The organism is Streptomyces sp. NPDC104761 (genome assembly GCF_055583445.1).
Window position 1 is genome coordinate 318576 of record NZ_JBVJNZ010000005.1, and the last position, 168271, is coordinate 486846.

Below are 168271 nucleotides of genomic sequence, written 5' to 3' on the forward strand. Positions count from 1 at the left end.
GGACGTCGTCGACAGGATCGTGCCGATCCAGTGGCCCACGGCGTCCAGGCGCCGGCCGCCGACCAGGAGGACGGCCGCTCCGAGCAGGGGCGCCGCGATCAGCAGCGCAATCAGGTTCTCCACGATTCAGCGACCCCTTACAGCTTCATCAGGCTGGCGTCGTCGACCGAGGCCGAGTGGCGGGTACGGAACAGCGACACGATGATCGCGAGCCCGACCACGACCTCCGCGGCGGCGACGACCATCGTGAAGAAGGCGATGATCTGGCCGTCGAGATTGCCGTGCATCCGGGAGAAGACGACGAACGCGAGGTTGCAGGCGTTCAGCATGAGCTCGATGCACATGAAGACGACGATCGCGTTCCGTCTGATCAGCACACCGGTGGCGCCGATCGTGAACAACAGGGCGGCGAGGTAGAGGTAGTAGACGGGGTTCACTTCGACGCCTCCTCGCTGCGCTTGAAGTGCGCGGGCTCGACCGGGGTCCGCTCCAGCCGTTCCTCGGATCGCTGTTCCAGGGCGCGCAGGTCACCGAGCGCCTCGGCCGAGACGTCACGGATCTGACCGCGGTCGCGGAGCGTCTTGCTGACGGTGAGATCGGACGGGGTGCCGTCCGGGAGCAGGCCGGCGATGTCCACGGCGTTGTGCCGGGCGTAGACGCCGGGAGCGGGCAGCGGCGGCAGGTGCTTGCCCTCGCGGACGCGCTGCTCGGACTGCTCGCGCTGGGTCTTGGCGCGTTCGGTGCGCTCCCGGTGGGTGAGCACCATGGCGCCGATCGCGGCGGTGATGAGCAGGGCGCCGGTGATTTCGAAGGCGAAGACGTACTTGGTGAAGATGAGGGCGGCGAGGCCCTCCACGTTTCCGTTGGCGTTGGCCTGGCCGGTGCCCGCGAAGTCCTTCAGGGAGGCGTTGGCGATGCCCGCGAGGAGCAGGACGCCGAAGCCGACCCCGCAGAGCAGGGCCAGCCAGCGCTGTCCCCTGATGGTCTCCTTCAGGGAGTCGGCGGCGGTCACGCCGACCAGCATCACCACGAAGAGGAACAGCATCATGATCGCGCCGGTGTAGACGACGATCTGGACGATGCCGAGGAAGTAGGCGCCGTTGGCGAGGTAGAACACCGCCAGGACGATCATGGTTCCGGCGAGCGACAGTGCGCTGTGCACGGCCCGCTTCATGAAGACGGTGGACAGCGCACCGATCACGGCGACGGTGCCGAGGACCCAGAACTGGAAGGCCTCGCCGGTGGAGGTGGCGTAGGCGGCGAGCTGCGGGCTCATGCGTCCACCTCCCGGTCCTGCTCCTCGGGCTTCTCGCCCTTGGAGACGGCCACCTGGCGTACGGTCCCGGGGGCGGCCTCGGTGACCAGGCCCCGGTAGTAGTCCTGTTCGTCGGTCCCCGGGAAGATCGCGTGCGGGGTGTCGACCATGCCCTCTTCGAGGCCGGCGAGGAGCTGTTCCTTGGTGTAGATGAGGTTGGCGCGGCTGCTGTCGGCCAGTTCGAACTCGTTGGTCATCGTGAGCGCGCGCGTGGGGCACGCCTCGATGCACAGGCCGCACAGAATGCAGCGCGCGTAGTTGATCTGGTAGACGCGGCCGTAGCGTTCACCCGGCGAGTAGCGCTCCTCGTCGGTGTTGTCGGCGCCTTCCACGTAGATGGCGTCGGCGGGGCAGGCCCAGGCGCACAGCTCGCAGCCGACGCACTTCTCCAGGCCGTCCGGATGGCGGTTGAGCTGGTGCCGTCCGTGGAACCGCGGGGCCGTGGTCTTCGCCTGCTCCGGGTACTGCTCGGTCAGCCGCTTCTTGAACATGGCCTTGAAGGTCACGCCGAAGCCGGCGACGGGGTTCTGGAAACCGGGCTTGGTCTCCTTGGGCTCCTCAGCCATCGGACGCCTCCTTTCCATCCGTAGATCCGTCACTGACAGTGTCCGGCCCGCCACTGACAATCAGCTCCCGCTCCCGGCGGGGGGTGCGCCGGGGCACCGGCGGCAGCTCCTGTCCGGGCAGCGGCGGTACGGGGAAGCCGCCCGCCATCGGGTCGAACGCGGCCGGTTCGGCAGCGGGCTGCGCGGCCTCCTTGCCCTTGTCGCGGAACATGTCGACGACGAAGGACAGGACCAGCAGGGCGAGGACTCCGCCGCCGACGTACAGGGCGATGTCGGCGAAGCCGTAGTTCTGGTTGCGCAGGGTCCGGACGGTCGCGACGAGCATCAGCCAGACGACGGAGACCGGGATGAGGACCTTCCAGCCGAGCTTCATCAGCTGGTCGTAGCGCACGCGCGGGAGCGTGCCGCGGACCCAGACGAAGCCGAACAGCAGGAGGACGACCTTGGCGACGAACCAGAGCATCGGCCACCAGCCGTGGTTGGCGCCCGCCCAGACGGTGCTGATCGGCCAGGGGGCCCGCCAGCCGCCGAGGAACAGGGTGGTCGACACGGCGGAGACGGTCACCATGTTGACGTACTCGGCGAGCATGAACATCGCGAACTTGATCGACGAGTACTCGGTGTTGAAGCCGCCGACCAGGTCGCCCTCGGACTCGGGCATGTCGAAGGGTGCGCGGTTGGTCTCGCCGATCATGGTGACGATGTAGAGGACGAAGGAGACCGGCAGCAGCAGGATGTACCAGCGGCCCTGCTGCTGGTCGACGATCGTGGACGTCGACATCGACCCGGAGTACAGGAACACGGAGGCGAACGCGGCGCCCATGGCGATCTCGTAGGAGATCATCTGGGCGCAGGAGCGCAGGCCGCCGAGGAGCGGGTAGGTGGAGCCGGAGCTCCAGCCGGCGAGGACGATGCCGTAGATGCCGACGGAGGCGACCGCGAGGATGTAGAGCATCGCGATCGGCAGGTCGGTGAGCTGCATCGTGGTGCGGTGGCCGAAGATGGAGATCTCGTTGTCGGCCGGGCCGAACGGGATCACCGCGATGGCCATGAACGCCGGGATCGCCGCGACGATCGGCGCGAGGACGTAGACGGCCTTGTCGGCGCGTTTGACGACGACGTCTTCCTTGAGCATCAGTTTGATGCCGTCGGCGAGCGACTGGAGCATGCCCCAGGGGCCGTGCCGGTTGGGGCCGATGCGCAGCTGCATCCAGGCGACGACCTTGCGCTCCATGACGATGGAGATCAGCACGGTCACCATCAGGAAGGCGAAGCAGAAGACCGCCTTGAGGACGACCAGCCACCAGGGGTCACGGCCGAACATGGAGAGGTCTTCAGCGGCGAGGTACGAGTTCATGCCTCCACCTCCTTGGGTGCCTCACCGGCGGTGGCCGCCGGGCCGATGCGGACGAGGGAGCCGGGCAGCGCCCCGGTGTCGGACGCGACGCCGCCGCCGGCCGAGTTCAGCGGGAGCCAGACCACGCGGTCGGGCATCTCGGTGATCCTGAGCGGGAGTTCGACGGTGCCGGCGCCCGCGGTGACGGCGATGAGGCCGCCGTCCTCGACGCCCGCCTCGGCGGCTGTCGCCGCGGACACGCGCGCGTGGGCGGCGTGCCGGGTGCCTGCCAGTGCGTCGTCACCGTCCTGGAGGACGCCCTGGTCGAGGAGGAGCCGGTGCCCGGCGAGCACAGCCTCCCCGGCGGCGGGCCTGGGCAGCGAGGCGGCCGTCTCCAGCGGTTCGGAGGCCTTGGGTCCGTCCCAGGCGCCGAGCCGGTCCAGTTCCGCCCGCGCGGTGCGCAGGTCGGGCAGGCCGAGGTGGACGTCCATGGCGTCGGCGAGCATCTGCAGCACGCGCGCGTCGGTGGGCGGCAGCCGCCGGGTCATCTGCTCGGGCTTGAGGGCGGCCTCGAAGAGACGCGCCCGGCCTTCCCAGTTGAGGAAGGTGCCGGCCTTCTCGGCGACCGCGGCGACCGGCAGGACGACGTCGGCGTGTGCGGTGACCTCGCTGGGCCGCAGCTCCAGGGAGACCAGGAAGCCGACGGCTTCGAGTGCGGCACGCGCGCGTGCCGGGTCGGGCAGGTCGGCGACCTCGACACCGGCGACCAGCAGGGCGGAGAGTTCGCCGCGGGCGGCGGCCTCGACGATCTGGCCGGTGTCGCGGCCGTAGCGGAGCGGGAGTTCGGCGACGCCCCAGGCGGCGGCGACCTCCTCACGCGCGCGTGGGTCGGTGGCCGGGCGGCCGCCCGGCAGCAGCGACGGCAGCGCGCCTGCCTCGATCGCGCCGCGCTCACCGGCCCGGCGCGGGATCCAGACCAGCCGGGCGCCGGTGGCGGTGGCGGCCCGTACGGCGGCGGTGAGGCCGCCGGCGACCGATGCCAGCCGCTCCCCTACGACGATCACGGCACCGTCGGAGCGCAGCGCATCGGCGGCCCGGGTGCCGGACTCCTCCAGGCCGACTCCGCTCGCGAGGGCGTCCAGCCACTCGGTCTCGGTGCCGGGTGCGGCCGGAAGCAGCGTGCCGCCGGCCTTCTCCAGCCCGCGTGTGGCGTACGTGGCGAGGGAGAACACCTGCTGCTTGTGCTTGCGCCATGCCTTGCGCAGCCTCAGGAAGACGCCGGGCGCCTCCTCCTCCGACTCGAACCCGACCAGGAGGACGGCGGGCGCCTTCTCCAGGGAGGTGTAGGTGACGCCCGTACCGTCGAGGTCGCGGCCGCGGCCTGCCACCCGTGCGGCCAGGAAGTCGGCCTCCTCGCTGGTGTGCACGCGCGCGCGGAAGTCGATGTCGTTGGTGTCGAGGGCCACGCGCGCGAACTTGCTGTACGCGTAGGCGTCCTCGACGGTGAGCCGGCCGCCGGTGAGGACGCCGGCCCGGGAGCGGGCGGCGGCCAGGCCCCGGGCGGCGGCTTCGAGGGCCTCCGGCCAGGAGGCGGGTTCGAGGACGCCCTGGGCGTTGCGGACCAGCGGGGTCTCCAGGCGGTCCTTCTGCTGTGTGTAGCGGAACGCGAAGCGTCCCTTGTCGCAGATCCACTCCTCGTTGACCTCGGGGTCGTCGGCGGCGAGCCGCCGCATGACCTTGCCGCGCCGGTGGTCGGTGCGGGTGGCGCAGCCACCCGAGCAGTGCTCGCACACGGACGGCGAGGAGATCAGGTCGAAGGGCCGGGAGCGGAAGCGGTACGCCGCCGAGGTGAGGGCGCCGACCGGGCAGATCTGGATGGTGTTCCCGGAGAAGTACGACTCGAACGGGTCGCCCTCGCCGGTGCCGACCTGCTGCAGCGCGCCGCGCTCCAGGAGTTCGATCATCGGGTCGCCGGCGATCTGGTTGGAGAACCGGGTGCAGCGGGCGCACAGCACGCACCGTTCGCGGTCCAGGAGCACCTGGGTGGAGATCGGGACGGGCTTCTCGTAGGTGCGCTTGCGGCCGTCGAAGCGGGACTCGGCGTTGCCGTGCGACATGGCCTGGTTCTGCAGCGGGCACTCGCCGCCCTTGTCGCAGACCGGGCAGTCCAGCGGGTGGTTGATGAGCAGCAGCTCCATCACGCCGTGCTGCGCCTTCTCGGCGACGGGCGAGGTGAGGTGAGTCTTCACCACCATCCCGTCCGTACAGGTGATCGTGCAGGAGGCCATCGGCTTGCGCTGCCCCTCGACCTCGACGATGCACTGGCGGCAGGCGCCGGCCGGGTCGAGCAGGGGGTGGTCGCAGAAGCGCGGGATCTCGATGCCGAGCTGTTCGGCGGCGCGGATGACCAGGGTGCCCTTGGGCACGCTGATCTCGATGCCGTCGATCGTCAGCGTGACGAGGTCCTGCGGCGGGACCGCCGCCGTTCCCCCCGAGGAGGGGGAACTCGTGGTCACGGTCATGCGTTCACCTCCGGGCGGTCCGCCCAGGCCGTCGACTTGGCCGGGTCGAAGGGGCAGCCCCGGCCCGTGATGTGCTGTTCGTACTCCTCGCGGAAGTACTTGAGCGAGGAGAAGATCGGGGACGCCGCGCCGTCGCCGAGGGCGCAGAAGGACTTGCCGTTGATGTTGTCGGCGATGTCGTTCAGCTTGTCGAGGTCGGACATCACGCCCTTGCCGGCCTCGATGTCGCGGAGCAACTGCACGAGCCAGTAGGTGCCTTCGCGGCAGGGGGTGCACTTGCCGCAGGACTCGTGGGCGTAGAACTCGGTCCAGCGGGTGACGGCGCGCACCACGCAGGTGGTCTCGTCGAAGCACTGGAGTGCTTTGGTGCCGAGCATGGAGCCCGCGGCGCCCACTCCTTCGTAGTCGAGGGGGACGTCGAGATGCTCGTCGGTGAACATGGGTGTCGAGGAGCCGCCCGGGGTCCAGAACTTCAGGCGGTGGCCCTGGCGCATCCCGCCGCTCATGTCGAGGAGCTGGCGCAGGGTGATGCCGAGCGGTGCCTCGTACTGGCCGGGGCTCGCGACGTGGCCGCTGAGGGAGTAGAGCGTGAAGCCGGGCGACTTCTCGCTCCCCATCGACCTGAACCATTCCTTGCCCTTGTGGAGGATGGCGGGAACCGAGGCGATGGACTCGACGTTGTTCACAACAGTCGGGCAGGCGTAGAGCCCTTCGACGGCAGGGAAGGGGGGACGCAGTCGCGGTTGACCGCGGCGGCCTTCGAGCGAGTCGAGCAGTGCGGTCTCCTCACCGCAGATGTACGCGCCGGCGCCGGCGTGCACGGTGAGGGTCAGGTCGAGTCCGCTGCCGAGGATGTTCTCGCCGAGGTAGCCGGCCGCGTAGGCCTCGCGCACGGCCTCGTGCAACCGCCGCAGGACGGGGACGACTTCCCCACGCAGGTAGATGAAGGCATGCGACGACCGGATGGCGTAGCACGCGATCACGATGCCCTCGATGAGGCTGTGCGGGTTGGCGAACAGGAGCGGGATGTCCTTGCAGGTCCCGGGCTCCGATTCGTCGGCGTTGACAACTAGATAGTGCGGTTTGCCGTCTCCCTGCGGAATGAACTGCCACTTCATCCCGGTGGGGAATCCCGCGCCGCCGCGGCCGCGCAGTCCGGACTCCTTGACATAGGCGATCAGGTCGTCCGGTGACATGGCGAGCGCCTTGCGGAGCCCCTCGTATCCCTCGTGCCTCCGGTAGACGTCGAGCGTCCAGGAGCGGTCCTCGTCCCAGAAGGCCGACAGCACGGGTGCGAGCAGCTTCTCGGGGCTGGTGTCCTTGAGGTCGGGTACCACCGTCATCACTCCCCCTCCTCGGCGGCAGGCCCTGCCGGGTGCGACGGGTCGGAGGCCGAGGTCTCCTGCGGTGCGTCATGGGAACTGAGGTGCTCGGCCGGCGACGGCTCGTGCACCGGCCGGTCCTGCCGGTCCGCTGCTTCCTCCTGCGGACCTCCGCGCGGATGGACCACGCGCGCGGGTGCGGCCTCACCCCTTGCCAGGCGGAGGCCCACCAGCGACGCGGGTCCCGCACTCCCGCTCTCCTCGACGGCTCCGGGCCGCTCGTCGGGGAAGCCGGCCAGGATCCGCGCGGTCTCCTTGAAGGTGCACAGCCGGGCGCCGCGCGTGGGCTCGACGTCCCGGCCCGCGCGCAGGTCGTCGACGAGGCGCTTGGCGCTGGCCGGGGTCTGGTTGTCGAAGAACTCCCAGTTGACCATCACGACGGGCGCGAAGTCGCAGGCCGCGTTGCACTCGATGTGCTCCAGGGTGACCTTGCCGTCGCCGGTGGTCTCGCCGTTGCCGACGCCGAGGTGCTCCTGGAGGGTCTCGAAGATCGCGTCGCCGCCCATGACCGCGCACAGCGTGTTGGTGCAGACGCCCACCTGGTAGTCGCCGGAGGGCTTGCGCCGGTACATGGTGTAGAAGGTGGCGACGGCGGTGACCTCGGCCGTGGTCAGCTCCAGGACGTCCGCGCAGAACTGCATCCCGGTGCGCGTGACGTGCCCTTCCTCCGCCTGCACGAGGTGCAGCAGCGGCAGCAGGGCGGACCGGGAGTCGGGGTAGCGGGCGATGATGTCGCGCGCGTCCGTCTCCAGGCGGGCCCGGACGTCGTCCGGGTAGGCGGGCGCGGGCAGCTCGGGCATGCCCAGGCTGATACCGCGCTCCGAGGAAGAGGTGGTCACCGGTCGACGCCTCCCATCACGGGGTCGATGGACGCGACGGCGACGATGACGTCGGCGACCTGGCCGCCCTCGCACATCGCCGCCATGGCCTGCAGGTTGGTGAAGGACGGGTCGCGGAAGTGGACCCGGTAGGGGCGGGTGCCGCCGTCGGACACGGCGTGCACGCCGAGTTCGCCCTTGGGGGACTCGACGGCCGCGTAGGCCTGGCCGGGCGGGACCCGGAAGCCCTCGGTGACCAGCTTGAAGTGGTGGATCAGGGCCTCCATGGAGGTGCCCATGATCTTCTTGATGTGGTCGAGGGAGTTGCCGAGTCCGTCCGGCCCGAGGGCGAGCTGGGCGGGCCAGGCGATCTTCTTGTCGGCGACCATGACCGGTCCGGGCTGGAGCCGGTCCAGGCACTGCTCGACGATGCCGAGCGACTGGCGCATCTCCTCCAGGCGGACCAGGAAGCGGCCGTAGGCGTCGCAGGTGTCGGCGGTCGGGATCTCGAAGTCGTACGTCTCGTAGCCGCAGTACGGCTGTGCCTTGCGCAGGTCGTGCGGCAGGCCGGCGGCGCGCAGGATCGGGCCGGTGGCGCCGAGGGCCATGCAGCCGGCCAGGTCGAGGTAGCCGATGTCCTGCATGCGGGCCTTGAAGATGGGGTTCCCGGTGGCGAGCTTGTCGTACTCCGGGAGGTTCTTGCGCATCTTCTTCACGAACTCGCGGATCTGGTCGACCGCACCGGGCGGCAGGTCCTGGGCGAGGCCGCCGGGGCGGATGTAGGCGTGGTTCATCCGCAGGCCGGTGATGAGTTCGTAGAGATCGAGAATCATTTCACGATCACGGAAGCCGTAGATCATGATCGTGGTGGCGCCGAGTTCCATGCCGCCGGTGGCGATGCACACCAGGTGGGAGGAGAGCCGGTTCAGCTCCATCAGGAGCACCCTGATGATGCTGGCGCGCTCGCTGATCTGGTCCTCGATGCCGAGGAGCTTCTCGACGGCGAGACAGTAGGCGGTCTCGTTGAAGAAGGACGTCAGGTAGTCCATGCGGGTCACGAACGTGGTGCCCTGCGTCCACGTGCGGAACTCGAGGTTCTTCTCGATGCCGGTGTGCAGGTAGCCGATGCCGCAGCGGGCCTCGGTGACCGTCTCGCCGTCGATCTCCAGGATGAGGCGGAGCACTCCATGGGTGGACGGGTGCTGGGGACCCATGTTGACGACGATGCGTTCGTCGTCGGCTCGGGCCGCGGACTGGACGATCTCGTCCCAGTCGCCGCCGGTGACCGTGTATACGGTGCCCTCGGTGGTTTCGCGGGCGGCTGCTGACTGTGTGCTCACGAGTACGACCTCCGCTGGTCCGGAGCCGGGATCTGGGCGCCCTTGTACTCGACGGGGATGCCGCCGAGGGGGTAGTCCTTGCGCTGCGGATGGCCCTGCCAGTCGTCCGGCATCATGATCCGCGTCAGGGCCGGGTGACCGTCGAAGACGATCCCGAAGAAGTCGTAGGTCTCGCGCTCGTGCCAGTCGTTGGTCGGGTAGACGGAGACCAGGGACGGGATGTGCGGGTCGGCGTCCGGGGCGCTGACCTCCAGGCGGATCAGCCGGTTGTGGGTGATCGAGCGCAGGTGGTAGACGGCGTGCAGCTCGCGGCCCTTGTCGTGCAGGTAGTGGACGCCGCTGACGCCGGTGCACAGTTCGAAGCGCAGGGCGGGGTCGTCGCGCAGGGTGCGGGCGACGCGCGGCAGGTGCTCTCGCTCGATGTGGAAGGTGAGCTCGCCGCGGTCGACGACCGTCTTCTCGATGGCGTTGTCCGGGAGCAGTCCCTGCTCCTCCAGGGCGCCTTCCAGCTCGTCGGCGACCTCGTCGAACCAGCCGCCGTAGGGGCGGGCGGCCGGTCCCGGGAGGCGGACCGAGCGGACCAGGCCGCCGTAGCCGGAGGTGTCGCCGCCGTTGTTGGCGCCGAACATGCCGCGCTGGACGCGGATCTCCTCTCCGCCCTGGCCGCGCTGGCCGGGGAGGTTGTCGGCGGCCAGGTCCTTCTCGGGGTTGACCCCGTTGTGGCCGTTCACGTCGCTCACCGCAGCAGCCCCTTCATCTCGATCGTGGGCAGGGCCTTGAGCGCCGCCTCCTCCGCCTCCCGGGCCGCTTCCCTCGCGTTGACGCCGAGCTTGGAGGTCTGGATCTTCTGGTGGAGCTTGAGGATCGCGTCCATCAGCATCTCGGGGCGGGGCGGGCAGCCCGGCAGGTAGATGTCGACGGGGACGATGTGGTCGACGCCCTGGACGATCGCGTAGTTGTTGAACATGCCGCCCGAGGAGGCGCAGACGCCCATGGAGATCACCCACTTGGGGTTGGGCATCTGGTCGTAGACCTGCCTGAGCACCGGCGCCATCTTCTGGCTGACCCGGCCGGCGACGATCATGAGGTCGGCCTGGCGGGGTGAGCCGCGGAAGACCTCCATGCCGAAGCGGGCCAGGTCGTAGCGGCCGGCGCCGGTGGTCATCATCTCGATGGCGCAGCAGGCGAGGCCGAAGGTGGCGGGGAAGACGGACGCCTTGCGCACCCAGCCCGCGGCCTGCTCGACGGTGGTCAGCAGGAAGCCGCTCGGCAGCTTTTCTTCGAGTCCCATGTCCAAAGACCCCTCAGTCCCATTCCAGGCCGCCGCGCCGCCAGACGTATGCGTAGGCGACGAAGACGGTGAGCACGAAGAGCAGCATCTCCACGAGCCCGAAAACACCCAGGGCGTCGAAGGTGACGGCCCACGGGTAGAGGAAGACGATCTCGATGTCGAAGACGATGAAGAGCATCGCCGTCAGGTAGTACTTGATCGGGAAACGCCCGCCGCCGGCCGGCGTGGGGGTCGGCTCGATACCGCACTCGTAGGCTTCGAGCTTGGCGCGGTTGTACCGCTTCGGACCGATCAGCGTGGCCATGACCACGGAGAAGATCGCAAAGCCTGCCCCGAGGGCTCCCAGTACGAGGATGGGCGCATAGGCGTTCACCGCTCCTCGCTCCTCTCAGTCGGCACTGACTGGTGGCGGTTCGGATCGGGCTCCCCACCTGCCTCGTCCGTCCCGCGAACCCCGCGCGTCCCGGGCGAAGATCGCGAACATGTGAAGCAGGTCACAAGCCCAACTGCCTCGCATCTTATGCCCGCCGCTCTGTGATCTGCGACACGGGGTATTGCACAAGCTTTGTGATCTCCACCACCTGACGATCGATCATGAAGTCGGATGAGTAGTGATCTTCGCACGCGAAGCGTTCAGCTGATCACCAGAAGTGACAATTTCGACCATTGATGCAGACCAGAGGGCGTCGCGAGCGGGCGTCTCTATATCAAGAGGGTTCCTCTGCATGCAAATTCGCCGTGGACGAGACCGCTTGATAGTGAGCCGCATTCACACATCAGAGGGAGGTTCGGCGACCGATGTGGACGCGTGCACGCGTTCACGAACCCGGGACGCGCGAGACGCACCTCCACCGGTAACCGTTCCGTGACCTCCACCACATTGATGAGAGGCGCCTGAGAACGGGGCTTGGCCAACCATCCCGACCGATGGTAGGCGGGGGGCAATCCGGACGTAACAGCGAAAGAACGTGATCACGGGCTTGATCACAGGAGTCCGCAATGTCCGTTACGGCGTCAATAAAGAAAGACGCGCGGGGGATTCGCCGTCTCGATTGAGCAACTGTGGCGCAGCACACGTTTCTTGTAGATATGAAGGAGCCCCTGATACCGGTTGTTCCCATGTCCCACACCGCTCACATACGCAGCCACCGGAAACCCCGCCGCAGCGCGACGACAAGCATCGCCGTGCGCGCCGGAGTTGCCAGTGGCGTCCTCGGCATGGCAGCGGCGGGCGCGGCCTCGGCGAGTGCCGCCGAACCCGTGACGCAGACGCTCGAACTGCCCACCCTGACGGCCGATCTGGCCACCCAGGTGGCCCAGTCCGCCGACGCCACGCAGCAGGCTGCGGCGAACTACACCCTCCAGGCCGAGCGCGACGCGGCCGCCGCAAATGCCGCGAAGCAGGCCAAGGCGGACCTCGCCGAGGCCAAGCAGAAGGCCGAGGCCAAGAAGAAGAAGGCCGAGGAGGCCCGCAAGGCCGCCGCTGAGCGCGCCGCCTCGCGCAGCGCCGAGCGGACCACCCTCAGCGCCTCCACGAGCTCCAGCGCCTCCACGAGCACGTCCACGGCGACCGGTTCGGCGGCCGCGGTGGTCGCCTTCGTGAAGGCACAGATCGGTGACGCCTACGTCTCCGGCGGCACGGGCCCGAACTCGTGGGACTGCTCGGGCCTCGTCCAGGCCGCCTTCAAGTCGGTCGGTGTCAGCCTGCCGCGCGTCTCCCAGGACCAGTCGACGCAGGGCACCCAGGTCTCGCTGAGCAACCTCCAGCCCGGCGACATCCTCTACTGGGGCAGCGCCGGCAGCGCGTACCACGTGGCGGTGTACGTGGGCGACGGCATGTTCGTGGGCGCGCAGAACCCCTCCAGCGGCGTCGGTGAGCACCCGCTGTCGTACGACCCGCCGACCGGCGCGGTGCGGGTGCTCTGACAACCCGGGCAACCAAGACAACTCAGGCATCGCACAAGCACGGTAGGGCCGCAGCCGCTCGGGGGCAGCGGCCCTTCCGGCGTGCCCGCCCGGCCACGGACCGCCCCCTCCGTGCGGGCCGCCCCTCTCCCGGGTTCTCCACAGGCCGCAGCCCCTCGCGAGGGTTTTCCACAGCCCCGCCCGTGATCCGGTGACTCCTGGGATGCTCGGTGCAGGCCGCTCGCACACGGCGCGGCGGCCCCGAGATCCGAGAAGGAGACATCGCGATGCCACGCGTCTTCGTCCAGGGCGACCCCATGGACTACTACCCCCGGCACGCCCCCGAAGCCCGGCGCGGTTCGGTGCGCCGGATCACCGAGACCGGTGAGGACGTCCTGCACAAGCCGTGCCGGGACGTCACCGAGTTCGGTCCCGACCTCGCCGCGCTCATCGACGACATGTTCCGCACCATGTACATCGCCGAGGGAGCCGGCCTCGCCGCGAACCAAGTCGGGATCGACCTGCGGCTGTTCGTGTACGACTGCTCCGACGACGACGGTGTCCGACATGTCGGGCACATCGTCAACCCCGTCCTGGAGGCACCGGACCCGGCCGGGCGGCGGCTGCTCGACGAGGGCGAGGGCTGTCTGTCGGTGCCGGGGGCGGTGATGGACGTGCCGCGGCCGGACCGCGCGGTCGTGCACGGCCAGGACAAGGAAGGCAATCCGCTCACCATCGAGGGAACCGGGTATTTCGCCCGCTGCCTGGCGCACGAGACCGACCATGTGAACGGGCGCGTGTATCTCGACCGGCTGTCCCGGCGGGAGCGGAAGGAAGCGCTGCGGCAGATGGCGGACCGGCGGGAGGACGTCTACGCCCGCCGGGCCGCCAACATCGAGGCGACCGGCTCCTAGGAGCGGTCAGGCCTTCGGGGCCACCTTGCTCAGGCCGTTGATGATGCGGTCCATCGCGTCGCCGCCGGTCGGGTCGGTGAGGTTCGCCAGGAGCTTCAGGGTGAACTTCATCAGCAGCGGGTGGGTCAGGCCGCGCTGGGCGGCGATCTGCATGACCTTCGGGTTGCCGATGAGCTTCACGAAGGCGCGGCCCAGGGTGTAGTAGCCGCCGTAGGTGTCCTTGAGGACGCGCGGGTAGCGCTGCAGGGCCAGTTCGCGGCCGCTGGGCGTGGCCCGCGCGTGGGCCTGGACGATGACGTCGGCGGCGATCTGGCCGGATTCCATGGCGTAGGCGATGCCCTCGCCGTTGAAGGGGTTCACCAGGCCGCCGGCGTCGCCGACGAGGAGGAGGCCGCGGGTGTAGTGGGGCTGGCGGTTGAAGGCCATGGGGAGGGCGGCGCCGCGGATCGGGCCGGTCATGTTCTCGGGGGTGTAGCCCCAGTCCTCGGGCATGGAGGCGCACCAGGCCTTGAGGACCTCGCGCCAGTCCAGTTCCTTGAAGGAGTCGGAGGTGTTCAGGACGCCGAGACCCACGTTGGAGGTGCCGTCGCCCATGCCGAAGATCCAGCCGTAGCCGGGAAGGAGGCGGTCCTGGGGGCCGCGGCGGTCCCAGAGTTCCAGCCAGGACTCCAGGTAGTCGTCGTCGTGACGGGGGGAGGTGAAATAGGTCCGGACGGCCACGCCCATGGGGCGGTCCTCGCGGCGGTGCAGGCCCATCGCGAGGGAGAGCCGGGTGGAGTTGCCGTCGGCGGCCACGACGAGCGGGGCGTGGAAGGTGACTTCGCGCTTCTCCTCGCCGAGCTTGGCGTGCACGCCGGTGATCCGGCCGGTGCGGTCGTCGACGATCGGGGCGCCGACGTTGCAGCGCTCGTAGAGGCGGGCGCCCGCCTTCTGCGCCTGGCGGGCGAGCTGTTCGTCGAAGTCGTCGCGCTTGCGGACCAGGCCGTAGTCGGGGAAGGAGGCGAGATCCGGCCAGTCGAGCTGGAGGCGGGTGCCGCCGCCGATGATGCGCAGGCCCTTGTTGCGCAGCCAGCCGGCCTCCTCGGAGATGTCGATGCCCATGGCGACCAGCTGCTTCACCGCGCGCGGGGTGAGTCCGTCGCCGCACACCTTCTCGCGCGGGAACTCGGTCTTCTCCAGCAGGAGGACGTCGAGGCCGGACTTGGCGAGGTGGTAGGCCGTCGTGGAGCCGGCTGGCCCCGCGCCGACGACGATGACATCGGCGGTGTTTTCGGAGAGGGGCTCGGTCACGGCGGGGGCTCCCCAAGGCTCGAAATCTGCGTGCCGACCGGCACTGGACATGGGCAGTCTATTCAGCGGTACTGATCACCCTGCTGAAGGGCTGTCCCTGTGAACCGAGCTCTCCCCGCGGTACGGCTGCGTGTACCCACGCACGAGGACGCGTTCGCCTGGCACCGGGTCTTCGACGACCCCGAGGTCATGGAGTTCTACGGCGGCCGGGCCGCCGAGCTGTCCGTCTACGAGGAGCTCACCGCACGCCAGCGCCGGCACGACGCGGAGCTCGGGTTCTGCCTGTGGACGATGACCGACGAGGCCGGGCAGGTCATCGGGTTCACCGGCGCCCAGCCATGGGCGCCGGACTGGGGGCCCAGGGGCGAGATCGAGATCGGCTGGCGGCTCGGCCGGGCCCACTGGGGCAAGGGGTACGTGACGGCGGCGGCACACATGACGCTGGGGCGGCTGCGGGCGGCGGGCGTGCCGACGGTGGTGGCGATGGTGCGGCCGGGCAACGAGCGGTCCGTCGCGGTGACCCGGCGCCTCGGGATGGAACTGCGGGAGACGTTCCCGCACCCGCGCCTGCCGGAGGAGGCGCTCTGCTTCCGGCTCGACCTGCGGGGTGGCAGCATGTCCGACTACACAGAGTGACGATCTGTTACAGAAAGACACTTGGCGCTTCCGGCCGCCACGTGCCGCGGGTTACCCTTCCAGTACCGCTGGGGGTGACATCTGTGCATATAACACCCAAAACACCCGAAGTGCGCGTGCCACGGCTGGTCGGACTGATGGCCGTGGACGCGCGCGAGACCGCCCGGTCGCGAGGTCTGTTCCTCAACGCGCCGGACCGGCCCGACTTCCATCTCACGGTCGTCGACTATGTCGTGCGCCAGTTCCCGCAGCCCGGTGCCGAGGTGCCGCGGGACTCGATGGTGTACGTGTGGTTCGACTTCGGTGAGGGCGAGGGCGGCGGAGGCGTGCGCGAGCCACGCATCCCACGGCCGCCCAGTGGCGGGCTGCAGCGGGAGCTGGACCAGCCCGGGGACCACACCTTCGAGGTGAGCAGCCTGTGAGTCACCGGCCGGTAAGTCCCAGGCCGGTAAGTCCCAGGCCGGTGAGTCCCACGCTGGTGAGTCCCAGGCCGGCGAGCCCCACGCTGGTGAGTCAAGGCTGGTGAGTCCCAGGCCGGGGCTCAGGACTCAGGCCTCCTTGAAGCCCCGGTGCAGGGCGACGATCCCGCCGGTGAGGTTGCGCCAGGCCACCTTCGACCAGCCCGCCTCGCGCAGCCGGCCGGCCAGCGCGGGCTGGTCGGGCCAGGCGCGGATGGACTCGGCGAGGTAGACGTAGGCGTCCGGGTTGGAGGAGACCGCGCGGGCGACCGGCGGCAGGGCACGCATCAGGTACTCGGTGTAGACGGTCCGGAAGGGCGCCCAGGTCGGGTGCGAGAACTCGCAGATCACGACCCTTCCGCCGGGCCGCGTCACCCGGTACATCTCGCGCAGGGCCGCGTCGGTGTCCTGGACGTTGCGCAGCCCGAAGGAGATCGTCACGGCGTCGAAGGTGTCGTCCCCGAACGGCAGCCGGGTGGCGTCCCCGGCGGTGAAGGGCATCCAGGCGTTGCGGCGCTTGCCGACCTGGAGCATGCCCAGGGAGAAGTCACAGGGCACGACGTAGGCGCCGGCCCTGACGAACGGCTGGGAGGAGGTGCCCGTGCCGGCCGCCAGGTCCAGGATCTTCTGCGCGGGGCGCGCGTCGACCGCCTTGGCGACCTCCTTCCGCCACTGCCGGTCCTGGCCGAGCGACAGGACGTCGTTGGTCAGGTCGTACCGTTCCGCCACGTCGTCGAACATCGAGGCGACTTCGTGCGGCTGCTTGTTCAGGGAAGCGCGGGTCACGCCCGCCATTCTTGCAGCACGCCCTCAGGGCAGAAGCTTCGGCTTCTTCTTCGCGGCCACGTCCTCCACCCAGCCGCACGCCACGACGAACACCGCGATCAGGATCCAGCCGACGCCGAACATGAACCACTGGCTGTCCAGCGGGAGCCATTTCTCGAACGCGGGCACGTTCCACATCTGGTCGATCAGCGGGACCGCGAGGACCAGGGCGATCTCGTGCCAGAGGTAGATCGTCACCGCGCGGGCGTTGAAGATCGTGACCGTCCGGTCGAGCTTCCGGTGGCGGGTCAGCCAGGCGAAGTCGATCTTGAAGTAGGCCTTCGCCCACATCAGCAGCATCACGAACCCGGCCGACCAGAACGCCTGCGCGAGGGGGTTCTCGTCCAGGTCGTAGGTGCCGAAGTCGGCCTGGTGCGAGAAGGCGTACCAGCCGCCGTAGCCGACGGCGGCGAACGAGCCCACGATCACCAGGCCCGGCTTCATCCGCCGGAGCACGCCGTCGCGGTGCGCGAAGCCGAGGATCCAGCAGAAGAGGTACGTCGACAGGTCCCACAGGGCACTGCCGAAGCGGTTGTCCGGGCCGGACCAGACGAAGTTCAGCACCAGGATCGGGGCGAGGGACAGCAGGAGCACCGGGATCGGGGCCTTGCGGAAGATCCACAGCAGCGCCGGCGAGAGGAGGACGAACCAGAGGTAGGTGCGCAGGTACCAGAGGATCTCCCAGGCCTGCTCGCCCCACGCGTTGCCCGGCGGGTCGCCGAGCGGCACGATCCAGTAGACGATCTGCCAGCCCGGCATCCAGCCGTGGATCAGCATCGCCAGGACGACGAAGAAGCCCCAGAACCAGAAGGGCGGGAGGAGACGGCGGAGGCGGCTCATGACGACCTTCGGAGCGGGGCGCTCCAGGGACTTCGCCATGAGGGTGCCGGCGAGGCCGAACATGATGCCCATGGAGGGGAACACCATGCCGCACCAGGCCCAGCCGAAGGTGTGGTAGGTGACGACGCGGATGAGGGCGACGGCGCGGAGGGTGTCGAAGTAACGGTCCCTCGCAGGGAGCTTGGGCCGAGGGTCGGTGTCCTTGGCGTCTGTTGAAACGATGCCCGGCGCTGTCGGCTGCGGATCCGGTTCGAGTACCGGCTCCGGCTCCACCAGGGGCAGTGGGGCCGTCTGGTCAGGTGCCGGAGCGTGGATGTGGTCGGGGTACGGCTGTTGCGCGCACTGCTGCTGGCCGCCGTACGGGGTGTAGTCGTAGCCGTTGTAGCCCTGCTGGTACGGGTTCTGCTGGTACGGGTTCTGCTGGTACGGGCCCTGCTGGTACGGGTTCTGCTGGTCCCAGGTCATCAGCCGCTCACTCCTGCCGGGGTGCCGACCTCGCCGGTGCGCTTGAGTTTCTGCCAGCGCAGGCGGCCGCCGGTGAGGGCGGTGATGCAGGAGTGGATGAGGACGAGGTACATCATCTGGCGGTAGGCCAACTGCTGCAGCGGCATCATCGCGAGGTACCGGTACTTCTCCTTGTCCAGGCGGAACGCGTAGGCGGCGCAGGCCAGTTGGATGCCGAGGACGGCGAGCCAGGCCAGCAGGGCGGCCTCGAAGTCGACGAAGATCATGGAGTAGACCGTGAACACGTCGATGAGCGGGGCGAAGACCGGGGTGACGATCTGGAAGAGGACGACCAGGGGCATGCCGACGCGTCCGAAGCGGCCCGACGGGCCCCTGTCCGTCAGGGACTTGCGGTGCTTCCACAGGGCCTGCATGGTGCCGTAGGACCAGCGGTAGCGCTGGGACCACAGCTGCTTCAGCGAACCGGGCGCCTCCGTCCAGGCCTTGGCGTGCTCCTGGTAGACGACCCGCCAGCCCGCACGGTGCATGGCGATGGTGATGTCCGTGTCCTCGGCGAGGGTGTCCTCGCTCATCCCGCCGACCCCCAGGACCGCCTCGCGGCGGAACGCGCCGATGGCACCGGGGATGGTGGGCATGCAGCGCAGCAGGTCGTACATGCGGCGGTCGAGGTTGAAGCCCATCACGTACTCGATGTGCTGCCAGGCGCCGATGACCGTGTTGCGGTTGCCGACCTTGGCGTTGCCGGCGACCGCGCCGACCTCGGGGTCGGCGAACGGCTGCACGAGGTGCCGTACCGTGTCCGGCTCGAAGACCGTGTCGCCGTCCATCATCACGACGATGTCGTAACTGGCGTTGCGCACACCGTTGTTGAGGGCGGCGGGCTTGCCCGCGTTCTCCTGGCGGATGACCCGGACGTTGGGCATGCCGAGCTTGTCGGCGGCGGCGCGGGCGATCTCCGAGGTGCCGTCCGTGGAGCCGTCGTCGACGACGATGACCTCGATCGGGTGGGTGCTCTGCGCCAGCGACTCCAGGGTGTTGGCGATGCACTCCTTCTCGTTGTACGCCGGGACGATCACGCTCACCGGCCGGGTGACGGTCGGCCCCCAGCTGAACCGGCGTTTGTTGCGCTGTCTGTAGTGGCGGCGGGCAATGAGCAGCATCATCCCGAAGCGGCCCATCACCGCGACGCCGACGACGAACAGCAGGCCGGAGAGGACGGGCAGGGCCCACTCGGCTATCGCGACCGCCACGATGAGGGCCTTGCCCTCGTAGAGGGTCATGCCGGTGGCGGTGCGGTGGGCCGCCTGGAGGCGGGGGACGGTGGTGGCGGGGGTGCCTGTTCCGGTCACGCCTGCCTCGGTGAGGCCGGTGGTGGCCGGGCCGTTCGTGGCGGTGCTCGCGGCGGCGGTCTGCCGGCTCGCGGCGTTCCGCTTCTCGATGACACCGCTGACGGTGGTGAAGGTGTAGCCCTTCGCCTTCATCTTCTCGATGTACTGCGGCAGCGCCTTGATGGTCTGCGAGCGCTCACCGCCGGCATCGTGGAACAGGACGGCGGCCCCCTTGGTGCCGCTCGGGGTGGCCCACTTGACGATCTTCGAGACGCCCGGCTTCTTCCAGTCGTCGCTGTCGGTGTCGACGAAGACGCTGGTGTAGCCCTCGTCGCCGAGCTTTTTGTAGACCGGCCAGCTGTAGTTGTCGATGGCGTCCGTCTCCGAGGAGTACGGCGCGCGGAAGAGGGTCGTGGTGATGCCGGCCGCGCCCGCCAGCGCGAGCTGCGTCTGCTGCATCTCGCGGTTGACCCGGGCGTCGCTCTGGTACGAGAGGTCGACGTGCGTGAACGTGTGGATGCCGACCTCGTTGCCCTGCTGGACCATCGTCTTCACGATGCCCGGGTAGCGCGACACCATCGAGCCGACCAGGAAGAACGTGGCGGGCACGTCGTACTGCTTCAGGATCTTGAGGACCTGGGGGGTGTAGGTCGGGTTCGGACCGTCGTCGAAGGTGAGGGCGATGGTCTTGGAGGGGACCGAGACGGTGGTCGCCCGGCCGCCCCGGAAGGTGAGGATCGGGCCGCCGTCGAGGACCTTGTCCGGGACCTTGCTCGAACTGGCTCCGGTGCGCACCCGCTGGTCGCCGCCGACCTCTGCGCGCAGATAGCCGTCGAGCAGCATCACGCAGGTCAGCGCCAGCAGGAGCAGCAGGGCGAGGATGACACGCGGTTTCTGCAGCGCCGCGGCCCGGCCCGCCGCCCGCTCGATGCGGGTGGGGGCGCGCCTGCGGCCGCGTGCGGACGTCGGAGTAGTCATGGGGAGAGGCCTGCGTTCCCGGTCAGTCCGCGGTGGCGGATGCGGAGGAGGACGGGGTGACGGACGGGGTGGCGGCGGACGGGGTGACGGCGGTCGAAGGCGACGCCGAGGGGCGGCCGCTGGGAAGGCCGGCCTGCCGGCCGATGCCGCCCTGCGGGCGTTCGACGCCGGGGGCGTTGCCGGCGCGCGCGAAGTCGGGGATCAGCGAGTCCGGGGTGAGCGAGGTTCCCCAGCCCATGAAGGCGGCGCCGAGCACTCCGGTGTAGGCGAGGCAGACGACGCCGAGGAGGAGGCCGACGCGCCGCAGCACCTTGGAGCGGCGCCCGGAGGAGTCGACGAAGACGGGCCCCTCGGCAGCCCGGTTGCCTTGTTTGCGGCGGCGACCGCGCCCCGCGGCGCGGCTTTCGATGGCAGGCTCGGATTGCATTCCACGGATATTAGGGAGCCTTTATGTGATCGTCTTCGGAGTTCTTGTGAGGCGCCCATGAAAAACCCCTTGACCTGTCTTTTCGCTGAGAGATTCTGTGAACACCTGCGGGGGCGAGCAGGGGCGGGAAACTGCCCGAACGCCCCTTTCGCGCCGCACCTTTCGCCCTCTTCGCCCCCTTCATTCCATGAGGTTTCCATGTATTGATCGAAGCGTTGAACACCATGACCGTGTGAGACGTTTTCCTTTGGAATCAGGCTTTGTTTCGAGCCTGAGACACACATCACGAGAGCGGGTGCATGTAAATGCGGAGTTTCCTCAGGCCGGCTGCCGGGCTTACCTGCCTGTTTGCCATGGCAGTCACGGGGTGCTCCTCGGGGTCCGGCGCCACGTCGGACGCGGCGCCCGCACCGTCCCAGAAGGCGTCGGCGTCCGCGTCGGCCTCCGCGAGCGAGGCCGACGGGTCGGGCGGTTCTGGTGGTTCGGGTGGTTCGGGCGGCTCCGGCACGTCCTACGCGCCCTACGTCAGCGCGACGGAGGCCGCCGGCACGGACGACGCGGGGTCGCCCTCGACGTACAACCTGGCCTTCGTGATCGCCGACGGCAGCAGCTGCACGCCCGCGTGGAACGGGACGGACGCCATCGGCAATTCGGCCGTGAAGGCGCGGATCTCCAAGCTCAAGGAGGACGGCGCGTCGGTCCGGGTGTCCTTCGGCGGGGCCTCCGGCAAGGAACTGGCGACGACCTGCTCCAGCGCGTCGCAACTCGCCGCCGCGTACGGCGCCGCGCTGGACGCCGCGGGCTCCACGCAGGCCGACTTCGACATCGAGGGCGACACGCTGACCGACTCCGGCTCGGTCGCCCTGCGGTCGCAGGCGATCGCGCTGCTCCAGAAGGAACGGCCGGACCTGGAGGTCTCCTTCACGCTCCCCGTGATGCCGTCCGGACTGGACTCCGACAGCCTCGCGCTGCTGGCGTCCGCGAACAAGTACGACGTGCAGGTCTCGACGGTCAACATCATGACCATGAACTACGGCGAGTCGTACGACGGGGACATGGGCGACTACGCGCTCACCTCGGCGAAGGCCGCGCACACGCAGCTGAAGAAGGTGTTCGGGCTGTCGGACGCGGCAGCGTGGGGCGGGATGGCGCTGACGTCGATGATCGGGGTCAACGACGTCGACGGGGAGACGTTCTCGTTGTCCGACGCGAAGGACGTACGGGCGTTCGCGGAGGAGGAGGGGGTCGCGTGGGTGTCGATGTGGTCGACGTTCCGGGATCAGCAGTGCGCGAGTGGGAGTTCGGGGGATGACGACGCGGCTACGAACTGCAGCGGGGTGACTCAGAGTTCGGGGGCGTTTGGGGAGGCGTTCGCCGGTTGAGTGTCGTCTACGGGATGAGTGTCGTGTGCGGGATGAGTGTCGTGTGCGGGTGAGTGGGGGGGCTGGTCGCGCAGTTCCCCGCGCCCCCAAAAGCAGGTCGGACTAGCGCCGCCTGTGCACCAGGCGGCCCGCGCACACCGTGGCGAGGCACTCCCCCGCCTCGTCGAACACCGCCAGGTCAGCCCTGGCGTTCTCGTTGAGGCGGGTCCGAGGGGCGCGGGTCAGCACCAGGACGTCGTTCCGGGCCGCCGCGGCTCGGAGTTCCGGGGAGTCGGCGTGCCGTTCGAGGACAGCCGTCGCACCCGACTTCAGCACCGCGTGCACGCGTTCCCGCGGCGTCGGGGCGTCCGGGAGCGCGTGTTCGTGGACGCGCGCCGGGCCGAGTACTCCGGGCCAGTTCCGCACCCGGGTGCCCGGGAAGCGCTCCAGCAGGTCCGCCAGGGTGCCCACCGCGGCGATCCGGCCGTCCTCGACGACGACGGCGCCGTCCCCGAGGGCGGCACCGCCCCAGTCGTGGCGAACCTCCGCCGCCGCGTGAATCGTCAGCACGGCGAGGTCAGTTGGAGGCGAGGAGCTTCAGCTCGGGGTGGGCGGTGCCGCCCTCGATCGCCGTCGAGGAGATGTGGGACATCACCCGCTCGTCGACCGGGTCGTTCGCCGGGTCGTCGTGGACCACGAGGTGCTCGTAGGTGGTGGCGCGCTGCGCCGGGACGCGGCCCGCCTTGCGGATCAGGTCGATGATCTCCAGGCGGTTGGAGCGGTGCTTGGCGCCGGCGGAGGAGACGACGTTCTCCTCCAGCATGATCGAGCCGAGGTCGTCCGCGCCGTAGTGGAGCGAGAGCTGGCCGACCTCCTTGCCGGTCGTCAGCCAGGAGCCCTGGATGTGGGCGACGTTGTCCATGAAGAGGCGGGCGATCGCGATCATCCGCAGGTACTCGAAGAGCGTGGCCTGCGTGCGGCCCTTCAGGTGGTTGTTCTCGGGCTGGTAGGTGTACGGGATGAAGGCACGGAAGCCGCCCGTGCGGTCCTGGACGTCCCGGATCATCCGCAGGTGCTCGATGCGCTCGGCGTTGGTCTCACCGGTGCCCATCAGCATGGTCGACGTGGACTCGACGCCCAGCCGGTGCGCCGTCTCCATGATCTCCAGCCAGCGCTCGCCGCTCTCCTTGAGGGGCGCGATCGCCTTGCGGGGGCGCTCGGGGAGGAGCTCCGCGCCGGCGCCCGCGAAGGAGTCCAGGCCGGCCTCGTGGATGCGGGTGATCGCCTCCTCGACGGAGACGCCGGAGATCCTGGCCATGTGCTCGACCTCGGAGGCGCCCAGGGAGTGGATCACCAGCTGCGGGAACGCGTCCTTGATCGCCTTGAAGTGCTTCTCGTAGTACTCGACGCCGTAGTCCGGGTGGTGGCCGCCCTGGAACATGATCTGGGTGCCGCCCAGTTCGACCGTCTCCGCGCAGCGGCGCAGGATGTCGTCGAGATCGCGGGTCCAGCCCTTGGCGGTGTCCTTGGGGGCCGCGTAGAAGGCGCAGAACTTGCACGCCGTGACGCACACGTTCGTGTAGTTGATGTTCCGCTCGATGATGTACGTCGCGATGTGCTCGGTGCCCGCGTACCGGCGGCGGCGTACCGCGTCGGCGGCGGCGCCCAGCGCGTGCAGCGGGGCGTCGCGGTAGAGGTCGAGCGCCTCTTCCGGGGTGATCCGCCCACCGGCAGCGGCACGGTCGAGGACGGACTGAAGGTCGGCCTTCTCGGTCACCGGGCGCGTCCCTTTCGTAATGGCTTGTGGACGGACCGAACCAGCCTACGCCAGCCCCGCGCCCGCCCCTCGAACGGCCCGGCCTCAGGCCGTGTACGCCCCCACCAGCAGCCCCGCGAACGCCCCCGCGATCAGGAACGGCCCGAACGCGATCGCCGTCTTGCGTCCCGCCCGCCGTAGGACGACGAGCGCACCGCCGTACAGCGCGCCCAGCAGGAACCCGGCGAAGGTGCCGAGCAGCACGGTGGGCCAGCCGTACCAGCCGAGGACGGCGCCCGTGCCGAGGGCCAGCTTGACGTCGCCGAAGCCCATGCCGCCCGGATTGACGAGGAAGAGGACGAAGTAGGCGCCGGCGAGGGCGAGGGCCGCGTAGAGGGAGGTGAGCCAGTCACCGGCGTGCTCGGGAAGCAGGGCGGCCACGCCGAGGAGGGCGGGGGCGGCGGCCGCGAGGGGGAGGGTGAGGGGGTCGGGGAGCCGCTGCACCCGGAAGTCCACCACCGCGAGCAGGACGCCGACGGGGGCCAGGAGCAGCCAGACGGCGAGTTCGGGGCGGGTGCCGGTGGCCAGCGCCAGGGCGGCGCAGACCGTTGCGGTGGCGAGAGCGAGGGCGAGGGGGGCGGGTGCGGGTGCGTGGGTGGTTGCGGTTTTGGGGTTCCCACCCGCACCACCCGTGACAGTTTCGTGGTCGGGTGCGGGTGGCCCCTGTGGGGCGTTCTCGCCGTCGGCGGCCGCGGGTCCGTGGCCAGTTGGTTCGGCGGCGGCGGTCGTCGCGCAGGCGTCGCAGGGCACGCGGCCCAGCCAGCCTTTGACGGGGTGGCCGGCGGGGCACTGGGCGCGCCACTCCTCCCCCGCCGGTACCGAGAAGCGGTACGCGGCGCGGGGCAGCAGGGACCCGGCCGTCGCGCCCCAGAGGGCGGCGGCGGCCGGGAGGGCGACGTCGAGGGCGGTGGTCATCCGGTGGCGGCGGCGCCGTCGCGCCAGGTGGGGAGGAGTTCGTCGAGGAGGGCCTCGGTGCGCGGGGGCAGGCCGCGCGCACCGCTGCGGGCGATCAGGTCGGCGGCGAGGGCGCGCAGCCGGTCCGGGTCGCCGGTGGCGTGCGTGGCGCGCAGCAGCTCGTTCCAGAGGCGCTCGTCCTCCGGCGCGGTCCGCAGGGCCGCGCCGAGTGCCTCGATCGCCTTCTCCGCGCGGTCCTTCTCCAGGTGGAACGCGGACAGCGCGAGGCCGATGTCGGCGACGAGCAGCGGCAGCTGGGCGTCGATGATCTCGTGGGTGAGCCAGCGGTAGCGGCCCTCCGCGCGGTCGGCGAGCAGCGGGCCGCGCACCAGGACGAGCGCGTCGGTGAGGAGGCGGCCGCGGACCGCGCGGCTCTCGACACCCTTGCCCTGGGTGGCCTCGTAGTAGAGGGAGCGCAGCACGTCGAGGTCGGAGACGACGGACTTGGCGAGCGTGAGGCGGCCTGCCGCGTCCGCGCGCAGCCGGGGGCTGCCGTCGGGGTCGGTGCCGAGCCAGCCCCGCAGCCGCTCCAGGAGGGCGTCGCGGACGTCCTCCGTGACGCCCCGCGGCCACAGCGCGGACGACAGCACCCGCGGGTGCACGCCCTCGCGGTGCAGGAGAAGGAGGGCGAGGGCCTCGTGGAGGAGGGGGCTGCGGTCCCCGTCGGGGGTGTCCAGGCCGATGATCTCGTACGGGCCGACGAGCCGCGCGTACACCGCGGGGCGGCCCTGCTCGCTGATGTCGACGAGGAACGGCGGGGTGGTGGTGGGTCCGTCGGGGTCGCGCTCGGGGTCGGACTCCACGAAGAGTTCGACGACCGCGCGCTGCTGGACCGCGGGCAGCAGCTGGGCCTGGAGTTCGAGGCCGAGGAGCGGGGCGAGGAGCCTGCCGTCCGGGGTGATCTCCATCGCCCAGGCGGCGCCGGGGAGGTCGTCGCGCTCGCTGCCGACCAGGTAGCCGATGCCGAGCCGGGCGGCGTCGGCGGCGAGTTCGGCGAGGCGCACGGCGTCCTCGGCGGACGGCTGGGTGGCGAGCAGGACGAGGTTCGGCGCCCAGCGGGTGTGCTGGGCGGGCCCGGTGCGGCCGGTGAGGACGGAGTGGTGGTCGGCGGCGCCGAGCGCGCCCCGCCGCTGCCGGGTCTCCGCCTCCATCGTCTCGAACAGCGCCTCCACGTCGTCGAGATGGCGCAGCCGGTTGGGGGCGAGCGGGGTGAGGTCCGCGCCGAAGCCGACGAGGGTGATGGTCATCCGGTCCGACCAGCCGTTGGTGGCGAGTTCGGCGGCGACGGAGGCGAACACGGCGGCCCGGTCGGCCTCGCGGCCGCTCAGCGAGACGATCCCGGGCACGGCCTCCAGGTTGAGCAGCAGCCGCGAGTCGTCCATGGTGCCGAGGCTGACCAGACCGGGGTAGGGGGCGGCCGCGTCGGTGTCCTCGTAGCGCTCGGCGTCCGCGCGCGACAGCGTCCAGAACGTCTGGTCCTGGCCGAGCTGCCAGGGCGCCGGCGGCTTGCCGGCCGGCTGGGCGAGCTGCAGGTGCAGGTCGCCGTGGCTGAGCCAGGCCGCGTAGACGACGGGCAGCGAACGGGACTCGGCGGTGAGGGCGGCGGCGAGTCCGCGCAGCGACCGGTCGAGCTGTCGTACGCCCTCCGGGTCGGCGCCGACCAGCAGCGCGTCCTGCACGTCCTGGGCGTCGCCGGCCGGGATCGGCGGTTCCATGCCGCGGCGGCCGCCGACGGCACCGAGCGCCGACTGCCACAGGGCCTGCCGGCGCCGGCGGCCGAGGGCGGCGAGCAGCCCGGCGGCGAGGAGAGGGGCGCCGAGCAGTGCCTCGGACAGGCCGAAGGACGAGGAGGACGAGGAGGACGAGGAGGAGGAGGAGTGCGCGGAGGTCTCGTGGGCGGCGGGGGCGCCGGTGTCGGCGCTCTGGCGCTGGCTCGGCACTGTGATCTGGGCGGTGGCCCCGTCGCCGCCCGCGTGCTGCCCGCCGCCCTGCTCCTGGTGCTGATGCTGCTGCTGGTGCTGGGCGTGGTCGCCGGTCTGCGCGTAGTCGCCGATCTGCTGCCGGACCTCCGGCGAGACGTGCGCGTCGGGGTTCTCGACGAGTTCGCCGCCGTGCGCGTCGCCGGGCATCTCCATGATCCAGCCGGGGCGGATGAGGCTGGCCTCGGAGAGCCGGGAGCCGTCGGGCTGGATGCGGTCCTTGTTGAGTTCGTAGATCTCCTTGTACCGGCGGCCGTCGCCGAGGTGGCGTTGCGCGATCTCCCACAGGGAGTCGTGGTGGCGGCCCTCGGGGGGCTGGATCCGGTAGTACTTCGTCGCCCCGTGCGCGGCGGTGGAGCCGCCCTGTTCGGCCTGGGCCGCGGCGTGGCCGGCCTGCTCGGCGAGGGCGGCGGCGGTGCTCTTCGCCTGCTCCTGCTGCTGGGCGAGGATGCCGGGGGTCGCCTGGGCGGTGGCCACCGTGCCCTTCTGGTTGCCCTCCAGACTGTGGCCGAGCTGGGAGAGGCCCGGGGTGAAGCTGGCGGCGGTGGCGCCGACCAGCAGCAGCGCGGCGACGAGCTGACGGGCGAGCAGCTGGCTGGGACCGGCGCCGGGAACCCGGCCGGGCAGGCCGACACCGGAGACGGCGGCCTTGACCTCCACCAGCACGCAGGCCGTGAACTGGGCCCAGGCCAGCCAGACGACGACCGTCAGCGCGTTCAGGAACGTCTGCACGTCGATCGGCTGCGACAGCCAGTCCATGCTGGGCGCGCTGCGCGGCAGGGGCCAGCCGACGGTCACGGCGAGGGCGCCGGGGACGCCGACGACGAGGACCAGCAGCACCACGAAGGCGAGGAACGCCTTGACGACGTCCCCGAACGTACGCCGGCGCAGCCGCACCGGCTGCGGGGTCCGGTTCCGCGGACCCGACGGGGCGGTGCCCGTCGGCCTTCCCGTCGAGCTTGATGTGCTGCGTCGCGCCATGGCGGGTGTCCCGGGGTCGTGTGTGGAAGGAGTGGGCCGGGGGCGCATCGAGCCAGCCGAGGTCCCCTTGACGATCCTATTGACTGGCACCGACAGCGTCGAAGGGGTAGAACGCGGCGCCGCGGGAGCAGAACGGCCAACCGTCGCCCGAATTCTCCGCTTTCGCCAACCCGCGCCACATTGGCCGGAGTTACCGCCACCCGACCTGCGCACACCCTCTCCACATGCCCCACACGGTCCGTCAGCCGCCGACGCGCAGCGAGGACAGCAGGAAGCGGGTGAGGGCGGAGGTCGGGAAGCTGACCGCCGCCACGCCCTCGTCCGCGCGGAGTTCGACGACCGTGCGGGAGTCGCCGTACGGGCGCACGTGCACGTTGCCGAGCGCGGCCGGACCCGCCAGGCCCTCCTCCAGCAGGGCCCGCGCGAAGGTCCAGGTGACCTCCTCGCCGTCCAGGGAGATCCACGGCGGGAAGACGAAGTGCACGGCCTGCGGGTCGGCCGAGGTGTAGCGGAGCGTCGCGGGGACCGCCACCTCCTGCTCGTCGGCGGTGAGCAGGCGGGCGCCGGTGGGCTGCTCGAGCGTGATGGGCACGGATCGTCTCCGGGGTGCGTGATGGGCCGTCGTACAAGTGAGAGACCCCGGACCCGGATTGATTACGCCGGAACCGCAAGGAACTTGAGTGACATGCGTCACTTCGTGATGCGCTGGAAACTTTGCTTGAAAGTTTCGTCATCTACGCTGACAAACCTTCTCCCGCCCCTGAGCCGGCAACTGGAGCGTTCCGCCATGCCCGACGGTTCCTCTGCAGTGATCAGCGCCACCGCCTACGCCCGGATCTACGAGGAACAGCAGCCGCGGCTCGTCGCGTACGCCCGCTCCCTCACCCGCAACGCCTGGGTCGCCGAAGACCTGGTCGCCGAGGCGCACTTCCGGGTCTGGCGGCGGCTGACCGAAGGGCACGAGATCGACAACGTGGCGGCGTACCTGACGACGACCGTCCGGCATCTCGCCTACGCCGCGAGCGGTGCCGCGCGCGAGACCCCCCGAGACCCGCACGACGACGAGCAGGCCGAGTCCGGCCGGCTCGGCGAGGACCCCGCCGAGCACGTCTCCTCCGTCGATCTGCTGGTGCGCGTCCTCGGCCAGTTGCCCGAACGCTGGGTCAAGGCCCTCTGGCTGGCCGAGGCGGAGGGCCGGCCGCTGGCGCAGATCGGGCCGCAGCTGGGCACCAAGGAGGGCGCCACCGCCGTTCTGCTGCACCGCGCCCGGGAGGGGATGCGGCAGGCCTTCCTGCGCACCCAGACCGGGGTCCCGGACGACCCCGCCTGCCAGGTCCACTGGAGCCGGATGCCCGCGTACGTGCGCGGCGCGGCGACGCAGCGCCAGTCCGACCGGCTGCTCGGCCACGTGGACGCCTGCGCGGACTGCCGGATGCGGCTCGCCGCGCTGATGAGCGCCAACGACCGGCTTCCCGCCCTGGTCGGCCCGGCCCTGCTGGTGTTCGCGGTGGGCGGCACGGCCGGCAGGTTCCTGCTGACCCTGACCGCGGCCGGGGCCTCGGCGGCCGGCCACGCGGGCGGCGGGGCGGGCAGCGGGCTGCTGCACGGCGTACGGCAGGCCACCGGTGTCGCCGGTGCGAAGGCGCCGGTGGTGGTCGCGGCGGCGGGCGCGCTGGCGTCCGGTGCGGCGGCGCTGGTGCTGATACTCGGCCCCGGCCAGTCCGCCTCCGTGCCCGCCCGGCGGACACCCGTCGCCGACGCCCCGGTGGCACGGGTACCGGTGACCGGACGGCCGACGGTCCCGGAGGCCACGACTGCCCCGACGGCCCCGACGGCCCCGACGGGCACGCCCACCACGCGGCCGACGGTGACACCGGGTCAGGGCGACGGGAAGACGGTACGGCCGCGAAGCGCGGAGGACGGCGGTACGGACAGCGGGGTCGCGTCCGAGCCCAAGCCCGAGCCCACGACGCAACCGCCGTCGGGCGGTGACGACGGCAACGGCGACGGCAGCACTCCGCCCGCACCGACGGAGCCCGCACCGACGAAGCCCACGCCGCCCCCCGCGCCCACGGCTCCCCCTCCCCCGGCACCGCCGACCACACCGCCGCCCGCGCCGACGCCGCCCGCCGATCCCACTCCCCCGGCGGATCCTTCGCCCCCGGCGGACCCGCCGCCCGCCACGGACCCCGCCCCGACCCCGGTCACCCCACCCGTCGACGACTGCCCACCCCGGCACGAGCACCGCAGAGGGGGGCGGGGAACTGCGCGGCCAACCACGACGCCGCCGCAGCGGAACGACGGCGCACAGCGGCCCTCCCCCGGCGGAGCGTCCGGCGGCTAACCGACCTCGTTCTCGGCCGTCGCCTCCCCGTGCACCACGATCGCGCCGCCGTAGAACATGCCCGTGAAGACCGGCTCGTAGGTCAACTGGACCTCGACCTGGACCTGTTGGGCGTCGGCGGCGACGCAGTGGGTGCCCGCGACGTCGGCGGCGGACATGTCCATCTCGCGGGCGAAGGTCTTCACCCGGGCGTCGCAGTCCTGGAAGTTGATCGGCGCCTCGCCCTGGTTCTCGTACAGCTTCTCCAGGTCGATGTCCTGGGCCGCGTAACGGGCCGCCTGTTCCGCGATGTCGGCGGCACGTTCGCGCTTGGAGATGGACAGGCCGCCGTCGATGACGAACGCGGACAGGGAGAGGAAGACCAGGGCGAAGATGATGACCGCGCCCGCCCCCGAGCCCCGGTCGTCGAGGCGGAGCCGGCGTGCGGCCCACCAACTGCGCAGCACCGCAAGGCTCATGCCGCCCTCCGGAACGGGTCGAGGGGCGAGGAGAACGTCGAGGACAGGGTCGTGGGGATGTCCAGGCCCAGCATGGCCAGGCCGCGCACCCGGCAGCTCACCTGGACCGTGAAGATGCCGCCGGACTCGAAGCCCGCGCTGGTCTGGACGACCGAGACCGGCCCCGAGCAGACGTCGGACAGGTCCGCGTCGGCGGCCTTCCGGGCCTCCGACATGGCGGTGGCGTGGTCCTTCTGGATGGACCCGGCGCGGGCCGCGTCCCGTGCGGCGCCGTCGATGGCCCCGCGCCCGTCGACGAGCTGGCCGAAGGCGACCAGGACCAGGATGAACAGGATCATGACGGGGGCGAGGATGACGACCTCGACGGTCGACAGCCCCCGGTCGTCGGCCAGAGCTCTCTTCTCCACGGCGGGCCTCTAGTTCCTGTCCTTGACGAACCGCTCCACCGGCCCCGCGGACCGTGCGTGCACCGTCAGGTCCAGGCCCGGGAACACCGTCGGGATGCGGGCCGTGATCTCGACGCCGACCGTGGTCTGCTCCGGCTGGAGCATCTTCACGTCGGGCGACAGGACCAGCTGGGGGCCGAGTTGCCTGATGTAGGAGTCGACCACGTCCTGGGCCTCGCCGCGCCAGGCGCCGGGCTCCGCGTCGGCGGTGGCGCGGGCCTTGCGGGCGCCGGCCTGGGCCGCCGCCTGGGCCACGTGGTCCGCGAAGAAGTACAGGGCGAACTGCACCGTCGCGAAGATCATGAAGAACAGGACAGGGGTGAGGAACACGAACTCGATCGCGGTCATGCCCGAGTCGCCGCGCGCGGCCGCCGCCCGGCGGCGTACCCAGCCGCGCAGGCCTCCGCGCACGCCCGCGGGCATCCCCGTCACCCCCGTCACCCCGTCACCCCCGTCGTGGTCGCGCTCGTCTGCTCGTCGGCTCGTCCGCTCGTCCGCTCAGCAGGTTCCGCTGGCGTTGGCGCCCTTGATGCAGTTGCCGACCTTGTTGGCGCCGTCGCTCAGCGCGGCGTTGATGATGGCCGCCACCACGCCGACGATCGCCACGACGACCGCCGAGATGATGACCCACTCGACGGCGGAGGCACCGCGGTCGAGTTCGCCGGAGCGGGCGCGCTGCACCCGGCCCTGGAGGAAGGTGACCAGGAAGTCCACCGCCGGGATCCCGGTGCTGAGGTTCCGTGTGTTCATGATGTCTTGTCCTCTCGAAACAGCAGTTGGCGAAGGTTCTCTACGAAGCTCGGGTCAGCTCGGGTCGGCTCACACCTGGAACACCCGCATCGCCGCCGGGAAGATCAGGAAAACCAGGAAGCCGGCGCACAGCAGCAGCTGGGCGACGAGCATCGACTGGGACTTCTCGCCCGCGCTGCCCTCGATCTCGGCGAGTTCGCGGTGGCGCATGGTCTCGGCGCGGGAGGCGAGGGACTCACGGACCTTGGCGCCGTCGTCCGCGACCAGGGCGAGGGAGGCGGAGAGGTCCTTGAGCTCCTCCACACCGAGCTCCTCACCGAGCGCGCCGAGGGCCTGCCACTGGCTGACGCCGGTGATGCGGGCGTCGGCGAGGGCGTTGCGGATGCGCTGGTTGGCCCAGCCGTCGGAGACCTCGGCGGCCGCCATCAGGGCCTCGGGCAGGCCGCGGCCGCCGGCGAGGCTCATCGACACCAGGTCGAGGTACGCGCCGATCACGCGCCTCAGATCCCGGCGCTTCTCGGCCGCGTCCCGTCGCACCTCCAGGTCGGGCAGGAAGAAGAACAGGGCCGCGCAGGCGAGGGCCAGCCAGACCGGGATGACCGGGTTGTGGCCGAAGCCCATCGTGTAGACGACGGCGAACAGGAACGGCCCGAAGATCAGGCCGGCCGCCGCGAGCAGCACCTTGGTCGCGAGGAACTTCTCCCAGCTGCGGTCCAGGACGGCGAGGTCGGCGCGGAGCGAGCGCTGTTCCCAGCCCTGCTGCCGGTAGAACTCGGCGACCCGCTCGCCGACCTCGGCGCGCAGCGTGCCGAGCCGGCCGGTGTCCTGCGTCTGCCGCGCCGACTCGTAGGCCGCGCCGCGGGCCCGCATCGCGTCGATCCGGGCGACCTGGGCGACCGCGCTGCGCCGGGACGGCATCAGGGCGCGGATCAGCACGTAGACGCCGAGCCCCAGGGTCACGCCGACGAGAATCGGCATCGTGAGGTTCACCGGCGGGCTCCTTCCTCGCTGGGGAGGGTCTGCTGACCGGGGTGGCCGGGCGCACCGGGCTGACCCGGGTGGCCCGGCTGGCCGGGAGCGGTGCGGGGCGGCCGTACGAACTGCACGGACGACTGGTCGCGGACCAGGAACCGTTCCGGGGTCTCGATGGTGGACAGCTTGCGCAGCCACCAGAAGCCGAGCGCGAACAGCGCGCAGACCAGGGCGAGGACCAGCTGTCCGACGGCGGTGCCGTACGGGGAGACGAAGTCCCGGTTGAAGACGGCGAGGCCGAGGACGAAGGCGACCGACACGGCGACGACGATCTGCACCGAGCGCCGGGTGGAGGCCCGCTGGGCCATCACGCGCTGGCGCATGTCGACCTCCTCGCGTGCCGACTTGGCGAGCGCGCCGAGGACCTGGCGCAGACCGGGGCCGCGCAGGCGGGCGTTGAGGATGAGCGCCGCCACGATGATGTCGGCGGAGGCGTCGTCGATCTCGTCGGCGAGGTGCTGGAGTGCGTCGGGCAGCGGGGTGCGGGCGCGCAGCCGGTCGACGAGGGCGTCGAGGTGCGGCCGCAGGATCGGTGCGGCGGCGCGGCCGGAGGCCGGGATGGCCTGCTCCAGGCCGACCGCGCCGGCGATCGTGTCACGCAGCGACTCGGTCCAGGAGGCGAGGGCCTCCACGCGCTTCATCGCGGCCCGCTCCTCGGCGGCGCCGCCGAACAGCTTGTCCCAGAAGAAGACGAGGACGCCGGCCGCGATGCCGGCCACCGCCCAGCGGGTCAGCAGCAGGACGACGAGGCCGATGATGGCGGCGAGGGAGCCGCGCTGGCCGGCGAACCGGATGAGTTCGGCGGCCCGTTCGTTCGCCTTCTGCTTCTCGTGGTCGGGCTTGGCGGGCAGGCCGCGGACCGCGAGGATCAGCAGCGCCAGTCCGCCGCCGACGGCGACACCGCAGCCGAGGCCGTAGAGGACCGTGGTGGAGAAGAGCCCGCCCATGGAGCCCAGGGAGGCGAAGGGGTTGAGGTTCATGTCACGTCACCCCCACGCCCCGTGCGGCTGGTAGCCGTGGGCCATCAGGTCCTCCAGACAGGCTATGGGCGCGTGCGGGACGATCCGGCCGTCCGGGGCCTCCGCGAACACCTCGCTGGACAGCACCCTGCCGTCCACGCCGTTGACCTCGCGGACGGAGGTGACCATGCGCTGGAGGCGGCCGCCGGTCTGATAGTTGTTGCGCCGCTGGATGAAGACGACGAAGTTCACCGCGCCCGCGATCAGCATCTGGCTGGCCTCGATGGGCAGCCGCTCGGAGGCCTGGAGCGCGTAGGTCGAGATGCGGTTGAAGACCTCGCTCGAGCTGTTGGCGTGGATCGTGGACAGCGAACCGTCGTTGCCCTGCGACATCGCGTTGAGCATGGTGACGATCTCGTCGCCGAGGACCTCGCCGACGATGACCCGGGACGGGTTCATACGCAGCGACCTGCGGACGAGTTCGGCCATGGAAATGGCGCCCTGCCCTTCGGAGTTGGGCAGCCGCTCCTCGAACGCCACCACGTTGGGGTGCAGGTCGTGGAAGGTGTCGAGCCCGAGCTCCAGCGCGCGCTCGACGGTGATGAGCCGTTCGTGCGGCGGGATCTCGTTGGCGAGGGCGCGCAGCAGCGTCGTCTTGCCGGCGTTGGTCGCCCCCGCGATCATGATGTTCTTGCGGGCGCGGACCGCGCAGGCCATGAAGTGCGCGACCTCGGGCGTGAGCGTCCCGTTCCCCACCAGGTCGGAGATGAAGACCTTGCCCATCCGGGCGCGGCGGATGGAGAGCGCGGGCCGCCGGGTGACGTCCATGACGGCGGAGAGCCGGGACCCGTCGGGAAGCCGCAGGTCGAGCTGCGGGTTGGCGGAGTCGAAGGGCCGCGACGACAGACCGGAGTAGGCGCCGAGCACCTGGATCAGCTCGATGAGCTCCTCGTCGGTCTCCGCGACGGGATCCCCGATGACCTCCCGCCCGTCGCTGAACCCGACGAAGACCTGGTCGCACCCGTTGATGTCGATGTTCTCGACGTCCGGGTCGTCGAGCAGCGGCTGCAGCCGTCCCACGCCGAACAGGGCCGCGTGCACGGCGGCCGCGTACTGCTCCTCGGTCTCCGCGTCCAGCGGGGTGCGCCCGGCGTTGATCTCCGCGCGGGCGTACTCCTCCAGGATCTGGGCTATGACCGCGCGGGCGTACTGCCGTTCGTCCTCGGTGGACATCGGCGTGACGCCGGACGCCTGGTCCTGGCGGCGCTGCTCGGCGATCCGGTCACCGGCGTCCTGCCGGAACCGCTTGACCAGCTGGTGGTCGACAGCGGTCATCGGCCGGCCCCCGCGTGGGGTGCCTGGGTCGGTACGGCCCAGGCGGCGCCGTACTGCTGGTGGAGGTCGGCGGTGACCTTGCGGGCCGAGCGGATGAGCAGGGACTTGTCGAGGCGCCCGCGCTTGCGCCCGGCCAGCTGGTCGGCGCCGGCCGGGTCGTCGGCGATGGTGCCGACCACGCGGGCGCCGGTCTGGGCGTGCACGAGCATGTCGTTGACCTGGTTGACCAGCTTGCCCGAGCTGGACGGGTCGGCGACCAGGACCACCCCGATCAGCGGGGTGGCGAGGGCGGCGGCGCCGCGCGGTCCGCCGTGCAGCTTCTGCGCGAGGGCGGCGGCCCGGTCCCGGACCCGGGCGAGCGCCTCGGGCTCGGTCCGCGAGACGAGGAGCACGAGCGCGGCGTGCGGGAACATCTCCACGGCCGGGGTGTCGCCGCTGATCCGCCCGCAGTCGGCGATGACGTCGGCCGGGGCGTTCGGGGAGTCGGCGAGGGCGGCGAAGGCGTGCCCGAGGGTGGGCCACAGCCCGGCGAGCCCGGCGGCGTGCTCGGCTATGCCGAGCCCGACCAGCACTTCAAGCCCGCCGCTCAACGGCTGCACGTGGTCCCAGAGTTGATCCGGCACGAGTCCTCTGCGCGCCGTGGCGGCGATGGACAGCATGCCGGTGTTCGGATTGAGTGGTCCGCCGTGCGCGGCGGCACTGCGGTAGACCAGGTCGCCGCCGGCCGGGTCGGCCTCGGCGAGCAGGACCCGGCGCGGCCAGACCGCGGCCAGCGCGACGGCCGCGGTGGTGACGCCGGGGGAGCCCTTGTCGGCGGCGATTGCGATGAGCGCCATGGGGTGGGGGCCGCCTTCTAGTTGCCGTTGCCGGATACGCCGGGAACAAGGACGAGGGCGACCTCTCCGTTGGACGCCGCGTCGGCAAGCTCCGCCGCCTTGTCGCTGTCCACGGTGAGCGTGATGGCGTAGTTGGTGCTGCTGACGAGGGAGCTGTCGCTCTTGGCGTCCGGTACGGCACTGACCCTGGCGTTGCCCGTGATCAGCGAGTCGCTGCCGGAGGAGGACGAGCCGCCGGAGGACGAACCACCCGAGGACGAGGAACCGGTGACACGGTAGGCCGCGACGGTGTCGCCGATCTCGATGCCGGACGGGTACTGCCCCTCCTTGAGGGCCAGGCCGACGGTGGACTTTCCGGCGGGGAGCTTGCTGCCGCTGCCGAACATCTCACCGACGGCGACGACCCCGGCCGGGATGGTGCTGACGGCCTTCAGCTTCTTCAGGCTCTCCAGCTGGGACCACCGGACGTAGTGGATGCTGGAGTCGTCGGCGACCATCACGGAGGTCACGTTGCTCCCGGTCACGGACGAGCCGGCCGGAATCTCCTGCGTGATCTTGATGACCTCGATCCGCTTGCCCGCCTGCAGCACGAGCGTGGTCGCCCCCAGCGCGCCGAGCAGGATCAGCAGTACGGCGAGCGCGGCCAGGGCGGGCTTGCGCTCGCGCGGCGCGGTGGGAAGACGGTCACCGACCGAAGGCTGAGCCGGACCGGCGGAACGACCGGCGCCCGCCCCCGTACGCTCTTGGATCTTCACGCAACCGCTCCCCGTTACAGCCAAGACAGTGTCTGTCAAGAACTCTGAAAACCTGTCAACGCTCGTCGCCCTGCCCACCGGCACAGCGAAAGCGGACACTTCACACCAATCACCCCGAACCGGCCAAATACTCGGCCGCGGGGTGGGTGTCAAGCGATCGCACCGTATCAGCCGCACATAAGCCCCTCAAGGCGCGGCCGGACTCCTTGACCTCACTGAAATCGTCGTTGCGATCTGCAACGGCGTTGACCTGTGCGGCGGTTGGGACTCAGGGCACATCAAGGGACGCCGGAGTGTGCGCCGGTGAATCCACCGCCTCCCGCCCGCGGCCGGTCCGGGCCCGGCGCCATCACCGTGCACCCATGAGGCCTGCACGAAGTGCTCACGGTGACAGCCGGGTTGGGACGGCGGCCTGAGTAGGATCGCGGGATCACGGTCACCCGGCCGGACGACGGGTTTCACGCCGTGAACGACCGTGACGACGACCCCGACGACCGCGAGGATGGCAGACCGTGACCGTGCCGCAGCGCCACTCCTGGCAACCCCCGGTCGGCGAGAAGCTCGTGGCGCGCGCCCCGGTGTCCTTCGCGACCGGAGCGGCGGACCGGGTCAAGGGCAGGCGCTGGTTCCGCGACCCGGAACGGCGCGACATTCAGGCCGAGTTGGCGGACTGGCCGAAGGGCCCCGTGTACCGGCTCAGGTCGAGGACCGGCCTCGTGGTGAAGACCGTCCTGGGCGTCACGTTTCTCCTGGGTGTGCTCGCCCTGGCCGTGGTCGCCGACGGCAACGTGCCGTCCGGCAGCGGTCCCGGCGGTTCCGGCTCGCTGGGCAGGAGCGAGGACCCGGAGAACGAGGAGAGGGACTTCCCGGTGCTGTGGGCCGCCCCCGGCACCATCGCCCGTACCCTCCCCTGGGAACTCGACCCGGCCCGCCGCCCCGACACGGACATCACGCACCTGGTCCTGACCGACCGCCGCCTGCTGGTCCTCGGCGGACTCCAGGACCCCAGGGACCCCTGGGAGGAGATCCTCTGGGAGACGGACCTGAGCACGGTCGCCACGGTCGAACGACGGCCGTTCAGCATCGGCGGACGGGACTTCCGGATCACCTTCACGGACGGCTCCTGGTGCCGCCTGACGTCCCTGGAGGGCGAGCCCCTGATCAGTCACCTGACGGCGGCCTGACCGCTCCGGCTAGGCCGTGACCCGTACGGTCCGCGCCAGTTCGTCGGTCAGCTCGCACAGGGCGTCCGTGTGGACCTGCGCCTGCCAGGACGTCAGCAGTACCAGTCCCCACCTCTCGTCGGCCCGGATGCCGTACGCGCACGTCTCCATCACCGTCCCCAGCCCGTCCCGGCCGACGTCCCGGACATACGCGTGCCGGACACGCACCGCGGGCCCGGCCGGCAGGGTACGCAGCTCGGCCTCGGGCGGCCGGTAGGACTCGGCGGTGGGGGCGGCGAGGTAGCGCTGCAGGAGCTCGACGCTCAGTACCGGGTACGTCTCGTCGGCGACCAGCGCCGACAACTCGATCCGCGCAAGCTCCCCGAGCCGCGGCTCCGGCACGTACGACAGCGCGGTGACGGGCCCGCGCTCCCGCGAGTCGGCGGCGGCCTCGCGAAGCTCGGCGGCGAGGGCGGTGCGGAGCTTCGGGTCGGGGGTGTCGGCGCGGACGAGCCGCCGGGCGGCCTCTTCCGCCCAGGGGCCCAGCTCGACGGGCGTGCGCACGGGCAGCGCGACGGCGTCCTCGGGCACCTTCATACGCACCGTGGACGCGGCGAACTCGGGCATCAGGCCATCCATTGCAGGGTGCGGGCGACGGAGTCGAACAGCGTGATCAGGGCCTCCACCAACGGCTCCAGCGGCGGTGCCGTCGGCGTGGAGAAGGAGAGCAGCAGCCGCTGGCCGCTGTGCGGGACGGCGAGGTAGACGTCCAGGTGCGTGACAGCGAGCTTGTTGCCGTCGGGGTCGTCGGCGGCGGGCCGGCGGAGGTAGCGGTGGCGTACGGCGGGACCGGCGGGGAGGTCGACGAGGGTGACGTCGCCGACGCCGGCGCGACCGTCCTCACCCCCGTCGGTGCGGAGGGCGAGGGAGCGGGCGATGTCGCCGAGGTCGCCCGGTTCGGTGCCGGGTGGCGGCCGCAGCACCGTCACGACCAGACCGGCGGAGACGGGGACCTGGCCCAGGACCTGGTCGACGACGTACATCTCCACGCCGCCGTTGGCCTGCGCGGCCTCGGCCTGCTCCCGCATCCGCTCCGCCAGCGCGGCCTCCAGCTGCGGGGTGGCCTGTGTCCGCCGCAGCCGCCGCTTGACCAGCTTGTCGATGCGGTGGGTCCAGCGCTCCGGACTGTCCAGCACGATCCGCTCCCAGCCGTCGGGGACGGCCAGGCGATAGTCGGAGGGCGGTGGGGCGGGGGCGCTGGTGACGGCGCGGGTTTCGGTGCCGTCGGTCATACGCCGGCCCCGCTCGGACGGCCGCTCCGGTTACGGGACCTCGTGCTCGCCGGGCTCAGGGCGGCGGCAGCCAACGGTGTGAGGAGGAGAACGACGGCGGCGCCCAGGCAGAGGTAGTCGATGACGCCGTCATCGAGGTCCGCCTTACGTCCCAGGAAAGGCCGGTAGTGTCCTGCCGGATCGATCACCGCCTGTGTTCTCGTCCCGACCATGGTCTCGTCCGTGCACCACTTGTCGTTCCTGAACACCTGGCGGATCGATCCGTCCGGGAGCTTGACGCGGCAGTACAGGGTGGCCACACCGTGCGAACCGCGGTCCACGGCCTTGGCGTACGTGACCGTGGTCTCCTGCCCGCGCACCTGGAGGTACCACTTGTCGGCCTGCTGGGACCCCAGCCAGACCAGCACCACGTAGGCGGCCACGGCCAACACCCGTACGACGGGGCCACCGCGCCAGAGCGGGGCTTTGACCGCCACCCAGATCACGGCCATGCCCCAGGCCAGGCCGACCAACAACGCGTACCTGTCGATCAGATACGTGGACGCCAGACAGCCGACGACACCCACGAGGGCGATCAGCGGCAGTCGGACCCAGGCCCATACGCTGGTGGTGTCCTCCGGCTTTCCTCCGTCGATGTCGAGGATGCGCCGCACACGCCGCGTATGACCGTCCTCTTCGGCGATCCGCCGCAACTCCGGCAGGCCAAGCCCGACTTCCTCGAACGTGCGCTGCTTGGCCGGCGAGAGTCCGGCGAACAATTCGTCGACGGTCCGACCGTCTTCCCGTGCCACTTCTTCTCTGCTCCCCTTGCCCTCATGGGCCTCGCGATGGTCGGGTCTCGTCGGGTGTCTCAGCCTCCGGCGACCTTCAGGTGCCCGTTGTAGAAGGGGATTCCGTTCGCGCCCCAGCCGTTGGTGTGCTTCAGACCGTCGAAGACGTTGGGTTCCAGCGAGCTCGGTTCCCAGGAGTGCATGGGGGCCACGTTCATGACGCCCGCGGCCGTCGGCAGGATCTGGCTCGCCTGGTAGAGAGCAGCCCGCGAATAGGCCACGGTCCTGAACCCGGCGTCCGAAAGACCGATCAGCCTGGGCAGTTTGCCCTTGACGAGGATTCCGTCGTCCTGGGCCGTCTTCGTGATGGCCTCACGTATGTCGTTGTAGTACGACTTGAAGTCGAGGGAATCCTTGACGATCGACCGCATCGTCGGCAGAACGCCGTTCGGCCCTTTCGCCAGGGCCTCACTGATCTTGCCCGCCTTGACTCCCGTGAGCGCCTCCGCACTCTCGCCGGCCACCTTCGCGTCCACGCCCAGCTCCCGCAGGGCGAGGAACTGTTTCAGAGCGGCCGACCCGCGCGCGGCGGTGGCCGCCTCCTTCGCGGCCGTGCCCAGGATCCGCCCGGCGCCGAACGACAGCACACCGACCACGTCGATGGCGACGTCCAGCCAGGTGCCCTTGCCGTCCAAGGCGGAGACCGTGTCACAGACGAGGGCGACCACCGACGCCACCAGGGCCAGCGCCACGATGATCTCGCCGAACACCGGGATCGCTCCGAACACGAGCGCCAGGACGCAGAGCACGCCGGCGATCGCCCCCGCCCAGTGCCCCACCTCGGCGACCCAGTCCTTCCAGTTGTCCCACCAGTGATGCTTGGGATCCTTCAGCCCGTCGTGGTCGATGGCGTCCCGGATCGCCTTGGCGGCGTACCCGGCCTGCGTGTCCCGGTAGTCGAGCGCGGCCCGGAGTTCCCGCTTGGCGGCGTCGAGTTCCCCGTCCGAGGCCTCCTTCTGGCGCTTCAGCTTCTGCTTGTCCGGGTGGTTGTCGTCAGCAGAGGGATGCTGATCGATCTGCTTCTGGTAGTTGCTGCTGTCGGCGTCGGCAGCCGCGGCCTTCTTCAGCGCGGCCCGCACCCGGTTCTGCGCGTGGTTGAGAGCGGTGGCCCAGTTCTCCCGCACGGTGTCGGCGATGGGCTCGTACGGCACGGAGGAACCGAGCGCCGCCCCCGCCGCCGCATACCGCTGATGAGACTGCCTCAGCAGTTTGACGGTGTCGCCGGTCTTCGCGCTGAACGCCTTCCCGGCGTCCGAGTCCCACCCGTTCCCGTCGACGAGGTTGTTCAGCTTGGCGGCCTGCTCCTCGATCAGGCGCGCGGTGTCGGAGATCCGCTTCCCGAGCCGGGCTACCTCGTACGGATCCCCGGGCGTGAACTCCTTGTCGTCGTACCGGGCCGTCTGCCAGTCGACGCCGGAGAAGTCGTGATCGCTCACTTGTCCCCCGGCTGAGCCTTGACCAGCGCGTCGGCGAGATGCTGATCGACCCCGTCGTAGGCCTTCGCCGCCTCCCCCGCGGTCTTCCCGAGAAACTCCAGCCCGTCGCAGAGTTCTTTGCGCTTCTTCTTCCAGTCGTCCGCGAAGTCACCGAGCGCGTCGGCCACCTCTCCGGACCCGATCTCGGAGCCGTACGAGTCGACGAGATCCTTCGCATGTTCAAAGTTGGACTTCAACTTGGCGACAGACCTGCTGATCTCCCGCAGCTCTGTCGTGGACACCTTGACGTGGTCCGCCACTCCTACCCCCGTGAACACCTGCCTACCGACCACCCCGCGAGACACAGGGAGCCAGGGTCACTGTGTGTCGAGGGTTTTCGGGGCTACAACCAACGGACCGCAAAGGGAGCTCAAAGGAGGGGGCGGCGCCAGGTGGGTCACGCGGGCGTCCACGCCGTGCCCGCGCAATCTTCACGATGCCCTTGCGGTCGGCCCGGGATGAGGCCATCGCCACAGGACCCGCTCATCCCGCAGGACACCTCGAATGTCCTCAATCACCACATTTACAGTGAACTTCGCGGTGGCGAAACCCGGGATCCCGCAGATACCGTTTGCACTCTTGCCGAACTTCATTCTCACGGGGGAGTCCACAGTGAAGCGCCGCACCATGCCCGTTGCCGCCGCGCTCGCCGCGACCGCAGCTCTGCTGCTGACGGCGTGCGGAGGCGGGGACGACAGCTCCAAGGACAAGAACGACAAGATCGCGGGGGCCGGCACGGAAGCATCGGCTTCCCCTTCGCCGTCCGCGTCCGCCTCGGCGGACAAGAACGCGCCGACGTTCGCGTTTCCGTCGGACATCACCGTGACGGTGGACCGGCAGTCGACGGGAGACGCCACGAAAGACGCGATCCTGCGAGACGTGGCGTACTCGACTCAGGCCAATATCGAAGCTTTCGGCAAGGGTGATGGCAAGACCAGCAACATGAGCCGCTACTTCGGCGGGGCTGCCTTCACCTACTGGTCCCAGCGTGTTGCGACCCTCAAGAAGCAGGGCCTCACGCTCACGGGTCACTACCGGTACTACGACTTCGAGGTCACCGACGTCGCGAACGGCAAGACTGCGGCGGCTCGCTACTGCGAGGACCAGAGCAAGGCGTACGGCAAGGAAATCAAGACGAACAAGGTTCTGCGCACCAAGCCGAGCAACAAGGACTTCGTGCTGTACACGCTTCAAGCAGCCCTGGACTCGGCCGGCGACTGGCAGGTCACACAACAGAACTGGAAGAAGGGGGCCGCGGCGTGCGTCCAGGGCTGAGGTCCGGCGCGGTTCGGGCCGGCGTCCGGGCGGCCCTGGCCGCAGGCCTCCTCGTGGCGCTGGGAACTGGATTGCCGGCCTACGCGGGTGACCCCAAGACAGGTGATGACACGGGGACCGGCGGGCAACCGCCTGCCGACCCCAGCGGGAACTCGGGGGCCAACTCCGGCGACGATTCCGGTGGCAACTCCGGCAGCGGCACCATCGGCGCCCACATCCGCATCAACCAGAAGACCACCGGCTCGTCCACGTCCACGGCGACCGCAACTTCCTCGAACGCCAACTGGAAGCCCCCCGTCTGCTGGTACGAGCCCATGTACTCGCCGGACGAGTACGAGAACTTCGTCAAGTCCTCGTACAAGGGCGCCCAGGAACCGGCCGCGAGCTACGCGAAGAAGCGTGCCGACGAGGATTACCACAAGGGCGACAAGGGCCTTTGGTGGCAGGTGCAGTTCCGCAACGACAACTACACCGACGCCTGTCCCGTGACCCCTGACAACTGGGAGATCTGGGTCCCGCCCGCGCAGCCGAAGGCGGACCCCAACCAGCTGACTCCCGAGATCCTCTCCGAACTCGCCTACAACTCGACCAAGCTGCCGAAACCGCCCGTGGTGCTGAACCCGAGCGCGGACCACCTCAAGGTGAACCTCGGTACGCGGGTGAAGTTCGAGGGGAACTTCGACCGGGTCTGGACGACTGCCAGCATCAACTACAAGGGCGTCGAGATGGCCGCGACGACCGTCGCGACCCCCGTGGCCCTCAGGGTCGACGCGGGCACGTCGGACGCCGATCCGCAGAGCTGCACGTACGACCTGGTGAAGGGCGACGACGGCTACACGGTCGACAGCAAGGACGCGGCCTGCAACATCACCTACCTCCGCTCGTCAGGTACCGGCACCTACCCCTTCAAGGCGTCGATCACCTGGAAGGTGACCTGGACGGACTCGGCCGACCCCGACGGACCCGCACGGCAGCCGGGCCTGCCCGACGGCCTGTCCACGTACGAGCAGAACGTGACCGTGAAGGAAATCCAGGCGGTCAACCGCTGACGAGACGCGAGCGGCCCGCCGGACTTCGGCTCCGGGCCGCTCCAGGAGACCGGAATCCGACATGAGTGACCTGCGCCTCGAAGACACGATCTTCCAGGACCTGAAGAAGACCTTCTCGTCCATCAGCGACCGCATGGAGACCACCCGCCGCACTCTCCGCAGCGCGGACGCCTCGGCAGTCGGTGAGAAGCAACTCATCGAAGACGTCCAGGACTTCGCCGACGACTGGGGCTACGGCATCAAGCAGCTCGGCAAGCACACCCAGGGCGCGGTGAAGATGATCAACAAGATCGGCGAGAGCTTCGGCAAGCTCGACCTGGATCTGGCCGAGTCCCTCAAGGCTCCGAAGCAGAAGGGCAAGTGACGTGGCTGGGCAACGGCCTGCCTTCCCCCACATAGGCTGGGACCCCACGCCAGGGAGCGTGGAGGACACCCGGGACCTCGCCAAGCAGCTGGGCAAGCTGGCCGGCGAGCTGGGAACGGCGCTGAGCGAGCTGGAACGCATCGAGACCGGCGCCTGGAAGGGCAAGACCGCGATCGCGTTCAGCGAGTACGTCGGCCAGGACGTCACCCCGCTCATCCGCAAGAGCCACGAGTCCTTCGACAAGGCCTCGCGTGCCCTGCACCGCTGGGCAGGCGACCTCCAGGACTTCCAGGACCGCGCGGACCGGCTGGAGAAGAGCGCCGGGGAAAAACTCGACGCCAAGGCGACGGCACAGGCCAAGGCCGGCAGCGACGGCAGCACGGATCTTGCGAAGGCCTCCAGCGCGGTGGATGGAGTCATCCAGAAGGTCCACGAACTGGAGGCGGACTACCGAGCGGCCGCCCGTCAGGTCAGCAAGGAACTCGACAAGGCCGGCGACATCGCCCCCGACGAGCCCGGCTTCTGGGACAAGCTGGGGCACGGGATCGCGAACGCCTGGGATGCCACAGGTGACTGGCTCAAGGAACATGCCGACCTGATCAAGGAGATCGGCGATGTCCTCAGCGACGTCACTGCGATCCTCGGCGTGCTGGCGATCATCACTCTGCCTTTCGAGCCTCTCGGCGCGATCTTCGGTGCTGCAGCGGTTCTCACCAGTGGAATGGCGCTGCTGGCACACTCGGTCGCCAAGGCAAGTGGCGCTGACGTCAGTTGGCTCACCATGGGTACGGACGCGCTGGGGCTGCTGCCAGGTATCGGCCTCCTCGGGAAGGGCGCCAAGGTGGCCAGCAAGGCAGCCGCGGCCGAGCGGATCGCGGAATTCGGCAGTGGCTTCAAGGTGTCCGGCATCGAGCGCGCATTCAACGTGATCGCAACGGGCGATATGGCAAAATCCGTCGAAGGCGGTATCGGCCTGCTGGGCAGGCGGATAGTCCTGGGCGGTGCGGGAAAGGACCTCGGACTACTGTCCCATGAGAGCGGTGCGATGAACCGCCTGGCCGGGCTCGCCGAGGCGGGATATCACCAAGGCCAGTGGCTCGGCACCAAGGGTCTGGCGCTCGCGGGCGAGAAGTTCACGGTCGACCCCTTGAGCAAACTGGGCAGAGGGATCGATGTGGCAGGCAAGGTGCTTCCCAAGGGCATCAGTATCGGCCTGCACAGCGGTGACTCGGCCAACCCCGGCGACAGCCTCCAGCAGTCCGCCACAGCACATTGAGGCACGAGAACATGACGAGATGGCAACCTGAGGCCGACGAGACCCTGCTGGCGCGCTGTGGAGTGAGTTTCGCCACCGGCGTCGCCACACCCGTGGCCGGGATGCGCTGGTTCAGGGATACGACGCGACGGGACATCCAGGACGAGCTGCCGGGCTGGCCGACAGGTCCGGAATTCACCGCCCGCACCAAGAATGAGAGCCGCCTGCGTGAGGGAGGCAAGTTCGGCGCTCGCACTCTGCTCGTAGCGACCCTCGGCGTCCTCGAATCGCTGGCCGGGTCCGGCAGCACAGGAAACATCTCGCGGCTCGGAGAGCCCGAGGAGTCAGAGAACGAGGTCGAGGACTTCCCCGTCATGTGGGCGTCGCCTGGAACTCTCGCCCGTACCCTCCCGTGGCAGCTCGACCCCGGGCGCCGTCCCGACACGGATCGAACCCATCTGGTGGTGACGACCCGGCGAGTCCTTGTCCTGGGGCTGCAGGACGACAAGAACGCCACCCATGACGAGGTCCTGTGGGAGACCGAGCGGTCCAACATCAGCACCGCGAAGCGGATGAAGTTCAGCCGGTACAAGGTGGACTTCAAACTCGTGTTCGCCGACGGATCATGGAGTCGCCTCGCGGGTTGGAACACAAACTGTCGTGACGATGTCACCCGCCCCCTGGCCACCCGTCCTGAACTGTTGGCCGGCGATGCGCTCACGGAAGGACAACAGACGACCGTCGCGGAGTTGCTGAAGCGCCAGAAAGGACCTGGCGATCTCGTGATCAGTCGTCGGCCGAGTGGCCATTTCCTCGCCGAGTATCTGAGGACCAGCACGATCGATCCCGACTACGGAATCAGCAGCGATTTCTCCCTGATGGGCGTCGACGGCGAAGACGTTCCGTTCCAAGAGGGCGACCTCTAAACCGGATTGGAATCGGAAACCCAGTGACCACGCCTCTTATAACGGTCGAAGCGGATATCCCTCCCCTGACGTTCGAGGTTCCCGAGAGCTTCTTCACTCTTCCGCTGGCAGCCGAGCCCGAAGCGCGGACCGCACTGTCCGACACCTTCGTTCGGGATCTGTACTCCCAGGGCGACGAGGCGCTTTGGACGCCGGCCGCCCCGTACTACGCGGCCTTGGCTGAGCAACTTGCCCTCAGTGGTGTTTCGTATTCAGCCCTGGGCTTGTTCTCCACCGAAGACGGAGGCGTCGTCCAGTGCGCCTTCACCGTGGCAGCGGTCGAAACCGATCACGCAGACCCGGAAACTGCGGCACACGGGATCCTGGTCGCCCTGTCCCGTGATCCGCACCACGACGCACGTTGGTTGGATCTCCCCTGCGGCCCGGCGATCTCCTGCGTCACCATGCGAGAGGTGACACTCTCACCGGAACTCACTGCCGATCACACGGAGAAACAACTCCTGACGGGACAGATCCAGGTCCATGTCCCGTTTCCGACGGGACCCTATACCGCCGTGTTCACGCTCCACACGGCCTCCACCGAATACTGGAACGAGTTCTGCGACGGAACCGTGGCAATCCTCCAGACGGTGTCATTCCCAGCCCCTGAAAGCGACACGAGTTCAGGGGGACAAGGCAGCGGAGAAGCCGACCCGTCGGCCGCGGCGAACTGGGCTGCCTCGGACCGCGTTTGAGATCTGCAGCGAACCAGGTTGGACAAGCATCCGTCCTGTCGTGGCCGGCACGTAGGGTGCGGCCATGACTGTGCCTGACCTGGTGCCCATTCGGCATGAGCCGAACTACCGAACGTCCACGATCGGCCAGTGGGACGGAGGCCAGTTCTTTGCCCACGTCAGCGGTGTTTTCGCAGGCCGGGACGTCGATGGCCGGGTACTGCGGCGGTGGTACTCCGTGTTGCACGAGTTCGACGCCGCAGGTCGGCACCTGGACTCCCGGATCCGCGCAGCCGGAACGGTCGCCGACGGGCCGGCAAAGGCGCGGGTGGTGGAAGCCGCGCAGTGGCTCCTGCACGAGTGGCTGAACGCGCTGCCCGGGCGGCAGTTCACAGACATCGCGATCGCCCCGTTCACCGTGGAGGTCGACGGCGCACTTTTCGGCCTGGTCAGCGAGTGCCACGGGGAATATCCCGAGGGAGAGGAGCAGGACGACTGGGCCGAGTTCTACCCGAACCGGCTCGGGTTCAGCGCGCCGTGGGACGGCTTGTACGACACGTGAGGGGACATGCGCTGTGCCAGCCGGCGGCGCGTGAGAGCAGTCGAGGATTTGGTCGGGTTGCCGAGCGGCCTCGGGTGAGTCGGCGGACCACGATGCCGATCATTGCCCAGCGGATCATGGTTACGGAGTGGGCCGCGCTGGTCTCGTAGTCTCGGGCCAGGCGTCGGTGGGCGGTGATCCACGACAGCGAGCGCTCCACCGCCCACCGCTTGGGCTGAACCTGGAAGCCACGCTGACCGCGGTCTTGACGCACGATCTCTAGTTCGCGGCCGATGACCTGGGTGGTCCAGTCGACCAGGCGGTCGGCGAAGCCTTGGTCGGCCCAGATCCTCCGCACGTTGACTCGGCGCACAAGCGCGCACAAGGCCGTCACCCGTTCAGGCAAGTTCAGGACGTAGGTCACACCTCCGAACACCCCATGCGCCCAGGATTATCACCATTCACAGCGATGTTCGCGCTGGCGAAACCGAGAACCTCCCCGATAACGTCGGACCCGTTGAATGGACTTATGTCTCACGGGGAGTTCACTGTGAAGCGCCGTACTTTGCCCGTTGCTGCCGCGGTCGCCGCAAGCGCAGCCCTGCTGCTGACGGCTTGCGGAGGCGGGGACGACAACGCCAAGGGCAATGACAAGATCGCGGGTGCCGACACCAGCGACCCCAAGACGTCCGCGTCGCCCAGTGCATCCGATGCCGCTGTGGGCGTCAACCGTCCGACCATGACGTTTCCCTCGGACTTCGAGATGGCGTTCGACATCAGCAAGCCGTCCGACGCCAAGGAAGCTGCAGCTCTCGGTGATGCGGAGAACTTCGTCCGTGCCATCAACTACGGCATCATCCGGCAGGATGCCGAGGATGCAGCGTACAAGTTCTACTCCACCGTGGGTGGTACCGCGCAGGCATACGCGAAGAAGCAGATCAAGCAGTACATCGACGGTGGCTGGACCGTCACCGGGGTGCAGCGCTACTCGCAGGGCAAGGTGACCCTGGCTGCCGATGGCAAGCGCGCCTCCGTCGCCTTCTGTGACGACGACTCGAAGTTCTACGGCAAGGAAGTCAAGTCCAAGAAGGTCCTGAAGACCAGTCCCAGTGACAAGGACTACTACTACTTCGAGATCGTCATGACGGCGTCCCAGGAGGTCCGGGGACTGTGGAGCGCAGAGGACGTCGAGGTGCAGTCGGAGGCCACACAGTGCAAGGCCTGAAGCGTCCCACGATCGGCGTCGCCGGTCTGGTCACCGCCCTGCTGCTCGCCCCGGCGCACAGCGCCTTCGCCGGCGGCCCCATCGACAAGGGCACGACGACCACCGCCAGGGAAAACAGCCGCAAGGACGACACTCTTTACGCGGCGGTCTCCTATGACACCTCGAAGAACGGCTCCGGCCGGTCCGTGGGTCACGTCTCGGCCGCCGGAACCTCCTGGACGCCTCCGGCCTGTTGGCTCGCGCCCAAGTGGACGGCCAAGCAGTTCGCCAAGCAGATAGAGTCCGAGTACAAAAACGTCACGACCGACCCGGACCAGCCCAACTACGCCAAGAACGCCACGAGCCAGCTTCGGGACATGTACAAGAACGGCGAGTACAAGAACTACAACCTCGACAAGCAGGACGAGGGCATGTGGTGGGGCGCGGTCGAGAATCCGAACGCGCCCATCCTGGAGAGAACGGCTTGCAACTCGACACTGCCGTTCTGGGCCAAGAACGGCGAAACTCCGAAGGTCAAGAACGCCATCTCACCAGAGATCCTGGCAGGACTCGCCCGTGAACAGATCAAGGTTCCGGGCACCGAGGTGACACTGGCTCCGAGCGGCACCACCAAGGTCAACCTCGCCACGTGGGCATGGCTGGACCACGGGGACTTCAAGCCCGTCTCCGTCACCGCGTCGATCACCGCACCGGGCCTTGACATACGTGCCACCACGGTGGCCACGCCTGTCTCGCTGAAGCTCCAGCCGGGAACCGAGGACGCCGAGACCTATCCCCCTTCCGGTGAGTGCACGTTCAACTCCGACGGTTCGATCGGCGAGCCCTACGCGGCAGGGAGGGCCGGCCAGTCTCCGCCTTGCGGGATCAAGTACCTGCGGTCGTCAGCCGGCGGAGCGTACAAACTCCAGGCGACCGTCACCTGGGAGATCACCTGGACAGGCTCTGGAAACACAACCGGCCGTATGCCGAACGGCACCTTCGGCAACGACCAGGACGTCAGGGTCCAGGAAGCCCAGGCCGTGAACCACTGAGACGCGGGTGAAGCCGCCGACAGCGGTTTCGAGAGCAGTGTGCACGGCTTACGGCTTCCCCTGCGTGAATGACGACGGTCGAGGCCTTCGGCGAACACCATGGAAAGAGAGACGAGTTTGTCCGCGAGCGCCGACCGCACCATACGAATCCGGCTCGGCGTCACGCCCGACGCAGCGGCCTGGTGCACCATCGGCAAGATCCCGGAACCGCCGACCGAAGCGCACCGAGCAGCCGGATCGGGGCCGTTGCGCCCCGCAGTCATCAGGCCGCTCGGCATGCTCGGCGTCGCGCTGGGCATGCCCCTGCTGTACATCGGCAAAGTCCTCGGCCTCCTCGCCATGGGTGAGGAGGCCCTCGAGCGCATGCTGTCGACGGACGGGGCTCAAGAGCTGCACCGCGCCGCGAAGCTGGAGAAGAAGCAGCGGGACGAGGCCGTCGTCAAGTTCGGTCTCGACAAGACCTTCGACGGCGACTGGAGCGGAGCTGCCGGCCGCCTTCTCCTTCGGTGGTACAGCCATTCCTCCCACCACGAACGTCTGCTCGTACTCGCCGAGGGCCGCATTCTGCTGGCCGCTCCGCCCAAGCGTGTATCCATCCGCCGCGCCGCCCTCATGCGGGTCGTCGCCGAGATAGCGACCGAGGACGCCGTCCTTGCGGACCCGCTCTCCGCTTTCAAGGTCAGGAACGACAAGTTGCTCCTGCGCTTCAAAGACGGTTCGTGGCTAACGCTGACGACCGAGGAGTGGGACAGCGAACTTCACACGCACGTGAAGCGTCATCAGCCGCCGGGCGCGACACGGACCGCGGAAGCCTGACAGCCGTGTGCAACCGAGCATTTCACGTGCTCGCCCCCAACGCTGCTTCCAGAAGCTCAGAAACCCACCGTCAGCGTCAACGCGATGCTGTCCGCGGCCTCCTCCATCTCCTCGTCGATTCCCGGCACGGTCCAGGACACCTGGAGCACGACGGCGTTGTCGGTGCCTTCCGGGAGGACTCCGTACGTGACTGTCTGCAGCAGCACCCCGGGACCGCCGCGTGGCATGCCGTCCGCGGCGAAGTTCTGGCGGAGGCGCACGGCGGGGCCGATCGGCAGTTCGGGCTGTGAGATCTGCGGGGTACCGAATTCGTGCGTGCTGAAGGTGTCCGCCAGCCAGTCGAGGGAGAACCGGGGGACGGTCTCGTCGGGCCGGACGACCTCGACTTCCAGGAGGGCCAGAGCAGTGTCGAAGCCGTCGGGGTAAAAGGCGAAACCGTACAGCGGGCCACGGCTGCGGCTGTCCTCGGCCCAGCCCCGCAGGTCCTTCCGCAGGGCTCCCCTGTCCAGCTCGTACCCCGCCGCGCGACTCCGATCGAAGAGTTCCGTCGCGGTGGTCTTCGCCCACTTCTTCACGTCGTCCGACGGATCGAGCGGGAGCGGCACCCAGTCCGTCGGGCAGACGATGCCGCATGTCTCGATGTCACTCATGGGTGCCGTCACCGTCCAGCCAGGTAAGCGAGCCGGCCACCGCGTCGAAGAGCTCGACCATGGCGTCGGCGATCTGCAGTAGTGGGGTGGAGAAGGTCAGCAGGAGGTGCGCCGCGCTTCCGGGCACCGGCAGCTCGTAGTCCACCGTGACCGAGGGCAGCACCTCGTCGGCGCTTCCGGGTGCCCCGGCCGGAGCAGAGGTGTCCGGTTGCCCTGTCTCCCGGCGCACGCGGACCGCCGTGCCCGCCGCCAGTTCCACGACCGTGGCCTCGGCGTCCATGTCGGCCGAGAGACGCGTGGCCAGTTCGATCGGGTCGGGCTGGGCTGTGCCGGGTGCCGGGTGCAGCAGCATGACCAGCAGGGATGCGGGAATCGTGAGGGGACCCGCCTGCTGGAGGCTCAGGTACAGCTCGATTCCGCCGTCCCGGTAGGCCGCCGTGGCCTGCGCCAGGAGTTCGTCGCGCAGTTGCCGCTTGAGGTGGGGCGCGTTGTCGACTCCCTCGAACTTCCGGTCGACCAACGCATCGATCGAGCGTTCGCGCCCCTCCGGGTCGATCCTTACCCGGAACCAGCCGTCCGGCAGCAACAGCCGGTAATCGGCGGGCGATGCGGGAGTGCGGGGAATGCCCACGTTCGCGGTCACAGAGTCTCCGGGGGCGTCGGTCCGGCCGGTGTCGTCACGCATTCTCGTTCGGCTTGTCGTAGTAGAAGCGGCTGAACAGCGACCTCGTCGCAGCTGGGCCCCATTCGGCCACGATGGTCAGAGCCGAGAACAGACCGGCCAAGCGCGCTGTGACGGTGTCGCCGAAGAGTCCGGCGAGCAGCACAAGGCTGAAGAGAGGAACCAGCAGCAATTCGTTTCCACCGATCACCGAGCTGTGCCAACTCGTCTCGGTCCGGGCCTCTTTGGCCGGAAGCGGCGACATCGCCCGGGCATCCGCGGCGAGGGGATGACCGTTCCACCAGGGCTTGGTGGCCCCTGTGGGCTGCCTGCTGCTTCGCATCTCCTCGTCGGTCACGGAAACAGAGAGCGCCGAGACCGTTTCCTCCCAGCGCTTCAGGCCCTGCGGGCCGGCGAACCAGTGCCGCCACGGCAGCAGAGCCCGGACCTCGCCCCTGCGGTCCCGGAACTCGACACCCAGCGGCTGTCGGTCTCCGCGGGACACGATGCGTACGAGCCGTCCGACGCCGTTGGCGCCCGCGCGTCCGAGCCAGCGCTCCCGCCCTACGGTGTCGACGAGTACGACATCACCAGGCAGCACACGTACGGACGCCGTCTGCGTGAACCTCGGCGTCGCGCTCTCGCCTGGAGCCGGATCGGGCGTGATCACCACGGCCTCGGCGAAGCGTTCGCCGTCCCGTCGATTACGCGACCACGCACCGACGCGCACCGCGGAATCGGCTGCCGGCAGCGCGAACAGAGCGCCTGCGGCGATCGGCAGACACCAGTCGACGTCGGCCGCGAAGGCAACGACGAGGGCGATGAGCCAGCCGAAGGCGCCGACGCCTCGAACCCAGTTGTACCAACGGGGCAGTTCGGGGTGGACCGCGCGGTCCGCGGCGCGGCTCGAACCGGTTTCAGGCTGCTCGGGCGCACCACCCGTCAACCGCGGTTTCTCCTCCACCGGGATACCCAGTGCGTCAGCCAGCTCTCTCAGCCCGGTCCGGTCCAGGCACTTCGCCGGCTTCAGGTCCAGGATTCCCACTACGCCGGCTTCCGGCAGCCATTCGGCGAGCGGGACAGTCAGTACGGCGCGCTCGTCCGCGTTCTCGAAGACGAGCACGCCCCAGCGCTCCGCAGGCCGCCTGCTGACGGTCTCCCACGCGTCGGACGCTTCCGGCGAGACGAACACGGCCCGGCTGATGCCTCCGGCACCAACCGGATACCGGCGCTCACGCGATCGCCGGTCGCGTACGACGAGGGTCCTCCCGTCCGCGTAGAGACGAGCCCGGCGCACGACATCGGCATTGTGCGGGCGCATACGTCTGGGCCTCACCAGGGCACTCTGCTCGCCCGACGCCTCCTCCGTTGCCCGCTGCTCGGCCTTCACTGTCCGCTCACCCATCGCCCGTCGTCGTGGCGTCCTTGACCCCGGTCGCCGACCAGACCCCGTCGTGCAACCCACCGATCCCTACATGATCGCCGATCCAGCCGGTGATCTCGCCCTTGTCGAGAAGGTCGGTGGCCGAGGCGACGAAGGTCGAGCCCGCCCAGATCCGGGTCTGCGTCTTGAACACTCCGCCGGCCGCCTTCACAGCATCATCGGCTCGCAGGGACTCGGAGATCTGCCCCATGCTCTTCTCGAGTCCGGCGATGCCGCTGTCCCCGACCCGCGGCGATACTCCGGCCCAGCTGGACCTCTGGCCCAGCTGTCGCAGGTTGCTCCATGTGAGGTCCTGGACGCCTTTGAAACCTTCCAATGTCTCCTTGCCGATCGACTTCGGACTGAAGGCGTCCAGGAGCCGGGCGGTTCCGGGATTCCATCCCTTTGGTGCGCCGGCGATGGCCTCGACACCGGCCTTGCCGCGCAGAGCACCGCCGCTGAGTGCGTTGGCTTGCTTCCACGTCTGGTTCAGGGCCCGCTGGTAGGCAGCCGTACCGGGCTTTGCCCTGATACCGGCCCTGAGCGCCCGACCCGCCGCGGACCTTGCGGTGACCTTGGTGGCCAGTGACGCGCCCTTGGCCCCCGCAATGGCACCTCGACCGATGCCCAGCGTGACCAGGCCGACGACGTCGAGAGCGACGTCAAACCAGCTGCCGTCGCCGGACAGGGCCAGAAGGAGGTGGCCCACGAGCGAAACCAGGGTGGCCAGCAGCGCGATGCTGCCGAGTATTCCGGCGAGCGCCTGACCGATGATCGGGATCCATCCCACCAGCAGAGACAACGTCCCGCAGATGGTGGCGATCCAGCCGCTCCAGGTGAGGATCACCTGGATCACATCGGCGTGATCGTGCACCCACCCCTTGAACTTGTCCCAGCCACTGTCCTTGAGACCGTCGTGGTCAATGGCGTGCCGGATCGCGTCGCGGGCTCGCTTGGCCGCCGCGTCGCGGACCTCCTTCGCCCCCTCCAGGTCCCGCTTCGCCCGCTCCAGCGCCGAACTGGCCGCCTCCTGGCGCTGCTGCAGCTTCTTGCGGCTCGGATCGTCGTCCGGGGTGTCCTTCGGCAGCTTGTCGAGCGCGCCGCCGCTCGCCCGGTGCTCGTCGTCGGCGGTCCGCGCGTCGCGAAGTGCCTTGTCAGCCATCTGTTGCGCCCGGTGGAGCTCGGAGGCGTATTCGGTGGAGGACGAACCCTCCATGACCCGCTCGCCCAGTGCGTCGGCTGCCGCGTCGTAGCGCTGGAAAGCCTTGCGCAGTTTTCCGTCGGCCTCCTGCGCCTGCTGCCGGAATTCGTCCGCCGCCTTGCTCTTCCACGCCTCGACCGAAGAAAGGGCTTTGATCTCGGCAGCCTGCTTCTTGATGGACTCGGCGGTCTTCCGCAGTTCCCTGCCGAGCGCGGCGACCTCGTCCGGGTCGCCGGGTACCGGATCGGCGGATTCGCCGATCACCGCCCACTCGTCGGCCCGGGGCCGCGTCACTTCGCGCCTCCAGTGGGACCCAACGGCTTGGCATCCGTTCCGCGCAGGGCGTCAGCGAGTTGGTGGTCGATGTCCTCGTAGCCCTTCGCCGCGGCGGCGAGGATCTTCGAGAGTCTCTCCAGTTCGTCCAGCAGACGCCTGCGGTGGACCCGCCAATTGTCGCCGAAGTCGTCGAAGACGTCGACCAGACCCTGTTCGCCGAAGACGGGCACCCCGAGCCCCTTCGCCGGATTCGCGTTGTCGGCGAACTCCTTGTGGATCCTGGAAAGCGAGCGGGCGCTCTCCTTGATACGTGCGAGATCAGCGGTCTGATCCGACACAACTACCCCCTGTTCCCCCGTCGGGAAAGCTCAGGAAACGTCCACGCAGAGACCGTCGGTGCGATGGCCGACTGCTCCATCGCACCGACGTGACTCGTCACATGCCGAGGTGACTGGGTGACTAACCCTTGGCCTGCTTCGCCAGGGAGTCGTCCAGCTGCTCGTACGCTTCCTTGGCCTTCTTCAGGAAGTCGGACAGGCCGTGCAGGCCCTGGATCGTCTTCGTCGCGCCCTTGGTGAAGTCCTTCATGGAGTCGTCGTACGCTCCCGAGGCCTTCTGGGTGGTGAAGCCGTTCTCCACCAGGGCGGAGACGCGCTTCTCGACGTTCTTGATCTTGTCCTCAAGCTCGTGCATGTCCTTGATCAGGTCGCCAGCGACCTTCTCCATCTCGGCATATGTGAGATCCGTGTCCTTGCCGGCCATGACGGCTCCCTCCCGTTCGTGTGGCCTCAGGGCCTTCCCCCGTGGCACCGTTCGCGCGGATCCTTGGCCATGACATGGCCGTCCGCACGAGCAAAGATCCTACGGGGGTGACGCGTGCGACCGCACGGGCCTTGTGCGGCGGAATCGTGAAGCGCACACATCCCGTTGCACCCGGGAAAGAGCGGGCGGCTAAGGTCACTTCCAGTGTGTTGGGTGCTCTAGGTGTGTGGGGGGACGGAACGTGCGCCTGAGTCTGACCGTCGTCGACCCGGTCGGCGGTGCCAGCGCCGACGTGGTGCTCGACGCGGATCCCGAGTCCACCGTCGGAGACGTCGCGAGGGAGCTGGCCCGGCAGGTCGGTCTGGGATATCCGGACCCCGGCGAGGGCGGCGCCCAGGTCATCCCCATCGGCGCGCACCGCCAACAGGCCGCCGCAGTACAGGCGTCCGGGCCGCTCGCCTACGTCGACGGGTACGCCCTCGACCCCGCCGCCACCGTCGTCGGGTCGCCGCTGCGTGACGGAGTCGTCGTCAGTCTGCACGATCCCGCCGGGTGTCTGCTCGGTGAGCCCACCGGAATCGTCGAGTTCCGGGTCGCGGGCGGTCCGGCCGCCGGCGCCGTGCACCGGCTCGGCGTCGGGCGGTACGACATCGGCACCGGGCCCGCCTCCCACCTCCGCGTCGAGGACCCCGAGCTGCCCGCCCGCGCCGCCACCCTCACCATCGCCATCGACGGCACCTGCAAAGTCGCGATACACACCGAAGACGCCCGGCTGGACGGGGAAACGGTGCAGAGCGAGGGCGACTGGCCCCTCAACTCGCAGCTCGCCCTCGGCAACACCCTTCTGGAGATCACCGGGTACTCCCCGCCCAACGCCGCTCTCAAGTGGTCCGACGACGGTGCCGGGCTCGACTACAACCGGCCGCCGCGGCTGCGGCCCGCCGACCGGCAGACGCACTTCTCGCTGCCCAACCCGCTCGGTGACTACGAGGCCCGGCCGCTGCCCTGGCTGATGGCGCTGCTGCCGCTGGTGGGTGCCGTCGTCTCCGTGCTGATGTTCGGGCGCTGGTACTACCTGATCATGGCGCTGATGAGCCCCCTCATGCTCTTCGGCAACTACTTCATGGACAAGAAGCACGGCCGGAAGTCCCACGCCAAGCAGCTCAAGGAGTACAAGGAGCACAAGCAGCGGATCGAAGCGGAAGCCCAGGAGGCGCTGGTCGCGGAGCGGTCCGAGCGGCGGGCCGCGGTGCCCGATCCGGCCGCCGTGCTGACGTACGGCACCGGGCCGCGGACGCGGCTGTGGGAGCGCCGGCGTACCGACGCCGACCATCTGCTGATCCGGTTCGGCACCGGTCGCGTGCCCTCCGAGGTCGAGCTGGACGACCCCGAGCAGGACGAGCACAAGCGCAAGGTCCGCTGGTACATCGAGGACGCCCCGGTCGGTCTCTCGCTGCGCGACCTCGGGGTGATCGGGGTCGCCGGCCCCGGCGACTCGGCGCATGCGCTGGGGCGTTGGGCCGTCGCCCAGACCGCCGTCCTGCACAGCCCCATGGACGTGCAGTTCTACGTCCTCACCGACCACGACGCCGGTGACCGGTGGGACTGGGTGCGGTGGCTGCCGCACTCCCGGCCGGCCGGCGGCCAGGACGTGAACGTCCTCATCGGCACCGACTCCGAGACCGTCGGCGCCCGCGTCGGCGAGCTCACCCAGCTCCTCGACGGCCGGCAGAAGGCCCTGCAGAAGGGCGGGCGGGGCAAGACGGACGGCCCGGCGTTCTCCGACCCCGACATCGTCGTCGTGTGGGACGGGTCGCGGCGGCTGCGGTCCATGCCCGGTGTCGTACGGCTGCTGAAGGAGGGGCCGGGCGTCGCCATCCGGTCCATCTGCCTCGACGAGGAGGAGCGGTTCCTGCCCGGGGAGTGCCAGGGGGTCGTCGTCGCCGAGCCGCGGGCCGGCAGGGAGACCACTCAAGCGGCGCCCGTGGCGCAGCAGGCCGTCGGCGGGTTTCCGTCCTTCCAGGCCTGGCATCCGCAGAGCGGCGGTGGCGGTGAGGAACAGGCGCCGCAGGACCTTGAGTTGCGGCTGCGCGTCGAGCAGAGCGGGGCGCTGCGCAAGCTGAACGTGCGGCCCGACTTCGTCTCCGCCGCCTGGTGCGGCCGGCTCGCCCGCTCGCTCTCCCCGCTGCGCGACATCAGCGGCGAGAGCGAGGACTCCGCCCTGCCCGCCGCCAGCCGGCTGCTCGACGTGCTCCAGCTGGAGCCGCCCACGCGGGACGCGATCGCCGCGCGCTGGCGGATGGGCGGGCAGTCGACGATGGCGGTCATCGGGGAGTCGTACGACGGTCCCTTCGGCATCGACCTGCGGCGCGACGGGCCGCACGGCCTCATCGCCGGTACCACCGGTTCCGGCAAGTCCGAGCTGCTGCAGACCATCGTGGCCGCGCTGGCGGTCGCCAACACCCCCGAGAACATGACGTTCGTGCTCGTCGACTACAAGGGCGGCTCGGCGTTCAAGGACTGCGTGAAGCTGCCGCACACCGTGGGCATGGTCACCGACCTCGACGCCCACCTCGTGGAGCGGGCCCTGGAGTCGCTGGGGGCGGAGCTCAAGCGGCGCGAGCACATCCTCGCCGCCGCCGACGCCAAGGACATCGAGGACTACCAGGACCTGGTCAGAAGAGACCCGTCCCGCTCGCCGGTGCCCCGACTCCTCATCGTCATCGACGAGTTCGCGTCGATGGTGCGCGACCTGCCCGACTTCGTCACGGGACTTGTCAACATCGCCCAGCGAGGGCGGTCGCTCGGCATCCACCTGCTGCTCGCCACGCAGCGGCCCTCCGGTGTGGTGTCGCCCGAGATCCGCGCCAACACCAACCTCCGGATCGCGCTGCGCGTGACCGACGCCGGTGAGTCGACCGACGTCATCGACGCGCCCGACGCCGGGCACATCGCGAAGAGCACACCGGGACGGGCGTACGTCCGGCTCGGGCACGCGTCGCTGATCCCCTTCCAGTCGGGGCGGGTCGGGGGCCGGCGGCCGGGGGCGGCTGACCCGGCGACGCTCGCGCCCTGGGCCGGGGCGCTGTCCTGGCAGGACCTCGGGCGGGCCGCGCTGCGCAAGCCGAAGTCCGAGGCGAAGGAGGACGACGAGATCACCGACCTGAAGGTGCTCGTCGACGCCGTCCGCGAGGCCAACACCGCCCTGCGGATCCCCGCCCAGCACTCGCCGTGGCTGCCCGCCCTCGACGACATGCTGCTGCTCGACGACGTGCCGGCCGTGCAGGCGCAGGGCGCGCTGCCCGCCGCCCCGTACGGTGTCGAGGACCTGCCCGCCGACCAGGCCCGCCGTGCGGTCGCCGTCGACTTCGCGACCTTCGGGCACCTCATCATCGCGGGCGCCCCGCGCACCGGACGCTCCCAGGTGCTGCGCACCATCGCCGGTTCGCTGGCCCGCACCAACTCCTGTGCGGACGTGCACCTGTACGGCATCGACTGCGGCAACGGCGCGCTGAACGCGCTGACCCGGCTGCCGCATTGCGGTGCCGTCGTCGGCCGCAACCAGACCGAGCGGGTGGAGCGGCTCATGGCCCGTCTCTCGGGTGAGCTGAGCCGCCGACAGGAGCTGCTCGCGGACCGGGGGTTCGCGGACATCGGCGAGCAGCGGGCGGCCGTGCCGGAGGCGGAGCGGCTGCCGCACATCGTGCTGCTCCTGGACCGCTGGGAGGGCTGGCTGCCCACCCTCGGCGAGCTGAACCACGGCGATCTCACCGACCAGATCATGGTGATGATGCGGGAGGGCGCGAGCGTCGGCATCCATCTCGTCCTCACCGGTGACCGGCAGATCCTGGCCGGCCGGATCTCCTCCCTCACCGAGGACAAGTACGGTCTGCGGCTCGCCGACCGCGCCGACTTCTCGATGCTGGACATCAACTCCCGCAAGGTTCCCGAGGAGATCCCGCCCGGCCGCGCCTTCCGCAGCGAGACGGCCGCCGAGACGCAGTTCGCGCTGCTCTCCGCGGACACCACCGGCCAGGGGCAGAACGCGGCGATCGTCGCGATCGGCGAGGCGGCCGAGGCCCGCGACGCCCAGGTGGAGCGCTCCCGGCGCCCGTTCCGGGTGGACGTGCTGCCCAGCCGGATCTCCTTCGAGGACGCCTGGGCGATGCGCACCCCGGCCGCGGCGGCCGCCCCGCTGTGGGCCCTGGTGGGTGTCGGCGGCGACGAACTCACCGCCTTCGGACCAGACCTGGCTCAGGGCGTACCCGCTTTCGTGATCGGCGGGCCCGCCAAGTCCGGCCGTTCCACTGCCCTGTTGGGCTTCGCCCGCTCCTATCTCGCCAACGGTGTACGGATCGTCGTCGCCGCGCCCCGGCAGTCGCCGCTGCGTGAACTCGACGGGCGGGAAGGCGTGCTGAAGGTCTTCACCGGGCGGGACGTGGACGAGGACGAGCTGACGGAGGTGCTGTCGTCGGCGTCCCCGGCCGAGCCCATCGTCGTGCTGGTCGACGACGCCGAGGTGCTGGACGACTGCGACGCCGAGGACGTCTTCAAGCGGATCGTGGAGCGCGGCACCGAGGAGGGCCTCGCCGTCGTCATCGCCGGTGACGAGGACGAGATCTGCGACGGCTTCTCGGGCTGGCAGGTCGACGCCAAGAAGGCCCGCCGGGGCGTCCTGCTCTCCCCGCAGGAGTCCGGCTCCGGCGAGCTGATCGGCATCCGGACCACCAGGGCCATGGTGGGCGGCCCGATCCAGCCCGGCAAGGGCATGCTGCACCTGGGCAGCGGGGAGCACGTCACGGTGACGACCCCGCAGTAGCCGTACGACGGGGGCCGACGGGCCGAGGAGGGGCTCAGCCCCCCGTCTTCGACATCACCGCCACCGGGTTCCCCTCCGCCGAGCTGTCCGACGTGTAGATCAGGTCGCCGTCGCTCGGGGTCAGGTAGACGGTGTTCGTGCCGGGGTCGCAGCCGTCGTGGTTGCCCTCGACGCCGGTGGAGGAGGCGACGAGCCGGGCCGCCGTCACCGACCTCAGGGTGAGGACGTCCGTGCAGACCCCGCCCAGCTGGTCGGTCTGCCGCAGGCGCCCCAGCTCGTGGCCGACCGCCGCCTGTTCGACGGTGACCCGGAAGGTGCCGATGGGCAGGTTGCCGGACAGGGCGGTGGCCGAGCCCTGCCAGGTGCCGAGATAGGCGGCCGGGATCTGCCCGCCACCGGAGGCGGACGACGAGGGCGACTTGGCGGCGGCACCCGAGTCACTGCCCCCCTCGCCGCCGTCGGCCCCGGAGAACGGCTTCACCAGGAACCCCACCCCGACGGTGACCACCGCCAGCGCGGCGGCCACGGCGAGGGCGACCGTGCAGCTGACCCGGCGGCCACGCCCGCCCTCCCCCGGTACGGCGGTCGCCGCGACGCTCACGGACACCTTGCCGGGCTTACCGGGCGCCCCCTCCGGCGTCGCCGCGTCCCGCGGCTCCGGTACGACGGCGGGTACGGTCTCGGGCGGCACCGCCGGCTTCGGTACGACCGCGGGCGGCACCGTCGGCGGCGGTCCGAACTCCCCCGCCACCGAAGGGGTGCTGAGCGGCACCGGCCCGGACGCCGGTACCGCGGCCTGCCCGACCCCCGCGGCCTCCGTGACCTCCAGGTTGAGCACCTCCACCGCGCTCCGGCTCACCCGCTCCACCAGCGCGCCCGGCAGCCACCCGCCGGCCACCAGCCGTGCGGCGCCCTCGGGAGCCAGCCGCCGGGCCACCTCCGCCGGGGCCGGCCGGCGCCCCGGCTCCTTCGCGAGGCAGGCCTCGGCCACCTCCCGCAGCTCACCGCCGAGCGAGCCGAGTTCGGGCTCCTCGTGGACGACCTTGTAGAGGAGGGCGGCCGAGGAGTCCCCGGGGAACGGCGGCGCCCCGTTGGCCGCGTACGCCAGCACCGCGCCGAGGGAGAAGACGTCCGCGGCGCCCGTGGCACCCTTGCCGAGGATCTGCTCCGGGGACATGTATCCGGGCGAGCCGATCGACACCCCCGACGACGTCAGGGACGCCGTGCCGTCCGTGGCGCGGGCGATGCCGAAGTCGATGAGGAGCGGCCCGTCGAGGGTCAGGAGCACGTTCGACGGCTTCACGTCCCGGTGCACGAGACCCAGTTCGTGCACCGCCGCCAGCGCCTCGGCGAGCCCGGCGCCGAGCGCCCGTACCGTGTGCGCGGGCAGCGGGCCGCCGTCGTTCACGGCCGCCGTCAGGGAGGGACCGGCCGCGTAGGCGGTGGCGACCCAGGGCACGGGGGCGTCCGGGTCGGCGTCCAGGACGGAGGCCGTCCAGGCGCCGCCGACCCGCCGCGCGGCCTGCACCTCGCGGCGGAAGCGGGCGCGGAACTCCTCGTCCAGCGCGAAGTGCGGGTGCACGATCTTGACGGCGACGGAGCGGCCGCCGGCCGAACGGCCCAGATAGACGCGGCCCATGCCGCCGGAGCCGAGCCGGCCGAGCAGCCGGTACGGCCCGACGGCCGTGGGTTCGTCGCCCGCGAGCGGCAGCATGTGCCCTCACCCCCCAGAGAGTTCGGCAGCAGCCTATTCGCTCCGCGGGTGGTGCGGTTCTTTTGGTGCGGGCCGGTGGGGGCTGGTCGCGCAGTTCCCCGCGCCCCTTCGGGGCGCTCCTCTTACGGGGCGTTCCTCTTACGGGGCGCTGTCACGGCGTCAGCAGCTCGACCCTCACGTCCGCCGCGAACCCGGTCGTCGGGCCCACCCGGCGGGCGAACTCGGCCACCGCCGCCAGCTGGGGCGCGCCGAAGCTGAAGTCGAGGGTGGTGAAGTACTGGGCGAGGGTCGCCTCGTCGAAGGCCTCCCAGCGGGCGGCCTGTTCGGCGACCTTGGCGACCTCCTCCAGGGAGAGGTCGCGGGAGTCGAGGAAGGCACCGTGCACCTCGCGGGTGAGGTGTGGCTCGCGTTCCAGGTAGTCCCGGCGGGCCGCCCACACCGCGAAGACGAACGGCAGGCCCGTCCACTCCTTCCACAGCGCGCCGAGGTCGTGGACCTCGAGGCCGTAGCGCGGGCCGTCCAGCAGGTTGGCGCGCAGGGCCGCGTCGCCGATCAGCACCGCCGCGTCCGCCTCCTGCATCATCAGGCTGAGGTCGGGCGGGCAGGTGTAGTAGTCGGGCTGGACGCCGTAGCGGTCGGCGAGCAGCAGCTGGGCGAGGCGGACCGAGGTGCGCGAGGTGGAGCCGAGGGCGACCCGGCGGCCGTCCAGCTGGTCCAGCGGCACCTGCGAGACGATCACGCAGGACATCACCGGGCCGTCGCAGCCGACGGCGATGTCCGGGAAGGCGACCAGGTCGTCGGCGTTGCGCAGGAATTCGACGAGAGTGATGGGCCCGATGTCGAGGTCGCCGCGCACCAGCTGCTCGCTGAGCTTCTCAGGGGTGTCCTTGGTCAGCTCGAAGTCGAGGAGGGTGCCGGTTCTCGCGAGCCCCCAGTACAGGGGCAGGCAGTTCAGGAACTGGATGTGGCCGACGCGCGGCCGGGTGCGAGAATTGTCCACATCGCGAGACTAGACCCCATGGGGTACGGTGCTGGGACCGCCCCCACCCCTGGAGCTCCCACCGTCCCCCCGGTCAACCCGCCCTCGGGGGCATTCAAACGTCCGGGTGACGTGATCTTGGCCTCTGTTGCATTCGGCTGCCCACATGCTAGGCTCGCCGCAAGTTGCAGTTTGGTTTCCCTTGCAGTACAGAGCCTGCGGAGCATGTAACCGCGGGCTCTCGTAGTTTTCAGACATATGCAGTTGTGCGGCACTTAGTTTGTTTTCACACTTGCAGGTTCTGGAGCAGGGCGACCCTTTGGGCCCAAGGAGGGCTTATGGCTACCGGAACCGTGAAGTGGTTCAACGCCGAAAAGGGCTTTGGTTTCATCGCCCAGGAAGGCGGCGGCCCCGACGTCTTCGTCCACTACTCCGCGATCAACGCCAGCGGGTTCCGCTCCCTGGAGGAGAACCAGCAGGTGAGTTTCGACGTCACGCAGGGCCCGAAGGGTCCGCAGGCGGAGAACGTCACCCCCGTCTGATCCCAGACAAACCAAGTCTGATCGCAGACTGAGTGCAGTACCCAAGGAGCCCCGCGCCGTCAGGCGACGGGGCTCCTGCCTTTTCACCGCCTCCTACACGTGCTGCATGACCAGCACGAACGTGGTGCCGGGCGCCAGCGCCTCGTACATATGCGGAACATCGCCGCGATATGTCAGGTAATCACCGGGGTTCAATTCGACGGTTTCTCCGCGCGGCCCGGCCTTCACCTGCCCGCTGCATACGACCAGGTGCTCGACCGTTCCGGGAATGTGCGGCTCGGACTCCCGCGCCACGCCCGGCTCCATCCGCAGGTGGTAGACGTCCCGGCGGACGCCGGGCGGACTGGACGACAGCAGGGTCGCGGCGAAGTCGGCGCGCTCCGACGCGACCGTTGGCGTCACCGGGCGGGACGTCGGCAAGACGGTGTGGGCCGAGCTCGCGCTCTAGGCCGGGAACCCACGGGGGCATCCGGTGACGCTGGGCTTCCTGCGGCGGCGTAGACCCGCGGCCACGCGATCAGCCCGTCCTCCCGGACGTGAGCAGTCCGCCGCGCGACCGGTGGCGTCCTAGGCGAGCCGCTCGCGCAGCAGCGTACGCACGGAGACGGGTTCACGGCCGAGCAGGTGGGCCAGCGCGGGGCCGGGGGTCGCGAACTCCCCCTCGCGGGCGGCGGTGAAGATGCCCAGGAGCTGGTCGGCCGTCTCGGCGGGTACGCCGCCGGCCACCAGGTGGGCGCGGAACGTCGTGTCCGGTGCGGTGGTCCGGGTGACGGTACGGCCGGTGAGCTCGCTCGCGAGGGCGGCGAGGTCGGCGAAGGTGAGCGCCTCGGTGCCCGTGAGCGGGGGCGTCGGTCCGTCGAACCGGTGTTCCTCGTCCGCCAGGATCACCGCCGCCGCCTCCGCCAGGTCGGCGTGCGCCGTCCAGCAGACCGGGCCGTCGGCGGGCAGGGCCACCTCCCCGGTGGCCAGGCCCGGGGCGAGGAAGTCGAGTCCGCTGGCCGCGTGGAAGCCGTTGCGCAGGGAGGTCCAGGGGACGCCGGAGGCGGCGAGGGCCTCCTCCGTGGCCGCGTGGTCGCGGCAGGCCTGGAAGCGGGAGGTGGGGCTCGCGCCCATCTGGGCGGTGTAGACGATCCGGCGGGCGCCGGCCTCGACGGCCGCGGCTATGGCGGTGCGGTGCTGCCGTACGGTCTCCTCGCCCATCCGGTCGACGGAGACGAGCAGTATCCGGGTGGCGCCCTCGAAGGCGTGCGCCAGGCCGTCGGGTTCGGTGAAGCTGCCCTGCCGTACCCGCACGCCCCGGTCCGCGAGGGCCTGCGCCTTCTTCGGGTCGCGGACGCTGACGCCGACCCGGTCCGCCGGTACGCGGGCCAGCAGCCCCTCCACGATCCGGCCGCCGAGCTGTCCGGTGGCTCCGGTCACGATGATCACGATGTCCTCCGACGATGGTAGTAACAGCGGAAACATCGCAACGATAACATCGATACTAACGATGGAAGCAAGCAGGCGATATCATTGATACATGCCTTCCGGATCACGTGACCCGAACACCGTCGGCGGCCCCGCGCCCGACACCCGCCAGCGCGTCGTCGACGCCGCCATCGGGCTGCTGGAGCGGGAGGGCCGGGACGCCGTGACCACCCGTGCGGTCGCCGTCGCGGCGGGGCTCCAGCCCCCGGCCATCTACCGGCTGTTCGGCGACAAGGAGGGGCTGCTGGAGGCGGTCGCCGAGCACGGCTTCGCCGCCTTTCTCGCGAGCAAGCGCATCGTCCCGGACCCCGAGGACCCGATCCAGGACCTGCGGGACGGCTGGGACCTGGCGGTCCGGTTCGGCCTGGAGAACCCGGCGCTGTACTCGCTGATGTACGGCGACGTCGCACGCAGCGACTCGCCGGCCTTCCGGACCGGGCTGGAGATCCTCCGGAACCGGGTCCGGCGGCTGGCCCTCGGCGGCCGGCTCCGGGTCGGCGAGGCCCTCGCGGCCAACGTCATCCACGCCACCGCCCGCGGCGCCGTCCTCACCTGGCTGTCCATGCCGGAGACCGACCGCGACCCGGCCCTGCTGACCACCCTCCGCGAGGCGATGGTCACGGCCATCACCACGGAGGAACCCGCCGTACGCACCGCCGGCCCGGCCGGGGCCGCCCGGGCCCTGCGCGCCGGCCTCCCCGACCAGACGGCCCTCAGCCCGGCCGAACAGCACCTTCTGGGCGAGTGGCTGGACCGCCTGGCCGCGGACGCCTGAGGCACCGCCGGACGACGGGCGCCCGGCGGTGTCCCGGCTACCAGGCCACCGGCAGCTCCAGCGGGAACCGGCGGATGGTCTCGGTGTCCCAGCGGACCTCTTCCGGGCGCACCGCCAGGCGGAGCGTGGGGAAGCGGTCCAGGAGGCGTTCCAGGGCGACCTCCAGTTCGGCCATCGCCAACGGCACCGCGATGCACCGGTGGCCGCCCCAGCCGAAGGTCATGTGGGGAGCGACGGGACGGTCGGGCACGATCTCGTGGGGGTCCGGATAGCGCTCCGGGTCGCGGTTGGCCGTCAGGTAGGAGACGTGGACGAAGTCGCCGCGCCGGATGACCACCCCGTCCATCTCGACGTCCTCCAGCGCCACCCGGGGAATGCCCACGCCCTTCCGGAAGGGGATGTACCGGAGCATTTCGTGGATGAAGTCCGTCAGGTCCTTCCGGTGCGCGCGGGCGTACTCCAGCAACTCCGGGCGGGTCAGCAGCAGATACACGATGTCGCTGATCTGGCAGGTCGCCGTGTCCTGGCCGCTCAGCGTGAACGTCAGTGCCAGGACGGCCAGTTCCCGGTCGTCGAGCTGGTCCGTGCCGTCCCGTGCCTCGGTGAGCACGCTGATGATGTCCGGACCGGGGTTCTTCCGGCGTTCGGCGACGAGCTCGGTGAAGTAACCGGTCAGGTCCTCCTTGGCCGCGCGTGCGACGTCCCGGTTGCCCGCGCCGACCACCAGCAGCCGCTGGACCTGCTCCTGCATCCGGGGCCACTCGGCGCGGTCGATGCCCAGCAGGTCCAGGATCGTGTGCTGGGGAAGGGGGTCGGACAGGTACCGGACCAGGTCGGCCGGCTGACCGGCGTCTTCCATCTCGTCCAGCAGCCGGTCCGTGAGGAGGCCGATCCGGCCCCGCATCCGGTCCACGTGGCGCGGGGTGAAGGCCTGGCTGGCCAGGTGCCTGATCCGCCCGCTGTGCGGCGGGTCCATCACGTTGATCGACTCCGGGGAGACGATCGGCTCGGCCGTCATGCGCGGATAGTCGTACTGGATGATCGCCGCCCGGCTGAACCGGGGGTCCGTGGTCACCTGCTTCACCGAGTCGAACCTGGTGACCAGCCAGGCGTCCGCGTCGCCGTACGGCAGCCGGATGGTGGCGAGGGACTCACGCTCCATGAAGCCGGCCAGGGCCGGATCGAAGTCGAGGGCCTCGCTGTAACCGAAGGGACAGTTGATCGCCTGCACGTTCTTCTCCTTCGTCGGTCGGCCGCTCAGTGGAACGGCACGACGTTGGTTGCGTGGACGGCGGCGCGCAGGTCCTTCGCGAGCCGCACGGCGTCGCCGATCGCCCAGTAGTGGAGGAAGAACAGGCGCGGCTCGTCCATCAGGTTGTGGTGGTGGAGCTCGACGATGCCGACCCCGCCCTTGCGCAGGAGCTTCAGGACCGGCTGGACCTCGTCCGCGGTCATCACGAAGTCACCGTTGACCGCGGCCCTTCCCCGGCCCAGCGGCTGGAAGTTGATGGTGGTCACCGAGCCGAGGCCGGCCGGCAGGATCATGTCGCCGTCCACGATCTGTTCGGCGCGCGCCCAGACGCTCTTGTAGACGCCCTCGTCCTGGGAGCCCTTGCTGCCGAAGGCGTCGTCGATGCCCTTGGTGTCCAGGTCGAGCGTCGGGGTGGTGGGCGACCGGTCGGGCGGGGTGCCCGTGCGGTCGAAGGCCTTGCGCAGCCCCTTGGCGATGGGTACCGGGTCGTGGCTGTGGGCGTGCAGGTGCAGCCACCACAGGGCCGGCTGATGGGAGAGCAGATGCTTGTGCACGGCGTTGATGGCGATGTCGTGCTCGAGGAGCGCGTCGGTGAAGCCGTCCAGTTCGTGCTCGGTGACCACGGCGTCGCCCATCAGCAGATGGCTGCCGTCCTTGTACCGGACGAAGGCGGTGTGGGTGCCGAGGGCCAGCGCGGTCTCGATCCGCACGCCCCGGGAGACCACCTTGAGGTCCCGGCGGGGCAGGCCGGTGTGGTACATGTACCGCTTCATGTCGCCTGGCCGCCCCAGGACCTTGGTCACGTCCGCCCAGTCGGCGAGCTGGGTCAACTCGGGTTCGACGAGGGTGCGCGGGTGCCCGTGGGAGAGGGCGCGCGCGGGCGGGATCCCCGCGCCCGCGAGGACGGGTGCCACGGCACCCGCGGCGAGGACGCGGCGACGGGTGGTGGCCGGTCTGGGGTGGGTTTCCTGCTGCCGGTCGTCAGCCATGGTGCACCTCCTGGCGCGATGGAATCACGGGTTCCGGGCGGGTCCCGTGATTTCATCGCACCAGTGGGGCCAGGTGGACCAACGCAAATCACCTGGCACGGAGCGGGAGCACTCTGCGTGGCCGCCGCGGAACACCGTCCGCGGCGACCGCGGAACACCTTCCGCGACGGCCGCGGATCACTTCGCGTACAGAGCCTCGATCTCCGTCGCGAAGTCCTTCATGACCGCCTCGCGGCGCAGCTTCATCGACGGGGTCAGATGCCCGGCCTCCTCGGTGAAGTCGACGGGGAGCATGGCGAAGCGCCGGATGGACTCGGGGCGGGAGACGAGCTTGTTGGCCTCGTCGACGGCGCGCTGCAGGACGGCCAGCAGATCGGCGTCGTCCATCAGGAGCTCGGGCGGCACCGGGTGCTTGCCGTTCATCTGGCGCCAGTGGGTGAGGCCGTCCCGGTCGAGGGTGATGAGGGCGCTGACGTACGGCAGCCCGTCGCCGACCAGCATCACCTGGGAGATGAGGGGGTGTGAGCGCAGCCAGTTCTCCAGCGGGGCAGGGGCGACGGACTTGCCGCCGGCCGTGATCAGCATCTCCTTCTTGCGGCCGGTGATGGTGAGGTAGCCCTCGTCGTCGAGTTCGCCGAGGTCGCCGGTGGCCAGCCAGCCGTCCCGGGTGGCGGGGACGACACCGCCGGCCGCCGGGTCCCAGTAGCCGCGCAGCACGTGCTCGCCGGCGACCAGGATCTCGCCGTCGGCGGCGATCCGGACCTTGGTGCCGGGCATCGGCCAGCCGACCGTGCCGAGGCGGGGCTTGAGGGGCGGGGTGCAGGTGGTGGCCGCCGTGGTCTCGGTCAGGCCGTAGCCCTCGTAGATCTCGATGCCGGCCCCGGCGTAGAACGCGGCGAGGCGGCGGCCCAGCGGGGAGCCGCCGCAGATGATGTGCCGGACGCGGCCGCCCATGGCGGTGCGGATACGGCGGTAGACGAGCGGGTCGTAGAAGGAGCGGGCGGTCTTCAGGGCGCGTCCGGGCCCGCTGCCGGTGCCGGTCTGCTTCGCCTCCAGCGCCTCGCCGTAGCGCTGCGCGACCCCGGTGGCCCGGTCGAAGACGGAGACCCGGCCGCCGGACTCCGCCTTCGCCCGCGCGGTGTTGAAGACCTTCTCCAGCATGTACGGGATGGTGAGCAGGCAGGTCGGTCTGAACCCGGCGAGGTCCGGGAGCAGGTCCTCGGCCTTGAGGCTGGGGGCGTGGCCGAGGCGGACCCCGGCGCGGACGCAGGCGATCGCCACCATGCGGCCGAAGACGTGGGACATGGGGAGGAAGAGGAGGATGGAGACCTCCTCGTCGTTGCGCGCCTTGAAGATCGGGTAGAGGAGTTCGATCGCGTTGTCGACCTCGGCGAAGAAGTTGCCGTGCGAGAGGGCGCAGCCCTTGGGGCGGCCGGTAGTGCCCGAGGTGTAGATCAGGGTGGCGAGGGTGTCGGGGCCCAGCATGCCCCGCCGGACGCCCACCTCGCCGTCCGGCACCGGGGCGCCGGCCTCCGCGAGCCGGTCCACGTGCCCCTTCTCCATCACCCACAGGTGCCTGAGGTCGGGCAGCCGGTCGAGTTCGGGGCCGAGGGCGGCGGCCTGCGCGCTGGTCTCGGTGACCAGGGCGACGGCGCCCGAGTCGTGCATGATCCAGCGGGTCTGGAAGACCGAGGAGGTCGGGTAGATCGGCACGGTCACCAGGCCGGCCGCCCAGGCGCCGAAGTCGAGGAGCGTCCACTCGTACGTCGTCCGGGACATGATCGCGATCCGGTCGCCCGGCATCAGCCCCTCCGCGATCAGCCCTTTGGCCACCGCCAGCACCTGCGCGGCGAACTGAGCGGCCGTCACGTGCTCCCAAGGGCCCTCGCCCCCGGCCGACTTGCGGCTGAGGACCACGGCACCCGGCTCCGCCTCCGCGTTCTCGAACGGCAGGTCGGCGAGCGAGCCGTGCCGCACCGGCGGCGCGAACGGCGGTACGTACGCCTCCCGGACCACCCCGTCCAGCCGCTGCACGAGGGGCTCGACCAGGATCGGGTTCCCGTCGTAGTCCGTGGCCTGGATCGCCGCGCCGGAGGAGACGGGCATGGCGTTCGGGTAAGAGGACGTGGACACGGGGCGGCTCCTCGGGCGTGCAGCGGTGAACTGCTTGCTGCATGACGTACGTGCCTCGCGCACCGAGGCGTTCACCGGCACCGCCCCTCGGAAAGGGGTTACCGGCGGTTCAGGCTGGAGATCGTACGGGGCCGCTGTGGCGGGCTTGTGGGTTTTCGGGGGTTGTCCGGGGACGGGCCTGTGCAATCCCGGAGGTTACGTGAGGGTCCTTCACGTTCGGCCCGTTTCCTCGTACTTGACAGCTGTGACATAGGCTTACCTACGGTAACCTTACTCTAGAGTCAGGAAATGGGCGAGATGGGGGGCGTCGGCAACGTTTCAAGCTGCGGGCGCGTCGTGGCTGGTCGCGCCCACGCGGCGGCAGCCGCATGTCAAACACAGCCCCGCGCCCCCAAAGGGGCGCGCCTTCGGCACCGGAACGTGAAAGGAAAGCCCTGTGATCACCCTCGGCAGCCCTCCTTCTCTCGGGCCTCTGCTCGTGGGCGGAGCGCTGCGGTCGCCCTTCAAGAAGCCGGGCGCCGATGCCTCCTTCCCCCGTACCCACCTCGTACTGCCGGGCGTCCGCCCCGACCTCGAAAAGCTCGCCGCCTACGAGCGCGTCTGCGGCTTCGCCACCGGGGAGGACGGGCTGCCGGTGACCTATCCGCACGTGCTCGGGTTTCCGCTCGCGATGCGGCTGATGAGCGCGCGGGAGTTCCCGTTGCCGTTGCTGGGGCTGGTGCACACCTCCATCGAGATCGAGCGGCATGCCGAGCTCCCGGGCGGCGGTACGTACGACATCGCGGTCCACGTCGAGGAGTTGAGGCCGCACCGGCGGGGCACCGAGGCCGTCGTCGTGACCGGGGTGCGGGTCGGCGAGGACGTCGTGTGGGAGTCGCGGAGTACCTATCTGGCACGGCACCGCACGCGGCACCCCGGGCAGCACCCCGGCGAGACGGACCGGGAGGAGCCCGGCCGGCCGCTGCCCGTCGTCGAGGAGTGGCGGATCGCCGGGGACGTCGGCCGTCGGTACGGGGCCGCCTCCGGGGACCGCAACCCCATTCACCTGTACCCGCTCACCGCCCGCCTCTTCGGCTTCCCCCGGGCCATCGCGCACGGCATGTGGACCGTGGCCCGGTGTCTGGCGGCGCACGGGGTGCCGACGGCGGCCGTCGTACGGGCGGAGTTCCGGGCGCCGGTGCTGCTGCCGGGCACGGTCGCATACGCCGCCGCGGACGGCCGTTTCCAGTTGCGGAGCGGCGACCGGGTGCACGTGGCGGGCAGCGTGCACCCGCGCGTTGCCCAGTGATCGGCCAACCGGCTGCCTCGCCTCCTGGGACGACATCGACGCGGGCACGCTCCCGCAGCCCGGCCCGGAGTGGGCGGCGGCCCACGGCATCGGCAGGAGCGACCCGTACGCCACGGCCCGGGCCCGTGTCACCGAACTGCGCGCCGCCGGCCCCCTGCGGTCGCTGCGCCCGTACTACACGCCGCAGACCGCCGGCATCTACCTCACCGGCATCCTCCGCAGCAACGGCTTCGACGAGCAGGGCCGCCCGCTGCCCGTGGCGCCGGGGGCCGGCGGCCGGGGCCGGGTGCGGCCGGCCGTACGGCGGGTCGCCGGGCGGGGCGCCAAGAAGCTGTACCACGTGGGCCACCGGCGACTGGCGCCCGCGCTGCGCCGCTGGGGCGCCGTGTGACGGACCGGGCCGGTCACGGCGGCGACCACGGCCGGCCCTCCATCAGGTCGCCCAGGCCGGCCCAGGCGAAGTTCATCAGGGTCGCGGCCGCCTGGCGTGCCGTCACTCCCGGGGTGGCGTTGGCCCAGGTCGCCAGGGACTCGGCCGCGCCCACCAGTGCCTCGGCGAGGCCCGCGACCTCGCCCTCCGCCAGGTCGGGATCACGGTGGGCGGCGCGGGCGGCGGCGACGATGAGCTGGGTCACGAACGCGACGATCTCCTCGCGCATCGCGGCGGCCTCGGAGGCGAACCGCTCGCCGTGCGTACGGGCCTGGAGGTGCAGCACCGACCAGCCGTCGGGGTGTTCGGCGGTGTGCGTGAAGAACGCCCGCAGTCCGTCCCAGAGCTGCCGGTCGGGGGGCAGAGCGCGGTCGACGCCGGCGCGGACCGCCTCGGTCAGGGCACCGGCCTCACGGCGGATGCAGGCCGTGAACAGGTCGTCCTTGGAGTTGAGGTACAGGTAGACCAACGGCTTGGAGACACCGGCGAGTTCGGCGATCTCGTCCATCGACGCGGCCATGTAGCCGTGCTGGCCGAAGGTCCGCACGGCGGCGTCCAGCATCTGCCGCTCACGTACCGCGCGCGGCATCCGCTTGGTCTTGACGGTCCCCATGGGACAAAGCCTAGTTGGCGCCGCGACCGCGGGAGTCGCTCAGGAGCTCACGAGGAGGTCTGGGCCTGGTCCGCCGCATCGACCGCCGCGTCCTCCTGGCTCCGGTTGGCCTCGATGTTGGCCTGCATCCGCTCGACCCGCTGCGCGACCTGCACCGAGGCGCGGTCCCGCTCCTTGCGCAGCACGACGAAGCTGATCGGCGCCGACAGGACGAGGGAGAGCAGCAGGACCCACAGGAAGTTGGAGTCGCCGAAGCCACGCGGGAACGCGCCGGCGTAGACGAGGCCCCAGACGACGAGGAGGCAGCCCGCGAAGATACCGAGGCGCATCAGCGTGTAGCGGAGCATCTCAATCCAGTCTTCCGATGACGAAAAGGGGCACCGTCCAGTGAAGCACGCCGCGGGGCGGATCTTTCACCGGGGTCGGGTGGGGCCGGGTCATGTCAGCGGGAGCAGCATGGTGATGTCGTCGCGGTCGTCGCCGGGGGCGACGCGGACGGCTGCGGGGACCCGGCCGACCTCCTTGTAGCCGCAGGAGCCGTAGAAGTTCTCCAGGCCGAGGCCGCCGCGGCAGCTGAGCCGTATCGCGTCGATGCCGTCGAAGCCGCGGGCGGCGTCGGCGGCGGCCGCGAGGAGGTCGCGGCCGTAGCCCCGGCCCTGGTGCCTCGGGTGCACCATCACCGTGTACAGCCACACCCAGTGCGTCATCAGCCGGTGCGTGTTGAAGGAGAAGAAGGCGGTGGCGGCGACCTCACCGGCCTCGTCGTGCCCGACGAGCAGGCGGTGGCGGCCCTCGGCCATCGCGACGAAGTGCCTGACCAGCTCCGGCCGGATCTCCTCGGGGGTCACGGGGGCGACGAAACCGACGGCTCCGCCGGCGTTGGTCACGTCCGTCCACAGGTCGAGGATGCCGTCGCGCAGGGCCGGGGTGATGGCGGGGTCGAGCGTGAAGGTAAGGGGCACGGCCGCATCATATCTATTACGCCGGCGGTCACGACAGTGCTCTGGCGGCCACTTCCAGGTCGGCGACGAGGCCCTGGTACGCCTGCTCCCGGTCGTCCGCGCGCAGGACGGAGGAGGGGTGGACGGTGGGCACGAGCCGCGCCGGCCGGTCGTGGATCTCCCGCTCCAGCACGGTCCCGCGTACCTCGCCGACCCGGAACGACGATCCGAGCAGCGCCTTTCCGGCGGTGGCGCCGAGGACGACGATCAGCTCCGGCGCCACGACGCTCAGCTCGGCTTCGAGCCAGGGGCCGCAGGCCGACATCTCGCGCAGGGTGGGGGCCTTGTGGATGCGGCGCTTGCGGGTTGCGGCCCAGGTGAACTTGAAGTGCTTGACCGCGTTGGTCACGTAGGCGTCGGCCGGGTCGAGGCCGGCCTCCTCCAGGGCCTTGCCGAGCAGGCGCCCGGCGGGCCCGACGAAGGGCTCGCCCTGCCGGTCCTCCTGGTCACCGGGCTGCTCCCCGACGAGCATCACCCGGGCGTGCGCCTTGCCCTTCCCGAAGACGGTCTGGGTGGCGTCGCGGTGCAGGGGGCAGCCACGGCAGTCGGCGGCGGCCCGCCGCAGCGCGGAGAGGTTGAGCCGCTCGGGGAGGAAGGGGGTGGCGGTGTACGCGTCCTCCGGAGCGCCGGTGGTGGACATGGGGGCCGGGTACCCGCCGTGACGGGTGCGGAGTCATGCCGGCTGCGGGTGCACGGGTGCGTCTCGCGCAGTTCCCCGCGCCCCTGGAAGAAGGGGCGCTGCAGTGCGCGCCCCTTCAGGGGCGCGGGGCACTGCGCGACGAGCCACGACGCACCCGCACCCGACATCGCACCGTCGGCCCGCCTCACACCCGCATCGGCTGCGGGGACTCCCGGCGGGCCGGGTCCGGGCCGTCGTACTCGCGGATGATCTCGTACCGCGTGTTCCGCTCCACCGGGCGGAAGCCCGCGTCGCGGATGAGGTCCAGCAGGTCCTCGCGGGTCAGCTTGTTCGGCGTGCCGTAGTTGTCCGCGTCGTGCGTGATCTTGTACTCGACGACCGACCCGTCCATGTCGTCGGCCCCGTGCTGCAGCGCCAGCTGCGCCGTCTGCACGCCGTGCATGACCCAGAAGACCTTCACGTGCGGAACGTTGTCGAACAGCAGCCGGGACACCGCGAAGGTCTTCAGGGCCTCCGCGCCGGTCGCCATCTGGGTCCGGGCCTGGAGCCTGTTCCTGACCTTGCCGTCCTTCATGTCCACGAAGTCGTGCTGGTAGCGCAGCGGGATGAAGACCTGGAAGCCGTTCGTCTCGTCCTGGAGCTCGCGCAGGCGCAGCACGTGGTCGACGCGGTGCCGGGGCTCCTCGATGTGGCCGTACAGCATGGTGCACGGGGTCTTGAGACCCTTCTCGTGCGCCAGGCGGTGGATCCGGGACCAGTCCTCCCAGTGGGTGCGGTGGTCCACGATGTGCTGGCGGACCTCCCAGTCGAAGATCTCCGCGCCGCCGCCGGTCAGCGACTCGAGACCCGCGTCGATCAGCTCGTCGAGGATCTCGGAGGCCGACAGCCCGGAGATCGTCTCGAAGTGGTGGATCTCCGTCGCCGTGAAGGCCTTCAGCGAGACGTTCGGGAGAGCCGCCTTCAGCTCGCGCAGCGACCGCGGGTAGTAGCGCCACGGCAGGTTCGGGTGCAGGCCGTTGACGATGTGCAGCTCGGTGAGGTTCTCGCCCTCCATCGCCTTGGCGAGCTTCACCGCCTCCTCGATGCGCATCGTGTACGCGTCCTTCTCGCCCGGCTTGCGCTGGAACGAGCAGTACGCGCAGGACGCGGTGCACACGTTCGTCATGTTGAGGTGGCGGTTGACGTTGAAGTGGACGACGTCGCCGTTCTTGCGGGTGCGCACCTCGTGGGCGAGGCCGCCCAGCCAGGCCAGGTCGTCCGACTCGTACAGCGCGATGCCGTCCTCGCGGGTCAGCCGCTCACCGGCCCTGACCTTCTCCTCCAGCTCACGCTTGAGCCCGACGTCCATGCCCACACCTCTCTACGACAACTCCGACCACCGTACTTCTACGCCTCTTCGGGAAGTTCCCCGACCCGGTTCTCCCACTTCGTGGACAGCACGATCGTGGTACGGGTCCGGGAGACGCCCTTCGTCCCGGACAGCCGCCGGATGGTCTTCTCCAGGCCGTCCACGTCCGACGAGCGCACCTTGAGCATGAAGGAGTCGTCGCCGGCGATGAACCAGCAGTCCTCGATCTCCGGCAGGTCCCGCAGCCGCTGCGCCACGTCCTCGTGGTCGGCCGCGTCGGAGAGGGAGATGCCGATGAGGGCGGTGACGCCGAGGCCGAGCGAGGCCGCGTTGACGGTGGCGCGGTAGCCGGTGATGACCCCGGCCGCCTCCAGCCGGTTGATGCGGTCGGTGACGCTGGGTCCCGACAGTCCGACGAGGCGGCCCAGCTCAGCGTACGAGGCCCGGCCGTTCTCCCTCAGGGCCTGGATGAGCTGCCTGTCCACGGCGTCCATGCGATCGAAGCCTTCCGCTGAAGATTTCCCGAAGTAGATGAGAGGTGGTGCAGAGGTGCTGCCGGGGTGGTGCCGGGGGATGGTGCTACTTGCTTCCGCCGCCGAGGTCCCCTTCCCAGCGGCGGTAGAGCCGGTGCCCGACACCTGCCGCGTCCAGCACCCGCCCGGCGACGAAGTCGACCAGGTCCTGGATGTGGGTCGCGCCCGCGTAGAAGGCGGGGGAGGTCGGGACGACGACCGCCCCGAGGTCGTCCAGGGTGACCAGGTGGCGCAGGGTCTGGCCGTTCAGCGGGGTCTCGCGGACGGCGACGACGAGAGGGCGGCGCTCCTTCAGGGTGACACTGGCCGCCCGCTGCAGCAGGTCCTTGGAGAGGCCGAGCGCGACCCCGGCGACGGCGGCGGTGGACGCCGGCACGATCACCATGCCCTTCACCGGGTACGACCCGGAGGACGGCCCCGCGGCCAGGTCCCCGGCGCTCCAGTACCGCACCCGCGCGAGGTCCACCCGGAAGGTCCCCGGCTTGCCGTCGGCCCCCCGCGCCAGCCATTCCCCCAGGTCGTCCCGCCAGTGCGCGTCCCGGAAGGAGATCCCGGTCTCGTCGAGCAGGGTGAGCCGCGAGGCCCGGCTGACCACCAGGTCGACGCTCTCCCCCGCGTCCAGCAGGGCACGCAGCACAGCAGCGGCATAGGGCGTTCCGGACGCCCCGGACACCCCCACGATCCAAGGCACGCGCTGCGTTTCTCCTGCGTTCACATCTTGAGCGTACCGGCGCGCCGGGCGAGGTTCAGGCCGGGTGGGGGGCCTCGGGGTCGACGCGGAGGCGGGACGTGTCCACCGTGAGGCTGCCGAGCTTCGTCTCCACGGTCAGCTTGCCCCCGTAGGAGAGCGTGTCCCGGCCCAGGTATCCGTCCGGGCCGGGGTTCCACAACGTGACAAGGTGTCCCGTGCGCGGATCGAAAATCAGGTAGTTGGGGATACCGCGAGCCGCGTACTGCTTGTTCTTCACCTCGTAGTCGTTGCGGACGCTGCTTGGTGAGACCACCTCGATCGCCAGCTCCACCAGGTCGGGTGGGTAGGAGGTGAGGTTGCGGTTCTTCTCGGCTTCGGGAATGACCGCGAGATCGGGGCAGAACTCGAAGTCGTCACTGAACGGGATCGCCACGTCGCTGATGAAGCCCCATTCCGGGCCCAACTGGGGTTCGAGCTGCGTCCACACCCTCACGATGGTCTCGTTGTGGAACGGCCGGAGCGGACTCATCACGATGTTGCCCTCGACAATCTCCATCCGGTACCCGCGGAACATGTCCTCGTACCGGGCGAGCTGCGAGTGCAGGCGGTCGCTGTCCGAGACGGTCACGTCGGCCTCCCTCTCTCTGCACTCGATGGTAGGCCGCACCGTATTCAGACGGTCAGACCCCGAACCAGGAGATCCAGCAAGGCGCACACGAACAGGGCAATCCCGATGAACCCGTTGACGCTGAAGAAGGCGCGGTTGAGGCGGGACAGGTCGTGCGGGCGGACGATGGAGTGCTCGTAGGCGAAGGCGCCGGCGACGATCACCAGGCCGAGCCAGAAGAACGCGCCCGCGTGGGTGACCACGGCGTACCAGACGAACAGGCCGGTCACCACCGCGTGGCAGACCCGCGCCCCCCAGATCGCCGCCGGGATGCCGAAGCGGGCCGGGACCGACATGACGCCGATCTCGCGGTCGGTCTCGACGTCCTGGCAGGCGTAGATCAGGTCGAAGCCGCCGATCCAGATGCCGACGGCCAGGCCCAGGATCACCGCGTCCCAGGACCACTCGCCGGTGACCGCGAGCCAGCCGCCGATCGGGCCCATGGCCTGGGCGAGACCGAGGATGGCCTGCGGGAAGTTCGTGAACCGCTTGCCGTAGGGGTACACCACCATCGGGATCACCGCGACGGGGGCCAGGGCCAGGCAGAGGGGGTTCAGGAGGGCCGCCGAGCCGAGGAAGACGGCGACCGCGATCAGCGCGCCGGTCCAGGCATGCCTGACGCTCATCGCGCCGGTGACCAGCTCGCGGTGGGCGGTGCGCGGGTTCCGGGCGTCGATCTCGCGGTCGATGATCCGGTTGACGGCCATCGCGAAGGTACGCAGGCCGACCATGCAGATCGTGACCAGGAGCAGCCTGCCCCAGTGGATGTTCCGGTCCAGCTCGAACATCGCGGTCAGCGCGGCGATGTACGCGAAGGGCAGGGCGAAGACCGAGTGCTCGATCATCACCAGCCGCAGGAAGGCTTTCGTGCGTCCCGGCTGCGGGAGTGCTGCGGAGGCGGAGCTCACAGGCCGTACTCCTTCCAGCGGCGGTCCACGAGAGCCGCCGTATCCGGGTCCGACAGGACCATGTCCGGCCAGCCCCCGTCCCGTGTGTAGCCCTCCTCGGGCCACTTCTTCGTCGCGTCGATGCCCGCCTTGCCGCCCCAGAACTGCTGGTAGGAGGCGTGGTCGAGGTGGTCGACGGGGCCTTCCACGACCGTGAGGTCACGGGCGTAGTCGGTGTTGCCGAGCGCCCGCCAGGCGACCTCGTGCAGGTCGTGGACGTCGCAGTCGGAGTCGACGACCACGATCAGCTTGGTGAGCGACATCATGTGCGCCCCCCAGACGGCGTGCATGACCTTCTGCGCGTGCTTCGGGTACTTCTTGTCGATCGAGACGATCGCACAGTTGTGGAAGCCGCCGGCCTCGGGGAGGTGGTAGTCCACGATGTCCGGGACGATGATCTTCAGGAGGGGCAGGAAGAAGCGCTCGGTGGCGCGGCCGAGGGGTCCGTCCTCCGTCGGGGGGCGGCCGACGACGATCGACTGGAGCAGCGGGCGCTTGCGCATCGTCACGCAGTCGATGGTCAGCGCCGGGAACGGCTCCTGCGGCGTGTAGAAGCCGGTGTGGTCGCCGAACGGGCCCTCGGGCAGCATCTCGCCCGGCTCCAGCCAGCCCTCCAGGACGACCTCGGCGTTGGCGGGGACCTGGAGCGGAACGGTCTTGCAGTCGACCATCTCGATCCGCCGGCCGGCGATGAACCCGGCGAACAGGTACTCGTCGATGTCCCCGGGGAGCGGGGCGGTGGAGGCGTAGGTGACGGCGGGCGGGCAGCCGAAGGCGATCGCGACCGGGAGCCGCTCGCCCCTGCGCGCCGCCACCTGGTAGTGGTTGCGGCTGTCCTTGTGGATCTGCCAGTGCATGCCGATGGTGCGCCGGTCGTGGCGCTGGAGGCGGTACAGACCCAGGTTGCGGATGCCGCTCTCCGGGTCCTTGGTGTGGGTCAGCCCCAGGTTGAAGAAGGAGCCGCCGTCCTGCGGCCACGTGAACAGCGCCGGCAGCTGGTCGAGGTCGACGTCGTCGCCGGTCAGGACCACCTCCTGGACCGGAGCGTCCCCGGACTTCACCTTCTTCGGCGGTACGTGCGTCATCGCGCCGAGCTTGCCGAACGCCTCGCGCACACCGACGAAGCCGTGCGGCAGTTCGGGGCGCAGCAGCCCGCCGATCTTCTCGGAGATCTCCCCGTACGACTTCAGGCCGAGGGCCTTGAGCAGCCGCCGGTCGGTGCCGAACACGTTCATCGCGAGGGGCATGCTCGACCCCTTCACGTTCTCGAAGAGCAGGGCCGGTCCGCCGGACTTCTGCACCCGGTCGACGATCTCCCCGACCTCCAGATACGGGTCGACCTCGGCCTTGACACGCTTGAGGTCTCCCTCGCGCTCCAGTGCCCGGAGCAGGGAGCGAAGATCGTCGTAAGCCATGTGTCCCAGTATCGGCCACCCGGGGTCCGGGCCCGGCCACCGCCCCCTGCATACTCGTCGGCCGTGAGACGTCATCCCCGGTTACCGCTGCTCGCCCTGCTCGTCGCCGTCGCGCTGTCCGGCTGCACGCCGGTACGGGAGTCGGCCGGCCCGCCGGTCTCCCCGCTGACCCGGATACCGGCCGCCGACCGCGAGCCGGCCCCGGACCTCACCGGCACCAGCCTCGACGGCAAGCCGGTCAGCCTCTCCCGCTACCGCGGCAAGGTCGTCGTCCTGAACGTCTGGGCGTCCTGGTGCGGGCCCTGCCGCGCCGAGGCTCCCGAACTGTCCAGGGCGCAGCAGGCGCTGGCGGCGAACGGCGTCCAGGTGCTGGGGGTGGACACGGACGCCCGGCGGGACAGGGGGCGGGCGTTCCAGGACGAGCACCACCTGGTGTACCCGAGCCTGCACGACCCCGGCAGCCGCAAGCTCGTCCGGCTGCCCAAGGGGTACCTGCCGCAGGCGTTGCCGTACACGCTCTTCGTCGACCGGCACGGGAAGATCGCCGCGAAGTACCTCAGCCCCCTCACGGCGGCCGACGTGCGCACCATCACCCGGCCGCTGCTTGCGGAGTAGCGCGCCCGGTCACCCGCCGCCGGAGGCAAGGCACTTGTCGCCGGACCGGATCGGCGCCACGAGGTGGCTCACGTCCACCAGCACCGCGTCGAGACCCGCCACGGAGCCGGCGACGGAGACCTCCACGGCGGGGCTGCGGCCGTAGGTGACCAGTTCCTTGCGGCCGGTCCCCGCCGCCTGCCGCCAGACCCAGTCGACACCGTCCACGCCGACGCACGCGTCGGTGGTGGGCCCCGGCGGGTTCACACCGCACCGCAGCTCCACGGTCCCGTGCCCCCACACGGCGAGTCCCTCGAAGGTCACCCGGTCCCGGGCGGCACCTCCGAGCCGGTCCGGGTACCGGTCGGCGAGGCGCGCACACGCCGGGTCCCGCGCGAACGGCCCCTGCGCCAGCCCGAACACCGGCGAGTCCAGCTCACCGGCGACCAGCCCACCGCCGGCCCCCAGCCCCACCACGACCACCCCGACCGCGACCCGCCCCCTGCGCACACCCACCGCTCCCCCTCCCGTCGAAGGAACCCCATGATGCCGGGACGCCGATCCGCCGACGCTGGAGGCGTCCGTCCATTGCCCGACCCGCTGCCCCCACCGACATCGAGCGGCCGACTTCAGTAGTCTGGCCGCCATGCTCAGGTACCTGCCCTACTTGCTGGTCCTCGCCCTGTGGATCTACGCCTTCGTGGACTGCCTGAACACCCCCGAGGACGAGGTCCGCGCCCTGCCGAAGCTGGCGTGGGTGTTCGTCATCCTGCTCTTCGGCGAGGTCCTGGTCGGCCCGGTGGCCTGGCTGGTGGCGGGCAGGACCCGGCAGCCGCGCGAGCGTTGGATCGCCCCGGACGACAACCCGGAGTTCCTGAAGTCCCTGAAACCGGACGATCCGCGCACCGACTGATTGTCACCCTGGCGGCCGGACCCAGGGTTCGGACATCCTCAGGAAGCGGCCTTCATCTGAGTACGCGTGCTCAGGTGGAGGGTGGGCGAGGCGAGGCAGAGTGCTCCCGTTGCGGAAGGCGATCACGGGGGTGCGCAGTGACGAGCTCGGGGGCAGCTGAACCGGTACCAGGCCTGCGGCGGCCGCGTGGGCGCACGCTGCGGGCGGCCGGCGTGGGGTTCGGCCTCACGGTGGCGCTGTTCCTCGCGGAGTGGCTGCTGGTCTCTTCCTCCGCCTGCCGGAACGCCCCCGACTGGGGCTGCGTCGGGGTGGTCGTGCTGTGGGGCGACGCCATCCCGTTCGTGCTGCTTGTCGTCGGGTGGCCGGTGTTGCGGATGCTCGGGGTGCGCCCGGCGTGGCTCACCGCGCTGCTCGGCGTCGGTCTGAGCTGGTACCTGCTGCGGTATCTGACGGCGCTGGACACACTCCCCGCGCTCCCGGGCGGCATCAGCTGGGTCCAGTTCGCGCTGCCGACCGCCGCCTTCGCCCTCGCTGCGTGGTTCACCGCGTCTCTGCGCCCGTGGCTGCCGCGCGTGGCGACGGTGGTGGCGCTTGCGCTGGTGGTGCCGGTGAACACGTTCGCCGTCTCGCAGGCCGACGACAGCCGGCAGGATGCGGCCTTGTCGGCGAGCCGGGTCCCGCTGCTCGGACCGCGGGTCCCCAGCGGCTACCACATCGAGGGTGTCGGGACCGAGACCCTCACCGCGCCCACCTTCTTCTACCGTCTCGCCCCCGACGGCCGAAAGGCGACCACCATGGCGGAGCTGCACCGGGAGGTCCAGGTCGTCGTCGCGCCGGTGCAGCCGCAGTTCACCCCACCGTCGCACTGCGCCGCGGTCAACTCCAGCTATCCCGTCCCGGCCCCCGCCTGTACCGCCGTCGCACCGGGGGTGTGGCGTTCGGGGAACTCGCAGTACGTCTCCTACTACATCCGGGTCGGCGACACGGTGGCGGACATCCAGGCAACATCGCCGCCGGTGAGCGCGGCCATGCTGACCTCGATCGCGCGGAGTATGAGCGTCCGTCAGCCGTCCTACTTCACCGGAGGATGAGGGGCAGTCCGGCAGTCTGTGCTGCGGCCCTGCCGACGAGCTGCCCACGGGCCGCGAAGTCGCCCGCGGGTACTCCGCTGACCTGCGACGGCCAACCTTGCTGTCCCAAGGAATTGTCCGCTTGCGGGAGACGCGCCGGAGCCCACCGGCCCGGATCTTCTTCCTTGCCGGGGCAGTGCCGGGGCAGTGTGACAGGCGCCCCGTAGCCGGCCGTCAGCAGGGCGAGTCCGGCAGGTGCTCCCGCGCCCACTCCCCGAGCGCCTTCAGCGACGGCTCCAGCGCGGCGCCCGCCGCGGTGAGCCGGTACGAGACCCGCAGGGGCGGGCCCTCGTCGACCTCGCGGACCACGAGTCCCGCCGCGCCCAGTTCGGCGAGCCGGTCGGAGAGCATGCGCTCGCTGATGCCGGGAACGGCACGGCGCAGGCTGGCGAAGTGGGTGGGCTGATCCAGCAGGACGGACAGGATCGGGCCGTTCCAGCGCTTGCCGAGCACCTGGAAGACACGCGTGATGCCGTCATCGACGCCCTTGCACGCTTCCGGGTCATGGACCTGCTCCACCGCCATGGCATCAGGGTACAGCCCCACCGGAAGGAAGGAGCTGCAAAAAAGTAAGCACCTGTGTTATCTATAGCTGAGTACGAATTCTCAGCCCTGCGGCTCTGTCCTGGGCCCGTGTATCCGGAGACCTCTCATGGCCACGCTTCTCCACATCGACTCGTCCCTCCTCCCGGGCGGCGCCTCCTCCTCCCGTGCCGTCACCGACGCCTTCCGCACGGCCTGGCTGGCGCAGCACCCCGACGGCAAGGTGATCTACCGCGACCTCGCGGCCGACCCCGTACCGCACCTGAACGCGGCCGCCCACACCGCCGGTTTCGCCGACCCCGCCACCCACAGCCCCGAGCAGGCGGACGCCTTCGCGGCCCGCGTGCGGCTGATCGAGGAGCTGGAGCAGGCGGACGCGGTGCTCATAGGCGCCCCGATGTACAACTTCACGATCCCCTCGACGCTCAAGGCGTGGCTGGACAACGTGGTGCTGTTCGGCCGCACGATGGGCGAGACGCCGTCCGCCAAGGGCACGCCGGTCACCGTCGTGGCCAGCCGCGGCGGCTCGTACGCGCCGGGCACCCCGCGGGAGCCGTACGAGTACGTCCAGAACTACCTGTCCGCGCTGCTCGGCGACGGCCTCGGCCTGGACGTCGACTTCATCGTGCCGGAGCTGACGATGGCCCCGCAGAACCCGGCGATGGCCGAGCTCGTGCCGCTCTACGAGGCCTCCCGCGACCGCGCCCTCCAGGACGCGGCCAGCAAGGCGAAGGAGCTGGCGGACCGCCTCGCCGCGTGACGTGAGCACCGGCCCCGGGGCCGGTTGCGCCGATCGGACCAGCACCGCGTGCGGGCCCGGTGACGGGCGGTTGTGATGGACGCGTTCGCACCCCCTACCAGGAGGCTTTCATGCGCATCCGAGCCCTCGCCGCCACCGGCGCCCTCGCCACGGCTCTCGTCCTCGGCGGCACCACCGCCGCGTTCGCCGACAACGGGGCCGACGCCACCGGTTCCGTGGCCAACAGCCCGGGCGTACTGTCGGGCAACCTCATCGAGGTGCCGATCAGCACTCCGATCAACCTGTGCGGCGACAGCGTCGACGTCATCGGCCTGCTCAACCCGGCGGCCGCCAACGCCTGCACCAACGGCTGACCCGGTCGAAGCGCTGCGCACCGAGCTTCCGGAGGACGCCAGACCTCCGGAAGCTCCCGCATGCGTGCAGGTTGTACGCCGGTGAGCCGCCCGAAGCGGACAGTGCGCCCCTGGGCCGCACCGGGAGCGATCCCGACACTTACCTCGTATGACGACTGCTCCCGCCGGTTCCACCACCAGCATCGCGCCCGAGTACGGCGACCGGGTCATCGCCGTGGAGGCGGCGGGCTCGGAACCGATCCCCGACGCCGAACGCCACGGCAGCCCGCTCCAGTTGCTGTGGACCTGGGCCTCTCCCAACATCGAGTTCGCGACCGTCTACATCGGCGTGATCGCGGTCCTCTTCTTCGGCCTGGACTTCTGGACGGCGACCGCCGCGATCCTGCTGGGCACCGCGATCGGCGCGGTCACCCAGGGCGTGCTGTCCCTCGACGGGCCACGGTTCGGCGTCCCGCAGATGGTGATCGGCCGCTTCTCCTTCGGCTTCCTCGGCAACATCCTGCCCTCCGCCGCCAACGGCCTGCTCGCGGGCGTCGGCTGGTTCGCGGTGAACAGCGTGAGCGCCGCCTTCGCCCTCAACACCCTGACCGGCCTGCGCCCGCTCCCCTCCCTCCTCCTCGTCGTGGTCGCCGAGATCCTGATCGGCTTCATCGGCCACAACTTCGTGCACACCTTCGAGAAGTACGCGTTCCCGGCGCTCGCGGTGATCTTCCTGCTGGCCGGCGTGTGGACCTTCAAGGACGCGGACCTCGGCGGGGGCGGCTCCGGAGGCGGCGTCGGCGGCTTCCTGCTCGCGTTCAGCGCGGCCTGGGGCTACGCGGCCGGCTGGAACCCGTACGCCACCGACTACTCCCGCTACCTGCCGCGCACCGCGAACAAGGTGAAGACGGTCCTGTGGCCGGCCGTCGGCCTGTTCGTGTCGGTGTCGATCGTCGCCGTCATCGGCGCGGCCTCGGCGACCATCATCGCCCCGAAGGACGCCACGCCGACGGCCGCCTTCACCGGCCACCTCCCCGGCTGGCTCGGCGACCTCGTCCTCCTCGCCATCATGCTCGGCGGCGTCTCGGCGAACGCCCTCAACGTGTACTCCGGCGCGATCTCCATCGCCTCCTTCGGCCTCAAGCTCCCCACCTGGCTGAGCCGCAGCGCCCTGGTCGTGGTCTCCGGCATCGCCGGTACGGCCGCCGCCTGGGCCTCGCTGGACGACGCGGGCGCGGCCTACGAGGCGTTCCTGCTCGTCATCGCCTACTGGGTGGCGCCCTGGCTGGGCGTCGTCCTGGTGGAGCGGTGGCTCCAGCGCCGTACCGCCACGGACGCGGAACTCTCCGCCCGCCTCACCGACCGCACCTTCACCAACTGGCCGGGGCTGGCCGCCCTGCTGATCGGCGTAGCGGTCTCCGTCCCCCTCTTCTCCAACCAGGAGGACTACGTCGGCTACGTCCCGAAGCACTGGCCGTCCTTCGGCGACATCACCCCGCTGGTCGGCTTCGCGCTGAGCGCCCTCCTCTACGCCGCGCTGCGAAAGCGCCCTCGCGTCTAGCGCCCCAAAGCGGCGCCGGGGGTACCCCCGGCGCCCTCAGTCGTCGTCCCGCAACCGCCGCCAGATCCGGCTCCGGTGCAGCAGGAACAGCGACCCGACCACAGCGATCAACTGGAGACCCACGGCGAGCAGCCAGAACTCGTCGCGGGTCTCCAGCCGGTTCGTCAGGAACTCGAAGTTCATGCCGAAGAACCCGGTCAGGAACGACAGCGGCAGGAAGATCACCGACACGATGGCCAACCGGTTGATCACGCCGTTCTGTTCGCCCGCGACCAGCGAGCCGTAGCTGGCGAAGGCCCGGCGGCTCGCGTCCTGGAGGGACTCGATGTCCGCGAGGACCAGGCGTGACGCCCGCTGGAACTCCTGGGCCAGCCGCTGCCGCTCCACCGGGAAGTCGGGGCTCAGCATCCTGCGGGTGATCACCTCGTCGACCCCCTGGAGGTAGGGCAGCAGGGCGTGGTGCAGGACGGCGGAGTGGCGGCGCAGCTGGGACAGCCGGTAGACCTGCTCGGGGCGCCGCGCCTCGAACATGTCGTCCTCCAGCTCCTCCACCTGGAGCAGCGCCTGCACCGCGGCCCGCCGGAACGTCGAGAGCGCTTCCTGGAGCAGCAGGAACAGCGCGGCCACCGCGTCGCGCGGCCGCTCCCGCCGCACCAGTGCCCTGATGTCCCCCGCCAGGCCGGCCCGGCGGCCCCAGTGGACGACCACCAGGAAGGTCTCGGAGGCCAGGGCGTGCACATGGTGGACCTGGCCGGCCCGGACCACCGGCACGACGAACCCGGCGGTGTCGCCCAGGAACTCGGCCCGCGGGGACCCGCCCGGCCGGCCGAACCACTCCAGGTCCTCGTCGTCGAGGCCGAGCTGCCGGACCACCGGCTCCTCGGCCGGGCCCTCCGCCGGTTCCTCCTCCTCGGGCAGTTCGACGCCGAGGAGGAGGAACCGGTCCGTGGCGAGCCGCCGGCGTGCCTCCGGCACGGGGACCGTCGTCGTACCCCCGTCCGGCACCGACACCACCGTCACGATCATCGATCGCCCTCACCGCTGATCCCGTCGCCCACGCTCCCAGCCTGCGTGCGGCCCGCGGTACGCGCACCCGCTGCCCCCCGACCAGGTGCGGGCCGTCCGGGCGAGGCGATGGCCCGGCCCGCAGCCGCGGCGCTCCGCGCCTAGGCGCTCCGCCAGAGGTGCCGCGCCATGTCGTCTGCCGACTGCCGCACCGTCGTGGCTGGTCGCGCAGTTCCCCGCGCCCCTTCAGGGCGCTGCCGCACCACCCGGTGCGCGCAGGCCGCCGTCAGGAGTTCGCCCAGCAGGTCCGGGTCGTCGATCTCCAGGCCGAGGAGGGACTCGATCCGCTCCAGGCGCTGGTAGAGGGACTGGCGGCCGATGTGCAGCAGGGCGGCCGTGCGGGTCGGGGAGCAGCCGTGCCGCAGGTGCACCTCCAGGGTGCGGACCAGGTCGCTGGGGTGGGCGGCCTCCCAGGCCAGCAGCGGGCCGAGGGTGTGCTGGACGAGCGCGGCGAGGCGGTCGCGGTTGGCGGCGACGCCGCCCCGGGTCAGCTCCCGCTCCAGGGCGAGGGCGCGGGCCGAGGTCACCGCCGGACCCTCGGGCACGGCCGGTTCGGCGGGCGGCACGGTCAGCGCGAGTTCGAGGGTGGTGCGGGCCGCGCGCAGCGTCTCGCTCCAGTGCAGCCAGCCGCCGGGTCCGACCCCGTGGCCGACGGCGACCGTCGCCCCCGCCTCGGCGGCGCCCCGGAACGCCTCCTGCACGGCCCGCACGGGATCGCCGGGGACGGCCGCCGGTACGGCGAGCAGCGCCAGGACGTCCCCCGGGAACACGGCCCGCAGCGCTCCGGCCCCGCCCAGCGCCCGCGCCGCCCGGTCCACCGCGCCCACGCCCCGGCTGCCGTGCAGCGAGACGCCGAGCAGCCGGGCGCCGGGGCCGGGGTGGAACCCGGCGAGGGCGGCCCGGGCCTCCACCTCGGGCTGGTTGAGGGCCTGCCCGTCGGCCAGGTCGGCGAGCAGCGCCGCCGCGTGGTCGTCGCCCCAGGGCCGGACGACCGTACGGCGGCCGGACAGTCCCCGGGCCACGATCGCCCGGTTCGCGGCCTCGGCGATCCGGACGAAGGGCACCACCCGGTGCAGGGCGAACAGCGGCAGGTCCAGGCGGCAGGCCTCGTCGGTCACCTCGGGCGGCATGCTGGGCAGGGCCCGCCCGACCTCCACCGCGAGACCGGCCGCACCGCGCGCCGCAAGCTCCCGCACGTACCGGCGGCGGACCTCGTCGCCGGCGTCGGTCAGCCCGAAGCCGTTGGTGAGGAGCAGTTCGCCGCCGTCGAGGAAGTTGGCGCCCTCGTAGACCTCGCTGGAGTGCACCCAGCGGACGGGGCGGTCGAGGGCGCCGTCGCCCGCGAGCAGTTCGGGGCGGGCCGCCCGCACGGGGTCGAGGGCGAGGACTTCGCGGAGGGTGAGTGCGGGCACGGCGGCCTCCAGGGGACGGGCACGGCCGCTGACATTTCGTCCGGCCGGGGGTTGCCCGGAGGCTACTTTCCGCACGTTGCCCACGTGTTTCGGCCACGGGAGAGTGTCGTCATGGACCCATTGCAAGCCCGTACCGCCCGTACCTGGCTCGCCACCGCCGTCGCCGAGGCCCGTGCGGGGCTCGCCGAGGGGGGCATCCCCATCGGTGCCGCGCTCTACGGCGCCGACGGCGCCCTGCTCGGCCGCGGGCACAACCGGCGGGTGCAGGACGACGACCCCTCGATGCACGCGGAGACGGCCGCCTTCCGTGCGGCGGGCCGGCAGCGGTCGTACCGGGGGACCACCATGGTGACGACCCTGTCGCCCTGCTGGTACTGCTCGGGTCTTGTCCGCCAGTTCGGCATCTCCCGGGTCGTGATCGGCGAGGCGGTCACCTTCCACGGCGGCCACGAGTGGCTGGCCGAACACGGCGTGGAGATCGTCCTGCTGGAGGACGCCGAGTGCGTCGCCCTGATGCACGACTTCATCGAGAACAACCCCGCTCTGTGGAATGAGGACATCGGTGAGTGAGCCCAGGCCCCGTATCCCCACCATCGATCTGCGTCCCTGGCTGGACGGTGACCCGGCGGCCCGGGAGGACCTCGCCCGGACCGTCGACTCCGCCCTGCGGACCGCCGGCTTCCTGCTCGTCACCGGGCACGGGGTCGACCCGGAGCTGCGCACCGCCGTCCGGGAGGCCGCGCGCCGGTTCTTCGCGCTTCCCGCCGAGGCCAAGCGGGTGTACGAGGCGAAGGTCGGCGGGCGCGGCTGGCTCGGGCCCGGCGCGGAGGCCAACGGCTACTCGGAGGGTACCGAGACCCCGCCCGACCTGAAGGAGTCGCTGACCTTCGCGACCCACGAGCCGTTCGAGGACCCGGTGGTCAACGCGGAGTGGTACGCGCCCAACGTGTGGCCGGCCGAGGTGCCGGAGCTGCGCACCCTGTGCGAGGAGTACCTGGACCGGATGGCCGACCTCGAGAAGGAGCTGCTGTCCCTGCTCGGGTACGCGCTCGGGCTCGAACGGGACTTCTTCTCAAGGCACATGGACCATCCGACGTACGGCTTCAACATCAACTGGTACCCGGGCACCGACGTGGTCGGCGAGCCCGAGCCCGGGCAGTTCCGGATCGGGCCGCACACCGACTTCGGGACGGTGACCATCCTGGACCGGCAGGCCGGCAAGGGCGGGCTGCAGGTGTACACCGACGAGGGCGGGTGGGAGGACGCGCCCTTCGACCCGGCCGCCTTCACCATCAACATCGGTGACCTGATGGCCCGTTGGACCGGCGACCGGTGGCGGTCGGGACGGCACCGGGTGCTGCCGCCGCCCACCGACGCGCCCGCCGAGGAGCTGATGTCCCTCGTCTACTTCGGCGAGTGCACCCCGGGCACCCTCGTCGAGTCCGTCCCGGCGCCGGTCGGCCGGGTCGCGTACCCGCCGGTCGACTCGCACGTCTACCTGCGGGAGAAGCTGGACTCCATCACCGTCGGCTGATCCCACAGCGTCAGGATTCGTGACCCAACAGTCATCATGCGATCTGGCCTGAAGCAACTCCCCCTTCCTACACTCGTGTTGAGGGGGGACTGCCTTGCACAGACGGCTGCACGGGCGCGGGGCGCTGTTCGACGTCGAGCCGGCCGGGCTCGTGCCGAGAATCGTCGGCTTACGGCCGTACCAGCATCGTGCCCTTCCCCTCGAACACCCCGGTGAGCTGCCGTTCGTCGTGCTGACCGGGGCGCGGGGGCTCGGCAAGAGCGCGGTGCTCGGCGAGCTGCGGGACGCGTACAAGGGGCACACCCCGGTCGCGTTCGCCGACTGCGCGGAGGCGCAGTTCGCGGGGCCGCCGCCGGAACGGCCCGCGGAGTCCTGGTCGCCGGTCGCACAGGCGCTCCTGGTCGTCGCCGAGCAGCTCGCCGAACCGGTCACCGGCGCCGGGCGCATCACCTTCCCGCGGCTGATGTCCGGTCTGGTCGCGGTGGCGGCCGGCGGCTGGGGCGACGCGGACTCGGAGCGGATCCGGCGCGAGGTGGAGCGGATCCTGCTGCTGAACGAGAGCGGCTCGTGGATCACCGGCTTCGCCGGGCGGTGGGCCGGGAAGGTCGCGGCGAAGGTGGTCGCCGCCGCGACCGGGACCGGGCCGCTGGTCTCCGGCGCCATCGAGGCCACCCTGGAGTCGGTCGCCGAGGGCTTCGCCAGCCGCCGCCACCAGAAGGCGTCGGTCTGGTACCGGACGTACCCGAACGCGGGCGGCCACGCCCAGCGCGGGCTGATCCTGCTCTCCGGGCACTTCCGCGCGGGCGGCACCTCCCGCGAGCACGCCGAGCGGTACCTCGTGCGGGCGCTGCTCGCCGACCTGACCGAGGCGTACGCGGGCGTGCTGCCGCGGATGCAACGGCTCGGCCGGCCGCTGGTGCTCGTCGACAACGTCCAGACCGGGCCGGGGCCCGGCCTGCTGGACGCGGTGCTCAGGGACCGCGCCGAGGGCGTCGCCGACCAGGTGGCCTTCGTCGCCGGACTGCGCGGCGACGGCCGGGAGCTGCTGCGCGGCGGCACCCGGCGGGAGCTGGCCGGGGTCGCCCGGCGCAGCGAGTGGACGCCGGACCCGGCCGTCCCCTCCTCGCGGGCGCTGCTGGTCGCGCTCCCGCCGCTGACCCCCGACGACACCCTGCACCTGGTCGGCGCCCCGGCCGCGCCGCAGCTCCCGCACGCCGTGCACCGGCTGACCCGCGGCAACCCGCTGGGCATCGCCCTGCTCGCCGAGGCCGCGGCGCAGCACCCGGAGCGGGCCGGATCGCTGGCCGACCTGCTGACCGCCGACGTACGGCCGGTCGAGGACGGCCCCGCCGCCCCCGCCTACCTCCGGCTCCTCGACCGGCTGGTCCCCGCCGACCGCCTCGACGAGCTGACCGTCCTCGCCGCCGCCCACGACCACGACTCGGCGTGCGCGCTGGCCGCCGCGCTGCTCCCGGACGACTTCGGCCCGGCCGACGTACGCGCCCTGCAGAACCGGCTGGCCGAGGAGGGACTGCCCACCGTGCCCGGCCAGTTCGTCGGGGACCCTTTCGTGCGGACCCTGCTGCTGCTCCGGCTGCACCTGCGGGACGCCGACCACAGTGGCTGGCGCACCGCCCACGAGACGCTGGTCGCGTACTACACCGAGGACCGGCCGGACGCGCACGCCCGCTTCCGGCTCCACCACCAACTGGCCCTGGGCCGGACCGGACCGGCCGTCGCCCACCTGCGCGACAGCTTCCCGGTCCTGGACACCCGCGGCTGGCTGCACACTCTGCGCTTCGTCGCCGCCGCGCCCTACTTCCACGCCCACGACGCCGAAGGCCGCGACTTCACCGGCCACGGTGACCGGCGGGCCGCGGTGGCGCTCGGCCGCACGGACGCCCAGCAGCGGGTGCCGGACGGCGTGGACGGCGTACTGCACCTGCGGATACGGCGGTTGCTGCACGCGGTGTGGCTGCTGACCGACCCGCTGGTGCTGCCCGACCCGAAGGTCGCCGACCGGCTGCGGTTCGAGCTGGAGCAGCTGTCCAACCTGCGGCCGGCCGGCAACGCGCTGCTGTGGCGGGCCTCCCGGGACTGGCCGGCGGCCGCGCTGGCGGGACGTCCGCCGGCGGAGGACGGGGACGACGAGGGTGACGCGGGCGACGACGAGCGGAGCGGGGTGGCGTGATGGCGGGGCGGGGCGTGGGCACGTGGTTGCGTGAGGGCGTCTGGGAGATTCCGCTCCGCCGCTATCTGGCCCTGCTGGTGACGGCCGCGGTGGTCGCCGGGCTGGTCGTCGGGGTGCGGGCGGCCGTCCACGACGAGCGGTCCTGCGCGCCGGGGGTGGCCCGCCCCGAGGGCAGCGACGAGTGCGTGGGCGTGGCGACGACCGCGTACGACTTCGGGCATCCGCAGCTGCGGAACACCGTGCAGGCGATCGCCCGCGAGAACGCCCGCCTGAGGCCCGGGAGTTACGTCACGGTCGCGGTGATGCTGCCCTACACCGCGACGGCCGCGGCCAGCCTCGCCGACATCCAGCACGAGCTGCAGGGCACCTACCTGGCCCAGTACCAGGCCAACCACGAGTCCAACGGCCAGTCCCCGGCGATCCGGCTGGTGCTGGCCAACCCCGGGGCGACCAGCCAGTACTGGCAACGGATGGTCACACAGCTGGCGGGCATGACCGGCGGCACGGACCGGCTGCGGGCGGTCGCCGGCGTCGGGCAGAGCACCGACGACAACAAGAAGGCCGTCAAGGAGCTGACCCGGCTGGGCATCCCGGTGGTCGGCTCGTCGATCACCGCGGACGACCTCGCCAACGGCCAGGACGGCAAGGACCCCTACCCCGGCCTCGCCCGGGTCTCTCCCACCAACACCGACGAGGCCCGCGCCCTAACCTCCTTCGCGAAGGTGAGCGCGGGCCGGGCGCTGCTCGTCTACGACAAGCCGGGCGACCCGTACACGCGCACGCTCCAGACGTCGTTCGCGGCGCTGATCAACGGCTCGCCGTACGAGCCGCAGCCGTTCACGCCGCCGGCCGACCGCAGCAAGGAGGGGACGACCGCGAACACCTTCCGGCAGATCACCAACCTGGTCTGCGACACCTCGCGGACGACGGACACGATCCTGTTCGCGGGGCGCCACACCCAGCTGCGGCAGTTCGTCAACGCGCTGGGCGGACGAGGCTGCCAGGACCGGAAGTTCACGGTGCTGACCGGGGACGAGGGGTCGTACCTGACCGGCGAGGCGAAACTGGACCGCAGCGCCCTGCGGCACAACCTCTCCGTCCGCTACACCGCCCTTGCCCATCCGGACGCGTGGGGCAGGGGCAGCCCGCGGACGGGCGGTTCGGCGGCGGACATGGCGACGCTGAGCGGGTTGCTGAAGAGCGCGGCGAAGGCACCGGTGGGGCCGGTCGGGCCGGTGGCCCTGGAGGACGGTCAGCTGATCATCGCCTACGACGCGATACGGCTCGCGGTGCACGGGATTCGCGAGGCGGTGCCGGAGGGGAGGTCCGTGCCGGTACTCGCCGACGTGGGGCTGCAGTGGCCGCAGGTGAAGGGGTCGCTGCGGGTGGACGGGGCGAGCGGGTGGATCTGCCTGGACGCGCACGGGAATCCGTACGACAAGGCGGTACCGATCGTCGAGCTGCGGCCGGAGGGCGGGTCCAGGTTCGTGACCATCGCGTGGCCGGAGGGGAAGCCGCCGAGTGCGGAGTGTCTGCCGCCGTCGTAGGCGGTGCGGGTGGGTGGGGGCTGGTCGCGCAGCTACCGCTCCTTCAAGGACCCAGGGTTTCAATCAAACGTTCGAAACGCGCTCGCCACGCCGGCTCCGTCTCCACCTCGCCCTTGAACTCGTGGGTGAAGCGCAGGGCGCTGCCGGTCTCCCCGTCGCGCTCCAGGTGGAAGCGGATTCTGCCGCCGCCCTCCACCGTGTACTCGGCGATGCGGTCGACGTCCCAGGCGGTCACCGTGCCCGTGCCCAGGTCACCGAGGGTGACCGTGCCGCCCAGGCGCGGTTGCAGGACGTCGGCCGTGGTGAACCAGGCGGCCAGGCCCGCCGGGGTGGACAGGCTCGGCCAGACCCGGTCCGCCGGTTTCGGGAGGCGCACCAGGAAGTGGAGGATGTGCGTTCTCCCGTGGGTCTGACTGGTGCCCTGTTCTATGGAACCGGTCATGACACCAGTGTCGCCCCTGGCGGGATCAGACGCCCGCGTAGGAGTGCTTGCCGGTGACGAAGATGTTGACGCCGTAGTAGTTGAAGAGCCAGCAGCCGAAGGCGATCATCGCCAGGTAGGCGGCCTTGCGGCCCTTCCAGCCGGCGGTGGCGCGGGCGTGCAGGTAGCAGGCGTAGGCGACCCAGGTGATGAAGGACCAGGTCTCCTTGGGGTCCCAGTTCCAGTAGCGGCCCCAGGCGCTGCCGGCCCAGATCGCGCCCGCGATGATCGTGAAGGTCCACAGGGGGAAGACGGCCGCGTTGACGCGGTACGCGAACTTGTCGAGGGACGCCGAGGCGGGCAGGCGCTCCAGCACCGAGGTGGCGAAGCTGCCGGGCTTGCCGCCGTTCTCCAGCTTGCTCTCGTAGGCGTCCTTGAAGAGGTAGAGGATCGTGGCCACCGCGCCGACGTAGAACACCGCGCCGCAGAAGATCGCCGTCGAGACGTGGATGTACAGCCAGTACGAGTGCAGGGCCGGGACCAGCGGCTCGCTCGCCGTGTAGAGGACGGTGACCGCGAGGCCGAGGTCGAGGAGGACCGTGGTGATCAGGAAGAGGCCGAGCCAGCGGACGTTCTTCTTCAGGGCGAGGAGCGTCAGGTAGACGGCGACCGCGACCGTGGAGAACGTGATGTTGAACTCGTACATGTTGCCCCACGGCGCCCGCTGCACGGAGGCCGCGCGGGTGACCACGCCCGCCAGCTCCACGAGGAAGGCGAGGACCGTGAGGGAGATCGCGATCCGGCCGTAGAGGTCGCCCTGCTCGTCGCCGCCGTGGGCGCCGGGCCCGTCCGGCACGTCCCGCGAGCCCGCCGAGGAGCGGACCACGACCTGGGGGCGCTCCAGCACGGCGGTGCCGCCGGCCTTCTTGACCGTCACGGCGGGCGCCTTCTTCGCCGCCGCGTCGGTGGTGAGCGCGTTGGCGGTGCGCGCGACCCGGCTGCGGCTGCCGAGCAGCCACTCGAAGATGTAGGCGAAGAAGGCCAGCGTGTAGACGGCCATCGAGGAGTAGATGAGCGTGTTGCTCATGCTCGCGAGATGCTCGTTGGTCGCGGCGAGCGTGGTCACGGCTGGGGAAGTCATCGCTTCTCAGGCCCTTCGGCAGGTACGACTTCGGGGTTGGGGGAGGTGACGGGTTCGTCGTCTTCTTCGGCGTCGGGGGCCCCTGGCGCCTGGTCGTAGAGGATTCCCGCGAGGTCGCCCAGTTCCTCCGGCACCTTCGCGGACTCGCTGCGGCCCAGCCCGGCCATCTCCACCACGGTGACGCCGTCGGGGCCCTGCACCGCGCGCACCCACACGCGGCGGCGCTGGATGAACAGCGAGGCGGCCAGGCCGAAGATCGCGGCGAGCGCGCCGCCCAGCGCCCAGCCGCTGCCGGGCTCCTGGACGATCTCGAAGCCGGCCCATTCCCTGACGTCCTTCCCGAACGTCACGGACCCGGCGCCGTTCGGCAACTGCATGGTCTGGCCCGGCTTGAGGTTGTCCCGGAACTGCGCGCCCTTGGAGTCCTTGAACTCCTTCATGTGGGTCTTGTCGAGCTGGTACACGCTCTGCGGGATGCCCGAGTTGACGCCCAGGTCACCGTGGTACGGCGTCAGGTTCAGCACCGGGTTGTCGAGCGCCGGGAAGCTGGAGAGCACCGAGGAACCGCCGCCGTAGGTCGGCAGGAAGAACAGCGAGATGCCGAGCTGCTCGCTGACGCCCTTGGCGTCCTGGTAGCCGTCCATCACCTTCACCACGCCCTGGGAGGTGACGTTGCTGTCGAGCGGGAGCAGCGGGACGGCGTCGTGGTAGACGACCTTGCCCTTGCTGTCGCGGACCGTGATGACGGGCGCGTAGCCGTGGCTGACGAGGTAGACCTTGGCGTCGTCGATGTGCAGCGGCTCGTTCACCTTGATGGTGGTCCGCTTCGACTTGCCGTAGGCGCCCACGCTGTAGTCGACGTCCGCGGCGAAGGAGACCGCTGTGCCCTTGCTGGGACCGCTGGTCTGGTAGGTGGCGTGGAAGTTCTTCAGGTCGAAGCTGAACGGCACCAGGTCGTCGGTGCTGAACATGGAGCCGGACTTGAAGTCGTCGTACTGCAGGATCGAGTTGGCGAACCCGTCGCCCTCGACGACCAGCTTGGTGCCGTCCGACTTGTACATCTGGCCGGAGGCGAAGGCGATCAGCAGCACGATCAGCGCGACGTGGAAGACCAGGTTGCCGAACTCGCGGACGTAGCCCTTCTCGGCGGCGACCGCGTCCCCGGCGAGGTGCGACCGGAAGCGCCGCTTCTTCAGCAGCTTCAGCGCCGCCTCGCGGACCTCCTCCGGCGCGGCCGTGGTCCGCCAGGTCGTGTACGCCGGGAGCCGGTCCAGCCGCTTGGGGGCGCCCGGCGGACGGCCGCGCAGCTGGCCCACGAACTGCCAGGCGCGCGGGATGATGCAGCCGACGAGCGAGACGAACAGCAGGATGTAGATCGCCGAGAACCACACCGAGCTGTAGACGTGGAAGAGGCCGAGCTTGTCGTAGACCGGTGCGAGCGTCTTGTGGGACTTCTGGAATTCGGCGACCTTGTTGATGTCGGCGCCGGACTGCGGGATCAGCGAGCCGGGGATCGCGCCCAGCGACAGCAGCAGGAGCAGCAGCAGTGCGACCCGCATCGAGGTGAGCTGCCGCCAGAACCAGCGGGCCCAGCCGATCACCCCGAGCCCGGGGGCGGCCGGCGGCTCGGCCGGGGCGGTGGACAGCTGCGAGCCCGCCGCGCCGAGGTCCGGCTCGCTGTTGTCGGTTTCGGTCTTGCTCATCGATCAGATCCCCACAGTGAAGCCGTCGGACCAGCCCTGCATCTCCTGCACGAGGCTGTCCCAGGCCCCGGTCAGCAACAGCACACCGGTCACGATCATCATCGTGCCGCCGATGCGCATCACCCAGACATAGTGGCGCTTGACCCAGCCGAAGGCGCCGAGCGCCTTGCGGAAGGCGACCGCGGTGAGCACGAAGGGGACACCGAGGCCGAGGCAGTAGGCGACGGTCAGTATGGCGCCGCGGCCGGCGCTCGCCTGGCTGAAGGACAGGCTCGTGACGGCCGACAGGGTCGGGCCGATGCACGGTGTCCAGCCGATGCCGAACAGCGCGCCCAGCAAGGGCGCCCCGGCCAGACCGGCCACCGGCCGCTTGTGGAAGCGGAACTCGCGCTGGGTGAACCAGGGCATCATGCCCATGAAGAACACGCCCATGGCGATCATCAGCACCCCGAGCACCCTGCTGAGGATGCCGGACTGCTCCTGGAGGGTCTGACCGAAGTAGCCGAACAGGGCCCCGCCGGACACGAACACGGCGGTGAAGCCGAGGACGAAGAGGGAGGCGCCGACCGCCATCCGCCCCCGCCGGGCCTCCGCCAGGTCGGTGCCGGCGACCCCCGTGACGTACGAGAGGTAACCGGGGACGAGGGGCAGCACGCAGGGCGAGAAGAAGGAGACGAGCCCGCCGAGCAGCGCGATCGGGAGGGCGACCAGCAGGGCGCCGTTCATGACGGTCGTGTTCGGTCCGTCTGTCGCGGCCGCGACCGTGAGGAGTGCGCTCACGTCACTTCTCCGCGACGACCGGCTTGACCATCTTCAGCAGGCTCTCCTCGCTGAGCGCCGCCAGCGAGCGCGCCGCGATCTTCCCCTGCCGGTCGAGTACCAGGGTGGAGGGGATGGCCTGCGGGTTGAGCGTGCCCTTCTTGAAGCGGAGCATCAGCTTGCCCGTCGGGTCGTACAGGCTCGGGTAGTCGATGCCGTTCTGCTTCTCGAAGGCGACCGCGGAACCGGTGCTGGTGTCGCGGGTGTTGATGCCGACGAACTGGACGCCCTTGCTCGCGTACTCCTTGGAGACGGCGGCGAAGTTGGGCGCCTCGGCCCGGCAGGGGCTGCACCAGGAGCCCCAGACGTTGATGACGACGACCTTGCCCTTGTAGTCGGCGACGTCGAGCGTGCCGCCGTCGATGGTCTTGCCGGACAGGTCGGGGGCCGCCGCGCGGTGGCCCTCCGCAACCGTGTCGATGCCGTCCTTGCCGGTGACGAAGTTGGTGTTGCCGCCTCCGCCGGACGTGCCGCCGTTGCCGCACGCGGACAGGGTCAGGGCTGCCGCGGCGGCCGTGGCGCCGAGCAGGAGGGCGCGGCTACGGGTACTCATGTGAAAAGTTTCGCATGCCCGTTCTGGGGATCTTGCGCACCCCCCTGGGTCCGGGATTCGCCCCTTTTCAGGCCGCCGCACCCCGCTTGTTTCAGGCCGCCGCACCCTGCTTCAGGAAGGCCTTCCACCCACCGGCCGGCCGCTGCCCCACGTCCAGGGTGCGCAGCTTCGTCAGGACCTCCGGCTTCTGTACGTCCATCCAGTCCACGAACTGGCGGAAGGAGACCAGGCGGACGTCGGCGCCCTTCTCCTTCTCGCGGGCGATGTGCTTGAAGGCCTGCTCGACGGCGTCCATGTAGATGCCGCCGTTCCATTGCTCGAAGTGGTTGCCTATGAAGAACGGCGCCCTGTTTGTCGTGTATGCCCGCTGGAATCCCGCTATGTACGCCTGGGCCGACTGGGTCCGCCAGTGCGGGTAGTTGTAGGCGGGGGCCTTGGTCGAGTTGACCGACTGGTTGGCGAGCATGTTGTAGTCCATGGAGAGGACCTCGAAGGAGCGGCCCGGGAACGGTATCTGCTGCAGGGGCAGGTCCCAGATGCCCAGCTTCTTCTCCGGCCAGACCTGGCGGCCGCCGGGCGAGGAGGCGTCGTAGCGCCAGCCGAGCTCGCGTGCGGTGGGCAGCAGGTTGTTCTGGCCGAGCAGGCAGGGGGTACGGCCGCCGACCAGCTCCTTGTCGTAGTCGAAGGGGAGCGGGGGCAGGTCGGTCCAGCCGGAGTTGGTCCGCCACTCCTTCACGAACGCCTTGGCCTGGTCTATCTCGCTGCGCCACTGCTTGGGCGTCCAGTTGCCGACGGTGCCGTAGCCGCCGCAGAAGTGGCCGTTGAAGTGGGTGCCCACCTCGTGCCCTTCGAGCCAGGCCCGGCGGACGTTGGCGAGCGTCGCCTTGATGTGCTCGTCGGTGAGGTAACCGATGTCGGAGGCGCCGCGGGGGTTGTTCGGGGGGTCGTAGAGCCGCTTCTTCGACTCAGGGAGCAGGTACAGCCCCGAGAGGAAGAAGGTCATCGACGCGCCGTGCTCCTTGGCCAGGTCCAGGAAGCGGGGGAAGAGGCCGGTGCCGACCTCGCCGGCGCCGTCCCAGGAGAAGATCACGAACTGCGGCGGGGTCTGGCCGGGCTCCAGCGGCTCGGGGGCGGCGGGCTGGTGGGGCTGCTTGCCGCTGTCGGCGGTGGAGCCGTCGCCGAGGGGGCGGGCGCTCGGCGTCTTCGACGGCTTCTTCGACGGCTCCTTGGTGGAACCGGCGGCATGGGTCGAGCCGTCCGAACCGGTGAGTGTGCCGCAGCCGGCGAGGCCGAGTGCGAGTCCGGCCGTGGCACCCGCGCCGGCGCCGAGCATTCCCCTTCGGGTGAAGGTCCGCATGGTTCCCCGATTCGTCACGTCCTCTGGTGGTCACCCACTCAGAGGGCGGGACGAACGGGGAGGTTCCCGAAGGAACCATATATTTTCAGACTATTCTCATGAAGCCAGGTGAAGCTGCCTGCAGCCGGTTGAAGCCGGCTTGAACGGCACCGAGTTCACGCCCCGAAGGCCTTCCCCTGCCCCTGCACCGGCTTGGCGCCGGCGCGGAGGTGGGCCGGGACGAGGTCGATGGCGGGCTCGGAGTAGCCGACGGAAACGATCCTGTCGCCCTCGTATGTGAAAGTCGTCAGGGAGGCGAGGGTGCACTGCCGCCTGCGCGGGTCGTGCCAGAGCCGGCGGTTCTCGACGTACGACCGCAGGATCCAGATCGGCAGCTGATGGCTGACCAGCACGGCCTCGTGCCCGCGGGCCCGGTCCCTCGCCGTGTCCAGAGCGCTCTTCATCCGCACGACCTGGTCGACGTACGGCTCGCCCCAGGACGGCCGGAACGGGTTGACGAGGTACTTCCAGTTGGCGGGCTTCTTCAGTGCTCCGTCGCCGACGCCGAAGGTCTTGCCCTGGAAGATGTTCTCGGCCTCGATGAGCCGCTCGTCGGTGGCGAGGTCGAGCCCGTGCGCCTTGGCGATCGGGGTCGCGGTCTCCTGCGCGCGCTCCAGCGGGGAGGCGACGACGTACGTCACGTCCCGCGACGCGAGGTGCTCGGCGACCCGGTCGGCCATCTGCCGCCCGAGCTCGGAGAGGTGGTAGCCGGGCAGTCTCCCGTACAGCACCCCGTCCGGGTTGGCCACCTCCCCGTGCCGCATCACATGCACGACGGTGATGTCCTGCTGCCCGCCCTGCCCGCTCTTCTCACTCTGCACGCTCATGCTGCCGTGGCCTCCGCGGCCGCTCGGGCCGCCGCCGGGAGGGCGTCGGCGATCTTCTGGATGGCCCGCTCGTCGTGGGCCGTGGAGACGAACCAGGACTCGAAGGACGACGGCGGCAGGTAGACGCCGTCGGAGAGGAGGGAGTGGAAGAAGGCGGTGAACCGGAAGGACTCCTGGCGCCGCGCGTCCTCGTAGGTGCGCACCGGACGGTTGGCGAAGAAGACGGAGAACATGTTGGAAGCGGTCTGCACCTGGTGCGCGACGCCCTCCTTGTTCAGCGCCTCGCGGACCAGCCCCTGGATCTGCTCCGACACGGCGTTGACCTTGTCGTACGCCGCGTCGTCGAGGAGCCGCAGCTGGGCGAGGCCCGCGGCGGTGGCGACCGGGTTCCCGGACAGGGTGCCGGCCTGGTACACGGGCCCGGCCGGGGCGAGGTGCGCCATGACGTCCGCCCGCCCGCCGAAGGCGGCGGCCGGGAAGCCGCCCCCCATGACCTTGCCGAAGGTCATCAGGTCGGGCACCACCCCGTCGATCCCGAACCACCCGGCCCGGCTGGTCCGGAACCCGGTCATGACCTCGTCGGAGATGTACAGGGCGCCGTTCCTGGCGCAGGTGTCCTTGAGCCCCTGGTTGAACCCGGGCAGCGGCGGCACGACCCCCATGTTGCCCGGCGAGGCCTCGGTGATCACGCACGCGATCTCCCCGGGGTGCCGGTGGAAGGCCTCCTGCACCGCCTCCAGGTCGTTGTACGGCAGCACGATCGTGTCGCCGGCCTGGGCACCGGTGACACCGGGCGTGTCGGGCAGCGCGAAGGTGGCGACGCCGGAACCGGCGGCGGCCAGCAGGCTGTCGACGTGACCGTGGTAACACCCGGCGAACTTGATCACCTTGGTGCGCCGGGTGAACCCGCGGGCGAGCCGGATGGCGGACATGGTCGCCTCGGTCCCGCTGCTGACCAGCCGGACCTGCTCCAGGGGCCCGATCCGCGCGACCATCTCCTCCGCGAGGGCGACCTCGCCCTCACCCGGGGTACCGAACGAGGTACCGCGGGAGACTGCTTCCTGGACGGCGGCGATGACCTCGGGGTGCGAGTGCCCGAGGATCATCGGCCCCCACGAGCACACGAGGTCGACGTACTCGCGCCCGTCGGCGTCCGTCAGGTAGGCCCCCTTGCCGGAGACCATGAACCGGGGGGTGCCGCCGACGGCGCGGAAGGCGCGCACCGGGGAGTTCACGCCGCCGGGCGTGACGGCGGAGGCGCGGTCGAAGAGCGCCTGTGAGACGGGCGCGTCGTAGGGATAGGGCGTTTCGCTCTGGGCACTCATGACGTGCGGCTTCTCCGACTTCTCGGACTCCGGATGCGTGGTGACCTCCTCAGGGTAGGCGGAAGGCGGCGGTCTCCTCGCAGCGGAGGACCGCGCTCCCCGCACAGCGCCCGGGGCATCTGCGAGACTGTGATCCGATACACCCAGCTCATCCGGTACGCAGGCGGCCGGAGGCTGTAAAGATCCTGCGGACTGATGTTTCGACGCACGTTTCGGCGGGCGGCCGTGGGGGAGGTCACTGACACGATGATCGGGTTGCGCGGCGGGGGCCACGCGTCCTAGAAAAGCAGTCGGGTGGAGATATGCATCGCGGTGGCGGACTGGGCGAGGGGACCGATGACCTGGGTCCTCGACGTGCCCAACGGGGAAGGCACCGGCGCGACGCGGAGGAATCGGCCGAAGCAGCACGTCAGGAACAGGGCGTACCGAGTGAGTCGGACCGGCGCGACCGACGTATCGATCAGCGGGACCGCGATCAGAGGGATCGCGGCCAGCGGAGCGAGCGGCGGATCGACCGTCTGCAGACCGGGAGCAGGAATGGTGGTCGGGTGGGGGTGACGTACAAATACTTCGGCGCACCGGACGGCGCGACCGCGGCCCGGGTCCCGATCTCGATGCGCCCCGAGGAACTCGGCGGCGACGAGCTCGGCATGAACGGCATGTTCACGAAGATCAAGCCGGAGACGATGGCCGCGATGGTGCTGACGGGCATCGAAGGCGTGCCTCTGCACAAGGTGCCGCCGCTGGAGCTGGTGGTGCTGCACCCCGACTACGCGGTCGTGAAGCTCCCCATGACGGTGGTCGACCCCCTGCGCGGCATAGGCGAGGAAGCGGTCGGCGCGGCGGCCTTCATCTGGTCGACGGTCCCGGACCGGGGCGGCCCGCGGGACGCGTTCAACGTGTACCAGCTGCTGCACGAGTGGCAGGACTTCAGCCATCGGCTGCATGAGGCGGGGCATCAGCCGTACTGCCTGGTGTGGCCCTGACCTGAGCTTACGGCGGTTTCGGGCGGGGTCTTCGGGCCTCGCCCTTTTTGGTGCCGGGGAGGGGCCGGCGGGCGGCCGTCGTCGATCGCCTTGCGTGTGCGGGTTTCGCTGGACGGCAGCAGGTGCGTGTACGTCTGCAGCGTGAAGCCCGGGTCCGAGTGCCCGAGGTACTCGGAGAGCGCCTTGATGCTCTCCCCCGCGTCCAGGAGCACAGAGGCGTAGGCGTGCCGGAGGGCGTGCATGCCGTCTACCGGGGCCGCCTGGAGGTAGCGCGTGCCGCGCTCGCGGGGAGGTATGACGCCGGCGGCGGCAAGGGCACGCTTCCAGGCGCCCATGTTGAACACGCTGCGGTTGTAGGCCCGCTTCTTCTCGTCGACGAAGAGAAGGCGGAAGGTCTTCGGCTCGCCATCCGGCTTGCCCCAGGGCAGGGTGACCTCGACCGGCGGGAACTCCTTCATGTGAGCCTTGAGGGCCGAGACCAGCTGAGCCGACAGGGGCACTGACCGGATCCTGTTGCCCTTGGGCAGCGCGAAGACAGGCTTCGGGCCGATGAGCCGTACCTGGCGGTTGACGGTCGAGTTGCTGTGCTGCACGTACGGCGCTCTGGGCAGCAGGTCAGGAGTCCTGTTGACCCGACATCCACGAAGCCTTCTGAAACGCGTCTGCTGCCTGAGCGCTCACCTTCGTTCGGGCTACTCGGCTCTTGGAAAGCGGGCCGGTTCGCGGGCTGTCCGAGCGGCACGGAACAGATGGGGCGCGGCAAGCGCCCACGCCGTGAGCAACAGAACGACAGCCGATTCGAGGAATGCGCTCGCGCGGTCGCCACTGTCGGCCAGTTCCAGGAAATAGATGACCGCTTGTATGGCTCCGAACAGGAAGAGCACGGTCGACGCAACGATGAGGGCGGGATATTTCTTCATGAATGACGCCTCCTGCGGGCATGGCCTTGCAATGCCCCGGTCGGCGACCTGGATGATCGCCGACCGGGCTTCTCGAATGTGCTGCTTCTACTGTTTCAGGTGCTCAGCAGCTGTAGTACGACGGATATGCGTACGATTCGTACCACGAGCCCACCCACTTGTAGGTAGCGAAGACTCGGAGGCACTTGCTCCGCTGCTTCGCCCGGTATGCCCACCAGACGATCCACGCGGCGTAGGCACCCACGACCGCCATGACGAGGCCGGCGTCGAGGCTGATGACCGAGACGATGGCCGCGATGAACGCGTACACGCCGAGTGCGTACGGGCCTTGGTCGGACAGCCATTTCGTGGCCCACCAGTTGAAGTAGACGCGGACGGAGGCTCCGATGTGCGGCCCGTAGTCCCATCCCCAGTAGTCCCAGTAGCGCCAGGTGTGGCCGACTACTTTCCCGAAGAAGAAGTACCTGGTGCGCCACCTCTCCCAATGTGCCCAACCAGAGGGAATCCTGGGTTCTTTGGCTGAATCTCACCGCTACGAGGAATCCGAAGAGGCTACGCCTGCGACCCACCGGACATGGCGCCGCCTGGCGAAAGGTCCCAGGGCACATCCAGGGCACATGAGCCCGGGAAACGGCGTTGACCCGTGAGAACTACGGAGACGAGTTTCCCCAGGTCAACGCACATTTTCTTACGAATCCCCAGGTCAGCGCCCTCCCGCCCCCAATCGCTGCACGAGTGGCAGGACTTATCGCACCGGCTGCGTGAGGCGGGGCACCAATCCTATTGCCTGGCGTGGCCGTGAGCTGAGGTCTCGCAGGTGGCGGGCGGGGTCTTCGGGCCTCGCCCCTTTGGGTGCCGGGGAGGGGCCGGCGGGCGGCCGGACGGGATTTCGTCGAGCTCGTGGACCGCCCCACTCGCACGCCCCGCCGGAACCGTCCGCCCCCTGTGGTCGTCTTGTGCGCTGACTGTGCACGAAGCGGGACTGTGGGGGACGTAGTGGCGCGAAACATGACGAAGACTCGTCTCTTGGTGGTGGCCATGGCTGCAGTGGTCGGGGTCTCGGCCTGCGGCGGGGAAGCCGGCGCGGCCGCCGGGAGCGGCGGCGGATCGCTCCCCGCGCGCGGGACGACGGAGTCCGTGGCGCCCTCCGGGGACCGGGCGCCGTCCAGCTCGGTGCCGACGTCTCCCGGCACGGTGGGGACGTTGTCCGGGGTCGCGCGGACCGCAGCGTCGCCCATCACCCGGCACGTGCCCTGGAACCTGGACATTCTCGACCAGCGGTCGCGTCCCCTGGACGGGAAGTTCACCACCACCGCCACGGGCAAGGGCGTTCACGTCTACGTGATCGACACCGGGATGGACATCGGCCACAAGGAGTTCGGCGGACGCGCCCACCTCGGCGCCGACTTCGTGGGCCCGAAGGACTCCGGTGACTGCTTCAGCGAGGCGGGCGTCGGCCACGGCACGTTCGTCGCGGGCATCATCGGCGGGGCGAAGTACGGGGTGGCACCCAAGGCGGAGCTCGTGCGGGTGCAGGGCATCCTGTGCGAGAGCGACGGCGGCGGCTCCCCGGCAGCGGCCGAGGCGGCCCTGGTGAAGTCGGTCAAGTGGGTCACCGCGCACGCGCAGAAGCCCGCGGTGGTGAACATGTCGCTCAACCTCGACCACCGGTCGGCGGCCCTGGAGACCGCCGTGAAGCAGATGGTCGACGCGGGGATCCCGACGGTGGTGTCGGCCGGCAACTTCCACGACGACGCCTGCAAGCACTCCCCGGCCGGTGTCCCCGGCACGATCGTCGTCGCGGCCTCCACCTCGAACGACCGCGCATGGAGCGACGGCGGCTCCTACGGATCGGGTTACGGGCGGTGCGTGGACCTGTACGCCCCCGGCCAGGAGGTGACCGCCGCCCTCGCCGGCGGCGGTACGACCACGGAGAACGACGGCGCCACGTCCTGGGCCGCGCCGCACGCGACCGGCGTGATCGCCCTGTACCTGTCGGCCCACCCCCACGCCACGGCCGACCAGGTCCACGTCTGGCTCGACCACACGGCCACCCGCGGTGCCCTGCACGGCATCCGATCCGACACCCCCAACCGGCTGCTCAACACCGGCGGCCTCTGAGAGGACGCCCAGCAGCACCAGCCGGCGGCCGAGCCACCCACTCGACCGGTTCGGGCGGCTCCGGCAGGAGTGCCGCGAGCTGCCTGACGGCTCAGCAGCCGGCGCGGCGCTGCCGCCGCCCCGGCCAGGTCAGTGCCCGCTGACGGCGAGTTCGTAGTCGCCGATCAGGTCGCCGAGGAGCGTGCCGGCCGTGAGGTCGCTGGTGACGTGGCCGGCCATGTAGAGGCGGGAGTAGAGGACTTCGTCCTGCATCCACCGGTAGTCCGCGGCACGGTGCGGGGAGAGGGCGCTGAGGAAGGTGACGGCCGCGGCGGAGCGGGTCGCGTGCCGGGAGGGGTAGGAGTACGGGCCCTTGGCGCCGGGCGTGATGTGCTTGTCGGGGCGGAGGGTCGGGTCGAGGACGAACGGGGCCGGCTGCTTGTCCTCGGCCGCCAGCTGGTCGCTGATCGTCTTGGCCAGTTTCAGGGCCGCCTTCAGCTCGGCCTTCTCGGTCTTGCCGCGCGCGGTGGGGATCAGTTCGCGCTGGTCGTGGAGGTAGAGCTGCCAGATGTCCTTCTTGCCGTGCAGCTCCAGCCAGGTCGCGGCCTTCTTCCCGGCCGCTGTGCGGGCCTTGGCGAGGGCCTGGTCCTGGTGGAGTTCGGCGGTGCGCTCCTTCGCCGACGGTGGGGCCGGGACCTGCTGCGCCGCCCAGGCGGTGAACGCCTTGTCGTCGCGGGTGGTGCCGTGGGCCTGCTGCCATTGGGCGAAGACGGTGTCGGCCTGGGTGCGCTGGGCGTCGGCCGCCTTGCCGATCGCCGCGATCTCGGCGTCGGTGAAGAGCGTGGGTGGCGGGTCCTGCTTGATCAGGTCCGTCGCGCTGGGGTTCTTCACCGCGGCGGTGACGGCCGTGACCAGCTGCGGTCGCAGGGTGCCGACGGCCACGGCCGCGACGGCGAGCAGGGCGATCAGGGGGTAGCGCCATGTGACGCCGCGCAGGACCTTCATGCGGTGGGGACCCTTTCAGGGAGCGGTGCCTGATGCTGTGCCGGGAGCGATGCCCGGTGCGTCTCGGTGGTGAAGTGGGCGCGGGCGAGCCGGCGTACGTCGTTGTCGGGCAGGCCCGGGGTGAGCAGGGACTGACCGATGACGTACTTGCTGAGCGAGACCGGCCGGACCCCCATCCCGAGCAGCAGGCGGTCGGCGGGGGCAGGGCGTGCCTCGCCCTTGGTCTCGATCAGGACGTGCCCGGGGTCGAGCGTGGCGGTCCGGCCGTCCCGACGGCAGCTGAGGGTGGAGTCGAGGGTGACGCGGCTGCCGTGGCGGAGGTCGGCGAGGGCCGCGCGGACGTAGCGGACCTCGACGGTGGCGGACAGGGCCCCGGCCGTGACGGGGACGCCGGCACGCTCCAGCAGTTCGTCGACGAACGCGGCCGCGGCGGCAGTCAGTTCGCCGTACTCGGCGGCCGGGACCCGCAGGGCGTGCTTGACCGTGGCGCCGCGGCCGTCCTTCGTCTTCACCTCCACCCGGCACAGACCGTCCTCGGCGTACAGGCGGGTGCGGACCTTCCAGCGCCGCCGCCGCTGCTGTACGTGGGCGCGCCAGGAACCCAGCTCCGGGGTGTCGAAGTACGTGCTGAGGTAGCTCGTCGTACGACGGCTTTCGCCCAGGTCCAGGACGTGGTGGCTGTCGGCGAGGCGGGTGACGAGGCGGCGCGCCCGGTCGAGCGGGACCAGGTACTTGCGGTCGACCCGGTGCTGCAGCGCCGCCGCCGCGTCCACCTCGGCGAGGGTCGCTCCGCGCAGTTCCGCCAGGCCCGGCAGGGCGGCAAGGGGCGGGGCCACGGTCATGGCGCCATCACCGGTTCCCGCGGTTCCGGGTCCGCGACCGCGGCGGGCTCCCGAGGCTCGGCCGGGTAGCGGGCGGAGACCCGGGTGGTCTCGCGGACGTAGTCGACCTCGTCCACGACCACCGACAGCGGCGTCTGACCGAAGCGGAAGGCGACGTCGGCGGCGATCAGGGCGGGGTCCTGGTAGATCCGGTCGAGGGTGAGCTTCACGGTCCGGGTCGGCGGCTCGTACGACGTGGGGTCGTCGACCACGAGTACGGCGACGAGCACCACCACGTCCAGCGCGACCACCAGCCAGGACTGCCGCTGCGGCAGACCCGTGCACAGGGCGATCACCAGGCTGACGAAGGTGTAGGCGACGTCCCGGAGGGTGAACGCGGCACTGCGCAGCCGGACCAGGGAGAGGATCCCGAACAGCCCGAACCCCACCCCGGCCGGGAACTTGCCGGCGCTGATCGTGCTCAGCGCGGCGAACAGCCCGATGTTCAGCGCGGCCAGCACCAGCGGCATCGCGGGCACACTGGGCCGGCGTCGGTAGAGCCAGCCGACCAGGAGCAGCAGGGCGATGACGTCGAGACCGCCGCGGGTCATCAGATCGGTGACCGAGAGGTGGTCCGTGATGCCCTTGGCGGCGAGCACCGAGGCGTGCATGGAAGGTCCCTTCCGTCACGGCACGTCGGACGGGGACCGGTCGCGGTCCGCGGAACACCGCGACCTGAAGGACGGTAGGGATGTCACATGAACACACCATGAAGCCTTCCTGGTGACTCTGCTGTGCCCGGCACATGGTTAGCCTGGCCGGCATGCACTGCCTGGTCGTCGACGACGAGACCCGCCTGACCGATCTGGTCGTCCGCTACCTGACCGAGTCCGGTCACACCGCCGAAGGCCGTCACGACGGGCCGTCCGGCCTCGCCGCCGCCCGCGATCCGCGGGTGGACGCCGTCCTGCTGGACGTGATGCTGCCGGGCATGGACGGCGTCGAGGTGTGCCGGACGCTGCGCGGTGAGGGCATCGACGTTCCCGTGATCCTGCTCACCGCGCGTGGCGCGATCAGCGAGCGGGTGGCCGGGCTGGACGCCGGTGCCGACGACTACGTGGTCAAGCCGTTCGCCATGGAGGAGCTGCTGGCCCGGCTGCGGGCGATATCCCGGCGGCGCCCCGAGCCCTCCGGGCGTCTGACGGTCGGTGACCTCGTCCTCGACCCCGAGCAGCAGCGGGCCTGGCGGGCGGACACCGAACTGGAGCTGTCCCGGCGGGAGTTCGACGTCCTGCGGGTGCTCATGGAGAACGCCGGGTGCGTGGTCACCCGCCTCCAGCTGCTCGACGAGGTCTGGGACGGCGAGACCGACCTGCGCAGCAACGCCATCGACGTGCACGTCTCCAAGGTGCGCGGCAAGGTCGACCGGGCCTTCGGCCGTACGACGATCACGACCCTGCGCGGGCGCGGCTACCGCCTGGAGACCGCGCCGTGAACCGTCTCACCGGGCGGTTGCGGCCATGGCCTTGGTTCCGGCGACTGCCCGTCGTCGTCCGCCTGGTGCTGGCCGTCGCCGTCACCATGTCCCTGGTGCTCGCGGGCGCGGCGGGCCTGGTCTACTGGCGGGTCCAGGCTGCCCTGGACCGGCAGCTGAACGACGACCTGAGCACGTACCAACGCAGCCTCGACCAGGCCGTACGGGCCGGAGGGCAGCTCCCGCCCGGCCCCAGCGGCAGCCTTCGACAGGTCCTCGACGCGCAGGGCCGGGTCCTCGTCTCCAGCGACGGTCTCCACGACCGGTCACTGCTGACCCCGGCCGAGCTGAGCGCCGCCGCCCACGGCGCCGCCGTACGACGTGACGTCGGCTCCCTCCTGCCGATCACCTCGAACACCCTGCGTCTCCAGGCCAGGCACGTCACGGCGGACGGGAGGACCCGGATCGTGATCGCCGCGGTCCGGCGCGGCCACCGCGACGAAGCGCTGCGCGAACTCCTCGCCCAGCTGGCCCTCGCCTCCGGCCTGACCCTGATCGCCGCCTCCTACGTCGGCTACCGCACCGCGCGCGCCGCCCTGCGTCCCGTCGAGCGCTACCGCGGCGGTGCCGCCGGTCTGGCGGACGGCGCCCAGAACCTGCGCCTGGACGTGCCCGCCGACCGCGACGACGAGATCACCCGGCTCGGCCACACCCTCAACCACATGCTCGACCGCCTGGCGGCGTCCGCCGAACGCGAGCGGCGGTTCGTCGCGGACGCCAGTCACGAACTGCGGACCCCGCTGACCCTGATCCGCGCCGAACTCGACGTCGCCCTGCACCGCCCCCGCTCCCCCGGCGAACTCACCGAGACCCTCCGCTCGGTGGACACCGAGGTCCAGCGCCTGATCGAGCTCTCCAACGCCCTGCTGGACCTGGAGGAACTCGGCACCGCCCAGCACGTCAGCCGGGCTCCCACCGACCTCGCCGACCTCGTCGGCGCTGCCGCCGCGCCTCATCTGCGCACCGCCGAGCGGGAGGGGCGTGCCCTGACCGTCGACGCCGTCCGCGCGATCGTCGACGTCGACGATCGCTGGCTGCGGCCCGCCATCGGCAACCTGCTCGACAACGCCCTTCGGCACGGCGCCGGGACCGTCCGCCTCACGGCCACCGTCGACGAGGGCGGGATGCAGCTGTGCGTCACGGACGAGGGGAGCGGCTTCCCGCCGGAGTTCCTGCCCCGGGCGTTCGACCGCTTCGCCCGCGCAGAGGCCAGCCGCACCGGCGAGGGATCCGGCCTGGGGCTCGCCTTCGTCCAGGCGGTGGCCGCCGCCCACGGCGGCACCGCACTCGCCGAGAACACCGAGCACGGGGTCCGCGTCGTCCTCGCCCTGCCCTGCTGACGGAACCCGGCCCCGGCGGCCCCGTAGGGTGGGCGCATGGCCGCCCCGCCGCTCCCGGGCCCTCTGGCCCACCTGGCTCCGTTGCTCACCCACTACGGCTACTGGGCCGTCGGGGGTTTCGTCCTGGTGGAGGATTTCGGGGTCCCCGCGCCGGGAGAGACCATCCTGATCGCCGCCGGGATCTACGCCGGGGCAGGGCAGCTGAACATCGTGGCCGTGGCGGTCATCGCGTTCACCGCCGCCGTCGTCGGGGACAACATCGGTTATCTGATCGGCCACACCGGCGGACGGGCCTTCGTCCACCGCTGGGGCCGGTACGTGTTCCTGACCCCGGAGCGCTTCCAGAAGGCCGAGGAGTTCTTCACCCGCCATGGCGGCAAGATCGTCGTCGTCGCCCGTTTCGTCGAGGGACTGCGCCAGGTCAACGGCATCATCGCGGGCACCAGCGGCATGGTCTGGCGCCGCTTCCTCGTCTTCAACGCCATCGGCGCCGCGCTGTGGGTCGGCCTGTGGGCGAGCCTCGCCTATGTGGCCGGCAGCCACATCACCGCCCTCTACGAAGAGATCAGCCGCTACCAGCTCTACGCGCTCGTCGCCCTGGTCGTCCTGGTCGCCGCACTCGTCCTCCGGCACGTTCTGCGCCGCCGGCACCAGGACTGACCACTGCTCATCCGTCCGGTCCGGGTGCGGCCGGCACCGGGCGACGGCGAGCGAGCGCGACCACCGCACCCAGCCCGGTCAGAGCCGCCAACGCCCCGTAGCCGTAGGTGAGCGTGGCGAGTGAGGCGACGACGGCGACGAGCAGCGGGCCGCCCGCGTCGCCGAGTTCGCGGCCGAGTTCGGCGGCACCCATGGTCTGACCCAGGCGTTCGGCGGGGGTCCCGGCAGCCAGCGCGGCGAAGCCCAGCGGAGTGATCAGCCCCGTACCGGCGCCGACCAGGGCGGCCCCGACGAGGATGCCGGTCAGCCCCGGCAGCATCGCGCAGGCCAGACCGACGGCGGTGGCCAGCAGCCCCGCGGCCAGGCCGGTCCGGGTGGTGAGGCGGCCGTCGTCCAGAGCCCGCCCGGCTCGCGGCTGGACGACGGCCGCGCAGCCGGCGAGCACCGACACCGCCGCCCCGGTCGCGACGGTGCCCAGCCCTGCCGCCCGGCCGGAGACCGGCAGGAAGCCCACGCCGACCGACAGCGCGGCGGTCGCTGCCGCCAGCGCGGCCGTCGGGGCGAGGAAGACCGGGTCGGCCAGCCGGCGGCCCAGGTCCAGGAGCGTCTGCCGGGCCTTGGGCAGCGGCGGTACGACGGGGACGGCGACCGCGGCCCAGACGGCGACCGTCACGCCGAGCACCGCCAGTACGGCGAAGAGCAGGCGCAACCCGCCGGCCCACACCAGGACCCCGCCGAGCAGCGGGCCCAGGGTGTATCCGACCGACTTGCAGAAGCCGTAACTGCCGAAGGCACGCCCGTGCTTGGCGGCCGGGTTGAGCCGGGCCACCAGGGCCGAGGCCGACGGGGAGAAGGCGGAGGCCGCGGCGCCCTGGCCGAGGCGGGCGGCCCACAGCCAGCCGGGGCTGTCGGCGAGGACGTACAGCGCGGAGGCGAGCGCGAAGGCGACGAGCCCGCCGAGCAGGACCGGGCGGGCGCCGACGCGGTCGGCGAGGGTGCCGAACACCGGCTTCAGCAGCACCTCGGCGCCGTCGTACAGCGCGAGCAGGCCGCCCAGCACCAGCAACGAGGTGACCGCGCCCGTGCCGTGGCCGCCGAGGTTGGCGGCGATGCCGTGCGCGCCGAAGGCGGTGGTGAACCCCGCCGCGTACAGCGGCCACATCTGCCGGGCCGGAGCGGGCGGCGCGGTCACCGGTGCCCCTCCGGGGTCTGGTGCAACGCGGCCAGGATCCGCTCGGCGCAGTCCTCGCAGGCCGCGGCGCACTCCCTGAGCCGTTCGCCGGCCTCGGCGGCCTCGTTCCGTCGCCGCCTGCTTCGGGGACTCGCCGGACCTGCTGGGCCTGCTGGACACACAGGGAAATGTAGCGCCTGTCACCTGTCGCCGGGTCGGCGCCGCGGTCGGCGCCTCTGCGGGGACCCTCACGCCGGTCCGGTCAGGCGCGGTGGCCAGGCGGCGCCTGCGCTCGCCCGGATACGGCCGACGAGGGCACCGGCCACGGTGACGGTGACGTGCTGTTCGACCGCGTGGAGTTCGTCGGCCGACAGGCTGCTTCGTCCGAGGTGCGGGTCAGCATGCCCTCCGACGGCCAGGGGCTGTCAGTGCCCGGAGTGCTCGTTGGTCTTCCGTCCTCACGAGGAGCGGTACGAGGCGCTGCCCGATGACCTCGGAGGTCGTCGGGCGTCCGGGGGCACACGGGGTACTCGCACCTTGACGGGCGCCGTCCCGGCGAGTGAAGCGGAGGAAACATGCCTGCCGACCAGCACCAGGTCATCGTCTTCGACGTCAACGAGACCCTCAGCGATCTCGACCCGCTACGCAGCCGCTTCGAGGACATCGGGGTTCCCGGGTACCTGATGCCGGGCTGGTTCGCCGCGGTGCTGCGCGACGGGTTCGCGCTGACGGCCGCCGGTGGGTACGCGGACTTCGCGGACATCGCCCTGGACGGTGTCCGGACGGTGCTGTCCGGGGTGGCGGGCTGGTCGGGAGACGAGGAGGGCGCGGTCCAGCATGTGCTCGACGGCTTCACCGAGCTGGACGTGCATCCCGATGTGCCGGACGGGGTGCGGAAGTTGAGCGACGCGGGTTACCGGCTCACGGCGCTGACCAACGGCAGCGCCGACCTGGCCGAGCGGCTGCTGGACAAGGCCGGACTGCTGGACCGCTTCGAGGCGCTGTGGGACGTACGAAGCCCTCGCTGCTGGAAACCGGGCCCGGCCGCCTACCACTACGCGGTCGACCGGGCCGGCGTACCGCCCGACCAGGCCGTGCTGGTGGCCGTGCACCCCTGGGACATCGACGGAGCCCGGCGCGCCGGGCTGGCCGGCGCCTGGCTGCGGCGCGGCGCCTGCGTGTACCCGCAGACGATGACGCGGCCCAGCTACAGCGCGCGAGACCTGCGGGAACTCGCCGACGTGCTGACCGCCTGCCGACCGTGACGGCGCCCGCACCAAGCCGCCCGCTCCTCGGTCGGCAGCGGCTCCGCCTGGGCCTGCCGGCAGCAGATCCACTACGGCTTTTCCGGCGGGCCACCGTCACCGCTTCTGTTCGAAGAGCCAGTCCCGGATTCCCTCGATGGTGTAAGCGGCCCGCCAGGTACAGACGTGGTTGTCCACGCTGCTCTCCTCCAGGCCGGGCCACACCACGGTGCCCTTCTCCAGGGCCACGAAGTTGACCGGGGTCTTCCTGGCCCGCATGGCGGCGGCGTACGGGGCGAAACCCTCGGGGGTCAGCCGGCCGTTCCAGACGGCACGGCTGATCGCCGGGAGCGCTCTGAGCCCGCTCTGAGCTCCCTCGGGCGGCCCCGGACGGCCGTGGGACCCCGCCCCGGCCCGTCACTCGTACCGGTACTTCAGCGATTCCGCCTCCGTCCGCTCGATGTCGGCGATCGTCAGCTCCGGTATCCGCAGCTGGGCCAGCGTCACCTCGGCCGAGGTCGGCTGGGCGTCCGCCGGGAGCCACTGCTCGGGCTTCCAGGCCCCGCTGCGCAGCAGCGACTTGGGGCAGTGCGGGTAGACCTCCTCGATCCCCACCACCAGCGCGCTGGCCGGCGGCTTGCCCACGGCGGTCAGCTGCGACAGCAGCTCCGGCCGCGTCGAGACGCAGGCCCGGCCGTTCACCCTGAGCGTCGTGGTGCGCCCGGGGATGACGAACAGCAGCCCGGCCCGTCCGGTGGCGACGACGTTCTGCAGGGTGTCCAGACGCTTGTTGCCGGTCGCGTCCGGTATCGCCACCGTCCGTGCGTCCAGGACGGCGACGAAGCCGGCGGGCCCGCCGCGCGGGGAGACGTCACAGTTGCCCTCGGCGTCCGCGCTCGCGACCAGCACCAGCGACGAGCATCCGATCAACCGCCGGGTCTGCTCGGTGAGTTCGGTCATCTGCTTGCGTACGGCCGCGGCGCCGGGGAGTGCGTAGACCCGGCGCAGCGCCTCCGGGTCGGACACGGCGTCGAGACGGAGCGAGTCAAAGGCACTGCCGGCAGGGGATGTCGTCATGCCGCCGACCCTAAGGGGCCCCGGAGCCGCCCCTGAAGGGCAGGCCCGTCCGCCTGCCCGCCGACGTCCTGCGGCGGATCATCCGGCGGCCCGCTTCCAGGCGGCCTCGCGCAGCAGGCGCAGTCCGTTGAGCCCGACGACGACGGTGGAGCCCTCGTGGCCCGCCACGCCGAGCGGCAGGGGGAGGGTCCCGGCCAGGTCCCAGGCGACCAGGGCGGCGATGAACGCTCCCGCGATCACCAGGTTCTGGACGACGAGCCCGCGCGCCCGCCGGGACAGCGAGAGCACGGCCGGGACGGTGGCGAGTTCGTCGCGGACGACGACCGCGTCGGCGGTCTCCAGCGCCAGGTCCGAGCCCGCCCGGCCCATCGCGACACCGGTGTGGGCGGCGGCCAGCGCGGGCGCGTCGTTGACGCCGTCGCCGACGACCATCACCCTGCGGCCGGATGCCTGCAGCTCCCGGACCGCCTGCACCTTGTCCTCGGGCAGCAGCCCGGCACGCACGTCCGCGATGCCGGCGTCGGCGGCGAGCAGGGCCGCCGCGCGCGGATTGTCGCCGGTCAACAGGAGGGGTGCCGTTCCGGTCAGTGCCGTGAGCGAGGCCACGGTGGGCGTGGCGTCCGGGCGGAGACGGTCGGCGATCCCGAGGAGCCCGACGGGCTTGCCGTCCGCCATGACCACCACGGCGCTCCGGCCGCCGTTCTCCAGCTCGGCGCCCAGGACCGACGCACGAACCGAGTCGGCGTCCTCGCCACCGGCGAGCAGCCGAGCGGGAGCCCCGATCACGACCGCGCGCCCGCCCACGGTGGCCCGGACACCCACCCCGGGCGTCGAGGCGAAGTCCCCGGCCGCCGGCAGGGCGAGGTTCCTGTCCCGTGCCGCCTGAACCACCGCGCGGGCCAGCGGGTGCTCGCTGGGGTGCTCGGCCGCGGCGGCCTGGGCGAGCAGCGCGGCCTCGTCCAGACCGGAGCCCGGCAGCGGCCGGACGTCGGTGACGCGCGGGGTGCCCTCGGTCAGCGTGCCGGTCTTGTCGAGGGCGACCGCGTCGACCTCTCCGAGCCGCTCCATGACCACCGCGGACTTGACCAGCACACCGTGCCGTCCCGCGTTGGCGATCGCCGACAGCAGCGGTGGCATGGTGGCGAGGACGACCGCGCACGGCGAGGCGACGATCATGAAGGTCATGGCCCGCAGCAGGGAGCCGGCCGGGTCGGCGCCGAAGGCGAGCGGCACCAGGAAGACGGCGAGCGTCGCGGCCACCATGCCGAGCGAGTAGCGCTGTTCGACCTTCTCGATGAACAACTGGGTGGGCGCCTTGGTCTGCGATGCCTCCTCGACCATCCGCACGATCCGCGCGATCACCGAGTCGGCGGCGACGCGTCCGACCCGGACCCGCAGCGCACCGGTGCCGTTGAGGGTCCCGGCGAAGACCTCGTCGCCCGGTTCCTTGGCCACCGGCAGGGGTTCGCCGGTGATGGTCGCCTGGTCGACGTCGCTCGCCCCGTCCACCACCCGGCCGTCGGCCGCGATCCGCTCACCGGGCCGTACCAGGACCGTGTCGCCGACCCGCAGCTCCGCAACGGCGACGGCGGTCTCGGTGCCGTCGCCCGCGATCCGGGTGGCGGTGGCCGGTGCCAGGTCCAGCAGGCCGCGCACCGAGTCGGCGGTGCGGGCGGTGGCCAGTGCCTCCAGGGCGCCGGACGTGGCGAAGATGACGATGAGCAGCGCGCCGTCCGTCACCTGCCCGATCGCCGCGGCACCGAGCGCCGCGACCACCATCAGCAGGTCGACGTCGAGGGTCTTCTCCTTCAGGGCCCGGAGCCCGGCCAGGCCCGGTTCCCAGCCGCCGGCCGCGTAGGTCAGCGCGTAGAGCGGGCCCCAGGTCCAGGCCGGGGCGCCGGTCAGCCGGAGGGGCAGCGCCACCAGGAACAGCACCAGGGCCACCGCGGCCCACCGCGCCTCGGGCAGTGCGAGGACCCGGGTACGGCGCCGGGGCACCGCGGCGCCGCGCGCATCGGCGGTCCGGCCGGCCGGGACCGGCGGGGTGACGAGGGTGGAGGTCATCGGGGTCCTTCACGACGGCATGGCGGATCGGACGGCATGGCGGATCGGGCCCGTCACGAGGGCACGACGGAGCTGCGGCAACCGGAACCCCGGTACCGCACTCTCCACCGTACAGGATCACATGAAGACCCATTCATGCGTTCATGAATGGTTCTCCGTAGGATGAGGCCCATGGGTCATGGAGCTGACGGACGGACCACCGCCACCGCACGCGAGCGCCTGGAAGCCGTCGGCGCCGCCGACGTGGCGGCCACGCTCCAGGCGCTGGCCACCCCGTCCCGCCTGCGCATCCTGACCCGCCTCCAGGAGGGCCCGTGCGCGGCCACCGAACTCGCCGACGCCGTCGGCATGGAGCAGTCCGCCTGCTCCCACCAGCTGCGCCTGCTGCGCAACCTCGGCCTGGTCACCACCGAGCGCCGGGGCCGCTCGGTCATCTACGCCCTCTACGACAACCACGTCGCCGAACTCCTGGAGCAGGCCCTCTACCACGTCGAGCACCTGCGCCTCGGCCTGCGCGACACCCCCGCGACGGCACACACCCCGGCCACGGCACCCACCGCGGCCGGGGTGAACTGAACAACCGTTCCCCGCAAGGAGGTTCAGCGGATGCGGGCCACTCCCGCGTAGATGCCGCTGCCCTCCGGTTCCGGGGCCGGGGTGCCGGCGAACCACTCCGTGGCGGTGACCAGGCCGGGGCGGACCAGGTCCAGGCCGTCGAAGAAACGCTCCACCTCGGGGCGGGTGCGGAAGGCGAGCCTGATGCCGCCCCTGGCGTACTCGGCGACGACCTGCTCGACGAGTTCCGGGTACAGGTCGGACGCGGCGTGCGAGAGGATCAGGTAGCTGCCCGACGGCAGGGTCTCGACCAGGGCACGGACGATCCCGTGGGCGTCGTGCTCGTCGCTGATGAAGTGCATCAGGGCGATGAGGGAGAGGGCGACCGGGCGGTCGAAGTCCAGGACGTGCCGGGCGTGCCGGACGATCGCCTGCGGGTCGCGCACGTCGGCCTGGATGTAGTCGGTCGCCCCCTCGGGGCGGCTGACCAGCAGCGCCTCGGCGTGCCGGAGCACGATCGGGTCGTTGTCGGTGTAGACGACCTTGGCCGACGGCACGACGTTCTGGACTATCTGGTGGAGGTTCGGCTCGGTGGGGATGCCGGTGCCGATGTCCAGGAACTGGTCGACGCCCTGCCGGGCGAGCCACGCGGCGGCCCGGTGCATGAACTGGCGGTTCTGCCGGGCGGCGTCCCGCGCCTCGGGCGGCAGCTTCTCACCGACCGCCTCGTCGACGGGGTAGTTGTCCTTGCCGCCGAGCAGCCAGTCGTAGACCCGCGCGGGGTGTGCCCTGCTGGTGTCTATCGGCAGGGGCGGCTGTGGGTTGGTCGTCATGGAAACTCCATCGCGCCGGGGGAGACGGTGAGGGTCCGAGGTCGTGGTGATCGTACTCGGGTGACTCATCTGCCCTGTGCACGGGGCGACTTGGCCGGGACCCGGCGGCTGGACCGGTCAGAGGTCGAGCAGTTCCTCGTAGAAGCCGCCGAACTGCCGCTTCGGGGCGAGGAGATGGATCTCCAGGATCCAGTGGCAGGTGCGGCCCGCCCTGTCGGTGCGGCGCAGCGGGGTGTCGTTGCCCGGCGCGATGTACGACTCGACGTCGGCGCCGTCGATCGTCTCGTGCGGGAACTCGCCGACGAGGTGCCCCGCGTGCCAGCCGCCCAGCTCCCAGCCGGCCTCCGCCGCGAGGCGGGCGACCTCGGCATGGAGCCGCGCGCCGGTGATCTCCGGGGCGGCCTCGAAGAACCGCCGTCCCGCCGCGAACACCCGGGGGAGGTCGGCGCGGAGCCGGTGCTTGGCCGGGTCGTGGCCGAGGACGAAGGTCCGGCCGAAGTCGGCCTCGTACTCCTCGAAGATCGGCCCGAAGTCGGCGAAGACGATGTCGTCCGCGGCGATCACCCGGTCCGGCGGGTTCTCCCGGTACGGCAGCACGGTGTTCGGGCCCGAGCGCACGATCCGCTTGTGCCAGTGCCGGGTCGTGCCGAACATCTCGTTCGCCAGGTTCCGGATCCGGTCGCTGACCGCCCGCTCGCCCTCGCCGGGCGCGACGAGCCCGCGCTCCTCGATCTCCGCGAACAGCCGGACGGCCTTGTCCTGGGCTTCGAGCAGGCGCGCCGCGCGCGTGGGTTCGTCGTCCGCCATGGGCCGCATCCCATCAGCTCCGGTCGTCCCGGGCAACGGGGTTCCGCAGGGCCGTGGCCAGCCGCAGGCTCTCCTCGACGGCGTGCGCAATGTCGGTGACCGGGAAGAGCGTGTGCCGTACGGTCCGTTCGGCGTCGACGACCAGGATCAGGCGCTTGTGCCGCAGCCGGCCGGCGCCACGGAAGACCGGCAGCCGCAGGGCCGCGGCCAGCTGGTGGGCGGCGTCCGACAGGAGCGGGTACGGGAGCTGCTCGGGGCGCGCGAACTCCTGCTGCTCGTGCGGCAGTTGGGTGCTCGTGCCGCGTACGGCCAGGCCCGCGCGGTGGAAGTCGGGCCAGGCGTCCCGGAAGAGCCGGTTCTCCAGTGTGCAGCCGGCGGCTCCGGGGATCGGGCCCCATTCGACGCCGGTGCCGGGGTAGGCGAACAGGACGGTGGCGGGCGCGTCCGGGGAGATCAGGGGAACGTCCGCCCCCTCGGTGCCGGGACCGGTCCCCACCGTTCCCGGCAGGTCGAGGCCCTCCGGCAGGCGGGTGCCCGGCAGGGCGTGGACGCGGGCGTGTTCGGCGCCGTCGGCCTCCGCCGTCGCGGTGAGCGTGCCGTCACCGAGGGCCCACCGGTCGCCCCAGTCCTGCATGGCGACGAGCACCGGGAGCAGGGCCGTACCGGCGTCGGTGAGCAGGTACTCGTAGCGCACCGGGCGCCGCTGGTACAGGGCGCGCCGCAGGACGCCCTGGGCGACCAGCCCGCCGAGCCGCTCGGTGAGCACCTTCCGGGACAGGCCGATCTCGGCGGCCAGGGCGTCGAACCTGACGTGCCCGCGGGCGACCTCGCGCAGCACCAGCACGTTCCACCAGTCGCCCAGGACCAGCGCGGCCTGGGCGACGCCACACGTCTCGTCGGCGTTGTGCATCCTCATGCGCCCATAGTAAGTTCCCTTTCGGGACTCACTTTGTTTCTGTACGGAACTTATCGCCCGCCGGTGCGAAGAACCGCGGGCCAGGCGTGAGGAGTTGCACCGTGACCGCCATCAGCCGCGTCGTCGCACGGGAGATCATCGACAGCCGGGGCAACCCCACCGTCGAGGTGGACGTGGAGCTCAGGGACGGCTCGCTGGGCCGCGCCGCCGTCCCGTCGGGGGCCTCCACCGGGGCCAGGGAGGCCGTCGAACTCCGCGACGGCGACCCGTCCCGCTTCCACGGCAAGGGGGTGCTGCGCGCGGTCGACGCCGTCAACGAGACCGTCGCGGACGCCGTCGTCGGACTCGACGCCGAGGACCAGGCGGCCGTCGACCGCACGATGACCGAGCTGGACGGCACCGACACCAAGTCCCGCCTGGGCGCCAACGCCCTGCTCGGCGTCTCCCTGGCCACCGCCAAGGCCGCGGCCGCCGCCCACCGGCTCCCGCTGTACCGCTACGTCGGCGGGGTCGACGCCCGGCTCCTGCCGGTCCCGATGATGAACATCGTCAACGGCGGCGCCCACGCCGACAACCCGCTCGACTTCCAGGAGTTCATGATCGCGCCGATCGGTGCGGCCACCTTCGCCGAGGCCGTCCGGATGGGCTCTGAGGTCTTCCACACCCTGCGCTCCCACCTGCTCGCCGCCGGTCACAGCGTCAACGTCGGCGACGAGGGCGGCTTCGCCCCCGACCTGCGCACCGCCGAGGAGGCCCTGGACTTCGTGGTCCGCGCCGTCGAGCAGACCGGCTACAAGCCTGGCACCGACATCACCCTCGTCATGGACCCGGCCAGCTCGGAGTTCTTCCGGGACGGGGTGTACGACTACACGGGCGAGGGCGTGCGCCGCTCCCCCGCCGAACACGCCGCGTACCTGGCCGCGCTGGTCGACCGCTACCCCGTCGCCTCGATCGAGGACCCGATGGCCGAGGACGACCACGAGGGCTGGCGCGACCTGACCGCCCGGCTCGGCGACCGCTGCCAGCTCACCGGCGACGACGTCTTCTGCACCAACGAGACCCTGCTGCGGGCCGGCATCCGCGACGGCATCGCCAACTCGGTCCTGGTGAAGGTCAACCAGATCGGCACCCTCACCGAAACCCTGGCCACCGTCGCGACCGCCCACCGCGCCGGCTACACGGTCGTGATGTCCCACCGCTCCGGCGAGACCGAGGACACCACCATCGCCGACCTCGCCGTCGCCACCGGCTGCGGCCAGATCAAGACCGGCTCCCTGTCCCGCGCCGACCGCACCGCCAAGTACAACCAACTCGTCCGCATCGAACAGGAACTGGGCCCCCAGGCCCGCTACGCAGGCACCGAGGCACTGGGGCTGCGCCGCTGAACCGGGGAACCGCAGGGCGGGGCAGCCGGGCGGGTCACGGGCAGGCCGCCAGAGTCGGTCAGGGCCAGGCGACCAAGAGTCGGCGCGCCGAAGGTGGGCCGTCGAGGCCAGGCGAGCGGACGCGGGCCGTCGGAGCCACGCGGCCAGAGTCGGACACCCGGGAGCGGACCGCCAGGGCTGGGCAGCCGGGGCCAGGCGACCAAGAGTCGGCGCGCCGAGGGTGGGCCGGCGAGGCCAGGCGGGCGGACGCGGGCCGTTGGAGCCGCGCGGCCAGAGTCGGGCATTCGGGAGCGGACCGCCAGGGCCGGGCAGCCGGGGCCAGGCGACCAAGGGTCGGCGCGCCGAGGGTGGGCCGTCGAGGCCAGGCGGGCGGACGCAGGCCGTCGGAACCGCGCGGCCAGAGTCGGGCACCCGGGAGCGGACCGCCAGGGCCGGGCGGGCGGTGTCAGGCCGTGGGCGTCGGCGGGGTGCTCCGGAGTGGCAGGAGGCTGACGGTCTGGGGGGCAGGACTGTCCCGGACTCCGTTCCCGTCCCCGTCGGTTTCCCCTCTGTCCAGGCACGCGCCGCCCCACCCCTCGTCCAGGCCCGCGCCGCCCCCGTTCGTGTCGTGTGTCGCCTCGATGTCGGCCCACCAGTCGGCGCCGTCCTCCAGGTAACGCAGGAGGATGCCCTCGCGCAGGGCCCAGGGGCAGATCGAGAGGGTCCGCACGCCGCTCAGTTTCATCGCGGTGTGGCCGACGACCGCTCCCGCGAGGCTCTGCCGGGCCCGGGGCGCGGAGATGCCGGGCAGGCCGGCGCGCTCGGTCGCCGGCAGGGCGGCCAGCCGGTCGATCGCGCGGCGCAGGTCGCCCCGGCGCAGGATCCGCTCGGCGAACGGGCCGTTGCGGCCCGGGGCCGCGCCGCACAGCCGGGCCAGCTGCTGGAAGGTGCGGGAGGTGGCGACGACGGTGTGCGGGTGCTCCCAGCGGATGCGGGCGGTGGCGTCGCGCAGCTGATGGCGGGCCCGGCGGCGCAGGGCGCGCAGTTCGTCCGCCGTCGGCGGCCCGTCGTGGCCGAGGAACTCGTCGGTGAGCCGGCCCGCCCCGAGCGGCAGGGCGACCGCGAACTCCGGCATCCGGCCCCGTCCGAAGGCCACCTCGAACGAGCCGCCCCCGATGTCGAAGACGGCCAGCGGCCCGGCCCGCCAGCCCATCCAGCGCCGGACACCGAGAAAGGTGAGCTCGGCCTCCACCTCGCCGGGCAGCACGCACAGCCGTACCCCGGTGCGCCGGGCCACGGCCCGCAGAACGGCCACGCGGTCGGGCGCGTTGCGTACGACGGCGGTGGCGAACGCCAGGGGTTCCGGCGCGCCCCACCCGCGGGCGACCTCGACGGCCTTGCGGAGCGCCTCGACCAGCTGCTCGGTGGCCTCCTCCCCGAAGCGGCCGTCGGCTCCGACCTGTTCGGACAGGCGGAGCTTCCACTTGGCGGTGTGCACCGGCAGCGGCACCCCGCCTGTCGCGTCGGTCACCACCAGTCGCACCGTGTTCGACCCCGCGTCCACCAGGCCAACTCTCATGAGCTGCACGTACCCAGCACGGCCGGGGTAATGCGGTGCGTACACGGACGTGTACGCAGGGGGTACGCCGGCGTGTGCGCAGCACGGCCACCCCCCGCGGTGCCTGACGGGCGCGCCGTGCCCGACCGGCTAACTTGTGGAACCGACGTCAGGACGAACCCTGGCAATCCATCCCCTTTCCCCCCGTTAGGCGGCCCGTCATGAGCCTGAGCATCCGCAACCAGATCCCCGGCACCGTCACCGCCGTCACCTCGGGCGAGGTGATGGCGACCGTGAAGGTCCGGCTCGACGGCGGCCAGGAACTGACCGCCGCGATCACCCTGGAGGCGGTCCGGGAGCTGGGGCTCGCCTCGGGTTCGGCCGTACGCGCGATGGTCAAGTCCACCGAGGTCGCGCTCGCCACCGGCCAGGTGCCGGGCGTGTCCATCCGCAACCAGCTGCCCGGCACCGTCAGCGACGTGGCCACCGGCGGGGCGATGGCCACGGTCAAGGTCACCGTGGACGGAGGCCAGGACCTCACCGCGGCGATCACCAGGGACGCGGTCGGCGATCTCGGCCTGACGGCCGGTGCCCCGGTCGTGGCGCTGATCAAGGCGACCGAGGTGTCCCTCGCGACCGCCTGACCGCGCGCGGTCGGTCAGAACAGCCCGTTGGAGTGCGGGAGTTCGGCGGGTCACCCTGGAGGCCAAGCGGCTGCCGGCCCACACCGACCTGCCCGTCGCCGCCGCCAGCCACCGGCTCGTCAGCCACCGGCTCGGCTTCACCGAACCCACCACCTTCGGCACGTTCTTCACCCGCGAGACCGGCCGCACGCCGGGCGCCTTCCGCACCGGCCGGCGCTGGTCACTTCTCGCCGTGCTGGCGGCGGAGCCTTGCGGCCACCTCGTTGTCCTCCGTCTCCCACCAGGGGCGGACCCGGTCGGCGGCGGGGCCGGGGGCGGAGGCGGGGGCAGGGCCGGCCGTCACCGGAACCACGGCGAGCTGCTCGTCCAGGTGGCGGTCGAGGGCCGCCGCCTGGACGCGTTCCGCGCGCGCCCACTGGTACAGGAGCGCCAGCAGGAACGGCAGGGCGACCAGCTCGGCGATGCTCAGCATCGCCCCGCCGCCGATCTGCTGGTCGTGCCGGACGTCGGGGGCCCAGGACGGGTGGTGGTGCAGGTACCACGCGCCGGCGATCAGCGTGCCGTGCGTCATCACGACGACCCCGGGGACCGCGTCGATCACGCCGTCCAGGAAGACGAGGGCCGCCCGCACCGGGTGGGTGCACCAGGCCGGCAGGGTCTCCTCGCGGGTCAGCACCGGTACGACGAAGAGGCAGCCCACGACCAGCAGGTGCAGGTACATCAGCTCGTGCAGCCAGCCCACCCGCAGCGCGGTGGCGAAGTACGGGGTGAAGTAGACCGTCAGCTCGGTGGCGAGGACGAGGGCCGTGCTGACCAGGGGGAAGGTCAGGAGGCGGACCACGCGCCCGGTCATCGCGCGGCGGACCCGCGCCGCCGCGCCCTCCGGCAGCGCCTCCGTCGCCAGCCGCAGGGGGTCGCCGAGGGCCAGGCCGAGCGGGGCCAGGAGGTCGAGCAGGATGTTCTGCACGGCCGCGGGCCAGAACAGCACGTGGTCGTAGACGGCCAGGCCCGACATCGTCGCGACGACCAGGACGCCCAGGCCCAGCACCGCGAAGGCGGCCGACCGGCCGGGCGACCAGGACCCGCCCCCGGCCCGCACGCGCCGCACGCCCCAGCCGTACAGCCCGCCCAGGGCCACGACCAGCAGCAGCGCCGGCACGTCCAGCTGCCACGACGTCAGCAGCCGGCCCACGGTCAGCTCGGCCATCCGGCTCACCCTCCTTCTTCGGTCGGGGACGAAACGGGTCAGGTCAGTCCACTGCGCGACGCTATACCCGTCCCGCCCCGCCGCCGCACCGGGGCTCGTGCAGAATCGGCGCGATCACCGCATGGTGATCGGCACGGTTCTCGGAGGCGGGGGATTCATGTTCGGAAAACGGCTCATAGTGGGCGGAGCCATCGCGATTCTGATCGGCACGCTCGGCGCATGCTCCGGGGGCGGGAGTGGGAACGGCGAGGGGAACGGGAACGCCACCGGGGCCGTTTCCGCCTCCGGCTCCGGCACTGCCGGAGCCGCGTCCGCCGAGGAGGACACGGTCCACGGGCTGAAGGACACCGTCCGGCACGTCACCGCGAAGACCACCCGGGCCACCCGCCCCCACCTGGTCAAGAAGTGCTCCACCGCCACGCGCAGGGAGCGGCACACCGCCAGCAGCGGCACCGGCAGCAGGCGGAGGACCCGGACCTGGTACACGACCGAGCGGTACCGGTCCTGCACCCGGGTCCGCAGCGGCACCGAGACCTACCGGAAGACCGTGCGCACCGAGAAGTGGTGCGTGGAACTCGACGACGTGAACGGCGACCGGCGCCGCGACGACGTCTGGTACCAGGTCAGCACTTCGGTCTACGGCGACGCCGTGGCCGCGGCCGACCACGCCCGGCTGGAGTTCACCGCGGCCCGCGAGGGCTGCTGAGCCGCCCGTCACCGGCGCCCCGCGGACCCGCGTCACAGTTCTGTGCCGGGTCACGGTGATCCTTGATCACCTGTGTTCGGCCGTGCCTAAGGTGATCAACACGGCCCGCGGAGCCCGACCACCTCCGCCGCCGCACAGGGGAGACGGAGACCACGGGGAGTTGCACCGACATGAGGGAACGATTCGCCATGCCTCGGCGCGGGTCGGCACGGCCGCTGGCCGCGCTGCTGGCCGCGCTGCTGGCCGCCGTCGGCGTCGTCGCCGGGGTGCTGGTCGGTCAACCGGGGCTGGAGACGGTGACGGGGTGCGGGGGCTCCGGCGACCTGTACCCGTCGCAGACCGCGAAGGACTGGGTGTCGTACGCCGACCACGTCGTGGTCGCCGACCCGACCGGGGAGCGGGAGACGAACCGGCGGACGTACCCGAAGGGGGCCGTGGCGTACGCGACGGACCGGCTGGTGACCTTCCGGACCGAGCGCACGCTGTGGTCGCGCCCCTCGCCCCGGCACGCCCTCGGCACCACCTTCGACCTGGTCGCCCCCGGCTGGGAGGTCTACCGGTCCTCCGGCACCCGCGTCGCCGAGATGGCCACCGACTCGCCCCGCTTCCAGACCGGCCACACGTACCTGCTCGCCCTGCGCCGGGACCAGGGCGGCTGGGTGGTCCTCGGCGAGGGCGCGGCCGTGCCCTTCGACGACCACACCGGCGACCAGGGCGAGTGGTGCGGACGCGTGCTGAGCAAGGAGGACGTCGCCGCGGGCGAGCGCTTCTCCCGGCACGACGACCACAGCCTGGAGAAGGCGCTGCTGGGACAGGACGAGCAGGCCGCCGAGCGGGCCCTGGACCGCGCGGCCCGCGGCTGACCCCCGCACTCCGGTTCCTCGCACGGCCACGTCCGGCCACATCCGGCCACGTCCCGCCACACCCCGGCCGCGCAGGTGGTACGACGTCCCCGAGCCCCGCCCCGCCGGACACGAGGCGACCGAACTCCCCCTGCCCGCCCACCCCCTGGGCGGAACGGGCATATCGCGGCACCCGTCCCGCCTGACCCTCCAGTACACAGGCACCCACATCTCCCCCACCGAAATGGCATGAACAGTTCACCTGTTCTCCACATTCGACGTGTTGGTGCGCAAGGAACCGGCCATTGACTCAACCCGCGCGGCAACCCATTGGAGTCGCGTAGGGGGCAATTCGTTTCCGTATAGGGGGGGCACAGTGGTGTCCGCGCTCAAGGGTTCCGCAGGGGCGGAATCCGAAAGACCCGTGCCCAGGCAGCTGTCGGCCGCCCGGGGGCTCGGGGACCGGATCTTCCGGGTCCAGTTGACGGCCTCCGGCGTCACCGTCCTCGCCATCATGGCTGCCGTAGGGCTGTTCCTGCTGCTCCGGGCCGGGCAGGCGTTGCGCACCAGAGGGGTGTGGGGCTTCCTCACCACCGCCGAATGGCAGCCGGACGTACACCGCTTCGGCATCGCGGCCGTGCTCACCGGCACCCTGCTCATCGCCGCCGTCGCCGTCACGATCAGCGTGCCGCTGGCCCTGGGGACCGCCCTGTTCATCTCCGACATCGCACCCCGCCCGCTGCGCCGCACGCTCGTCTCCATGGTCGACCTGATGGCCGCCGTGCCGTCCGTGGTCTACGGCCTGTGGGGCCTGTTCTTCCTCCAGCAGCACGTCATCGGCCTCTCCCGCTGGCTGTCGGACTGGTTCGGGTGGATCCCCTTCCTGCACGTCGACGGCACCCAGCCGGGCGAACCGCTGGCCTCCCAGAGCGTCTACACCGCCTCCACCTTCGTGGCCGGCATCGTGGTGGCCCTGATGGTCGCGCCGATCCAGTGCTCGGTGATGCGCGAGGTGTTCGCGCAGGCGCCGGCCGGTGAACGGGAGGGCGCCTACGCGCTCGGCGCCACCCGCTGGGGCATGATCCGCTCGGTCGTGCTGCCGTACGGCATGGGCGGGATCATCGGCGGCACCATGCTGGGCCTGGGCCGCGCCCTCGGCGAGACCATCGCGGTCTACCTGATCATCTCCCCGGTCTTCACCATCCAGCCGCACATCCTGCAGACCGGCTCGAACTCCGTCTCCTCCCTCATCGCCCTGCACTACGGCGATGCCTCGACCTTCGGCATGTCGGCGCTGATGGCGGCGGGCCTGGCCCTGTTCCTGCTCACCCTGGCGGTCAACTTCACCGCTTCCTCGATCGTGGCGCGGTCACGGTCCGGCGCACAGAGCGAGGCCTGACGATGACCGTCGTAGACCTTGAGAAGGACACTCCCCGGGACGCCCCGCAGGACGCCCCCGTGAGCCCTGCCGCGAGGACCTCCCTCGCCGCGGACCCCGTCACGGTCCCCGACGTGCCGCGCCGGATCGGCGGGGTCACCCGCTCCGGTGTGCTGTCGGTGTTCGGCGCCGCCGCCTCCGGGCTGTGCGTCGCCGTCCTGCTCTTCGGCGAACTCGCTCCGTTCTCCGGCGCCTTGGGGTTCTTCGTCACCGCCTACCTGTCATTCCTAGGTATCTACGCGGTGTTGACAGGCCTTGAGGAGGACGGGCAGGCCGTACGGGACCGGGTGATGACCGTCGTCCTGTGGTCGGCGGGCGGCCTGATGTTCGCCGCGCTCACCATGGTCGTGGGCTTCACCGCGTGGCGCGGCCGGGAGGCCCTGCCGCACGCCAACTTCTTCACCCAGGACATGCAGGCGGCGGGTCCGCTCGACCCGCTGACCGACGGCGGCATCGCGCACGCCATGCTCGGCACGCTCGAGATGATCACCATCGCACTGGCGATCACGGTGCCGCTGGGCCTGGCCTGCGCGGTGTACCTGAACCAGATACCCGGCCGCTTCTCCCGGTTCGTCCGCACGATCGTCGAGGCGATGACCGCGCTGCCGTCCATCGTGGCCGGCCTGATGGTCTACGCCGTCTGGATCCTCAACCTCGGCATGCAGAAGTCGGGTCTGGCGGCGGGCTTCGCGATCAGCGTGATGATGCTGCCGATCGTGATCCGTGCGGCGGACGTCGTGCTGCGCCTGGTCCCCGGCACCCTCACGGAGGCGTCCGAGGCACTCGGCGCCCCGCGCTGGCGGACGGTCTGGCACGTGGTCCTGCCGACGGCCCGCTCCGGCCTCGCCACCGCCGTCATCCTCGGCACCGCCCGCGGCATCGGCGAGACCTCCCCGGTCCTGCTCACGGCGGGCTTCACGGCGGCACTCAACACCGACCCGACGAACGGCCCGATGGTCTCCCTCCCGCTGGCCGTCTTCAACTTCGTCAAGTCCCCCGAGCCCACGATGATCGCGCGCGGCTTCGGCGCGGCGGCGGTCCTGATGGCCCTCGTCCTGATCCTCTTCGTCATCGCCCGCGTGATCGGCGGCCGCGGCCCCGGCCACCAGAACAAGCGCCAGGCGAGGCGGGCGGCCCGCGCCTCCCGCCGGGACGTGACGAGGTTCGCCGACCTCCACACACCGGGGCTGGAGCTGTTCGAGACCGGTGACCGTGACGACTCCGGCGAGAGCAACGAACCCGGGGGCGCGGGGAACGGCGCGACCGGCCACGACGCACCCGCAGCCGAAAACGGCGGACAGTCCCCCGAAGACAACGCACCCGCAGCCGCCGACGGCGAAGGCCCCCCGCAGGGGCCCGCACCTGACAACGAAACTCGCACGGGTGGTGCGGGTGGGAACACAGACCCCGCTACAGGAGACGCGCACTGATGTCCAGCCTTGTCATCAACGCCCTGAGACGGCTGGGCATCCTGGCCGCACTCGTAGGCATCCTCGGCACCCTCGCCGGCACCCCGGCCGTCGCCGACAGCTACACCCCCATCGCCGGCGCCGGCTCCACCTGGGCCGAGAACGCCATCGACCAGTGGCGGCGCGACGTCAACAAGAACGGCATGCGCATCAGCTACGCCGGTGGCGGTTCGTCGGACGGCCGTCGCCAGTTCCTCTCCGGCACCGTCGACTTCGCCGTCTCCGACATCCCGTTCCAGACGCACCCCACCGACGGCAGCGCGGCCGAACGCCCCGCGAAGGGTTCGTACGCCTACATGCCGATCGTGGCCGGCGGCACGGTGTTCATGTACCACCTCACGGTCAACGGCAAGAGGGTCACCAACCTCCGCCTCTCCGGCGACGTGGTCACCAAGATCTTCACCGGGGTCGTCAAGACCTGGGACGACCCGGTCATCAAGGCCGACAACCCGGGGTTGCAGCTCCCGCACCGCACCATCGTCCCCGTCGTCCGCTCCGACGGCTCCGGCTCCACCGCCCAGTTCACGATGTGGATGGTGAACCAGCACCGGGCCCTGTGGAACGCCTACTGCGCCAAGGTCGGCCGCGCGGGATCCTGCGGGCAGACGTCGTACTACCCCACCGTCTCCGGCATGATCGCCCAGTCCGGTGACCTCGGTGTCGCCGGCTACGTCGCCCAGAACTACGGCGAGGGCGCGATCGGGTACGTCAACTACTCGTACGCGCGCAACGCGCACTACCCGGTCGCCAAGGTCCTGAATCACGCGGGCTACTACACCGAGCCGACCCCGCAGAACGTGGCGGTCTCCCTCCTCAAGGCGAGGATCAACACCGACAAGAGCTCGGCGGACTACCTCACCCAGCAGCTCGACGGCGTCTACAACGACTCCGACAAGCGCAACTACCCGCTGTCCAGCTACTCGTACATGATCCTGCCGCTGAAGGTGCAGGGCACCTTCACCGAGGACAAGGGCAAGACGCTCGGCGCGTTCTCGTACTACTTCATGTGCCAGGGCCAGCAACAGGCGCCGGGCCTCGGCTACTCGCCGCTCCCGATCAACCTCGTCCAGGCCGGCTTCGACCAGATCCGCCGGATCCCGGGCGTGCACGCACAGAACATCAACATCAAGAACTGCAACAACCCGACCTTCACCACCACCGGACAGAACAGGCTCGCGCAGACCGCGCCCTACCCGGCCGCCTGTGACAAGAAGGGTGCGGCCCCCTGCACCACCGGCACCGGCGGCGCGACCACCGGCTCCGGCAGCGGCAGCGGCGGTTCCTCCGGCGGCTCGACCGGCGCCACCGGCACCGGCACCGCCGGCGGCTCCACCGGTGGCGGCTCCGGCTCGGCCGGCGGCAACAGCGGCCAGCCCTCCGTCGATCCCGACACCGGTCAGACCATCTCCCCCGGCGGCACCACCGGTTCGGCCTCCGGCGGCACCGGCGCGGGCGCCGACGGCACGGTGGCCCTGGCCCAGCCCGTAGCCGTGGCCACCGCACACGGCTGGACCGGCACCCAGACGCTGATGCTGCTGGCCGCGGTCCTGGTCTTCGGTCTGCTCCTACTGCCCTCGGTGATCTCCCGCCTGGTCGGCAGCAGGGCCGACGGCAACGGAAACAGCAACGGCCGCTCCGAGGACGGGAGTTCGCGATGAGACGCACCCGTGTACGCAACGCGCTGATACGCCTGCTCGCCGGCGCCACGGTCGGGGCCCTCGCCGGGCTCGCGGTCGCCCAGACCGCCCCCACGGCCGCCGCGGCCACCGACTCCGCCGTGACCGTCTCCGGACGCGGCGAGTTCAAGGACATGAAGTTCACGGTCTCCCAGACCAAGAACCTCACCAGCCAGGCCGTCACGGTCAGCTGGACCGGCGGTACCCCGACCACCTTCGCGGGCACGTCGTTCAACACCGACTTCGTGCAGATCATGCAGTGCTGGGGCGACGACGACGGCACGGTCCCGTCCAACCCCGGCCCGGCGCGCACCCAGTGCCAGTACGGTGCCTCCCCGACCACCGGCCGCTCCACCTGGCCGGGCAACGGCCAGGACGACACCCGGCAGGTCTTCTACAACGCCGACCCGACCAACTACGGTCAGGACAACCGGTACGGCGCCGCCAACCCGAACGCCGGCGGCGAGGTCCCCTTCAAGTCGGTCGATGGCACCACGATCACGACGAACACCCAGAACAACCAGTTCTACAGCTACAACACCACCAACGAGATCGACTTCGCCCGGACCGGCGCCGACGGCACCGGCAAGGAGTTCTTCGAGGTCCAGACCGCCAACGAGGCACCCCACCTGGGCTGTGGCATCCCCGTCACCACCGACGGTGTGACCAAGCCCCGGTCCTGCTGGCTGGTGATCGTCCCGCAGGGCCACCTGGACCTGGACGGCAAGCCGTACGCGGACAAGAGCCAGGTCAACGCGGGTTCCCCGGTCTCCTCCACCAACTGGCAGAACCGGATTGCGGTCAAGCTGGACTTCAACAGCGTCGGCGACAACTGCGCCCTCGGCGCCGACGAACGCCCCACCTACGGCAGCGAGCTGGCCGCCGACGCGATGACCAGCTGGCAGACCCGGCTCTGCTCGGTCGGCAAGGTGTTCAGCTACACCGAGTTCGGCGAGCCGGACAGCCGGTCCCGGTTGATCGCGGACGGTTCCTCCGGGCTCGCGTTCACCACCCGGAAACTGGGAGCAGATCCGGCCGCGCCGGCGCCCCCGGGTACGACGACGTACGCGCCGGTCGCACTCTCCGGAGCCGTCATCGGGTTCACCATCGAACGCAGAGCCTCGTCCGACGCGCCGGCGTCCGAGGCGAAACTCGACGGCACCAAGGTCGAGTCCATCAAGCTGAACCCCCGCCTGGTGGCCAAGCTGCTCACCGAGTCGTACCGCAGCTCCACCTGGGGTTCGGTCATCAGCGGCACGGCGGCGAAGGGATACGGCTGGGCCCGGAAGAACCCGTCCGGGCTCGCCACGGACCCGGAGTTCCTGGCGCTGAACCCGGAGTTCGCGTACCTGTCGGTCGCCGAGACCCCGGCCACCGACACCGACCTGCTGACCTCGCTCGGCCACTCCGACACCGCCCGCGCGATCTGGCAGTGGATCTACGCCGACAAGGACGCCCGGCAGTTCCTCGCCGGTGTCCCCGACGACGACGGCATGCGGGTCAACCCGTACTACAGCACCAACGCGGATCTGAACCCGCTGCACATCGCCTTCGACCCGTCCAACACCGACGACTACCCGAAGAGCGACCCGTGGTGCACGGTCCCGCCCGGCTCGGACGCACCGGACACCAACAAGCAGTGCATGATCGACTTCCACCCCTATGTGGAGGACATGCACGCCGGCGCCCTGCACGCCCGCCGTACCGACGTGCTGTGGAAGTCCACCTGGGACCCGCTGGCCACCCCTCCCACGTACAAGACCGCCGGCCCGCAGATCGTCGGTTCGCGCTTCGTCATCACCATCACGGACGCCGCCTCGGCCGCCCGCTACGGCCTCCAGACGGCCGAACTGAAGAACTCCGCGGGCACGTACGTGGCCCCGACCACGGCCGGCCTGACCGCGGCCGCCGCGGCCGCCACCGGCTCCGGCGTCGCCGAGATCACCCCGGCGAACGCCACGGCGAAGGGCGCCTACCCGCTGGCCGAGCTGGTCTACGCGGCGGTCCGGCCCGGCAAGGTGAGCAAGACGGCCCGCCAGGACTACGCGGCCCTGCTGCGGTATGCCGTCGCCACCGGCCAGACGCCGGGCGCCGATCCCGGCAAGCTGCCCGACGGGTACGCCCCGCTCTCCGAGAAGCTGCGTGCCCAGACCGTCAAGGCGGCCGACGCACTGCTCGCCTACACCGGCCCGAGCTCTGCGGGCGACGGCGGCTCGGCCGACGGCGGTGGCACCGACACGAGCGGGGGCGGCGCACCCGGCTCCGCCGGGGGCACCGGCACCGTCGGCGGCACGGACGCCTCCGGCGGCGCCGGTGGCAGCACGTCGCCGAGTGCGTCGGCGTCGTTCGACGGTGGCAAGTCACTGCAGACCACCGCGGCCGGCAACACACCCGCCGATCCGGCCAATCCTCTGCGTTATGCCGTTCCGGCGGGGGCCGTGCTCGGTGCGGTTGCCGGGGCCGGGGCGCCCTTCGCGGGGGGACGTCGGCTGTCGACAGCTTCCGTGACGGCGGCAGTACGCCGGCTGCGGGTGCGTCGTGGCTGGTCTCGCCCACGCGGCGGCAGCCGCACGTCAGATACAGCTCCGCGCCCCTGAAAGGGCGCCACATCCAGGGGCGTTCGAAAGCCCCCCGGAGCCCATGTGCTCCCCACAGACGGCCGCCCGCCCCGAAAGGCAGTCGGGGCGGACGGCCCGTACCACCCTGCCAGATCCCTCAGCAACACCCCAGCTCGCTCTTCTCAGGAGACTCACGATGCGCAATCTGCGCTCTTCGGCGGCGCTCGTCGCCGCTGCCGTGGTGGCCGGCGGCATCGCCCTCGCCAGCCCGGCGGTCGCCGACCCGGACTCCGGCACCTTCCGCCAGCTGGTCGGCGTGGGCTCGGACACCACCCAGGACGTGCTCAACGCCCTGGCCGGCGACACCGTCAACAACACCAGCTACTCCGCCACCGCCGTGAAGTCGACGAACGGCGCGGGCATCGCGTCGTACGACGCGATCCAGCCCGGCACCGGCGCCACCGGCACGAAGATCACCACCCGCACCGGCGGCACTACCTTCCTGCGCCCGAACGGGTCCGGCGCCGGCCGCACCGCCCTGAGCGAGTCGCTCACCGGTGACCTGGACGCCTCCGGCGCCTCGGTCAAGGGCCAGGTCGACTTCGCCCGCTCCTCCGGCGGTCCGTCCGCCTCCGGCTCCGCGCTCACCTACATCCCGATGGCGCGTGACGCGGTCGGCGTCGCGGTCAAGGGGTCGGGCCTGGACACCCTGACCGTGCAGCAGCTGCACGACATCTACATCGGCCACCTGACCGTGGTGAACGGGCAGACCGTGCACCCGAAGATCCCGCAGGGCGGCTCCGGCACCCGCAAGTTCTTCCTGAACGCGATCGGCGTGGCCGACAGCGACGTGCCCGCGAGCATCGGCGTCGTCCAGGAGAACCAGGCCAACGCGGCCCTCACCGAGGACGGCGCGCTCGTCCCGTTCTCGGTCGGTTCCTGGATCGCCCAGAACAACGGCGTCTCCCCCGACTACAGCAAGACGGCGGCCGCGGCCGGCGGCCACCTGGCCTCCGTGCAGCTGCCCGGCGACGACGGCGCCACCAGCCCGGTCACCACGGTGAACGGCAAGCTGGCCCCGGTCAACGCCTACTACGAGAACGCGACGTTCGGCCGTGACGTCTACAACGTCGTGCCGAGCCGGGCGATCGACCCGACCAGCATCTTCTACGACAAGGACCTGTACGACGTCTTCGTCACCAGCGGCAGCCACACGGCGCAGCTGGCGTCGGACGCCGCCGAGTCGGTCATCGCCAAGTTCGGCTTCGTCAACGAGTCCTACAACGGCTCCATCTCCGTCGCCAAGCACGCCAAGCTCGGCGGCCTGGAGGAGTCCAGCACCTTCGACCACTCGGTGCCGAACGCGCCCACCCTGAAGTCCACGGTCGGTGACGCGAGCCTCAAGCTCAGCTGGACCCCGAGCAGCACCGTCCCGGCCATGCCGGTGACCGACTACCGGATCACGCTGACCGACGCGGACGGCGGCGTCGTCGCCACGAAGGACGTCGCGACCACCACCACGTCGGCCTCCTTCGCCAGCCTGGCCACCGGCACCTACACCGCCACGGTCACCGCCAACAACGTGAACGGCACCGGTGCCGCGGCCACCTGGACCGGCGCGGTCAAGTACACCAGCAAGACGGCCGCCACCACCGCCACCACCCCCTACGGCAAGGTCCCCAAGGTCGCCGTCACCGTCACCGGCTCGCACGGCGTGAAGCCGACCGGCAAGGTCACCGTCAAGGACGGCACCACCGTCGTCGGCACCGGCACCCTCGACGCGTCCGGCAAGGTCACCATCGGTCTGTCGAACCACCTCAAGGTCGCCACGCACTCCCTGTCGGTCTCCTACGCGGGCAGCTCCAGCCTGAACGCGTCCTCGACGACCGTCTCCCTGAAGATCACCAAGGCCACGGCGTCGGTCTCCACCTCCGCCCCGACCTCGGTGAGCCACACCGCCAAGGCCAAGGTCGCCGTCAAGGTCACCGCGTCCGGCACCACCCCGACCGGCACCGTCCGCATCTACCAGGGCTCCAAGGTCATCGCGACCGGCACCCTGAGCGGCGGCAAGGTCACCGTCACCCTGCCGAAGCTGGCCAAGGGCAAGCACACCCTGCACGCCTTCTACGTCGGTTCCTCGACCGTGAACTCGAAGGCCGGCGCCAACTTCACCATCACCAGCAAGTGACCCTCTGACGGGCCCGCCGGGAGCCTCGACGGCTCCCGGCGGCCCCTCACCTATTCCCCCGAAGGAGGCGGGCCGCCATGACCGTCGCCGTACCGACACCGAAAACCCTGGCTCCGGCCGTGCCCCGCAGGCCCGTCCGCAGCCTCACCTTCGTCCGCCACCTCTCGCGGGGCGGACTGCTCAGCCTCGCCGCCCTGCTGCTCGGCATCACCGCCCAGCTGCTGGTGTTCAGCGGCGCCCAGGAACACTCCGCCCAGCACGCCGACTTCGACCAGCTGCGCGAGCAACTCGCCCTCGGCACCGCCCCGGTGGCGCAGACCGGGCAGGACGGCAAGCTGCTGGCACCCGGCACGCCGGTCGCGATCGTCGAGGTCCCCAAGCTGGGCCTGAGCCTGGTCGTCCTGGAGGGCACCGACTCCGCCGTCATGACCGACGGCCCCGGTCACCGCCGGGACACCCCGATGCCCGGCCAGGCCGGCACCAGCGTGCTGATGGGCCGGGCGGCGGCGTACGGCGGCCCGTTCGGCAGGCTCTCCCAGCTCGCCACGGGTGACACGTTCTCCGTCACCACCGGCCAGGGCAAGGCGAAGTTCCAGGTCATCGACGTACGGCGGGCCGGCGACCCGGCGCCGACGGCGCTGGCCCCGGGCAAGAGCCGGATCGTCCTCATCACCGCCACCGGCCCGAAGTACATGCCCTCCGGGATCCTGCGCGTCGACGCCGACATGGTCTCCACGCCGTTCCAGACCCCGTCGGCCGTGATCCGGGCCGGCACCCTGCCGAGCTCCGAGGAACCGCTGGCCCGCCCCTCCGGGGTGCCGTGGCCGCTGGTGATGTGGCTGCAGGCGCTGCTCCTCACCGCCGTGGCCGCCGTCTGGACCTGGCACCGCTGGGGCCGCCACCAGACGTGGATCGTCTTCGCCCCGGTCGTCGCGGTGCTCGGCCTCCAGGTCGCGACGCGGACCACCGAACTGCTGCCGAACCTGCTGTGACCGAGGTGAGTGAAGTGACTGAAGCAACCGAAGTGACCGAAGCAACTCAAGCGTTCGAGACGACCGAGACGACCGAGACAGCCGTGACTGCCGAGATGACCGACACCGCCGTACTCCCCACCGCCACCGCCACCGCCGTGGTGGAAGGACCCGCGCCCGCCACGCTCGAGGCCCGTGCGGTCTCCGCCTGGTTCGGCTCCCACCAGGTGCTCAGCCAGGTGTCGCTGACCATGCCCGCGGGCGAGGTGACCGCGCTGATCGGCCCGTCCGGCTGCGGCAAGTCGACGTTCCTGCGCACCCTCAACCGGATGCACGAGCTGATCCCGTCGGCGCAGTTCGGCGGCGAGGTGCTCTTCGAGGGCGAGGACATCTACGACCCGTCCTGGCGGCTGACCGACGCCCGCCGCAGGATCGGCATGGTCTTCCAGAAGCCGAACCCGTTCCCGGCGATGTCGATCTACGACAACGTGGTGGCGGGCCTGAAGCTGACCGGCACGAAGGTGACCCGCCGGGAGAAGGACGTCCTGGTCGAGGAGTCCCTGACCCGCGCCGGCCTGTGGAAGGAGGTCCGCGACCGGCTCCGCCAGCCCGGCGGCGCCCTCTCCGGCGGCCAGCAGCAGCGCCTGTGCATCGCGCGGGCCCTCGCGGTCCGGCCCAGGGTCCTCCTCATGGACGAGCCGTGCTCGGCCCTGGACCCCACCTCCACCCGCCGCGTCGAGGAGACCATCCAGGACCTGGCCGGCCAGGTGACGATCGTCATCGTCACCCACAACATGCAGCAGGCGGCGCGTGTCTCCCAGCAGTGCGCGTTCTTCCTGGCGGAGCAGGGCACGCCGGGCGGCATCGTCGAGCACGGCGACACCGAGGCCGTCTTCAACTCCCCGCAGGACCAGCGCACGGCCGACTACGTGGCCGGCCGGTTCGGCTGAGCCCGCCGTGGGAGGTCAGCAGTACGGCGGCTGGTTGGTGAGCGAGGAGGCGACCCGCATCCAGACGCCGAACTGGCGGTAGAGGGCGGGCAGCGGACCGCGGGCCTGCACGGTACGGCTGTCCAGGGCCGTCACCCCGGGGATGCCGAGGAGGACGGCGGGGACGGAGGCGGACTGCCAGCGCACGGCGAGGACCGACTCGCCCTCGGGGGCGGCGGGCCGCTTCGGCACGGGCGTCAGGGCCGCGAGCACCCCCTCCTCGATCGCCCGGCGGGCTTCCTCCGCCGGGCGCAGCTCCGCGGCGAACCGGTCCCGGGCGTACTTCACGGGCACGGCGACCACCGATTCCTCCCAGGCCGTCATCTCGGCGCACGCCGCGTCGTCACCCGTGAGGGCCACGACCGGAACGCCGAGAGCCGCGGCGGTGGCGTGCGCGAGCCCGATCTCGCCGGCGGGCCTCCCGTCCAGCCAGATGTCCTCGATCTCGTGGCCCATGAAGCTGTGACTCAGCACACCGAGGGCACCGGCCCGGGAGTGGTATCCGACACACACCGCCGCGTCGTGCTCCGCGGTGAGCCCCTCCAGCATCATCATCTTCTTCGGCTTGCCGCGGACCAGGCGGGCGGCGGGGTGCAGATGTTCGGGGAGCAGGTTCCGCATCGGCCCGTGGGCGTCGTTCACCAGCACCTCGGTCGCCCCGGCGGCCACCGCCCCGCGGATCGCCGCGTTCACGTCCTCGGCCATCATCGACCGGCCCCGCTCGTAGTCCCGCCCGCCCGGCTGCACATCGTCCCGGTCGACGAGCCCGGTGATGCCTTCCATGTCCACGCTGATGTAAATACGCACGTCCTGAGGCTATCCAGACCCTACGTATTGTAGGTTCCCCATCGGCCCCATCGGCCACGGCGGCTCGTCAGCTCACGGGGGTACTCATGCAGGGCACGGACACACAGGAGGCGCGGCGCAGCCTCGCCCCCACGGTGGCGGTGCTGGTGGCGAGCCTGCTGGTCGCGGCCGTGGGCGTCTACGAGCTCTCCGGCTTCGGCCTGCAGGCCCTCGACCGGCGCCCGCACCTGTTCAGCGACGGGCTGGCGACGGGCGGGGTGATCGTGGCGGCGGTGGCGGCCGGGGCGGCGATCGGCAACCTGGCGTGGATGCTGGCGGCCCGGCGGCGGGCGGAGCGGGAACGGGCGCAGGCTCCCGCACGTCCGTAAGAGCAGGACGCCCTTTCACACCGTATTCCGTACGACGGTGGACCGCTCCCGCGTCTCCCACCGTTACCCTACAGACTGTAGGGTCAACCCTCCGTCAACCCGCTCCCCGTCCCCAAGGTGACCGGTCCCCATGCCCGCACAGCTGTCGACCCTGATCCCGTCCGGCGTCTCCGCCGCCCTGCGCGCCCCCAGCGGCGCCCCGGGCGGCGCCCTGCGCAGACGGGCCGCCGACTTCACCGTCTGGTACCTGCGCGTGATCGCCGTGCTGAACATAGTGGCGGTGATGTCGCTCCCCTTCCGCCAGGAGGTCGACGAGCACAACAACGGCCGCATCACCCTGCACCTGCACCGGCAGCACGCGCACCACTCCGGCCAGTTCTTCACCCCGTACCTGGCCACGGCGGGCCTGGTCTCGGCCGCCCTCGCCATCTTCTTCGTGCTGGTGATGCGCCGCCGCAAGCGCGCGGCCTGGGTGGTCAATCTGCTGCTGTCCGCCCCGCTCTTCGCCCTCTACGTCCTCGCCCTCACCCAGCACGAGTACCGTGCCCACGCCTTCAACTGGGTCTCCGCCGCCGTCACCGGCCTCTTCGTGGCCGCGCTGCTGATCAGCCGCCGGGAGTTCATCGCCGTCGGCGACCCGTCGAACCCGAAGACGGCGCTGGCGGTGGGCGTGGGCGGCGTCCTGGTGACCGGCGGCCTGGGCACCCTCCTCGTCCACGCCACGAACAAGCTCCCCGGCGCCACCCTCCCCGACGAGATCGCCTACACCCTCCTGAGGGGTGTCAGCGTCGGCCCGCTCGCCGACCACGTCACCGCGGTCCACGCGCCCCGCTGGGCCGACATCATCATCAACCTCCTCCTCGCGGCAGCCTTCTGCCTGGTCCTCTACGCCGGCTTCCGCTCCCCGCGCGGCCGCCGCCTGCTCAGCCCCGAGGACGAGACGCGGCTGCGCTGCCTGCTGGACAAGCACGGCGCCCGCGACTCCCTCGGCTACTTCGCCCTGCGCCGCGACAAGATGGCGATCTTCTCCCCCACCGGCAAGTCGGCGGTCACCTACCGCGTCGTCGGCGGCGTCAGCCTCGCCTCCGGCGACCCGATCGGCGACCCGGAGGCCTGGCCGGGCGCGATCGACGCGTGGCTGACAGAGGCGCGGCAGCACGCCTGGACGCCGGCCGTCATGGGCGCCAGCGAGGAGGCGGGCACCGTCTACGCCCGGCACGGCCTGGACGCCCTGGAACTCGGCGACGAGGCCATCGTCGACATCGCCGACTTCTCCCTGGAGGGCCGTGCGATGCGCGTCGTCCGCCAGGCCCACAACCGGGTCCGCCGCGCCGGTTACACGGTCCGCATCCGCCGCCACGAGGACATCCCGGCCGACGAGATGGCGACCCTGATCGAACGGGCCGACAGCTGGCGCGACGGCGCCACCGAACGCGGCTTCTCCATGGCCCTGGGCCGCCTCGGCGACCCGGCGGACGGCCGCTGCGTGATGCTGGAGTGCCGGGACGCGGACGACACCCCCCGCGCCCTCCTCAGCTTCGTCCCCTGGGGCGAGCAGGGCCTCTCCCTGGACCTGATGCGCCGCGACCGCAACTCCGAGAACGGCCTGATGGAGTTCATGGTCGTCGAACTCCTCCTCCGCGCCGCCGAGCTGAAGGTCGAACGGGTCTCCCTCAACTTCGCGATGTTCCGCTCGGTCTTCGAACGCGGCTCCCGCCTCGGCGCGGGCCCGGTCCTGCGCCTGTGGCACGCGACCCTGACCTTCTTCTCCCGCTGGTGGCAGATCGAGTCCCTGTACCGCGCGAACGCGAAGTACCGCCCGGTGTGGGAGCCCCGCTACATCCTCTTCGCGAAGTCCAGCGACATCCCGAGGATCGGCCTGGCGAGCGCGCGGGCGGAGGGGTTCCTCACGGTGCCTTGGGGGTCGTGACGGGCACGGGAGACTCCAGCGTGTGCACTGGGTCCGCGAGCGGCCATGAGTGGGCTACGAGCTTCGCCGACGCATGAAGGAAACCGCCCTCGCCGCATTCCGGTCGATCGAGCGGGCGGGGAAGGCGTTCCCCTTGACCACCTCCAGCGCGCCGCGTACGGCCGTTGTCGCGCCCGCCGAAGACCGCTTCAGGCGGGTGGAAACGGCTCGTGACCGCTGATCGGCTGACGGACAGCGCGGAGGGCCGGGCGGCAGCTCACGGCATGTGGTTCACGTGCGCGGCAGCCCGCCGGCCACGATCCCTCCGCCCACCGTGAACCCGATCACCGCGCCGCCGCCCTCCCTGCGGAAGGCGAACGGGGCGCCGCCGTGGGCCATGGCGACCTCGCGGACGATGGAGAGGCCGAGGCCGGAGCCGGGCAGGGAGCGGGCGTCGGCGGCGCGGTAGAAGCGGTCGAAGATGCGGATCAGGTCGCCCTCGGCGATACCGGGGCCGCGGTCCAGGACCTCGACGCGGACCGTGCCCGGCCGGGCGGGGCCGGTCACGCTGATCTCGATGGGGGCCTTGCCGTCGCGGTCGAACTTGGCCGCGTTCTCGACGAGGTTGGAGACGGCCCGCTGGAGCATCCCCGGCCTGCCGTAGGTCGTGGTGTCGCCGGCCGCGCGCAGGACGACCTCGCGTCCGGTGCGGCGCCGGGCCAGCCCCGCCACGTCCTCCGCGATGTCGGCCAGGTCCACGTGCTGCGGGGGCTCGGTGTCGGACTGCCCGGCGGCGAGGTCGACCAGCTCGTTGACCAGGTCGGTCAGCTCGCGCGCCTCCTGGCCGAGGTCGGCGACGAGCTCGTCGCGGCTGGCGGGCGGCAGTTCGTCGATCCGGCGGAGCAGGGAGATGTTCGTACGGAGCGAGGTCAGGGGGGTGCGCAGTTCGTGGCCCGCGTCCTGGACCAGGCGCCGCTGGTCCTCCTCCGACTGGGCGAGGCGGCCGAGCATGCGGTCGAAGGCGCGGCCCAGCCGGCCCACCTCGTCCAGTCCGGTCACCGGGACCTGGATGCCGAGCTGCCGGGTCCGGGCCACGTCCTCCGCCGCCGACGTCAGGATCACCAGCCGGCGGGTGATCCGCCTCGCCAGCCACCAGCCGAACAGCCCGGCGGCCACCACCACGGCCGCCATCAGCAGCAGCGTCCGCTGCTGGAGCGCGTTGAGCAGGTCCTCGGTGTCGCTGAACTCCTGTGCCACCTGCACCGCGCCCCGCCCGCCGCCGAGCGCGACCGTGGCGATCCGGAACAGGTCCTCGCCGGCCTGGACGTCCTTGTGCTGGACCGTCTTCCCGGCCTCCGCGGCGGTGGCGGCCGCCCGGTCCGCGGCGGTGACGGGCAGCACCGGGCTGCCGCGGTCGACGATCTCGCCCCGCGCGCCGAGCACCTGGACGTCGGTGCGGGCGGGCCGGACCAGATCATGGCCGGGCTGGGAGGAGGAGAAGTCCTCCGGCACCATCCTGTGCTGCTTGACCTCGTCCTGGACGTCGGAGACGACCTGCGTGAACACCGACTGCTGGTCGACGCGGACCAGCCGGGCGGCGGCGTTGTACGACAGGATGCCGACGACGACCGTGACGACGGCCGTGACCGCCGCGAAGGAGACGACGAAGGTGGTCCGCAGGGAGACGAGGCCCGGTCGGCGCCGGGCCAGCACCCGCGTGAGCCGCTCCAGCCGCTGGAGAGGGCCCACTCAGTCCTCCCGCAGCACGTATCCCACGCCCCGGACCGTGTGGATCAGCTGCGGGGCGCCCGGCTCGTCGAGCTTGCGGCGCAGGTAGCCGACGTAGACGGCGAGGTTCTTGGAACCGGGGCCGAAGTCGTAGCCCCAGATGCGGTCGTAGATCGTGGAGTGGTCGAGGACGATGCCCGCGTTGCGCGCGAGCAGCTCGAGGAGTTCGAACTCGGTGCGGGTCAGCTCCAGCTCGCGCCTGCCGCGCCAGGCCCGGCGGGCCTGGAGGTCCATCCGCAGGCCGGCCGCCTCGATCTGCCGGTCGGAGATCTGGGGCTCCCGGCCGGGCTCGGCGGCGACACCGCCACCGCCACCGCCACCGCTGCTGCTGCCGCCGGTGGTCACGGGTGAGGTCCGGCGCAGCAGCGCCCGCAACCGGGCGAAGACCTCTTCGACGTCGAAGGGCTTGACGACGTAGTCGTCGGCGCCGGCGTCCAGTCCCGCGATCCGGTCGGCGGTCTCCACGAGCGCGGTCAGCATGAGGATCGGCGTACGGTCCCCCTCCGCCCGCAGCACGCGGCAGACCTGGAGGCCGTCGATGCCGGGCATCATCACGTCCAGGACGAGGACGTCGGGGTTGGTGCGGTGGGCGTGTGCCAGGGCCTCCACACCGTCCGCGACCGCCGTCACCTCATAACCCTCCAGGGTGAGGGCCCGCTCCAGGGCGTGGCGGATGGCGCGGTCGTCTTCGGCGAGCAGCACAGTCTGGGGCACCTCCCCAGTCTGCCAAGGCCTCCGGCGGTTCTGCCGTGGTGAGCGGGCCTACGATCACCCTTTTTACCTGCCTCTCACCGTCACAGACGCAACCGGGCGCTGGGCGGGGGCATGGGCGAGGGGCAGGAGGGCCGAGGGCGCCGAGGCGCCAGGGGCGGTTGCGGATGCACGCCGGGCTGCGGGCCAGTGGGGGCGGTCGCGCAGTTCCTCCCCCAGCCGTCGGCCGGGGTACCCCCAGCGCCCCTTACGGGGCGCTGCCCAGCCGTGTCTCTCACCTTGAGCGTCCCCACCGCCGGCCCGCCTCAGCTCGCGGTCAGCCTCGCCAGTTGCTCCGCGAACGGCACGACCGGCAGCTCCCCGGGCTGCTCGGGCACGCTCCGGCGCAGCCCCTGCATCAGCCCCGCCAGCTCCCCCGCCGCCCGCTCGACGCGGCTCTCCAGACCCTCCGCGCCCCAGTCCTCCGACGCCGCGTACACCGCCGTCGGCACGACCACCGCCCGCAGGTACGCGAACATCGGCCGCAGCGCGTGCTCCAGCACCAGCGAGTGCCGGGCCGTACCGCCGGTCGCCGCGATCAGCACCGGCTTTCCCGCCAGCGCGTCCTTGTCCAGCACGTCGAAGAACGACTTGAACAGCCCGCTGTACGACGCCGTGAACACCGGCGTCACGGCGATCACGCCGTCCGCCCCGGTCACCGCCTCCTGCGCGGCCGCCAGCTTCCGCCCCGGGAACCCGTTGGTGAAGTTGTGCGCGATCTCGACCGCGAGGTCGCGCAGCTCGACCACCTCGACCTCGACCGGGGCCTCGGCCTGCCGGCCCACGGCCGCGGCCAGCCGGTCCGCCAGCAGCCGCGTGGACGACGGCACGCTCAGCCCCGCCGACACGACGACGAGCTTCATACCCCGGCCTCCTTCTTGTCCGATGCCTTGGCGGCGGAACCGTCCGCAGCCTCGTCGGCCTTCTTCTCCGCCGCCGCGGCGGCCCGCAGCGACGCGTGCGTCGGCGCCTCCGGGACGTCCGCCGGACGGCCCTTCGCGAACTCCTTGCGCAGCACCGGCACGACCTCCTCGCCGAGCATGTCGAGCTGCTCCAGGACCGTCTTCAGCGGCAGCCCCGCGTGGTCCATCAGGAACAGCTGGCGCTGGTAGTCGCCCGCGTACTCGCGGAAGCCCAGCGTCCTCTCGATCACCTGCTGCGGCGAGCCGACCGTCAGCGGGGTCTGCTCGGTGAAGTCCTCCAGGGACGGCCCGTGCCCGTAGACCGGGGCGTTGTCGAAGTACGGCCGGAACTCGCGCACCGCGTCCTGCGAGTTCTTCCGCATGAACACCTGGCCGCCGAGCCCGACGATCGCCTGCTCGGGGGTGCCGTGCCCGTAGTGCGCGAACCGCTTCCGGTAGAACTCGACCATCCGCTTGGTGTGGTCGGCCGGCCAGAAGATGTTGTTGTGGAAGAAGCCGTCACCGTAGTAGGCGGCCTGCTCCGCTATCTCGGGCGAGCGGATCGAACCGTGCCAGACGAACGGCGGTACGCCGTCCATCGGCCGCGGGGTGGAGGTGAAGCCCTGCAGCGGGGTGCGGAACTTGCCCTCCCAGTCGACGACGTCCTCGCGCCACAGCCGGCGCAGCAGGGCGTAGTTCTCGATGGCGAGGTTGATGCCCTCGCGGATGTCCTGCCCGAACCAGGGGTAGACCGGCCCGGTGTTGCCGCGGCCCATCATCAGGTCCACCCGGCCGTCGGCCAGGTGCTGGAGCATCGCGAAGTCCTCGGCGATCTTCACCGGGTCGTTGGTGGTGATGAGGGTGGTGGAGGTGGAGAGGATCAGCTTCTCCGTCTGCGCGGCGACGTAACCGAGCATCGTGGTCGGCGACGACGGCACGAACGGCGGGTTGTGGTGCTCACCCGTCGCGAACACGTCCAGACCGACCTCCTCGGCCTTCAGCGCGATCGCGACCATCGCCTTGATGCGCTCCCGCTCGCTCGGCGTCCGCCCCGTGGTGGGGTCCGGCGTGACGTCGCCGACCGTGAAGATCCCGAACTGCATGCTCGCTCACCCTCCAGGTTGTTTACGATTCAACTATACCCGCAGAACGAGACCCCGCCGCCACCTATTCCCCACGCTCACTGCTCACGCCCTGTCAGGGGCGCTGGGGGTACCCCCGGCCGAAGGCTGGGGGAGGAACCGCGCGACCAGCCACGGCGAACCCGCAGCCACACCGCACCCACCAGCCACCCCTTGCATTTCCGTTGTCCCACCACCCCCGTCCAGGTCTCCCCTACGACAGCCCACACCCGTGGGAACGGACAGGAGCCCCGTGACATGCAGCACCACCGCCGCCGCAGACCCCGCCGGTACTCCGGCCCCGCCGCCACCGCCGCCGTCGTCCTCACCTGCCTCGCCCTGGTGACCGGCGTGGTGCTGGCCCGTATGCAGTCGGGCCCTGCCGCGGACCGGCGGACCACAGCCGCCGAACCTGCGGCCCCACCCCGTACGACGGCCGCCGCCACCCCCCTCGCCAGCCCTTCCGGGAAGCCGTCACCGTCCGGACCGGCCTCGACGACCCCGCACGTCGGCTCCTCCCTCACGACCATCGCCACCTCGCCCTCCCGTACCGCGAAGCGGCCGACAACCGCCGCCCCGGGCTCCGGCAAACGCACCGTCACCCTCGTCAACCGGCTCGACCAGACCATCTGGCCGGCCATCGCCGCCGACCCCAAGCACCCGGTCGAGGCCACCGGCTGGGTCCTGCGCCCCGGCGCCAGCCTCAGCTTCACCGTCCCCGACCACTGGGACGTCCGCCTCTGGGCCCGCACCGGCTGCTCCTTCGACGCGGCGGGCGACGGCGACTGCCTGACCGGCGGCTGCGGCCACTTCCAGTGCGGCGCCACCTGGGGCGAATTCCCCTCCACCCTCGCCGAGTTCAACCTGAACGCCTGGAACGGCATGGACTTCTACGACGTCAGCCTGGTCGAGGGCACCAACCTGCCGATGTGGATCAACAGTTACGGCGGCACGTCGAAGGACAGGATCGACGCCGACGGCTGCTCGGCCGCCGGCTGCACCCGGGACGCCAACGCCACCTGCCCCGCCGAGCTCCAGCGCGTCCGCGACGGCCACGTCGTCGCCTGCCTCAGCGCCTGCCTGGTCTTCCACACCGACCAGACCTGCTGCACCGGCGCCTACGCGGCCCGCCCCCAGTGCGTCCCGTCCTCCTGGCCGGTCGACTCGGCCAAGGTCTTCAAAGCGGCCGAGCCCTTCGCCTACTCCTACGTCAACGACGACGCCACCAGCGTGCTCACCTGCTCCGGAGAGTGCGGATACCGCATCACCTGGGGCGTCAGCCCATGACCCGGAGGGGGCCGGTACGGCCGTCGCCGGCACCGGCCCCCTCCGCTCAGCGCGCCGCCTGGAAGGCCCGGCCCGCCGCCGTGGCCGCCGTACCGCTCGTGAACAGCCCGCTGCTCGGCTTCGCCGGGTCCGCGCCGAGCCCGAACCACGCGTACCGCTGCACGTACGGCAGCGCGTCGAGCGCCTTCGTGGACGCCGTGACGAAGTCCGCCTGCTGCTGCGCGGACGGGAACCGGGTCCCCTGCGAGAAGTCGATCAGCGCGTACTCGGTGAGCCAGATCGGCTTGTGGTAGCGCGCGTACACCGCCGACAGGTACGAGGTCAGCTGCTGCACGGCCTGCGGGGTGCGGAAGTCGCCGCCGTACCAGTGCAGCGTGATGAAGTCGACCCGGTACCCCTTCGCCTTCGCCCCGGACATGAACCGGTCCAGCCAGCCGCCGGCCGTGTCCCCGCCGTACGCCACCGCCGGGCTGCCCAGCACCTTGCCGGCCGCCATCAGCTTCGGCCACAGCGCCAGCGCCTGATCGACCGTCATGTTCGACTGCTGCGCCATGTCCGGTTCGTTGAAGCCCAGGAGGTACGGCCCCGCCGCCCGCGCCTGCGCCAGTGCGGTGTCGGTGACGGACGCGGAGCCCCAGATCATCGGCACGAAGGAGGCCGAGGACGGGGTCGTCACGCCCTGGTGCTGGGTGTTCCAGGTGTAGTACCAGGTCGCCCCGCTCGCCGCGAGCGCCTGGCTCACGCCGTTGAACGTCCAGACCCCGACGCCCTTCTTCGCGCCGGAGGCCACCCGCACCTCAGCCGCGGTGTGCTTCGACGGGGCCGGCTCGGCCGGCGGTTTCGGGGACGCGCTGCGGCTGGGGGAGGGCGAAGGGGAGGCGGAGTGCGTCGGGCTCTGGCTCTGGCTCGGGGACGCGACGGCCACCGGCGTCGGCGGGGCCGTGTCCGCGGCCGGGGCGGACGGGCCCCCCGTCATCCGGGCCGCGACCAGTGCGACCGCCGCGACGACCGCGACCGCCGCCGAACCGCCCACCACCGCCTGCCTGCCCACGAGTCGGCGGCTGGCCCGCCTGCCCGTCCGACGGCCCGCACGCCCGTGCCGACCCCGCGGACGGCCCCCACCACCGGAATCGGCGGCACCGGTCGCATGGGGCGCGGTGACATGGGATGCGGTGACATGGGGTGCGGTGGCATGGGGCCCGGTGACGTGAGGCCCGGTGACGTGAGGCCCGGTGACGTGGGCCAGCACCCGGGCCGGGTCGAGGCCGGCCGGTACGGCCACCAGCGGCAGGCCGCTCAGCAGCCGGTCCATCGGCAGCAGCCCCCGCTCCAGGCCCGCGCACACCCCGCAGCCGCGTATGTGACGCCCGAACCGCTTGCGCCACAGCGGACTCGGCGTGCCGTCCCACGGCGCGGCGATCCCGTCCAGCTCGGCGCAGCGCGGGTCGGCCGCCAGCCCGCGCACGACCCCCCGCGAGACCTCCATCTGCTTCTTCATCCGCTGCACCCGCACCGCCGCATGCCGGTCGGACAGCCCCAGCGCACCGGCGAGTTCGGCACGCTCCAGGTCGCCGGTCTCCTCCAGCCACCACAGCGACAGCAGCTCCTGGTCGTCCGGGTCGAGCCAGCGCGTCGCCTCCGCGACCTCCCGGCGCTGCTCGGTCAGGCCCAGCCGCAGGATGGTCAGCCCGGCGAAGTCGAGCGCCGGGTCGGTGATCGTCTCCGCGTCGTCCAGGCGCGCCCGGCGGTCCCGGTCCGTGGCCCGCGACTGCTCCCGGTTGCGCACCTGCCGGATCGTGATGGCGACGAGCCACGACCGGAACGCGGACGGGTCCCGCAGCTTCTCCAGTCCCCGCACCATGCGCAACAGCGTCTCCTGTACGACGTCGTCGACATCGGCATGACCGTTCAGGGCCCGGCCGACGATGTTGTAGACCAGCGGCAGGCACGCGGTCACCAGGTACTCCAGAGCCGCTCTGTCCCCCGCGCGGGCGGCGGTCACCACCCCGGGGTCGGGTCCGCTCCGATGGTTCTCGGTCATGTGGGTCTGTTCCTCCGCGCAGAGTCCGGCTGTCGGAACGGAGACCCCGCGCAGGACGCGGGGACAACAGAAAACCGGCGAGTCGGCTTCGCGATTTGTGTTGTACGGCCCCCACCGAGGAGGTCACCGAGAGGCAGGCACACGTCAGGTACCGCCCGAGGAAGGCACCAGGATGGCACGAGGACGCAGGAGACACGGCGCGAGACCACCGCGACGCCGCTGGTGGTACGCCGGCGCGGCCGCCCTCGCGACGGCCGCCACCGTGATCGTCACCTACGGCATGGGGACACCCGCCGGCACCCCCACCGCGCACCCGGGCCGCCGGACGGCCGCCGCGGCCCTCCCCACCGGCCCCTCGGACACCGCGCCCGCCTTGTCGTCGTCACCGTCACCGTCGCCGAGCCGCAGCGCGTCCCCCTCCGCGTCGGCCCGCCCCAAGCCGTCGGCGCCGGCGAGGACCCCGGCCGCCCCCGCGGCCACCGTCCAGGCCGGCCGGCCCACCACCGCCGCCGCCGCCGGCAGACGCCTGATCACCGTCGTCAACAGGACCCCGCAGACGGTGTGGGCGGTCGTCACCCACACCTCCGTCTACCCGGCCGGCCGCAGGCTCGCCCCCGGCCAGAGCCTCTCGGTGACCGTGGCGAACACCTGGGGCGGCCGCATCTGGGGCCGCACCGGATGCACCGAGGGAACGGCCGCGGGCCCCTGCGCCTCCGGTGACTGCACCAGCGTCTGCAGCGGCGGCAACCCGCCCACCACCCTCGGCGAGTTCACCTTCGACGCCTACGCGGGCATGGACTTCTACGACGTGAGCATGGTCGACGGCGCCAACCTGCCCATGTACATCAACGTCTCCCACACCACGACCACCGACCCGGTCAGCGCCTCCGGCTGCTACCGGGGCACCTGCACCACGGACGTCGACTGCCCCAAGGCCATGCAGGCCCTCTCCGGCGGTGAGGAGATCGGCTGCAAGCCGCCCTGCGCGGCGTTCGGCGGCGACACCTACTGCTGCCGCGGCGCCTGGGCGGGCCGCGAGAACTGCGTCCCCGCCAAGTGGCCGGTCGACTACACGCAGGTCTTCAAGCGCGCCGAGCCCTACGCATACTCCTACGCCTTCGACGACGGGGCGACCATGCCCTGCAAGGGCGCCTGCTACTACCGGGTGACCTTCGGGACGACGGCCGGCTCCACCTGAGCACGGCGGGCGGCGCCGGACCGCGGGTCCCGGGGGCGCGGTCGGCCGTTCACCCGGACGGCCCGCGCACGGGGACACGCCGACGGGTCTCCTCGACGCTGGAATCCCGGGCGTCGCCCGACGCTCCCGCCCCGAAGGACCGGCATGCACATATCCCGCTCCCCCCACGTCTCCCGTGCCTCCCGCAAGTCCGGCAGGCCCCGCCGCACCGCGCAGGCCGCCCGCTGGGGCGCGGCACTGCTGGCACTGTCGGGGACCACCTCGGTCCTGGTCCCCATGACGGCACAGGCCGGCGGTCCGGCCGGCGACCCCGGCCGGGAGAAGCCCACCATCGTGCTCCTCCACGGCGCCTTCGCCGACGCGTCGAGCTGGAACGGTGTCGTGCAGAAGCTCCAGCAGAACGGCTACACGGTGGCCGCACCGGCCAACCCGCTGCGCGGCGTCGCCCAGGACTCGGCCTACCTCGCGAGCTTCCTGAAATCCATCACGGGACCGGTCATCCTGGTCGGCCACTCCTATGCGGGAGAGGTGATCTCGCAGGCGGCCGTCGGAAACGACAACGTCAAGGCCCTCGTCTACATCGACGCGGTCATGCCCGACAAGGGAGAGTCGCAGGCCACCCTCGCCGCGAAGTTCGCCCCCGCGCCCCTCAGCAAGGCCCTGAAGCAGGTGCCCTTCCAGGCCGGCGCCGGCAGCACCGGCACGGACCTGTACATCCAGCCGGCCAAACTGCACCAGGTCTTCGCCGCGGACCTGCCCACCAGCCAGACCGCCGTCATGGCGGCCACCCAGCGCCCGGTCGCGATGTCGGCGTTCACCGACAAGCTCACCGGCGCCGCCTGGCACACCAAGCCCGTGTACGCCCTCGTCGGCAGGCAGGACCAAGCGGTCAACCCGGCCCTGGAACTGTTCGAGGCGAAACGCGCGCACGCCCGGAAGACGGTGGAGATCAACTCCTCGCACGTGTCCCTCATCTCCCACCCGCAGGCGGTCAAGGACCTGATCACCGATGCCGCCGAGGACTACATGTGGAAGAAGTAGCCGGCCTGAAGCAGGCCGCCGCGCCCAGAGCCGCTCGAACGTGCCGTACCTCAGGCCGGCCACCCCCAGTGCCTGATCACGTCACGACAGCACCCGTCACCGGAACGGCCGGCGCACTTCCCGGACGGCGGCCCTGAGTTGCGGCCCCCGGAATCCCCGCCCAGACTTGATGGGCGCATGTGAACGCATCCCCAAGAACGTGTCCCGGAGGAGCGTGCCATGGCCAGGATCCTGTGTGTGGTGACCGGCGCGAGCTACTGGACCCTCAAGGACGGGCACCGACATCCCACCGGCTACTGGGCCGAGGAGTTCGTGGCCCCCTACCGCGTGTTCACCGACGCCGGACACGACGTCACCGTGGCCACTCCGCACGGGGTCGTACCCGTCGTGGACACCATGAGCCTGCGGCCCCGGATGACGGGCGGCGAGGAGAACTCCCTGCGCGAGGAGGCCGTCATCGAGGAGGCGGAGGAGCTGCGCTACGCCGTCCCCCTCACCGACATCCGCCTGGAGGACTACGACGCGGTCTACTACCCCGGCGGCCACGGCCCGATGGAGGACCTCTCGACCGACCCGGACTCCGGCGCGCTGCTGCGGGACGCCCTCGCCTCCGGCCGTCCCCTCGGCATCGTCTGCCACGCCCCCGCCGCCATCCTCGCCACCCGCGACGCGAACGGCGGCACCCCCTTCGCGAACTACCGCCTGACGGGCTTCTGCAACGAGGAGGAGGCCGGCGTCGGATTCGCCGACAGGGCCAAGTGGCTGCTGGAGGACGAGCTGAAGAAGCTGCCCACCGAGTATTCACGGGGCCCCGCCTGGGAGCCCTACACGGTCGTCGACCGCAACCTCTTCACCGGCCAGAACCCCGCGTCCTCGGGCCCGCTCGCCCGGGAACTCGTAGCGGCACTGACCTGAACCCGGCCCCGCCGATCAGAACGCGTACGGATCCCCCGTCGCCAGCACCAGCACCCGCTGCTCGTCGTTCGTGCGGTCCTGGTCCACCGCGCCGCCGCCCCACACCACGTCCACCGCCAGCCGCACCTCCCCGGGCCGCTCCCGCAGCCGTACCGGCACCACCAGCTCCTCCCCCGGCACCTCGACCGCCAGCGGCCCCGTCTCGCACACCACCTCCCGGTCACCGGTGCGCGCACACCCGCCCGGCAGCTGCTGCGAGTCGGCCAGCGGCGCCGACGAAGCCAGCCGCACGCTGGCCCCGGTCACACCGTCCGGCCCGTGGTTGCGCGGAGTCACTCGGACCTCCACCAGGTCCCCGCTCAGCACCGCGGACCCGTGCACCTCCAGATCCGCGCTGCCGGCCCAGGCGGCACCGCCGCCGCCCACGACCAGCACACCCACCGCCACCGCCACCGCACCGGCCACCGCCGGTCCACCACGACGCATCGCCATGCCACCCGTCCCGTCCGACTCAGGCATCCGTAACCCTGCTCTCGTACGGATGTATGCCACCCGGACCCGGCCACAGGCGCCCCCCATCAGGTGACATCCGCCGCACGTGGCACCCTGCACGCATGCTCATCCTCCGCTCCGCCGCCCTGTTCGTCGTCGCCGCGTTCTTCGAGATCGGCGGCGCCTGGCTGGTCTGGCAGGGCGTACGCGAACACCGCGGCTGGCTCTGGGTCGCCGGCGGCATCCTCTCCCTCGGCGCCTACGGCTTCGTCGCCACCTTCCAGCCCGACGCCCACTTCGGCCGCATCCTCGCCGCGTACGGCGGCATCTTCGTGGCCGGCTCGATCCTCTGGGGCGTCGTCGCCGACGGCTACCGCCCGGACCGCTGGGACATCACAGGCGCGGCGGTCTGCCTGGCGGGCATGGCGGTGATCATGTGGGCACCCAGGAACTGACGTGATCGTGCCGACGGAGACCCCCACCGGCCCGCGGCCGCCCCGTTCCGCACCAGCCACGGCGCCTAGACTCACCAGAGCAAACCGCACGAACACACCCCGCCGAGGAGCAACCCCATGGCCCCCTCCCGCATCGCGGTCGTCACCGGCGCCAGCAGCGGCATCGGCGCCGCCACCGCCCGCCGGCTCGCCGAGGCCGGCTACCGCGTCGTCCTCACCGCCCGCCGGGAGGACCGCATCGAGGCCCTGGCCAAGGAGATCAACGACGCCGGCCACCAGGCCACCGCCTACCCCCTCGACGTCACGGACCGCGCGGCCGTGGACGAGTTCGCCACCGCCTTCACCACGGTCTCCGTCCTCGTCAACAACGCCGGCGGAGCCCTCGGCGCCGACCCGGTCGCCACCGGTGACCCGGCCGACTGGCGCACGATGTACGAGACCAACGTCATCGGCACCCTGAACCTCACCCAGGCCCTGCTCCCCAAGCTGGAGGAGAGCGGCGACGGCACGGTGGTCGTGGTCTCCTCCACCGCAGGACACGCCACCTACGAGGGCGGCGCCGGCTACGTCGCCGCCAAGCACGGCGCCCACGTCCTCGCCGAGACCCTCCGCCTGGAGATCGTCGGCAAGCCGGTGCGGGTCATCGAGGTCGCCCCCGGCATGGTCAAGACGGACGAGTTCGCGCTGACCCGCTTCGGCGGCGACGAGGAGAAGGCCGCCAAGGTCTACCAGGGCGTCGCCGAGCCCCTCACCGCGGACGACGTCGCCGACACCATCACCTGGACGGTGACCCGCCCCAGCCACGTCAACATCGACCTCCTCGTCGTCCGCCCCCGCGCCCAGGCCTCCAACACCAAGGTCCACCGGGACCTCTGATGCTGGCAGAGGACGACCCCACGACCGCCCTGGAAAAGCAGCTGGAAAAGGACCGCCTGCAGCAGGAGACGAAGAACGAACGCCAGGTCTGGTACTTCCTCGCCTACTTCCTCTTCGGCATCCACATCATCGCCTTCGTGATGATCTACGCGGTCCGGCACGCGAAGTAGCCGACGATCAGCCGACGAGGCCCCTGGTGCCGACCGGGGGCCTTTCGCATCAGCCCTTCACGCAGACAACCTGCTTCAGCTTCGCGACGACCTCCACCAAGTCCCGCTGCTGGTCGATGACCTGGTCGATCGACTTGTAGGCCCCCGGGATTTCGTCAACCACGCCGGAGTCCTTACGGCACTCCACGCCCCTCGTCTGGTCTTCCAGGTCCCTGGTCGAGAAGCGCCGCTTCGCCGCATTCCGGCTCATGCGCCGACCCGCGCCGTGGGACGCCGAGTTGAAGGCCTTCTCGTTCCCGAGCCCCTTCACGATGTACGAACCGGTGCCCATCGAACCCGGGATGATGCCGTAGTCGCCAGAGCCGGCCCGGATCGCGCCCTTGCGGGTCACCAGCAGATCCATGCCGTCGTACCGCTCCTCCGCCACGTAGTTGTGGTGGCAGGAGATCTCCGGCTCGAAGACCGGCTTCGCCTTCTTGAACTCCTTGCGGATCACGTCCTTCAGGAGCGCCATCATCAGCGTGCGGTTGTACTTCGCGTACTCCTGTGCCCAGAAAAGGTCGTTGCGGTACGCCGCCATCTGCGGGGTCTCCGCCACGAAGACGGCGAGGTCCCTGTCGACCAGCCCCTGGTTGTGCGGAAGCTTCTGGGCCACGCCGATGTGGTGCTCGGCGAGTTCCTTGCCGATGTTCCGGGATCCGGAGTGCAGCATGAGCCACACCGCATCGGACGTATCCACGCACACCTCGACAAAGTGGTTGCCGGCGCCGAGCGTTCCCATCTGCTTGACGGCCCGCTCCTGCCGGAACTTCACCGCCTCGGCCACCCCGTCGAACCGCCCCCAGAACTCCCCCCACCCGGTCGCGGGCAGCCCGTGGACGTCACCCGGCTCCACCGGATCCGCGTGCATCCCGCGCCCCACCGGAATCGCCTGCTCGATCTTCGAGCGGATCCGGGACAGGTCCCCCGGCAGGTCGTTCGCCGTGAGGGACGTCTTCACCGCGGACATGCCGCAGCCGATGTCCACGCCGACCGCCGCCGGGCACACCGCACCCCGCATCGCGATGACGGACCCGACCGTCGCACCCTTCCCGTAGTGGACGTCCGGCATCACCGCCAGACCCTTGATCCACGGCAGGGTCGCGACGTTGCGCAGCTGCTGGAGCGCCACGTCCTCGACGGTCGCCGGGTCGGTCCACATCCGGATCGGCACCTTCGCGCCCGGCATCTCCACGTACGACATGTCTTCCTCATTCCCCCACGGACAGCACAACAAAAAGGACAAAAAGCTTTAATTTCAACGAAACGCAAATGCGGCGCCATAGGTCAGGAAACCAGACAGGGGACCGGCGTTCACAGCAGTGCGTGCGATAGACATTGTCTCCAGGGGGCGCCCCGCTGCGGCAAGCGATTAACCAGCGGGGACACTGGAGCAGGACCGAGCGGACCAGTGAACGGAAGGAGCCTGACCGTGCAGCGGAAGGCGTACGTAACCGGCATCGCCGCCCTTCTCGCGGCCCTGCTGGCCGGCTGCACGAGCGGTTCCAGCGGTGGCGACGACACCAGCGACAAGAACGCGGACACCAGCACCTCCACCGTCGCCGCCCAGCCCGGCAAGTACCGCACCCTCCCGGAGGCCTGCGGCGCGGTCAGCCACGACACCCTCGACTCGCTCCTGCCGGGCATCGCCCAGATCACCGACGAGCAACAGCGCGACAAGGCGTACGCGGGCGACGCGGCGCTCACCTACGACACCGACCGCAAGGTCGGCTGCCACTGGAAGGTCGAGTCCACCGACGCCACGGACCGGCTGTCCGTCGATTTCGAGCGTGTGGTGTCGTACGACAACGCGGTCAGCGACGACAGCGAGGCGCAGACGATCTACACGCAGCTGGAGTCGGCGGCGGACATCCCCGAGTCCGCGCCCCCGAGCCCGGCCGAGACGGAATCACCGTCGGCCTCGGCGTCGGCGTCGACGTCCGCGTCGGACTCCCCGTCCGCGACCTCGTCGTCCGCGTCCTCGTCCGCGTCGTCCTCCGGGTCGCCGTCCGGGTCCCCCAGCGGATCCGTCGATCCGTCCTCCTCGTCCTCCGCCACCCCGGCCGGTCTCCAGCCGCGCACCCTCTCCGATCTCGGCGACGAGGCGTATCTCGACGACCAGCTCGGCGGCTCGGGTTCGACGGCCGAACAGCGGACGGTGACTGTGGTGTTCCGCACGTCGAACGTCGTCGTGACCATCGTGTACGAGGAGCAGCCGATGGCCACCGGGACCGTGCCGGACAGCAAGGAAATGCAGGACAGGGCGCAGAATCTGGCCGGACAGCTGGCCGAGGCCCTCAACGGCTGAGGGCTCGGGCATGCCCTCCGCACCCCGCCCGCAAAGGACCTGAACCGGAACCGCACAGCTTCCTCACCGCGTACTGTGGCCCCTCGGACCCGATCCGACCGCAGGAACCCCGAACGTATGAGTGAAGGAACCATGCAGCGAGTAGCAGTCCAGCCAGACGACCAGCATGCCCGGAACGGGCGGAGGGCACAGCGGCGGGCAGGGCGCCTGCGCCGCGGTCTCGTCTGCGCGGCCGCCGTCCCCGCCGTGGCGCTGTTCGCGACGGCCTGCTCCTCGGACTCGGACGCCGCCGCGCAGGGGACGGGCGGGGGTTCGGACTCCTCCTCCGCCGCCGGGTCGACCGACGCCGGCGGTTCCTCGGCGGCTTCGCCGGGCGTTCAGGCGGCGAAGTACGCGAAGCTGCCGAAGCCGTGTGCGGTGCTGTCGAAGAAGACGCTCACCACGCTGGTGCCGAAGGGTGTGAAGTCGGGCAAGGAGGGCACGTCGGACGACGTGGCCACGCGGGGCAGCTGCTCGTGGAGCAGCCTGGACAGCAACGGTGTGAAGGGCTCGCAGTTCCGCTGGCTCAACATCTCCTTCCTGCGCTTCGACTCGGACGCCGGCCGGGGTTCGGGTGAGAAGCAGGCGGAGGCGTACTACACGAGCCAGGTGCAGGGTGCGCAGTCGGTGGCGGGTGCCAAGAACACCAAGTCGGTGCCGGTGTCCGGGGCCGGGGACCAGGCGACGGCGGTGCGCTACGACCTGAAGAAGAAGGAGGGCGCCTTCAAGCAGCAGACGGTCGTGGCCCGGGTCGCGAACGTCGTCGTCACCCTCGACTACAACGGTGCGGGTCTGGCGGGTGCGAAGGCGCCGGACGCGGCCGCTCTGACGAAGGCGGCTCAGCAGGCGGCCGCGGAGGCGGTGACGTCGGTGGCGACGGCCAACGGCGCGGCTCCCGCACCGAGTTCACCTGCGGCGACGCCCTCGAAGTCGGCCTCCAAGTCGGCCTCGCCGTCCCCCTCGCCTTCCAAGTCGTCAGCCAAGAAGGGCTGACCGGCCACACGTACGCCGCACTGATGTGCCACCCTGTTGCGCGCAACAACTGGCAAGGGGAGGGGAGTACCGGTGGCCGCGCCCATACAGCTGACTCGGATGCACCGCGTTCTCATCGGTGTGGTCGTGACCGGCGCGATGATCATCGCCGGGATCGGCTTCGCCGGCTCGTACGCGGCTGTCCGTGAGCTGGCCATCAAGAAGGGCTTCGGGAACTTCGCCTATGTGTTCCCGATCGGCATCGACGCGGGCATCTGCGTCCTGCTCGCCCTTGACCTGCTGCTGACCTGGATCCGCATCCCCTTCCCGCTGCTGCGGCAGACGGCCTGGCTGCTGACCGTCGCGACGATCGCCTTCAACGGCGCGGCGGCCTGGCCGGACCCGCTGGGCGTGGGCATGCACGCGGTGATCCCGGTGCTGTTCGTGGTGGCGGTCGAGGCGGCCCGGCACGCGATCGGCCGGATCGCGGACATCACGGCGGACAAGCACATGGAGGGGGTGCGGCTCACCCGCTGGCTGCTCTCCCCGGTGCCCACCTTCCTCCTGTGGCGCCGGATGAAGCTGTGGGAGCTGCGCTCCTACGACCAGGTCATCAAGCTGGAGCAGGAACGTCTCGTCTACCAGGCGCGGCTCCGCTCCCGCTTCGGCCGGGCCTGGCGCAGGAAGGCTCCCGTGGAGTCCCTGATGCCCCTGCGGCTGGCCAAGTACGGCGTCCCGCTGGCGGACACGGCCCCGGACGGCCTGGCGGCGGCGGGCATCGACCTGCCGGCGCTGCTGCCCGCCGCCGAGTCGGCTGCGGGCGGTCGTGCCGCCGGGGCCGCGCCCGCCCCCCAGCAGACGGCGCCTTCCGGCGGGCAGCGTCCGGAGCTGGTCCCCGGGCCCCGCCCGGAGCAGTCCGTGTACGCCTCCGAGCCGGAGCCGTCGCAGCCCGACCCGGAGGTCAACCCCTGGCTGCACGCCAGGAACCCGCAGCAGATCGAGTACCACGGCGACTACGACCCGACGTACGAGCCCCAGTACTCCGAGGAGCAGTACGCGGCCTGGCAGTACCAGCAGGAGCAGGAGCAGTACCAGCGCCAGCTGCAGGAGTACGAGCAGGCGCAGCGCCAGCAGCAGTTCCCGCCGGACCAGCTCCCCCAGGAGCAGCAGCCGCTGCCCGAAGAGTCCCCGTCGGAGACGACCGGCAGCTTCCCCATCCCGTCCGGCCCGGGCCGCACCCGTGAGCTCGGCGAGGGCGGCGGCCCGCCGGAGCCGACCGAGGAGGACTTCTACCTGGTCTTCAAGAAGTCGATAGACGGCGGCTACCCCAGCTCCAGCCAGTTCAGGGGGGACGTGGAGGCGACCTTCGGCACCACGCTCCCGCAGCGCGAGGCCGACCGCATGGTCAACCGCTTCACGAACCGCCACACGGCGGAGCTGCAGGACGACCACATCGCGTAGGCGAGCCGCGCACGGCGTACGGCGTGAAGAAGGGGCCCTCCTCGGCGGAGGGCCCCTTCTTCATGCCGGCGTCACGCCCCGAGCAGCGCCCGTACCCGCTCCTGCCCGACCGCGAGCAGCAGCGTGGGCAGCCGGGGGCCGGTGTCCCGCCCGACCAGCAGGTGGTAGAGCAGGGCGAAGAACGTCCGCTGGGCCGTCTTGATCTCCGGCGGCAGTTCCTTCGGGGTGGCGTCGGCGGAGAACCCGGCCTGGACCTTGGGCACTCCGTAGACGAGGTGGGTGAGCCCGTCCAGCGACCAGTGCTCGGCGAGGCCGTCGAGCAGCAGTCGCAGCGACTGCTGGGACGCCTCGTCGAGGGACTTCAGCAGTTCGGCGTCGGGTTCGTCGCGGACGATGGTGCGCTGGTCGGCGGGCACCTGGGTGTTGATCCAGGCCTCGGCCTTGTCGTACCGCGGGCGGGCCTCGTCCAGCGAGCCCAGCGGGTTGGCGGGGTCCAGTTCGCTCAGGATGCGCAGCGCCTGGTCCTCGTGCCCGGCGGTGATGTCGGCGACGGAGGCGAGGGTCCGGTACGGCAGCGGGCGCGGCGTCCGGGGCAGCTCGCCGGCGGCCGTGCGGACGGCGCGCGAGTGCGCGGCGATGTCACCGGGCAGCGCGGACCCGTCCGCGACCTTCCCGTCGAGCTTGTCCCACTCGTCGTAGAGCCGCTGGATCTCCTGGTCGAAGGCGATCTTGAAGGACTGGTTGGGCCTGCGCCGGGCGTAGAGCCAGCGCAGGATCTGCGGCTCCATGATCTTCAGCGCGTCGGCCGGGGTGGGCACCCCGCCCCGCGAGGACGACATCTTCGCCATGCCGCTGATGCCCACGAAGGCGTACATGGGCCCGATGGGCTGCTTGCCCCCGAAGATCCCGACGATCTGCCCGCCGACCTGGAACGAGGACCCCGGCGACGAGTGGTCCACCCCGCTCGGCTCGAAGATCACGCCTTCGTAGGCCCACCGCATGGGCCAGTCGACCTTCCAGACCAGCTTGCCGCGGTTGAAATCGTTGAGCCGCACGGTCTCGGAGAACCCGCACGCGGTGCAGGTGTAGGTCAGCTCGGTGCTGTCGTCGTCGTACGCCGTGACGGTGGTGAGGTCCTTGCCGCAGCCGCCGCAGTACGGCTTGTACGGGAAGTACCCGGCGGAGCCGGACGAGCCGTCGTCCTCGCTCGCCGCGCCCGAGCCCTCCTCGGCCTCCAGCTCGGCCTCGTCGACGGCCTTCTGCTGAGGCTTCTTGGGGGCCTTCTTCGTCCGGTACTGCTCCAGGATCGCGTCGATGTCACCCCGGTGCTTCATGGCGTGCAGGATCTGCTCCCGGTACACGCCGGAGGTGTACTGCGCGGTCTGGCTGATCCCGTCGAACTCCACGCCCAGCTCGGCCAGCGACTCGACCATCGCGGCCTTGAAGTGCTCGGCCCAGTTCGGGTACGCGGAGCCCTGCGGGGCGGGCACCGAGGTGAGCGGCTTGCCGATGTGCTCGGCCCAGGACTGGTCGACGCCGGCGATCCCGTCCGGGACCTTGCGGTAGCGGTCGTAGTCGTCCCAGGAGATCAGGTGCCTGACCTGGTACCCGCGCCGCCGGATCTCGTCCGCGACCAGGTGCGGGGTCATGACCTCGCGGAGGTTGCCGAGGTGGATGGGCCCGGACGGCGAGAGCCCGGACGCGACGACGACCGGTTTGCCCGGGGCCCGACGCTCCGACTCCTCGATGACCTCGTCCGCGAAACGGGAGACCCAGTCGGTGGTCTCGGTGCTCTGAGCCACGATCGGCACGTCCTTCTTTCTGGCGTGGGACAGCCGGTACGGTCGCACGGCTGACCGCTCCATTGTCCCAGCCAAGACCGAATCCACGAAAACGGGTTGTCGAGACCCCCTGAGCGGCGGCGCAGCCGCCCTTCTGCGGACGCGGAGAACTGCGGCACGCCTCCGGACCTGCGGCGCAGCCGCCGTCTGGGGGCGCGGGGCTGTATCGATGTGCGGCTCCGTCGCATGCGCGCGACCAGCATGAGGCGAAGCGCCCGGACCCGGGAGGCGGCGCAGCCGCCGTCCGGGGGGCGCGGGGAACTGCGCGACCAGCCCCCACGGCGCCGCGCCCGGCAGCACACCGCCGCTCCCGAGCTCGCAGCCGAGAAAACCCCTTTACCCCGCGTGAAATACTGGACCCGTCTACCAAACCCCACGAGGAGAAACGGCTCCCACCCCATGGCCCCGGTCACGCCCCTCAGCGCCTCCGTCAACCAGCAGCTCACCGACGCCCTGTCCGCCGCCCTGCCGGAGGCCACCGTCGACCCGCTGCTGCGACGCAGCGACCGGGCCGACTACCAGGCGAACGGCATCCTCGCCGCCGCCAAGAAGGCCAAGGCCAACCCCCGGGAGCTGGCGACGCAGGTCGTCTCCCACATCACCACCGGCGCGGACCTGATCCAGGACGTCGAGGTCTCCGGCCCCGGCTTCCTCAACATCACCCTCTCCGACAAGGCGATCACCGAGAACCTGGCCGCGCGGTACGCGGACGGCGACCGGCTCGGCGTGGCGGCGAAGGCGGACCCGGGCATCACCGTCATCGACTACGCCCAGCCGAACGTGGCCAAGGAGATGCACGTCGGCCACCTGCGCTCCGCGGTGATCGGCGACGCCCTGCGCGGCATGCTCGACTTCACCGGCGAGCGGACGATCGGCCGGCACCACATCGGCGACTGGGGCACCCAGTTCGGCATGCTCATCCAGTACCTGATCGAGAACCCGGACGAGCTGTCCGCGGAGACCGACACGGACGGCGAGCAGGCCATGTCGAACCTGAACCGGGTCTACAAGGCGTCCCGGGCGGTCTTCGACGCCGACGAGGCGTTCAAGGAGCGGGCGCGGAAGCGGGTGGTCGCCCTCCAGTCCGGCGACAAGGAGACCCTCGACCTGTGGCAGCGGTTCGTGGACGAGTCGAAGGTCTACTTCTACTCGGTCTTCGAGAAGCTGGACATGGAGATCCGGGACGACGAGATCGTCGGCGAGTCGGCGTACAACGACGGCATGCCCGAGACCGCCCGGCTGCTGGAGGAGATGGGCGTCGCGGTCCGCTCCGAGGGCGCCCTGGTCGTCTTCTTCGACGACATCCGGGGCAAGGACGACCAGCCGGTCCCGCTGATCGTGCAGAAGGCGGACGGCGGCTTCGGCTACGCGGCCTCCGACCTGACCGCGATCCGCAACCGGGTCCAGGACCTGCACGCCACCTCGCTCCTCTACGTCGTGGACGTCCGGCAGTCCCTGCACTTCAAGATGGTCTTCGAGGCGGCGCGGCGGGCTGGCTGGCTCACCGACGAGGTGACCGCGCACAACATGGGCTACGGCACGGTGCTGGGCGCGGACGGCAAGCCGTTCAAGACGCGTGAAGGGGAGACCGTCCGGCTGGAGGACCTGCTGGACGAGGCCGTGCAGCGGGCCGCCGAGGTGGTCCGGGAGAAGGCGCAGGACCTGACCGAGGAGGAGATCCAGGAGCGGGCCCAGCAGGTCGGCATCGGGGCCGTGAAGTACGCGGACCTGTCGACGTCGCCGAACCGGGACTACAAGTTCGACCTGGACCAGATGGTCTCGCTGAACGGCGACACGTCCGTGTACCTCCAGTACGCGTACGCCCGGATCCGGTCGATCCTCCGCAAGGCGGGCGAGGTCCGGCCCGCCGCCCACCCGGAGCTGGAACTGCACGCGGCGGAGCGGGCGTTGGGCCTGCACGTGGACGCGTTCGGCGACACCGTCTTCGAGGCGGCGGCGGAGTACGCCCCGCACAAGCTGGCCGCGTACCTGTACCAGCTGGCGTCCCTCTACACGTCGTTCTACGACAAGTGCCCGGTCCTCAAGGCCGACACCCCGCAGCAGGTGGAGAACCGCCTCCTCCTGTGCGACATCACGGCCCGGACCCTGCACCAGGGCATGGCGCTGCTGGGCATCAGGACGCCCGAGCGGCTCTGAGACCGATCGTGAACGGCCCGCCCTCTCCCCGGAGAGGACGGGCCGTTCCGTTGCCCTGCGGACCGCCGACGGCGTTGTCAGTGCCGCCCCTTACAGTCATCGCCATGGCGACTCTTCCCAACCCGCTGCCCAAGCTGGCAACCGACCCGAGTGGTCGGTCACTAGGGCTCCAACTCCCGCCCGGGACACTGCTCGACGACACGCTGGACGGCCCCTGGCACCAGCCGTTGCTGTGGTACGCCGGGCAGCCCGCCGGGCCCGGGACCTGGACCGCGCTGGGTGCGCCGGCCGCCCGGGCGGGGCTGCTGCCGGTGCTCATCGACGTGTCCGAGCTCGACGACTGGGACTTCGCCCCCGGGGAGACGTCGTACCCGGGGGACCACGACGCCGACGAGGTGCTGGAGGACTACTGGGAGGAGGACCCGCCGGAGGGCGAGGAGTGGCCGGGGCTCGCTCCCTCCGCGGTGCTGGTCGCCGACCCGGACTCGCGGGCCGCGGACGTCGCCGACGCGCTGAGCCAGGGGCGGCCCTGGCTGAAGGAGCCGCATCTGGCGCTGGTGTCCGCCCGGCGCAGCGCGGACATACCGGCGGCCATCGGCTGGAGCGGCCCGGTGAACTACGAGGAGGACGTGGCCCGGCTGTCCGCGGTGCTGCGCTCCTGGGAGGACCGGTTCGGCGTCCGGCTGGTGGCGCTCGGCTTCGACCATCTCGCGCTGTCCGTCGCCGCCCCGCCCGCCGACCTCGACGAGGCGGAGGCGGTCGCCGCCGAGCACTTCGCCTTCTGCCCGTACACCGTGCTGCCGGGCGCCGACGACACCCTCTCGTCGTACGCCGAGCAGCTGGTCGGGGAGCGGCTGTGGCACTTCTGGTGGGACTGAGCCCCGGCCTCGGCTAGCTGCCCAGCCCCTTGGCCAGCCTCCGCAGCCCTTCCGCGATCTGCTCCGGTGTCTGCGTCACGAAGCACAGCCGCAGCGTCGAGCGGTCGGGGCCGGCGGCGTAGAAGGGCTCGCCGGGGACGTAGGCCACGTTCTGCTCGACCACCCGGCGGAGCAGCGCGGTGGTGTCGTACGACGACGGGAGCCTGGCCCAGAGGAACATGCCGCCCTCGGGCCGGTCCCAGGTGGAGCCGGCCGGGAGGGCGTCGGCGAGGCCGGCGAGCATGGCGTCCCGGCGTTCGCCGTACACCGCGCGCACCTTGGCGACATGGGCGTCGAGCACGTCCAGGTAGCGGGCGGCGGCGAGTTGGTTGAGGGTCGGGGTGTGCAGGTCGGCCGCCTGTTTGGCCACCGCGCAGGCGCGGCGCAGGGCGCCGGGGGCGCGGAGCCAGCCGAGCCGGAGGCCGGGGGCCATGACCTTGGAGAAGGAGCCGAGCAGGACCGTCCGGTCCTCGGCGCCGGGGAAGGACGCGATCCAGGGGACGTGGTCGCCGTCGTAGCGCAGTTCTCCGTAGGGGTCGTCCTCTATGATCCACAGGCCGTGCCGGGCGGCGGTCGTGGCCAGGGCGGCGCGGCGGGCTGCGGGCACGGTGCGGCCGGTGGGGTTCTGGAAGGTCGGGACGAGGTAGAGGAGTTTGGGCCGTTCGGCGCGGATGAGCTCCTCCAGGGCGGCCGGGTCGACGCCGTCCGCGTCCCCGGGCACCGGCAGCACGCGTGCGCCGGCCAGCCCGAACACCTGAAGTGCCGCGAGGTAGCAGGGGCTTTCGACGAGGATCGTGTCGCCTGGGTCGATCAGGGCGCTCGCGAGGAGGGAGAGGGCCTGCTGGGAGCCGGTGGTGACGAGGAGGTCGTCGGCCTCGGTGCGCAGGCCCCGCGCGGAGACGCGTGCCGCGAGCCGCTGCCGCAGCGCCGGTTCGCCCTCGGTCGTCGAGTACTGCAGAGCCCGCTCCGGCGCCTCCTCGAGGACCGCACGGAAGGCGGCGGCTATGCCCTCCCGGTCGAAGAGCTCGGGGGCGGGGAGCCCGCCCGCGAAGTTGATCACCTCGGGCCGGGCGGTGACCGCGAGGATCTCCCGCACGGGCGACCCGCCGACGGTCCGGGACCGCGCGGCGAGCGGGGGAAGCGGGGCGGGGACAGGGGTGAGGGTCACGGACGGCTCCTTGGGCTGGTCCTCGTCTTGGCGGGAGCGTAGAGAGGTACGTGCCGTCTACACCGGTGATTCCGCGATGCGGACGAGCGGCGCGGGATCCGTGTTCCGGGGTGCTCGGTCGTCCCGTGCCGCCGTCCCACGCGGCGTGATCCGCGCAGTTCAGCGGGGTGGACCGGGCTCAGGCGTCCCGAATCGCCCGTGAAGTCTGGCGGTTCGGCCGGGCCGCACCACAGGCTGAGGATGCTTCGGGACCGCCGACCACGCCGAGATCGTCAAGGGAGCCCTCGCATGTCCGCCACGCACTCCGCCCCGGCCCCCGGCCGCCGCCGTCTCCTCGCGGCGGCCGCCCTGGCGCTGGCCGCCGCGACCGCCCTCACCGGCTGCCGCGACGGCCAGGGCGTACGCGACGAGGGCCCGTCCTCCTCCGCGGCCCGCGTCCGGCCCGGCGCCGATCCCGGCCTGGGCCCGGCGCCCGGGTCTGGCGTCCGCGGTCAGCCCAGCATCCGGGCGGCCTCCACCGCCCAGTAGGTGAGGATGTTCTGTGCACCGGCCCGCCTGATGCCGGTCAGGGTCTCCAGGATCGCGCGGTCGCGGTCGATCCAGCCCTTCTCGGCGGCGGCCTCGATCATCGAGTACTCGCCGGAGATCTGGTACGCGGCGACCGGCACGTCCACCGAGTCGGCGACCCGCGCGAGGATGTCGAGGTAGGGCCCGGCCGGCTTGACCATCACCATGTCGGCCCCCTCCTCCAGGTCGAGGGCGAGTTCCCGCAGCGACTCCCGCACGTTGGCGGGGTCCTGCTGGTAGGTCTTGCGGTCGCCCTTCAGCGAGGATCCGACGGCCTCCCGGAAGGGGCCGTAGAAGGCGGAGGCGTACTTCGCGGTGTAGGCGAGGATCGCGACGTCCTCGCGGCCGATCTGGTCGAGCGCGTCGCGGACGACGCCGATCTGCCCGTCCATCATCCCGCTGGGCCCGACGACGTGGGCGCCGGCGTCGGCCTGCACCTGGGCCATCTCGGCGTACCGCTCCAGGGTGGCGTCGTTGTCGACGCGGCCCTCGGCGTCGAGGACCCCGCAGTGCCCGTGGTCGGTCGTCTCGTCGAGACAGAGATCGGACATCACGAGCAGGTCGTCGCCGACCTCGGCGCGCACGTCCCGCAGCGCGACCTGCAGAATCCCGTCCGGGTCGGTACCGGGGGTCCCGAGGGCGTCCTTCTTCCCCTCCTCCGGCACCCCGAACAGCATGATCCCGGAGATGCCCGCCTCGACCGCCTCCGCGGCCGCCTTCTTCAGACTGTCCCTGGTGTGCTGCACGACGCCGGGCATGGCGGCGATCGGCACCGGCTCGCTCACCCCCTCCCTGACGAACGCCGGGAGGATGAAGTCCGCGGGGTGCAGCCGGGTCTCGGCGACCATGCGCCGCATGACGGGAGTGGTCCGCAGCCGCCGCGGCCGCGTACCGGGAAAGGAGCCGTACTTCGTCATGCCCCCTACGCTACGCCCGCCACAGCAGCGCCCTTGCCGACTAGGCGTCGGCGCCCCGACCCGCGCACGGGCGGGCGGGACGCCACGGCGCCGACCGGTCAGACCTCCAGCTCGGCCTCCAGCTTCTTGAGGCTGTGCCGGGCCAGTGCGAGGTTGCTGCGGGCGCGGTCCAGGGCGAGGTAGAGGAAGAGCGAGCCGCCGGCCTTGGTCAGGGGACGGCTGCCCGCTCCAGATCCTGATCCATGGCGCAAGCATAGGAACGCCCTCCGGCTGGAGGAGTGGCCGAGAACGAACGAACCGAGGCTGTCACGGTCATCTGCCGGGCTCCGCTCAGGCCGCGCAGGCAACGGCGGGCGTTGCCAGACGATGCCTGCAGTCACGGCAGCGGCCGGGCGCCGGTGCGCGGAAGGCGCGTTCGCAGCCGTCGCAGGTCTGGAAGGGGTGCGTGCGGCGGCGGCCGCCCCGGACATCCGCCGGTACGGCGGACGGTGCGGGAATCGCCGGCAGGTGCGCGGGCAGCAGTTCACGGAGACGGTAGTCGAGCACACCGGCCGGGCGTCGCATGTCCACGGGAAGATCAGCGGTCAGGGCGCGGTGTACGACGGCTGCCGGGACACCACGGTCGAACCACGCGGTGACAGCGGGGGCGAGCCGGTTCACGTCCCGCGGGGAGAGCGTGAGGCGGTCGTCGGTACGGCGCAGCGCCGCGAGGAGGGCAGCAGCCTTCTCGTGACGTGCGTCGGGGCGCGTCTCCACGGCGGACGGAACCGGCGCGGCGGGCTGGTCGTGGGCCGCCTCGGTGCGTCGCTCGGGCACTGCGGGCGGCGCGGGGTCCGGATCGGGCTCGGGCCGGGGCTCGGCAGGGACGGAGGTCGCCCGTGCGTCTGCGGCCACCGGCCCGGTGCCGTCTCGGTCGTCCTCCTGAGGTGCCTGCCGGTCGTCCGCCGAGGGACGGGCCGCCGCAGCGCTTCGCGTCCGGCCTCGCGCCGTGCCTGCGCCGCCGGGGGTGTGGTGGGCATACGTCCGGGTGAACAACCGCCCCGCCTCGGTGCGCTCCCGCACCCGCTCCAGGCAGCCGTGCGTCTCCAACTCCCGCAGCGCGAAGGCGATCCGGTCCCGCCCCTCGGGGAAGCGGTCGGCGAGACTGCGGATGTCGACCGGGGCGCCCTCCGGCAGCGACAGGATGTGGGTGCCCAGTCCGATCGCGGTCAGCGACAGCTCGCGATGCTGGGCGAGGTGGTTGCCTACGACGACGTATTGGCCCGACTGGTACGTGCGTACGTGGGTGACACCGGAGTGGGTGGCCGTCGGCCGAACGCCGTGATTCCGGAGCGGCGCAGGGATAGGCTTCTTCTCAGCCATGGGGAAGCTCTTCTCTTCCTCGTTGGTCAGGCCCTCGCACTGGGATGCCAGTCCCGGCGGGGGCCGAAGCATGTATGGGCTTGTGGATGTTGCCTGCGGCGAGACTGCCCGCCCGACCCACCGAAGCGCCAGCCACACCGACCGGATTCACCCGCCCGTGTGACGAAGGCGAGGTTTGGTCGGTTGGTGGGTTATTTCCCCGGGTTCTTAGGTCTTTTACCGCCCGCAGCCCCGGCCCGCGCCCCGCCGCATGACGTCCTTCCAGGCTTCGGTACGGCGCGATGCCCAGCCGCCTTCCCCCGAGGAGTTCAGGATGACCTGTACGCGGTCACCAGCAGCGTTTCAGCGGTGCGGGGTCCTTCTCCGCCCGGAAGTACGTCGACGCCGATATCCGTGAACCCCGCCTCGTCCAGCAGCTTGGTCCACACCTGTTCCTGGAGCACCCAGCGGCGCATCGTTGTCTCCTCACCGTCCTGCGTCCTCGCCGAGATGTCGCCATGCCGTACATCGGGCTGCGCGGACGCACCGTTGAGGTAGTGACCGAGGGTGGAGAACACCAGTCGCCCGCGAGGCCGGAGCGCCCACGCCGCAGCCGGCAGCAGATCTCGCGGCTCGGTGAAGTCGACGGCACCGAAGACGCTGTACAACACGTCGTACGTGTCCCGCGACGAGTGGAGGTGGGTCACCGCGTCGGACCGCACGATGCGAAGAGGGGGCGTCAGGTGGCCGTAGAGGTCGAAGGCCATGGCGTGCTGGGCAGGTGACGCGTCGACGGCGACGACCCGGACGGGCTGGTAGTGCATTGCCAGGTGTGCGGCGTGACGAGCGGACCCGGCGCCGAGATCCCCGACCCACAGCCCGGTCAGATCCCCGAGAACCTCCGCCCCCGGCCCGCCGTCCTGAGCCCAGTTCCAGTGGAAGTCGTCGGGCACGGTCCGATCGGTGGCGTGGCGCATACGGCCGTAGTGATACCAGAGGTCTGCTGTGTGGGACGTCACCCGCGCCATACTGGCGGGCAAGGTCAATCGTCGGGCCGGTTCGGCGAAATGTCACCCGGCTGCCTCGGGGGGGGGGGGGGGGGGCCGGGGGGGGGGGAGGAAAGGGGGGGAGAGCGATGGGAGGCGTCAAGCAAGCGAAGAAGAACAAAACCAGGTGGGTCTTTCTCCAAAGAAGAGTCGAA

At 71.1% G+C, this 168271-nt stretch carries 164 protein-coding genes and 2 pseudogenes (1 of these 166 running past the window's edge); 65 read left to right on the forward strand and 101 right to left on the reverse strand.

What is annotated here, in order from left to right; genetic code table 11:
- The 12 genes in view from nuoL to ACZ63F_RS16960 are tightly spaced (at most 14 nt apart) and all read right to left on the reverse strand, a layout consistent with a single transcriptional unit that may run on beyond the window.
- Nucleotides 1-123 carry the start of an NADH-quinone oxidoreductase subunit L gene (nuoL, locus tag ACZ63F_RS16905; protein WP_388716378.1) on the reverse strand. It extends 1824 nt beyond the left edge of the window, so 123 of the gene's 1947 nt are visible here — the first part of the coding sequence; its start codon is at nt 121-123; the stop codon falls past the left edge of the window.
- A gap of 14 nt (nt 124-137) precedes the next feature.
- Nucleotides 138-437 carry an NADH-quinone oxidoreductase subunit NuoK gene (nuoK, locus tag ACZ63F_RS16910; RefSeq protein ID WP_046726439.1) on the reverse strand — a complete coding sequence of 100 codons (300 nt, stop codon included), beginning with the start codon at nt 435-437 and terminating at the stop codon, nt 138-140.
- Nucleotides 434-1276: an NADH-quinone oxidoreductase subunit J gene (locus tag ACZ63F_RS16915; RefSeq protein ID WP_469711812.1), complete on the reverse strand. Its 843-nt coding sequence runs from the start codon at nt 1274-1276 to the stop codon at nt 434-436. The genes nuoK and ACZ63F_RS16915 overlap by 4 nt, the downstream gene beginning before the upstream one ends.
- A complete protein-coding gene (gene nuoI / locus ACZ63F_RS16920; RefSeq protein ID WP_352354357.1) occupies nt 1273-1881 on the reverse strand; it encodes an NADH-quinone oxidoreductase subunit NuoI in 609 nt (202 codons plus the stop codon). Before nuoI ends, ACZ63F_RS16915 begins: the two co-directional genes overlap by 4 nt.
- Nucleotides 1874-3238: an NADH-quinone oxidoreductase subunit NuoH gene (gene nuoH / locus ACZ63F_RS16925; protein ID WP_469711813.1), complete on the reverse strand. Its 1365-nt coding sequence runs from the start codon at nt 3236-3238 to the stop codon at nt 1874-1876. Before nuoH ends, nuoI begins: the two co-directional genes overlap by 8 nt.
- Nucleotides 3235-5739 (reverse strand): NADH-quinone oxidoreductase subunit G, encoded by a 2505-nt coding sequence (locus ACZ63F_RS16930; protein ID WP_469711815.1) that lies wholly within the window; start codon nt 5737-5739, stop codon nt 3235-3237. Before ACZ63F_RS16930 ends, nuoH begins: the two co-directional genes overlap by 4 nt.
- Nucleotides 5736-7082, reverse strand: coding sequence for an NADH-quinone oxidoreductase subunit NuoF (gene nuoF, locus ACZ63F_RS16935; RefSeq protein ID WP_457697159.1), 1347 nt, complete (start codon nt 7080-7082; stop codon nt 5736-5738). Before nuoF ends, ACZ63F_RS16930 begins: the two co-directional genes overlap by 4 nt.
- Nucleotides 7082-7960: an NADH-quinone oxidoreductase subunit NuoE gene (gene nuoE / locus ACZ63F_RS16940; protein WP_469711816.1), complete on the reverse strand. Its 879-nt coding sequence runs from the start codon at nt 7958-7960 to the stop codon at nt 7082-7084. Before nuoE ends, nuoF begins: the two co-directional genes overlap by 1 nt.
- Nucleotides 7957-9279 (reverse strand): NADH-quinone oxidoreductase subunit D, encoded by a 1323-nt coding sequence (locus ACZ63F_RS16945; RefSeq protein WP_469711817.1) that lies wholly within the window; start codon nt 9277-9279, stop codon nt 7957-7959. The genes nuoE and ACZ63F_RS16945 overlap by 4 nt, the downstream gene beginning before the upstream one ends.
- Nucleotides 9276-10019 carry an NADH-quinone oxidoreductase subunit C gene (locus ACZ63F_RS16950; protein ID WP_351957511.1) on the reverse strand — a complete coding sequence of 248 codons (744 nt, stop codon included), beginning with the start codon at nt 10017-10019 and terminating at the stop codon, nt 9276-9278. The genes ACZ63F_RS16945 and ACZ63F_RS16950 overlap by 4 nt, the downstream gene beginning before the upstream one ends.
- The gene (locus ACZ63F_RS16955) at nt 10016-10570 is read right to left on the reverse strand and encodes a NuoB/complex I 20 kDa subunit family protein (RefSeq protein ID WP_152885510.1); all 555 of its coding nucleotides are present in this window, start codon (nt 10568-10570) and stop codon (nt 10016-10018) included. Before ACZ63F_RS16955 ends, ACZ63F_RS16950 begins: the two co-directional genes overlap by 4 nt.
- Before the next feature lie 13 nt (nt 10571-10583).
- Nucleotides 10584-10943, reverse strand: a complete 360-nt coding sequence (locus ACZ63F_RS16960; RefSeq protein WP_007383963.1) for an NADH-quinone oxidoreductase subunit A — start codon at nt 10941-10943, stop codon at nt 10584-10586.
- A 746-nt stretch (nt 10944-11689) separates the two neighbouring features.
- Between ACZ63F_RS16960 and ACZ63F_RS16965 the strand changes: the two genes are divergently transcribed.
- Nucleotides 11690-12496, forward strand: a complete 807-nt coding sequence (locus ACZ63F_RS16965) for a C40 family peptidase (RefSeq protein ID WP_457697167.1) — start codon at nt 11690-11692, stop codon at nt 12494-12496.
- A gap of 266 nt (nt 12497-12762) precedes the next feature.
- Nucleotides 12763-13389, forward strand: a complete 627-nt coding sequence (def, locus tag ACZ63F_RS16970; protein ID WP_469711819.1) for a peptide deformylase — start codon at nt 12763-12765, stop codon at nt 13387-13389.
- 6 nt (nt 13390-13395) lie between these two features.
- On the opposite strand, the gene ACZ63F_RS16975 is transcribed toward def, so the two are convergent.
- Nucleotides 13396-14730 (reverse strand): geranylgeranyl reductase family protein, encoded by a 1335-nt coding sequence (locus ACZ63F_RS16975; RefSeq protein ID WP_390642207.1) that lies wholly within the window; start codon nt 14728-14730, stop codon nt 13396-13398.
- A 48-nt stretch (nt 14731-14778) separates the two neighbouring features.
- On the opposite strand from ACZ63F_RS16975, the gene ACZ63F_RS16980 reads away from it, so the two are divergent.
- Together ACZ63F_RS16980 and ACZ63F_RS16985 are read left to right on the forward strand one after the other, a co-directional pair.
- Complete coding sequence (locus ACZ63F_RS16980) at nt 14779-15315, forward strand: GNAT family N-acetyltransferase (protein ID WP_469711821.1); 537 nt, start codon at nt 14779-14781, stop codon at nt 15313-15315.
- 110 nt (nt 15316-15425) lie between these two features.
- Entirely contained in the window at nt 15426-15737 is a 312-nt protein-coding gene (locus ACZ63F_RS16985) for a PASTA domain-containing protein (protein ID WP_469711822.1), read from the forward strand.
- Nucleotides 15738-15863: 126 nt separating this feature from the next.
- Here ACZ63F_RS16985 and ACZ63F_RS16990 read toward each other — a convergent pair whose 3' ends face one another.
- Genes ACZ63F_RS16990 through ACZ63F_RS17005 form a run of 4 tightly spaced genes read right to left on the reverse strand, consistent with a single transcriptional unit; the run spans nt 15864 to nt 20636 of the window.
- The gene (locus tag ACZ63F_RS16990; RefSeq protein ID WP_351487518.1) at nt 15864-16559 is read right to left on the reverse strand and encodes a demethylmenaquinone methyltransferase; all 696 of its coding nucleotides are present in this window, start codon (nt 16557-16559) and stop codon (nt 15864-15866) included.
- 24 nt (nt 16560-16583) lie between these two features.
- A complete protein-coding gene (locus ACZ63F_RS16995) occupies nt 16584-17903 on the reverse strand; it encodes an acyltransferase family protein (protein ID WP_469711824.1) in 1320 nt (439 codons plus the stop codon).
- The gene (locus ACZ63F_RS17000) at nt 17903-20209 is read right to left on the reverse strand and encodes a bifunctional polysaccharide deacetylase/glycosyltransferase family 2 protein (RefSeq protein WP_469711826.1); all 2307 of its coding nucleotides are present in this window, start codon (nt 20207-20209) and stop codon (nt 17903-17905) included. Before ACZ63F_RS17000 ends, ACZ63F_RS16995 begins: the two co-directional genes overlap by 1 nt.
- 22 nt (nt 20210-20231) lie before the next feature.
- Nucleotides 20232-20636 carry a hypothetical protein gene (locus ACZ63F_RS17005; protein ID WP_469711827.1) on the reverse strand — a complete coding sequence of 135 codons (405 nt, stop codon included), beginning with the start codon at nt 20634-20636 and terminating at the stop codon, nt 20232-20234.
- Between the two features lie 305 nt (nt 20637-20941).
- Between ACZ63F_RS17005 and ACZ63F_RS17010 the strand changes: the two genes are divergently transcribed.
- Nucleotides 20942-22018, forward strand: a complete 1077-nt coding sequence (locus tag ACZ63F_RS17010) for a chitinase (protein WP_469711829.1) — start codon at nt 20942-20944, stop codon at nt 22016-22018.
- A gap of 102 nt (nt 22019-22120) precedes the next feature.
- On the opposite strand, the gene ACZ63F_RS17015 is transcribed toward ACZ63F_RS17010, so the two are convergent.
- The 5 genes from ACZ63F_RS17015 to ACZ63F_RS17035 form a co-directional block, all read right to left on the reverse strand.
- Nucleotides 22121-22567 (reverse strand): imidazolonepropionase-like domain-containing protein, encoded by a 447-nt coding sequence (locus ACZ63F_RS17015; RefSeq protein WP_469711830.1) that lies wholly within the window; start codon nt 22565-22567, stop codon nt 22121-22123.
- A 7-nt stretch (nt 22568-22574) separates the two neighbouring features.
- Nucleotides 22575-23774 carry a cyclic dehypoxanthinyl futalosine synthase gene (mqnC, locus tag ACZ63F_RS17020; RefSeq protein ID WP_351487501.1) on the reverse strand — a complete coding sequence of 400 codons (1200 nt, stop codon included), beginning with the start codon at nt 23772-23774 and terminating at the stop codon, nt 22575-22577.
- Nucleotides 23775-23858: 84 nt separating this feature from the next.
- Nucleotides 23859-24728 (reverse strand): prepilin peptidase, encoded by an 870-nt coding sequence (locus ACZ63F_RS17025; RefSeq protein WP_469711831.1) that lies wholly within the window; start codon nt 24726-24728, stop codon nt 23859-23861.
- Nucleotides 24725-27727, reverse strand: a complete 3003-nt coding sequence (locus ACZ63F_RS17030; RefSeq protein WP_469711833.1) for a BTAD domain-containing putative transcriptional regulator — start codon at nt 27725-27727, stop codon at nt 24725-24727. Before ACZ63F_RS17030 ends, ACZ63F_RS17025 begins: the two co-directional genes overlap by 4 nt.
- A gap of 241 nt (nt 27728-27968) precedes the next feature.
- On the reverse strand, nt 27969-28319 hold the full coding sequence (locus ACZ63F_RS17035) for an SsgA family sporulation/cell division regulator (RefSeq protein ID WP_351957498.1): 351 nt from the start codon (nt 28317-28319) through the stop codon (nt 27969-27971).
- 195 nt (nt 28320-28514) lie between these two features.
- Here ACZ63F_RS17035 and ACZ63F_RS17040 point away from each other — a divergent pair, with 195 nt between their 5' ends.
- Entirely contained in the window at nt 28515-30071 is a 1557-nt protein-coding gene (locus ACZ63F_RS17040) for a sigma-70 family RNA polymerase sigma factor (protein WP_469711834.1), read from the forward strand.
- Here ACZ63F_RS17040 and ACZ63F_RS17045 read toward each other — a convergent pair.
- From ACZ63F_RS17045 to ACZ63F_RS17085, 9 genes are all read right to left on the reverse strand, one after another.
- On the reverse strand, nt 30068-30529 hold the full coding sequence (locus tag ACZ63F_RS17045) for a TadE/TadG family type IV pilus assembly protein (protein ID WP_469711836.1): 462 nt from the start codon (nt 30527-30529) through the stop codon (nt 30068-30070). The genes ACZ63F_RS17040 and ACZ63F_RS17045 overlap by 4 nt on opposite strands.
- Nucleotides 30526-30936, reverse strand: coding sequence for a TadE/TadG family type IV pilus assembly protein (locus tag ACZ63F_RS17050; protein ID WP_352354314.1), 411 nt, complete (start codon nt 30934-30936; stop codon nt 30526-30528). Before ACZ63F_RS17050 ends, ACZ63F_RS17045 begins: the two co-directional genes overlap by 4 nt.
- Nucleotides 30937-30945: 9 nt before the next feature.
- The gene (locus tag ACZ63F_RS17055) at nt 30946-31398 is read right to left on the reverse strand and encodes a TadE family protein (protein ID WP_469711837.1); all 453 of its coding nucleotides are present in this window, start codon (nt 31396-31398) and stop codon (nt 30946-30948) included.
- A gap of 75 nt (nt 31399-31473) precedes the next feature.
- A complete protein-coding gene (locus ACZ63F_RS17060) occupies nt 31474-31725 on the reverse strand; it encodes a hypothetical protein (protein ID WP_469711838.1) in 252 nt (83 codons plus the stop codon).
- Nucleotides 31726-31794: 69 nt separating this feature from the next.
- On the reverse strand, nt 31795-32715 hold the full coding sequence (locus tag ACZ63F_RS17065; protein WP_351487477.1) for a type II secretion system F family protein: 921 nt from the start codon (nt 32713-32715) through the stop codon (nt 31795-31797).
- Nucleotides 32712-33704, reverse strand: a complete 993-nt coding sequence (locus ACZ63F_RS17070; RefSeq protein WP_469712055.1) for a type II secretion system F family protein — start codon at nt 33702-33704, stop codon at nt 32712-32714. The genes ACZ63F_RS17065 and ACZ63F_RS17070 overlap by 4 nt, the downstream gene beginning before the upstream one ends.
- A 39-nt stretch (nt 33705-33743) precedes the next feature.
- Nucleotides 33744-35051: a CpaF family protein gene (locus ACZ63F_RS17075; RefSeq protein ID WP_457697190.1), complete on the reverse strand. Its 1308-nt coding sequence runs from the start codon at nt 35049-35051 to the stop codon at nt 33744-33746.
- Nucleotides 35048-35887, reverse strand: coding sequence for a hypothetical protein (locus tag ACZ63F_RS17080; protein WP_352354308.1), 840 nt, complete (start codon nt 35885-35887; stop codon nt 35048-35050). The genes ACZ63F_RS17075 and ACZ63F_RS17080 overlap by 4 nt, the downstream gene beginning before the upstream one ends.
- 17 nt (nt 35888-35904) lie before the next feature.
- Nucleotides 35905-36642 carry a hypothetical protein gene (locus tag ACZ63F_RS17085; protein WP_469711839.1) on the reverse strand — a complete coding sequence of 246 codons (738 nt, stop codon included), beginning with the start codon at nt 36640-36642 and terminating at the stop codon, nt 35905-35907.
- 512 nt (nt 36643-37154) lie between these two features.
- Between ACZ63F_RS17085 and ACZ63F_RS17090 the strand changes: the two genes are divergently transcribed.
- Nucleotides 37155-37826: a hypothetical protein gene (locus tag ACZ63F_RS17090; RefSeq protein WP_469711840.1), complete on the forward strand. Its 672-nt coding sequence runs from the start codon at nt 37155-37157 to the stop codon at nt 37824-37826.
- 9 nt (nt 37827-37835) lie between these two features.
- Here ACZ63F_RS17090 and ACZ63F_RS17095 read toward each other — a convergent pair whose 3' ends face one another.
- The 5 genes from ACZ63F_RS17095 to ACZ63F_RS17115 are packed head-to-tail and all read right to left on the reverse strand — an operon-like array spanning nt 37836 to nt 41662.
- On the reverse strand, nt 37836-38432 hold the full coding sequence (locus ACZ63F_RS17095) for a hypothetical protein (protein ID WP_469711842.1): 597 nt from the start codon (nt 38430-38432) through the stop codon (nt 37836-37838).
- The gene (locus ACZ63F_RS17100) at nt 38432-39097 is read right to left on the reverse strand and encodes a hypothetical protein (protein WP_469711843.1); all 666 of its coding nucleotides are present in this window, start codon (nt 39095-39097) and stop codon (nt 38432-38434) included. Before ACZ63F_RS17100 ends, ACZ63F_RS17095 begins: the two co-directional genes overlap by 1 nt.
- Nucleotides 39094-39888 (reverse strand): hypothetical protein, encoded by a 795-nt coding sequence (locus tag ACZ63F_RS17105; RefSeq protein WP_469711845.1) that lies wholly within the window; start codon nt 39886-39888, stop codon nt 39094-39096. The genes ACZ63F_RS17100 and ACZ63F_RS17105 overlap by 4 nt, the downstream gene beginning before the upstream one ends.
- Nucleotides 39889-39947: 59 nt before the next feature.
- Nucleotides 39948-41363 (reverse strand): hypothetical protein, encoded by a 1416-nt coding sequence (locus tag ACZ63F_RS17110; RefSeq protein WP_469711846.1) that lies wholly within the window; start codon nt 41361-41363, stop codon nt 39948-39950.
- Nucleotides 41360-41662, reverse strand: a complete 303-nt coding sequence (locus ACZ63F_RS17115; protein WP_351708794.1) for a hypothetical protein — start codon at nt 41660-41662, stop codon at nt 41360-41362. The genes ACZ63F_RS17110 and ACZ63F_RS17115 overlap by 4 nt, the downstream gene beginning before the upstream one ends.
- A 244-nt stretch (nt 41663-41906) precedes the next feature.
- Here ACZ63F_RS17115 and ACZ63F_RS17120 point away from each other — a divergent pair, with 244 nt between their 5' ends.
- The 7 genes from ACZ63F_RS17120 to ACZ63F_RS17150 all read left to right on the forward strand — a co-directional run bounded on the left by ACZ63F_RS17120 (nt 41907) and on the right by ACZ63F_RS17150 (nt 47546).
- Entirely contained in the window at nt 41907-42677 is a 771-nt protein-coding gene (locus ACZ63F_RS17120) for a hypothetical protein (RefSeq protein ID WP_469711848.1), read from the forward strand.
- The gene (locus ACZ63F_RS17125) at nt 42662-43726 is read left to right on the forward strand and encodes a hypothetical protein (protein WP_469711849.1); all 1065 of its coding nucleotides are present in this window, start codon (nt 42662-42664) and stop codon (nt 43724-43726) included. The genes ACZ63F_RS17120 and ACZ63F_RS17125 overlap by 16 nt, the downstream gene beginning before the upstream one ends.
- A gap of 61 nt (nt 43727-43787) precedes the next feature.
- Nucleotides 43788-44090 (forward strand): hypothetical protein, encoded by a 303-nt coding sequence (locus tag ACZ63F_RS17130; RefSeq protein WP_234533856.1) that lies wholly within the window; start codon nt 43788-43790, stop codon nt 44088-44090.
- A gap of 58 nt (nt 44091-44148) precedes the next feature.
- Nucleotides 44149-45366 carry an enoyl-CoA hydratase/isomerase family protein gene (locus ACZ63F_RS17135; RefSeq protein WP_469711851.1) on the forward strand — a complete coding sequence of 406 codons (1218 nt, stop codon included), beginning with the start codon at nt 44149-44151 and terminating at the stop codon, nt 45364-45366.
- Between the two features lie 11 nt (nt 45367-45377).
- On the forward strand, nt 45378-46271 hold the full coding sequence (locus tag ACZ63F_RS17140) for a hypothetical protein (protein WP_469711853.1): 894 nt from the start codon (nt 45378-45380) through the stop codon (nt 46269-46271).
- Between the two features lie 23 nt (nt 46272-46294).
- Complete coding sequence (locus tag ACZ63F_RS17145; RefSeq protein WP_469711854.1) at nt 46295-47005, forward strand: hypothetical protein; 711 nt, start codon at nt 46295-46297, stop codon at nt 47003-47005.
- Nucleotides 47006-47069: 64 nt separating this feature from the next.
- On the forward strand, nt 47070-47546 hold the full coding sequence (locus ACZ63F_RS17150) for a hypothetical protein (RefSeq protein ID WP_469711856.1): 477 nt from the start codon (nt 47070-47072) through the stop codon (nt 47544-47546).
- On the opposite strand, the gene ACZ63F_RS17155 is transcribed toward ACZ63F_RS17150, so the two are convergent.
- Entirely contained in the window at nt 47512-47937 is a 426-nt protein-coding gene (locus ACZ63F_RS17155; protein ID WP_469712057.1) for a transposase, read from the reverse strand. The genes ACZ63F_RS17150 and ACZ63F_RS17155 overlap by 35 nt on opposite strands.
- Before the next feature lie 138 nt (nt 47938-48075).
- Between ACZ63F_RS17155 and ACZ63F_RS17160 the strand changes: the two genes are divergently transcribed.
- The 3 genes from ACZ63F_RS17160 (at nt 48076) to ACZ63F_RS17170 (ending at nt 50597) form a co-directional block, all read left to right on the forward strand.
- Complete coding sequence (locus ACZ63F_RS17160; protein WP_469711858.1) at nt 48076-48750, forward strand: hypothetical protein; 675 nt, start codon at nt 48076-48078, stop codon at nt 48748-48750.
- The gene (locus ACZ63F_RS17165; protein ID WP_469711859.1) at nt 48738-49781 is read left to right on the forward strand and encodes a hypothetical protein; all 1044 of its coding nucleotides are present in this window, start codon (nt 48738-48740) and stop codon (nt 49779-49781) included. Before ACZ63F_RS17160 ends, ACZ63F_RS17165 begins: the two co-directional genes overlap by 13 nt.
- Nucleotides 49782-49880: 99 nt before the next feature.
- Nucleotides 49881-50597 (forward strand): hypothetical protein, encoded by a 717-nt coding sequence (locus tag ACZ63F_RS17170; RefSeq protein WP_469711861.1) that lies wholly within the window; start codon nt 49881-49883, stop codon nt 50595-50597.
- Nucleotides 50598-50653: 56 nt separating this feature from the next.
- Here the strand turns inward: ACZ63F_RS17170 and ACZ63F_RS17175 are convergent, their stop codons facing one another.
- From ACZ63F_RS17175 to ACZ63F_RS17200, 6 genes are all read right to left on the reverse strand, one after another.
- Nucleotides 50654-51247 carry a hypothetical protein gene (locus ACZ63F_RS17175; protein ID WP_469711863.1) on the reverse strand — a complete coding sequence of 198 codons (594 nt, stop codon included), beginning with the start codon at nt 51245-51247 and terminating at the stop codon, nt 50654-50656.
- Nucleotides 51240-51890 (reverse strand): hypothetical protein, encoded by a 651-nt coding sequence (locus ACZ63F_RS17180; RefSeq protein WP_469711864.1) that lies wholly within the window; start codon nt 51888-51890, stop codon nt 51240-51242. Before ACZ63F_RS17180 ends, ACZ63F_RS17175 begins: the two co-directional genes overlap by 8 nt.
- A 34-nt stretch (nt 51891-51924) precedes the next feature.
- Nucleotides 51925-53298 carry a hypothetical protein gene (locus tag ACZ63F_RS17185; protein WP_469711866.1) on the reverse strand — a complete coding sequence of 458 codons (1374 nt, stop codon included), beginning with the start codon at nt 53296-53298 and terminating at the stop codon, nt 51925-51927.
- Between the two features lie 7 nt (nt 53299-53305).
- Nucleotides 53306-54796, reverse strand: coding sequence for a putative T7SS-secreted protein (locus ACZ63F_RS17190; RefSeq protein WP_469711867.1), 1491 nt, complete (start codon nt 54794-54796; stop codon nt 53306-53308).
- A gap of 26 nt (nt 54797-54822) precedes the next feature.
- A complete protein-coding gene (locus tag ACZ63F_RS17195) occupies nt 54823-55146 on the reverse strand; it encodes a hypothetical protein (RefSeq protein WP_469711868.1) in 324 nt (107 codons plus the stop codon).
- Nucleotides 55147-55267: 121 nt separating this feature from the next.
- Entirely contained in the window at nt 55268-55570 is a 303-nt protein-coding gene (locus tag ACZ63F_RS17200; protein WP_093499785.1) for a WXG100 family type VII secretion target, read from the reverse strand.
- A 241-nt stretch (nt 55571-55811) separates the two neighbouring features.
- Between ACZ63F_RS17200 and ACZ63F_RS17205 the strand changes: the two genes are divergently transcribed.
- Nucleotides 55812-60389 (forward strand): FtsK/SpoIIIE domain-containing protein, encoded by a 4578-nt coding sequence (locus tag ACZ63F_RS17205; RefSeq protein WP_469711869.1) that lies wholly within the window; start codon nt 55812-55814, stop codon nt 60387-60389.
- Nucleotides 60390-60423: 34 nt separating this feature from the next.
- Here the strand turns inward: ACZ63F_RS17205 and ACZ63F_RS17210 are convergent, their stop codons facing one another.
- Together ACZ63F_RS17210 and ACZ63F_RS17215 are read right to left on the reverse strand one after the other, a co-directional pair.
- A complete protein-coding gene (locus ACZ63F_RS17210) occupies nt 60424-62103 on the reverse strand; it encodes a serine/threonine-protein kinase (protein WP_469711870.1) in 1680 nt (559 codons plus the stop codon).
- A gap of 151 nt (nt 62104-62254) precedes the next feature.
- Complete coding sequence (locus tag ACZ63F_RS17215) at nt 62255-63103, reverse strand: menaquinone biosynthetic enzyme MqnA/MqnD family protein (RefSeq protein ID WP_469711871.1); 849 nt, start codon at nt 63101-63103, stop codon at nt 62255-62257.
- 317 nt (nt 63104-63420) lie between these two features.
- Here ACZ63F_RS17215 and ACZ63F_RS17220 point away from each other — a divergent pair, with 317 nt between their 5' ends.
- Nucleotides 63421-63624 (forward strand): cold-shock protein, encoded by a 204-nt coding sequence (locus ACZ63F_RS17220; protein ID WP_003992177.1) that lies wholly within the window; start codon nt 63421-63423, stop codon nt 63622-63624.
- Nucleotides 63625-63717: 93 nt separating this feature from the next.
- Here ACZ63F_RS17220 and ACZ63F_RS17225 read toward each other — a convergent pair.
- A pseudogene (locus tag ACZ63F_RS17225) lies at nt 63718-64020 on the reverse strand (cupin domain-containing protein); the annotation flags it as partial.
- A 171-nt stretch (nt 64021-64191) separates the two neighbouring features.
- Nucleotides 64192-65052, reverse strand: coding sequence for an NmrA family NAD(P)-binding protein (locus ACZ63F_RS17230; protein WP_469711873.1), 861 nt, complete (start codon nt 65050-65052; stop codon nt 64192-64194).
- A gap of 91 nt (nt 65053-65143) precedes the next feature.
- Between ACZ63F_RS17230 and ACZ63F_RS17235 the strand changes: the two genes are divergently transcribed.
- Nucleotides 65144-65866: a TetR/AcrR family transcriptional regulator gene (locus tag ACZ63F_RS17235; RefSeq protein WP_469711875.1), complete on the forward strand. Its 723-nt coding sequence runs from the start codon at nt 65144-65146 to the stop codon at nt 65864-65866.
- A 37-nt stretch (nt 65867-65903) separates the two neighbouring features.
- Here the strand turns inward: ACZ63F_RS17235 and ACZ63F_RS17240 are convergent, their stop codons facing one another.
- The 3 genes from ACZ63F_RS17240 to ACZ63F_RS17250 form a co-directional block, all read right to left on the reverse strand.
- Nucleotides 65904-67097, reverse strand: a complete 1194-nt coding sequence (locus tag ACZ63F_RS17240) for a cytochrome P450 (protein WP_469711876.1) — start codon at nt 67095-67097, stop codon at nt 65904-65906.
- A gap of 26 nt (nt 67098-67123) precedes the next feature.
- Nucleotides 67124-68107, reverse strand: coding sequence for a DUF1259 domain-containing protein (locus tag ACZ63F_RS17245; protein WP_469711878.1), 984 nt, complete (start codon nt 68105-68107; stop codon nt 67124-67126).
- 177 nt (nt 68108-68284) lie between these two features.
- Complete coding sequence (locus ACZ63F_RS17250; RefSeq protein ID WP_469712058.1) at nt 68285-70213, reverse strand: AMP-dependent synthetase/ligase; 1929 nt, start codon at nt 70211-70213, stop codon at nt 68285-68287.
- Between the two features lie 463 nt (nt 70214-70676).
- Between ACZ63F_RS17250 and ACZ63F_RS17255 the strand changes: the two genes are divergently transcribed.
- Both ACZ63F_RS17255 and ACZ63F_RS17260 read left to right on the forward strand, forming a co-directional pair.
- Nucleotides 70677-71528, forward strand: a complete 852-nt coding sequence (locus tag ACZ63F_RS17255; RefSeq protein ID WP_469711880.1) for a MaoC family dehydratase — start codon at nt 70677-70679, stop codon at nt 71526-71528.
- A complete protein-coding gene (locus ACZ63F_RS17260) occupies nt 71518-71919 on the forward strand; it encodes a hypothetical protein (RefSeq protein WP_469711882.1) in 402 nt (133 codons plus the stop codon). The genes ACZ63F_RS17255 and ACZ63F_RS17260 overlap by 11 nt, the downstream gene beginning before the upstream one ends.
- Nucleotides 71920-71932: 13 nt before the next feature.
- Here the strand turns inward: ACZ63F_RS17260 and ACZ63F_RS17265 are convergent, their stop codons facing one another.
- The 10 genes from ACZ63F_RS17265 to ACZ63F_RS17310 form a co-directional block, all read right to left on the reverse strand.
- A complete protein-coding gene (locus ACZ63F_RS17265) occupies nt 71933-72571 on the reverse strand; it encodes a TetR/AcrR family transcriptional regulator (RefSeq protein ID WP_469711883.1) in 639 nt (212 codons plus the stop codon).
- Between the two features lie 47 nt (nt 72572-72618).
- Nucleotides 72619-72918: a DUF4229 domain-containing protein gene (locus ACZ63F_RS17270; protein WP_351957457.1), complete on the reverse strand. Its 300-nt coding sequence runs from the start codon at nt 72916-72918 to the stop codon at nt 72619-72621.
- A gap of 90 nt (nt 72919-73008) precedes the next feature.
- Nucleotides 73009-73533 (reverse strand): GNAT family N-acetyltransferase, encoded by a 525-nt coding sequence (locus tag ACZ63F_RS17275; RefSeq protein ID WP_469711884.1) that lies wholly within the window; start codon nt 73531-73533, stop codon nt 73009-73011.
- A gap of 28 nt (nt 73534-73561) precedes the next feature.
- Nucleotides 73562-74212, reverse strand: coding sequence for a UdgX family uracil-DNA binding protein (locus tag ACZ63F_RS17280; protein WP_469711885.1), 651 nt, complete (start codon nt 74210-74212; stop codon nt 73562-73564).
- A 184-nt stretch (nt 74213-74396) separates the two neighbouring features.
- The gene (mqnE, locus tag ACZ63F_RS17285; protein ID WP_351486357.1) at nt 74397-75560 is read right to left on the reverse strand and encodes an aminofutalosine synthase MqnE; all 1164 of its coding nucleotides are present in this window, start codon (nt 75558-75560) and stop codon (nt 74397-74399) included.
- A 38-nt stretch (nt 75561-75598) separates the two neighbouring features.
- Entirely contained in the window at nt 75599-76054 is a 456-nt protein-coding gene (locus tag ACZ63F_RS17290) for an Lrp/AsnC family transcriptional regulator (RefSeq protein WP_093499807.1), read from the reverse strand.
- Between the two features lie 85 nt (nt 76055-76139).
- On the reverse strand, nt 76140-76784 hold the full coding sequence (locus ACZ63F_RS17295; RefSeq protein ID WP_390642161.1) for a UbiX family flavin prenyltransferase: 645 nt from the start codon (nt 76782-76784) through the stop codon (nt 76140-76142).
- A 55-nt stretch (nt 76785-76839) separates the two neighbouring features.
- Nucleotides 76840-77412 carry a Uma2 family endonuclease gene (locus ACZ63F_RS17300; RefSeq protein ID WP_256215860.1) on the reverse strand — a complete coding sequence of 191 codons (573 nt, stop codon included), beginning with the start codon at nt 77410-77412 and terminating at the stop codon, nt 76840-76842.
- A gap of 44 nt (nt 77413-77456) precedes the next feature.
- Nucleotides 77457-78359: a menaquinone biosynthesis prenyltransferase MqnP gene (gene mqnP, locus ACZ63F_RS17305; protein ID WP_469711888.1), complete on the reverse strand. Its 903-nt coding sequence runs from the start codon at nt 78357-78359 to the stop codon at nt 77457-77459.
- Nucleotides 78356-79813 carry a menaquinone biosynthesis decarboxylase gene (locus ACZ63F_RS17310; RefSeq protein WP_469711889.1) on the reverse strand — a complete coding sequence of 486 codons (1458 nt, stop codon included), beginning with the start codon at nt 79811-79813 and terminating at the stop codon, nt 78356-78358. Before ACZ63F_RS17310 ends, mqnP begins: the two co-directional genes overlap by 4 nt.
- A gap of 63 nt (nt 79814-79876) precedes the next feature.
- Here ACZ63F_RS17310 and ACZ63F_RS17315 point away from each other — a divergent pair, with 63 nt between their 5' ends.
- Nucleotides 79877-80428 (forward strand): TlpA family protein disulfide reductase, encoded by a 552-nt coding sequence (locus ACZ63F_RS17315; RefSeq protein WP_469711891.1) that lies wholly within the window; start codon nt 79877-79879, stop codon nt 80426-80428.
- Between the two features lie 9 nt (nt 80429-80437).
- Here the strand turns inward: ACZ63F_RS17315 and ACZ63F_RS17320 are convergent, their stop codons facing one another.
- On the reverse strand, nt 80438-80923 hold the full coding sequence (locus tag ACZ63F_RS17320; protein ID WP_469711892.1) for a DUF3515 family protein: 486 nt from the start codon (nt 80921-80923) through the stop codon (nt 80438-80440).
- 130 nt (nt 80924-81053) lie between these two features.
- On the opposite strand from ACZ63F_RS17320, the gene ACZ63F_RS17325 reads away from it, so the two are divergent.
- Both ACZ63F_RS17325 and ACZ63F_RS17330 read left to right on the forward strand, forming a co-directional pair.
- The gene (locus ACZ63F_RS17325; protein ID WP_469711894.1) at nt 81054-81320 is read left to right on the forward strand and encodes a PLD nuclease N-terminal domain-containing protein; all 267 of its coding nucleotides are present in this window, start codon (nt 81054-81056) and stop codon (nt 81318-81320) included.
- Between the two features lie 212 nt (nt 81321-81532).
- Entirely contained in the window at nt 81533-82411 is an 879-nt protein-coding gene (locus tag ACZ63F_RS17330) for a hypothetical protein (protein ID WP_469711895.1), read from the forward strand.
- A 213-nt stretch (nt 82412-82624) separates the two neighbouring features.
- On the opposite strand, the gene ACZ63F_RS17335 is transcribed toward ACZ63F_RS17330, so the two are convergent.
- Nucleotides 82625-82975 (reverse strand): winged helix-turn-helix transcriptional regulator, encoded by a 351-nt coding sequence (locus ACZ63F_RS17335; RefSeq protein ID WP_469711897.1) that lies wholly within the window; start codon nt 82973-82975, stop codon nt 82625-82627.
- Between the two features lie 127 nt (nt 82976-83102).
- Here ACZ63F_RS17335 and ACZ63F_RS17340 point away from each other — a divergent pair, with 127 nt between their 5' ends.
- The 3 genes from ACZ63F_RS17340 (at nt 83103) to ACZ63F_RS17350 (ending at nt 85646) form a co-directional block, all read left to right on the forward strand.
- Nucleotides 83103-83753, forward strand: a complete 651-nt coding sequence (locus tag ACZ63F_RS17340; protein ID WP_469711899.1) for an FMN-dependent NADH-azoreductase — start codon at nt 83103-83105, stop codon at nt 83751-83753.
- A gap of 110 nt (nt 83754-83863) precedes the next feature.
- The gene (locus tag ACZ63F_RS17345) at nt 83864-84106 is read left to right on the forward strand and encodes a chaplin (RefSeq protein WP_469711900.1); all 243 of its coding nucleotides are present in this window, start codon (nt 83864-83866) and stop codon (nt 84104-84106) included.
- 148 nt (nt 84107-84254) lie between these two features.
- Nucleotides 84255-85646, forward strand: coding sequence for a purine-cytosine permease family protein (locus tag ACZ63F_RS17350; RefSeq protein ID WP_469711902.1), 1392 nt, complete (start codon nt 84255-84257; stop codon nt 85644-85646).
- Nucleotides 85647-85682: 36 nt separating this feature from the next.
- On the opposite strand, the gene ACZ63F_RS17355 is transcribed toward ACZ63F_RS17350, so the two are convergent.
- Together ACZ63F_RS17355 and ACZ63F_RS17360 are read right to left on the reverse strand one after the other, a co-directional pair.
- Nucleotides 85683-86672: a magnesium transporter CorA family protein gene (locus tag ACZ63F_RS17355; protein ID WP_469711904.1), complete on the reverse strand. Its 990-nt coding sequence runs from the start codon at nt 86670-86672 to the stop codon at nt 85683-85685.
- 140 nt (nt 86673-86812) lie between these two features.
- Complete coding sequence (locus ACZ63F_RS17360) at nt 86813-88123, reverse strand: PucR family transcriptional regulator (RefSeq protein WP_469711905.1); 1311 nt, start codon at nt 88121-88123, stop codon at nt 86813-86815.
- Nucleotides 88124-88234: 111 nt separating this feature from the next.
- Here ACZ63F_RS17360 and ACZ63F_RS17365 point away from each other — a divergent pair, with 111 nt between their 5' ends.
- The 4 genes from ACZ63F_RS17365 (at nt 88235) to ACZ63F_RS17380 (ending at nt 93395) form a co-directional block, all read left to right on the forward strand.
- Nucleotides 88235-88693, forward strand: a complete 459-nt coding sequence (locus tag ACZ63F_RS17365) for a nucleoside deaminase (protein WP_469711906.1) — start codon at nt 88235-88237, stop codon at nt 88691-88693.
- A complete protein-coding gene (locus ACZ63F_RS17370) occupies nt 88686-89657 on the forward strand; it encodes an isopenicillin N synthase family dioxygenase (RefSeq protein ID WP_469711908.1) in 972 nt (323 codons plus the stop codon). Before ACZ63F_RS17365 ends, ACZ63F_RS17370 begins: the two co-directional genes overlap by 8 nt.
- 94 nt (nt 89658-89751) lie before the next feature.
- Entirely contained in the window at nt 89752-91848 is a 2097-nt protein-coding gene (locus ACZ63F_RS17375) for a hypothetical protein (protein ID WP_469711909.1), read from the forward strand.
- Nucleotides 91848-93395 (forward strand): type 1 periplasmic-binding domain-containing protein, encoded by a 1548-nt coding sequence (locus ACZ63F_RS17380; RefSeq protein ID WP_469711910.1) that lies wholly within the window; start codon nt 91848-91850, stop codon nt 93393-93395. Before ACZ63F_RS17375 ends, ACZ63F_RS17380 begins: the two co-directional genes overlap by 1 nt.
- 43 nt (nt 93396-93438) lie before the next feature.
- Here the strand turns inward: ACZ63F_RS17380 and ACZ63F_RS17385 are convergent, their stop codons facing one another.
- The 8 genes from ACZ63F_RS17385 to hemL all read right to left on the reverse strand — a co-directional run bounded on the left by ACZ63F_RS17385 (nt 93439) and on the right by hemL (nt 101580).
- The gene (locus ACZ63F_RS17385; RefSeq protein WP_469711912.1) at nt 93439-93837 is read right to left on the reverse strand and encodes an SRPBCC family protein; all 399 of its coding nucleotides are present in this window, start codon (nt 93835-93837) and stop codon (nt 93439-93441) included.
- Nucleotides 93838-93862: 25 nt separating this feature from the next.
- Entirely contained in the window at nt 93863-94957 is a 1095-nt protein-coding gene (ccsB, locus tag ACZ63F_RS17390; protein WP_351957434.1) for a c-type cytochrome biogenesis protein CcsB, read from the reverse strand.
- A complete protein-coding gene (resB, locus tag ACZ63F_RS17395; RefSeq protein ID WP_469711914.1) occupies nt 94954-96660 on the reverse strand; it encodes a cytochrome c biogenesis protein ResB in 1707 nt (568 codons plus the stop codon). The genes ccsB and resB overlap by 4 nt, the downstream gene beginning before the upstream one ends.
- A gap of 3 nt (nt 96661-96663) precedes the next feature.
- A complete protein-coding gene (locus ACZ63F_RS17400; RefSeq protein WP_352354180.1) occupies nt 96664-97440 on the reverse strand; it encodes a cytochrome c biogenesis CcdA family protein in 777 nt (258 codons plus the stop codon).
- A 1-nt stretch (nt 97441) separates the two neighbouring features.
- Entirely contained in the window at nt 97442-98032 is a 591-nt protein-coding gene (locus ACZ63F_RS17405; RefSeq protein WP_469711916.1) for a TlpA family protein disulfide reductase, read from the reverse strand.
- Between the two features lie 91 nt (nt 98033-98123).
- Nucleotides 98124-99389 (reverse strand): polysaccharide deacetylase family protein, encoded by a 1266-nt coding sequence (locus ACZ63F_RS17410; RefSeq protein WP_469711917.1) that lies wholly within the window; start codon nt 99387-99389, stop codon nt 98124-98126.
- Nucleotides 99390-99544: 155 nt separating this feature from the next.
- Nucleotides 99545-100255, reverse strand: a complete 711-nt coding sequence (locus ACZ63F_RS17415) for a histidine phosphatase family protein (RefSeq protein ID WP_469711918.1) — start codon at nt 100253-100255, stop codon at nt 99545-99547.
- Nucleotides 100252-101580, reverse strand: a complete 1329-nt coding sequence (hemL, locus tag ACZ63F_RS17420) for a glutamate-1-semialdehyde 2,1-aminomutase (protein ID WP_469711919.1) — start codon at nt 101578-101580, stop codon at nt 100252-100254. The genes ACZ63F_RS17415 and hemL overlap by 4 nt, the downstream gene beginning before the upstream one ends.
- Nucleotides 101581-101882: 302 nt before the next feature.
- On the opposite strand from hemL, the gene ACZ63F_RS17425 reads away from it, so the two are divergent.
- A complete protein-coding gene (locus ACZ63F_RS17425; RefSeq protein ID WP_351957427.1) occupies nt 101883-102566 on the forward strand; it encodes a hypothetical protein in 684 nt (227 codons plus the stop codon).
- Here the strand turns inward: ACZ63F_RS17425 and ACZ63F_RS17430 are convergent.
- From ACZ63F_RS17430 to ACZ63F_RS17440, 3 genes and pseudogenes are all read right to left on the reverse strand, one after another.
- Nucleotides 102539-103138: pseudogene (locus ACZ63F_RS17430) on the reverse strand (tyrosine-type recombinase/integrase); the annotation flags it as partial. The gene ACZ63F_RS17425 and the pseudogene ACZ63F_RS17430 overlap by 28 nt on opposite strands.
- A 120-nt stretch (nt 103139-103258) precedes the next feature.
- Nucleotides 103259-103486, reverse strand: coding sequence for a hypothetical protein (locus ACZ63F_RS17435; protein WP_469711920.1), 228 nt, complete (start codon nt 103484-103486; stop codon nt 103259-103261).
- Between the two features lie 103 nt (nt 103487-103589).
- A complete protein-coding gene (locus tag ACZ63F_RS17440; protein WP_469711921.1) occupies nt 103590-103796 on the reverse strand; it encodes a hypothetical protein in 207 nt (68 codons plus the stop codon).
- Between the two features lie 728 nt (nt 103797-104524).
- Between ACZ63F_RS17440 and ACZ63F_RS17445 the strand changes: the two genes are divergently transcribed.
- Nucleotides 104525-105607 carry a S8 family peptidase gene (locus ACZ63F_RS17445; RefSeq protein WP_469711923.1) on the forward strand — a complete coding sequence of 361 codons (1083 nt, stop codon included), beginning with the start codon at nt 104525-104527 and terminating at the stop codon, nt 105605-105607.
- Nucleotides 105608-105736: 129 nt separating this feature from the next.
- Here the strand turns inward: ACZ63F_RS17445 and ACZ63F_RS17450 are convergent, their stop codons facing one another.
- From ACZ63F_RS17450 to ACZ63F_RS17460, 3 genes are read right to left on the reverse strand one after another with little or no spacing between them, the layout of a single operon-like run.
- Nucleotides 105737-106591 (reverse strand): phosphatase PAP2 family protein, encoded by an 855-nt coding sequence (locus tag ACZ63F_RS17450; protein ID WP_469711925.1) that lies wholly within the window; start codon nt 106589-106591, stop codon nt 105737-105739.
- Complete coding sequence (locus tag ACZ63F_RS17455) at nt 106588-107433, reverse strand: polyphosphate polymerase domain-containing protein (protein ID WP_469711926.1); 846 nt, start codon at nt 107431-107433, stop codon at nt 106588-106590. Before ACZ63F_RS17455 ends, ACZ63F_RS17450 begins: the two co-directional genes overlap by 4 nt.
- Entirely contained in the window at nt 107430-108083 is a 654-nt protein-coding gene (locus tag ACZ63F_RS17460; protein ID WP_469711928.1) for a DUF4956 domain-containing protein, read from the reverse strand. Before ACZ63F_RS17460 ends, ACZ63F_RS17455 begins: the two co-directional genes overlap by 4 nt.
- Nucleotides 108084-108235: 152 nt before the next feature.
- Here ACZ63F_RS17460 and ACZ63F_RS17465 point away from each other — a divergent pair, with 152 nt between their 5' ends.
- The 3 genes from ACZ63F_RS17465 to ACZ63F_RS17475 are packed head-to-tail and all read left to right on the forward strand — an operon-like array spanning nt 108236 to nt 110946.
- Complete coding sequence (locus ACZ63F_RS17465; protein ID WP_469711929.1) at nt 108236-108907, forward strand: response regulator transcription factor; 672 nt, start codon at nt 108236-108238, stop codon at nt 108905-108907.
- Nucleotides 108904-110286 (forward strand): sensor histidine kinase, encoded by a 1383-nt coding sequence (locus ACZ63F_RS17470; protein ID WP_469711930.1) that lies wholly within the window; start codon nt 108904-108906, stop codon nt 110284-110286. Before ACZ63F_RS17465 ends, ACZ63F_RS17470 begins: the two co-directional genes overlap by 4 nt.
- 36 nt (nt 110287-110322) lie before the next feature.
- Nucleotides 110323-110946 (forward strand): DedA family protein, encoded by a 624-nt coding sequence (locus ACZ63F_RS17475; protein WP_469711931.1) that lies wholly within the window; start codon nt 110323-110325, stop codon nt 110944-110946.
- 7 nt (nt 110947-110953) lie between these two features.
- Here the strand turns inward: ACZ63F_RS17475 and ACZ63F_RS17480 are convergent, their stop codons facing one another.
- Nucleotides 110954-112108 carry an MFS transporter gene (locus tag ACZ63F_RS17480; protein ID WP_469712059.1) on the reverse strand — a complete coding sequence of 385 codons (1155 nt, stop codon included), beginning with the start codon at nt 112106-112108 and terminating at the stop codon, nt 110954-110956.
- A gap of 584 nt (nt 112109-112692) precedes the next feature.
- Between ACZ63F_RS17480 and ACZ63F_RS17485 the strand changes: the two genes are divergently transcribed.
- Nucleotides 112693-113382 carry a haloacid dehalogenase type II gene (locus ACZ63F_RS17485; protein ID WP_469711932.1) on the forward strand — a complete coding sequence of 230 codons (690 nt, stop codon included), beginning with the start codon at nt 112693-112695 and terminating at the stop codon, nt 113380-113382.
- A 96-nt stretch (nt 113383-113478) separates the two neighbouring features.
- Here ACZ63F_RS17485 and ACZ63F_RS17490 read toward each other — a convergent pair whose 3' ends face one another.
- The 3 genes from ACZ63F_RS17490 to ACZ63F_RS17500 all read right to left on the reverse strand — a co-directional run bounded on the left by ACZ63F_RS17490 (nt 113479) and on the right by ACZ63F_RS17500 (nt 116502).
- Nucleotides 113479-113640: a hypothetical protein gene (locus tag ACZ63F_RS17490; RefSeq protein WP_469711934.1), complete on the reverse strand. Its 162-nt coding sequence runs from the start codon at nt 113638-113640 to the stop codon at nt 113479-113481.
- Between the two features lie 138 nt (nt 113641-113778).
- Nucleotides 113779-114438, reverse strand: coding sequence for an MSMEG_1061 family FMN-dependent PPOX-type flavoprotein (locus ACZ63F_RS17495; protein WP_469711936.1), 660 nt, complete (start codon nt 114436-114438; stop codon nt 113779-113781).
- 78 nt (nt 114439-114516) lie between these two features.
- The gene (locus ACZ63F_RS17500) at nt 114517-116502 is read right to left on the reverse strand and encodes a heavy metal translocating P-type ATPase (protein WP_469711937.1); all 1986 of its coding nucleotides are present in this window, start codon (nt 116500-116502) and stop codon (nt 114517-114519) included.
- Nucleotides 116503-116673: 171 nt separating this feature from the next.
- Here ACZ63F_RS17500 and ACZ63F_RS17505 point away from each other — a divergent pair, with 171 nt between their 5' ends.
- The gene (locus tag ACZ63F_RS17505; protein WP_469711938.1) at nt 116674-117078 is read left to right on the forward strand and encodes an ArsR/SmtB family transcription factor; all 405 of its coding nucleotides are present in this window, start codon (nt 116674-116676) and stop codon (nt 117076-117078) included.
- A 23-nt stretch (nt 117079-117101) separates the two neighbouring features.
- Here the strand turns inward: ACZ63F_RS17505 and ACZ63F_RS17510 are convergent, their stop codons facing one another.
- The 3 genes from ACZ63F_RS17510 to ACZ63F_RS17520 form a co-directional block, all read right to left on the reverse strand.
- Nucleotides 117102-117890 carry an SAM-dependent methyltransferase gene (locus tag ACZ63F_RS17510; RefSeq protein ID WP_469711940.1) on the reverse strand — a complete coding sequence of 263 codons (789 nt, stop codon included), beginning with the start codon at nt 117888-117890 and terminating at the stop codon, nt 117102-117104.
- Nucleotides 117891-118007: 117 nt separating this feature from the next.
- Complete coding sequence (locus ACZ63F_RS17515; protein ID WP_469711941.1) at nt 118008-118697, reverse strand: M24 family metallopeptidase; 690 nt, start codon at nt 118695-118697, stop codon at nt 118008-118010.
- Between the two features lie 13 nt (nt 118698-118710).
- Nucleotides 118711-119613: a winged helix-turn-helix transcriptional regulator gene (locus ACZ63F_RS17520; RefSeq protein WP_469711943.1), complete on the reverse strand. Its 903-nt coding sequence runs from the start codon at nt 119611-119613 to the stop codon at nt 118711-118713.
- Nucleotides 119614-119714: 101 nt separating this feature from the next.
- Here ACZ63F_RS17520 and eno point away from each other — a divergent pair, with 101 nt between their 5' ends.
- Nucleotides 119715-120998 carry a phosphopyruvate hydratase gene (eno, locus tag ACZ63F_RS17525; RefSeq protein ID WP_457691462.1) on the forward strand — a complete coding sequence of 428 codons (1284 nt, stop codon included), beginning with the start codon at nt 119715-119717 and terminating at the stop codon, nt 120996-120998.
- Between the two features lie 445 nt (nt 120999-121443).
- Here the strand turns inward: eno and ACZ63F_RS17530 are convergent, their stop codons facing one another.
- A complete protein-coding gene (locus ACZ63F_RS17530) occupies nt 121444-122556 on the reverse strand; it encodes a Ppx/GppA family phosphatase (protein WP_469711945.1) in 1113 nt (370 codons plus the stop codon).
- A 200-nt stretch (nt 122557-122756) separates the two neighbouring features.
- On the opposite strand from ACZ63F_RS17530, the gene ACZ63F_RS17535 reads away from it, so the two are divergent.
- Nucleotides 122757-123179, forward strand: a complete 423-nt coding sequence (locus ACZ63F_RS17535) for a TOBE domain-containing protein (protein ID WP_469711948.1) — start codon at nt 122757-122759, stop codon at nt 123177-123179.
- Between the two features lie 220 nt (nt 123180-123399).
- Here ACZ63F_RS17535 and ACZ63F_RS17540 read toward each other — a convergent pair whose 3' ends face one another.
- Complete coding sequence (locus ACZ63F_RS17540; RefSeq protein ID WP_469711950.1) at nt 123400-124386, reverse strand: cytochrome c oxidase assembly protein; 987 nt, start codon at nt 124384-124386, stop codon at nt 123400-123402.
- A 157-nt stretch (nt 124387-124543) separates the two neighbouring features.
- On the opposite strand from ACZ63F_RS17540, the gene ACZ63F_RS17545 reads away from it, so the two are divergent.
- From ACZ63F_RS17545 to pstB, 9 genes are all read left to right on the forward strand, one after another.
- Complete coding sequence (locus ACZ63F_RS17545) at nt 124544-125092, forward strand: hypothetical protein (protein WP_469711951.1); 549 nt, start codon at nt 124544-124546, stop codon at nt 125090-125092.
- A gap of 170 nt (nt 125093-125262) precedes the next feature.
- Nucleotides 125263-125955, forward strand: coding sequence for a hypothetical protein (locus ACZ63F_RS17550; protein WP_469711952.1), 693 nt, complete (start codon nt 125263-125265; stop codon nt 125953-125955).
- Nucleotides 125956-126358: 403 nt separating this feature from the next.
- Nucleotides 126359-127333 carry a phosphate ABC transporter permease subunit PstC gene (gene pstC, locus ACZ63F_RS17555; RefSeq protein WP_469711953.1) on the forward strand — a complete coding sequence of 325 codons (975 nt, stop codon included), beginning with the start codon at nt 126359-126361 and terminating at the stop codon, nt 127331-127333.
- 2 nt (nt 127334-127335) lie between these two features.
- Entirely contained in the window at nt 127336-128802 is a 1467-nt protein-coding gene (pstA, locus tag ACZ63F_RS17560; RefSeq protein WP_469711955.1) for a phosphate ABC transporter permease PstA, read from the forward strand.
- Nucleotides 128802-130499 (forward strand): phosphate ABC transporter substrate-binding protein PstS, encoded by a 1698-nt coding sequence (pstS, locus tag ACZ63F_RS17565; protein ID WP_469711956.1) that lies wholly within the window; start codon nt 128802-128804, stop codon nt 130497-130499. The genes pstA and pstS overlap by 1 nt, the downstream gene beginning before the upstream one ends.
- Nucleotides 130496-133114 carry a hypothetical protein gene (locus ACZ63F_RS17570; RefSeq protein WP_469711958.1) on the forward strand — a complete coding sequence of 873 codons (2619 nt, stop codon included), beginning with the start codon at nt 130496-130498 and terminating at the stop codon, nt 133112-133114. The genes pstS and ACZ63F_RS17570 overlap by 4 nt, the downstream gene beginning before the upstream one ends.
- 157 nt (nt 133115-133271) lie before the next feature.
- Nucleotides 133272-135263, forward strand: coding sequence for an Ig-like domain repeat protein (locus tag ACZ63F_RS17575; protein WP_469711960.1), 1992 nt, complete (start codon nt 133272-133274; stop codon nt 135261-135263).
- Between the two features lie 77 nt (nt 135264-135340).
- The gene (locus tag ACZ63F_RS17580) at nt 135341-136255 is read left to right on the forward strand and encodes a sortase (RefSeq protein WP_469711962.1); all 915 of its coding nucleotides are present in this window, start codon (nt 135341-135343) and stop codon (nt 136253-136255) included.
- 95 nt (nt 136256-136350) lie between these two features.
- Nucleotides 136351-137184: a phosphate ABC transporter ATP-binding protein PstB gene (gene pstB, locus ACZ63F_RS17585; RefSeq protein ID WP_469712061.1), complete on the forward strand. Its 834-nt coding sequence runs from the start codon at nt 136351-136353 to the stop codon at nt 137182-137184.
- 15 nt (nt 137185-137199) lie between these two features.
- On the opposite strand, the gene ACZ63F_RS17590 is transcribed toward pstB, so the two are convergent.
- Nucleotides 137200-138030, reverse strand: a complete 831-nt coding sequence (locus tag ACZ63F_RS17590; RefSeq protein WP_352090150.1) for a M55 family metallopeptidase — start codon at nt 138028-138030, stop codon at nt 137200-137202.
- A gap of 86 nt (nt 138031-138116) precedes the next feature.
- On the opposite strand from ACZ63F_RS17590, the gene ACZ63F_RS17595 reads away from it, so the two are divergent.
- Together ACZ63F_RS17595 and ACZ63F_RS17600 are read left to right on the forward strand one after the other, a co-directional pair.
- Nucleotides 138117-138398 (forward strand): hypothetical protein, encoded by a 282-nt coding sequence (locus tag ACZ63F_RS17595; RefSeq protein WP_352354072.1) that lies wholly within the window; start codon nt 138117-138119, stop codon nt 138396-138398.
- A gap of 130 nt (nt 138399-138528) precedes the next feature.
- Nucleotides 138529-140328: a phosphatidylglycerol lysyltransferase domain-containing protein gene (locus tag ACZ63F_RS17600; protein ID WP_469711964.1), complete on the forward strand. Its 1800-nt coding sequence runs from the start codon at nt 138529-138531 to the stop codon at nt 140326-140328.
- A 270-nt stretch (nt 140329-140598) separates the two neighbouring features.
- On the opposite strand, the gene ACZ63F_RS17605 is transcribed toward ACZ63F_RS17600, so the two are convergent.
- The 4 genes from ACZ63F_RS17605 to ACZ63F_RS17620 all read right to left on the reverse strand — a co-directional run bounded on the left by ACZ63F_RS17605 (nt 140599) and on the right by ACZ63F_RS17620 (nt 144850).
- Nucleotides 140599-142056 (reverse strand): sensor histidine kinase, encoded by a 1458-nt coding sequence (locus ACZ63F_RS17605; protein ID WP_469711965.1) that lies wholly within the window; start codon nt 142054-142056, stop codon nt 140599-140601.
- Nucleotides 142057-142809 (reverse strand): response regulator transcription factor, encoded by a 753-nt coding sequence (locus ACZ63F_RS17610; protein ID WP_469711967.1) that lies wholly within the window; start codon nt 142807-142809, stop codon nt 142057-142059.
- A 302-nt stretch (nt 142810-143111) separates the two neighbouring features.
- A complete protein-coding gene (locus tag ACZ63F_RS17615; protein WP_469711969.1) occupies nt 143112-143708 on the reverse strand; it encodes an FMN reductase in 597 nt (198 codons plus the stop codon).
- On the reverse strand, nt 143705-144850 hold the full coding sequence (locus ACZ63F_RS17620) for an LLM class flavin-dependent oxidoreductase (protein WP_352354062.1): 1146 nt from the start codon (nt 144848-144850) through the stop codon (nt 143705-143707). Before ACZ63F_RS17620 ends, ACZ63F_RS17615 begins: the two co-directional genes overlap by 4 nt.
- Before the next feature lie 276 nt (nt 144851-145126).
- Here ACZ63F_RS17620 and ACZ63F_RS17625 point away from each other — a divergent pair, with 276 nt between their 5' ends.
- Entirely contained in the window at nt 145127-146155 is a 1029-nt protein-coding gene (locus ACZ63F_RS17625) for a thaumatin family protein (protein ID WP_469711971.1), read from the forward strand.
- Between the two features lie 46 nt (nt 146156-146201).
- Here ACZ63F_RS17625 and ACZ63F_RS17630 read toward each other — a convergent pair whose 3' ends face one another.
- Nucleotides 146202-148196, reverse strand: coding sequence for a sigma-70 family RNA polymerase sigma factor (locus ACZ63F_RS17630; RefSeq protein WP_469711972.1), 1995 nt, complete (start codon nt 148194-148196; stop codon nt 146202-146204).
- A 172-nt stretch (nt 148197-148368) separates the two neighbouring features.
- On the opposite strand from ACZ63F_RS17630, the gene ACZ63F_RS17635 reads away from it, so the two are divergent.
- The 3 genes from ACZ63F_RS17635 to ACZ63F_RS17645 all read left to right on the forward strand — a co-directional run bounded on the left by ACZ63F_RS17635 (nt 148369) and on the right by ACZ63F_RS17645 (nt 151350).
- A complete protein-coding gene (locus ACZ63F_RS17635; protein ID WP_469711974.1) occupies nt 148369-149394 on the forward strand; it encodes a thaumatin family protein in 1026 nt (341 codons plus the stop codon).
- A gap of 144 nt (nt 149395-149538) precedes the next feature.
- Nucleotides 149539-150435: an alpha/beta fold hydrolase gene (locus tag ACZ63F_RS17640; RefSeq protein ID WP_469711975.1), complete on the forward strand. Its 897-nt coding sequence runs from the start codon at nt 149539-149541 to the stop codon at nt 150433-150435.
- A gap of 219 nt (nt 150436-150654) precedes the next feature.
- Nucleotides 150655-151350, forward strand: a complete 696-nt coding sequence (locus ACZ63F_RS17645) for a type 1 glutamine amidotransferase domain-containing protein (protein WP_469711977.1) — start codon at nt 150655-150657, stop codon at nt 151348-151350.
- Nucleotides 151351-151365: 15 nt separating this feature from the next.
- On the opposite strand, the gene ACZ63F_RS17650 is transcribed toward ACZ63F_RS17645, so the two are convergent.
- Entirely contained in the window at nt 151366-151842 is a 477-nt protein-coding gene (locus ACZ63F_RS17650) for a hypothetical protein (protein WP_352354050.1), read from the reverse strand.
- Nucleotides 151843-151964: 122 nt separating this feature from the next.
- Here ACZ63F_RS17650 and ACZ63F_RS17655 point away from each other — a divergent pair, with 122 nt between their 5' ends.
- From ACZ63F_RS17655 to ACZ63F_RS17665, 3 genes are all read left to right on the forward strand, one after another.
- Nucleotides 151965-152297, forward strand: a complete 333-nt coding sequence (locus ACZ63F_RS17655) for a YnfA family protein (RefSeq protein WP_351957381.1) — start codon at nt 151965-151967, stop codon at nt 152295-152297.
- 117 nt (nt 152298-152414) lie between these two features.
- The gene (locus ACZ63F_RS17660) at nt 152415-153173 is read left to right on the forward strand and encodes an SDR family NAD(P)-dependent oxidoreductase (protein WP_469711980.1); all 759 of its coding nucleotides are present in this window, start codon (nt 152415-152417) and stop codon (nt 153171-153173) included.
- Nucleotides 153173-153343, forward strand: coding sequence for a hypothetical protein (locus ACZ63F_RS17665; protein WP_469711982.1), 171 nt, complete (start codon nt 153173-153175; stop codon nt 153341-153343). The genes ACZ63F_RS17660 and ACZ63F_RS17665 overlap by 1 nt, the downstream gene beginning before the upstream one ends.
- Before the next feature lie 49 nt (nt 153344-153392).
- On the opposite strand, the gene ACZ63F_RS17670 is transcribed toward ACZ63F_RS17665, so the two are convergent.
- On the reverse strand, nt 153393-154586 hold the full coding sequence (locus tag ACZ63F_RS17670) for an RtcB family protein (RefSeq protein WP_469711983.1): 1194 nt from the start codon (nt 154584-154586) through the stop codon (nt 153393-153395).
- Nucleotides 154587-154814: 228 nt separating this feature from the next.
- Here ACZ63F_RS17670 and ACZ63F_RS17675 point away from each other — a divergent pair, with 228 nt between their 5' ends.
- From ACZ63F_RS17675 to ACZ63F_RS17685, 3 genes are all read left to right on the forward strand, one after another.
- Nucleotides 154815-155690 carry a DUF3558 domain-containing protein gene (locus ACZ63F_RS17675; RefSeq protein WP_469711985.1) on the forward strand — a complete coding sequence of 292 codons (876 nt, stop codon included), beginning with the start codon at nt 154815-154817 and terminating at the stop codon, nt 155688-155690.
- A gap of 132 nt (nt 155691-155822) precedes the next feature.
- A complete protein-coding gene (locus ACZ63F_RS17680; protein WP_469711987.1) occupies nt 155823-156722 on the forward strand; it encodes a DUF3558 domain-containing protein in 900 nt (299 codons plus the stop codon).
- A gap of 99 nt (nt 156723-156821) precedes the next feature.
- The gene (locus ACZ63F_RS17685) at nt 156822-158162 is read left to right on the forward strand and encodes a DUF2637 domain-containing protein (protein ID WP_469711988.1); all 1341 of its coding nucleotides are present in this window, start codon (nt 156822-156824) and stop codon (nt 158160-158162) included.
- Nucleotides 158163-158233: 71 nt separating this feature from the next.
- Here ACZ63F_RS17685 and lysS read toward each other — a convergent pair whose 3' ends face one another.
- Nucleotides 158234-159973 carry a lysine--tRNA ligase gene (gene lysS / locus ACZ63F_RS17690; RefSeq protein ID WP_469711990.1) on the reverse strand — a complete coding sequence of 580 codons (1740 nt, stop codon included), beginning with the start codon at nt 159971-159973 and terminating at the stop codon, nt 158234-158236.
- 429 nt (nt 159974-160402) lie between these two features.
- Here lysS and argS point away from each other — a divergent pair, with 429 nt between their 5' ends.
- A complete protein-coding gene (gene argS, locus ACZ63F_RS17695) occupies nt 160403-162160 on the forward strand; it encodes an arginine--tRNA ligase (RefSeq protein ID WP_469711992.1) in 1758 nt (585 codons plus the stop codon).
- Nucleotides 162161-162264: 104 nt separating this feature from the next.
- Nucleotides 162265-163038, forward strand: a complete 774-nt coding sequence (locus ACZ63F_RS17700) for a DUF4253 domain-containing protein (protein ID WP_469711993.1) — start codon at nt 162265-162267, stop codon at nt 163036-163038.
- Nucleotides 163039-163051: 13 nt separating this feature from the next.
- Here the strand turns inward: ACZ63F_RS17700 and ACZ63F_RS17705 are convergent, their stop codons facing one another.
- Complete coding sequence (locus ACZ63F_RS17705; RefSeq protein ID WP_469711995.1) at nt 163052-164245, reverse strand: aminotransferase-like domain-containing protein; 1194 nt, start codon at nt 164243-164245, stop codon at nt 163052-163054.
- A gap of 288 nt (nt 164246-164533) precedes the next feature.
- Here ACZ63F_RS17705 and ACZ63F_RS17710 point away from each other — a divergent pair, with 288 nt between their 5' ends.
- Complete coding sequence (locus tag ACZ63F_RS17710) at nt 164534-164773, forward strand: hypothetical protein (RefSeq protein WP_469711997.1); 240 nt, start codon at nt 164534-164536, stop codon at nt 164771-164773.
- Here the strand turns inward: ACZ63F_RS17710 and hemB are convergent.
- The 4 genes from hemB to ACZ63F_RS17730 form a co-directional block, all read right to left on the reverse strand.
- Nucleotides 164737-165729 (reverse strand): porphobilinogen synthase, encoded by a 993-nt coding sequence (hemB, locus tag ACZ63F_RS17715; protein WP_093499926.1) that lies wholly within the window; start codon nt 165727-165729, stop codon nt 164737-164739. The genes ACZ63F_RS17710 and hemB overlap by 37 nt on opposite strands.
- 98 nt (nt 165730-165827) lie before the next feature.
- On the reverse strand, nt 165828-165980 hold the full coding sequence (locus ACZ63F_RS17720; RefSeq protein ID WP_469712063.1) for a hypothetical protein: 153 nt from the start codon (nt 165978-165980) through the stop codon (nt 165828-165830).
- 79 nt (nt 165981-166059) lie between these two features.
- Nucleotides 166060-167091, reverse strand: coding sequence for a helix-turn-helix domain-containing protein (locus ACZ63F_RS17725; RefSeq protein WP_469711999.1), 1032 nt, complete (start codon nt 167089-167091; stop codon nt 166060-166062).
- A 308-nt stretch (nt 167092-167399) separates the two neighbouring features.
- Complete coding sequence (locus tag ACZ63F_RS17730) at nt 167400-168098, reverse strand: class I SAM-dependent methyltransferase (RefSeq protein WP_469712062.1); 699 nt, start codon at nt 168096-168098, stop codon at nt 167400-167402.
- Nucleotides 168099-168271: the final 173 nt, after the last annotated feature.

Bases quoted from the DNA above. Each gene is read 5' to 3' on its own strand.
- ACZ63F_RS17685 (WP_469711988.1), top strand. From the start codon at position 156,822: ATGCACCGCGTTCTCATCGGTGTGGTCGTGACCGGCGCGATGATCATC.
- ACZ63F_RS17730 (WP_469712062.1), bottom strand. From the start codon at position 168,098: ATGGCGCGGGTGACGTCCCACACAGCAGACCTCTGGTATCACTACGGC.
- ACZ63F_RS17575 (WP_469711960.1), top strand. From the start codon at position 133,272: ATGCGCAATCTGCGCTCTTCGGCGGCGCTCGTCGCCGCTGCCGTGGTG.
- ACZ63F_RS16955 (WP_152885510.1), bottom strand. From the start codon at position 10,570: ATGGGACTCGAAGAAAAGCTGCCGAGCGGCTTCCTGCTGACCACCGTC.
- ACZ63F_RS17340 (WP_469711899.1), top strand. From the start codon at position 83,103: ATGGCCACGCTTCTCCACATCGACTCGTCCCTCCTCCCGGGCGGCGCC.
- ACZ63F_RS17140 (WP_469711853.1), top strand. From the start codon at position 45,378: ATGACGAGATGGCAACCTGAGGCCGACGAGACCCTGCTGGCGCGCTGT.
- ACZ63F_RS17345 (WP_469711900.1), top strand. From the start codon at position 83,864: ATGCGCATCCGAGCCCTCGCCGCCACCGGCGCCCTCGCCACGGCTCTC.
- ACZ63F_RS17655 (WP_351957381.1), top strand. From the start codon at position 151,965: ATGCTCATCCTCCGCTCCGCCGCCCTGTTCGTCGTCGCCGCGTTCTTC.
- ACZ63F_RS16995 (WP_469711824.1), bottom strand. From the start codon at position 17,903: ATGACCTGGGACCAGCAGAACCCGTACCAGCAGGGCCCGTACCAGCAG.
- ACZ63F_RS17220 (WP_003992177.1), top strand. From the start codon at position 63,421: ATGGCTACCGGAACCGTGAAGTGGTTCAACGCCGAAAAGGGCTTTGGT.
- ACZ63F_RS17415 (WP_469711918.1), bottom strand. From the start codon at position 100,255: ATGAGCGTGCAGAGTGAGAAGAGCGGGCAGGGCGGGCAGCAGGACATC.
- ACZ63F_RS17200 (WP_093499785.1), bottom strand. From the start codon at position 55,570: ATGGCCGGCAAGGACACGGATCTCACATATGCCGAGATGGAGAAGGTC.
- ACZ63F_RS17095 (WP_469711842.1), bottom strand. From the start codon at position 38,432: ATGCCCGAGTTCGCCGCGTCCACGGTGCGTATGAAGGTGCCCGAGGAC.
- pstB (WP_469712061.1), top strand. From the start codon at position 136,351: ATGACCGACACCGCCGTACTCCCCACCGCCACCGCCACCGCCGTGGTG.
- ACZ63F_RS17480 (WP_469712059.1), bottom strand. From the start codon at position 112,108: ATGTGGCCGCTGTACGCGGCGGGGTTCACCACCGCCTTCGGCGCGCAC.
- ACZ63F_RS17645 (WP_469711977.1), top strand. From the start codon at position 150,655: ATGGCCAGGATCCTGTGTGTGGTGACCGGCGCGAGCTACTGGACCCTC.
- ACZ63F_RS17040 (WP_469711834.1), top strand. From the start codon at position 28,515: ATGCCCGACGGTTCCTCTGCAGTGATCAGCGCCACCGCCTACGCCCGG.
- ACZ63F_RS17080 (WP_352354308.1), bottom strand. From the start codon at position 35,887: ATGGCGCTCATCGCAATCGCCGCCGACAAGGGCTCCCCCGGCGTCACC.
- hemB (WP_093499926.1), bottom strand. From the start codon at position 165,729: ATGACGAAGTACGGCTCCTTTCCCGGTACGCGGCCGCGGCGGCTGCGG.
- ACZ63F_RS17235 (WP_469711875.1), top strand. From the start codon at position 65,144: ATGCCTTCCGGATCACGTGACCCGAACACCGTCGGCGGCCCCGCGCCC.
- ACZ63F_RS17595 (WP_352354072.1), top strand. From the start codon at position 138,117: ATGCAGGGCACGGACACACAGGAGGCGCGGCGCAGCCTCGCCCCCACG.
- ACZ63F_RS17535 (WP_469711948.1), top strand. From the start codon at position 122,757: ATGAGCCTGAGCATCCGCAACCAGATCCCCGGCACCGTCACCGCCGTC.
- ACZ63F_RS17335 (WP_469711897.1), bottom strand. From the start codon at position 82,975: ATGGCGGTGGAGCAGGTCCATGACCCGGAAGCGTGCAAGGGCGTCGAT.
- ACZ63F_RS17520 (WP_469711943.1), bottom strand. From the start codon at position 119,613: ATGAGGATGCACAACGCCGACGAGACGTGTGGCGTCGCCCAGGCCGCG.
- mqnE (WP_351486357.1), bottom strand. From the start codon at position 75,560: ATGGACGTCGGGCTCAAGCGTGAGCTGGAGGAGAAGGTCAGGGCCGGT.
- ACZ63F_RS17660 (WP_469711980.1), top strand. From the start codon at position 152,415: ATGGCCCCCTCCCGCATCGCGGTCGTCACCGGCGCCAGCAGCGGCATC.
- ACZ63F_RS17005 (WP_469711827.1), bottom strand. From the start codon at position 20,636: ATGCAATCCGAGCCTGCCATCGAAAGCCGCGCCGCGGGGCGCGGTCGC.
- ACZ63F_RS17280 (WP_469711885.1), bottom strand. From the start codon at position 74,212: ATGTCCACCACCGGCGCTCCGGAGGACGCGTACACCGCCACCCCCTTC.
- pstA (WP_469711955.1), top strand. From the start codon at position 127,336: ATGACCGTCGTAGACCTTGAGAAGGACACTCCCCGGGACGCCCCGCAG.
- ACZ63F_RS17460 (WP_469711928.1), bottom strand. From the start codon at position 108,083: ATGCACGCCTCGGTGCTCGCCGCCAAGGGCATCACGGACCACCTCTCG.
- ACZ63F_RS17270 (WP_351957457.1), bottom strand. From the start codon at position 72,918: ATGCTCCGCTACACGCTGATGCGCCTCGGTATCTTCGCGGGCTGCCTC.
- ACZ63F_RS17445 (WP_469711923.1), top strand. From the start codon at position 104,525: ATGGCTGCAGTGGTCGGGGTCTCGGCCTGCGGCGGGGAAGCCGGCGCG.
- ACZ63F_RS17100 (WP_469711843.1), bottom strand. From the start codon at position 39,097: ATGACCGACGGCACCGAAACCCGCGCCGTCACCAGCGCCCCCGCCCCA.
- ACZ63F_RS17505 (WP_469711938.1), top strand. From the start codon at position 116,674: ATGGGTCATGGAGCTGACGGACGGACCACCGCCACCGCACGCGAGCGC.
- ACZ63F_RS17120 (WP_469711848.1), top strand. From the start codon at position 41,907: ATGTCCTCAATCACCACATTTACAGTGAACTTCGCGGTGGCGAAACCC.
- ACZ63F_RS17530 (WP_469711945.1), bottom strand. From the start codon at position 122,556: ATGAGAGTTGGCCTGGTGGACGCGGGGTCGAACACGGTGCGACTGGTG.
- ACZ63F_RS17625 (WP_469711971.1), top strand. From the start codon at position 145,127: ATGCAGCACCACCGCCGCCGCAGACCCCGCCGGTACTCCGGCCCCGCC.
- ACZ63F_RS17355 (WP_469711904.1), bottom strand. From the start codon at position 86,672: ATGATCGTGACGGTGGTGTCGGTGCCGGACGGGGGTACGACGACGGTC.
- ACZ63F_RS17725 (WP_469711999.1), bottom strand. From the start codon at position 167,091: ATGGCTGAGAAGAAGCCTATCCCTGCGCCGCTCCGGAATCACGGCGTT.
- ACZ63F_RS17640 (WP_469711975.1), top strand. From the start codon at position 149,539: ATGCACATATCCCGCTCCCCCCACGTCTCCCGTGCCTCCCGCAAGTCC.
- ACZ63F_RS17025 (WP_469711831.1), bottom strand. From the start codon at position 24,728: ATGACCACCGCCCTCGACGTCGCCCTCCCGGCCGCCGCCGCCCTCTGG.
- ACZ63F_RS17380 (WP_469711910.1), top strand. From the start codon at position 91,848: ATGGCGGGGCGGGGCGTGGGCACGTGGTTGCGTGAGGGCGTCTGGGAG.
- ACZ63F_RS17435 (WP_469711920.1), bottom strand. From the start codon at position 103,486: ATGAAGAAATATCCCGCCCTCATCGTTGCGTCGACCGTGCTCTTCCTG.
- ACZ63F_RS17425 (WP_351957427.1), top strand. From the start codon at position 101,883: ATGCATCGCGGTGGCGGACTGGGCGAGGGGACCGATGACCTGGGTCCT.
- pstS (WP_469711956.1), top strand. From the start codon at position 128,802: ATGTCCAGCCTTGTCATCAACGCCCTGAGACGGCTGGGCATCCTGGCC.
- ACZ63F_RS17465 (WP_469711929.1), top strand. From the start codon at position 108,236: ATGCACTGCCTGGTCGTCGACGACGAGACCCGCCTGACCGATCTGGTC.
- ACZ63F_RS17515 (WP_469711941.1), bottom strand. From the start codon at position 118,697: ATGGCGGACGACGAACCCACGCGCGCGGCGCGCCTGCTCGAAGCCCAG.
- ACZ63F_RS16915 (WP_469711812.1), bottom strand. From the start codon at position 1,276: ATGAGCCCGCAGCTCGCCGCCTACGCCACCTCCACCGGCGAGGCCTTC.
- ACZ63F_RS17210 (WP_469711870.1), bottom strand. From the start codon at position 62,103: ATGCTGCCGCTCGCGGGCGACGAACCCACGGCCGTCGGGCCGTACCGG.
- hemL (WP_469711919.1), bottom strand. From the start codon at position 101,580: ATGAGTGCCCAGAGCGAAACGCCCTATCCCTACGACGCGCCCGTCTCA.
- ACZ63F_RS17150 (WP_469711856.1), top strand. From the start codon at position 47,070: ATGACTGTGCCTGACCTGGTGCCCATTCGGCATGAGCCGAACTACCGA.
- ACZ63F_RS17710 (WP_469711997.1), top strand. From the start codon at position 164,534: ATGTCCGCCACGCACTCCGCCCCGGCCCCCGGCCGCCGCCGTCTCCTC.
- ACZ63F_RS17030 (WP_469711833.1), bottom strand. From the start codon at position 27,727: ATGGCGCGACGCAGCACATCAAGCTCGACGGGAAGGCCGACGGGCACC.
- ACZ63F_RS17265 (WP_469711883.1), bottom strand. From the start codon at position 72,571: ATGGGGACCGTCAAGACCAAGCGGATGCCGCGCGCGGTACGTGAGCGG.
- ACZ63F_RS17405 (WP_469711916.1), bottom strand. From the start codon at position 98,032: ATGAGTACCCGTAGCCGCGCCCTCCTGCTCGGCGCCACGGCCGCCGCG.
- ACZ63F_RS17670 (WP_469711983.1), bottom strand. From the start codon at position 154,586: ATGTCGTACGTGGAGATGCCGGGCGCGAAGGTGCCGATCCGGATGTGG.
- ACZ63F_RS17350 (WP_469711902.1), top strand. From the start codon at position 84,255: ATGACGACTGCTCCCGCCGGTTCCACCACCAGCATCGCGCCCGAGTAC.
- ACZ63F_RS17680 (WP_469711987.1), top strand. From the start codon at position 155,823: ATGCAGCGAGTAGCAGTCCAGCCAGACGACCAGCATGCCCGGAACGGG.
- ACZ63F_RS17075 (WP_457697190.1), bottom strand. From the start codon at position 35,051: ATGACCGCTGTCGACCACCAGCTGGTCAAGCGGTTCCGGCAGGACGCC.
- ACZ63F_RS17570 (WP_469711958.1), top strand. From the start codon at position 130,496: ATGAGACGCACCCGTGTACGCAACGCGCTGATACGCCTGCTCGCCGGC.
- nuoH (WP_469711813.1), bottom strand. From the start codon at position 3,238: ATGAACTCGTACCTCGCCGCTGAAGACCTCTCCATGTTCGGCCGTGAC.
- nuoI (WP_352354357.1), bottom strand. From the start codon at position 1,881: ATGGCTGAGGAGCCCAAGGAGACCAAGCCCGGTTTCCAGAACCCCGTC.
- nuoF (WP_457697159.1), bottom strand. From the start codon at position 7,082: ATGACGGTGGTACCCGACCTCAAGGACACCAGCCCCGAGAAGCTGCTC.
- ACZ63F_RS16965 (WP_457697167.1), top strand. From the start codon at position 11,690: ATGTCCCACACCGCTCACATACGCAGCCACCGGAAACCCCGCCGCAGC.
- ACZ63F_RS17010 (WP_469711829.1), top strand. From the start codon at position 20,942: ATGCGGAGTTTCCTCAGGCCGGCTGCCGGGCTTACCTGCCTGTTTGCC.
- ACZ63F_RS17665 (WP_469711982.1), top strand. From the start codon at position 153,173: ATGCTGGCAGAGGACGACCCCACGACCGCCCTGGAAAAGCAGCTGGAA.
- ACZ63F_RS17250 (WP_469712058.1), bottom strand. From the start codon at position 70,213: ATGCCCGTCTCCTCCGGCGCGGCGATCCAGGCCACGGACTACGACGGG.
- ACZ63F_RS17245 (WP_469711878.1), bottom strand. From the start codon at position 68,107: ATGGCTGACGACCGGCAGCAGGAAACCCACCCCAGACCGGCCACCACC.
- ACZ63F_RS17490 (WP_469711934.1), bottom strand. From the start codon at position 113,640: ATGCGGGCCAGGAAGACCCCGGTCAACTTCGTGGCCCTGGAGAAGGGC.
- ACZ63F_RS17630 (WP_469711972.1), bottom strand. From the start codon at position 148,196: ATGACCGAGAACCATCGGAGCGGACCCGACCCCGGGGTGGTGACCGCC.
- ACZ63F_RS17475 (WP_469711931.1), top strand. From the start codon at position 110,323: ATGGCCGCCCCGCCGCTCCCGGGCCCTCTGGCCCACCTGGCTCCGTTG.
- ccsB (WP_351957434.1), bottom strand. From the start codon at position 94,957: ATGACTTCCCCAGCCGTGACCACGCTCGCCGCGACCAACGAGCATCTC.
- ACZ63F_RS17045 (WP_469711836.1), bottom strand. From the start codon at position 30,529: ATGAGCCTTGCGGTGCTGCGCAGTTGGTGGGCCGCACGCCGGCTCCGC.
- resB (WP_469711914.1), bottom strand. From the start codon at position 96,660: ATGAGCAAGACCGAAACCGACAACAGCGAGCCGGACCTCGGCGCGGCG.
- ACZ63F_RS17325 (WP_469711894.1), top strand. From the start codon at position 81,054: ATGCTCAGGTACCTGCCCTACTTGCTGGTCCTCGCCCTGTGGATCTAC.
- ACZ63F_RS17000 (WP_469711826.1), bottom strand. From the start codon at position 20,209: ATGACTACTCCGACGTCCGCACGCGGCCGCAGGCGCGCCCCCACCCGC.
- ACZ63F_RS17500 (WP_469711937.1), bottom strand. From the start codon at position 116,502: ATGACCTCCACCCTCGTCACCCCGCCGGTCCCGGCCGGCCGGACCGCC.
- ACZ63F_RS17130 (WP_234533856.1), top strand. From the start codon at position 43,788: ATGAGTGACCTGCGCCTCGAAGACACGATCTTCCAGGACCTGAAGAAG.
- def (WP_469711819.1), top strand. From the start codon at position 12,763: ATGCCACGCGTCTTCGTCCAGGGCGACCCCATGGACTACTACCCCCGG.
- ACZ63F_RS17450 (WP_469711925.1), bottom strand. From the start codon at position 106,591: ATGAAGGTCCTGCGCGGCGTCACATGGCGCTACCCCCTGATCGCCCTG.
- ACZ63F_RS17550 (WP_469711952.1), top strand. From the start codon at position 125,263: ATGAGGGAACGATTCGCCATGCCTCGGCGCGGGTCGGCACGGCCGCTG.
- ACZ63F_RS17495 (WP_469711936.1), bottom strand. From the start codon at position 114,438: ATGACGACATCCCCTGCCGGCAGTGCCTTTGACTCGCTCCGTCTCGAC.
- ACZ63F_RS17620 (WP_352354062.1), bottom strand. From the start codon at position 144,850: ATGCAGTTCGGGATCTTCACGGTCGGCGACGTCACGCCGGACCCCACC.
- ACZ63F_RS17175 (WP_469711863.1), bottom strand. From the start codon at position 51,247: ATGAGTGACATCGAGACATGCGGCATCGTCTGCCCGACGGACTGGGTG.
- ACZ63F_RS17070 (WP_469712055.1), bottom strand. From the start codon at position 33,704: ATGGGCGGGCTCTTCTCCACCACGGTCCTCTACGGCCTCGGCTGCGGT.
- ACZ63F_RS17580 (WP_469711962.1), top strand. From the start codon at position 135,341: ATGACCGTCGCCGTACCGACACCGAAAACCCTGGCTCCGGCCGTGCCC.
- ACZ63F_RS17485 (WP_469711932.1), top strand. From the start codon at position 112,693: ATGCCTGCCGACCAGCACCAGGTCATCGTCTTCGACGTCAACGAGACC.
- ACZ63F_RS17455 (WP_469711926.1), bottom strand. From the start codon at position 107,433: ATGACCGTGGCCCCGCCCCTTGCCGCCCTGCCGGGCCTGGCGGAACTG.
- ACZ63F_RS17060 (WP_469711838.1), bottom strand. From the start codon at position 31,725: ATGAACACACGGAACCTCAGCACCGGGATCCCGGCGGTGGACTTCCTG.
- ACZ63F_RS17510 (WP_469711940.1), bottom strand. From the start codon at position 117,890: ATGACGACCAACCCACAGCCGCCCCTGCCGATAGACACCAGCAGGGCA.
- ACZ63F_RS17365 (WP_469711906.1), top strand. From the start codon at position 88,235: ATGGACCCATTGCAAGCCCGTACCGCCCGTACCTGGCTCGCCACCGCC.
- ACZ63F_RS17635 (WP_469711974.1), top strand. From the start codon at position 148,369: ATGGCACGAGGACGCAGGAGACACGGCGCGAGACCACCGCGACGCCGC.
- ACZ63F_RS16975 (WP_390642207.1), bottom strand. From the start codon at position 14,730: ATGTCCAGTGCCGGTCGGCACGCAGATTTCGAGCCTTGGGGAGCCCCC.
- ACZ63F_RS17385 (WP_469711912.1), bottom strand. From the start codon at position 93,837: ATGACCGGTTCCATAGAACAGGGCACCAGTCAGACCCACGGGAGAACG.
- ACZ63F_RS17650 (WP_352354050.1), bottom strand. From the start codon at position 151,842: ATGGCGATGCGTCGTGGTGGACCGGCGGTGGCCGGTGCGGTGGCGGTG.
- argS (WP_469711992.1), top strand. From the start codon at position 160,403: ATGGCCCCGGTCACGCCCCTCAGCGCCTCCGTCAACCAGCAGCTCACC.
- ACZ63F_RS17170 (WP_469711861.1), top strand. From the start codon at position 49,881: ATGGAAAGAGAGACGAGTTTGTCCGCGAGCGCCGACCGCACCATACGA.
- ACZ63F_RS17310 (WP_469711889.1), bottom strand. From the start codon at position 79,813: ATGGCTTACGACGATCTTCGCTCCCTGCTCCGGGCACTGGAGCGCGAG.
- ACZ63F_RS17700 (WP_469711993.1), top strand. From the start codon at position 162,265: ATGGCGACTCTTCCCAACCCGCTGCCCAAGCTGGCAACCGACCCGAGT.
- ACZ63F_RS17545 (WP_469711951.1), top strand. From the start codon at position 124,544: ATGTTCGGAAAACGGCTCATAGTGGGCGGAGCCATCGCGATTCTGATC.
- ACZ63F_RS17055 (WP_469711837.1), bottom strand. From the start codon at position 31,398: ATGCCCGCGGGCGTGCGCGGAGGCCTGCGCGGCTGGGTACGCCGCCGG.
- ACZ63F_RS17615 (WP_469711969.1), bottom strand. From the start codon at position 143,708: ATGAAGCTCGTCGTCGTGTCGGCGGGGCTGAGCGTGCCGTCGTCCACG.
- ACZ63F_RS17410 (WP_469711917.1), bottom strand. From the start codon at position 99,389: ATGCGGACCTTCACCCGAAGGGGAATGCTCGGCGCCGGCGCGGGTGCC.
- ACZ63F_RS17540 (WP_469711950.1), bottom strand. From the start codon at position 124,386: ATGGCCGAGCTGACCGTGGGCCGGCTGCTGACGTCGTGGCAGCTGGAC.
- ACZ63F_RS16930 (WP_469711815.1), bottom strand. From the start codon at position 5,739: ATGACCGTGACCACGAGTTCCCCCTCCTCGGGGGGAACGGCGGCGGTC.
- ACZ63F_RS17600 (WP_469711964.1), top strand. From the start codon at position 138,529: ATGCCCGCACAGCTGTCGACCCTGATCCCGTCCGGCGTCTCCGCCGCC.
- ACZ63F_RS17290 (WP_093499807.1), bottom strand. From the start codon at position 76,054: ATGGACGCCGTGGACAGGCAGCTCATCCAGGCCCTGAGGGAGAACGGC.